Here is a 230686-nt window from a genome sequence, read left to right as displayed (position 1 = left end):
AACAGATATTGATTGATTAAATCCGTGTCTCCTGAGAGTAAAGACCTTAAGCATCTATATTTCCTCCAAATATTTTCTTAATCCGTGAAGCCCTTTGCCACGCTTCTTGGTTTTACGCTCAATCCAAGTGCCTGTAGTTCCCCAGTAGTCAATAATTCCTTTATTTGTCTCGATTGCAAATTGATGGTTGCTCTCATAATACGTGTATGAATAACCTAATTTCTCAATATTTCTATTTGCTGCAGTTCCCATTCTTTCAACATGTTTTTCTCTATGTTCTTTTAGTATCGGCTTTACATCACGCCAGTATTCGCCCATCATTCTTGTATAAGACACCTTCTAGGGCATCTGTCACCGCTTTAAAATAATTATCAATATCAGGTTTCTTATCCACGTACAACGTTTCATTTGCCAACTCCTGAGCCATTTTCTTTTTGGTTAACAAATACTTAGGCGGATAAACGTAAAACGTTATGGACACACCAATCGCTCCTGATTCGATTAATTTTGGCTTAGCGGCCATCACATGATACTTAACCGATCGCTTGTATGCCGTCATAGCACTATCTTCGTAGGCTCGTTTGCTAAAACTGTTAAACCTCGGCCTAGCCTGTGGCTTAGGTGCTACGGGTATTGTGATCATCATATTTTTACGCAAACCTTAATTTGATATACGCAATCAAAACTTTGTACTCTTTACCATATTGACTACCACCATGAGTTTGCTCTACAGCGTTCTCAAACTCTGATAGATCACCGCTAAAACAACCTCTAGTTAAAAACAGTCCGCCATCTTTGCTACGTGTTACCGTCAAAGTTCCGTTTTCCGATCCAATATTACTAATCCAAATAATCTCAGTGCGTTTAGCAACCCTTGCATCGCCGTAGACCCTTGCATCGCCGTAGACCCTTGCATCGCCGTAGACCCTTGCATTGCCGTAGACCCTTGCATCGCCGGAGACCCTTGCATCGCCGTAGACCCTTGCATCGCCGGAGACCCTTGCATCGCCGGAGACCCATGCATTGCCGGAGACCCTTGCATTGCCGTAGACCCTTGCATCGCCGGAGACCTTTGCATCGCCGTAGACCCATGCATCGCCGTCTTGATTTAGGTTTTCTTCTTTTTCTACAAATCCTCCTTTTTCGCCTTCAGCAACATCGCTAAAACTTACTAACGCCTTAATTCTGTATAACGTTCTTCCCAATCCAGTTATTGTTTCATCTGTCAATTCATATTTTTTAGTCATTTTAAATTCCTCCATTCATTTTTTACTCGCTTCCCACGCTGCAATTTGAGCGTCTAGTGCTGCTTGTTCCTCTGGTGATAACTTAGCTTCTGGCGTTGGATTGTCTACCCAATTTGGCATAGTCTCTTGTCTGACTGGTTGGCGTTGGTAAGTACCTTGCTGTCTCGGTTTGCTATTTAGTTGGTTAAGATAACTCTCAAACTTAGTGCCAAACAAAGTTTCGGGTCTAAGAAATTTCTGCATGTCTGCATCGTCGAGCCATTCTTGAGTCTTTTTATCCACTACGGTATAAAAGTCTTGCTCAGAGAACCCCTCCGCTAGGCGTGCTTTAATCTTTTGCTGTGTTGCTTTTGTTTGGTATCGATAGCTTGTTTTGGCTTTTAGGTTTAGGTAGTCAATAACTTTTTTATAAATTGATGGTTCATTCGGTACATCGTCGGAGCCATCCGACAATATATCTTTATTAACCTTACCTAACCTATCCTTACCTAACCTAACCTGTGTATCCATTTGGTATACCGCTTGGTTGTCATCTGGTATACCAAGCGGTTCAAGTGCTTCTATGCCTTCGTTTTTGAACGTATATGATTTGTTATCTTTGTCTGTTAACTCTGCTTTTTCATCCTGGTACAGAGTTGGCTTGTAACGATCGTTTCTGATATAGTTATGGATTTTCCAATGTTTAATCACTATGACTCCGCTGTCGAAAACTAAGATGAATCGTTTAGCCATTAATAGCTTTAAATCATCATCACCGCATCCGACCATTCGTTGTATTTTTTTAGGATTGTTTATAAATCCGTCATCATCTGCTCGCATAGATAGATGAAAATAAAGCGACTGTGAAGATAATGGCATATCTAAAAACGCATCACTATCTATAATAGTTTTGGCAAACATCCTTCTTTCTGCCACTTGTCACCCTCCTATCCTTAATTTCTTAATTGTTTCGTTATTTAATTTGATACCTTTAACATGATATTTAGCTTTAAACGCTGTTAACCCAATTGTGTGTTTCTCCATATGGTGACCATGACACAAACCAGCAAAAGTGTATTCAGTATGATCCACTTTTTTTCTGCTTCTACGCCCTAGCGCTTTGCCAAAGTGGTCAATCTCGGCTCCTGTTTTACCGCAGATACAGCACACTCTTTTTGTGATACATTTGTAAAAATAATACTCTTGGTTAGCTGGTAGAATCTCATAGCCTTTTTTAAACGGAATGTTATTTTCAAATATGAAATCTAGGATGATATCAGCTAGCAAATTAGCATCGTTTACTGTAGATTTCGAATCATCAGCAAGGCTTATATTCCGTCCGCTAATGCCTTCGAACAAAAAGTAGAAGTATTCCTTCAAGTCTTCTGTTGATTGCCCGTAGTAGAGAAAAATATCACCTATAAGCGCATAAATGAAATTACGCTGTTGAACTGTGAACCGCCGAGGGTCGATAAAACGAATTTCAACGATCCTGTCGCCTTCATAACCCTCGTACATGGTTCTTAGTCGATCGATGTTCACTACTTCGTTAATCTCTGCTTTTATCTGATTATCTTTGAAGAAATGTAGGACTGCGGAGTAGGTATCAAGAAAATGTCTTAACATTTAAATCACTTCTCTTTAGCTTTTTCTGTTTTATCAATCGGCGGCTTTTTGTCATCGAATAATTTCGTTTGCTCTTCATCCTCCTGGTCAGATAATGCTTCTACATTTTCGGGTTCATGAATAACAACAGATTCCAATACTTTTGCCATTCTCTCAAGAACATTTGCTTTAAATTTTTTAAGCGGTAAATTATTTAATTGAGCGTGAATCTCATTAAATTTCTTTTCATGCTCTTCTGACTTACCAGCAAGTTCTGTAACCTGTGTGATTAGTTCATCACGCTGCTTTTCTAAATCAATACCTTTATCCGACCAATCGAAAATCTTGTGACCAATTTCTTTATTGATTTTAAAAGGCTGACAGAACATATTCGAATTGTCTTTGGTCGCTTCTGCTGTGTGATCTTGGTCGATCCTCATAGATATAGCGAATTCATATTCTAAACTGTCTTTTTGATCGGGCTTAAGCCCCATTTTTACAATTTGATTTTTTCCAGCATCATTTTTTTCCATATCATAGGCTTGCTTACTTCTTGCTGTTCCTATTACATAAACAGAGTTACTTGTGACTAATTTTAGGAATTGTTTTTCTATCGGCTTAACCTTATTCCATGCCAACATTTGATTTTTTGAATTTCCTCGCTGTAAATTTTCTACTTGTTCTAGTATGCCGCCTTCACCACTCCAGGCATGCGTTAGCGAATCTACGATGACGACCTCTACACCAGAATCTTTCATCATGTTAAAAGCCTTAATGTAATTTTCTACTGTATAAGGTGGCTCAAAATCCAAATGAAGGAACTCTCCAATGTAAACGTCTGCGACAGTAGCCTCAGCATAAAGCAGTGACCGTTTATGCTCTGTATCAATAACTCCTATTTTTTCCCATTGTTCATCATCTGAAAGATCCGGAAACATTTTTTCGATAATTCCTTTTGCTATGAGTAATGCCGAAATTGTTTTGCCACTTCCGCTAGCCCCAGTTAGCATAATTGGAACTTTTAGTTTTTCACGCTTTGCTTTTTTTACTTCCATTATTTTCCACTCCCTAACTAATCAGTTCTTCTGATGACACAAACCCTGATAATTGTTTATGCCCACGACAATAATCACATTTACCGCACATTCGTGGTTTCTCTTCACCGTTTTTAACTGCAGAAACACGTTCTATGTTTTCTTTCACATTGTTTAAAGCTACTATTAGTAGTTCGGCTCTAATTTCAATAGCTTCTATATCACAAGGAGTTTGTTTACTAACTGCGATAATATATGGAGTAAATTCTTTATTATATTTCTGTTCTAATAAGTCTTTGTAAATCGCCATTTGCTCGTAATAACCGTAAGCTTCTACAAACGGAGTCCATACTCTACGAGATTCAGACCAGATTTTTTTGTGGATATCTGCTGTTGTTTTGATATCAACGAAATAGCCTTGCTCTATATTTAAACAATCGATTTTGCCTTTCCAATCTTCTCCGTGCAATGTTCCTGTTATTATGACTTCTTTTTCCCCTTGATAGAGTCCATCGAAAAAGACGTCTTTTCTTAATCTTTGGACCATTTCTTCTGCACCAATAAAAGCAGCTCTTAATTTACCTTGTTTAGTTAGCATTTCTTTCTCGTGATCTTTCTTAAATTTCTCGTGTGCCTCGTCACTCTCAAATGCAGAATGGACATAGTTACCAACTAAAAATGCTTCAGTATTCTCTTTAGGAATTTCTCCAGTTAGTTCAGCAAATGCTTTGGCTTCGCAAGAAATAAAACTTTTATACTGCGACGCTGATAGAAACTCCCATTGTTTATCGTAATAATTTTCTTCAGTCAATGTAGTCATCTGATTCCTCCTGATATTCTTCGCTATAAAATTCTTCGGGCGGAGTAGTCAACCAATAATCCAATGCTTCTTGTTGTTCTGGCGTCATTGTCAAAATCCACCTTTCCGTGGTATACTTTTGATAAGTTTAATTTCGTTAGTGACTGACAGGACTGCCATCCTATCGGTCTTTTTTTATTCTTCATCAAGTTTCATCTGCCTAATAATTGTTAGTGTTGCCGTTGATGGTTGCCAATTATTAATAAAATCAACTACTTTTTCAAAGTCCTTCTCTTTGATTCTGTTTCTCGCTACCGCTCCTGTTATCTTCTTTATGCTTCCGTTTAAATCCGTGAATAACTCTTTCTTGTGTTTATTGTTTAAGCGTTGTTCTTCGCTGATAACAGCGATTTTTCGTCGTACCATTTTTGAGATAGTTGAATAATCTGGCTCGTTTAAAAGTTGGTTCTCTTTGATGTCGTTCAAATCATTCTCAATCGCATCTACTCGCTCCGCTGTTTCCTCCTGAAAATCAAACATAAGCTTTAATTGCGCTCTTGGTGATTGTGGCAACTGCTCTTGTTGTTTGATGTGGTTTTCCATTGTTGTAAATACCTCGATATACCTAGCGGTAAACAGAACACCTTTTTCACCAGATAATTTGTTTGCGATCATATCACACCCTTTTTTTGACACTTGGAAACAACGTCTAAGTTGACTGTTATCGTCAAAATACTCTGACTGGATGAAATATTCGCCCACCTTATTTTTAAGGGCGGCATCTTTTCTTAAATATTTGATATAGCTATTAATTTTTTGAAGCAAATTATCATGTCTCATACCTACCATTTTTGCAACTTCACGACTGTCTAATGTTTGCTCTAAAACTTCCATACTTATTCCCCTTTCTTAAAAGTAAAAATTTGTTCAATCGGAACTCCGAAAACGTCAGCTATGTCGTGAGCAAGTAACAATGATGGATTGTATCTATTTCTTTCTAGCTGAATGATCGTTTGTCTAGATTTCCCCACCTTGTCAGCTAACTGCTGTTGCGTCATGCGATGAATTGCTCTGTAAACATGGACAGAACTCTCAAATCTTGATTCTTTCTTTGTTTCTTTGATTTCTTCTAGCATTTTAAATTCCTCCTAATTAATATTTTTACGCCGTCTCTTAGTTGCCCATGAGATGTGCTGCGGAAACTCAAAGACTTTATTGACCACATACACTACGATCACAAGCAGTCCTGCCCAAATGGATAACCATGAGACAAAAGCTAGTAAGATCGCAAACGGCGTGTCTAGTAGTGCGTTAATTAGTTTTGATTTCATTTCTCATCTTCCTTTCTCATTCTGACTAAAACACTCCCCACCCACATAACCACTAAAAATATACTGCCTTGCACCGTCTTGCCTGTGGCTAAACAGATGATTGATACTGTTAGTAATATTAGGTTTGCTGTTGGTATCAAAGCGTCACGCTCCTTCATCTTTCCCCGCTTTTTCAACGTCGTGTTGCTCCTCATCTTCAAACGTAAGAGTAAGTTCTACTCCGTGCCGTCTTCCGTATGCTTTAGCCAAAATGTTCCAAGCTTTCCTTTGAGCTTCCACGCTTGGCTCCCCTCTTATTTCGATTGTTGTTTTTGACATACCTTTTCCTCCTATTTTGATTCTGCATATTTCTATCTATTATTTATTTCTGTCTTTCTATATAATGAAATACAGAAGGAGATGAGTTAATGTATAAATTAGTAAAGTGGTCAATACCGTTTATTGAAAAATATTCATTTTGGTTATCGATCATTCTTTTCATCGTTTGGCTGTACAAAATGAATAGCCACAAGTATATTAAGCATTTAGAAGATAAGGCGAAAACAAAATATTATGAACATAAATCAATGATTTTTTATCATAATATATACAATCCAAATGACATGTTGAAAATAAGTAGTAGTTGGTTGGATTTATACAAGGTCTATATGAGTCGTAGAGCTAATACATTATTACTTTCTTTCATTTTCACTTACTTATCTTTCAATACTTCAGCTTATTACGAAAGTTCAAACGAAAATTTCTTCAAACTACTCACTATCTCAACAAGTCTGTTCCTAGCTGGAATAGCATACATCCGACAACTATACCGAGAATAAAAATCAATATAGTACCAATCCAATCTTTTTGCTCCTTGTCGTTAATAATGACCTGGAGCATTTTTTTTTGCTGATTTAGTTCTGCCAAAATCTCAATTAGTTTATCCTTTTTCATAACTACCTCCCTCCTATGCTGATTTTTTATGTTTCGCCTTCTCCTTTTCTGTAGCAACTTTCGCTGCTTGTTCAGCAACACCAATCATGTAACCTGTAATAAATGATTTTTTAGGATCATCTGAAATTACAAATTCTTTCATTACACGATCTCTAGTTTTATCTTTTGTTGCTTTAGTCATGCTTGTCACCCCCCTTCTTGTGTCTTACATACACATTATAAAGTCTTCAAGACTCTTTTGTCAACAAAAAGTTGCCTTAAGACATTTTTTACTTTATAATGTAGATATGAAAAGGAGGATTCCAATTTGAATAATAGGATAAAAGAGCTTAGAAAAGCATTGAAGTTAAGTCAAGAAGAATTCGGAAAGATTCTTGGGGTAGGTAAGTCTGCAGTTAGCAAGTGGGAACGCGGTGCAGTCATTTTGCCAGAGTACACTATAAAATTAATATGCAAGCAATTCAATGCAGATTACATATGGTTGACTACCGGTCAAGGGGAAATGTTTCACCAATCGGATGATGATGTAGAAGCAGCAATCGAAGATATTATGCAAGGGGAAAACGAATTTCATAAGAACCTTTTTAAAACTTTTGCCAAGTTAGGCGAAGAAGAACTGTTGGCTTTAGAAAAGATTATGGATACTTATGACGAAATCGTCAAAAGCGAAAAGAAAAAGAGCTGACAATTTAATTGCCGGCTCTTTTTATATTTCTATAGATATAATCGTATATCCTTTTTATCATTTTAATATTTTCGATACTATCAACAAGTTCTGTTATTGCTTTTTTATATGTCTCTACCTCAACATTACTCGATTTATTTTCCATGAAATACACCCTCTTCTATTTTTATGTAAAAAAGCCAGTACACTTAGTATGCACTGGCTCTTTATCTGCAACAACTGACAACACACGTACAACAAATAGGTTAAAAATCACCACTAATTGATAAAAAGGGTGATATTAAGATAATAGTTTGTTATACTATATATGTTGTAGCAATAGCTACAAGATGAGAGTGGCACACTAAAGCTATCACTTTAGTGTCTGATCCTAACAATTGACATGGGTTGGTAGCCCATGGATGTTAGGATCAGCTCTTTTTTTATGTTACGCACTTTTTATTTAATACTAAATTACGACTGATTTTTTATTTTTACGCTCCAGAAGTAATAACGTAAACATTTATTAATCCGCTTACTGCCGCTATCAAAGTAATCATTTTACACTCTCCTCCATCTTTTATTTAGAAACAAAAGTTTGCAAACAGGTTATCTCCATGGGTAAATAATAACAAACAATGACAGTTATATAAAGCACTATTTGATGAATTGTGAATTTGACATCGAAAACAACTTTTTTTTATTAATTTTGTCTTATTTTTCATTTTCCAACCTTTTCTCATGTTAAAATCACATTTAGAAAGGATGAAACATATGAATATAGGCGATACTTTACGTTTTTTTAGAACTAAACTTAAACTCTCTCAAAAACAAATGACCCCGGATTACATGGACTCTTCTGCTTATTCCCGCATAGAAAATAATAGTAGGAGTATTAAAATAGACGAACTTCAGAACGTTTTCTTGAAAATCGGAATTTCTTCCAGCGAGTTTTTTCATTTTTTTGATATGAATAATGAATTAACAAAGTTCAAGGAACTTTATTATTACTGCGGTTCTCACCTTAATAATAAAAGCAAAAAGGCTAAATTGGTTGATTATTATCAAAAACTTAAAAAAATAGAAAATAAGAACTCGATCCAGCTTTCGAATTATATAGCGATCAAAAATTTTTTTGGATCTCGCTGGGAAGAAATCGACGAAATCACTCAAAATGAAGCTGACGATATTTTTGAATATCTTTTCAAAAAAGATTTCTACTTACAACATGATTACATACTCATTTCAAATATAGTGCGACTTTTTTCTCCTAAACAAGTTGATTTAATCGTTCCAAGGATTATACCAATCCCATTCGAAAACAATCGTAATCCAGAAACAAAAAAATATGCCCACAATACCCTCATCAATATAATTTCTCTGAAATTGTATTTGGTGGACCACGAGGGTGCTGATAAATACATTAAACTTGCAAAAAAACAAAACAAACTTGAGACTGATTACAATTTCAAATTGAATTTGCAATATTTAAGCAATTTATTGCAGTATCTAGTTACTGGTGAAATGATTTATATTGAGAGGGTACATGATTTTATACATATATTAGAAGATATAGGAGAAGAACTACACGCTGAACAAGTTAAAAAAGAAGTAAAAATATTAACACTGGATAAAGATAGTGATAAAATGATGTCTAGCTATGATGTTGGATTGTTTAAAAAAGATTAGCAATTCCATTTATTCTTATATTTGTTATAGATAAGTTATAGATAAGTTATAGATAAATTACATATTAAGTGATACAATCGAAATAATCAAAAATAAAGGAGTTTTAAAATGAAAAAGTATGTAATTAGCTTGATTCTAGTTGGTTTATTTTTATTTGGTTGTGGTAAAGGGAACGCAACATTCGATGATTTAAAAAGCTTAGAAGTTGGAGTAAGCACTGATAAAGTAATTGAGTACATTGGAGAACCTAAGAGTAAAACAATAGATAAAGATGAAATATATAATTGGGCACCTGATTCGTTAATAAAACAAGATTCTTTCTCCGAACTAGAAATGTATGTTTATAAAATGGATGATGGGAAAGAAGCTCATCTGTTTTTTAGTAAAGGACAACTCATTTATAAAAAACCTCTAGGACTTAATAATCTTTCTTAATGATGAACAAAAAACGTACTCCCTCCGACCAAGAAGCAAGTACGTAAAAACAAACCGCAATAAGCTTATTTAATTATGTTTAGTATATCAAACTTTAAGGAGTGCCACAACATGAAACGGGCAGCATTATATATCAGGGTGTCAAGCGACCAACAAGCAAAATTTGGCGACAGCTTACGCGAACAACAAGATACATTGAATGAATACGTAAACAATCAAAAGGATATCATTGTACATTCAGTTTATGTTGATGATGGAATAAGCGGTCAGAAGTTAGATCGAGACGAATTTACGAGACTTTTAAATGATGTGAAGCACGATCAAATTGATTTGATCTTATTTACTAAGCTTGATAGATGGTTTAGATCACTTAAGCACTACCTAAATACACAAGACGTTCTGGAAAAATATCAGGTCAATTGGTTAGCTGTATCTCAGCCTTACTACGACACCACTACAGCATACGGTAAAACATTTATAAACCAAGTTATGTCTTTTGCCGAATTGGAAGCTCAAATGACTTCTGAGCGTATGATTTCAGTTTTTAATAATAAGGTGAAAATGGGCGAGGTTATTTCTGGTACTACGCCTTTCGGTTTTTCTATCGAGCATAAAAAACTAGTACCGAATGACCAGGCGCCAATTGCAAAAAAAGTATTTGAATTTTATGATGAACATGCGAACTTAAATAAAACATCAAGATTCTTACTTGAAGAATTTGGTATACAACGTAACACTCAGTCAATTCGCGAAATGCTAAAGAACAAAAAATATATCGGCATTTTCAGAGACAACGAAAATTATAACGAACCAATCGTAAGCAAGTCTCTTTTCGATTCCGTTAATAGACAATTGGGAATAAACAAAAAATCAAATACTAAACATGAATACATTTTTAGTGGACTATTAGTTTGCGAAGAATGTGGTAGAAAAATGAACTCAGGTAGGAAAGCCTATTATTCCGCCAAACGAAAAGATGGAAGTCGAACTCGATATCCTCATCAATCAATTTATAATTGCCGTTACGCTTACGAGGTCCCGAAATGTTCTAATGCAAAAGTTTTGAAAGAACATATTTTAGAGGCGCACTTGCTTAGTGAGATTCCTATCCTGCTCAAGCAGAAGGTTAATAATATAAATCAAAAGAAGAATAATGACAACGAAAAGCAGAAGAAACAACAAAACATAGAAAATAAAATAGAACGACTTAAAGCTGCTTATCTAAATGAAATTATCGGACTTGAAGAATACAAAGAGGATCGTGCTACTTTAGTATCACAACTTGAGAAAATTGAAAAAATCGAAATACCAACCATAGATACAAGCATCTATTCTAAGTTTGCTGATATCGATTTAAATGAACATTACGAAACATTATCTGCAGCAGAAAGAAAACAGTTTTGGCGATCACTTGTCAAAGAAATAACTTTCAACAAAGACCGCCAAATAAAAATTGATTTGATTTAAATAGTATGCGGACGACGGGATTTGAACCCGTACGAGCTAAAGCTCACAAGACCCTCAATCTTGCATGTCTGCCGTTCCATCACGTCCGCTTTCTGCTAGTCTACTAATTAACGGTTGCCTGTCTGCCATTCCGCCATGACCGCATTTTTACAGCAAAAAAAATGCTAGCTGAATTTATAATAAAATACGATAAAGTTTTTGTCAATCTTTCAATAAAGTCTCAGTATTTTAAATTTGATTACAAATTGGGGATTATCTTTTTTCACTATAGTCATATACTTGACATAGCTTCTCATAAGACTCGCTCACATGTGGCGGAATTTCAATCTCCCCAATATAATTCCTTCCTTTTGGCCCGTAACCATTCTCGTCATTTCTAAGTCGCGAAATTTCACCCAAAACTAAAGAAAAAAAATAGTCCTTGTTCCACAAACTATTCAGTCGCTCATCTTCAAAGGAAATTATTCCGTCAATAGCATTGATAGACGGAACGATAGGAACATAATTTGTAAAAATAGTGTCCATCTCTTGCCATTCTTTTTCAAATGTTGCCTTAATTCTTCTTTGTATAATAGGATCTTCTAATAGTAAGATTTTCTTTGGAATTATTCCTATTGTTTTTAGTTTATTTAGTGAATAACGTGCATTTTCACCAGAATTCGTTGACCTCGTTTCGGTTAGAAATAGTGTCTTGTCGATGGCGTATTTTTGTTTAAAATACTCTAAGTACATGTCCGTTTCACTAATATCACCGACCTTAATTCCTATGTCTCTTAAATTTTTTTGTAAAAATGGCGTAGCATGTCCAATTCCTCCAACCAGCATAAGATTTGATGCTATACCTTTTTTGTACAATTGAATCAGCTCATCAGCTAAATATGGCAAACTATTGCCTGCTAATATAGCAAGATCATATTCTCCATTGATTGGTTCTTTTTCAGCTAAATAGTCAATGACTGTGTTCCAATGCCGAATCATAGTTATCCTCTTTTCTTTTAATTGATTTTATTATAATACCGTCTTCTCTAATAAAAGAAAAGACGGTACAGTTTTGCTTCATCACTACAATTCTACTAGTTTGCCACGACATTTCCCACAAACAAAGCGGTGGGTATTGATTCTCCTTTTTCGTAAAATCAATGTTTGACATTTTTCACATTGGTATTGGTGATATGACTGCGGTGTTTGTTCTACTAAGGAACGAACATAGCGACTTCCACCTGTTTGTTTTAGTAGTAATTTAAATTCAGCATCTTTGTGTTGATATCCTTTCCCTTCTAAATGAAGATGATAATGACACAGTTCATGCTTGATCACTTTGATTAATTCTGATTCTCCGTAGCGTTCAACTACTTTCGGATTAAAATCAATATTGTGTGAATTTAAATGATATCGACCGCCAGTTGTTCTTAAACGACGATTGAAAAAAGCTTTATGCATAAACCTTTTTCCAAATGATAATCTAGAAATTTCTTCTACCATTACTTGCAATTGAGTATCTGTTAATACTTTGGTAATTGGTTTTCCTTCTTTAGAAAAACGATTCAAAGCTATTCTTTCCTTTCAGCTTGCGGCAACATCGTTAAGCTGATGCGACCTTTCTTCGTATCGATCTCTTCCACCCAAACTGTCACAACATCACCTACTGCAACAATATCGGTCGGGTGTTTAACGAATTTTGTGCTCAGTTTTGAAATATGCACTAAACCATCTTGTTTTACACCAATATCAACAAAAGCGCCAAAATCAATAACATTTCGAACCGTTCCTTGTAGCTCCATTCCTGATTTAAGATCTTCCATCGACAAAACATCTTTTCTTAAAAGTGGCGCAGGCATTTCATCACGCATGTCTCTTCCAGGTTGAACTAACGCTAAAATAATATCTTTTAAAGTCTCATTTCCAACTGCTAATTCTGTTTCTAATTGCGTTAAAGATATAGCTTTTATACGCTGGGCTGCATCGGATGTGCCCAAATCTGTTAATTTGACATTCGCTTTTTCTAGAATTGCTTTGGCAACATCATAACTTTCCGGATGAATTCCTGTATTGTCTAAAATATTTTTTCCATTTGGAATACGTAAAAAGCCGATTGCTTGCTCATACGCCTTTGGTCCTAAACGAGGAACTTTTTTTACTTGATTACGAGCGGTAAATGCGCCATGTTCATCTCGATAGTTCATCAAATTTTGAGCAGTTGTCTTATTTAAACCTGATATATGTTGTAATAACTGCGGACTGGCCGTATTTACATTTACACCGACCTGATTCACAGCTGTTTCTACTACAAAGTCTAATTGTTCAGCTAAACGTTTTTGAGAAACGTCATGTTGGTATTGACCCACACCAACTGCTTTAGGATCAATTTTTACCAATTCAGCTAGAGGATCTTGCAAGCGTCGAGCGATACTAACCGCACTTCTTTCTTCTACTTGTAAATCAGGAAATTCGGTTCTTGCCACGTCACTTGCTGAGTATACCGAAGCCCCTGCTTCATTGACGATTACATAAAAAACGTCTCGTTTGATTTGCTTTAACTGTTCAGCAACAAACAGCTCAGATTCACGACTAGCCGTTCCATTACCGATCGCCACCATCTCAACTTGATACGTTTCGATTAATTGATTAAATGCATGACCCGCAGCTGCTCGTTTTTCTCCTGAGGCCGGTTTATGCGGATAAATCACTTGAATCGCTAATACTTTCCCTGTTGCATCAACAATCGCCAGTTTACAACCTGTTCGATAAGCAGGATCAAATCCTAAAACAACTTTACCTTTCAAAGGTGGTTGCAGTAATAAATTACGTAAGTTCTCACCAAAAATATTGATCGCTTGTTCATCTGCTTTTTCTGTCAACTCATTGCGGATTTCCCGTTCGATTGCCGGACCAATAAATCGTTTGTAGCTATCCAAATAAGCAGTTTCAACATACACAGCAGTTGGGGATTGCTTATTATTGCCAATCAATTGACGGTCTAGATAAGAACTGATTTTTTCTTCCTCTACTAATAGAGCAACTTTCAAAATATCTTCTTTTTCGCCACGGTTTGTCGCTAATACTCTATGAGAAACCATTTTACTTACAGGTTCAGAAAAATCATAATACATTTCATAAACGGATTTCTCATCTTTTTCTTCATCTTTGACCGTGCTGACATATTGACCATGCTTAAAGGTAAAGTCACGAATCCAAGTACGAAATTTAGGTTCATCAGACACACGTTCAGCAATGATTTCATGCGCACCCTGTAACGCTGTTTCGGCTGAATCTACTTCTTTTTCTGCATCAACATATGTTTCAGCTTCTTTTGTTACATCTGCTTGCGCGGGAAAATTCAATAACCAGTCTGCCAAAGGTTCTAAGCCTTTTTCTTTAGCGATAGTTGCCTTGGTACGGCGTTTTTGTTTGTAAGGACGATATAAATCTTCTACTTGCTGCATTTTGATCGCTTTTTGGATAGACATAGCTAACTCATCCGTAAGCTTGCCTTGCTCTTCAATCAGACGTAAGACTTCTTCTTTACGTTTTTCTAAATTGCTTAAATAAGTATAACGTTCTTCGATTTCACGAATTTGAACTTCATCTAAACTTTCTGTCATTTCTTTACGATAACGAGCAATAAAAGGAACTGTATTGCCTTCGCTCAATAAAGTTAGTACAGTTGTTAATTGTTTTGGACGATATTCCGTTAATTCTTTTTGAAGTAAATTAACTACGTCTTGGTTATAAGTGTCTGCCATATTTATATACCTCTTTTCATTCAACATACTCTTTCATTTTAGCATATTTTCAGATTGAAATATAGGACGAGGAAAAAGCTTAAAAATCTGGCTGCCAAGGGTCGTTTAAATTTTGATATTCAATATCCTGTACAATCCCCTTTCTGTTAAAAATCACACCGTGAATGGAACCTCCAAAAACAGCACCACCATCAATCCCTATTTTATTGTCTGAATACCATAAATCAGTTGTTTCCATGTCTCCATGAAGCATCGGCGTAATCGTATGCCCAAAAACGATTGTTTTCCCAGTGTTATTCTTTCCCTGATGAAACGGTTCTCTAATCCAAATAAAATCATGGGAACTCGTTTCATGCCAATCTTTTTTATTCAAGTCTACACCAGCATGCACAAATAAATAGTTCTCCCATTCAAAATAGAGTGGGCGTTCAACCAAAAACTCAATCAATTCTTTATAACGGCTGCGAATCATCATACTAATTTCTGTAGGTGAATATTCTTCTATTGCTCCTTTATGAAGTAAACTTTCGATGGTTTCTTTGCCACCATTTCGAATATAACTAGTAAACCAATCTTCTGGATTTTTTAAAAACTGCAGAAAATATTCTTCATGATTTCCTCTAAGATAGATAGCACCGTGCTCTTCAACCAAAGTTTTTCCAAGTAAAAAACTTTCTTTTGTTTTAAAACCACGGTCATTTAGATCCCCTATCAACACCAACTGATGCATCGTTGGATCATAATATTGAATTAATTTTCTAAACAACTCATATTCTCCGTGAATATCACTGACTGCATAGACAAATTCCTTCATGGCTTCATCTCCTTTTCAATAATTTTCTTTTATTATAACGCAAGTACAGGATATGATTTCATTTTATTCGTCAAAAAAAGAGGAATTTCTGTTTAAGTAACAATATTTTTAAATTAGAAACGAATCTTAGACTTTTCGCACAAAAACTAGTAAGATTAAACGAATGACACTACGTCATAAAAATGAGTAGGAAAGAGCTGAAATTTATGAAAAAGAAAACTATTTTCGGTATTCTAGCAGTCTTAGTTATTGCGCTTATTATTTTCTTCATGGTTCAAGGTAACTCGGTAAAGTCCAACGCTGTTACTGTCCGAACTGGAGAAGTACAAAAGAAAACAATCATCGAAAAACTCTCCACAACAGGTACTTTAATACCAAACAAAGTACAAACACTTGTTGGTACTGGAAATGTCGCGGATGTGTTTGTGAAAACAGGCGACAAAGTAGAAAAAGACAAAGTCTTAGCAACCTATGATAACGGCTTACAATTGATTGCTGATTTCGATGGCACAATTACTCAAGTCAATATCAATCCTAAACAAGCTGACACAAATGCTCAACAAGGACAAGCGTCAATTCAATTAAATGATCTTTCTACGTTAAACGTTCAATTGGAGCTAACAAATTCAGAAGCTTCTGCTGTAGCTGTGGATCAAAAAGCTGAGATTACAAGTGATAATCAAACATTCCCAGGAAAGGTCACTGAAAAAGATCCCACTGCTCAAACTAATCAAACGGCAACAGGAACAAGTGCAAGTCTAGGTGCTAAGGTAGCATTTGATAAAACGCCAGAAAATCTTTTTGCTGGCTTTGATGTAGATGTCGATATCACAACAAAAACCGTTGAAAATGTCCTTGCCTTGCCGATCGAAGCTTTAACGTATAATGATAAAAATGAACCAATCACCTATGTTGTTAAAGATGGCGTTGCCAAAGAAACAAAAATTGAAATTGGGATTCAATCAGATAAATTGATTGAAGTAAAAAGCGGACTAAAAGAAGGAGAAACAGTCATTCTTTCTCCTAGTTCTGATATCAAAAACAATGCTGAAGTAACCAAAGAATAGAAGGTGAAATGATTGATCGATTTAAAAGATGTAGTAAAAATCTATCGTACCGGCGGAGAAGAATTAGAAGCTTTAAAACACGTTTCTCTACATATCGCAGAAGGAGAATTCACTTCTATTATGGGCCCTAGCGGTTCTGGTAAATCAACTATGATGAATATTCTTGGTTTATTGGATCGTTTTGACGAAGGAACCTATTACTTGAACGGACAAGATGTTACCAACTTGACTAGTAATGAAAGTGCCCATGTTAGAAATAAAGAAATTGGGTTTGTTTTTCAATCCTTTAATTTGATGCCTAGGATGTCACTCTTAGATAACGTTGCTCTACCTATGGTTTATTCTGGTATTTCAGCAAAAGAGCGCAAAGAACGCTCGTTAGAAGCTTTGAGAAAAGTTGGTTTAGCTGATCGTGTCGCACACAGACCAAATGCTATTTCCGGTGGACAAAAACAACGTGTGGCTATAGCTCGTGCTATCGTAAATGATCCAGCTGTTTTAATGGCTGATGAACCAACAGGAAATTTAGACTCAAAAACGACGCTGGAAATCATGAAAATTTTCCAAGATTTGAACGATGCTGGTACAACCGTGGTCATGGTCACACATGAACCTGATGTAGCACAATACACAAAGCGAATCGTATCATTTAGAGATGGCGAAATCATTGATGATCAATCAGTATTAGATCAAAAAACGCTATAGAAGGGGGTCGTTTTCATGGGAATTATTGAAAGTTTCAAAATGGCGATCGATAGTATTTTAGCGAATAAAATGCGTTCGTTTTTGACTATGCTTGGAATCATTATCGGAATTGCCGCTGTTATCGCGATATTAGCTGTGGGGAATGGCGCTACAAGTCAAATCACTGGCACATTCAGTGATTTAGGCGCTTCTACAATATCCGTATCCACGAGTCGAGATGCAACGGACAGTCAAAAAATCACTAGTAAAGATATTAAAGCTTTAAAAGATGGCATTCCTCAAATTGATCACGTCTCTCCTGTTGTTTCAATTCAAGCAGTGGGAGTCGCAAATGACAAATCAAAAGCAACATTGATTATGGCTGGAACGCCTGATTTGCAGTATACAAATCAAACGATGGATAAAGACATTGTCTATGGTCGGTATTTTAGTACAACTGAGTATTCAGAAGGAAGTAAAGTAGCTGTGATTAGTGCTGATACAGCTCGATATTTTTTCAGTGGACGTGAAAATGTTGTTGGTGAGAAAATCAACTTGCGAGGACAAAAAGGGCAAATCAGTGTGCGTATCATCGGCGTAACTAAAAGTACTGTAGAAAAAATCGTCGGTTCTTTTGATGAGCAAGAATTGATGGGCTATATATCGATTCCTCTAACAACAGCAAATACTCTAAACCCTGAAGCAACGAAAATTACTAGTTTAACTGTAATCGCAAAATCCAAAGATGATATTGATGCTGTTTCTAAGCAAATCGTAAATATCCTTTCTGTACGTCATAATACTGTAGGAGAAAAAGTTTACACCGCGACGAACTTCTTGCAAGCATTAGATCAAGTGAATAATGTATTAGGCTTATTTATCAACTTTATTGCAGCTGTTGCAGCTATTGCTTTGCTTGTCGGCGGTATCGGTGTGATGAATATCATGCTCGTTTCAGTAACCGAGCGAACTAGGGAAATCGGAACGAGAAAAGCGTTGGGAGCAACAGACAGTAATATCTTGTTCCAGTTTCTAACAGAATCAGTTATTCTGTGCTTGATTGGTGGATTGATTGGTTTAACCTTAGGCGCAATCTTAGCTGTTAGTGTTGCCAGTGCCTTAGATATCACTGCTCAGTTCACTTTAAGCTCAATTATAGCAGTACTCTTATTTTCAAGCGCTATTGGTATTTTCTTTGGAGTTTATCCAGCAAGAAAAGCAGCAAAACTTGATCCAATTGAAGCATTACGTTATGAATAAATAGTTATTATTGAAAAAAATCAGGATGAGAATAATTTCTCTGTCCTGATTTTTTAGTTATCCTTCTTTTTTCATTTTAGAGGCGATGAAGTGAAACAACTCATCAGGAATTTGAAAATGACCAAATCTCAAGCGTGATCGATACTCCTGCCACAATGGAAAATCTGCAACAGCTTGTAGTGGAACTGATTGAATATTTTTCAAAAAGGTAATATCTTTTCTATCTGGAATAAAGCCAGGCGTCATTTCAAATGGATATGCCTCTCCTTGTAAAATTTGTCCCAGCGCAATGAATTCCTGGCAAGGTTCTTTAGTATTTAAACTTTGCTTAGGTGCATAATAAATCAGCCAATCACCTGCCTTCATTCGATTCAGGGGAGCTGATTTTCCGTGACATAATTGACAAAAACCGCCTGCCACACCAAGCTCTACATGATCTTTAGATGCAACACCGATCCAATACTTCATAGTATTTCCTCCTTTTCATTCTTATAAATTAATCGTCTCACTGCTGTCCATCCCTAAAGTCACGATGGCTTGAGTGAACTGAATTTCGTATAATGTTAACATAGATCCAGCTTGTTCGATATTGTCTTCATAACTAGGAATCTTTCGACTCCATTGTTCTGCTACGTCATAAACAGTTAAATCACTTTTTTTCACTTGAGCGTAATGTACTCGAACATGATTGGTATTGGCAGTTGGAATCGTTGTAAACGCAACATCAGGATTTTTTTGAAACTCTATCATTTTTTCGTTTCCTTTGAATGTTGAGAAGAAAAGACATTTTTTCTCTTCATCGTAAAAAAAGCTGACGATTCTAACATTAGGTATTTCCACAACACTCGTTGCTAATGCGATCTCTGTTTGCTCACCCATTATTTTTTTAAACGCCTCTGCTATTTTCATAAATTGTTTACTCCCTTATTTTTCATTTGTCTGACTGACAAGTTCATTCTAACAAACAAACCCTGACAACTGATTGTCAGGGTTTGTTAAATCTTTTTTTAGACGCTTCTTTATTTTATAATTTATTCAAGGTCCAAGTAACCGTATCACCATCTTTTAGAAAATATTCAACAGCTCCTACATCAGGTTGTTTACCATTCACATCATACATCCAATATTTACTCTCTTTTGTATCTTGCAGATGACCATCAATACCACGAATAAAATCTTTCGCCATTTCTATTTTATAGTTTGTTTCCATGACCGTTTGCAATGATTCGTCTTTTTTGACTTTCACTTCCTTTTTGTCAAACTCTTTGTCGTCTTCCTTCAAGATGATCGTGACGTTTCGCTGGTTTTCGCTTGATTTGGTTGTGTCTTTTTTATCGGTTGTTTTATCACACGCACCTAATAAAAAGATCACCATAATGATCATCATTGTTTTTATCATTTTTTTCATTTTTAGTGCCTCCCTTAATTAAATTATTTTATATCATATTTGATTAAAATCCGTTGAAGTTTTGTTTGAATTGATCTAAATAGTAAACATGAGAAAAAAGCATTTGCAAAACAATAAGAAATTGTATAGGGGACAGCGGTCAACAATAATGCTAGATATCGCTGCCAAGAAAAATAGCGATCGATTGAAAAAACTGTCCATACATCCATAAAGAAAGAAAAGAAAAGACCAGCTAAGATGCCATAAAGTGCTAAAAAAAAATAACTTTTTCTAAGTACCCTCTGTATCAAGGGTAGGCCAGCAAGACAACCGATCAGCCCCCAAGACAACATTTGAAAAGGCGTCCACGGTCCTTGACCAAATAACATATTTGATGTGATTGCTGACAACGAACCCACTAAAAATCCTACCTCAGATCCTAAACAAATACCTGAAATAATGATGATTGCTGTCATCGGTGTAATTGCTGGAATCATATAAAATAAAAATCTGCCTAAAACGGCAATAGCTGTTAATATCGCAATTAACACTAATTCTTTACTATTGATCTGTTTTTTTTCATAGCGATAATAAATTGGAAAACAAGCACCAATCGCTAACAGCATAGAAATCACTTGGTATTGACTAGCTTGAAACAGAGACGCACCTATACCAAACAATAGTAGCACAAGCGATGATCTGAACAAAATCCGCTTCGTCTTATTTTTAATCATCTCCAACTCCTTTTACTACTTTGCAAGCCTCAATTACTTGCTGGGTTGTGACGAAAGAACGAAAGGTATCACGAGAAATTCGACTAGCTGCAGTAGTATAAAATGTATGATGACTGAAAAACTCGTTTGGCGAAGCTATTGTCAGTAAATTATTTTGAAAAAACAGTCCGCAGCGATCAGATAATTCTGCAGCAAAATCCAAATCATGGGTTACGACTAAAATTGTTTTTCCTTGTTTTGCTAGCTTTTTTAATAATGTGATCAGTTGTTTTTTCCCATAGTTATCAATTCCTTTTGTTGGTTCATCCAGCAATAAAATTTTTGAGTCGGTTAAAAGTAATTTTCCTAGCGCCGCTCGTTGACATTCTCCACCACTCAAATCTAAGGGATGCTTTATAAGGTGTTCGTTTAGTCCAAGTAAATCTGCAACGTTTTTTATCTGCTTTAATTGTTCTTGTTCATCCATTTTTTTGCTATCTAAATAATTCCTATAATCCTCCAACACAGAGTCTTTGATAAAGAGTGTTTGAGGCTCTTGTGGTAAATAACCTACAGTGTGCCGATTCTTTTTAATGGGCTGATTCAAAATTGAGATTGCCCCTCGATAACATTTATTGATTCCAGCAATAACTTTCAATAAGGTTGTTTTTCCAGTCCCATTTCCTCCGACTAAAGAAAAAATTTCTCCTTCACGAATCTCAAAATCCACCCCCGCTAAAATATCCCGACCATTTTTTTCATAGCGGAACCAACAATTTTTCAATTGAATACTTTTACTTGCTAGATTCTGAGAAACAGGGTCAGGTTTTTCTTCCTGCAACATAATAGTAGCTGAGAAATGCCGCGCTAAAAACCGCTTCCCTTCTAAAACCGTAACAGGACAATTATCCTGCAGACCACTCTCCAGATAAATTTGCGTAGCACTCGGTAAACTTACGATAAAACGGCTAAGATCGGTTCCACCTTTCTTAATTTCATTGGAAATATTTCTTGGCTCATCTGCAAAAATCATCTGACCTTCATGTAAAAGAACAACTTTATCAGCCTGAGCAAAGATTGATTCCAATCCATGCTCAGCTAATAAAATCGTTAAACCCAGTTCTCGATTTAACCTTACAAGTATATCAACAAATTTTTGTGAAGCAATCGGATCAAGTTGGGTTGTCGGTTCATCTAAAATCAAAATATCTGGTTTCATCACTAAAACAGAAGCTAGATTAATCAGTTGCTTTTGACCACCCGATAATTCGCTTGTTTTAGATTCAAGTAATTCATGAATGCCGAGAAAATTAGCCATTTCAGCAATTCGACTCTTCATTTCAGAAGCTAAAATACTCATATTTTCCAAGCCAAATGCCAGTTCATGCCAAACACTCTCTGTCACAATCTGATTTTCAGGATTCTGCATAACATAGCCAATTTTACTGGTTGTAAAAAGCGCTGGAAGATTCGTGATTTTTTCATTGTTCAGATAAATAGTCCCCGTCTGCTTTCCAGCAGGTGTTAGTTGAGGTTTTAACAGTTTTAGTAGCGTTGATTTTCCACTGCCGGAAGCTCCACAAATTAAAATGAAATCACCTTGATCAATAGATAATGTTAACTCATCTAAGACTATTTTATCGCTTCCAGCATATTGAAATGTTAGATTTTTGATTTCAAGATAGCCCAAATGATCACCTCCCCTACCCGATTAACAAACGGAAAAAATGCCAAAATGAAAAGAAATAAGTAATTTACCCAGTCTTGTTGTACTAGTAGATACGCATTTTGCTGATAAGGATAATAATTAAATTGATAACATCCATTTATCCTTCCTAAAATAAAAAAAGCAACCGATAGAATAACCAAGATCAAAAATAATGTATCCATTTTTTTCCAACGATAACTCAGTCGACTGCTTCTGGTCATAATGCCCAAACCTCGTGCCTTCATGGAATCTGCCGTTTCCATCGCATTTTCTAACGACCAAGAAAATAAATTCCCAAATAAATCTAAACTATAAGACGTGCGTTCTTTAAAGCTTCTTTTATGTGTTCGTTGAATTGTTTTTTGTACTCGATTTAGGTCTTGATAATAGTGCTGAAGTAACGGTATAAAACGAAAAACCAGCGTTAAAATCAATGTTGCTTTAGGGAAACGTTTTCCGAAAAGATAAAAAAATTGCTCTGAATCAATTGCCGCTTGAAGATTTCTAAACAAATAGATCACCGTCGCAATCATCATACCCATAAAAAAACCGTAGACAAACGCTTCTTTAGTAATTGGTTTATTCAATAAAAAAAATAATATGGTTGCTCCTCGATGGACAAATAAAGGATTCGTCACTGTTATAAGCCCTAGAAAAACCAACGGATAAATCACTATCTTTTTTGGTTTTCCTTTCAAATAAAGTAACTGAAAGAACAAGCTTCCAAAGAAAAAAAGGCTGATGATCACTGGATTTGTCGTACTCATTACGATCAATAGCACCACTATGTAATAGCTCGAAATGACTAGTGGATGTCGTTGTTCAAAAAGCGCTTTATTCATATCAGACTTCCTTTCTCTACTCAGTATTTTCTATTGGATAATAAAAAAACAGCCTACACTGTTCTTTTAGAAACATTCAATTCCTCATTACTTCATTAATATAATAGCGTTTGTAACCTAAAGCAACATTCATATTATATAAATCTAGATAGCGAAAGTCAATTTTTCTTGATCATCCACACCTGCACGAAAATTTTTCTCCTGTTATTCACCCAAACGAAGAATTCTTCGTTATAATAAGATGAACGATTCCTCCTAAATAAACAAAGGAAGTGCTCCTATGAAAACAGAACGTCTATTAGCAATCACTATGATCTTATTAGAAAAAAGACAGATTAGCGCTCCTCAGCTAGCTAAAATGTTGGAAGTTTCAGTCCGCACCATTTACAGAGATATTCAATCTCTTAGTGAATCTGGAATATCGGTAGCTACTTCCCCTGGCTTAAATGGTGGTATCCAAATTATGGATAATTACAAAATAGATAAAAATTTTTTTACCTCTTCTGATATCACTTCTATACTGATCGCACTAGAGAGCTTATCACAAAATATTTCTCCGATTCAAATAAATCAAACCTTTGAAAAAATAAAAACACTTGTTCCAGCGAATTTTTCAGAAGAAATTGAATTCAAAACCAACCAAATTGCAATCGATTTAACGCCTTGGACCAGGAACAATACGCTACAACCTTTTTTAGAAATCGTTAAATCCAGTATGGATCAACACCGATTACTTTGTTTTGACTATGAAGATAATCACGGGAGAAAAACCGAACGAACTGTTGAGCCTTATCGACTTGTTTTGAAGGAAATCAGTTGGTATTTACAAGCCTATTGCTTAGAAAGAAATGATTTTAGAACTTTCAAGCTTTCTAGAATGATTAATTTAAACTTGTCTTCTTCAACATTTATTCTACGAAACTTTAAAGCGGAACCATTAGGGAAGGAACCTTTCTACAGTAGAAATTTTACGATCACGACGCTCAAAGTGACGCATAAAATCAAAGAGCAGTTAGTTGATAAATTTGGACAATTACGGTTTTATCCTTCTAATGAATCTGAGAAATTGATTGTCGAATTTCCTTTTACGGAAGATGAATTTAGCTACAATTTACTTTTGGGGTTTGGCAGTCAATGCGAATGTCTAAAGCCGGCTCATGTTAGAACCGAATTGAAACGGCGTATCGAAAATTTGCTTACGCTTTATCAAAACCATAGATAAAAAAAAGCTTCTCAGCTTGTACTAAATTACGGTACACTCTGAAAAACTTATTCATTTTATTTCTTTTTCTTACCGCCAAAAGCATCTTTCATTTTATCAAAGAAACCTTCTTCTTGCTGTTCACTTACGGTTTGACCGCCAGCTTTAGCAAATGTGCGTAATGCTTCTTTTTGTTCGTCGTTTAAGTTTTTTGGCGTGATGATTTTAACTTTCACGTGCTGATCGCCATTAACACCGCCACGTAAGCGTGGCGCGCCTTTGCCACGTAAACGGAAATTTGTTTCTGTTTGAGTGCCTGCTGGGATTTTCAATTTTACATCGCCATGAACCGTCGGTACTTTGACTTCATCACCAAGCGCTGCTTGTACGAAGCTCAATGGTAAGTCATAGTAGATTTCTGAACCTTCACGGTCGAAAATATTACTGTCTTCTACGCTGAATACAACGTATAGATCACCATACGGTCCACCGTTCATTCCAGCTTCTCCTTGATTTGCCAGACGCATTTGTTGTCCGTCTTCTACTCCAGCTGGAACATTGACTTTCACTTTATGCGCTTTTTTGTCATGTCCAGTTCCGTGACATGTTGGACAAGGCTCTTTGATTTCTTTACCAGTACCACGACAAACATCACAAGTTTGACGGCTCATCACACGGCCAAGTGGCGTTTGACGTTCAACATTGATCGAACCAGAGCCATGACACTTATGACAAGTTTCAGGATGAGTACCAGGTTTAGCCCCATTCCCTCCACAGGTTTCGCAATTATCTTCGCGATTATACTTGATTTCTTTTTCCACACCAAAAATCGCTTCTTCAAACTTTAGATTGACTGTATATTGCAAATCAGATCCTTGTCTTGGCGCAGTCGGATCGACACTACGAGAGCCACCGCCAAAGAATGAATCGAAAATATCTTCAAATCCACCAAAGCCACTGCCTCCACTAAATCCACCACCGCCGAAGCCACCAAAACCACCAGCACCGCCGTAGTTTGGATCAGTCCCTGCATGACCATATTGATCGTAAGCTGCTTTCTTTTGAGGATCGCTCAATACTTCATATGCTTCAGATACTTCTTTGAATTTCTCTTCAGCATCTGCTTCTTTATTGATATCTGGGTGGTATTGCTTGGAAAGCTTACGGTAAGCTTTTTTTATTTCATCATCTGAAGCACCTTTCGCTAAACCCAAGACTTCATAATAATCTTTTTTCGTAGCCATTAGTTCCCCTCCAACTATTATTACATTTATTTTAAAAAGGATCGACGCCAACTTATTGGTATAAAAACATCGTTGTAATCATACCACAAATTAAGTAAAAGCAAAATAGCTTCCCTCAATTTGCTAATATTTATCTACAAATAAAGATAGGCAAAGACCAAAGCGATGACTTTGGTCTTTGCCAGCTTGTTAACGATTATTTATCGTCGCCTTCTACTTCTTCAAAGTCAGCATCTACAACATCATCAGCTCCACCTTGTGCAGCTTCAGGATTTTCTTGCGCTTGTTGTTGCGCTGCTTGTTCATAAAGTTTTACTGTTAAGTTTTGAACGATTTCGTTTAATGAATCACGTTTTTCTTTCATTTGTTCGATATCGTTCGCTTCGACAGCTGCTTTTAACTCATCACGAGCATCTTCCGCTTTTTTCACTTCATCAGCATCTACTTTGCCTTCTAATTCTTTCAATGTTTTATCAACAGTGAATAATAATGCGTCAACGTCGTTACGTAAGTCAACTTCTTCTTTACGTGCTTTATCTGCTTCGGCGTTAGATTCAGCATCTTTCACCATACGTTCGATTTCGTCATCTGATAAACCAGAAGAAGATTTAATTGTAATGGTTTGCTCTTTTTGCGTTCCTAAATCTTTCGCACGTACATTTACGATACCGTTTTTATCGATATCAAAACTTACTTCGATTTGAGGCACACCACGAGGAGCGGCAGGAATATCTGTTAATTGGAAACGACCTAGTGTTTTATTATCTGCTGACATTGGACGTTCACCTTGTAATACATGAATATCTACAGCTGGTTGGTTATCAGCAGCAGTTGAGAACACTTGAGATTTACTTGTTGGGATCGTTGTATTACGGTCGATCAATTTCGTAAATACGCCACCCATTGTTTCGATACCTAATGATAATGGTGTTACGTCTAATAATACAACGTCTTTCACATCACCTGTGATAACTCCGCCTTGAATTGCAGCTCCCATTGCTACTACTTCATCCGGGTTCACTGATTTATTTGGTTCTTTGTTTGTTTCTTTACGCACAGCTTCTACAACAGCTGGAATACGTGTAGATCCACCAACTAAAATAACTTCATCGATTTCAGACGGATTCAAACCAGCATCTTTCAACGCTTGGCGTACAGGAGTTTTCGTACGTTCTACTAAATCACTTGTTAATTCGTCAAATTTAGCACGAGTCAAGTTCATTTCTAAGTGCAATGGACCAGCATCTCCTGCTGTGATAAACGGTAAGCTGATTTGTGTTGAAGTAACGCCTGATAAATCTTTTTTCGCTTTTTCAGCAGCATCTTTCAAACGTTGAACAGCCATTTTATCTTTAGATAAATCAACACCGTTTTCTTTTTTAAATTCTGCTACCATGTAGTCGATGATTTTATTATCAAAGTCATCTCCACCTAATTCGTTATCACCAGCAGTTGATAATACGTCGAATACGCCATCGCCCAATTCAAGGATCGATACGTCAAATGTACCACCACCAAGGTCAAATACTAAAACTTTTTCGTCTTTATCGGTTTTATCTAAACCATAAGCTAATGCTGCCGCTGTTGGTTCGTTAACGATACGTTCTACTTCTAAACCAGCGATTTTACCAGCGTCTTTTGTTGCTTGACGTTGTGCATCGTTGAAGTATGCTGGAACAGTGATAACAGCTTTATCAACTTTCTCACCTAAATACTCTTCAGCAAAACCTTTTAAATATTGTAAAATCATTGCAGAAATTTCTTGTGGTGTATAAGATTTACCATCTGCTTCTACTTTATAACCAGCTTCACCCATGTGACGTTTGATTGAGGAAATTGTATGTGGATTCGTCACAGCTTGACGCTTTGCAACTTCACCAACTTGGATTTCGCCATTTTTGAATGAGACTACTGAAGGTGTTGTACGGTTTCCTTCTGGATTTGCAATAATTTTTGCTTCTCCGCCTTCTAAAACTGCAACTGCAGAGTTTGTTGTTCCTAAGTCAATACCAATAATTTTACTCATAATTAATAATCTCCAATCTATGTTTTTAGTTAATTTTTTATTTATATCAATGCAAACATTGTTTTCTGTTGCTACTGGGCAACGATAACCATGCTTGCTCGTAAAACGCGGTCATGTAATTTGTAGCCTTTTTGTAATACTTCGACGATTGTGTCTGCTGGTGTTTCATCGCTTGCAGGAATCGTTTGAACGGCTTGATGTAAATTAGGATCAAAAACTTCGCCCATTGTTGGGATTTCTTCGATACCTTCATCTTTCAATGCAGCTTGTAATCCTTCAAGAACCATCGCGACACCTTTTTTCAAACTTGCACTTTGTTCATCATCGACTTCTATTGCCATCGCGCGCTCTAAATTATCGATCGAAGGTAGTAATTTTTTACCTAAATCCTGTGAACGATAACGAACAAGCAATTCACGCTCATTTTTGAAACGATTGCTCATATTGGCAATTTCAGCGCGTGCTCTTAAAAACTTATCTTCCATTTCTGATAATTCAGCATTGACATTTTCTAATTCTGTCATCTCAGCTTCTGTTTCAGAAACACCTGAATCATCGATAGCTTCCAAATGTTCATCTTTTAATTCTTCATTTGTTTCTTTTTTATTACTCACTCTGGCAACTTCCCTTCTCGTTTCCGTAGAATTATTAGAATTCTATATTTTCAACTTTTTACTTATTCATCTAGAGAACGATAATAAGCACCAAGTTTTGAAGCTAGTTCATGGCGAAAAACATCCACCAAACCAAACATTTTTGAATAAGGCATACTTGTAGGACCTAACAAAGCAATCGTCCCTTTACCGTGGCCAGTCACTTCATAAGTTGCTGTAATCATGCTCATATGGTCAAGTAAATCGTTTCCTATTTCTGAGCCAATTCGAATCGCTATTTGCGTTTCTGTCTCTTCATCAGCTGTCAACAAATGTGTAATCTCATTCGTATTTTTCATAAAAGTATAAACAGATTTTAGTTGGTCAATGTCTTTCTCTACACCGAAGTCTAAAAGGTTCATACGTCCGCTGACAAAAACTTTTTCTTCAAAAGCGTGTCCAAGCATTGCATCAAATAGATTCATCATGCCTTCTGGGGTTTGAAAATGACGATGTAAAATCATGGGAATTTCTGTACGCAAACGATGATAAACCGTCAATAATGGTTGTCCCACTAATTTATCATTGATTATTTGAGTCATCTTTTCCAAATCTTGACTTGAAACGGATGATGGAATCGCAAATACTTGGCTTTCTACATTGCCTTTATCCGTTACGATAATCGCTATGATCTGACGTTCATTTAATGGAACAATTCGAAAACCAGTCAATCTTCGTTCCTTTACCTCAGGACCTAATGAAAAAGCCGTGTAACTAGTCAAATTAGAAAGTATTTCAGCTGATTGTTCAATGATATCGTTTATTTCATGAAATTCTTTCCCAAACGAATGGCGAATTGTTTCTAACTCATCATGTTCGACTTCAGTTGGCCTCAACAAATGATCCACATAGTAGCGATAACCATCCATCGAAGGAATTCTACCAGAAGACGAATGAGTTTTAAGCAATAAACCATAAGCTTCTAAAGCTTTCATATCATTACGAATGGTCGCAGAACTCGTCTTGATTCCTTCTTCCATTAATTTCTTTGAACCTACAGGATTACCTGTATTTGTGTACCCTTGGATGATAAGTCGCAAAATATTCTTTTGTCTTTCCGTTATCATAAGTTACCACCCTCCATTAGCACTCATACTGATCAAGTGCTAATACATTTATTAATATAGCAAGTTCTCAGATAAATGTCAAGAGAAAAACATGCGCAATTAGCACTCTTCAACACCGAGTGCTAACAGAGAAAAAAAGTGACTGGGACATAACTCTGTGAGTTATGTCTCAGTCACCTAGAATCCGAATAAACGGTGGGAACAGAAGCACCCCTTCGGAAATAAGCTCTTCTGTCCCAACCTCTAAAAAACTAGACTTTATTATTCTACATCTAAAAGAAATGCCTCAAATACATCATTCCCTACAAAAAGTCCTTTTTCAGTAAGTTGAATATGGCTCTCGTTTTCTATTAGCAATCCCTTTTGAACCAGCTCTGGAATTATCTCTTTATAAACTTGGTTTAAAGATAAACCAAATTTCTCTTTAAAACGAAATTTTGAAACACCACTCATTTTTCGTAAACCTAAGAAAAGTTCTTCTTCCATTTGATTGTTTAGTGTCAATATCTCTGTTTCAACTGTAGGCAGTTGATTTTTTCTTAATGGTTTTAAATAGTGTTGGATTGGACCATGATTACGGTAACGAGTGTGCCCTAAATAACCACTTGCTCCCGCCCCAAATCCATAATAGTGTTCATTATTCCAGTACAATAAATTATGTTGACTTTCTTGCCCTTTTAAAGAAAAGTTACTGACTTCATATTGATGACGTCCAGCTTTTTCCATTGCAATAATTGTTTCTTCAAACATCAGAGCTTCGACTTCTTGATCTGGCAAGTGCAAACGACCTTGACGAACCCAATTCATAAACATTGTTTTATTTTCTAAAATCAATGAATAGAGCGAATAATGAGGTAAATCAAGTTCAATCGCACGTTTCAACGTATCTCTAAAATCTTCTAAGGTTTGACCAGGTAAGGCGTAGATCAAATCGATACTCACATTTAAAAAATCTTCTTTCTCCAAAAATTTCATCGTATCGTAGACATCTTCTGCTGTATGTTTGCGTCCGATTTTCTTTAGCAACTGATTATCAAAGGTTTGTACGCCCATTGATAATCGATTCACGCCATATTCTTTCATCACTTGTAATTTTTCCCGAGTCAAATCTCCTGGATTTGCTTCAACAGTAAATTCATTTTTATCGTTAAACGGCAGTAATTCCCGCACGCCTTTCAGCAAAACAGCCAATTGTTCTGCTGAAAGTGAAGTTGGCGTCCCACCCCCAATGTATATTGTTTCAGTATCGAGGCTTGGATATTGTTCTTTCGTCAAGCGAATTTCTGTCAAAAGACCTTGAATATATTCATCTACAGGCTGCCCTTCTAAAAAAACTTTGTTGAAGTCACAGTAGTAACATATGTGTTCACAAAATGGGATATGTAAGTAGGCTCCGACCTTGTTATTACTATTTTTTTTATCATTTATCATCTATTTTTATTCCTTTCAAAATACAAAACCATACTACTTTTCAGATAGCTATATTCAATTCACGAATTTACAAATCAAGCATCTTTTAAGCTTTCATCCAATACTTTTTGTTTCGTTTTCCAGAAATAGGATCATGATCAGACTGATCTGTTCTTATATACCTTTCAGTATAATATCCTCTAAAATCATCAAATCTTACTTTCATAACTTTACTCACCCTTATACATTCAAACTACGTGAATTGAAGATAAATATAGTTTACGAAAAGTGAAACTAAAAACAGAAAAAACAGAATTAGTTCGTGCCAAACCAATCTTTTATTACTTTTTAGTTTAACATATTTTTTTGTCATTTTCTAACTCAGTAACCTCTCTCGTGTACCTTCCATTTCAAGAATTGCATTAATCCAAACTGACTTATGAGTAGGATTAATGACATACTCATGAAATTAATTGCTACTTCTTATCTTTATTAACCAGACATTTAATGTATTCTTGTTTAAACCTTCAAACCCTTGGATTAGTGCATCTTTAGTAGTCACATTCATTTTCTTCTTTCTTAATCTACTCATTATTTGAGACACCAAACCGTATTTGATTTTCACCTCTCCCAGTTTACGGAAAGCTTTACTGAAATATCATTATACACTTTACACATCTTGGAATGAACGTGTTTTATTCCTGCACTTATTGCCAAAAATGATGAGAATATAACAGACACAAAATTTCAAAAAATAGGAACTTCAAAGAAAATGCTTCCTTCAGAGTTCCCATCAAATACTACTTTTTAATATTTTCAATACACCGCTTCTCTAATTACTAAATCAACAAATGTCTCTTCAATACCAGTGATACCTTTTTAGTAAAAAAATGCGTAATAAAAATAGAAACACTTATTGTAACTATAGCCATAAATCTGTCCATAGTTTTAATAGATCGTCTTCGCATAAGTAAATCTTCATTGGCAATCGCCAACTCTTTTATTAGCTAAATCCCCTTCCTTTTCATCCTGTATTTTTTCGTTTAGGATACAAAAATAGACACATTATAAATAGAATATATCATCAAACCAATCATCATATTTTTTACTATGCGTAGTCAAAATTATGGTATGTCCTCTCTTTTTTAATTCTTTAAATTGCAGCATTATCATTTTTTCGTTTTCACTATCTAATGCAGCTGTAGGTTCATCGGCTATAATTAAATTGCCATTTTTTAAAATGCAACGAGCAAGTCCGATCCTTTGTTGTTCACCGCCGCTTAAAGAGCTAACTTTTACATTTAAATCTAAAGCTGACAAATTCACTTGTAGCAGAGTATCTGTCATTAAGTCAAGTTTCTTTTTCTTTCCTAACTTTTTCGATTTTAAAGCAATTTCTAGATTTTGTTTAATCGTAGAATCCTCCAATAATCCATAATTTTGAAATACAAACCCTAAATCTTTTTTCAAATATCGTCTTCTTTTTTTTATACCAATGTTTGTAACATTTTCTGAATCAAATAAAATATCTCCTGAACTTGCCTTATCTAATAAAGATATTATATTTAGCAACGTGGTCTTTCCAGCACCACTGTTTCCTTTAATCGCGACCAAAGAATTGTTTCTAATTTGCCAATTAATGTTTGAAAATATAGTTTTTCCATTGATTTCTTTAGAAATTTTTTCAATTGATATATCCATTTACTCACCTTCTACTCTAAATCAGTTATATTTATATATATCTTTTTAAAATTTACAAAAGAAAGAATAATGCTTCCTATTGAAATACAACATATTAAAAATAAGATTTCTTTTGTGTAGTTGAAGCATATAATAGACAGCCACGGTAGTATAGAAATAACTACATATGAAATCATAATTAGCTTCAATTTTAGACCGAATAGAATATATAACTTAAATTTTTTTGAATTCATCGAAATAAATACACCACTCAAAAAATAAGAAATTATATAATATAGTAATATTAGCGTACCTATTATCACAAAGAAAATCCCCATAATTTGTACATCTTCATTCATAGTACTCATTAGATATTTATACGCACTTATTTGAACTGGAAATTCAGAATACACATCATTTTTTTTGATAATCTCTTTTAAGTCGCCTTTATTTTTCACAAAAAAATAGTCAGTTTGTCCTAAAATAATATCTGCATACACCGAACTTTTTTTCTGAATGTTATTAGGTGTAAGCACTCTTAAAATAGGATTACTTAATTTAGTTCTAGTGGATCCAAAAAACATTAATGTAGGATTATTTTTAATGAAAATGAATTCTATGTCTTTTATTTCTTTTTTTATAACTTTTTTTGAAAATTCCTGTGCTACTTCAAAGTCATAAAAATTATGTGACTTCCTATAATAAGCCTTCACTTCGTCTATATTTTCTTTAAACTTTTCTGGAACTAGAATAATCAACTTTTTTTCATTATTATCAATGTTTATTTTTTTCCCTTTTAGATCTTTTACTTCAACAAAAGAATGCTCAAGATACGATGGGCTTACCCACATTTCGTTTGAATCATAATCCTCTTCATATTCATCTCCATTTAATCTAGCTCTAGTTGAGTCTTCTAATCTAAATAGCAACAATCCTTCTTTGTAAAATTCCTCTAATAACGCCGTATGATGTTGAAATGAAGGAATCAATCGTTCTTCATCCTCAGGAGATACTCCCGCAGATAATAATGGTAAATAAAAATAATCCTCTAACATTTTTTGATTTTTCTTTCTATTAACTGTTAAGTCTGCATTTTCTACAGCCAATGGTATAGCTTCGGATAGTCCAAAAGCAATTAACGGAACTATGCAATAGATAAAAAGCGCGCCTATTATTACTGACAGCTTTAGCGGTTTTTTTCCTTTAAAAGAAAGCCAATCTTTTTTTGAAATTTTAACAAAAAATGCAATAAGAAGGTAAGAAATGAAAATTAGTAAACTATTGCTTTTCCAAAATTTTAAAATTAACTTTAAAACAAGGAGGATACTAACCTCTTTAATTATTAAATAAATAGCAAATAAAAAACTAACACCTACTAGTAGAAACACAGCAGGGAGAATATTGTAATAAATGTCATTAACTAATTGTAAATCACTATAGCCAAAATAACTTTTAATTGTATTATTTTTATAATTTAGATAATAGAAAAACAATATGATAAGTGCTAAGGTGATCGTGATAATAATATTTATTATTTGAAATAAATTGTATGTAGAATAATTATTATTTTCTTCTTTTGACTCAATTTGGATATCTAATTTCATTTGCAAATCCTTACAAAAACGAGAAACAAGTTTTTTTTGTTGATACTGAATTATATATCTACCTGAAAGAATATCAGAATGAATCAGTTGATTAAAATCTCTAAATATATATTCATTACTTGAAGACAAAAAACCCGAATTTTTTAAAGTGAATTTTTCTTTATTTTGAGGTGGTATCATTTGTAAGTTTTGAAATATTTTTTTCGAATTAAAATTAATTTGTGAAAAAAAAACAGAAGAAGTTGTTTCATCATTTGTATCATTCTTATAAACGTTTACTTGATATTTTTCACTTAACTCTTTAATTGTTTTTACAATCTCTTTTTTCCTTTGATTATCCCCATCTATAATATTTTTTTCTGAGAAAACGACAACTTGCGAATTATTAACAATAGCTTGTCTAAACTGTTCTGTTTCTTCAGAGATTCCTTGAAAATAGGAAGAACTAAAAGAAAAAAGAGAAAGTAAGAAAAAAACAAGTACAAGCATTTTTTTCATATACTCTCTCCATTTTGTTTATTTTGTATCCCAGTATGAATTATTAGTAGAATAACTCCAGTATTTTGGAGTCTCAGCACTTGCAGTCTTTTTCTTTCCAACCCAACCTGACTTAGTATACTTGTTATTCATCATCGCAGTTGTCTTATGCGTTTTTGAGTTATGTGTATATTTACTATACTGAGAATATCTAGCTATTCCTTTCACTCCAAATTCATGAGTCCCACCGCCAACTTTAACAGATAATTTCAAAAGAGGGTTGTCTCTTACAACAAAAGATTCAGCTTGATTAGTGGTTGCGATATCTGAAGGATAACCTTGTCCTGAATCTGCCGAAACGGAAGTTGAAAAACCTAAAACTGAAACACTTGTGACAAATAAGCTAACTATTATTTTTTTCATTAAAATCCCACCTTTAATATTTTTTTGCTAAATTAGTTAAAACAACAGTATACAGGACAGTAACCTTATAAAAATTTAATTTATGGTAATGTCCCTACTACAGGAATCTACTTTTCCTTCCACCATAGTATGCTTATCCTATATCAACTTCTGAATTTCATCTAAAGCTGTTACAATACTCGAAGAAATGATCCTCTCTAAATTTAAAAGAATATTACTAATAGAATTTGTGCACTAAATCTATTAACATCATTTTAGCGTTTCTAGAAAAAGAATTCATGAGTAAAAGCGGAAAAACTATAGACAACTATTCTTTTTTAGTTGTAATATATATATGAGATATGGTTGTCCTAAAATAGTTTTGGAGCTTTATCTACGAACTATGTCTAATCCTTAGAAGCTATTGAAGTGTCTATCCACCTTTCTCCTTATTCTAAATTAATGATTTTATATAGAGGATGGAAATAGATGATTCAAAAAAATACTTAGAAATCTAAATGAGGTGAGTTTTTGAAAGACAAATTCTCAAAAACATTGATTATGATTGCTTGGGTTGTAATTATTATCTATTCATTTTCTACAGTTTCAATTAATGCGTGCATAATCTTCAATTTTTTTAATCTAATTATTGGTGTTTATTTACTTTTTCTAGGTACTTTAGTTTATTTTAAAGCTGGAAATTATCACTCATCAATTAGTTTTTTATTTCTTTCAATTTCAATGTGTTTTACTTTTGTCTTTATGTATTCTGACAATGTAATCCTAAACAAAGTGGGATTAGCATTTTTAGTACTATGTCCCGCTTTATTATACTTTTTTCTCTATTCTTTTATTCATGGAAAAAAAACTATTTTTTTTCAACTGAATCTATTATTACTCGTCATAATTTCTGCAATGAGCGAATTAGCATTCTTCACAAAAACCTTTGCACATCATAGTTTGATTATTTTATTGGTTTCAACAATCATCTCATGCTTTTTAGTTATTTTTAAAGAAAAAAAATTTTTCTTTCAGTCAAAAGATTATTATCTATTAAGTCTCTCCATTTTACTATCCTATGTTCCATTTACACTTTTTTATTTTCTATTTATCTTTTTCGAAAGTTTTCAACTTTCTATCCTAGCATACCTTTCAATATTAACATTAATCACACTTCCAACTACAATAGCCTATTTACTCATTAGAAGTAATGTGATAGTACTTAAACAAGATCACAATCTATTACTAAGCAGTATACTATGTATAGTTCTGTTCGCCATAAGTTTATTCTTTGTTGATTTGGATGGAAAAAACAGAATTTTAATTACGCTTCTATTTTCTATCGTAATGGCAATTAATCTTATCATCAACACAAAATTAAAAAATAAGAAATTGAAAAAGTTAAACGAACACACCAGAAATCTTTCAAATGAAAAAATTGAGTTACTAAATCAAATTACTTACTCACATCTTTCACATTCAATTTCTGAGCTCATATTGAGAAATTTAACACAATCAACCAATGTTGATAACATATTAGTCATTGCTCAATCAGAAAACAGTTGTGTTGTTATTTGTGAAAAAGGTACAAAGATTTCAAAATCAGTAAAAAAAAGGATTAAACGGATAGAAATAGAAATACAGCAGCTAGAAATTGAAAATCAAGCTTACCTTTGTATTCCAATCCGACAATCAACTGAAATAGTCTGGGTTTTCTTAAGTCAAAGAAAACATTACACGCGCTTGTCAAAGTATGATATTGAAATTGTGATTGAAACAATTGAACAATATAACGTGATTTTAACTATGATTAAATTAATCCACGAGTCTCAACAAAAATATATTACCTCATCTTTCGTTACAAATAATCTTATCCAAACAAAGTTATTCAACAATATAGAATCTGAAAAAATGAACTACGCTAATTATCTACACGATAATATACTCCAATCCGTTATTGGCTTAAGCACTCTCGTTAGTAATTTAACTGGTGATTCAGAAATTACAGATCTAATTGACATAGAGTTCAAAAAATTAATTCAGTCTATCAGGAACCAAATTTTTGATACGTTTCCTTCTACACTATACAATGTATCGTTTGAAGAAAATATCAAAATACTGATGGCGGATTTTAACAGAAAAAAAGCAGATACGATTGAACGTTTACTCTTAAACATTTCGGTTAAAAAAGAATTACCTAAACATATCATTGCTCCAGCGTATAGAATAATAAAAGAATTAAATGAAAACATTCTTAAACATTCACTAGCAACAGTAGCAACGACGACCATTTATACTCAGAATCAACGTTTACACATAATCGTTGAAGATAATGGCATCGGTATCAATGACTATAAAAAATTTGAAGAAAGTTCTTTGCATCCAAAACAACACATTGGCTTACTTTCAATCAAAAACGATCTAAATTGGTTAAACGGCTCTTTTGAACTTATTCAAAAAACTAACTCAGAAATTGGAACAAAGATCAGAATAAAAATCCCTTTAAAAGAGGAGGCGGCACATGAACATATTGTTAATTGACGATCATCTGTTAATAGGTAAAAGTCTTGAGCTAACACTTAAAAACAACCCTAATATTAATGAGTTTCATTATATTACAGATCCAAAATCAGCTGAATACTCAGTTAATCTGTATCAACCTTCTATTGTTTTAATGGATATTCATATGGGAGAATATAACGGTCTGGAGCTAGGGAAATATTTACTTAGTAAGTTCGATATAAAATTAGTTTTTCTATCGGGTTTTGATTTAATCGAATATCAAGAAAAAGCAAGTGAACTTGGCGCAAGTGCCTTCCTGAATAAACATATTTCAATTGATCTTTTAATTGATAACTTAAAAAAAATATATTATGAAAATGAAATCATATTCCCAACTAGCAATGATAGTATCTATCACTCATTAACTAGTCGCGAGAAAGAAATACTGCGGTGTCTTTCTTATGGTGATAAGCAATCAACGATTGCAACTACATTGAACATTTCTGATCGAACTATTCGAAACCATATAACATCTATCAATGAAAAAATGAATACAACTTCTGCCCTCGCATCTGTATTGAAAGCGATAGAGTTAGGTATTGTAAGTACTAAATTACAGTGATTTATATTTCATAATGAGTCATTGGTCGTTCTTATTTCTAATTGTTAAACATAATTGGCTGTGTTAACTACTTCATGTTTAATATCATTGGAAAAACAGTATACTTTTACTTACTTTTTTAACAAAAATAGAAAACGCCAGAAAAATTGTCAAATCAAAGTTTAATGTATAGAAACGATTAGAGAGGCTAATGCCAAACCAATAATAAACACAAGTACATCAATTTTTTACTTCGCAAGTTATTACACTTATTTATTATGTATCGAAATCAAATCATCTCTCTTTTTTTCATCAAGAATAGTACAGAATCTCCTTAAAATATTATTATATAAATAGTCACTTATGTACTTTTTTAAGACCTTACTTAACTTTTTAATAATTAAAACCATACCATTTTTCCATACCGCATTCATATAAACAATTATTTTGCAAAAATATGACACTAACATAGAGAACATATACGCTAAGAAAACAAAAAAGAATGTCCCTTAATTTAAAAAGATTCTTCTTTTATCTGTCAGCTTTTTATACGGAATTGCTCTTCAATTTTACTTTTGAAAGAACATAAAATCACAGTAGTAACATATGTGTTCACAAAATGGAATATGTATGTAAGCTGTAATACTATTTGTATCGTTTTTTAATTTTTTTATTCTTCCAATTTAGAAGTCTTCTACTATTTATACAATTATCTAGAAGACGCATCTTATCTTACCATCTTCACTCTTAAAATGTTCAAATTTGATTCAATAAATTCTACAATTTGACGCTTAAAAAATGGCACCTTGATTCTTCTATAGAATCCAAAGTGCCATAACTGGTTTAATTTAGAGTAACTCTTGATATTTTCTCATGTATATCTTTTTGATTACCGTTACTAAAAGTAAGTACGCAACGATTGTTGGAATCAAATAGAAGAAGTAATTTCCCGGCAACGGTGCAAAACCAATACTTGCGCCCAGATTGGTAAATGGCAAGGTGGTACCAACTAAAATTCCAATCGAAGTCACTAGCGTGAGTATTCCTGACGCCCTACTTTGAAGGAATGGAATTTTCGGTGTTCTCAAGACATGAAGCACTAACATTTGTGACCATAGTGATTCAATAAACCAACCTGCATGGAAAATTGCAATAAACACTAACTGTTTATCAGCTGTTAATGAGAAGAAACTTCCACCTAAGATAGTCGGACAGATAATAAAATACATAAATAGATAGGTCACGATATCAAAAATTGAACTTGTTGGTCCAAACCATTTCATAAATGAACCTATCGATTTTGCTTCCCATTTCTTAGGTTTCTCTAGATAGTCTGCATCAACATTGTCCCAAGGAACTGACATACACGATGTATCATAAATCAAGTTCAAGAAAAGTGACTGAATGGGTGCAACTGGCAAGAATGGTAAAAAGATACTTGCTGGAATAACAGAAAACACATTACCAAAATTAGAACTTGCCGTCATTTTGATATATTTCATTGTATTACTGAACACTCTGCGGCCAGATATGATTCCTTGTTCCAAAACCATTAAATCCTTCTGCAGTAAAATGACATCTGCTGATTCTTTGGCAATATCAACTGCTGTATCGACAGAAATGCCCACATCAGATACTTTCATCGCACCAGCATCATTGATTCCGTCTCCCATAAATCCAACTGTTTGCTCGTTTTTTTTCAACGCTTTAACGATTTTTGTTTTTTGATCAGGAGTTACTTTTGTGAAAATATTGTATTCATTGACCGTTCGTTCTAATTGAACATCGGATAATTTAGCAATCGCTGAACCATCAATCATTTTTTCCGTCCCTAGACCAACTTCTTTACAAACCGATTGCGTAACTAATTCGTTATCACCTGTTAAAATTTTTACCGAAACACCATTACTTTTTAACGCATTGATGGCAGCTGCTGCTGTTTCTTTAGGAGGATCTAAAAATGCTAGATAACCTTGTAACACCAGTTCTTTTTCATCATCTACAGAATAATCATCTAATTGATTGTTGACTTTTTTATCTGCAATTGCTAATACTCGTAAGCCATCTTGATTTAGTTCTTTCACTGTTTTTAAAACTTGTTTTTTTCTATCTAAAGTGAGTGCGATAATGTTTCCATGTTGATTGATATAAGAGCAAGCTTGTAACATTTCTTCAACTGCTCCTTTAGTAATCAAAGAACTTTGATTGGATCTTCTATTTTTGACTACTACACTCATTCTTCTACGATTAAAATCAAAAGGAATTTCGTCAATTTTAAAGTAATCTTCTTCATCGATGGATAATTCTTTTGATGTCGCTTCAATAATTGCTTTATCGATCAAATTACGTAAACCTGTTTGAAAATAGCTATTTAAAAAAGCCGACTGTAGCACTTCACGATCTTCTTGGCATGAAGTATTGTAATGATATTCTAAAATAACTTTGTCTTGTGTTAGCGTTCCAGTCTTATCCGTACATAAAATATCCATCGCCCCAAAGTTCTGAATGGCATTGACATTTTTCATGATTGTTCCTTCTTTTGCCATGTCTCTAGAACCTTTGACTAAATTGGTTGTAACGATCATCGGAAGCATTTCTGGTGTAAGTCCTACAGCTGTCGCAATCGCAAACATCAACGCTTCACTCCAGTTGCCTTTCGTAATTCCGTTGATCAGAAATACGGCTGGCGTAATGACCATCATAAAACGAATCAACAACCACGTGGTTTTATTCACGCCTAATTCAAAACTTGTTTTTTTCTCGTCATCTGCTACATCTTGGGCAATTTTTCCAAATAATGTATTATCACCAACACGAACAGCTACTCCAACCCCGCTACCACTGACTATGTTACTGCCTAAAAATAATAGATTTTCGAAATCCGTTTGGTTGTTATTTGCAGAAACAAAGTTCTTAACTTTCTTTTCAACTGGAAAACTTTCTCCAGTCAAAGCTGACTGTGAAACAAACAAGTCTTTAGCATGAATCAACCGCAAGTCTGCTGGAATCATATCGCCAGCTGAAAGCTTGACTAAATCGCCACAAACAACTTCATCCATCGGAATATCCATTTCTTTGTTTTCTCTTGTGACTGTTGCTGTGATTTGGATCATATTTTGTAGTTTGCTGACAGCATTGCTTGATTTCACGGATTGGACTAGTGTCATTGTACCGCTCAGTAAAACCATGACCAACATGATCAAAACCCCAGCAAGATCTTTTTCACTTGGATCAGCGTAAACATATTCAGTAAAAAATGAGATAGTTGCAAGAATCATCAATACAACAGTGAATGGTGTAACATAAGATTTTATCACGGTATAAATAAATGATTTCTTTTTATCATCTGTGATTTTATTGACACCAAATTGCTCCTTTGAGCGTTGAACTTCCCTGGCTTTTAATCCATCCCATGAGGAGGAAAAACTTTCTAATACTTTATCAATAGATAAATTAGCTAATTTTTGATAAGCTTTTTCATGGATCATGTTCTTCATTTCTTTTTGCATTTGGATTATCCTCTTTTCTTTTAGTTGATTCCTGTTCTATCGAACTATCTTCTGGCACTTTAACCACACCCTTTCCACACAAAAAGAGCGCACTGAAAACTCAGCCCGCTTTGCCGTGAGTCTTCGTAATCGTTGAGTTTTGGCACTATACAACGTAAAAAGCATCTGCTTTTAGCTACCTTAAGAAAAGCCTTCGTTCGACAATTCCTGTTCTACCCATTGGCGTCTCTCGACATTTTTGGGCAGTAGCCTGTGTTTGTATAGGAGCCTCACCTAACAAGAAGAATTACACTATCATTCTAATGAGTTATGTCATTATTTTATAGACATAAAAACTTATACCACTATAACTTTTTTTGAATATAGTTTAGTAAGTCTTCTTAGGATCAGAATATTTTTGATATTCTTCAACAAATTATTTGTAAAAAAAAATACATATATGACTAAAAAGAGAGGGTCTATTTAATCATTTTTATTTATGATCGTTGCATAGACGAATATCCCAACTTCGTTTATGTAACCATCCATATCCCTTTTTACAAAGTAAACGTCAGGTCAGAAGCATTTAACCCTGAAAAACACGAGGGGTTCCTTCTGATCCTGCCAGTTATTTGCCTCATCCTCTATAAACAATTTTTTTCTATCAACCTAAAAAGTAATAGCGTTAAAATTAAAATGAAATGGTTTAAATTCGTTATCAACAATATAATGGATAGAGCGTGGGACAAAACGAAAGATCAGTTTTGTTTCACGCTCTAAATCCGAATAAACGGCGAGAAAAAAGCAGCGACTACGCTTCGCTCCGATCACATTGTTGTAAATCACGAAGAACAAAGTGATTCGATGATGCACAATACAAGGTGTCTGAAAGACACGTTGCTTCCGTTACTCTCTAAGTGCTAAAGCATTTAGAAGTTGATGGCTTCGGAAATAAGCTGAAATTGCTGTGAAACACAGCGAGGTACGAGCTGATGTAGAATAGTACCTACTTGGTCACAAAAATTGGACAAGTAATTTTCGTGAATGCCCTCTTACTTCTCGGAGCTAAACGCTTTTGTCTCGGCCTCATGCAAAATCTAACATTCATCATTTCTTATTAGAAGACAATATACTAATAAAAGCCTTCTCAATTGATATGCTATCGTCAATTGAAGAGGCTCTTTTCTTATTTATTTTCAACAACTCTTTACCTTACTAGACAGATTGTATTCATTTTAAATTAACAATAAATATTATTAATTTTTTATATATTTTTTCAAAAAAATAACTATTTTATCGAAATTTATTTTATCTTGTATGTGATTAGTATTTTATCTTTACTTGAACGAAGGAGATGGGGAAATGAAATTGAAACACTTAGAATTTTTTTTAGCCTTATGTAAAAACAAAAGCTTTACAAAAACTTCAGAAGAATTAGGTATTTCTCAACCCTATCTAAGCACACATATTCGTGAGTTAGAACTGGAGCTAAATACTCAATTGATAACAAGAAATTATGGTAATAATAAACTGACATCAGAGGGGCTTGTTTTAAAAAAAAGAGGAGAAAAGATTTTTCAGGAATTTGACCTAGCGGTTAAAGAAATTAACTTATTGGTTCATACAGGAGAAACTGCAGCGATTAAAATCGGTACTAATTTGGCAGACACAGATTATTTGATTGCTAAATTAGTAATAGAATTTCACAAACACTATCCCTCTGTTTCACTTGATTATGGGTATTATGAAAACTTAGAAGAAGTGCTAGAAAGCAAAGAAATAGACATAGCTATCGGTATCTTGTCGGAAACAAATACTAAAATAACGAGTGATTTGATTTTCTCAGAATCCTATGTTGTTTTCACTAGCATTAAAAATCAGTTATCCTATTTAAAAGAATTATCAGTGGATCAGTTACTAAACATACCTTTAATAAACTATTCAACGCAAATTTACGAAAAGAAACTAATCAATTCTTGGATAGAGACAGAGCATCCTGAACTTAAAGATAATCGATGCTATGAACTGCCTTCCACAATTTCAATATTAAATTTAGTCGATCAAGACTTTGGGATAGCTTTTCTTCCATACTCATTGACAGATTCGCTTCCCCTTTACTTGAATGTTACCTCTGTTGAAATAATTGATGGTCCGTTTAGAAATATTTCCATTGGTTACTCTTCAAACGCTCCACTCTCAAAAACTCATGAATACCTAATTGAACAGCTTCAATATATTTTTTAATTTGTATTTTGAAAGGAGTAAATTATCATGGAACTAACGCATTTAAATTATTTTTTAGCACTATGCGAACAAAAACAATTTACTAGAGCTAGTAATAAACTTGAGATTTCACAAGCTGCGCTAAGTAAACAGATAAAAAACCTGGAAGATGAAATCGGAACAGCTTTATTTTTTAGAAGCGGTGGAGAATGTCAACTTACTCCTGCTGGAGAAATATTAGAAACTCATTGTTGGCGTATCAAACAAGAAATGTTTTATATCGGTGAAGAAATTAAGGACCTCTCAACCTCAAAAAAATCTGATTTAACAACAATCAATGTTTCTCTTTTTTTAAATGATCTAGAATTCAAATTAAATGATACCCTTTCCACTTTATTGAACGAATATCAATATTTAAGAATAAATACCATTGTTTCGGATAACATTTTCAAGTCACTTGAAACGTTGGAATCTGATATTGGGATTGGTCTCTCTATAAAAAATGTACCTTCTACAATAAACAAAATAGATATTTATTCAAATGAATATAAAATTATCATGCGAAAAGGACATCCAATTTTAGACAGTTCAGCAATTACTTTGGATTTATTTGATGACTATCCTTTTATTTTTTTCAAAAAAAACTTTCTTGAAACAAAAACAATTTATAATTGGATGGCTACTAATCTTCCCAAAAGAACGAAGGAATACGATATTCAAGTTGATACGACGGAATTAATCCTCTATATAGTAAGCAACACTGATACTTTTTCTATCGTCCCGGAGTTTTTAGAATGTCATTTTGATGATTTAAACATCACTTCAACCAACCATGAAAGTCTTCCTATTAGAGTGATGTCCATCTATTATCTTAAAAATAAGTATATAAGTTCTCAAATAAAGCAAGTATTGTCATCTTTTACGAATGCTTCATTTTATTGAATCCTATAAACTGATAGGATTCACAAAATGAGGTACCTTCCCAAAAATTGTATTTTTCACGTACAATTTTCGGGAATCGCCTCAAAATATTTTATTGTCTATATTAGAGATAACGCCAAGAAAAAAATTTCGGAATTATGAGTGAAATATTTTTATCTCGATCATCTGCTATAATTTGTCACTTTCTTTTTTCCAGTAGATTCCGAAGTTTTTTATCAGTCATAATCTGTGGTCAAATTATTTATTCCTAATGCTTCCATTTTCTTAAATTCGCTTTGAGGAACCCCCCACAAATTAACTGACAATCCTTTACTTTGAGCCATGGCAACCAAGTCCGCTCTATCAACCACACTTTCATACTTGATATCTAAACCTGCATTTCCACCTAAGCTACTTATTTGAGTAATCATTTGCTCATCTAAAGTTGTTGCTAAAAATTGGACTTGAGTATCGGGAAGTCGTTTCTTCATTTCCACTAAATTCAAATAATCAAATGAGATAATGACTGCCGTATTAGTCATATCGTAAACACGAATTAGATTCGCTAAACTATCATAATCATTAGGTTCAAGATTTTTGGCTTTAATTTCTATAAAGGGAATGCTTTTTTTATTATGCATGATCATCAGGAAATCCTCTAAAGTTGGAATAACTAACTGATCTTGAGAATAGCTTCCTTTGTTTGAGCCTTGATCGATACGTAATTCTCTTATTTGCGCTAATGTTAGGTCACTGATTTTTCCTTTCCCGTTAGTCATTCGGTCAACAGTTTTATCGTGCATGATTACCCATTGCTTATCTTTCGTCAGCCAGATATCCGTTTCAGTCCCCCAGCTATCGGACTGCTGAAAAGAAGGAATAGAGTTTTCAGGTGCAACTTTATGATTACCGCGATGCGCTACATAACGAATATCATCCATCATTTCACTGATTTCAATATTTTCTGCAGAAATATATCCTTCAGTCGTTCGATAGATTTTTTTATCCGAATTAAAGACAATTCCTTTTACATAAGCCATACTATTAGCAGATAATTGTCGGATTGATTGGGACATATCTCTTTTTTGGAATAGGGTTGTTTCTTGCATAATACGAATACGAACTGGACGCCTAAGAGAAATTTCAGCTGTACCAGTAGCCTCACTCTTAGCTCTTAAGCCATTCATTGTAGTAAATTCCGCTGCAGCAGAATACCTTCCATTAGTAAACTCAAAATCCTCATAATCAACGTGAATTTTATAAACATTATCTGCTTGTCGAATTGCCTCGTAGACTTTTTTATCACTTTGATCCACTTTTGTCCAAACTGGAACTTGTAATTTTTCAATATCAGCCATACTTTTCGTTCTGACATTCACATCAAACTGGCCTTTGCCGACTTGCGCGCCATCAATTTCAGCTTCTAGAGTGGGTTGTTCAACAACAAACTCCCCAAACTCAACTAGCTCAGTGTTTCCATTTTCTTTTGTAATCAATAGTTTAATTTGATAATGACCAGGTTCTTGATGTTTTTTTACGAAAATATCTGATTCCCACGTACTACTTTCAGGGTGATAAACACCTTGGTACATTTGCAGATCATTTGGACCATTTGATTCACCGAACGTTGGAAATTCAACTTTTTCTATATGTTTCACAGTAGATAAATCAGCACTCACTCGATAAACTGTCTGTTTATTATCCCTATTCAACAAACGAAAGACAGGACGCGTTCTAGGATATTTGACAGATATATTTTGCCTTCCGATATCGTTAAGCGGTTCTGAAAATTTAGAATTCACACGACTTCCTTCTAGTATGGTCTCATCATCTTTATAAAAATTTATAGTAGATATATTTAAATTTGACGGTGAAACTCGATAACCGTCATAGGAAAGATTCGTATTATCTTGGTAATCTAAGTTAATATAAAACCAAATGAAATAAGTGATTCCACCTAAAATAGCTACTATAAATAAAATCAGAAAAATAACCCGTTTATTTTTTCTTATGTCATTTCGTTTTTTCTTCATACTTTTCCCCTCGAATACATTGCTTTTTCCTTAAATGTCATACTTACAGTATAACAATTTCTTTCTATCTAGTGTAGAAAGATTTTTTCTTTTTTTGGGGAAAAACTTTATTCTCTGGTCGAAACAAATATCCTTAAGACTTCTCTATTGATTTTTTTTGCTAATCCGTTAATAAGAAAACTGTATCAATAGCCAATAAAAATCATGCTAGTTATCAGTTTATTAGATAGTTTTGAATATATTTCAAGATTAATTTTTCAAAAAATAATCGGCAGTATCTTGTTCATCTTGTTTTAACTGCACGATTAAATTTTCTGCTCCGTCAAACTTAACCTGATCTCGTAAATAATGATTCCAGCGTAAAGATACTTGTTCACCATAAATATCTTGATTAAAATCTAAAATATAGACTTCTACTGTCAATTCACGACCATCACCAAAGGTATCATTGTGTCCGATTGAGCCCATACCAATATGCCATTTGCTTCCAACTTGGATTTGTACAGCGTAAACACCAATCCTAGGTAAACGAACCGTACTTTTTACTTTGATATTGGCAGTAGGAAATCCTAACAAACGACCTCTAGCATCACCATGTACAACAGTTCCATCCGTTTCATAGACGTAGCCTAATAATTCAGTAACTTCTTCCATTCGGCCTTGTTCCATCATTTCACGAATCCTTGTTGAGCTAATTTTTGTTCCGTCTAACTGTTCCTTACTTACAGTTATAACCTCAAATCTATCTTTAGCATAGCCAGGTAAATGGGCTACATCCGCTATATCCTTAGGCCCATATGTATAGTCAAAACCAGAAACTGCTACTTTAGCATGCAGTCCAACGATATATTGATCCACGAACTCTTGTGGTGCTAGCTGAGCAAAGGCCGAAGTAAATTCAACCACATATAAAATATCTACACCAAGATTCTTCATCAATCGTTCTTTTTGTTCTAAGCTATTCAAATATTTCATATTCTCAGGCAGAACTTTTTGAAAAACAATGGAAGGATGCTGATTAAACGTCATTACTGCTAGTTTCAAGCCTTTTTTTTCCGAGATATTCTTACCCGTTTCAATTACTTTTTGATGTCCACGATGAACACCGTCAAAAAATCCTAAGACCATCACAACGTCATTAGCTGGGATTTGCTCTGGATTATAAGGATGTCTAATTGGAATAATTTTCATGTTAAAACTTCTTTCTATTAATTATTTCGTAGCACTTTACTAGGTTTCAATACATTTGCTTTAGTTGGATGGGGCATATATAAACTCACCACTTGATCTTGATAAAATAAGGCGACTAACTCTTGAGGCATCTTGTTCAAACCCAATTCAGCTGGTGTTAATCGAACACCATTTTTGACTTTTGAGTAAAGTTCATTTGATAAATTGATACGCTGAAATCGTTCAATAGCTGTTTCAATAGGTAATAGTGTCTCATTAATTTCATTTTGCGCCATTTTTTCTGCAACTTGCTCTAACGTCAAACTTTGCTTAGCCGTTAAACCACCACTTGCCGTACGCGTTAAATCAGACATATGGGCAGGTACACCTAAAGCACGGCCTGTGTCAACTGATAACGTCCTAACATATGTTCCTTTTCCGCAAACGACTCTAAAGCGCCAGCTTTGTGTTCCATTTACTTCATCAAATTCAGATTCACTTGTCCGTTCAAAAGAATAAATCATCGCTTTTCTCATTGGACGTTCAACTTCTTCACCATTTCTAGCATATTCATATAAGCGTTTACCGTTGACTTTGACTGCAGAAAACATCGGTGGGGTTTGTGTGATAACGCCTGTCATGGTCTGCATAGCAGCATCAATTTCTTCGTTTGAAAAAAGTTTAGGCAGCGTTACTTTCTCCACTATTTCTCCACTAACATCTTCTGTTGTCGTAGAAAAACCAAGTGTGATTTCTCCTTCGTATGTCTTACCAGAATCAACCATATATTCAATGACTTTCGTCCCTTTTCCGATACAAATAGGTAAAACCCCAGATACATCAGGATCTAAAGTACCGCCGTGACCAATTTTTTTCGTATGTAAAATTTTCCTTAGCTTGAAAACACAGTCATGACTTGTCATGCCCGCTTCTTTCCATAAAGGTAAAATACCGTCCATCTAATCGTTCCTCCAAAATTTAAATATCAACTGATTTATTATAGCATAGAAGATTATAGAAATTCATTTTTTAAAACAGGTTTCGATAATAGTAAGTTGAATATATAAAAATCAGCTACCGAGATAAATGATTTTGACTAAAGATAAAAAAGCGTAAAACAAAACACCTAAATAGGTTTTGATTCACGCTTCTATATTAATGCGAATTGAATTTCATTAAATATTGTTATTACGCAGAATGACCAACAATTACTCCACCAGCATACCCGAATCCAACACGTGTCATGCCAGGGTTTAGCTCCCAATCTCGGTGACCTGTTCCTGATGGTGATGACATATTCGTCTCATTATACCAAGCCATGATGACAGAGTTACCTGGTGCAAACATAAAGGCAATTACTTCATCTCCTCTATTCCAGTGATCTGATGGCACTTGGTAATCTTGCATAATTGAAGCACGACCGGAAGCTGCTGCTGCAAGTCCTGCATCCCAACTCACTGGACTCAATCCATGAGCAGCTCGTAAAGCGTTTAGCGCTTGAAACGTTGCATCACCAGAAGTAACTGGCGGCTCTGGAATATCAGGTCTGTCTGATGGTTTAGTGCTTTCTTGGTTGTTTCCGTTATTCCCTGTATTAGAGTTCCCTGTAGATTGATTTGCCTCATCAGTATTAGACGGTGTCGTAGTATTTTCCGTAGTACTATCACTTTGGGCAATTGCTTTTTCAGACGTATTTGAAGTATCAGGCTTTGTCGTATCCGTTTTAGCAGTATCAGTCTTTTTAGCTTCTTTCTTTTTTGCTTCATTTGCAAGCTGAGCCTTTAGTGCTTCTTGCTGTTCTTTTAATAGTTTATTTTTTGAACTTTCTGCACCAGATGTTTCAGAATCGACTTCTGCTTTTAGAACATTCAAATCTGCTTGTTTGGCAACAAGGTTTTCTTTTTCTTTTTCAAGCTGAATCTCTGCCTTTTCTACATTAGCCAAATTGGTTTGAATATCTGATTTTTTACGTTCAACAAGTGCTTTGTCTTCTTTTTGTTGTTTAACTAAATCATTATTTGCTGTCATAATGGAAGAAATTGCTTGTACTCGTCCGACGGCATCTGTAATTGATTCTGAATTTAAGACAATATCAAGAATTTGAGTTCCTTGTCCATTTACTTGAACATTTCTTCCTTGTTTTTGAATCGCTTCTGTTCTTTTATTGATTCGTACATCTAATGTAGCAATATCTTTTTTTAATTGTTCAGATTCTTTCGTTAATTCTGTTTTTTGTTTATTGAGCGAAACTCCTTCATCAAAAATCGAAGAAATTTCTTCTTCTAATACGTTAATTTGCGCTGATACACCTTTTTGTTTTTCTTTTAATGCTGAAATTTCTTTATCTTGTTGTTCTATTTTTTTATCAGTTGTCTCAGCTAACGAACGAATCGGTAGCATTATTCCTGCAACTGTAACCATACTAACTATTAATAATGACAAGTTCTTTTTCCTCACTATTAACCCTCCATTTTCTTCAACAGTAACTTTGATAAGACTGGTTTCATATATAATAGCATAAATTCTATTTATTTGATTGGTAAAATTATTACAGTTTCTTTCAATATAGTTACAAAAAATAAGTGTATTACAAAAAAATAAGTAAAAAGCCGAAAAGGAAGGATCCTCTTCAGCTTTTGGCTTTTTAGATAATTTATTTTTTCTATTCACCTTGATTCAATTTACGAATCAACTCATCAATATGATTACCATATTGAACAGATTCATCCTTTTCAAAAATCAGTTCCGGCGTTTTATATAAGGTCAAATGTTGGCCTAATTCTTTACGAATCAATCCTTTGGCTTTATCTAATCCTTGTTGCGCTTTTTGTTGATCAGAAGCTAGATCAGATAACAAACTGTAATAAATCGTCGCTTGTTGCAAATCGCCAGTTACTCGAACATCGGTAATTGTAATCTCTTGCACACGTGGGTCTCTTACACGTTTTCTCAATATATCATTGATTTCACGCATAATTTCTTGACCTACTCGGCGGTCACGATAATTTGCCATACTGTTTCTCCTTCTTTCTTACTCTATTTGGTATTATTGTTTGATTTCTTCCATAACAAAGCCTTCAATTACATCGTCAACTTTTAGATCATTGAAGTTTTCAACCATTGCACCACATTCAAAGCCGAGTTTGACTTCTTTAGCATCATCTTTGAACCGTTTCAAGCTAGATAGTTTGCCTTCAAAGATAACGATTCCGTCACGAATCACACGAACACCACTATCACGACGGATAGAGCCTTCTGTTACGTAACAACCAGCAATCGTTCCAACTTTTGATACTTTATACAGTTCACGAACCGTCATTTGACCGGTAATTTTTTCCTCAAATTCAGGGTCAAGCATCCCTTTCATTGCTGTTTCAATTTCTTCGATTGCTTTGTAGATGATACGGTGTAAACGAATATCAACTTCTTCTTGATCTGATTGTTGTTTCGCTTGTGGTGTAGGACGAACGTTAAATCCAATGATGATTGCATTACTTGCTGCGGCAAGTGTCACATCACTTTCATTGATTGCGCCAACAGCCGAGTGAACGATTTTCACACGAACGCCAGCAACTTCGATTTTTTGCAAGCTCGCTGCAAGAGCTTCAGCTGTCCCTTGTACATCCGCTTTGATAATCACATTAACATCTTTCAATTCGCCTTCTTTTAGGCTTTCGAATAAGTTATCTAAGGTTACACGATTATTAGATGAACGTTGTTCAAGCTGTGCACGTTTGCCACGTTCTTCACCCGCTTGACGAGCTGTTTTTTCATCTTCAAAGACTACAAAACGGTCACCTGCTTGCGGTACATCATTCAATCCAGTGATTTCAACTGGTGTCGCTGGACCTACGGCTTTATCACGACGGCCAATATCATTTGTCATAACACGGACACGTCCAAATGTATTTCCGACAACAATTGGATCTCCAACGCGTAGTGAACCTTGTTGAACAAGTAATGTCGCAACAGGTCCTTTTCCTTTATCTAAACGAGCTTCGATCACTGTACCGATCGCACGTTGTGTTGGATCTGCTTTTAAGTCTTCTACTTCGGCGATTAAAAGAATGTTTTCTAGTAATTCGTCAATGTTTTGGTTGAATTTCGCTGAAATGTTTACGAAGATTGTATCTCCGCCCCATTCTTCTGGAATCAAGCCATGTTCGCTTAATTCTTGTTTCACATGATCTGGATTGGCACCTGGTTTATCGACTTTATTGACAGCTACGATAATTGGAACTTCAGCGGCTTTTGCATGGTTAATTGCTTCAACAGTTTGTGGCATTACACCGTCATCTGCTGCAACAACTAGGATCGTAATATCTGTGATACCAGCTCCACGAGCACGCATACTTGTAAAGGCAGCATGTCCTGGTGTATCTAAGAACGTAATTGGTTTACCATCGATATCGATTTGATAGGCACCAATATGTTGCGTGATACCACCTGCTTCACCAGAAGTTACACGTGAATTACGTAATGTATCAAGCAATGTTGTTTTACCATGGTCAACGTGACCCATAATGGTTACAACTGGTGGACGTGTCACAAGATTTTCTTCAACTAATGCTTCTGATTCGAAGAATTTATCAATATCAGCTACATCGATTTGAATTTTTTCTTGTGGTTCCATACCATAATCTACTGCTAACAATTCAATGGTTTCTTTATCTAATGATTGGTTTTGATTAACCATAACACCCATCATAAATAGTTTTTTGATGATTTCAGCTGGCTCGCGGTGGATTTTTTTTGCGATATCGGCTACATTCATTCCTTCTGTATATTCTAATACATCTGGCAATTCACGGAATTTACGTGCTGGTACTGCTGGTTTTGTTGATTCTTGGTATTTACCTTTTTTGCCTTTTTTGTTGAATCTGTTGCGGTTTTGGTTATTATAGCCATTACGGTTGCGATTTTGACCGCCACCACCGCCACCGAAACTATTGTTGCGATTTCCAGTATTGGTATTGTTACGGTTTTGATTTCCTTGCGTGTTGTTGCTAGTTTGTCCTTGTTGCGGACGGTTTTGATTTCCTGCTTGTGTCGCTGGACGAGTTTGATTTGTGTTTTGAGTATTGTTACGGTTTTGATTATTTTGCTGTCCTGTTTGAGCTGGACGAGTTTGATTATTTTGCTGAGGACGATTTTGTTGTCCTTGATTTGAACTGTTTTGAGTCATATTTTGGCTGCTTCCTTGCATGTTACGATTTTGGTTGTTGCGGTTTTGGTTATTTTGTTGTCCTTGTTGCGCTGGACGGTTTTGATTTTGGTTATTTTGTTGCGGACGATTTTGTTGTCCGTTTTGTTGTTGCGGTCTTTGTTGATTTTGGTTTGGTCTATTTCCGTTTTGGTTAGCTGGTTTTGGATTTGCTGGTTTTGTTTGCCCTTGTCCACTTTGTTGTGGCTTGGCTGCTGGTTTTTGTTGTGCAGTTGCAGGTTTATTTCCTCCAAATGAGTTGCGAAGTTTTGATTCGTCCTCAGAAGAAATTGCGCCCATGTGATTTTTCACATCCATACCTAAAGCATGTGCTTTTTCGACAACATCTTTACTTGATTGATTGATCTCTTTTGCTAATTCATAAATTCTTTTTTTCCCCATGCAATCACCTTCCTAACCTTTGATTAGTTCCTTGAACTTCGTCGCAAAGCCCTGATCATTGATACCGATCACCATACGCGTTCTACCGATTGCGTGACTTAATTCTGAATGAAAAAACGACTCACAGCAAGGAACATTATAATAAGAACATTTGTCCTTGATTTTTTTTCTTGTATTATCGCTAGCATCAGCGGCAACAAAAACGAACTTTGCTTTATTGCTGCGGATATCACCGATGGTCAATTCTTCACCGGTCACTAGCTTTCCAGCTCTCATAGCCAAACCTAATAAATTCAATATTTTTTCTTTATCCATTGCCGAACAGCTCATTCCGTGCTTTTTGGTGTTCAACATAGTCTAATAATTCTTGATAAAAAGCATCTGTCAATGTCGTTTCCAGCACGCGGTCTAAAATATGTTTGTCCCAAGCTTCTTGGACTTCTTTAGGCTCAAGTGAAACATAAGCACCTCGTCCTGGCATTTTACCCGTTGGATCGATCGCAACTTCGCCTTCTTTTGAGCGTGTGATTCGGACTAATTCTTTTTTCGGTTTCATTTCACCTGAAACAACAGATTTACGCATCGGGATTTTTCTTTTTTTCATTTTATTCCCTCCAGATCGTTAGACTTGTTCTTCGTCTTCTGCAGTTTTTTCTTCAAACTCGACATTTTCATAATCATCAGCGGTCATATCAGATGCCACAATAGCCTCATCATGTTCTTCTTCAGTAGCTTCTTTATTTTCTGCATAATAAGCTTCCATTTCAGATTCAGGTTTGATATCGATTTTAAAGCCAGTCAATTTAGCTGCTAAACGAGCATTTTGACCTCTTTTACCGATTGCAAGCGATAATTGATAATCTGGAACAACTACTGTACAGGCTTTGTTATTGTTTGGATCGAAAATAACGTCGACTACTTGCGCTGGATTCAATGCATTACTGATGAAGACTGCAGGGTCTTCGCTCCATTCAACGATATCCATATTTTCGCCTTTAAGTTCATTCACGATTGCTTGCACACGTTGGCCTTTTGGTCCTACACATGTTCCGACAGGATCAATGTTTGGATCCGTTGAGCGAACTGAAACTTTCGAACGATCTCCTGCTTCACGAGCGATGCTGACAATCTCTACTATTCCATCATACACTTCTGGGATTTCTTGTTCAAATAATCGCTTCAATAAATCGGGATGGCTACGACTAACGAAAACTTGAGGTCCTTTTGAGGTATTTTCAACTTTTGAAACGTATACTTTGATCCGATCATGAGGTTGATAAAACTCGTTTGGCATTTGATCTTGCTTTGATAAGACAGCTTCGATCTTACCTAAGTTCACATAAATATAGCGACGGTCTTGTCTTTCAACAATCCCTTGCATAATATCATTTTCATAAGCGCTAAATTCGTTATAAATAATGTTTCTTTCTGCTTCACGAACACGTTGTAAAATAACTTGTTTTGCCGTTTGAGCGGCAATTCGACCAAAATCTTTTGGCGTTACTTCAAAACGAATTTTATCGCCCATTTCATAAGCTTTGTTAACTTCCATCGCTTCTTTCAATGATACTTCTAATTGAGAATCAAAGACTTCTTCTGTTACTTCTTTAACAGCATAAACATGGATATTGCCTTTTTTACCATCGAATTCTACTTCAACGTTTTGGGCTTGCCCATAATGTCTTTTATATGCGGAAACTAATGCTGCTTCAAGTGCATCAATCACAATCTCTTTAGAAATTCCTTTTTCAGCTTCTAATGCATCTAGTGCATTTAACATTTCTTTGCTCATTTTTTTATCATTTCCTCCTACTGTTTAAATGAAATGTGAACGGAGCTGATCGACTTTTTGCAGGTCGACTCTTGCATCTCGTGATAAGCTTTTGCTTAATCGTTTTACATATTTTAAAACTGAATTGCTAAACGAGCTTTTGCAATGTTTTTTCGTTCAAATATATAATCTTTGACTCTTGTTTTGACTTTGACTGTCAAGGTCAACTGATCTTTATCTACTGTTTTTAAGATACCTTCAAATTGTTTTTCACCTTCAATTGTTTGATAAAGTGAAATATGGACGTATTCTCCAACGGCTTTTTCATAGTCGCTTTCTTTCTTCAACGGACGTTCAGCTCCCGGAGAGGACACTTCCAGAAAGTACGCTTGCGGAATCGGATCGGGATCCATAGCTTCAAGCTTATCATCTAGCTGTTCACTGATAAGTGCACAGTCTAAGATATCAATACCGCCTTCTTTGTCAATAAAAACACGGAGAAACCAGTCTCTTCCTTCCTTGACAAACTCGACTTCTACAAGTTCAAAATTTTGTTTTTCTAAGATTGGTGTGACTAACTCGGTAACAGTTTCCACAACACTACTCAAAATTTTCGCCTCCTTCGAGATTTATGTAACGCACTAGTCTTATTAAAAAAACAGAGTGAACCGTTCAGCACTATCAAAATATAGGAATTATTATTTTAATAACTGTCTTTTTTCAGTCGCGTTGGTTCATACAGCTAGATCATAGAAGCAGATAAGACCAACATTTCATTCTATGTTACTCCATTAAAAAGAGTGAGCAGAAATCCGCTCACTCAAACTAGTATCATTACTTATAAAGTATTTTACCATAGATTTTATAAAAACTCAAATTTAGGCTAATAGTACCAGAATCTCGTGTCCTATTCATTATAATAATCTTATAAAGATACTTTTCCCATGAAGAATCGATCAATTTCTATCGCTAAATCAAACTATTCTGATAGACCGTTTTTTTAAACAAAGACCAATTATTAGAACAACAGAAATGAAAATTGAACAAATCGTCAAAATCTGATCTGCAGTTAATCCTAATAAATGCTGATTGTACGTTACTTTTAAAAGTCCATCATCCGTTTCAATCCCAAGCAACATAACAGTAATGTTAGTTGTCGCGTGAAATGCACTTACAAAAACTAAACTTTTCGTATGGTTAAAAAAAAGCATAAAAAGAATACCAGCAACAAATAAATCAACCATTCCAACTAAATCAAAATTATTCCATAATTCCATGTGCATAGCGACAAAAAGACCAGCAGGCACTATAAGTGCAACTCTATTTCCGAAAGCAGAAAATGCTTCTGGAAGTAACCCTCTAAAAATAGTTTCTTCGACTACAGCCATGCCAATGAAAGTTAAAACACCTGATAAAGTAGATAACCAATTAATATTCAACCCTTTGTAGTCTATATTAGCGCCCAATAAAAATAATATTAAAAACAATAATAATCTCATTGAAATCCCAAATAGAAAACCAAATCCTATTTTTCTTATGCTTCCTTTTTTAAAGAAGTCAACAGTTTCAATTGAGTTTGGATAATGTTTTTGATAGTAACGTAAGGTTAACAGTATCATCAGCGGCGTACCTATAATTCCTGTCAAGGCATTTGTTACTTCAACCACAGTTTCATTGATTCCGCTACGTCCAAAAACTATAACCGCTATCCCTAATGGAACACCTAATGAAATAACCGCAGATAGCAAAGCATACATCATCGTTAAAACAATTCTCCAAGCACTTTTTAATTCCCTTTTTTTCATTTTATCTCTCCTTTTAGCAATATATATAAGAATAACAACCAACAATTGTTCTTATACCATAAATTACCGACAACACTACACTCATATGTCAATTTTTCTTTTAGCAAAAATAGTAGTGAACCGACGAAAAACAACGAATATTCAATGTAAATTCGAGTATATCATCCTCAATAATCAATAGCCAGATTTTTTGAAGATCATATGTAATAAAATAGACTAATGAGAATCTATTACTGATCTTTCTCCTCTTTATATCAACGGTGTTTTCTGCATGTTATTTACACTATACCTTTCCTAATTTGCTCTTCTCAAATGAACCTCACTTCACTTTTCTTTTGTTTTGTTTTACTATAGATTAAGGAGAATTGAAAGGAGCCTCACTATGTCCCAAACTCAAGTAATCAAAGTCACCAAAGACACTATAAAAAAAATGCGTTTATACTATGAAAAAAAACGTTTAAATAAAAATATCCCTTATACTGAATTTGTAGCAAAGACGGACGATACAACCATTACAGCTTATACTTCTGGAAAAGTTGTATTTCAAGGTCCTGATGCTGAGAACATTGCATCTAAATGGGGAAATTCGCTACAAAATAAAGCTTCAAAAGGCTACTCTACACAAAAAAAGACTACATTACCTGAAAATTTTAATCAACTTTCCGTTTTAGGTAGTGATGAAGTCGGAAATGGTAGTTACTTTGGTCCTGTCACAGTATGTGCGGCATACGTTGACAAAGCAATGATCTCAAAATTGAAAGCTCTTGGTGTAAGAGATTCTAAGGAATTAACTGATCCACAAATTGTACAACTTTCGGCGATCATCAAAGAACTGATTCCTTATAAGTTGTTGATCGTTGAGCCGGAAAAATATAATCAAATTCAGCCAAAATATAATGCAGTTCATATGAAAGTTGCATTACATAATCAGGCTATTCATTTACTTTTAAATGAAATTGCACCAACTAAGCCTGAAGCAATTTTGATTGACCAATTTACTCCTGAGACAAATTATAAAAAATATGTACGAAGCGAACAAAATCAAGTCAATGAAAAATTGTACTTTATTACTAAAGGTGAACAATATCACGTAGCTGTTGCGGCGGCTTCGATCATTAGCCGAGCAACTTTTTTAGAAGAATTGGACAAAGAATCAAAAGAATTAGGGATGAAGGTACCATCTGGTGCGGGCGCCGTTTCTGATAAAGTTGCAGCCAAAGTTTTGGCTAAAGGTGGAATGGAATTACTAAGTAAATATGTAAAACTTCATTTTGCAAATACAGAAAAAGCGAAAAAAATTGCTTCAAAATAGGAAAATAGAGGCCGAGACAAAAGCGTTTAGCTCCGAGAAATAAGAGGGAATGCAAGAAAATTGCTTTTCAAATTTTTGTGACCAAGTAGGTAATTCTACATCAGCTCGTACCTCGCTGTGTTTCACAGCAATTTCAGCTTATTTCCGAAGCCTTCAAAACTTAGTGCTTTAGCACTTAGAATTTGATGTGATCGGAGCGAAGCGTAGTCGCTGCTTTTTTCTCGCCGTTTATTCGGATTTAGAGCGTGGGACAAAACTGATCTTTCGTTTTGTCCCACGCTCTTCTACTCTTAGTAAGTTTTGCTATTCTGCTTCTTGAATTTCTTTATCCAAATCCGCATAATCAATTGCTGTGTGGATAAACGTCTCATCATTTTTAGGAAAATGCTGTAATAAAGAATCCATCGGCTCAATCTCTATCGTTCCAGATTCCAATTTAAAATCCATTAAATGTCCGCCAAATAATTGATCGTCGTCAATAAAATGCAAATGAAAATCTGCTGCAGCAACTCCTTGAAATAACTCTGGGGTAAAGAAACCAAGTACAGTACCAGTAACGTTTCCTTTAATAAACTCTGGCTGTTCTTTAGACACTTCAACTAACCTTTTGTATGGTTTTTGTTGTTTCGGCATCACTCGAATATGGACTTCTTTGAATGCGCCATGAATTTTGATCGCATGAAAAAGATTTTCACTTTTTAAATGTTCGCGAATCAATCTAATTATTTTTAAGCTATCCGCAAATCCATCCACTGAAAAAGTAATTGTCGGCTTAAACGTCGTTACTGCTGCATAAGGAGTCTCTTGTTCCTCATTGACTGCAATCAAAGCGCCATCTTCTCTTCCTTGAAAAGCTTTTCCATCTAAAATAATTAATTCACCATCTAATTCAGATAAAGTACCTATCCCAAAATCACCTTTTTTTAAAATATTAGCAATCGTCTCAGTTCCATCCATCAATCCTGCCATTAAAGCGCCTAAAGTCCCATGCTGATACAAAACTGTTTCTTTTGTCATCTTTATCACCTTTCTAATAAAACTGATCTGGTAAAATTGTTTCGCCTAATTTTTCGTTGTCTTGATAATCGATCGGAATATCGATCACCACCGGTCCGTCTGTGTCAATCCCCCTCAAAATTGCCGCTCGTAATTCTTGAACATTTTTAGCTCGTAATCCTTTTGCTCCAAAGGCTTCAGCATACTTAACGAAATCTACTGGACCAAAATCAACTCCTGAAATCCGATGATATTTTAACTGCTCTTGAAATTCGACCATGTTATAGCGTCCATCATTCCAAATCAAATGAATAATTTTCAGTTTCTTGCGAACTGCTGTTTCAAGATCCTGGGCTGAAAACAAGAATCCACCATCACCTGAAACTGATATTATTTGTGTGTTAGGTCGAATTAATGCTGCAGAAATTGCCCAAGGAAGTGCTACGCCTAATGTTTGCATGCCATTACTAAAAAGCAAATGTCTTGGTTCATAACTTCTAAAATGACGAGCCATCCAAATATAGTGGCTACCAACGTCAACAGTTACCGTCATCTCATCTGTTACAATACTTTGCAAGGTATCGATGACTTCTAAAGGATGAATCAATCCATTTTCTGTTCGCTCTTTTACATCATCCCGTTTCACTAGGTTTTCATGCAATGTTTCCAAATATTTTGTGTTTTTTCTGGATAACATTTTCGCCTGAATACTTGGTAATAGAACAGTTAACGTTTCTGCAATATCACCGATCAATTCCCGTTCTGGTTGAAAATATTGATCGATTTCAGCAGGTGTGTCATCAATAACTATAATTTGTGCTTCCCCTTCAGCGTTCCAATTTCTAGCCTCATATTCAATTGGATCATAGCCTACTGCGATAACTAAGTCGCTACGTTTTAACAACATATCGCCCGGTTGATTGCGAAACAAACCAATTCGTCCAAAAAAATGGTCTTCCAATTTTTTAGAAATCACCCCAGCTGCTTGGAAAGTTTCAACAACTGGAATTTTCGTTTTAAGTACAATTTCTCGAATTGCTTTTGCTTCCTTTTCAGTCGAAGCTCTCATACCCACTAATAGAACGGGTAACTCTGCTGCTTGAATTAGTTCAGAAAGATATTGTATATCTTCTGACGAAGCAGAACCAATTTTCGGATCAATTAACGGTCTGATACTATCAGATTCAACGGAACCATCGACAACATCTTGAGGGATACTAATAAAACTAGCACCTTTTTTAGACGATTTCGCCAACCGAAAAGCATTTGCTAGGACTTCTGAAATGGTCTCAGGATCTTGAATTTCCGCACTGTACTTGGTAATCGGTTCAAATAACGCTGCATTGTTCATGCTTTGATGCGTTAATTTTAGTAAATCGCTTCGCTTCACTTGACCTCCGATCGCTAGTACAGGATCTCCTTCTGCTGTAGCTGTCACTAACCCTGTCGCCAGATTACTCGCTCCAGGTCCACTTGTCGCAACCACTACACCTGGATTTCCAGTCAAACGTCCAACTGCTGCTGCCATAAACGCTGCATTTTGTTCGTGACGAGTTACGATCAATTCTGGACCATCATCCACGAGTGCGTTGAACAAACTATCGATCTTTGCTCCTGGAATTCCAAAGACATAATTAACTTGGTGGTTTTTCAAGCTTTCTACAATCACTTCAGCGCCATTTTTGCTTTTATCCATCTTCTGTTACACTCCTTTTATAATCGTGTTCCTTTCCATTAAAGTACTTATTTAAAAAGAAATAGAACGAACAATCAGTAAAAAACGTCTTCTTTATAGTACAGTTAAATAACCTTTTTTTTATTATAGCATGCAAACTATTTTTTGTTTAATCATTTGTTTGACAAAAAATCAGCAGAATCTTTATTTCAAATCAGTATCAAATTTCAATTTTTTACTTATGTTTAAGAAAAAGTAAAGAAAATAATTTGATGTTTTTTTTGATACATCCAATTCCGCTGCACGAATCCCTTGAAGACAGAATTCTGCACTTAAAATAACAAAATATTTTTATTTTAAGTAAATATATTATAAAAAAATTAATATTTACTTTGTTGACTTCAACAAATATATTCATTATATTTAAGACGATCTAAATAACTTGTTAGGTGAGGCTCCTATGGAAACACAGGCTACTGCTCAAAAATGTCGAAAGACAGGAATGGGTAGGACAGGAATTGTCGAATTAAGGCTTTTCACAAAGTAGCTAAAAGCTCAGCTTTTTACGTTTCATAGTGCTAAAACTCAACGATGAGAATGATGAAAAGCTCTTTTTGTGCTAAAATCAATCCCCCTTCGCTGAGTTATTTTAAGCGAAGGTTTTTTTGATAAATAATGCTGTTGTACTTCTGATTTTTCTGGAGGTGGAAATAAATATAACTAAAGGCGTTCGGCGATACCAATGCTAACTTTCTTAGTCTATATGAAGTCAACACTCTCATTATTTTTAGCATAAAAAACTTTTAAAACGACATCTAAGTCAATTCCTAATGCAAACTTTATTTGATGATCGATTAAAATGATTAGCGAGGAATAAAAAATGAAAACAGTAAAAAAAGTCATTATTTCTATCATTCTTTGTACACTTCTTCTCCTTACAGCGCTCGGAAGTTATGCTGTAATCAACTTTCATAAAGGAAAAAAAAACGCTCAATCACAAATAAATTCATCTAAGAATAATAATTTTTCTGGTGATAAACAAACGAATACGAAAGAAATCACTATCATGTTGATTGGGGATGACGGTCGTGAAGATGACGAAGATGGCGGGCGAGCAGATACTCTTATGGTTGCTCATTATAATAGTGAAACAAAACAACCAAAACTTGTTTCAATCATGAGAGATTCCTATGTCGAAATCCCAGGGTACGGTTTAGAGAAAATTAACGCTGCTTACGCCTTTGGCGGAGCAGAATTGACTAAAAAAGTTCTTAATGATTCATTAGGATTACCAATCAATTATTATGTTTCAGCTGATTTCAATAATTTTATCCGATTGATTAATGACCTTTATCCAAAAGGAATTGAAATTGATGCTGAAAAAGACATTAATCTAGACAATGTAGATATCAAAAAAGGAAAACAAGTCATGGATGGCAATACGCTGTTGCAATATGCTCGATTTAGAATGGACGAAGAAGGCGACTTCGGTCGTGTTAGAAGACAGCAGCAGGTTATGGATGCCTTAGCTAAACAATCAAAAAATGCCATTCCAATTCTTCAACTACCAAAAATTGCTGGTGAAGCTGTTGGCTACTTAGATACAAATATACCTACAAATCTTCTTGTAGATTTAGCAAAAGACTTTCTTACGGGGAATGTAAAAAATATGGAAACATTATCTGTACCGGTTAAAGGAAGCTGGTCATTTAATGATCACACTGAAGCAGGCAGTGTTTTGGAATTCGACGAACAGCAAAATGAGCAAGCTATTCGCGATTTCTTGGATGATGGGGCAAAAAGATGAAAAAGTACAAGCGTTTATCTAAACTACATTATTTAGATTTTTATATTTTAATCCCTTATTTCATCTTATGTATCGTAGGTATCTTAATGGTTTATAGTTCTAGCTCTTATCAATTATTAGACAGTGAATTAGGAACAGCTAGTAAGGCCATCAAGCAAACAATCTCCTTCGTTATAAGCTTGATTTGTTTGAGTTTTGTTTACCGGATCAATTTGAATGTCTTACGTAAACCTAGAATGTTGCATTTTTTACTCATGTTAACGTTTCTTTCGCTAATCGCTTTACCAATTATTGGAACAAGTGTAGGCGGTGCAAAGCGTTGGATCAATTTAGGCTTTCTTTTGTTTCAACCATCTGAATTAGTTCCTTTGGTACTTATTCTTTACCTTTCTACTAATTTATCAAAAAATGACAGGTTAGTTCCATTTTCTTTTAAAAATCATAAGCAGTCACTTTTAGTTTCATTCTTTTTTATGATATTTGTTGCTCTTCAACCAAATATTGCTGGAGCGTCCATGATTTTTATCCTTGTATTAGTGTTATTTTTATCTAGTGGGCTTTCTCCTTTATTTATTTCGCTTGCTTTGATTGGATTTGTTGCATTGAAACGGCTGGGAACAGTTTTATTATTGTCGATTCCAATGAATTGGATGCCCACAAAATTCAGTTATTTGGTCACACGTTTTGAAGTGATGCAAAATCCTTTCATCGACCCTACTGGCAAAGGCTTCCAAACCTCAAATGCCTATTATGCGATGCACAATGGTGGATTTTGGGGTCTTGGTTTAGGTAATAGTATTCAGAAAAAAGGGTTTTTACCCGCTGCAGACACTGATTTCATTTTTGCTATTTGTATTGAGGAGTTAGGGTTGATTTTTTCTTTGGGTATTTTATTCTTAGTTTTCTTTATGGTAGGTCGTTTGTTTTTATTAGCAATAAAATCAAAAACACTTTATTACTCTTATCTTTATATCGGTTGTGGAATGTTACTTTTACTTCAAGTTGCTGTAAACGTTGGAAGTCTCTTAGGGTACATTCCAATGACAGGATTAACATTTCCATTTATTAGTTATGGTGGCTCTAGTTTACTGATATTAAGTGTTACACTAGGAATTGCTTTAAATGCTCGAGGTACAGAAATTCGCAAAACCTTTAATCGACAAGGAGGACAGCTATGAGAAAATCGTTTGTTTTAAAAAATGAACCCGTAAATTACGCTCTACTCTTGCCTGTTTTTCTTTTGATATTGGTTGGATTTATCGCTCAGTATGGAGCCTTCTCTGCCGATCCTTCTGTTAAGTCCGCTACACCTTTGCTAATGAAACAATTATCATGGACTGTTTTAGGGCTGGGTACGATGTTTATCACGATGTTCATTCCTATTAAATATTTATGGAAAGCTACACCTATACTTTATGGTTTGTCGTTGTTCTTGATGGGACTGCTTATAAAATTTCATGATCCCGTTATGGCAGCTGCTACAGGAACAAAACGTTGGATTCGATTAGGACCATTTTCATTTCAACCATCAGAGTTCATGAAACTTGGCTATATTTTGATGCTGGCCTATATTGTCACAAGAAGAAGACAAAAATCGAAAAGTCCGTCAACATTAAATGAAGATTTTCATTTGTTAGGTGAATTATCACTCGTCAGCTTGCCTGTCTTTGGATTAATGTTTTATCAAAAAGATTTTGGAACAAGTTTAGTTTTTATTTCAATTTTTCTTGGTGTCGTACTTGTATCTGGTTGTTCTTGGAAAATTCTGGCGGTCGGTTTTGGAATTTTAGGAACGCTTGGCATCAGCGGGATTTTATTAGTTTTAACAGAACGAGGGCAAAAAATACTTACCTACCTTCATTTTCAGCCTTATCAATTTAATCGGATCCATGCTTGGCTCAATCCTTTTGAATACGCTGATTCTATTTCATTTCAACAAGCAAGAGGGTTAACTGCAATCGGTTCTGGTGAACTATTAGGAAAAGGTCTATCGAATCTACAAGTTTATGTTCCTGTCAGAGAGTCTGATATGATTTTCACCGTAATTGGCGAAGCATATGGTTTTGTGGGAACTTGTGCATTGATTCTGCTATTCTTTTATCTAATTTATCAAATGCTGATTTGTACGCTAAATGCAAAACGTGAATTTTATGCTTATATTACGACGGGTGTGATTATGTATTTCTTATTCCATATTCTAGAAAATATCGGATCTAATATCGGTTTGCTACCATTGACGGGGATTCCTTTGCCTTTTATTAGTCAGGGAGGAACGGCATATTTGACTAATTTTATTGGGATCGGGTTGATTCTTTCGATGTATTATCAAAAGGAGAAAACTAGCTCCGTTACCTCAGAGAAATAATAGAGAATTGCTTTACAGCTAAACTTTTATCCTTGTTTAGGGTGTGTGACAAAATGTGTAAAAACATTTTGCTACACACCCTTCGTTGTATATTCTTTACAATCATATTACTTATAGGTAGCCGTTTTCTTACTTCAAGCCTCATTCAATATCTTCCAACTATCCTATGTGTCTTAGAAAATCGCAAGTGTTAAAATTAAAAGTTCGCACTTAACTATCCTTTTTATAAATTTGAATTTTCTTCTTACGAACTTCCTTAGCCAACTTCTCAATGATGAATATTGCGGGAATTTGGGTAGTGACGTCAGATTCATCTATTTTTTCAATAGAGATATAATAAGGGATATTTATATCAGCTAATCGAGCAATTGTAGATTTACTATTGTTTGTAACAGAAATTATTGAACTATCTGATAAGTTTAAATGATTTAAATAAGTAATGATTTCATTTGTTTCACCAGAGACAGATAAAGCAATAATACACATTTTTTTTGCAAGTGTACTACTCAAATAATTAATAGGATAATTGTTGGGATCCTCAATTCTAATAGCCATATTAAACAAAGAAGAAAAATATAACGCACCATACTCAGCTACTATATTAGAAGTACCAATACCAATAAAAATTACTAATTCTTTTTCCAGTAATAGTTCTACGGATTCGTCTATTTTATTTTTAAAAAAATTATCTTTAGATCTTGTGATAAACGTTATTAATTCTTCGTCTAGTTCTGAATTATTTGATCTTAGCGATCCTTCTTTTTGCGAATTAAAGTATGCTTGTAAACGTATTTTGAATTCTGAATAGCCAGAAGTTTCAAATTTTTTGCAGAATCTTAAAATACTGGCTGTACTTGTATGAGTACTATCTGCCAATTCCCGTATGGACATTTTATTCATATCACTAAGATGAGAAATTATATATTTGTAAATAACTATGTCTGTATCATTCAATGTAGGTGTTTCATCTAAAAATAACATAGGATCTCCTTTGAATTCACACAAAATTTTATCATGTATAAGCTTATATAAACACATGTCACATTTCGTGTCAAGTTTGTTACAAATAACAAATCCATGACAATGTAACCGTTCTCTTTTCTTTCGTTTATTTGTGTTCAAAAGATACTATAATAAATAAAAAATAAGAAAAGAGGCATTATCGTGAAAAATGGAATAAAAATAGTTACTATTGGCGGAGGATCAAGCTATACACCAGAATTAATTGAAGGATTTATTAAACGTTACCATGAATTACCTATTACGGAACTTTGGTTAGTTGATATTGAAGCTGGTCGAGAAAAGTTGGAGATCGTTGGAAATTTGGCAAAACGTATGATAAAAAAAGCTGGGCTACCCATCAAAATTGAATTGACTTTAAATCGAGAACGAGCATTAAAAAATGCTGATTTTGTAACAACACAATTTCGTGTCGGACTACTTGATGCTCGTGAGAATGATGAAAAGATTCCATTAAAATACGACGTTATCGGACAAGAAACAAATGGTCCCGGTGGGCTCTTTAAAGGGTTGCGTACAATCCCTGTAATTTTATCTATCGTAAAAGATATGGAAAAGCTTTGCCCAAAAGCATGGTTAATCAATTTTACGAATCCTGCTGGGATGGTTACCGAAGCTGTATTACGTCATAGTAATATGAGAAAAGTCGTTGGACTATGTAATGGCCCCATTGGAATTGAACGAGGAATTGCTGAAATATTAAACGTACCAAGTTCAGAAATTTTTGTAGAATTTACTGGATTGAATCATATGGTTTTCGCTAAACGTATTTTTCATAAGGGAGTTGACATAACTAAAACAATCATTCATCTTATGACTGAAAAAGAAGAAAATTCTGTTTCTTTAAAAAATATAGCTGATTTTAATTATGAACCTGAATTTTTCAAAAAACTTAATATGATTCCTATTGGTTATCTGCGTTATTACTACAAAACCTCACAAATGTTGGAGGATCAAAAACGAGCGTTCAAAGAAGAAGGAACTAGAGCTCAAGTAGTGAAGAAAGTTGAACATAAACTATTTGAATTATACAAAGATAATGATTTAGCTGTTAAACCACCTCAATTAGAGGAACGCGGTGGTGCATACTATAGTGAAGCAGCATGTAATCTAATCAATTCTATTTATAATGATAAACGAGATATTCAAACCGTAAATACACGAAATAATGGCGCAATTCTAGATATCGATCCTGATTCAGCGGTAGAAGTAAATTGTGTGATTACTAAACAAGGACCTATTCCCTTAACAACTGGTGAACTACCTGTAGCAATCAAAGGTTTAGTTCAGCAAATCAAATCATTTGAACGTGTGGCAGCTGAAGCCGCCGTAACAGGAGATTATGATACAGCTTTATTAGCAATGACAATCAATCCACTAGTATCAACAGATATCGATGCAAAAAGTATGTTAGATGAACTATTAGAAGCACATCAAGAATACTTACCAAATTTCTTTAAAGGAGATAGAAAATGAAACTAAACTATTATATGACAAATGATTACGATCAATTAAGTAAGAAGACTGCAGATATAATTATTGAACATATCAGAAAAAATCCCGAAGGTTTGTACTGCTTTGCAGGGGGCGACACTCCTGTTAAAACGTTACGATTGATTGCTGAGGAAGCGACACTAGGGAACTTGGATTTAAGTAGGGCTCATTTTATTGAACTAGATGAATGGGTTGGTCTTAATCCTTCCGATTCAGGTAGTTGCGCATCCTATCTCTCTAAAAATCTATTTATACCTGCAAACATAAAAAAAGAACAAATCCATACATTCGATCCTCTTGCAGAAAATATGGCATTAGAATGCGAAAAAGCAAATCAATATATTTCTAATTTTGGCGGTCTATCATTTGTTCTTTTAGGTGTAGGCGTCAACGGACATCTTGGCTTCAACGAACCAGGTGTTTCTTTTGATAAAACGGCACATATTATCGATTTAGATCAAACAACACAAGAGGTTGGGAAAAAATATTTTACTGATGCACAAACTATCGATCGTTCGAAAGGAATCACTTTAGGGATCAAACAGTTGCTTGATGCTGAATGTTTGATCGTTCAAGCAAGCGGTACGCGGAAAAAAAATGCAATAACTACACTTTTAGAAGGAAAAATTACGAACCAATGCCCTGTCACAGCGATATGGAATCATAAGAATCCGATTGTTATTATTGATAAAGATGTCCTAACTTAGAAAGGAGACTTTTCATGAATTTTATTGAAAACAAGCTACTTCCCGTTCTTTTAAAGGTTGGTAATAACAAGCATCTAATCGCCATTCGTAATGGAATTTCCATGACTATCCCCTTTACTATTATTGGTAGTTTCTTTCTAATTATAGGCAATTTTCCCCTTAAGGTCTGGACAGATCTAATTGAACCATGGAGTAATCTATTAAATGCTCCTGTAAATGTTACCTTTGGTGTATTAGGTCTTATTTCAGCAATAGGTATCGGCTATCATTTAGGAAGAGAATTAGGAACCGACCCTATTTCAAATTCATTATTAACAACAATAGGTTTTTTACTGGCAACGACGAATGATGACCTAAGCATTAATATTGAAGCTTTAGGAGCCTCAGGAATGTTTACCGCCATCATTATTGGAATTTTCGCTACTCATGCGTTCCGGTATTTTATGAAAAAAAATATTGTTATTAAAATGCCGGACGGAGTGCCACCAACGGTTGCTATGTCTTTTACAACATTGATTCCAGGAGCGTTTGTATTAATTGTTATTTGGATACTACGATGTTTGTTAGGAATTGATTTAAACGAATTAATTTCATATATCTTTCAGCCACTTGTTTCCGGGATGGGAACATTGCCAGGTATGATCACATATACAATTCTCGTCTGTTTGTTATGGGTATGCGGAATTCATGGAGACAATATTTTATCAGGTATTGCAACGCCTGTTTTCTTAGGATATTTGGCAGAAAATACCCATGCGTTTCAAACAGGTATCGAACCTCAAAATATAATTACTGAAGGTTATTGGATTGTTTTTATGTGTATAGGCGGAACAGGTGCAACATTAGGTCTAGTACTGAATATGATTCGCTCTAAAAGCAAAATGTATAAATCTATAGGTGAATTATCGTTACCTTCAGCAATTTTTTGCATTAACGAACCTGTGATTTTTGGATTACCAATCGTAATGAATCCTATAATGATTATCCCTTTTGTAGGAACGCCCGTTATTTTATGTATTGGAACGTATATTTTGATGAGTATGGGAATTATTGGAAAAATAGTAATTCAAGTTCCGTGGACTATACCACCCGTAATAGGAGCATATTTAGCGACTAATGGAAGTATAGGTGCTGCAGTTTGGTCAGCTGTCTCTATTGTTATTTCGTACTTCATTTATATGCCTTTTTTCAAAATTATGGAGACCCAACAAATCAAAAGTGAAAGAGAAATTGAACAACCTAATTAATCGTTACGGCTTTGAACGATATTACTTTTAGAAAGAAGCTCTATTGCAGTCTTTCAATCTTATTGTATTACTTCGTAAACTAATAAGAAGGTTATGAAAGAAAGTCGAAATAAAACTGACTTTTAGTTTTGTTTTGACCTTCTTTCACTTTTTCCAGTTCTCTAATAACGGATGGCATTCAGTTTGACGTTCAAATAAATAGGCGTTGCGATGATTGTTTTTACTATTCAATAAAATTCTCATTAGCGTGGGGAACTATAAATAAAGTACAGAAAAACCACCATTCCTCTATCTTTGGATCATTAAAAATTCACTTTTTTTAAGTAATGACTTTCGGCTTGGTACTCTATACGTGGTGGAATGCCGTAGACAACCTCGATTATATCATTTCTCGTTACATTACATAGTGCTCAACACTCCTAAAAATCCTGCACTTTCAGCATTCAACTAATCTACATAAGAGGAATTCTCTATTTTATATAACGGAATGAATATTGTCACTCGCTGAAACAATACTGGTATAATCTCTGTTGGCAGTTATTGAGCGGTTGTACAGCTGGGGCATTTCCTGAAACATTTGCGCTAGAAGCTGATACAGAGATACTTATACTATTTAATGCACTGGCAGACTAACTAATATTTTAGATAAGAATAAGTAATTGTATCTTCGAGATCTATCACTAAAAATAAAAAAGCTAAGCCCGACTATCCATGGCTTAGCTCATTTTTAAATGTTATTCTTCTTCTTCCGCCATGAATGTATTGAAAACTTCTTCAATCATATCCCATTCAGCGTCTGTTTCAATTTGTTGTAATTCGCCTTCTGTTCCTTCGTTGTTTTCGATATAAGCGTAAGCTTGCAATTCAACATCTTCTTCTTCAGGAACGCCCGCTGGGTAAAGTAGTACGTAATTTTTACCGAATTCTTCTTGTCCGTCAACCGTTAAAAGAATTTCGTATAATGTTTCGTTCCCTTGTTCATCAACTAATGTGATGTGCTCATGTCCTTCATGATCGTGATCATGGTTATGCTCTTCTGCCATTATTTTGCTCTCCTTTTATCTTGCACTTGTTTTTACAAGTCGATTAAATTTTATTGCTAGCGCCATCTAAATAATTTTGCAAAATCATGACGGCAGCTACTTTATCGATTACTTTTTTTCTTTTCGCTCTGGATGTGTTTGCTTGTTCGACTAGCATCCGTTCGGCTTGAACTGTGGTTAAACGTTCATCTTGATAGGTCACAGGAATTTGGAACAGCTCTTCGATTTTCTTACCATACGCCATTGACGCTTCAGCTCTAGGTCCAATCGAATTGTTCATATTTTTCGGTAAGCCCACAACAAATCTAGTTACTTCATATTCTTTCACTAATTCTGCTAAACGTTCAAACCCAAATTCTTCCTGCTCTTCATTGATCCGAATGATTTCAACACCTTGAGCGGTCCAGCCAAATGGATCACTGACAGCGATTCCTACTGTCTTGGAGCCAACATCAAGTCCCATTGTTCTCATCGAATAGTGATTCCATGATCAGATAAGTAATATTTAACCAGCTCTTCCATGATCTCATCCCGTTCATGACGACGAATCAAATTTCGAGCGTCTTGGTAACGAGGAATGTAGGCCGGGTCTCCAGAAAGCAAATAGCCCACAATCTGATTAATCGGATTATACCCTTTTTCCTCTAGTGCCTTGTATACAGTAGCCAGAGTCTCACTTACTTCCTTCTTACGACTGTCATCAAAATCAAAACGTACAGTTTCATCTGTAAAACCCATTTATCTACACCTCACTTATATTCTATTCATACAATTTCATTCTACTAAAAACAAGGCAAAACTACAAACAAAACTTAACAATTTCTGCTATATATTAAATTTTTTCTTTAAATTTAAGGAAATTGACTGATTATCGGATAAATAAAAGAGCTTTAGCATGAAATGTTCAATTTTTTTTCTGCTCGTTGTTTTTTTATTGTATACTATTTTAAAGAGTTAAACACAGAATAAAGGAGTTTTTTATGTTAATCGGGATTGGTATTATATTTGCTGTGTTATTGATCTATCTATTCCAAATTTTGCTAAAACAATCAAAAAAGCCTACTGGAATTATCGGTACGTGGATGATGCACCTTTGGAATAGCGTTTATCTACCTTTGGTCAAGTGGGCAATGAGCAATATCACGGTAACTGATGGCATCAGCATTTTAGATATTGGTGTGGGCAATGGTGCTTCAAGCTTTTATCTCTTGCAACAAGCAAATTCATCCTCTGTGACTGGTATCGATAGTTCTAATCATGCGATAGCGCAAGCTAAAAAGAAACATCCAAACCAACAGATTGATTTTGAACAAATGGATGTTTATGCTCTTACCTTTGATTTAGAAACTTTTGATCTCGTGACAGCTTTTCAAACACATTTTCATTGGGATGATCTAAGCCAAGCCTCATACGAAATCTATCGTGTTCTCAAACCAAATGGTGTCGTAGTTTTTGCTTGTGAGACAGCAAAAATCAATTATTTTTTACCTAAATTAAAAAAATCTGCTGATTTTCAAGTCTATATGGCTGAAATTGGTTTTACATTTGTCAATCAGCATCAAACGAATCAATGGACAATGTATACTTTTCAAAAAACAAAAATGACACAAAACGAAAAAATCGTTTAGTATCATTTCATTTTTTATAGGTTTGCCATAAGTTTAACCATCAACGCTTTTTGGGCATGGAGACGATTGGCTGCTTCTTGATATATAGCCGAGTGTGTTCCGTCAATAATATCAGCTGATACTTCTTCTCCTCTGTGCGCAGGTAAGCAATGCAAAAATAGATAATCTTTTTTCGCTTGAACAGCCAGTCGGTTATTGACTTGAAATGTCTTGAAGACAGCTTCCCGTTCTTTTTGTTCAGATTCATCCCCCATGCTTGCCCAGACATCTGTCACTAAAACATCAGCATTTTTCGCTGCTTGATCGGGATCATTTATACTCTTGATTTGACTACCACTTGTTTTTGCATTCTTTTTAGCAAGCTCAACAATCTCTGCCTTTGGTTCATAACCTTTAGGCGTTGCAATAGTAATATCCATTCCAACCAAACTTCCCCCAATCAAAAATGAATGTGCCATATTGTTCCCATCACCGATATACGTTAATTTGATTCCTTCCAGCTTCCCTTTCTGCTCATAAATCGTTTGAAAATCGGCTAGGATCTGACAGGGATGGTGATCATCTGTAAGTCCGTTGATAATAGGAATGGATGCTTCCGCTGCTAGTTCAGCAACCATTTGATCTGAATAGGTGCGAATCATGATAGCATCCACATAACTGGACATTACTTTAGCCGTATCTTTGACTGGTTCTCCCCGCCCCATTTGCGTACTTTTTGAGTCTAAAACAATCGCTTGACCGCCAAGTTGAATAATTCCTGCTTCAAATGAAACCCGCGTTCTCGTACTGTTTTTTTCAAAAATCATCGCTAGGATTTTTCCAGCTAATACGCCTCGATATGCTTGCGGATTTGCTTTTATTGCTACAGCAAGCTCAATAATTGATAAAAATTCTTCTTTTGTTATCTCAGTTAGATTTAAAATACTTTTGCCGTACATGGAATTCATTGTTTATCAATCTCCTTTTCTCCAAAATGCTTACTCTAGATTATTTAAGACTTTTTCAATGATTATTAGCCCTTGGTCAATTTCTTTTTCTGTAATTGTTAATGGGGGTAAAAGACGTACAACTGTTTGACCTGCTTTTAATGCAAGTAAGCCTTCTTCCTCTAATTGATCCAATACAACATTCAACATCTGTTGATCCGCTAACTCGATACCAACCATTAGTCCCTTTCCACGAACTATTTTGATCATCGGATTTTTTTCTGTTATTTGGTTTAAACCAGTCATTAGTTGTAAACTTTTTTGCTGAACATCTTGTAAAAATTTCGGTTGATTGATTCGTTGGACAACGTTATATGCAATACTCATCGCTAAGTTGTTTCCCCCAAATGTCGAACCATGACTGCCTGGCCCAAAAAAGTCTGCTAAAGCAACTTTACCAACCATTGCCCCAACGGGAATACCATTGCCTAACCCTTTTGCCAATGTGAAAATATCTGGTTCGATCTGATACTGTTCATAAGCATAAAAAGTGCCTGTTCGCCCGATTCCAGTTTGAATTTCATCGATAATCAGCAAAGCACCATACTCTTTACAAAGAGACTGTACAGCTTGAATCCACGATTCGTCAGCTGGTAATACACCGCCTTCTCCTTGAATCAACTCTAACATGACGGCTGCGGTTTCTTGATCGATTTCCGCTTTTAATGGTTCTACTTCATTAAAAGGTAGGTAAACAAAATCAGGAACCAATGGCGCAAAACCAGCATGAATACTCTCTTGACCTGTCGCACTCATTGCACCATATGTTCTACCATGAAAGGAGTTTGTAAAGGTAATGATTTTACTTTTACCAGTTGCTTTGTGTGCTAGTTTGATTGCTGCTTCATTTGCTTCGGCTCCACTATTACAAAAATAGCTAACGTACGTTTTACCATTTGCTAATTGCTCTGCCACTTGTTCTTGCAAATGATTTTCATACAAATTCGGTGTGTGCCATAAAAGATTAGATTGATCGTGTAATACTTGATTTAGTTTTGGATCATTATAGCCTAAATTCATTACGCCGATACCGCTAGTAAAATCAAGATAGCTTTTCCCAGTTTGATCGGTCAACGTATTTTCAGCTCCTTTGATCAACTCTAATTCTTTTCTCAGGTAGTTTGGAAATAAGTAGCTCATACAAAAACCTCCTTTGATTTGATAATCGTTCCAGTATGCTGGATTTGATTCGTGATGTGAACTTCTTTTACACCGCCTTTGATGGCTGTTACAGCACTTTCCACTTTTGGCAGCATTCCGCCTTTAATGATTTTGGCTGTTTTAAGCTTGGGAATTTCATTGATGGATAGTTCTTTTAGCCATTGATTTTCTTTTTTTACCCCTGGGACGTCTGTTAGCAAATACAATTTTTCAGCTCGCAATTCCTCTGCTACTTTACAGGCTACATGATCAGCATTAATGTTCAGCCATTCACCTTCTTTGGTTAAACCCAAAGGTGCAATGATTGGGATATGCTTGGTCTCAAGTAGATGTCCCAACAATTCCGTATCTACTTTTTTGACTTGTCCAACTGAGCCTAATCTATGTTTATCAAGAAACGTTCCCGTAATAATTTGACTACAAGAAGCATTTAAACCGACTACCGAAAAACCCTCTTGTTGGAAATGAGTTGTGATCATTGGTTGTACTTGACCAATCAATACCATTTGCGTGATTTTTAACGTCTCTTCTGTCGTTACCCGCAGTCCATCTTTGATCACTACAGGTACATTCAAGCGCTGCATCATTTCAGAAATATAATGCCCACCGCCATGAACAATCACAACTTTTTTCCCATCTTTTTGCCATTGATTAATCTGTTCAAAAAATGCTGTTGTTAGGTTATCGCTGGCTACACCGCCCATCTTTATAACAATAATTTTTTTCATAATTGATACTCCTTCTTAAGTTTTAAACCTTCATTAATCATTTTTAAGGATAAATTGGTAACTGATCTAGACCACACTGTTCATCAAATCCTGCAAAAATATTCAAGTTTTGAATCGCTTGTCCAGCTGCACCTTTGCCAAGATTATCGATGACAGTGACAATTGTGACCATGTTCATTTTTGGATTATAGGCAAGTCCGATATCGCAGTAATTCGACCCAATCACTTGTTTCAGTACAGGATATTGTCCTACCTCTTGAACTCGAATAAAAGGACTCTTTTCAAAATGTGTCTGATATAACTGAACTAATTTCTCGTCAGAAATCAGTTCAGTTAATTTCGCGTAAGCGGTTAAGAAAATCCCTCTAGTTACCGGAATCAACGAGGTTGAAAATTGAATGGCTGAAAGTTGCGGTTCCCATTTTTTTAATTGTTGGATGATTTCTGGAATATGTTGATGACTATTCATTTTGTAGAGTGTCATATTATCATGGGTTTCAGAAAAATGAGTCATTTTTGATAAGCTTTTTCCTGCACCTGAAATACCCGATTTAGCATCAATTACGATGGAATCCAAAATCAACTTACCACTATTCAATAATGGCGCTAAAGATAATTCAGCTGCCGTAGCATAACACCCAGGATTAGCAATCCATTTTGATTGAGGCTTTTCCCGATATTCGGCTAAACCATAATCAAATTTTTGAACCCTATAAATTGGCGCCCCACTTGATCCATACCACTTTTCATATTCTCCAGCTTCTTTTAAGCGAAAGTCTCCTGATAGATCGATAACAGGAAAATCTGCTTCAATAAAAGGCAGTGCCAACTCTTTTGAAATGCCAGAAGGCGTTGCTAAAAAGACTAGATCACTCTTTTTCATAATTTCATCTGGTTCGATTGTTTCTAAGGGCAAAGAAATGAGTTGCTTCAAATGTGGAGTAATATCCTTGACTGATTTTTTATTCATCGAACGACTATGGATCGAAACGACTTCGACAATTGGATGCTGCTTAAGATATCGCAAAAGTTCCATTCCACCATAACCTGTCACACCAACAATTGAGACCTTCATATGCTTCACTTCTTTTCTTTTTATTTTTTATCAAACGAATGTTGTTTTTCATATTATAAGTTCTATCGTTATACAAGTCAACGGTTTTTTATTAGCTAAAAACTTAAAAATTAAATAAATATACAAAAAACACTAATATTCATTATGATTTGAATAAAAAATAAGTCTGAAGAAAAACTTGATCAGTTTTTCTTCAGACTTCAGATATCTATTATACAGAAAGATAAATCACAATTGTTCCATCTGCTTTATAATGTTCTACATCTGTTAAATAGGTACGTCTTTTTTCCAACGCTTCGTCTTCCCAGATCTTCTGCCAAGCTTCCCCTACCCCTTTTGGACTCGCCTCTGCCACTGGAATCTCTACATACTCACCAGCAAAAATAACTGAACTTTCAGTAAAATCAGCATGTTCATTCCCTATCAACAAGTCATAATCTCCTTTAAAATTGCTTTCATAGCTTGAATAGACAGCGAAAAAATCCCCGTCTAGATTCATTGCCGGCACCTTGTTCCATAAAGCAATAATTTCATCCAAACGATGATTATTCGTACGAATCTTCTTGCCTTTGATTGTTTTTTCTGTTAATTGAATGGTCATTTCCTTCACTCCTTAAAATTTATAAGTTGAGCTTAACATAGAAATGATGACAACTGTCTCTCAGTATTTCATTCAAATGCCATTTTTTTGTTGATCACAGATAGAATTGTACCGTAACAATTCCAATCAAAATAAGAATTCCCGGCAAATAATTTGAGACTCTGATTTTAGTGATTCCCATAATGTTCAATCCAATTGCAAAAATCATCAACCCACCGATCGCACTGATTTCCTCCATCAATAAATCCAGTAGTTCTTTGGGAATATAACGCATCAAAACACTAGCAAAAACAGCGATTAATCCTTGATAAAGAAAAACAGGCACTGCAGAAAAAAGAACCCCTACACCTAATGTAGCTGTCAACATGATCGACATAAAACCGTCCATTACTGCTTTCGTAAACAACGTTTGATGATTATTCCCCACACCGCTTTCGATTGCACCAATTACTCCCATTGAGCCAATCAGAAAAATCAGTGATGCCGTCACAAAGCCATCCGCAAAATTGCTACCTGGTTTTGCATAACGTTTTTCTAGGTTCAAACCAAACTCATTCATCTTATCTTCAATCCCTATTGCTTCACCTAGCATTGCCCCTAAACATAAGCTGATTAGGATCACAATAAAAGAAGACGTTTTAAAAGCCATTTGAATCCCTAATACTATAACCCCTAGAGCAATCCCTTTCGTGACTGTATCTTTCATTTGTTCTGAAATATTTCGTAAAACAGCGCCAAGTAAACTGCCGAATATAATCGCTAGCCCATTGACCAGAGATCCTAATAAAATCATCTTTTTCATCCCAATCCTTCCGTATTTCAATACTTTTTGTTATTATACTACATCTACTATTATGATATAAGGTGAAATGAAAATGGAAAAAAATACTAACTCACCAGAAAACTACCATTGGTTCAAAATGTAAACAATGGATATGGAGATAATGACGGTGATGGTTCTGCTGTCCAGGAGGGGATTTATGACTTTAAAAAGTACACTAAAAGCAAGTAGCATTATTATTGTCATTTCGCTTTTCTCACTTATCTTTTACTTAGTTCCAAAATATGATGGGCACAAGTACTTACCTAATCAACAAAAAGAAACTAAAATAAAGATGGCAGACCATAACATAGAAGCACGAATTTATATTTATTTAGATGAGAAGCACAAAGAAGATTTTGAAATAACTTTATACGATAATCAACTCAAAAAGAACTTGACTCCATATATTGCAGGTAAAGATAAATTCACTCATAAAGGAAAACTTCATTATGTATATATTGTAGAAAAAGGTGAGACTTATACTGCTAAAATTAAAAATAAAACTGACTCAACAATAACCTCAAATATTATAGTTGGAGATAATGACTAAAAACAAATAGAGCTTGCAGTCATCGCTAGCTGTATTTGTTTTTGACCTTAAAATTTGTAAAAGCTCATCTTCCACTGAGTCTAAATTTTATTATTTAAAAGTTGTCTTATGGAGTTTGTCTATTATACGATAAGAAGTGTTAAAGGAACATTCTAATATCAAACTATTCTTGTCATGATGATAAAATTTCCCTATTTGTGCAGACTGCTTTATATAGAATGATCTTTTTATCGTTCTATGCTATTTTTTCTAACCATAATCAACTATACTAAACATAGATAAGATGATAGAACTTAAAAGTGAGGAAACTAAATGGCATCAATAGATATAGAAAAAGTCTTGGAAACTTGTTTACTAGCTGGGAAAATCATGCTGGAAAGTGATGCAGAAATGTATCGGGTAGAAGATACGATGAGTCGGATCGCTTTAGCATCTGGAGATTATCGCCTAGTCAGCTATGTCACGCAAACAGGGCTTTTCGTAGGGTTAGATGGCACATCAACCATTCGAATGGTTCAAATTTTAAACCGTTCGATTAATTTAGAAAAAGTGTCCAGAATCAACCAGCTTTCCAGAGAATATGTAACTGGAATTTATACATTAGATGAGCTTTTAGAACAGCTAAAAACCTTAGAGCAAGAACGAAAGTTTTTCCCTTTGTGGATGAGGTTTGTTAGTGCTGCGGTTGTCAGTGGAACGATCATGATTTTATTTGGTGGTGTTTGGACTGATTTGCTGTTGACTTGTTTGATTGGCGGTTTGGGTTATATTCTTTATTATGCTAGTTTGAAAGTGCTACGTATTAAGTTTCTTTCCGAATTTTTGGCTGCCTTCTTTATTGGCTGCGCCGCTCTTTTAAGCAGTAAAATCGGGGTAGGCGTTAATCAGGATATGATCATTATCGGCTGTGTGATGCCCCTTGTGCCAGGCGTTCAGATCACGAATGCCTTACGCGATTTATTGGCGGGACATTATCTTTCAGGTGTTTCTAGAGGGACAGAAGCAATGATGACAGCTTCCATGATTGGTTTTGCCATTGCCTTTGTTTTTCAATTATTTTACTAGGGAAAAATTTCGCAGATTTAAACAGTTCATTTATCAAAATTTGGAGGTTTTCGAATGATCAATTTGCTGGTTCAGTTTTCATTTAGTTTTTTAGCTTCAGCGGCCTATGCTGTTATTACAAATGTACCTAGACGTTCCCTAGTTGCTTGTGGTTTATCTGGTTCTTCTGGCTGGATGTTTTATTGGTTTTCAACTCAATTAGGTGCTAATGCTGCTTTAGGTTCTTTATTAGGTGCCCTAAGTGTTGCTTCCGTTAGTTTTATCTGTTCACGAAAACTAAAATTACCTGTGACCATTTTCAATATTCCAGGGATGGTTCCTTTAGTTCCCGGTGGACTTGCGTATCAAGCAGTACGAAATTTAGTGATAGGAAATTACGAAACAGCTGTCTATTCTAGCGTACAGGCAATCATGATCGCAGGTGCCATCGCTTTAGGGTTAGTTTTGTCTGAGGTGTTGAATCATAATATTCGAAACTTTAGAGAAAAACGAGAAATAGTCAACTTGATTAGAAAAAAAGAAGGCAATAAATACTAGTTTTAACACCCGTTGGGAGAAATACAAAAATGATCAAAAAAATCAATAGAGTAACACCTATCGAATTAGAAGAAATAATGAAGATCTGGCTAACAGCTAATTGTGAAGCGCATCCTTTTATTCCAGAATCGTACTGGCAAGAAAATTTCGCTTTTGTAAGAGAACAACTACCTCAAGCTGACCTTTATGTTTATAGGGAAAACAACGAAATCCTTGCGTTTCTAGGCATGAATGAGCAGTATATTGCTGGAATTTTCGTGAAAAATGACTACCGCGGTAAAGGAATCGGTCAAAAGCTGCTAAATGAGGCAAAACATACTCATGATTCATTAAGTCTTTCAGTCTATGCGAAAAATCATAATGCTGTGAAATTTTATAAAAAACAAGGGTTTAAACAAATAAATCAACAAGTAGACAATACTGGTGAGTTGGACTATCAGCTTTTCTGGGGAAAATAAACAAAAAAGTGGCTGGGACATAACTCTATGAGTTACAACCCAGTCACCTAAAATCCGAATAAACGGTGGGAACAGAAGCAACCCCTTCGGAAATAAGCTGAAATTCACAAAAATTTAAAAAGCAATTTTCGTAAATTCCCTCTTATTTCTCGAGGTTAAACTCTTCTGTCCCAGCCTCTTTTCTAGAATGAACGATAAACATACTGATTTTTCGGTTCTTCAACCTGTTTTACCTTCGTAACATCCACCATGGGAATCTCCCGCTTAAACGGTGCATAATAACCAGAATGAATCGTTCCTGTCACTTCTACCCAGTCATTATTTTTGAACGTTTGTCCCTCAGGCATATGTGTCAATAAGCCAAATACCCCGGAATCTGCCACACAATGAATGATTCCAAAACGAAAAACAAACATATTAGCTTCCTCACTTTGTGAAGAATTAAATGCAAACCCTTTATACGTAATTGTCTTTCCAATAAATTCACTAGGATAATTATAAATCAGTTCCATCACTTCTAAATAGTTTTCTTCTGTAACACTCACTTTATCATCTTTGATATAACGTGTTAGCGCTTGTTTCATCTGTTTGTCATAATCTGTTTTATCGAAATAAATACTAGTATCTGGTTTTAGATATTGCGTCTGTACTTCAGGGTCCCCGACAGATTCTTTACTCAATGGAAAATTGAACCCTTTTGCTTCAACAATCGACGTATCCAAACTAACCGTTGGAAACATAAAACCGACAACTAAAGGCAATGCCAATAAAACATAAGCAACTCCTCTTTGGTATCGCTTATTCAAACCATGATCATGCTCATCTTCATGATGGTGGTGATGTGTTAGTGTCTGTTTATCTTCTTTATTCCAAAGAATTAGCTGAACCATCGCCAAGACAAAAGAAAGTACCATCGATAAAATAGCTAAATAACGGTAATGAACATTTATATATTGGTTTAATCTACCCGATACTTGCAAAAACATCATCAACATTGTATAACCAATTAAAATCAAAAATCGAATCATCTTTTCTTCCCTCCTTAGATTGCTAATGCATAAAGACTAACAACAACTGTTACAATACCGACAAATTTTAACATAAAAGATGTTTTAAAATAACGTTTCATCATCAATAAATTTTTGATATCCACCATTGGTCCAAAAACGAGAAACCCTACGACAGGTCCACTACCGAATAAACCCAATAAAGACGAGCCGATAAAAGCATCTGCCTCAGAGCATAACGACAAAGTAGCAGCTAATACAAGCATTACTAAAATCGCTAAAAGCTTTGTATGCCCTAATTGTAACATCGCACCTGTTGGCAAATAAGTCTGCATAGCTGCCGCCAATAATGACCCGAAAATCAAATAGCGCCCTGTATCGAAGAACTCATCGATTCCATGTGTGAGAACAGTCCAGCATTTATGCCAAAACGATTCTTTTTCATGTTGATGCTCTTCTACTATCGCACAGCTACTATCAAAAGCAGACTCCTGTAATATAGGTTCTTTATTGAGGTACGCCAACCAGACACCTATAACTAGCGCAACCAACATACTGCCAAGCACACGCCAAATAACAAATTTCATAGAATTTCCAAACGCAATATAGGTCGAAAAAAGAACGATTGGATTAATGATCGGTGCCGTTATCATAAAGGCAAAAGCTGTATAAGTCGGCACATCCTTTTTGACAAATTGATGTACAATTGGGACTATTCCACATTCACAAGAAGGGAAAAAGAACCCTAAGAAACTTCCTACAAGGATTGATAAAAATTTATTTTTAGGGAGTAATCTCTTCACTCGTTCTGGTGTTAAAAAAACATGTAACGCACCTGATATTACACATCCAAGCATGACGAACGGCAACGCTTCGATTACGATTGATAAAAAAATAGTACCCATTTGCAAAACTGAATGAGGCAAAAACTGAAACATCTAATTCCTCCTACTGTTAAAAATAATGTAACCATTCTATTTTGTACATCTTTTTTAGATTCAAAAATATAGTTAACTATACTGCAGCTATCGCAAAAATTCAAGACAAGGTAGATTTAATTTAAACTTATATAATATATTCATTGCATAACAAAAAAAGGTAGGATCTTTGGACTCCCATAAATCACAACAATTCTCTTTTGTGATTTATAGGAACTCCTCGACCCTAACCGAGTTTTTCTTACACTTTATGTCTATCCATCAAATTGCAAATAACTCAGATGCAGATTCAGGATCTGTATCATAAATATTAAAATCAAAATTCACCCCTAGACCCTTTTCAGCTAAAATCGACTCCATCGCCATTCTAGCATGCTCTTTAGTATTATTCTCTTTACTCAAATGTCCTAAATAAATTCGTTTTGTGTGGTTCCCGATCACATCAGCCATCGTTAATGCGCCATCATCATTAGATAAGTGTCCTTTATCACCTAAAATTCGTTGTTTTAAGCTCCAAGGATATGGACCCATTCGTAAAATCTCTAATTCATGATTGCTTTCGATCAGATAAGCATCCGCATCTTTGATTGTTCCACGTATATGGTCGCTACAATAACCTGTATCTGTCAGCATCACAAATGATCGATTATCTTTAAAAAAACGGTAAAACTGGGGAGCAGCTGCATCATGAGAAACACCAAAACTCTCAATATCCATATCTCCAAAGGTCAAAACTTTCCCCATGTCAAAGATATGTTTTTGTTCCACGGCAACGTTTCCGATCAATGGATCCATGGCTGCCCATGTCTTTTCATTAGCATAAACATCTAATTTATATTTTCTAGCCAAAACACCGACACCGTGAATATGATCACGATGCTCGTGAGTTACTAAGATAGCATCCAAGTCTTCTGGTTTCCGATCAACTTCTGCTAACAGTGAAGTAATTTTTTTTCCACTTAGTCCTGCATCTATAAGCAGCTTTTTGCTCTCAGTTTCAATAAAAAGGGAATTACCTGTACTTCCACTCGCAAGAATGCTGATGTTAAAAGCTTTTTCTTGACTCATTTTTCTTTTCGCTTCCCTTCTTTGGTTTACAGCTACTTATTATACATCCATCACTACTGATTTTCCACCTTTGGTACAGTATTATTTGTAATAATCGTATTACTCATGGCATTCACCTGTTCAATCTGTATATTACTACCGTTAGATTTGATGCCGACAAACCATACAGGAACATATACATTTTTCTCACGAATTTTATAAATTCTCGTGTATGCTAGCTTCCTAAATGAAATTTTAGCATTACTTGGAATTTTATTATTAATATATAAGGTCTCAATTGCATCACGCTCAGAAGATAAATCCATCTTATCACGTAGTTCTTCGATCCCTTGAATATGCGTTTGCGTATACTTGTAGATTTTATGCAGCCCATCGGACTCATCAGATTTTTCTATTTTTAATGAGATTTGAGCCGTATCATCTTTAAAAGGAATACTCTTGTAATTTTGAGAAACGATAATTTCTGGAAATTCTCCATCCAAATTGGAAAAATCAGATAAGTAATGGTATTGACTACCAAACAAAACACTATCTCTATCATTTAAAAAAGATTCTAACGATTTTTCAATATTTTTTTCATCGATAAAGTAACTAGTTTGAGTATAATTCATTTGAGGATAAACGGTTAGTGAGTTATCGATTAATTCGATCCCATTTCTAAAAAAATTGCGGTCTCTAGTTTCCTGTTCCGTTTGAATTGCCTCATAAAAATTCGTCTGCTCACCACTTAAATAATATCCTTCATTTTTTTCACTTGAAAGAGTTCCCTTATACGAAATTCCGTCTTTACCTAATCGTTTTTCAATACTGTCTGTTTGATCAGAAAAAGAAACATTGCTTTCTTCTTTTAAACCTTCTTGATGAATACCAAAAAGAAACATATTCAAGCCCAAAAAAGCTAGGAAAAAAATCCACTCAATTCGTTTGAAGTCCATTATTCTACCTCCAAATTGGTCAATTTTTCTAGTAAATCGCGTTCTGGATACCATTTGTTATCATAGCGAATGTACCATTCTGGAGTGAGGTCGACAACTTGTGTGATTTCCTCGATTTTATGCCAAGTATAACCAATCATTACTGAATTGATTTTTTCTGAATCAGCACCATTAGCGATCAACTCATCAAATAAATTTCCAGTGCTTTTCAAGATAACTTCTTCCTCTGAAGGAATCGGTACTTGAATCGTATCTACACTAGTTTCGATTAAAACACTTGATTTCTCTGCCTTATCATTACCGATCGTAATTCGAACTTGTCCTTTATCATTCTCACTAAAAACTGGAAATCCTTCTACAAATGTACGATAATTAATCTCAGTATCCGTCCGATCAAAATAGCGAATATTCCCCATATTTGTTCCTAATTTTTTTATATAGTTAAAACTGTCCGAATAAATATTATCATCAGCTGTTCTCGACTCCAAATCACCGTTAAAGTGGATTGTTCCAAGCGTTTCATCAGCAGTTAATCGTTCACTCCCACTTGTATAAGATAAATCCTTGCTATCTTCATTCGTTTGAATATCTTCAGCGTTAGAGAAAAACGCATTGCGAAACTTCGTTACAGGCTGAGATGCTAAAATATAACTATATTTTTTCATTTTTTGATCCTCAGACAAATAATAATGTTTTCCCAAAACGGCTTGCTGTTCAGATATTTGGTTATATTGCACACCAACTTTATTCATTAAATTTAGCACTTTTTCATTGTCCATAGTCATCGATGCTTCATAAATATCTTTGCGATTAAAATCCAAGAAACGAATCTTATTTTGAGCCAAATCAACCTGAATACACGTAAATAAAATTTGATCTGCCTTGACATCAGTTAACTTAAGATCTAAATCGTAAACAGAAACATATTCACTTAATAAAAAAGGGCCTTCGTAAAGCAATTCAAACCCTTGACTCATTGTTAAGTACTTTTCAAATTGCTCTAAATCACTAACAACAGTTTGAGTCAATTTTCCAAATGTACTATGTTTGATTTCGTTTTGAATATTCGTAATCAGATTCTCGCTTGTATTCATTTCTGCTTTTCCATCTTGCATCCGAATCAAATGTAAGGGTAAAAAGACATCCGTATCTATTCTTTCATTCACAACAGTTGTTGCAAGTTGAGGATCATTTTTGATTGGTTGTTCTTTTTTTGAAGAACTAATCCAGATACTAAATGAAAAATACAAACTAAGTAATACTAAAAAAAACAACCCGATCCGCACGATTCTTTCAGTTGTTTTCATTCCCACCAATCCTCCTCATAAGGTTCATAAGGCAAGGATATATAAAAGGTAGAACCTTGACCTTCTTGACTCTCCACCCAAATTGCCCCATTATGGGCTTTCACTACTTCTCTTGAAATAGCTAGACCAAGACCTGTACCGCCTTGTTCTCTCGCACGTGCTTTATCTACCCGATAAAAACGTTCGAAAACCTTGTTAATATCTTTTTTAGGAATACCTAATCCTTGATCAGTTACACTAAAAACAACGTTATTGTGCGTTTCGAGTAAGCGACATGTGATTTCTCCGCCATTTGGAGAGTATTTGATTGCATTATTTAAAATATTATCTAAAACTTGAATCACTTTATCTGTATCCAATTCTACCCATAAATCACGTTTAGTGAATTCACGTTGAATCGTGTAATTTTTATCATTTGCTTCAACCATCATATCAAAGCGATCTAAAACAAAATTGATTAATTCATTGAAATTGACATACTCCATTTGTAATTCGCCATTGCCAGAATCCATTCTTGAAAGATTTAATAGATCATTGATCATGCGAATCATCCGATCGGTTTCTTCTAACGTAACTTTTAAGAAATTAGGAGCGATCTCAGGATTTTCCCAAGCCCCTTCACTCAACGCTTCAATATAACTCCGCATACTTGTTAAAGGTGTCCGCAACTCATGAGAAACATTAGAAACAAATTCTCGACGTTCACGCTCATTTTTCTCTTGTTCTGTTACATCATGGAGCACACAAACAAGACCTGTAATAAATCCAGATTCTCGACGAATCATTGCAAAATCAACGCGAATAATCATTTGATCTTCCTCCATTGAAGACAAGGAACGATCGATCAAAATTTCCTCCGGCTCTTCCAACAATTTTCGCAATGTGTAATCTGTTTCTATATCTAATAGCTCGAGCAAAGAAGAACCGATCACAGCTTCGTCTTTCACATTCAGTAAAGAGAGAGCCATCTCATTGATTGTGATGACTTTGCCTCGTCTATCCGTCGCAATAACACCATCTGTCATATGAGCTAAGACACTATCTAAGCGATTACGTTCAGCTTCCATGGTTTCTTGTGCTTCTTCGATTCGTTCAGAAAGTTGATTGAACGTCTCAGCCAACTGCCCTAATTCATCTTTCCCATAGACTTTGACTTTTCCAGTATAATCTCCTTTAGCAATTCGCAAGGCTTGTTCCCGCATTTCTCCGATCGGCTGAGTAATTGATCTTGCAATTAAAATAGTAACAATAATCGAAATCGCACCAGCTATAAGAGACGCTGTAAAGAAGATCCGAGCCGTATCAGTAATCTCTTGATACTTTCCTTCCGTATTACTTTTAACATAAAGAACCCCGATGACTGTGTCGCCAGTCGGGGATTGGATAGGCTGAACATTGATATATACACGTTTGTCATTATCCATCGCTGGATACTTTTTTGCACTAAAGTCATTCAGGTCACGATAATCATTTTTTTTACCGACGATTCCTTGTCGATTTAAATCACTTGTTGCTCTAACGATTCCTTTATCATCAACCACACGAGCTTCGATGGTTTCAGCACCAGAAAAATCACTCAATGTCTTTTTCAAATTGGCATCGATCTCAGTACGCTCACGATCTTTTTCACCTAATTTTTGACTTAGCGTGCTAGCTAATTGAGTTACTTGTCGATCAACATTTTGTTTATAATCATTGATTGTTGTCGATTCTAGTTCACGGATAAAATATCCGCCGATAATTTGAATCGCAATCAATAGTAACAAAATAAATGATAAAGCGATCTTAAAATTTACCGATTGAAAAAAGTGAACTTTTTTCTTCATAAATCACTACTCCTGTTCAGGATTTCGAAGGTAATAACCAACACCACGACGAGTGACTAGATATGTCGGGTGACTCGGACTGTCTTCGATCTTCTCTCTTAAGCGACGCACAGTCACATCAACTGTACGAACATCTCCAAAATAATCATATCCCCAAACCGTTTGCAATAAATGTTCACGAGTCATTACTTGGCCGATATGTTTTGCTAAATAATACAACAGCTCAAACTCACGATGAGTCAGTTCAATTTTGCCACCTCGTTTTGAAACCATATAAGCATCTGGGTGAATCGTTAAATCCCCAATAGTTAATTCTGACTGCGTAGTTGATTCTGCTTCTTTGGCATTTGTTGCACCACGACGCAAATTGGCTTTGACACGCGCTACAAGTTCTCGATTAGAGAATGGTTTTGTTACATAATCATCCGCACCTAATTCTAACCCTAAAACTTTATCGATTTCAGAATCCTTAGCTGTCACCATGATGATCGGCATGTCATACGTTTTACGTACTTCTCTGGCCACTTCCAATCCGTCCATTTTCGGTAACATCAGATCAAGGATAATTAAATCCGGTTCAACTTCTTTTACTTTTTCAACAGCTTCTTCACCATCATAAGCCGTAAAAACTTCATATCCTTCTTTGGTAAGATTATATTTCACAATTTCCGAAATCGGCTTTTCATCATCTACAACTAATATTTTCTTCATAATAAGAGGCACCTCTTTTTCTTTTGTATTTTCATACTTTAACCATATTCTCCCTTATTATACCTTATTTTGTCCACTGTTTCATCTTTGAAAAAAATCCTTACCCTTTCTTATCTATATCTTGCAAAAGCAAAGGCTTTCTGATTATAATTAGAGATAAGTCTTTTTAAAGGATGCGATAAAATGAAAGCACCACGATTAAAAACAGGTGATGAAATTCGAATCATTGCGCCATCTAGTAGCTTTTCGCGGTTGACAGAATTAGGTATTGAATCCGCTGAGAAAAGATTGACTAATTTAGGGTTCAACATCACGTTTGCTGAACATATAGATGAATGCGATGTTCTTGGTTCTTCTTCAATCTTGAGCCGGGTCAAAGATTTGCACGCTGCTTTTTCAGATGAGAATGTTAAAGGTATTTTAACAGCGATCGGCGGTTTCAATAGTAATGAGTTACTGCCTTATCTTGATTTCGAACTGATTAAACGTCATCCAAAAGTTTTGTGCGGCTATAGTGACATCACCGCTTTGAGTAATGCGATTACAGCTAAGACAAAGCTACTGACATATGTCGGCCCACATTTTTCTAGTTTTCAGATGGATGAACTGCAAGAGTATCAAACAGAAAACTTTTTACATGCAACAACTGATGAAAATGCTTTTGATGTGACTGCTTCTGAATCATGGAGCCAAGATGAATGGTATTTATCTGATCCAAAACGAACATTATTCGCCAATAATTGGAAAGTCTATAGCCACTCAAAACCTGTGACTGGAACTTGTTACGGCGGTAATTTAGGTACATTTCAATTGCTTTTTGGTACTCGTTTTTTGCCAGATCTTGAACAAGCTATCTTATTTGTCGAAAATGCTGAAGAAGATGACTACCATGATTTCGCTCGAGGATTAGCCGCCTTACTCCAAGTTGTGAAGCATCCTCAAGCCTTATTGATTGGACGGTTCCCTAAAGAATCGGAGATGACAGAGCAACGGCTTTTAACGATTCTTTCAAAGTATCCTTTATTACGAGAAATTCCTGTGATTTATGATATGAACTTTGGTCACACGCAACCAATATTTACAATCCCGATTGGAGACCAGGCGACGGTTGATACAACGCAAGTGAAAATCACTTTTTTCTAAATAACCCCCTCTACTGTTTGCTTTATTCAGGAATAAAGCAAACAGTAGAAGGGTCATTTTTTATATTCTTTTTCCATCTGTTCATATAATGTAATTTTATTATCCAATAAATCAAGATGGTTTTTGGCTCTTTCGTATTCAGTTAGGATTTTTATTCGATGACTTAATAATAAATTTTTGCGTTCAGTGATTGTTGAATCACCGATATTTCTTAGCTGCGTGTATTTTTTGATATCCTTTAGCGAAATGCCTGTGTTTTTTAGCTTAATCACAAAACTCGCCCACTCCACCTCATCTTCACCAAAAACACGATAATTGTGTTCATCTCTAGCAGGTTCAATCAGCCCTTCTTTCTCATAATAGCGCAACGTATATTCACTGATGCCAATTTTTTTTGCAAATTCACTAATTGTATACATTGTTTCTCCTTTTTTTATTTTCTTCTTGCTTTAGAGTTGTCTCTAACCCTTATACTTCGATTGTACCACTCAGTTTACATTTTAGCATTATCTATTTTTATGCCTAAATAAGCTTGTTGTACGTTATACTATCTTGCATTATGGGCTAGTCTTCCGAAAAAAGAAATAATCTATTTGTGATCAATAAAGCATAAATAGATTCTCCTATTTTCAGTTAGTACTAAACGAAGCTCATTTTGCTTTTAAATGATACGAGGAGGAAATACTATGAAGTACACGGTTATTACAGGTGCCAGTTCAGGAATTGGTTTAGAAACAGCGAAAGCATTTAGCAAAATGGAGAAAAATCTAATTTTAATCGCGCGAAGAAAGGAAAGACTCGATCAGCTAAAAAAGGAAATTTTAGCTGAACACCCTATGCTTAAGATTATTATCAAAATAACCGATTTATCTCAACATGATGATGTTTTAAATTTGTACAATGATTTAAAAATTTATGATATCGAAACATGGATCAACAATGCTGGTTTTGGATACTATCATTCAGTGGCTAATCAAGATTTAGAAAAAGTTAGTCAAATGTTACGTTTAAATATCGAAGCACTAACTTTACTATCCTCGCTTTATGTCACTGATTATGAAAACAAAGAGAATACACAGTTAATCAATGTTTCTTCTGCTGGTGGATACAAAAATGTTCCGAACGCAGCTACGTATTGTGCAACCAAATTTTATGTGAGTGCATTTACAGAAGCGATAGCTTTGGAACTACAAGCCAAAGGTGGTCTCCTTAAAGCAAAAGTGTTAGCCCCTGCTGCTACAGAAACAGAATTTGCTCAAGTTGCTAATGGCTCAAAATCTTACGATTATAGTAAAGGCTTTACAACGTTTCACACAGCAAAGAAAATGGCTCAATTTCTCATAGAACTTTATCAAAGTCAAGATGTCGTCGGTCTTGTTGATCGCAATACATTTAAGTTCAATCTGACTGGTCCAATTTTTGATCATTATCAAGCTGGCATTAAAAATATGTAATAGTCTTATAGAAAAAAAGGTGTTTGATAAAATAAATTTATCAAACACCTTGTCCATTTTAGTCTTCAGTATCAAGTAAGTATTTGCTAACTAAAGCCGCAAGTACACCACCGATAAGTGGCGCTACGATAAATACCCACGCTTGAGATAATGCTTCTCCTCCTGCAAAGATTGCTGGACCTAAGCTTCTAGCTGGATTGACAGATGTACCCGTTAGTGGAATTCCCACTAAATGAATCATTGTTAATGTCAAACCAATCACGATTCCTGCAAGTTTCGCATTGCCTTTTTTAGCACTTGTAACAGTCATGATAACCAAAACAAAAATAAATGTTAAAATAATTTCTACAGTTAAAGCTCCAAATGCATTGAAGTCACCAAAACCATTTTGACCTAAGTTTGTTGTTTCTCTTCCTGATGCATTTAAAATTGATAGCAAAGCTAAAGAAGCAATCAAACCACCAATAACTTGACCCACGATATAATAAATCAAATCCATTGTTGAAATTCGTTTATTGACCCACATTCCCAATGAAACAGCTGGATTTAAATGAGCGCCAGAGATCGTACCAATGCTATATGCTGCAGCAATAATCGTCAAACCAAAAGCCAAAGCGATACCAGTTGTCCCAATTCCTTCCATCCCGCCACCTAAAACAGCGGTCGCTGTACCAAAGAAAACTAAGATAAATGTTCCAAGACATTCTGCAATTGCTTTTTTCATAATTTCCCCTCCCTCCACTTCATTCTTAAAAGATTAACACAATCATGATTTCAGATAGTTTCAACTAAAATTGAGAGAAAAGTCAAAGAGTAATATCTCAATATGATTGATAAATATAATCATAAGAGGAAAATAAAAAAAATACCAACAAAAAGCACCTAATAAATGCTCCTTTATTGGTATTTCAAATTAATCTAAAAGTTGGATTCCAATCCCTAAAAGCCCTGGTCCTGTATGAACAACTAATGCTGGACTGATTGTCCCAAAATAAATTTTTTCTGCTTGAGGAAACTGCTCCTTCAGCTTTTCATAAAAACTTTCTGCTTCTTCTATCGCTTGTCCTTGTGCAACCGCTAAAACAAATTTCTTATGCTCACCGACAAACGCTTTTACCAATTCAAAGGTTTTATCTAAACTTTTCTTTCTACCACGAGCTTTTGCTACAGTGTGATAGACGCCTTGACTGTTACAAGAAATGATTGGATTAAGTTTTAAAGCATTTCCTAAAATTGAAGCAACCAAGCCAATCCGTCCACCCTTTTGTAAATATTCTAGCGTCGCAACGTTGAAAAAAACTTTGGCTTTTGCCACATTCTTAGTTAATGTTGTTTTGATTTCATCCCATGAAAGGTTTGCTTCAATCAATTTCGCTGCTTCAATCGCTTGAAGACCACTGCCGATTCCAATGTTTTTTGTGTCTAAAACATATGTTTCCAGCCCTTCAAACTCTTCTGCAATCAAACGAACGACATTAAACGTTCCACTCAATCCGCTGGAAATTGTAACAGCGAGTACTTTTTCAAAGCCATCCGTTTTAATTTTCTCAAAAATTTTTGTGATTGTTTCACCATCTGGCAGTGATGTACTTGGAATTTCTACAGTCAAACGCTCATAAACTTCTTCTGGCGTGATATCTACTTTATCAGTATAAATACGATCTTTATAAATAATTTGTAATGGAATCATATACATCCCATACTGTTCAACTAATTCCTGCGGCACATCTGTCCCTGAATCTACTAACAGAGCAATTTTTTCTTTATTCATTCGCTTGTTCTCCATCTTCTTCTAAGTTTTTTTGTGCTAACTCAATAACCTTTTCAGTAAATAATTTGGTTGCAAATGATAGTGTCGCACCTTTTACTATTAAAAATTCTACTGGTATGGGGTGATCAAAGGCAGCAATGGGTTCATTTCCTAATGCTTGAGCAACAACTACTGCTATAGCAACTTCTTGCTCGTCACAAAATAGATTATACGCCTCACGAATACCAACAGTCGCACCTTGATAAAGAATGCCTTGTTTGATCTCCGGTATAGTCAGGACTTGTTTTAACAGCGTAATTGCAATCAAAAAAGCCAAATGTTTTTGATTGTACCGTTTTTTATTAGGTGCTGGAATTAATCCTAATTTCACATAATTATTGACCATTGATGAAGTCAGTAGTGTGTGCTTTTCTTTTATAATAACAGGTGATAAGTATCGTTCAACAAGTGTAATTACTTGATCCATATATAACTCTAATTCAGGCAATTCATGCCATCGAGGCAAGTGGACATCTACTAGTTCTTTTCCCCAAACTTCTAAAGAGGATTTTATTTCATTCACAGAACCCCTCCTTCTATTTACTGTAATAGTTTAACATTATTTCCAAAAACATTCAATCTAGTTTTGGAAACTAGAAAAGAAAATAGAAACAATAATGAGAACGTGAGACTATTAAGTATCAACTCTGTCTTTCTCTCTATACTGAATTACATCAACGTATAAGGGTTGAATTTTTTGGGAAATAAATGATTATAGCATACAATGAATATAATAAACTGATATTACGCAATGTCTACCTACTGATTGGTACATGTCATTTCGTTTGATTCTCCAAGTGGGTTTATAGAAGAACTAAATAAGCGATCGACCTACAAGCCTCTTCTGTCATCTTTGCCGTGACAGAAAATCGCTTGTAGATCAACCACTTTTGCTTGATGGGAGCTATTGCTCTCAAATTATTTATGCCTTACCTTTTCAATCTTAATATATTTTTACTCCACTTCTAATTCAACTGAAATATTTCCTTTTGTTGCTTTTGAATATGGACACACTTCATGGGCAGCTTTAACCAGTTCTTCTGCTGTTTCACGATCAACATCATCGATTTTAACAGATAAAACAACCCCTACTTGGAAACCAGATTGTTCATCGCTAAATAATGATACCGTTGCTTTTACAGTGCTCTTTGATGTGATTTTTTGTTTCGCCATCACAAGTTCTAACGCACTGTTGAAGCAAGAGCTGTAAGCTGCCGCAAAGAGTTGCTCAGGATTGGTTTTATTTTCTTGATGAGGACCAGGAGAGGTAACTTGATAACTAAATGATTTATCTGGTGAAAAAACTTCTCCTTCTCTTCCACCTGTATTAATGATTGTTGTTGAATAGATTTTTTTCATGATTCATTCCTCCGCTTCTTCGTATTATAGCTATATCGTACAATTAAATTGTACACAACATTTATTCGGATGTACAATACTATGCTTCATAAATTTTATAAAAAAGAGACTTCAAAAATTGGCATTTTTTTCAAAGTCTAGTTGCTATATATTTAATTGGCGATTCTACTAATTTGTTTGCTTAAAGAATTGATTTGTTCCATCAATGAAACGTACTCTTGTTCATTAAACTCCAGTTGTGCCAAACAACCTTCTACTTGATCATAAATTTCAGTTTCCAGCTGAATTGCTTTTTCTGAAAGTGAAATAATCACGATTCGTTCATCTTCTGGTAATCTATTTCGATTAACATAGCCATTTTTTTCCATCCTCTTTAACATAGGTGTTAATGTTCCAGTATCCAGCGCAAGTTTTTCTCCAATGTCTGAGATCCGCTGATCTGAATACTCCCATAAAACAAGTAATACTAAATATTGAGAATAGGTTAAATGAAATGGTTTTAGTGCCTTCGCATACATTCTATTAAATTGCTTTGAAGCTGTTTGTAATGAAAAACACAATTGTTCTTCTAATCGTCTGTTTTTTTTATCCACTGGATCCCTCTTTTATATTGTTACTATAATAGTTAAATTCTACACAATATCATTTTTAAAATCAATTTTTTTTGCTTATAAAAGAGGCCGAGACAAAAGCGTTTAGCTCCGAGAAATAAGAGGGCATTCACGAAAATTGCTTTTCAAATTTTTGTGACCAAGTAGGTACTATTCTACATCAGCTCGTACCTCGCTGTGTTTCACAGCAATTTTAGCTTATTTCCGAAGCGTAGTCGCTGCTTTTTTCTCGCCGTTTATTCGGATTTAGAGCGTGGGACAAAACTAAAGATCAGTTTTGTCCCACGCTCATTTCTACGATTAGTCAAGTAGAAAGTAAAGAAAGAATGAAAGGTCTTTTAATCGTTTGTAAACAAAGAGAGTATTTTAGAATAAAGTCCACAATAAATACCCCTGATGATTATGTCTTTTTTTCAATCAGGGTGTTATAATCAACTCATAAGGCATTGCCTTATTGGCCCTTAGAGGCCGTGTACGCATAGTCGTACTTTGTCTCGTTCTCAACCATAGAATAGAGGCACTTTAGTAGTTTGTTCATACAAGCTACGGTCGCAACCTTATCCTTCTTGGGTAGAGGTTGCGTTTTTAATTTGTAATAGTAATCGACAATATGATTTGAAGCGGCAGCTTGTTGGCGAATCATATTTTTCACGGTGAAATAAAGGATTTTCCGAGCTTTGGGGTTTCCACGTTTATTGATATGGTCTTGGGCAAGGTATTTCCCTGATTGATACCTACGGGTATCAATTCCCACAAAAGCATTCACTTTCTTATGATTTTCAAATCGGCGAATATCTCCAATTTCACCAATGAGTAAAGCGGCAGACACTTCCCCAATGCCTGGAACACTTTGGTAAAGATCAAACTCCGATAATGGTTTGGTTTGTTCAATAAGCTGCTTAGACAAGGTTTCCTTTGTTTGAATAAGCTCTTTTAACTGGCGGGCATAATCCTGAACCTTCTGTACCTGAATGCTCGTTTTTGTGGTCGTTGGACAGGAATCAGAAGCCAATAAAAGGAGCTGTTGGGCTTTTTCTAACGCTTTTTTATCAGAGAGTCGTTTGTCTGCGCTTTTTTTTAAGATATTTATCATCTGTGTTTGACTCAATCCAGCTAAGCATTCTGGATGAGGAAACAGTTCAATAAGGTTTAGCGATAGTTTTGATAAGCGGCTCGAAAAAAGGCTTTCTAGTTCTGGAAAACTAAGCTGAAGAGCCGTGTGTAAGTACATTCTTAGTCGCTTGATTTCGGCTTCTACCTCTTGATAAAAACGAGCTAAATCATGGGCTTCTTCATAAATAACTGGTTGGTGTTGTTTGATCTTCCGTTCATATTGAACGTGAGTTTGTGCCAGACGATGAGCGTCTTGCTTATCTGTTTTAAGAACACGCAACCCACTATCAAGCTGTTTTTTTGCTTCTAAGGGATTCAATAGACAATAGGGTAAATGATTGTTTTGGCAAAAAGTTTCAATTACTCTTGAGTAAACGCCTGTGGATTCAAAGACGATACTGGGTGTTTCGGGTAACTGTTGGATTTCTTGAAGCAAGTAGTCAAAACCAGATCTGGTATGAGCAATCTCTCCCTCGTATAGGCAAAGCTCATCCTCATAGAGCACTTTATAACTTTTCCCCATAGAAACATCCAATGCAAGTACATAAGCCATATTTTCATCTTCTTTCTTTTTTTGAAAGGTTCTTCACTGTTTCATTTCGTTCCTAATTTCCTTTACACGAGCTCGAAGCCCCAACATACTTAAACCAGATTTTAAAATGACAGTGAAGGAGACCGTTTTTTTGTAGGGACTCGAAGTCCATGAGCGTGTGGTCGATCTTCCTTTCACCCCTTACTATAACCCTAAAAATAGGAAAATAGAGGGTAAACTTATCCGTCGATGAGCTTACTCTCTAATCTTAGTATGTTTTAAACTATTCTTCTATCGGCTCATTTTCAAAAACCAGCTGTTCATTTAATAAACTGATGGTTACTTTTGTTTTAGGCAATACGCGTCCTGAAACAATTTCTTTTGCTAATGGTGTTTCAACTTCTTTTGTAATAAATCGTTTCAATGGTCGTGCACCATAAGCAGGATCATAACCACTTTCTGCAATCCACGTTTTCGCTTCATCAGAAATCACCAATTCAATTGCTTGATGTTCTAAGCGTTTCGCTAATTGAGCTGTCATTTTTCCAATGATGCCTTTTACGTTATCCAAGCTTAGCGGAGTGAATAAAATCGTATCATCAATTCTATTTAAGAATTCTGGTTTGAAATTGCCTCGTAATATCGTCATCACTTGTTCTTCTACTGCTTCAGGAATCGTGCCTTCTGGCGTTACCCCTTCAAGCAATAGTTGAGAACCGATATTACTTGTCATGATCAACACAGTATTTTTGAAATCAACAACTCGTCCTTTAGAATCTGTTAAACGACCATCGTCTAATACTTGGAGCAAAATGTTGAATACGTCTGGATGTGCTTTTTCAATTTCATCTAATAAAACGATCGTATATGGATTACGGCGGACAGCTTCTGTTAATTGACCGCCTTCTTCATAACCAATATAGCCTGGAGGTGCTCCAACTAGACGAGATACACTATGTTTTTCCATATACTCACTCATATCGATCCGCACCATGTGATCTTCTGAATCAAATAGGTCTTCTGCTAATGCTTTAGCGAGTTCTGTCTTACCAACACCCGTTGGACCTAAGAATAAGAACGACCCTAATGGACGGTTTGGATCTTGCAAACCAGCACGTGAACGAATCACTGCATCACTTACAGCATCTACAGCTTCATCTTGACCAATCACACGTTTGTGAAGGGTTTCGTTTAATTTCATTAGTTTTTCTCGTTCGCCTTCAACTAATTTGGTTACTGGAATCCCTGTTAAGCGTCCGACAACTTGCGCAATTTCGTTTTCTGTTACAGCTTCTTGGACCATGCGTAGATTATCTTTAGCATTTTTAGCTTCAAGTTGTTTTAATTCTTCTTCTAATTGCGGAATCGTCCCATGGCGTAGAATGGCTGCTCTTTCTAAATCATAATTATTTTCAGCGTCTTCTAGTTCATGTTTCGCCTTATCGATTTCTCCACGTTTATTGCTGACCGCATTGACTTCTTCTTTTTCTGTTTCCCATTGCATCTTCATTGCATTGGCTTCTTCACGAAGATCTGCCAATTCTTCTTGTAATGAGTTTAAACGTTTTTTGCTGGCATCATCGGATTCTTTTTTTAATGCTGCTTCTTCGATCTCTAATTGCATCAAACGGCGTGTTACTTGATCAAGTTCTGTCGGCATTGAATTCATTTCAACACGAATCGTTGCGCTCGCTTCATCGACTAAATCGATGGCTTTATCTGGTAAGAAACGATCTGTGATGTATCGATCAGATAAAGTTGCTGCAGCGACTAATGCGTTATCATGGATATTAACACTATGATGAATTTCAAACCGTTCTTTTAATCCACGTAAAATACTAATCGTATCTTCTACAGTTGGTTCTTTCACTAAAACTTTTTGGAAACGACGTTCTAAAGCCTTGTCTTTTTCCATATATTGGCGGTATTCATCTAGTGTTGTTGCACCAATCAAGTGTAGTTCTCCACGCGCTAACATTGGTTTTAACAAGTTTCCAGCATCCATGCTGCCTTCTGTTTTGCCAGCCCCAACGATATTGTGAATTTCATCGATGAATAAAATGATACGGCCTTCGCTTTTCTTCACTTCTTTTAAAACAGCTTTTAGACGTTCTTCAAATTCACCACGGAATTTAGCTCCTGCAATCAATGCCCCCATATCTAATGAAAAGATTGTTTTATCTTTTAAGTTTTCAGGTACATCTTTACGAACGATTCGTTGGGCTAATCCCTCGACGATTGCTGTTTTACCGACACCTGGTTCACCAATCAAAACGGGATTATTTTTTGTTTTTCGAGAAAGAATCCGAATCACATCACGGATCTCTTCATCACGACCGATAATAGGATCTTGGTTGCCACTTTTCACTTGTTGTACTAAATCTACCCCATATTTTTCTAATGCTTTGTATTGTTCTTCTTGATTTTGAGAAGTCACACGATCTCCCCCTCTCATATCTTCGATATTTTTACGTAGTTCTTTTTCTGTGATTCCTTGACTTGTTAAGTATTTTGTTAAACGATAATTTTTTAATTTCATCAATGCTAAAATCACAATTTCAGTTGCTAGAAATTCATCTTGAAATGCTTCTCTAAGTTTGTCTGCTTCACCTAATAAGTTAAACAGATTTTGGCTCATACTTTGACCATATTGAATATTGCTACCTTGAATACTTGGATATTCGTCGATTGCTTTATCGATTTCTCGTTCAAAAGCTTCTATATCAACCCCAGCGTCTGTATAAAAATTACGCCCAAAATGATTCGGCTGCAAAAAAATCTTCCATAGGTGTGCAATATCAATTTCTTGATGATGACGAGTCACTGCTACCTGTTGCGCCTCTGCAATTGCCTCTTGTAATGTCGTTGTCATTTTTTCGATATTCATAGAATTACCTCCTAAATTTAAAAGCTGAGCTAACCCGCGTAGCTAGATAATGTTAAAGTGTAACGAGCCTGTTCGGCCTTGACAGAAAAATGGGGAAAATCGACTGTGACTTTTTTGATCACATTCCATTTTCATCTTTTTTCCATAATATAGCTCATAATCTCAACTATATAAATAGTATCGTTAATTTATCAAAAAGACATTAGGTCTTTTGTACTATTTTTTTAAAGGTCTAAGGTCTAATTATTCTTGAGCTTATAAAGTAATTATACTCAATTGGTCAGTAAAGGTCAAACGAAAACTATGATTATTTAACTATTTTTTTCACCTATTTTTATGATAAATCAATGGACAATTTCTATTCTACCTGTTTAGAATCTCTCGATGTTTTGGACACGTGCCTGTTTTTGTATAGGAGCCTTACCTAACAAATCTATTTAGTTATCTTACAGGTGAAACTATATTATCATCGTAAACCAGCTGTCAATCTATTTTATTCATTTTTTAATGAAAAATAGCATTTAATTTATAAAAATAAAATAACCAACGTTACAAAATTCGTGACTACTCACTTTGCGACATTGATTATTTTGTTATTTATTTATTTATTTTTTTCAACAATAACGACTGAATTCCCAGCGACTTGAGGTGGAATTGACATCGTCATTGCAGGTACCCCAGCTATCGTAAATTGAATATTATCGCCGGCTTTCAAATCACTTTCAGTGATTCCATCAGCTAATTGTTCCTTTGATACATTCAAAATAACACCATCATTTTTCATCATGTTAATTATTTTTTCTGGATCTTCAACTGCTTCGACATCTTTCAAAACTAATCGAATCGATTGATCCACCGTATCATTTTTCTCGGCATCTTCAACTAAAACTGCCGTAAATATCGATTGAGATTCTTCTTTATTTTTAGTATTCGTCGTTTCATCGGTAGTTTGATCCTTTTGGTTACTCACTGATGTTTCTTCACTTTTTTCTGACGAATTTTTTTTATTTTGCGAGCATGCTCCTAAAGAAACCAATGCGAACATTGTTAAGACTACTATTGTAATTTTTTTCACGATAAGACCTCCAATATTGATACCTCATTATAAGCTATAGAATCTATCGTCGTCCATTATCACCATTAAATATTAACAAAAATAAAGAAAATGAAAAAAACTAAAGATTCGTTTTATTTCAATTTCTAAATCTAAATAAACGGTAAAATCCTTTTGGATATAAACACTTTCTATTTCGGCTTCACTTGGAATTCAGAAAAATATAGCGTTAAAGTACGCCCTAACCATTTCTTCGATCATTACCTGACATTGTAATTTCTTGCGCTAAATAACGGATACGTTCCATAATTCGTCTGGCCTTCAAAGGTTCTTGTTCTCCACGTTGGGTCACAGATAAATGTTTCTCTAACTCTTTCAAATCAAGATTTGATGAAAAGAACGTTACTAATTGTTCTTGCATACGATATTGTAAAATAACGCTTAACACATCATCCCGAATCCAAGAAGTCATTGATTCTGCCCCAAGATCATCGATCATCAAAACGGGGGATTTCTTGACAGCATCAAGTTTTGGACCAACCATATCTTTACCGATTGCTTGTTTCATTTCGACGGTAAACGTTGGAAAATGGACAATTGTTGTAACAAAACCACGTTCAGCTAAACTATTGGCGATCGCACCTAATAGAAAAGATTTCCCCACACCAAATGTACCTTGAAGATAAAGTCCTTTATGAAATTCTTTTGGATTTGATGTGTACTCATTTAAAAACTTCATTGTTTCCGCCATCGCTTGAGCGCGACCTTGTGACGCTGTATCGAATCTACTTAAACTAGCTCCTCGCACATCTTTAGGCATATCCATTGCTCGAACCCTTTTACGAATTTCGTCTTCTTTTTGTTTAGCAATCAAGGCTTCCGTTGGTACATAAGTGACATCAATGTAATGGAAATTCAACGTTAATTGAGGCTCATATCCAGGAGCAATCATTGTGGGGTCATTCAATTGATATTTGCGTTTTTCTTGAACAAATTCATAAAGCTTCGAATAGCTTTTCCGAATATCATCATCTGTCAACCGTTCACGGTTTTCCTCGATGAACTGTTGTACATCTTGATCTTCCAAGACAACTTCAACCAACTCATTATAACGTTCACTCATGTCTCTACTTCGAATGATTTTGGACATTTCTTTTCCTACATCTTCCATTAATTTCCGCCTCCCTTACTCAAGAAATCTTGAATTTCTTTGTCTAATCGCGCTTGCTCTTCTTTAGATAATTTCTGTTCTTCCACTGGATTATCCACCCAATCTGGTAACGTCTCTTGACGAATCGGCCGACTATTTTGTCCATATCTCTGTCTTGTTTGTTTTTGTTCTTTGCCTTTTTTTGCTAATTCACGAACATGATCGATGGCTTTTTCTGGTGAAAAAATACCGTTTTGCGCCCATTCATTGGCGATCCGATTCACATAGTCAGCCTTTAATGTAGGTTGCTTTTGTATATTATAAACGTAATTAATCAAAATATTGATTACACTGTTTGGCAGACCAGATTTACTTACCAGATACTTGACCAAAGAACGCTCTTGCGGGGTTGTATACCCACCACGTTCATTTTTTAATGCTTCCAAGTAATTTAACGGGAAATTTTTTTCACTATCCATAATCATCTGAATATCTTGCGTTGAAAAACCGTTCATTTTCAATGAATTATATCGATACGTTTGCTGATCTTCAGCAGATAAATCCACTTTATCATTCTTTTGAAAATCACTTTGTTTTTGTCGTTTATCAGGATCATAAGTTCTATAAACAGCTCGTTCAAAATCCTTTACATCAATCTTGCTTGTATAATAATCAAATGATTTTGAACAAAAATCAATCATATCCAATTCAGTGATACCAAATAAATTATGGAAGATAAATACCTCTTCTTTAAATCCGTCACTATTATCTGGCAACTTGATTCCAAGCTTGTCTATCCCTTGAACAAAGTATGACCAATCAAAACTATCATTAATGGCACTTGGTTTGCGCGAAGGTCGGGGATCATTGAAAGATTGCTCCATTTGATGTAGCTGTTTGCTTTGAGAAATAATTTGTTCTTCTTTAAAAAGATACACATCTTTGAATCCGGCTGAAACCTCTTTAAAACCTGTCAAATTAACAAATTTTGGTTTAAATCGTTCAAATAATTTATCTAACTTTCTTTGCCCGACATTGTTCAACAAGGTTAGTGACAAGACTTCATCTTTAAAAAAACGTTTGGCTGTTTCGGGATGATTCAACCGATATAAGAATTGTATGCCCAGTTCAGAATCTTCTCTGATAAAGGTTCCTACTAAACCAATCCCTTCCAATTTCTTTCGAGCAACTTGGATTTGCTTAATGCTCATATCCATCATCGTAATCAAATCAGCATGAAAAAGCGATTCACTAATACCTGTCTCTTCAACTTCTGACAAAAGTGTCAAGTACAAGCTAAAAGCTTCAGCACCAATAATTGGCTGATATAAAAGCGTCAGTATTTCTTGTTCTTGATTGGATAATGGATAAGCTAGCGCAACTTGAAAAATACTTTTAGGGTGGATTTCTTTCCAATTGTCTTTCAAGGAAAGACCTCCTTATTCGTTTGTTGTATCTGAATTTGACGATTTTGCTTTATCTACGATTCCTTGTAGTTCTTTTAAGAACACACTCATATCTTTGAACTGGCGATAAACACTGGCAAATCGAATATAGGCGATTTCATCTAAATTGACTAAATCTTCCATTACATACTCTCCTACTAAAGTAGTCGAAATTTCATTTTCGCCTAGGCTACGTACACGGTTTTCGACATTATCAACGATCTGTTCCATTTGTTCCATAGCAACTGGGCGTTTTTCAGCTGAACGAATCAATCCGCGTAAAATTTTCTCTCTATTAAATTCTTCCCGATCACCATTTTTCTTAACGACTAATAGCGGTGCTGCTTCAATCCGTTCGAATGTTGTAAAACGATAACTACAATTTTCACATTCTCTACGACGACGAATCGCACGACCATCATCCGCTTGACGGCTATCAATGACACGGGAATTATTATGATGACATCTTGGACAACGCATAGTATTCACCTCAATTTATCTTATGTTATCTATTTTCAAATTTTCATTTTAGTTTGCTATCTATTATTATAACATGAAATGCTTGAGAAACCAGACATTAACGATTACTTCTTAAGATTTTTACTTATTGTAATTGTCTCATTTTATAATATTTTTCTATTTAATTTACATCCTTTTCCCGCATGATTTCTTTCTTTTTTATTCCACTTATCATTCTTTTGTTTATATTGTATTTATTCAAAAAAATAACAACATTCCGATGATTTTCTCCATAATTCCCAGTGTTATATTTAGTTCAAACAAATAGGTTGTGGAACAAAAGTAACATCCACTTCTGTTTCACAACCTAAATACCTATTTCCTTTAACCCAGATTATCATAAAAAACAAGCATAACGATTAAACTGTATTGTTAAACAATATTTTCCCATACCCATTTTTCTATTATTTTTTCTGTCTCATGAATACTTTTTTGATTATTGAATAAGATATCTGCTTTTTGTTTTTTCTTTTCAATTGACATTTGACTATTCACTCGTTTTTGCGCTTGACTTTCCGTTAAATTATCTCGTTTCATCAACCGTGTGAGTTGCAATGTTTCCGGAACATAGACAACCGCTACTTTGTCAACATATTTATCATAGCCTCCTTCATACAGTAAAGGGATATCGACAATGACTAATGGCGATTGTTTTTTTTTGTTTGCAATCTGAATTAAAATCGCTTCTTTTAGAAAAGGAGATAATAATTCATTTAAATTTTTTCTTTTTTCCTCATCCGAAAAAATAATTTCACCTAATTTTTTACGATTTAATGAGCCATTGGGATTTAGTATTTCTGATCCAAAATCAGCAACTATTTTTGCTAAGGCAGGCGTGCCTACTTCAACGATTTCACGAGCGATAACATCCGCATCAACTATAGGAAACCCCCTATTCTTAAATACAGATACAACAGTACTTTTTCCCGTTGCAATACCTCCTGTTAAGCCTAGTACCATACCCATCGATTAATTCCTCACTTTCAAGGTTTGACATTTCGGACAAAAGTGAGTGCCACGTTGAGCAACTTTTATTTTTTTGATTGGTGTGCTACATCTTGGACAAAGCGCACCTGTTTGACCATAAACATTTAGTGAAACTTGAAATGTTCCCGCTTCTCCTAAAGCATTTAGGTAACTTCGAATTGTCGTTCCCCCTGCTTCAACTGCACGACCAAGAACATCGATAATTGCATAATACAACCTCTCAACTTCCTTTGATTTTAATGTATCTGCGGGTTGTTCCGGATGGATTTTTGCTTCCCATAACGCTTCATCTACATAAATATTCCCTAATCCCGTTACTAAACGCTGATTCAACAATAACGGTTTAATTGCTTTGTGATGTTTTTTCAAGCCTGTACGAAATTCTGGCAACTTAAATTCAGAAGGAATCGGTTCAGGACCCAATGTTAAAATTCCTTTATAATTTTCTCCTTGGTTCTTAGGGACCAAAACCATACGCCCGAACTTTCGCACGTCAAGATAACGTAATTGCGTCCCGTCGGTGAAAGTGAAAATCACATGTGTATGCTTCGTTCGCTCATCCTCAGACTCGTTTGTTTCATACTTCCCTTCCATTCGTAAATGAGAGAGCATATCGTAATTGGTTAATTTGAAAATTAAGAACTTGCCTCGACGCTCCATTTTTTCAATCTTTTGACCAATCAACTGTTGAGAAAAGATATCAGATTCAGGTGCTTCGATGATTTTCGGCCACAAAATAATTACTTCTTGGATCGTCTTTCCAACAACTAATTTTTCTAATCCTTTCCTGACTGTTTCGACTTCTGGTAACTCAGGCAAAATTCATCTCTCCTTAGAAGAAAAAGACCGAAGCGAATACAGTGACTGGGACATAACTCTATGAGTTACAACCCGGTCACCTAAAATCCGAATAAACGGTAGAAGCAGAAGCAACCCCTTCGGAAAGAAGCTGAAATTCACAAAAATTTGAAGAGCAATTTTCGTGAATTCCCTCTTATTTCTCGGGGTTAAACTCTTCTGTCCCAACCTCCTCTAGTCAGTCTTTTTCGAATTATTTTAGTTTACTATTTTGCTTCGTACCATGTCTTACCCCAACTGCTGTCAGTCAACAATGGTACATGTAAAGAAACGGCATTTTCCATGACATCTTTCACTAAAGCATTTAGTTTTTCTAACTCAGATTCAGGTGCTTCAAAAACAAGTTCATCATGTACTTGTAAAAGCATCGTCGCCTGCATATTTTCTTCTTTTAAGCGTTCTTGCATGTTGATCATCGCAATTTTCAAAACATCCGCTGCACTTCCCTGTATCGGAGTATTGATTGCAGTCCGTTCAGCAAAAGAGCGCAAATTGAAATTACGCGAATTGATCTCTGGCAAATAACGTCTGCGGTTATATAGCGTCTCTACATAGCCCTTATCTTTAGCTTCACGAACGATGTCTTCCATATACTTTTTAACACCTGGATATTTTTCAAAATAGGTATCGATATATTCTTGCGCTTGTTTTCTCGTAATACCTAGATTTTGTGACAAACCATAATCACTAATTCCATAAACGATTCCAAAATTTACTGCTTTCGCTTGCCGGCGCATATTTGACGTTACATCTTCTGGTTTTTCAATGCCAAACACACGCATCGCAGTACTTGAATGAATATCTTGTCCTTCAATAAATGCTTCTTTTAAGTGTTGATCATCAGAAATATGCGCTAAAACACGTAATTCGATTTGAGAATAATCGGATGAAAAAATCAACCAATTTTTTTCTCGTGGCACAAAAGCCTCACGAATTTTCCGTCCTTCTTCTAAACGGATCGGAATATTCTGCAAGTTAGGATCAACTGAGCTTAAACGACCAGTTTGAGTCAAGGTTTGAACGTAGCGTGTGTGAATTTTATCATCCGGCTGAATCACTTTTAATAAGCCTTCGACATACGTTGATTGAATTTTGGCGATCTGACGGTATACTAAAATGTCTTCTACGATCGGTGCTTGTTCTTTCAATTGTTCTAATACATCCACTGCGGTTGAATAGCCCGTCTTCGTTTTTTTAATAACAGGCAAACCCATTTTTTCAAACAAAATTACGCCTAATTGTTTAGGCGAATTCAAATTGAACTCTTCGCCTGCTTCCGCATAGATTTTTTGTTCGATTTCACGCAAGCGATCTGAAAATTCAATACGCATTTCTTTCAATCGATTGGCATCTACTCGAATTCCTGCGATTTCCATATCTCCTAAAATTTTTGATAGCGGTAATTCCATTTTATAGAATAAATCTGCTTGATCTTTCTCAACTAACTCTGCATCTAATTTTTTAGAAAGAAAATGAATAGCATTAACTTTTCGCGCAAGATGACTAAAAAATGCTTCCTCATCTTCGGGCAAACCTTTTTTAGCACCTTTACCATAAACGGATTCATCTGAATGGATATCCGCATAACCATAATGCTGAGCTACGCCTTCAATATCAGCATTATTATCATTTGTATCTAATAAATACGCCGCTAGTAATACATCAAACGTAATGCCTTGTGGTTTGCCAACATAACGGTTAAGTGAAACATAGGTACGTTTTGCATCGTATACATTTTTTTTGTGTTTATCTGATAATATCCAATCAACAAATGGTTTACTTTCAAATAATTCTAAGCTGTTTGTTGTATAGACTTTATTATTATTCCCCCAAGCAACACCTACAATTGGTGAAGTATGATAATTGTCTTCCAACATTTCAACATACAATGCCATATCGTCAGTAAACATTTCTTTAGTAAACGTATCTACTACGTCAAAATGAACATCTTCTAATTCAACCACGTCTTCTTCAATATTTAATTTGCTTAGCATCTGTTTGAATTCCATTTCTTTATAAAAGGGAATCAATTTTTCTAAGTCTTTTCCTTCATATTTTAGTTCATCGATTTCGATCTCGACAGGAGAATCCACATTAATTGTAGCTAAACGCTTAGACATAAACGCTTGTTCTTTATCGTTGATTAGGTTTTCTTTCATTTTGCTTTGCTTTAAGCTATCAATGTTTTCGTAAACACCTTCGACTGAACCAAATTCTTTTAATAATTTAATAGCAGTCTTCTCACCAATTTTTGTAACACCTGGAATATTATCAGACGTGTCCCCAGCTAAACCTTTCATATCAATGATCTGATCTGGTGTTAAACCATCATATTTTTCAGCTACATACTCTGGTGTATAGGATTCTATATCACTGACACCTTTCACCGTAATATCGACTTTTACTGAGTCTGTCGCTAGTTGCGTTAAATCTCGGTCTCCAGATAATACAACTACATCGAATTCGTCTTTTGGTGCTCTCGTTGCAAGTGTTCCTATGATATCATCTGCTTCATAATTATCTAACTCATAATATTTCACACCTAAACCAGTCAACAATTCACGAATGTAAGGCATTTGTTCTTTAAATTCTCCAGGCGTCTTTGAACGACCTGCTTTGTATTCAGGATAAAATTCGGTTCTAAACGTTGTTTTTCCTGCATCAAATGCAACGAGAACATGAGTTGGCTGTTCTTTTGTCATGACGTTTTCAAACATATTATTAAACGCATAGACAGCATTTGTATGTAACCCATTTTTATTTTTAAAACGTTCTAAGGAATTATGCAAAGCAAAAAACGCTCGAAATGCTACACTATTTCCATCAACTAATAATAACTTATTTTTTGTCATCTTTTTTCTCCTCATCTTCCGCAAGCTGGTTTCCTTCTTATTCTAACAAAAATTTGTCAACTTTGCAGTAGGAAGGAACTAAAGTTCGTAAAGCTTCATTGAAAACAAAAGAAGACCCGCTCTGCACACTCAGAGCGGGTCAATTAGGAGTTCACACAAATGAAATTGATTACTTTCTTCTATATTCTTAACAATATAAGTTATTTGTGAATATTATATGAACGAATAATCCCTAAAATGTAATTTTTTTATAGAGAATCTTACTGTTCCATTCACTCTAAAAAAGTATTCCTTCTCTCTTTTTTCTGTCAAAACAATAAAAGCTGATTTTAGAGTGCAGTTATTTATTGGTTTTTCCAAATAATAGTGGACTGACCTCAAAAATTGTATTTTTCACACATAACTTTTGACAGTCATCGAAAACTTATATCAAATTTGAAAATTAAGGTAGTACATTCCCGGCTGCACGATAAATTTCATACCATTCTTCTCTACTTAATAAAATATCAGCAGCTTTAGCAATCTCTTTGATCCGATTTTTATTCATACTTCCTGCTATGACTTGCATTTTTGCAGGATGTCTTAAAATCCAAGCAGTAGCCAGACCAGTTGATGTGCAATTATGACGCTCAGCAATTTGATCCAAGGTTGCATTTAATTCAGAAAATTTTTCATTACCAATAAAAGCACCCTCAAAGAAACCATATTGATACGGTGACCATGACTGAATGGTCATCTGATTCAAACGAGAATAGTCTAAAATACTCCCATCTCTATCAATACTTGCCTCATCCGTCATATTTACATGAATACCTTGATCAATCATGCCAGTATGTTTAATCCCAAACTGTAATTGATTTGCTAAAAGAGGTTGTTTGACGGTTTGTTTCAATAGATCAATTTGCATTGGTTTTTGGTTACTAACACCAAAATATTTCACTTTTCCTTGCGATTCTAGTTGGTCAAAAGCCTCGGCTACTTCTTCTGGTTCAACAAGCGTGTCTGGTCTATGAAGCAATAAGGCATCCACATAATCCACACCCAAGCGTTTTAAGCTAGCTTCCACAGAAGACACAATATGTTCTTTTGAAAAGTCAAACATCCCTTTACGAATACCACATTTCGTCTGGATAATGATATCCTCTCTTTTAAAAGACGTCTCTTTTAGCGCTTTACCAAAAATTGTTTCACATTCGCCACCACCATAAATGTCCGCATGGTCAAAAAAATCAATTCCATACTCATAAGCTGTTTCAATAATTTCTACGGGATTTTCTGCCCCGTTCATTCTCATGCAACCAAGAATAACTGGTGCTACTTGTAAATCACTTGTTCCAAATTGAATCTTTTTCACAGAAAAACCTCCTATAATTGTATTATAAACATATTTTAACACACTTGAGTGGAAGGGCTTCATTTTCTAACTTGTCTTAATAATTTTTCAATCTTAAAAAATACTTCTTCTGGAAAATTTGGTTCAATAAGTAATACAAGCTGGGTATATTTTTGATTTAATGATTGGTATACAACGGTAGTCAAAATAATGTCAGCATAGGCAATAGAGTTTGAGGTTCTAGCGTAAATCACAACTAAATTAAACCTTTTACTGAAAAAACTTGTGATCCTTTGAGCTAATTCAGTTTCTTTTTCCAGCGATAAATCTGTTATCAAACAAATAAATATTCTTTTTTCATTATATACTGGAGAAATAAGTGAACTCAAAATCATAAAATAGCGATAATATAATGCATCTTTTGGTATGCGCTGATAAATTGAACTTTCTTTAGACAACTCATGTATACCTTCATTAATTTTCCTCATAAAATTCGGATAAAACTCTTGCAAAATTATTGCAGATTGATTTTTTTCAAATAGAAAACCTGAAATTAATTCATAATATAAATGGAAGCCTAAAAACGCCACAATACTTGCCTTTGAATGACTAAATTTTTTATCCCAAAATACTTGTCTAAATTTATTCGTTGCAACTAAGGTGTTGGAATAACAGGTAGTTTTCTTTAAATAATGCTCTTCGATAATATATGCCTGCATGCTTGATCCAAAATATGGTAAGTAGCGAGCCTGAATAACTAAATAAAGATAAGCTAACTCTTCAAAATCCCAATTTATAGTAGTGCCATCTATCTGCATAGATTCTATAAAGTCAGAAAAAATAGAACTATTCTCGATATATTGCTTCCACTCCTCTTTTATCCAGACTTTTTTCCCCTTTCGGTACCGCCATGCAGCAATTTGAACCATTCGAAAAAGTGTTTCCTTTTGCAGATCATTAATTTGCATTTGGAAAAATTGAACCAGTTGATTGGTTAATTGCTGACTCTTTTCTTTTTTCAACAGTAAAAACTTATTTTCTGTTGCTTGATAAACAAACCAATAAAAATGTAAAATCAATGCTCGTATTTGCTCCTCCTCTCCGATAAGTTCATATGTCCCACGTCTTAAATGGATATCAAACTTTTTTAGCCACTCGTTGATTTTTTTCACCCTTCTTCTCATGCTAGATTCACTGATCAACAGGTGTTCCGCTAACTGTTTTACTTGAATAGTTTTCTCTTCGATGATAGCTTTTAAAAAAATAACTTCGGGTAAATCACTCAAATACTGAACTAAAAAAAACTCCAAATAAATATCATTATCTCTTTCCAAATAGAAATAACTTTTTGATCGACTACAAATTTCCAAATGATCTTCCAATTGATAACGTTTAAATAATTTATTTAATTTTTTCATAGACCTTATGATCGTTTTGGCATTGATTCCTAATTCACTCGAAAGTTTATTTAAAGAATTATCTTCTTCTGTTGACTTCAATGAATTGAAAAGCCCAAGTAATTTGCTTGATTCATAATCAAGAATCTCTTTATAGTCCATCTCAAACCTCCACACCCAAAATTAGCATTGATTATATCAATCAAATTCCAAAAAAAGTAATAAATATACATAAAAAATATACGCAATATTTATCACTTTTCATTTTCTAAATTTGAATGTGTAAAATCATAGCATTTACTACCTCATTTACGGTGCTTTATGACGTTTATTTTGCTCCTACAAGTGAATTGTACTTGTTAATGATAAATGGAGAAAAAATTAACCTGGCTTTTCAGAATCGTTATTAACTGGTGCTTTCCAAGAAAACAGAAAGCTATATTTTCTATTTTATGAGTAAGTAGTATTATCTTTTTCTGTGTAAATCTTATTTACAAAATAATTTTATTTTTGAACAATTCTTTAGGATATATTGCTCAATATCTCTTTTAGTGAAAAATAAAGACTCTTCATTCGTAGAAACAAAATTTGTTTGCGTATCTTATCTATAAGACACCTATTTCAATGCCATGTATAACTCTTTAAAAGCCAAAGTACATATGCTCTTTTTTCTTTGATCCTATTACGCTTTCTATCGTATGAATCCTTGATATATCTATAAACACTTTTCTTTGACTCCTGCTTTATTTCAACATACATTTGTTTGATTGCATTTCGGTTCGCTTTGTATTTTTTACGATTTCCTCCGGTAAATCCATAAAATATATCAATACCTTTTGACTCTTTAGTCACTGGTGAATACAAGAATAATTCATTTTGAGCTTTCTTTAATTTTTTTAGCAATGCCTCTGTTATTTCTTTATCAAAATTTTGTTTTATGATCACTTTACATAATCGAGTATATTCAATCTTGGCAACATGATTATAAACATGGCTTGCGTAATCTAACCCTTTATATAATATATTTGCACTAAAAGACATGTTTACTAAAAGCTTATACTGATGCACACATTTTTCCTCCATTTTTTGTTTGTTATCTTGATATGGAATCTCTTTGTTCAGCTTTTCTAAAAATTGATATAACAGATGATTTTTTTGCTCTTCAATTTTAGCTATTTTTTTCATCCTCACTTATCCTCCTTTTGAAAATGAATATATTTCGGTATTTCTATTTTAATATAAGTTCAAAAAAACGAATTGTACTGAGTATATTTTTCAGTAAATTATGAGTACAAAAAATTTTTTAAACAATATTAAAACAACAAATTGAATACATTTCGGTATAAAAACTATATCATTTTATAAAAGACATTACAAGAGGAAAATGAAAAAAAAACGGTACACCTCTTCTTGAAATAATGATATAGTAAAAGAAAGAGTTTTTAACCTGATAAATGAGCTTTATTCAGTTTTCACACTAAGGAGGCATTATTTTGGACATCGATTTAAAAGAAGCTGGAAATAGAATCAAAGATATTAGAAATCAGCATAAATATTCCATGGCCCTTTTTTCAAATTTGGTTGGAAACTCCAGTGCTAGTACAGTAAATAATTGGGAAAAAGGGAATAATCTGCCTAAGCAAGATAGACTAGAAAAAATAGCTATACTTGGTAATACAACCGCTGATTGGATTCGTTATGGAGATTTTCCTGACTATGTAAAAAAATTATTAACTGGGACAAGTTTAAGAAAAGATCTTGATCAAGAGCAGTTTGAACATTTGATGCATAAATTGAAAAAACAAAAAATTTCTTATTCAGAAGATTTAAAGATTCTAACTACAGCAAATGAATTGTTTCCAGATTTATTTGACACGCACTATCAGTTAGAGCTTTCAGAACAACATACTCCCTTAATTGCTGAAGACGCTCCAACTTATAAGATTGAACAAAATGATCGTTATAGGACAGATTTTCTACCCATTATTGAGAAATTATTGCACGATTCTGGCCAAAAAGAACTCAACGCGTCTCTGTTATTTCTGATATTTGATCTATTAAATCGCGCTAACCTAGAGAAAAGTTTTTTATCACTTTCTCAAATTTTTACTATGTTATCAGATATTGTTACTAACGATATTGCTTACGGAAATAGTCGAACCTCAAAAATAGTTGACTATGCTAATCTCACTAAAGGATGGAATAAAGGAAAACCACTACCTGAGAAAACAGTAAAGAAAAAATACGAACAAACGAAAAAGGATTTAATTCATTTACTTGATGAATTTTATTCAGAGTACAATAAAAAATAGTGTCCGTTACTTTAAAAATACCTATTTGCTGATCCATTACAACTATTTTTCTATTAACAGTCAGTGTCATATATTACAAATAGATGATACCTTCATTGCTAGATTTTAAATTTCACTATTTTCCATCGATCTTGCTCTTTAGACGGGATTATTCTTCGTTGGTTATGGTATACTTTAATCCGTGATATTGGATAATAACGATGACTTTTTTTAGAAAATGCATACGTTTAAAATTAGGAATATAAAGCGAGGAACATCAATTGAAGAAAAAATTACTTGTTACACTTTCATTTATATTATTAGTAAACATAGTACCAATGAACGTATTAGCTGATGATATCGATCAAAAAATCGAAAATCAAACAAAAAAAATAGAAACTATCGCTGAGAATGAAAAAGATGCTAAAGATTACTTAGCGACTTTAGAAACCGAGATCACAAAGATCGAAACTGAATATAAAACAGTCCTTTCTGAGAAACAAAAACATGAAAAAGAAATGAACAAACTGAATACAGATATTGCTAATTTAGAAACAAAAATCAAAAAAAGAAATGAACAGTTACGAGCTCAAGCTAGAACGACTCAAACAAATCATGAGCAAGAATCCATGTTGACCGTATTACTAAGTGCTGAATCAATTTCTGATGCCATTTCAAAAGCATTAGCCGTTAATACATTAGTTACTGCAAATAATGATATTTTGACTGCGCAAAAAGATGATAAAAAAGAACTTGATACACTGAAAGCCTCATTAACTAAAACATTAAAAACACTTGAGAAAAAAACTGAAGAACTTGAAGAAAAAGAAACAGCCTTAGCAGAAGCAAAACTTGAACAGAATGTAAAAATCAATGAGATTGCTGCTAGCTTAGCGAGTGAAACAGCTGAAAAAGATAAATTTGTTAAACAAAAAGAAGAAGCTGTAAAAATAAAAGAAGCTCAGTTAAAAGCAATTGCTGAAGAAAAGAAAAAAGAAGCAGAAGCTAAAGCAATCGCCGAAAAACAAGCCAGAGAAAACGCTAAAGTAAAACAAGATGCTACTAAGCATACTCAATCTACTGAAAAGGAAGAACGCATTAGTGTCCCGGATACACCTATAGACTCTAACAATAATGATCTTGCTGACAATAATCAACAAGTGTCTACTCCACCAACCTCGTCTGGTGGTTGGTCTGCTCCAGTAGCAAATTTAACCATTACTAGTGGATTTGGTGGTCGTGAAGATCCAACGGGTATCTCTGGAAGCTTCCATGATGGAATTGATTTTGGCGGAGCAAGCGGTACTCCAATTATGGCTGCTCGATCTGGTGAAATCGTCAGTGCTAATTATAGTGGTATGGCTGGAAATCATGTTGTAATCAAGCATGATAACGGCTACTACTCTTACTATTTACACATGAATAGTTTAAATGTCACCGCTGGGCAAAGTGTTAGCGCTGGGCAAAACCTAGGTGGTATGGGAACTACTGGAAATTCTACCGGTGTCCATTTACATTTTAGTATTTCAACAGGACTGTGGAGTGGGTTTGTTGATCCAGCACCCTTTCTTGGCTTATAAGTAATCATTCGACGATAAGAAATCAAATCAGACTATTTTTGATTTGATTTCTTATCTTTTTTGGTCGCGCTCTTAATTATTGTTTTCTTTACTTCTCATCGATTCATTTAACCTCTGCTTATTAACGTGATATAATGAAAGCAGATAAAAGAAAGGTGCTGATTAAAATGATCAATAACTACTCAAATATCTTAGTTGCTGTTGATGGATCTAAAAATGCTGAGCTAGCTCTACAATATGGCGTTGCTATTGCAAAAGAAAAAGATGCTACCTTATACTTATTATCTGTTGTTGATGAAAATGCAATCAGCCATAGTTCTTATGCTTATTCAAAAGTGCTTGCTGAAGAAAAAGAAGCAATTGAAAAAGAACTATTGAAAAATATTTATTATGCTACCGAGCAAGGTCTAAATGATGTAATACCACTTGTTGAAATTGGTAATCCAAAAGAAATGATCTCTTCGGTTATTCCAACAAACCAAGCAATTGATTTAATTGTCATCGGTGCTACTGGTAAAGGTATGATTCAATCGAATCAGCTTGGCACTACAACAAGTTACGTTGTGCAATATGCGCCTTGCAATGTGCTTGTTGTAAAATAATTATGTTGTTTTAAAAACACGAGAAGCGTAAAATCAACTTTTGAATAGTTGACTTTACGCTTTTTAATTTAATCCATTAATTTTCCTATTAGAATAAATCGATGTTGTACGTTATGGATGAACTCTTTTTTGATTAGTTCTTTTTGAATCTCAAATAACTGATCAAAATGGGTTTCTACTGTAAATGCAGGATATTCCCATGGAATCCGTTTTACGTAATAGATCAGTCCTTCCATATCATAAAAGTGTTGGTAAGGAAAATATTCTTTAGCAAACAAACAATCGAAATTTTCGTTTAGTAATGCTTTTTGAGCTGTTTCTAATGACCAATTTTTTTTTGATCGAGGAGTCGTATACAATTTTTCTGAAAGAATACAACCATTTTTATCACCAACTTGTTGTGTGATAAACACCCCACCTGGTTTCAACACCCTACGTACTTCTTTGGGATCATATGATTCATGACTATTTAGCACAAGATCAAACGAGTTCTTTGGAAAATCTAAGCGATCCGTTTCATCAACAAAAGCTATAGTTACACCTTTAGATTGAAGTTTTTTTTGGAGCAACCGATAATTTGGCAACCAGCCTTCTGTTACAGAAGTTTTATGATAAGGATGATTAAATGTCAGTAATAATTCTCCCCCGCCAGTTCCCATATCTAATAAATCTGTCTCACTAGATAAATAATTATGAACAAGATAAGAATAACTCCAAGGTAACTTTTCTTGCTTCCATCGATTTTTCATATATGAAAAGTCCCAGCCTTTAAACTCAATTTGCTCAATCGTCTGCCAATATTTTTTTAATTCAATTTTATTCATAACTAATCCGTCCTTACACTTAATTTTTGTTTTATTGTAAGTTAGATACAGTTACGCTTTATTCTGATAGAAATAATTCTCCTCAATACAGCCTCTATCAGCGCTCTAACTGTATCAAGTAGTTACTTCGTAGCATCACTTTTCTTTTCATTTCAATCATCTCCTATACTTTTTGATAACTTTTGCTCCAATATAACTCCATAAATAACCCATGGTTACGCAAAATAGTAAAGAATAAAATAAAAATTTAGCACTACTATAAAATTCTGATGATACTATATGCTCAAATAAAGGAATCACAAAAACAAATAACAGGCTGGCAAATAAAACAGCAGTAACATAAAGAATCCCAGTTGAAAAATAATAACTAGACGCTCTTGATTCATCTCGATCGGCGGATTGCACCTTTCTACCTTGGTCATTAGAATAGCAAGTTTGAGTCGTATTCATTGCTTCAAATGTGCTACTATTAATGTTAGATCGTTCAGAAAATTTTTTTTTGCTGCTCTCGATCGTTCATCCTAATCACCTCATTCTCGGCTATAATGTTCTATTTATTATAACATGAAATAAAATAGGATGTTCAATTTCTTTCTTGATTATTTTGTTGCTTACAAAATTGTTATTCACTCATCAATTGATCGATTATATCTATCGCTTTTCGGCGACTTTCAAACAAAGAATCTGCATAGGTATCTAAAGTTAGCTTTGCTGATGTATGTCCTAGTAGTTTACTAAGGCTTGATATGTCTACTCTATTTTCTAAACATCTAGTTGCAAAAGTATGTCGCAAAGAATGGAAATGAATATTTCTTATCCCTGCCTCGTTTACAACTTTTTTAAAACGATATCGAATCACTCTGGGTTCGGTCATTTTATTTTTACATGAGACAACATGATTAGAATGTGAGTTCATTTTTTTAGTAAGTAAGTATCGTTTCAAATTTTCTGCTAAAGGAACAACTCTGTAGGATTGATCCGTTTTAGGATCGCCAATCAAAACTTCTGTTTTATTTCCTTCGTTCCTTTGACTATTTACTCTAAAAATTGTCCGCTTTACACAAATAGTTCCATTTTCAAAATCAATATCAGACCATTTTAATCCACTTATTTCTCCAATTCGAAGACCTGAGTACAAAGCTAAAATAATTGCAGAACAGCCTTTTTCCTTAAAAGCAACATGTTCTAATTTTTTTTGCTCACTCATCGTTAGTGCAGCTGGTTGTCTTTTCTTATATTTTTTTTTGGTTAGTTTAATAAAGCTACAAGGATTAGACGATATTATTCCCTGATTTTCAGCTTCTTCTAACATTTTTTTTAATAAAATAAAAATATTACTGGTTGTTCCTTGCGACAATTCAAGCTTTTCTAACGCTTCCGTATAAATTCTAATATCTTGATTTGTAAGTCCAGACAAATTTTTTTCTCCAATATAAGGAAGGATATACTTTTTTATTAACCATTCATAATTAAAAAAAGTAGATTGTTTTACTGAGTTTTTTTTGTAATGATAAAGCCAATAGACTGTCCAGGTTTCAAGATCGCCACAAAAAGTTTTAAGAAATTTTGATTCTACATGCTGTGCTTTTAAAACGATCAGTTTTGATTTTACATCTAAATAGCGTTTTCCATAAGTATAACCATAAACTATCCTACCTTGGCTATCTCTATTTTTGATATATCGACCTTCCCACCTTCCATCTTTTCTCTTATAAATATTTTCTCCTTTTCTCGTCATCCTATACTCCTCTTCCACCAACAAAAGTATTTAAAATAAATTAAAATAAAATTACATATACTCTACTAAATATACCTTAAATAGTTTCTTATGAGTACTATTTATTAATATTTTTCTTAGAATTTTTATCAATTACTCTCATCATTATATAGTCAAAAAAAATCAATTGCCGATTATACTCATTCTTTTTGGAAAATAAAAAATCAAGTGATTAGAGTCAAAAACTCTTTCACTTGATAGTATATATAATTATAGTTTTTAAAGAAGTCACTCATTTTGTTTAATTACTTTTTATCTTACTTTACAACCACAGAATCTATATACATGTAAATAATTTCCAGTTGCTACACCTTTAGAATCATATTCGGGCTTAGAAGAGATTAATTTCGAGCAACAATCATAATATTTTTTGCCGTTTTGTACCACATAAATTCTTGCATACTTTGTAGTATTTTCTTTGTTTGTTATAACTGTTACTTCACCTTTTAATACACTCTTCGTTTCTTTTTTTACTGAAGTTACACTTGTATCATTTTCAAAATACGTTGTTTTAGCTGTCGCCTCTGCACTTTGACCTCCAAACCCTAGTATAATGAATAAACCCATAGCTAATGAAAACATAACTAACATTTTTTTTCTCATTTATAACATCTCCTTATAATATATTATGAGTGACTAACTAAAAAAACAAAATTATCCAATTGTTTGAAAGAATTTCAGTTTTTCTTTTTTAAACGTACGAATTTCCATTCTTTCTTTATAAATATGCGGTTATTTTTACTGTAAAATAGTCCGACATATGTAACAAATGCTGATTTATTTTCTAACTCCTATGTCTTTTACAGAGTAAAAAAATCGGTTGTAGTAACTCAATTATCGATTTAATTTTTCCATCAAATGTACTGGTAAAATTCTCATTTCAGCAACCCCAATAATATTTTCTTTAGGTACAAAGCCATAGTAACGACTATCTGTCGAATAGGGTCTATTATCTCCGAGTACTAGATAAGAATTTTTTGGAATAATTTGCAGACCATTTTTTATATTTTCTATGCTAAAGTTTCCAGTGAAAAAAGCGTCCATTTGGTGTATTTTTTCTACTTCTTCACTTTCGATGAATGATTCCTCAACTTCTTCATTGTTTATATGCAACTTATCTGATTTATATTCTATCGATTCGCCTGGTAATCCAATTACTCGACGGATCGCTTTTTCTTGTTTATCAGGTGTTTCAAAGTAAACTAAACTAAAGCGCACAATTCTTGCTTGCTTGTTGATATATACAACATCATTTTCTGTCAGGGTTGGCAACATACCATATCCCTCTATTTTAGTGAATGCGAACAAAAATATGGAAAGAAACCAAATCAAAACACATGTAATTAGTAACGAACTGCCTATTTCTATGCAGAGTCTATTCAATTGTTTATTTTTTCTCTTTTTTGAGTAAACTTTTTTTCGGTTATTTTTTTTTCTATTTACTTTCTTTTCAATTATTGCCTTTTTACCTTTTTTTGTATTTTTTTTCATTGGAGTCTTATTATTGTTCTTTAAGCTTTTTTCGACATCTTTTTTATTTGAATATTTGTGTTTTCTTTTTTGATTATTTGAATGATGTGTTAGATTAGCCATAAACAAGTAACTCCGCTTTTTGTTGTCATTTTTTTTCTGCTAATGATTTTTCATTTATTTTGAACTGCTTGATAACAGCTTGTTCATTTTTCTTAACTCTTTCAATATCTATTCTGAAAGATTCTAATAAGGAAGGATCTTTATAAAAGCCTTTTGATTGTGATGACAAGTTAATACCTAGTTCCTTCATTGAAGAATAGTAACGGTTGATACGAATTTGACCCTCACCATTGATACGATAATCAGCACGATTTAAAGCAAACGCTGCTAATCGTAAAGACAAATTGTCCAAATTTTGTTGTGCCCGATCTCCTTCACCTGATTCAGCTAATTGCAATTGGTCTTCGACATCGCGAAGATTGTAGTAGCCAGAAACGATCACCTTTTTATCTTCTTGACTTAAATTTGTTGATTGATAGTATACTGCATACATTGAGGTTGCAACACCTAGAAGCGTTACAAGTAAACATAAGAAACTACCAGTGATCCTTTTATTTGTTTTCTTTTGCAATTGCTTCTTTTTCCTAGCAATTATTTTGCGCTTACGCTTATTTTTGGTTCGAAGCAAACGCAATTTGCTTTGTTCTTTTTTGGTCTTTACAATCCCTACTAGAAGAAAGATAATAAAAAGGAGAAAGATAATTGCTATCGCTAAACTTATGACTGCAATCCAATCTAATAATGTCATTTTATTCCTTCCAACTTCCCGTTCTATCTTTTTTTAGATGTGCGTCTTTTCTTTTTGCTTTCTTTATTTTTTATAAAACGAATAACTAAGAAAATAATCAAGAAAAAGCCTATAATTCCTCCGACAATCATACCAACTAATTTGAAATCGATTCCTCGTTCCTGATCAATGCCGATATCTTCTCGATTAAATTTATCCGCTTCTTCTTTTGTGATGGTAAACATCTCTGTCCATTCCCACTTTTTATCAGCGGAACTTGCTATGATATGTGCTCTATATTGACCTGGAACCATTGATTGTCCTTCCATGGTGACTGGATAATTTAAAACACTATTCGGTGCCATTCGCATCTTTGTTTTTTTAGATTCATAAAGAACTTCATCCTTTTTTTCAGGCATGATTTGAACTTCTACTGTAAGATCTTCTAATAAATCTGTAGCTTGATTCGATAAATCTACTGTAATCGTATTTCGCCCGTTAGGCTGTGTTCCATATGTTTTGAGATACCCCATTTTAGGTTCAACTTTTGTATCATTTTCTCTTAGTAACATTGCAATAGTATATGCATATTCGTTGATAATCGTCGTTCCAGTTTTTTCTTTCTTTTGCTCTTCATCAGATACTTTTTGTAGTTGGATTCCACCTAAAATAATGCCTTCATAACTAGTTTCAGGCATGTTAATTTCAAGTTCTAAGTCTTTATCCGATTCAGGTGGGATCGTAATTTTTTTTGGTCCCTTAACAATATCAATGAAATCAAACTTCATTGATGCATCTTTTTCTAATTCTGTTTTTCCATATTCTAAAACACCATTCGAATTCGTTCTAGCACCATTTAAACTCACCTCAACCGTCACTTCTTTTTTACCAAGATTGGTTAATGTGATCGACACTTTTTGTTTTTGACCAGGTGTCATTTTTAAATTAAAGTACCCAGATTCATCAATCTGATTTTCTGGATGATTGGTTTTGTATAAAAAACCAACGGCTCCTGATGGATCAGATGTGGCATCGTGCACTTGGGCATGACCATAGAAAATGCATATTAGTAAAAGAAACGTAATGAATGACTGTTGAAAAATTTTTTTCATAAATGTAAGACCAAATCCTCTCATTCAAAGACAAGCTCGCCAATCATTTAAAATTAGTGAGCTTGTCTTATGAAACATTCTCGTTTTATTTAATTATTGATTTTAAAGGACTTCTGCCAATTCCCATAAAACGATGGCAGTGTGCGCTTCTTTCGTTTTCACTGTTTTACCTGGAACAAATAATGAAACTGAACCATTTTCAATTTTGTTGGCATCTGACGCACTTGGTACACCTGTTGAATCTGCCGCTGTTCCTTTTCCAGTAGCAGTGTTATATGCTACTGTATTACCAAAGGCAACAGTGTACGTACCAAAACCATCTGCAGCGTTTTTCGTTTCAAGGACATCTACTACATTTTGCGTTTGATCTAATGTGAATGCTGAGCCTGTCGCAGCTAATGTTGCATGAGCACTCACAGTTGAATCCGTTGCTGTTTCAACAATTGGGTTTTTAAAGCTGATTGTAGCATTATCTAAGGTGTTTCCAGAAGTCGCTTTAAATTGTTGTGTCATTTTGGCTCTTAATGCCCATTTTGAACGTTTGTCGATACGTTTATCTGTTAATTGTAAATAAACACCTCTTTTTTCTTTAGATCCATCTGCTTGAGTGACTTGAACTTGTTCAGCAAAATAATTTTCATCAGTTAAGACTGCTTTTTGTTGTTTGAAGTTCATCGCAGAAACACCATCGATCTTCATTGGACCGTTATCTGGGTTTGGTACATAAGGCGGATCAACTGGTTTTTTTGGATCTTCTGGATCGACATCTGGATTTTTGCCAGAATCTTCTACGTAATCAATTGAACCTGATCCGTTTGCTTGTGTCGCTTTTCCATTATCTGCACTTGCTGCAGCTGGTAATAATACGTTTGCTCCTAATACTGTTAGTAATGCGATAGAACATAATGTTCTTTTTTTCATTTGTGTTTCCTCCTAGATATTCTTTTAATATTTATGGTAACTCAGATAAAATCCAAGTTAGCACCGTTTGGTATTTTCCAGGTTCTCTGTCAGATGATCCTGGAACAAAAAATGTAACTGCATTATTTTCATATGCCTGTTTATTTTCAAAGTTTGGATCAAGGACTGGTTGACCTGTGTCATCAACCAGCGGCGTTAGTGTAGAATCTAGATCATTCTCATTTTCATTAGAGGCACCAAATTCTACACTCCAAATTCCTTGTCCTTTGCCTTTATCTGCTCTTGCTAAATCATACGTTGTTTGGATTTTGTCAATTTTAATGACATCATTTACCAAAGTTGGCGCACACTTTTTATCCATTGAAGAATTTGTCCACGATTTGTCTAATGAAATATAGGAACCCTTTAATTGAGAACTTTCATTTTTGGGAATCATAAAATTCGTTTCTTGTCGTACTTGCAACGTCCAGCCTGCTCCATTAGAACGGCTATCTGTTACTTGAACGAAATTTCCTCTTGGACCAGTATCATCATGAAACAATTGCGCCCGCGCTTCGTATGTTTTATCATTCTTTGATAATCGATTTCGTCCAAAGTCTAGCCTAGGTACAAAATCAATTCTAAGAAAACCTTCTGTTGATGGACTTGGGCCTGGATCAACTGGCTTTACAGGTTTTTCTGGATCTACTATCTGTGGCGGGATAAGTGACGCATCGAAACCAATCGATCCTTCTTGGGAAAATGAATTTGCTATAACTTTTGTTGATGGTGTAATCAAAAGAAGCAAAGAGAAACAAAAGGTAACTATTAAGGTCTTTTTCACGGTTTGTCCTCTCCTTTACGTTCTTTTCTTTGTTTTTTCATGTAAACATATATTGCTGATACAGCAAGAATCACACCGCTGAGCGTCAATGATTTTTTTACGATTTCTCCTGTTTGTGGATAGCGTCCAACAGGTTTACTCTCTGATGCCTTTTTGCTCACCTTAGGTTCATCTATTGATTTCGAGGGGCTACTTGGCTTTTTCTCATCGGGATCATCACGATAAAACTCGATTAAAGCTTCATGTCCAACTTGACCGCCCTCCGTTGCAAAATACGTTGTTGGGGTAAATAAACTTGCAAAACCTAAGACAGAGATAGTCAGAATACAAATTAATGGTTTATTTTTTTTCATGTAGATCTCCTTCCTAAGGTCCTTCAAGTAATTCCCATTCAATAATGCCTATATAAGCGCCCGATTCTTTAACCGCACCAACTTCGGTTTTTAATTTGAAACCATCTCCTTTGGCTGACCAACTATCACTAATTTTGTTAGGAGAGCCATCTGGATTCTTTCCCGCAGCAACATCTTGCATCCCTGCGTTTAACCTAACTTCATGTCCACTATAAATGTAGCGGATTGCTCCAGTTACAACTTCACTATTACTATTCGTTAATTCTTGTTTCATGCGTGCTTTCAGTTTCCAAGGCTTTTTAGTTGCTCTACTATCTTGAATTTCCAAAGCCCCATCAATTGAAACGGGTTCTTCAATCACAGTCTCTTGCGCTTTAACAATTTGTGTGCCGAAATCGATATTTTTTGGTGCTGACAGTACAATTCGACCTTTAAATTTGTAGGTTACTGTGCGACCATTTTGAACAATTTCAATAGCATTTTCTGGTGTTGGTTTATCTGTGATTTCATATTTTTTACTAAGCTGCTCCTTTATAGCTTTGACAACAGCATCCTCTTTAGTCAAATCAACGAAGCTACCAACTTTTCCTGGTATAATAACATCTGGATGAATTGTATTATTCTCTTCATCGATAAATTTGACTGTCAAATCTGCATCAGCCGCTTTAATCGTTAGATTCAGGATTTTTTCTTCAGAAGTGTGTCCTTCGCTATCAACAGCGTATACTTTGATCACTCTTTTACCTATCGTTAAAACAGAACTAGGTAAAGTAAATTTCCAGTCAAATTTTTTGCCAGGATTAGCCATATCATTTGCGAGTTTTTCACCAAAATGAATAGGTGGTCCGTCATCTACTGCATAGTATAGATCTACAAAAGGACTTTCAGAATCTCTCCATTGTCCTGAGACTTCAAATGCATTTCCTTGAAGGATCTCTTGATCATTTTGATCAATGAAAACTTCTGGGGGATTCCCTTTAAGCCCAATCGTTACATCATAAGTCATTTTTGTTTCTTGATTAACCTCAAGAGACGTCGGCTGATTTTTCATGTAGATTGCTGTATCCATCTTTTTAATATCAGAAGTCACATATACTAATTGATCTGCAGGATAATTTTGAGCCTCATATCCTGCTGAATTTAAAGCTGAAAAACCTGAATCATTGTAATTAAAGAACTCTTTTATGAAATGATCTCTGGGAAATGTATTTGTTCCTTGAATCCAATGTTTACCAGTCCAGTTTTGGACATGCTCAGGACCTGTAAATAGATATTGAAGTTTATATTTATTTCCACTCTCTTTAGTATTTTCAATATACACACCTTTATTATCGCCAATAGCATAAATCGGTACTTGATCATCTTCATTTAATTCAGTATCGATCATCGAACCAATAACAAAATCTGTTTCTTTACTTGTTCCTGTATTAGTTACAGTATATTCAACATTTACAGTACCAGTTGTCTTTCCTGTCATCACAATCTCGACATGAAATTTTTTTGCATCAAATGCTGTATTATAGGTCAATTTGTACACAGTCATTCCGTTTGGCAATAGCCGCTTGTAATATTTATAGCCATCACTGGTAATATGACTTCCTGTATTGAACACAGTTGGATTTGTATTATTCCCATAAGCATAGATTAATCCATAACTTGTCCATAAAGATTGTCCCGCTTCAGCAGGCAAACTATGAATACTTTGCTTGTAATAAATATGTTGAACTCTTTTCCCTTCATCCAGAAAAGTCACATTGGGAATAGCAAATTGTTTTTGTCTATTTCCAGAAATTTTTGCTGTTCCTAATGCGTCTGTAGGACCAAAGCCATAACGTAATTCTTTTCCAGTACCAGCTGCTATTGACGCTTCTTCTGCTGTCGTTATTTCTGTCCAAACATCAGAATATGGTGTAGAACTATCGGTTCGTGCTTGTATTTTTTCTTCTGATTCTGACTGAATAGTTGGTATTTCAGTAGATGTAGAAACTTTCTTTTTAATCAACAACTTGTTTGAGCGATTCTGACCTGAAGATGCTAGAATTGAATCGTTTTCTTTAGCGTCCGTCGACCCTTTGAAAGAAAGTGTGGTCTCTTGCGCCTCTTTTGCAAGTGTTAGTCTCAATTGTGTTTTATCTTTATCAACTTGAATAAAGGACATTTTTTCTTTGTTCATCTCAAGTACTTTGTCTTCATCAAAAGAAATGCCCTCAGAATAATCTAATACAATTTGTTGATCTTTTTCAGCGCCTTTTACATTTAATGAAAAATAGAAATCTTTTTCTGAAGATGTTTGAATTTGATTTGTTGTTTGTTCTAATATCAGCGTATTAGCTTCAGTTTCAGAAGCTTTTATTGAAGAACTGCTCATATAAAAGAAGAAGCTTCCAAGTAATAACAATAGTCCTACTATTTTCAAAGTATAAGATTTTTTCCTGATTTTCATTATTTCAACTCCTTTCTAAATCTAATTTTCTTGCTCCCGGTCCTCAACGTGAGCAAGAAAATTAGATTTCTAGTACTTTACCAACAATTAACAGCTTAGACGGTAACCAATAGAACGGACTGTTTTTATGATTTTGTCATTGTACGAGCTAGCTTTTATTTTTTTTCTTATATGAAATATAATGTTTGCCACACGATATTGCTGATTTCCAATATCAGATTTCCAGACAAAATCATAGATTTCTTCATATGAAACAACACTATTTCTTTTTTTATAGAGGATTTCAAACGTTCGATACTCAAGACGTGTCAAATTCACTTCTTTTTTTCCATCAATAACAATGCTTAGACTACGCGGGTATAGTTCAACTTTATGAAAATCAGCTACTTTATCTCTCATTTCTATATAAGAATCTGACTTTTTTTGACTGTAAACCGTTCTATTTAAATCATTTTGCTGACGACATAAAGCATTTTTCATTACTAATGCAAATTCTTCTGGAAAATTTTTTATAGGTATGACACCATCCACACCTAGTTTTAAAAAGATTATATTTTTCACACTGTTCTCATCATATGTTAGAACCCAAACTAATTTATTTGTAATTGCTTTGATTTCCATAATCGCTTTTAGTGTAAGAGTCATTGTATTATCATCATTACTATTCTCTGGAATAATAATGCAATCGACTTCTTGAATTGTTAGCTGAATGTTTTCTTGATTGATTAGTTGTATTTGACCAATTTCATTAACTTTTTTCAAATACTCTTTGGAAAGTGTTCCTGAAAATGAAGCAACTCCTATGTTATACATTGACTGTCCTTCCTTTTTACATCTATTTTATTGTATAGATATTTAATTTTTTAACGATTATAATATTTTTTTAAATCTTTTTACTATGTTATACTCAGTGAAAAGATAGGAATCAGTAAGATGAAAAAGTTTCCTCATTGTTGTACAAAGAAGAAAAATTGCGAAGAAGATTGTTCTTATTAGTATCAAAAATAGTGGTTGACGGTTCAATGACGGCTTAAAATAGTTTTAAGGAAATTTTGTATACAAAAAAAAGAACTTGAGACAAGTACTCATGTGAGCTATTGCTCTTATAAGTGTTTGTCTTGAGTTCTCTAAAAAGTGAAGTATTAACGAATAAAAACCAGTTTTTTCTCGTTAATACTTCTTAATTAAAGTGATAATAGAATCCGCTTATTGGCGAATTTCATTATCATTGATCATTAGTTGATCCAATTTTTGAACAATATTTTTACGACTTTCTAGCATAGAATCCGTGTAAATATCTAGCGTCATTTTAACAGAAGTATGTCCTAGCAGCTTACTTAAACTAGTGATGTCTGTGCCCATTTCAATACATCTTGTTGCAAAAGTATGTCGAAGAATATGAAAATGCGTATCTGAAATTCCAGCTTTTTTAACTGAACTTTTAAACCGATAGCGAATAACTCTAGGTTCTGCTAAGTTATTTTTGCATGTGACAACATAGTCACTTTGGCTTTGTTTTTTTTTATCTAATAAGTAATATAATATATTTTTAGACAAAGGTACCACTCTATAAGACTGTTCTGTCTTTGGTGAACTTATAATTATATTTGTCTTGTTTTCTGTTTTAAATGATGTTTTTACTCGAGAAACGGTTCGTTGAATGTAAACAACTTCTTTTTTAAAATCAATATCTGACCATTTTAACCCACTGATTTCGCCAATTCGCAACCCTAAGTAAAGGGATAAAATGATTGGTGAGCACTCTTTTTCATTTAAAGCTACTGCCTCTAACTTTCGCTGATCCGCCCTAGATAACGCAGAGATTCTGTTCTTTTGTTTATGTGGTAATCGAATTTTTTTATATGGACTTCCAAGTAATAGTTGATTGTTTTTAGCCGCAATCAACATTTTTTTTAGTAGTGTAAAAATATTTCTTATAGTCCCGGAAGCCAACTCTTGTTTCTCTAATCTCATAATAAATGTTTGAATAGTATCACTTGTTAGATTATGTAGATAGCAATTTTTAAAAAAAGGAACTATGTAAGTACTGCATAACCAACGATATTGAGCGTAGGTAGAACATTTAACTACAGGTTTCACTTCATTTTCCAACCAAAAAATACACCATTCTTTTAGTAATTCTTCCTTAGCTTCTTTGTCTCCTTTTTCAATTAGTCCAGCTTTTACAACAATTAACTTCGTTTTCACGTCCTTATATTTTTTAGCATATACATAACCGTATTTTATTGCACCAGTTTTGCTTCTTCCTTTGATGTAACGTCCTTCCCATCTACCATCTTTTCTTTTATAAATGTTTTCACCTTTTTTTGCCATTGCAATTCATTCCTTTGTACGTTTTTATTTGACCATTTTATTGACGGCTAATAAAAGACCTCAGTAAAAATAGATTTCGATGTGAAAATAGAGGGTTTTAGATAAGAAATATTCATTTCTCAAATAAATTCTCATTTTTTTTGTTGTTTTTCAAAAAAAATGAGAGAATTTAAAATAAAATCCTATTGACTTCTTATATTTTTCCAATTAAACTAATACTTAGTTAAGCAAAAGTACTAATCTTCTTCTTTGTACAACAATGAGGAAAAAATTAGTTGATTTTCAAATTGAAATTAATACTAAAAGGGTGTGGGACAAAAGTAGAATCTACTTTTGTCCCACACCTTAAATGCAAATAAATACTTTTTTTAGCATCTTTTTACTTTTATATCAATACTTCATATTCAGCTATGTTACTCAAAAGAATACCAGAATGTCTGCTTTTAATATTTTTGTCCTCTTCTGAATTTAATTCTTTTCTTTGATGTATTTTTTTGAATTCTTGGCTTTTCGCCCAATTTTTTGGTGTTCTTTTGACATTCAACGACTTAAAACAACTAGTTCAGTAACTTCTGGATTATCTGGTAATCTGCGATGCATTAATTGGAAATCCAAGAACCTTTCCATAGCTTCCATACTTTCTTTGGTGTGAATTGCTGAATAATTTTTTGAGAGTAGGTAATTTCTGTTTGAATTGTATTCGTTACAATATACATCTTTTCCCTCCATTATTCTGTTATCTTCGGTTCAATAAAGTAATCTTCAATAATCGTTCCTTGATCGAAATGAAGTATGCGTTGACAAGTTCGACTGAGAAACTCTTTATCGTGCGTGATCACTAAAATTAAAATATTTTCTTGATGCAGCCAACGTATCGTGTTGCTGACTTCTTCCATATGCAACAAGTCCAATCCACTTGTTGGCTCGTCAAAAATGATAATTTTTTTCCCTGATAATAAAGCACTCGCAATTGCAACACGCTGTTTTTCGCCGCCGGATAATGTTTGCGGATGACGTAACAGTAACGGTTCTAAATTTAGCATAGCGACAATTTCAGTAAATTCATTGGTATTTTTAGCATGAGAGCTTATTTCTTTTTCGACTGTTTCGAAAAATAATTGTAAGTTAACATCTTGCATTACCAGAAAACTCTCTTGAATCAACTCTTTCGGACGCATGACTTTTTCATTTAGCTTGATAACTCCTTTTTTTGGTTTGATCAGCCCTGATAAAAGTTTTGAAAATGTCGATTTTCCTGCACCGTTATGCCCAACAATTCCAGTGATGTAAGAGCTAGTCAATATTAATGATGGAATTTTCAACGCAAGAGTTGTTTGGCGGTAATGAAAATCTAACCCAACACATGTTACGTTCAATTTTTCTGAGTTTTTAACAAGTTCAGTAGTCTTTTTAAATGAGGTCTGCTTAAGAGACCTCAACGCCATTGCCTGAATATCTGAAGAAGATTTTGCGCTCATTTCTTGACTTGTGTAACTTTCAGCGATCTTCCCTTTATCCATAACTAAATATCGATCAGCAAGTTCCGTCAAATAATATAAACGATGCTCAGATACAATGATCGTCATCCCTTGATTTTTTAATATCTGTAAATAGTCTTTTAATTGTTCTATCGTTGCTTCATCCAAATTGCTTGAAGGTTCATCTAATAAAAATAGTCGGTGTTTCAGCATACTAGCTGAAGCGAATGCAATCAATTGTTTTTGTCCACCAGATAAATGAAACATACTTCGTTCTAAAAATTCTTCCAAGGAGAACAAACTAGTTATTTCGTTGATTCGATCAATCATTTCGTCTCGGGGGACGCCATAGTTTTCCATTGCAAATGCCAACTCAGAATAAACATCACTGGTAAAAAATTGCGTCTTAGGGTTTTGAAAGACAACCCCAATATCACGCACATAGGCATTAAATTCTTTCGTTAACAACTCTTGGTCTAAAACAGAACCTGTTCCCGTTAGTTCTCCAGTGTATAATTCAGGGATTAAACCGTTTAAGATTCTTAGCAACGTAGATTTTCCACAGCCGCTTTTACCACACAAAACGATAAATTCACCTGATTTAACTTGTAAATCAACTTGTTGAATGATCCTTTCCTGATCTTCATAAGCAAACGCTACATCATTTAATTTAATCATTAAATCAACCTCCCAATGATGCCACTAAAAATCAAAATACCAATCAATAAATAGTCTTGTACCTTTAAACGGATCTCATAGATACTGGTATGCAAGTCGGGATTTCCCAAACCACGAACTAATGCCGATGAAGATAAATCTAACGACGTATTTTCTGCTGACATCAAAATCGGTACAATAATATACTCCATTGTTTGAAATGGATGACGGAACAAATCGATTGTAGAAATAGCAATTCCTCGATATTTCATTGCATTGCGGATGCTTCTAAAATCTTGAAAAAGTGTGGGGAAAAATCTAAATAACACGGTTAAGGGAATAATCAAGCCCAAAGGCACATAACACTTCTTTAGAGCTGCGATCCATTCACTAATTTTTGTCCGATTCATGGCAAAAGTCGCTGCCATAATCGTTGGCAACATCCGACGATTTCCTACAAATAGAAAATCGAAAAAAGCAACAAATCCATTATCAATATAAGGAAACAATAAATAATCTCCTACGACTAGAAACCAAAAAATACCATAAAAAATCGTACCTTTTTTCAAACTGCCATTTAAAATAAATAATCCATACAATAGCGTCACAAAAAAAAATTCTGCCCTAAACGGCAATGGAAACATCAACAAAAAACTAGCAAATAAAATCGTACAGAGTTTACTTCTGGGATCAAACGTTACGTATATTTTTTCCATATTTTTTTCCTTTAGTTTTATCAAAATGTTTCTCATAAATCTTTTGACCGATCACTATTCCTAATATACTGCAGATAATGACCGTTGCAACACAAGCATAAAAAGTGATTGTTGTGATTGGTGCGAATACTTTATCAATATAAACTTCGTCTTTGCCACGAGCAATCAATGAATCAACATAGGCATTCTTCATAAACCATAATGGTAATACTGGTCCCATCAATCCAAAGCTAAATACAGTATAACTAATCATTGTTCGTAGTTTTCCAGATAATTTTGTGTGATATTGAAGCCAATCTGCCGCTATCGCACAAAGAATGTTAGGTAAAAAAGATAACGGAAAATGACCCGAGATTAAAAAAAATAGTCCCATTACACTTCCCATAATTGTGATTGCACCAAAACGGGGAATGCGGTGAATCACTAATAAATAAACAATTCCTGCAAATAGAGATGTAGCACTGGGAATAAGAACTGAATTAAAGGCTGGAATCGTAAAACGTAAAATAACCATCGCAATTGTTACAACTAAAAAATAGATGGCTGTATAAATGCCGATTGAAATAAAATCTTGAATTTTTAACTTTTTCATTCTTGAAATTACCCTTCTTGTTTTATTATAAATAGAAATAATAGCTGACCATAGGTATCACTAGTAATTTTTAACTGATAACGCCCAAGCCACTGGGTATCAATAATTGATCCTCCAACAGTTCATATCACCTAGTGTGTACTCCGATTTCGATAGTTTCGGTGGGAAATTCATAGGTTGTTTTAAGTGTGTTTCAAACCGAACCTCTTCAAAACCATCGGCCAAGATCTCAATTGTTATTGGTTCATTCGCTTCCCATTGATCAAATTTTACATACCTTGGTTGTACAGTATTTGCTAAAAGCTCGAACTCCAAATGCTTTTCTGGCTTATGATACACGTAATCTGGCCATAGAAGTGGAATTGTTTGGCCGTTTTTAGTAATCGTAAAATTATAGATAAACTTTCCATCTGCTTCATGAAACTGATCATAGGTCGCAATGTCATATTTAGGTAAAAATCGAATCATCACTATGATGTGCTAAATAATACATCTCATTCACATATTCTAATTTTTCTTGAATGGCATGAACATTTTTTTCCTGACCGCTTTCTAATAATTCTCTGAAACCGTATGTACCATTTAAAAACAGACGTTTTCTTTAAACTTTAGATAATCCTCTGTCTTGTTCAGAACTGTAAGATAGTCTTTTGTAGTAATGTAAACAGGTACTTGTTTAATACTATAGCTGTCGCTTTCATTTAATGCAATTTTTTCTGATTACCGATAATCAGTTACTTGTAAATCTGGATTATCAGCATGGTAGAAATCAAAAACTGTCGTTGTTGTTTCCCCAGGTAGCTTCTTATCTTCGATATATAGTTGTTCTTCAAGCATTATAGGACACTGCTCCGTGTATATATTATCGTAGTTCATTGAAAAACCATTGATTTGTACTTTATTTATTGAGTCACTCCTTCCTTTATTTGATTAGTATATCACACTCATTTGATAACGAGAATCATTATCAATAAAATATGTTTTTCTATCTTTCACTCTATTTCACACAAAAAGACTTCGAATAGCACTTATAGAACACACTTTTTACTTAACGTAATCAAAAAGAATAGAGCACAAATTAGTTGTTGAAACAACGGTCTGTGCTCTATTTTTTCGGCTCTATACTTATAGGAGAGCTCACTTGTTTGATATAACTCTATCGCATTTAGCTTGAATTGAACAGAATATTTCTGATATTGTCGCTTTCTCAAAAGTCCATCTACCCCAAACTCTTTGTAGTTATTGATCCAAGAGGGTATCTGACTCTTTGACTTGATTCCATATTTATTGGAAAGATAATCCATCCCACCTTCTCCGTCAAGGTATTCTTGAACAATCTGTAATTTTAATTCAAAACTGTATTTTTCCATAAAAAAACCTCCAAAAGTTAGATTTTTAGGTCTAACTTTTTGGGGGCGGTACACTCATCGACGGATGAGTTTATCCTCTATTTTCTTATTTTTAAGTTTATAGTAAGGAGTGAAAGGAAGATCGACCACACGCTCATGGACTTCGAGTCCCTACAAAAAAACGGTCTCCTTCACTGTCATTTTAAAATCTGGTTTAAGTATGTTGGGGCTTCGAGCTCGTGTCTAGGAAATTAGAAACGAAATGAAACAGTGAAGAACCTTTCAACAAAAAGAAAGAAGATGAAAATATGGCTTATGTACTTGCGTTAGATGTTTCTATGGGGAAAAGTTATAAAGTGCTCTATGAGGATGAGCTTTGCCTATCCGAGGGAGAGATTGCTCATACCAGATCTGGTTTTGACTACTTGCTTCAAGAAATCCAACAGTTACCCGAAACACCCAGTATCGTCTTTGAATCCACAGGCGTTTACTCAAGAGTAATTGAAACTTTTTGCCAAAACAATCATTTACCCTATTGTCTATTGAATCCCTTAGAAGCAAAAAAACAGCTTGATAGTGGGTTGCGTGTTCTTAAAACAGATAAGCAAGACGCTCATCGTCTGGCACAAACTCACGTTCAATATGAACGGAAGATCAAACAACACCAACCAGTTATTTATGAAGAAGCCCATGATTTAGCTCGTTTTTATCAAGAGGTAGAAGCCGAAATCAAGCGACTAAGAATGTACTTACACACGGCTCTTCAGCTTAGTTTTCCAGAACTAGAAAGCCTTTTTTCGAGCCGCTTATCAAAACTATCGCTAAACCTTATTGAACTGTTTCCTCATCCAGAATGCTTAGCTGGATTGAGTCAAACACAGATGATAAATATCTTAAAAAAAAGCACAAACAAACGACTCTCTGATAAAAAAGCGTTAGAAAAGGCGCAACAGCTCCTTTTATTGGCTTCTGATTCCTGTCCAACGACCACAAAAACGAGCATTCAGGTACAGAAGGTTCAGGATTATGCCCGCCAGTTAAAAGAGCTTATTCAAACAAAGGAAACCTTGTCTAAGCAGCTTATTGAACAAACCAAACCATTATCGGAGTTTGATCTTTACCAAAGTGTTCCAGGCATTGGGGAAGTGTCTGCCACTTTAATGATTGGTGAAATTGGCGATATTCGCCGCTTCGAATCACATTGTCGATTACTATTACAAATTAAAAACGCAACCTCTACCCAAGAAGGATAAGGTTGCGACCGTAGCCTGTATGAACAAACTACTAAAGTGTCTCTATTCTATGGTTGAGAACGAGACAAAGTACGACTATGCGTACACGGCCTCTAAGGGCCAATAAGGCAATGCCTTATGAGTTGATTATAACACCCTGATTGAAAAAAAGACATAATCATCAGGGGTATTTATTGTGGACTTTATTCTAAAATACTCTCTTTGTTTACAAACGATTAAAAGACCTTTCATTCTTTCTTTATTTTCTACTTAACTAATCGTAGGAATGAGCGTGGGACAAAACGAAAGATCAGTTTTGTTTCGCGCTCTAAATCCGAATAAACGGCGAGAAAAAAGCAACTACTACGCTTCGCTCCGATCCCATCCAATTCTAAGTGCTAAAGCACTAAGTTTTGAAGGCTTCGGAAATAAGCTGAAATTGCTGTGAAACACAGCGAGGTACGAGCTGATGTAGAATAGTACCTACTTGGTCACAAAAATTTGACAAGCAATTTTCGTGAATGCCCTCTTATTTCTCGGAGCTAAACGCTTTTGTCTCGGCCTCGATTAATTTTAGTTGTTTTTAGTTAAAGTAATCATTTGAGTAGCAACTTTTCTCAAGAACGCTTCATCATGTTCTACAATCAGCATCGTTGGTTTTACCGATAAAATCAGCGTTTCTAATTGTTCTTGGTTAAAAACATCCAGATAATTTAAAGGCTCATCCCAAATATACAATTCTGCTGGCTGTGCTAATGATTTTGCCAGCTCAACCTTTTTGCGCTGCCCCATACTCATTTGTTCAATACGGTTTTGAAAAACTTCTCTCTCCATCCCTAATTTGTGCAGGTTATTGAGAAACACTTGATGATCCAGTCTTTGTTCTTCTGAAAACGCCTCTAACGTCCCTTGATTATCTTCATAATTTTGACGAACATAACTAATTTTTAATTTGTCTGGGCGAATGATTTCGCCTTTACTTTTACCGTCAAAATGACCAAGTAAAAAGCGGATGATCGATGATTTCCCAGAACCATTTTGCCCAGCCAAAGCTAGCCGTTGTCCTTGATTCAGCTCAAAAGATTGTGGGTTGAATAAGTCTTGCTCCTGATAGCTCAACACTAGATTTTCGACTGTTAGTAATCGTCTATGATGTTCCGGCTGATAATTCATGGTCAAAGGATCAATATACTCGATATTTTTTAAAAGACTTGCTTTTTCTGACAACTGTGCGTCCATTCGATGTTCAATCGTCTTTGCGCGTTTCATTGTACGGGCCGCTCTTGCACCAATAAAACCAGTATCATAAATTGCACCGCTCCCTTTTTCAGAAGCTTTACCATATTTATCTTGCTCCTTGGAACGGGACCATTCTGCTTTTTCTGCAGCTGTCCTTTTCAAACGACTGACTTCTTTTCTTAATTTTTCATTTTGAGCAAATTCAAACTCATCCCTGATTTTCTTTTGTTCTTCGTAAACAGAAAAATTTCCTTGATAAAGTTCTAACTGGCTTTTTTCAATAGATAATACATGATCGACCACTTCGTCCACAAACGAACGGCCATGACTAACCACAATAAATCCTTGACGTTTCTTCTTCAAATACTCCGCTACTTGCTTACGGCCCACAATATCCAAATGATTGGTTGGCTCATCGATCAATGGAAAATGATGCTCATCAATAAACAACAGCGCTAATAAAACTTTGGTCTGTTCACCACCTGAAAGTGTCTCAAAATCCCGCCATAGAATTTCTGGATCAACATTCAGAAGATTTAACTCTCGCTCAATTTCCCATTGTTCAAAATCACTGATTTCTTCTAACACGTAATAGGTCAGTTGCTGCTTATTTTTAATTGGTTGCGGGAAGTAGAGAAAGTCTAATTGATGAATGATTTGACCGCTATAAGCTAGCTGATTCTGTAAAATTTTAAGGAGTGTCGTCTTGCCACGACCATTTCTGCCGATAAGCCCTAATTTCCATTGAGTATCAAAATTTAGATTTGCCTGATCGAATAGTAAAGTTCCTTGGGTATCATACCCGAATGTTATATTTTTAATTTCAATTTTTGACATCGTCTCACCTCATTAAGAAAAGCGGAAGGAATCTGTTTCTTTCCTTCTGTTCTTTTCAGAACCGGCAACAGGTTTACGAATACATAAAAAGACCCGTACGCTGAAAAATCAATGCCAATCCTGAAAATCTGCACACTGCCCCCTTGATATTACTCAAGTTACAGTCTGAATGCAGCTTCAACAAATTGACTTAATTTTTCAACGCATGGATCCCTCACTTCGTTTTTTTATTGCGCTTAATATAGCATGCTCATTTTAGTTTTGTCAACCACTATTTCTCGCTATATTTAAGAAGACTAGAAAATTAGGCACAGTAAAAAAGCATTTTTGGAACGTTAATGGTTGTTGAACAAAACTTTTCAGATTTATACGTTGCTTATTGTTATTTTTGAAAAAAAACTTTCAATCTCTCTGATTCCCCATTTTCCAGCGTCCTTTTCATTTATACTATAGAGGATCAACTAATTAATTCTATTTAGTAAAGGAGATTATACAATGAATATTGAACATATTGGTTTATGGGTCAAAGATTTAGAAAATATGCGTAACTTTTATGAAACGTATTTCAATGCACAAGCTTCTGAGCTTTACCACAATACAAAAACCAGTTTCCACTCTTACTTTTTAACCTTTTCTGACGGTGCTAGACTTGAGATCATGCAGCGAAATGATATTATTAACCATAACTCTGGAAATGAAATGCTAGGGTTTGCTCATTTAGCGATCTCTTTGGGAAGTAGAGAAAATGTGGACAACCTCACGAATATCTTAGTTATGGAAGGTTATGAACTATTAAGCCCAACTCGTACAACAGGTGACGGCTATTATGAATCTGTGATTGCAGATCCAGAGGGAAATCGTTTAGAATTGACTATTTAAAGTTTTAGATCGATGGAGGAAAGAAAATGGACGTAAAAGCAATTGTTTTAGATATTGACGGAACACTTTTAAATGATGAAAAGAAACTGACTACTCAAACAAAAGAAGCGTTGATTGCGGCTCAAAAAGAAGGCATCAAAGTCATTTTAGCTTCTGGCAGACCTACTTCTGGGATGTTGAAATATGTTGAGGAACTTCAAATGGATCAGCACAATGGAATGATTGTTTCTTATAACGGCGCACACGTTCTTGATGTCCACACCCAAAAAGAACTATTCAGTCAACCACTTTCAATTGAGCAAAGCAAACCTATTTTAGAGCATCTGAAACAATTTGATGTAAAACCAATGATTGCAAAAGAGGATTACATGTACGTCAATAATGTGTTTGATGGTATGCTGGATCTGGAGTTTTCCGACGAACTATTCAATATTATCGAATACGAATCACGTGGTGGAAATTTCCAATTATGCGAAAAAGAAGATTTAGCTGCTTTCGTTGATTTTCCGCTCCATAAAATTCTTGTTGCAGCTCAACCTGAATATTTACAAGCGAACTGGCAAAAAATTTATGCTCCTTTTGAACAATCTGTTAGCGGTGTGTTCTCTGCACCGATGTATTTTGAATTTACAGATCAAGGAATCGATAAAGCCAATGCTTTGGAGCAAACGCTAAAACCTTTAGGTATAAATCAAGAACACATTATTTCATTTGGTGATGGTCACAATGATGTATCTTTGATCCGGTATGCTGGAATGGGCGTTGCAATGGGCAATGCTGTTGATGAGTTAAAAAATGCGGCAGATAAAATCACTTCGTCCAATAATGAAGATGGAATTGCCAAAGCGCTATCTGAGTTACTATAATAAAAATAGAGTGAGGAGGTAACAATCCTACTCTATTTTTTTATTCCTCACATATTACGTGATAATCAGTTATAATTCATTTATACGAAACTGACTGAAAGGTGTTTTTATGATGAATTTAATGATCAAATTAAAAAACTTAGATAAGCTTACAACAAGTGAAAAAGCACTCGTTACTTATATTCTTAATTTTCCAGAAAAAGTTATTCGTTTTTCACCAAAAGAACTTGCGGACCATTCTTATGTATCGATTTCAACGATTTATCGATTAATTAATAAATTAGATCTTGATGGTTTAAATGACCTTAAATTTGCTTTGGTCAATTATTTAAACGAGCACACAGTTGAACAAATTATCGACATCGATTACCCTATTTCAGCGGAGGATAGTCATTACGCCATGACTAAAAAGTTAAAAACGGTCTATGATCAAACCGTTCAATCAACCATCGATACAAATAATTTCGATACAATGGCTTTCAATGGTGAATTGCTTAAAAATGCTGAATCTATCGATGTTTACGCCACATCTGCCAATATTTATTTTGCTCAAAACTTTCAGTTTCAAATGCAGGAAATCGGTAAACAAGTCAATGTACCGATCGATGATTATATGCAAAATCTATCTGCTGCAAATAGTACGCCACAGCATTTAGCGATTGTGGTTTCTTATGGCGGCCGCAGTTCTAGTGTCAAAAAAATTCTAGAAGTTTTAAAGAAAAATAAGAGTAAAATCTTGTTGATTACGTCACAAAATAGTCCTTTGCGCAATGAAAAAGTTGATGGTGTTTTTCTTTTCTCTTCACTGGAAAATCATTATAACAAAATCTCATCCTTCTCAACACGGATGTCATTGATGTATATATTTGATAGTTTATATTTGAGCTTTTTCAATCAAGATTATGAGAGAAATTTGGCTTATAAATTGGCTAACTATCAAAAAATGAATCCAAAATTGATTTGACTCTTTCTATTTTAAAAAGACTGTTCAGCCTCGAATAACACTGAACAGTCTTTTTGTTGCCTTATCATTTTAATACTCCTAAATCATTTTAATACTCCTAAATCATTTTTCATTTTTAACACTCGATAAACAGATTGATTTAAGTCTGCTTCTGAATACGTTCCTTGCTCAATTCCTTGCAAAACATAAGGAATCTGATCTTGAAATGAGGAGGACAAAATCAAGTCATTCCCCGCTTGTAATGCTGCAAGGCCTGCCTCTTCTTGAGAGATAAAATCAGCTAAACCTGCCATATCCATATCATCCGTCATGATCACGCCTTGAAACCCTAACTCGTTTCGCAATATATCATGAACAGGTTGAGAAATAGAGGCTGGCATCGTCTCATCGATACTGGTCACAATAGTATGAGAAACCATGATACTATCTGCGCCAGCCGCAATTCCAGCTTTAAATGGTAAAAAATCATGGTTACGCAATGTCTCAAGACTTCTTGTATCATATACGATTTCTACATGTGAATCACGATTATCTCCATAACCTGGAAAATGTTTCAAAGTCGATGCAATCTTTTGTTTCTTTAATTCCTCTACGCTTACTTTGACATATTCACTGGTTTTTTCAGCGTCTACTCCTAATGTTCGATCATAGATAAACGCTTCTGGATCAGTCGCAACATCGGCATCTGGAAATAAGCCGCTCTGAATGCCGTATGAACGAAGCACTTCTGATTTTTTTTGAATATCAGAACGTATACCCGTCAATCCAGCTTCTTGGTAAATTTCCATTGGTGATTTAAACGGTTCTGATACGAAACCCTTTCCACCACTTAAACGTGAAACAGTTCCGCCTTCTTCATCAGATGCCATAAAAAGTGGGATCTTACTTACCTCTTGATAAGAGGCAATTTTTTCTTTTAACGAGTTTGGTGTCTCACTTTCAATATCACGTCCAAATAAAAGATATCCTCCTAAATGATACTCATGAATGCTTTCTTGTTGTGCTTCGATAGGTACTCTAGCTAAAAAGAGCTGCCCGACTTTTTCTTCTAAGCTCATTGAAGTCATCAAATCCTTGATTTTTTGTTCTTGCTCCTTTAATGAGGTTTCCTGACTGCTTTGTGAGGTCGAACTTTCCTTTACTGCTTCTGAACTTGATTGTTTTGTTTCTGCTGTTCGTTTTGTTTGTGCCGTATCATTATTTTTGTTTACAAGCCACATAATGCTAAAACTAATGCCAAAAATCAACAACAAAATAGCAACTGCACTCGTTATCATCGTCCTATTATTGATGGTACTTCCTCCTTCATCAGTTCGCTGATCGTTATCAGTGTGTTTATATTATAATTAGGTTCTATTGCAACAGTCAATTTTTTCACCTGATTGCGCCTTATATTTTTGACAAAAAAGAAAGCCCATGAGATGCTCTAAGCGTAATAAACAAAAAAAAGAGAGAAGGTTGGATTTTTATGGCAACAATGGTATTTGTAAATTTTCCAGTCACAGATGTGAAACGTTCTACAGCGTTTTATGAAGCGTTAGGCTTTAAGAAAAACGAAGATTTTTCTACTGAAGAAACAAGTTCAATGGTTTGGGATGATACTTTTTGGATTATGCTGTTAAATCATGATTTTTATAGTAAATTTATTAAAGATAAAAAAATTGCAGATGCAAAAACGACGAGCGGTGTTTTGGTTGCCTTTAGTATGGAAAGTGCTGATGCTGTGAAGAAATTTGGCGAAACAGCGAAAGCAAATGGCGGTGATTTTTATAAAGTGGATATGGGAATTCCTGAGGACATGATGTTTGGGCTTGAAGTGCAAGATCCAGATGGGAATACTTTGGAACCTAATTGGATGAAGATGTAGAGAATCAAGAAACTTGAGATTTAGTTGTTAGGATTGAGTAAAAATATCCACTTCTTTCTCTTTTACATTCTAGCTTCACAAAATGGTTTATAGTACTGCAAACACACATGATTTTTTGAGAATCATGTGTGTTTGCTTATTTTGTATAATAAAATCGGCAAGAGTCAACTTCAATGTATTTTTCTGTGTATCTATAAATCAATCTATGTTCATTATTTATACGTCTAGACCAGTAACCACTCCAGTGAAATTTTAATGGCTCAGGTTTTCCTAGACCTTTGTTGGGTGTCTCCATAATATTTTCTACTAATGCCTTTATTCTTTTAACTTTAGTTGCGTCATTTTTCTTCCAATAATTTAAATCCTCTATTGCTTTATCAGACCATCTTATTTCCATATTCAAATATCCTCTAAAGAAAGAGTTGTATAATGACCTTCATCAAGCTGTTTCATGGATTCATCAAGGTGTTGTCTGTTTGCTTCACTAGACATTAAGTACAGATTTTCCATAAGATTATCGTAATCTGACTTAGCCATAACGACCACATTTTTTTCGTCTTTTGAAGTAACGATTAAAGAATCAGAGTTATCATTGACTTGTTCCATGTAGTCTTTTAAGTGTTTTCTAAAGTTGCTATATGTAGTTGCTTCCATATTTATCATCCCCTTTCATCAATTGTACAACAATAAGTACAACATAACAAGAGACTTGATTCTTATTACTGATAGTTATACGAATTTTCGTTCGCTTTTTTCTTTGTTCGTATTGATTATTGATGTGAAGTTCTTCATACTTATTGGTATAGGATAGAAATAAAACAGCTTCATAAACTAGGAAAAGTTCACGAAGCTACATCACATATAAATAATAATTGGCACCTCAAGTAGATGGCGGGAACCAGATACTTGAAGCCTTGTAACGATAGCGATCACTGCCCAAACAAGCCGCCAATAGTCGCTAGCATTACTACTAGCTTCTTTCATTGTACAAAAAGATGGTGTGTATTACCAGTCTATTTTGTAACACTTTATTTGATGAGAAGTTCAATACTAAGGTTAGTTTATACTATTGATGAACAGGTATTGGGGATTTCCCCGATATCTTTTTTTGTTTCTATCCTGTTAAATTACTTCAGAAAACAAAAAGATTAAGGACGTGATAAAACTTACGACTAGCTTAGAGTAACAAAGTAAGGATAAAAAATAAAAAAGCTAAAACATTGTATGTTCTAGCTCAAATCACTCAACTATCTCTAGTTTAAATTCTATTACTTAACACTTTTATCCTATTGGCTCATTCGTGACAAAGTTGTAGGAAGAAACAAATTAGGATTAATTTTAAGTAGTAATAATAATACAATTGCCGTTACAATTGCTGTAGCTAAGCCACTTGCCCCATTCATCACAAATGAAAACAGCCACGGATTCATGCCCCAAAGCGCAAAGCTTCCCCAAAACACAACGCCCGCAACAAAATGCCAGAAATAACGCATAAGTGTGCCCAAAAACGAGGCATATACAATAATCCGACTACTCTTCATATAGTCTTTATTTCTAATAGCTTGTTGCAATTGACCACTATAAACACCAGCAAATCCAGCAAATCCAAAAGCTAAAATATACTCAATAATCACTTGTGCAGGCATTAAATAATAAACTTGAGCTAGTGGAAAATGCAGTAAGCCCCAGATAAATGCTGAAAAGAATCCTGCCTTCGTCCCTCTTCGAAGCGCATAAAGAGTGATTGGAATCATCCCCAGTGAGATAGAAAAACTACTCCCGATATTTGTTGGAATTAAGGATAAAACCATTGCAATGGCAGCGACAATCGTACCTTCGATCCAAATACGTAATTCTGATGTTCTTTGCATAAAAAATCCTCCCTTTAGAACGACCAATTCACAAAGGAGGAGTAAACGTATTTATTTACTCCATCACAATTCCTACGCTCGTACTAACGAACAGGTTCAAGGGTTTAGAGTTGTTACTCATTCTCAGCCATGGCTCCCCTTTGTGATGGGTTCTATTTAATTTTTAGTCGTTATCATCTATAGAGATAACAATAAAAGAGTAACATGTCAATTTTAAAAAGTAAAGCATCTTATAGATACACTTTCTAATTTCCCCACTTACTGATAGCCATTTTTTTATGAATAAAACATCAAAAAAAAGAGCCCTAATTACCATTTTTCTTAAATAAATGGTACATTAGTACTAACAAGTTTCTTACTACTAGACAGGTCAGGAGGATTACATTGTGGAAGATGATATTTTTAACTTATTAGAAGAACAAAATAAGGTGATGTTGAATTTATTGGAAATCATCTCTGAAAGCCATCGTTGGTATAGCGTGAGTGAATTGAGTTTACGTTTAAGTGTAGTAGAACGAACAATTCAAAGATATATTCACCAATTAGAAGATGCTGTTTCCAAATACAATGAAGTGAATAAGAGTTATATTCAACTAAATTATGAAAAATATAATGGGATCCAGCTTGAAACTGAATCTGGAAGCAATTATATGGAATTCAAGACATATATTTTAAGTAATGATGAAACAATGCAAGTTTTAAAAAAAATCATGTTTGAAGAGTTTTATTCTGTAAAAAAATATGCGATGACTTATTTTGTTAGTGAAAATGGTGTTCGAAAAAGTTTAAAGAAAATCAAACATTTTCTAAATTTATATGATTTATCCCTCTCTCGCAGTACTTTCAAATTAGAAGGTGACGAAAAGAAAATCCGAATTATTACTTATATTATTGGTTGGGTAACATATAAAGGCGTAAGCTGGCCATTTGATTCTATTGATCAACAAAAAGCTTATCAAACTGTGGATCGTTTTTCGGAAGTGTACAAGATAAATTTCTCTAATGTTCAAAGAAAACAAATGGCTTATATGCTTGCGGTAAATTTAATACGTTTTAGAAAAAACCACATGATTGAATTAGAACCAGAATGGAAAAATTACGTCAATCTTCAAGGGTTATTACAGTCACTACCTTTGCTAGCGGATGTAGCAGACGAGTATCATATTCATGTAGAATCTGAGATTTATTTTTACGTATTACTTTTACAAATGAAAATCAAAGTTTTTGAATCTGATGACTTAAAACAACGAATATTTGCTTATCATGAGAAATGTCACTCAGATATTTACCATGCTACAAAACTATTTGTCGAGCGATTTCACGAACGACTCCTACCAATTCCTGAAGAGTTAAAGGATCGTTTTTTCCTAACAAGTTTTTGCGCTCATCTTTTCTGTAAGGTCTTCCATCAACTCCATGTTGATATTGATGGACATCAAATTTCACAAGAAGCGGATTATGATTATCCTACTTTAAAAGAAAATTTAATTTACTTTATTCAACAGTTACATAAAGAAAGTGGGTATGATTTATTTTTACAGAAAGAATTTCTTGTACAAAAATATTTATTATTGTTCTCGTCTATTTCGCCACTTAATTATTATGAACCACCTATTAGAATTTTTTTAGATAGCGATTTGCCTTTTTTCGTGAAGCAAAATATTATGACAAAAATCAGCGACCGATTTAAATATGACTTCAATATTAAATTTTTAAAAGACCAAGTACTTCATCAATCAGATATTATCCTTACTAATATTCCTAACACAATTATGGAAGAACAACGTTTTACCTATAAAGTGCATCTTTTTGATTTTCCAATTAAATTAAGAGATTTTATCGAAATTGAACGTAAACTCAGATTAGTTGCACTATCAAAAAGTCAAGTTTCTTCTTAAATCACTACAACTAGAAACAAGTGGCTTCAATGCGATACTTGGAGTTATTTGTTTCTTCCTATTTTATTACCTAATTGACTTAGTTCGTTGTCTACTAATTTCTATCTTTATTTTCATTTAAATTTTCTTTTGATTTTTACAATAACTACGTTCAAAAATTTATTAAACACAACCTATTCCCTGCTCATAAAAAAAGAGTGCGTTAAAAACGATTCATTTTACTAAATGAATCTATGTTTTTAACTCACTCTTTTTAACTTTTATGGCTCGTTTAATGCTAGAATTTGTGCTAAGTATCCCTTTATGATTTGATTGGATTCTTCTTCATTATATTTTTCATAATAATCAATTTCGTTTGAAATTGGCTTTAATACTCTTTTCAAGAATATTTCTATTAATGAGTAAATCCATGAACATGCGCAGCTGGTTTTTCATGGCACAAAATACGGGCATTATTCAACTCTTCGATACATTGTTGGAAGTCTCTAATCAATGCTGTGGCCATGTTTTGACCTAAGTCTGCGCGACATACAAAGCGTTGGATCACTTGATTGTCTAGATCATCTGGTAATGGGTATGCCGGAACTTGCCATCCTCTCATAAGTAAGCGGTCAGCGAGATCGTAAAGCGTCCATTCCACATCTGCCTCTTCTTTTAATGCATAACAGACGATAGGTAGGTTCGCACCATCATTGTAAATATCAAACAGACCTGTTTCTTCTACTGCTTTAGCAATACACACCGCACCTGATTTTGTGCGTTCTTGAATTTCTTTGTATCCATTAAAACCATAACGGTAGAAGTTGTAATATTGACCGATGATTTGGCTTGCACTTCTAGAGAAGTTAATCGCCATTGTTGGCATGTGGCCTCCTAAGTAGCTTACATCAAAGACTAATTCTTCTGGTAAATAATCTTTATCTCTCCAGATAATCCAACCTACTCCTGGGTACACTAAGCCATATTTATGACCAGATGTATTGATGGATACGACGTTTTTCAAACGGAAGTCCCACGCCAACTCGGGATTGACAAATGGTACAAACATTGCGCCACTTGCGCCATCCACGTGAATCACTAATTCGTGTTCATGTGTTTGATTGTAGGTTTCTGCTAGTTCATCTAAGGCTTTGATATCATCAAATTTCCCTGTATAGGTAATTCCTAAAATTCCTACAATCCCGATTGTATACTCGTCCACATAATCCATTACTTTATCGATATTCATGCTTAACTTGCCATTATCCATTGGCACTTCACGCATTTCTATGTCCCAATACACACAGAATTTTTCCCAACATACTTGATAGCCTGAGGCAATGATTAGGTTTGGTTTTTGTGCGTTTAGGTCTAAGCCGCGTTTTACGGCGTTATTGCGCCATCTGAATTTCATCGCCATGCCGCCTAACATACACGCTTCACTAGAACCAACAGTCGATGTTCCCATGATTCGTTCGCTGTCTGGCGCATTCCATAAGTCAGCTAAAATGTTCACGCAGCCTGTTTCTAATTCGGCTGTTTGCGGGTATTCTGATTTATCAATGGCATTTTTTTCCATTGTTTCTGACATCAATTTTGTTACTTCTGGGTCCATGTACGTTTGACAGAAGGTCGCTAGGTTTTGACGCGCATTTCCTTCATCAATTAATTGATCTTTGATTAAACGGTAAGCTACTTCTGGCTCTACGGATTCTTTTCTTAGTTGTTTCATCACTACTTCTTCATTTGATGCTTCTGTTCCAAATATAGGGGTCGTAAATTCTGGTTGTTTCGTCATTTCTTGTTTCGTCATTTCTTGTTTCCTCCATTGTTCTCTTTTTTATGTTTTCTTCTACTTGTTCGATTAGTTTAATGCTTTGATGGTTTCTTTCTTATCTGCTAAAAAGGTCACGGGTTTATCTACTTGTAGTAAATCGTCTGTGATCGTTACTTTACTGACTTGACAGTTATCGTAACAGTTGAAATAGTATGAACGTGTTTCGTTACACATCGTACCAACATATTGGGAGTAATCTTCGGTACCTTCTGCGGTCACGACAATCCCTTTTGGAATTCGAACTGTGGCTAAGATGTGGTAAGCGTTAGTAACACCACTTGTTTCATCTTTTGCTTGTGCTATATGTTCTTTGAAAAAGGCTGCTCGAACAAATCGTTCTGGCGGTGTGTAGCCTCCTGGTAAGCCTAATGTTCCTGTTCCTTGGGAGAAAGGAAGGGCTGTATAGTCTCCAAAGGTGGCTGGCGCAAATTGTTTTGGCTGCACATGTAAATAGTTACGTAGGTTTTCAACATGCCACTCAAAACAAGGGGTATTCGTCATCACGCCAACTGGATTTTCTTTGATTGTTAGCTCTTCTTCGGTTGGTTCAATGATCACACAACGCCCTGTTTCGTCTGTAATAATCCAATGAAGAGGAGTAACAATATTTAACATTGGGGCTTTAAGTGCCACTAAATTTATTTCTTTTATTTGTTGTTCTACTTCTTTGATTGATGCACAATTTCCCAGCACCCATAAAATAAATTCATGTGGAGCTAAATTCTTTTTCTTTTCTTTTGCCTCTGTTGCGTAATGAACTTCTCCTGGTAGATACAATTCTGCGATGGATAAGCCTTTTTCATTGACTCCATCTGCGACGAAGTAAGCTTCTCCTAATAGACGTCCGGCTCCCACAAAGCCATAATCATTTCTATGGGTTACGTTTTCTGCCTCTGTTGTCCATGTATACTTTCTTGGCATATATAACGGGCTTGGGTCTAATGGAAAGGAGAAATCCATTGTTCTTGATAATAGATGTTGACCATCTTGTGTTTGTGTAAAAATGCTTGTGCACATAATGTCACGTCCTTTTCTTAGGGTTATTTTTTTTTTAATTGTTTTTCTTTACACTTCTTATTCTACTGCGTTTTTAGCTGTTTTCTTTTTTCATTCTGTCCGTTCTATCGACAAGATTGTTCATTTCTTTTTTGTCGATAGACGGCCAGTTTTGTCTTAATTATTGGTTTTCTACGGCTTGTAATTCTTGATTATTGTCTAATTGAGAGAGTCCTGCCAAGTGTTTCTTTTGTAGTTTGCTCATCGCGACTCCTAGTAATAAAACAAAGACGACGAAGAGGATACTTAAAATCAAAATGCTCTTATTAAACATTGGTGCGCCTATTCCGCCTGAAATGGCTTCACGGAATCCGTAAATTGAATATGACATTGGTAGATATGGATGGATCGCATTAAAGAATCCGTTGGTTAATGGCATTGGGAACGTTCCTCCTGCCCCACCTAGTTGTAGTACGAGTAAGACCATTGCGACAAATCGGCCTGGATTATCAAAGGCCATTGCGAAGAACATTACAAGGAACATGTAGGACCACGCACTGATAAAGGCTAAGAGATAGAATTGACCAATGTTATCTACGTGTAAGCCAATCGCTAACATTATTGTCGCTTCGATGAAGGCCATTCCAGAAGAGACAGTAAATCCAATCGCTACTTTACTTAACCACCAATCACGAGCCGATTGACCAGCCATAGATACTTTTCTAATTGGGAACACAAAATTAAAGACTAGGCAGCCGACAAATAATGCAAGGGACATAATATACGGTGTTAATGCTTCACCATAGTTTGAGACATGGCTGTATTCTTTTAATTTTAAATCGGTTGGCGCTGCGAACATTTCAATGTTCTTTTCACCTAATTTGGCTTTACTTGCCATCGCAGCGGCTTCTCCAAGAGCACTGGCTAATTGGTCTGATCCGTCTTCTAATTGATCTGCTCCACTTAGTAATTGAGGCGAATTGGCATCTAATTCCACTAATCCTGTGTTTAATTGAGAAGCACCACTATTTAATTGAGACACACCTGATGCCAGTGTTGGCATTTGACCGTACATTTGGTTTAAACCATCTGATAATTGATTGCTTCCTGTTGCTAATTGATTGACACCAGACAACGCGACTGGAAGATCTGCATTTAGCAACGTTAACTCGTAAGAGGCTTGATCTAAATCTCTTACTAAGGTAGAGGCATGTCCAGAAAGTGGCGGTAAATCAGCTAATCCTAGTAAGCCGTTTGTGCCGGATTCAATTTCATTTAAGCCTTGTTTCAGATTGTTCGTATTGGCTGAAATGCCTGCCGCTAGCTCGCTTAATGCTTTGGCTTGAACAGCTAAATTCTCGGCTGAGGCTGTGGCATGCGTAATGTTTTGGGACAGAGCTGCTGTTTCAGAGTGGATCTTCGCATTTTGTGCTGTTTCAAAGGCGGCGATTTGTCCACTAATATCGGCGATTAATTGAAGTTTTGCGGCTTCTTCAATCCCTTCTTGGCGACGGATATTTTCTGCAATTTGATTTTGCAGCTCTGCTGAATCGATTGTGATTTTGTTGTTTAATTCGTTTAATTGCGCCCCAATTTGTTGTAAATCGGCAGCGACTTGAGCGGATTCGACTGAGGTATTTGCCATTAATTGGGCATCTGATAACACTCTGTCTAAATCTGCTTTCGCTTGATTTAAGTTGTGTTGAATGGTTTCTTTAGCGGTTGGATCCAAACTGTTTTCAACACTTTGTAATGCTTGTTCTAATTCTCGGCTTCCTCTAGATAATTCAGTTAACCCCGTATTTAAAGCGGCGATTTTTCCAGCGAGCGGTTGAACTTTTCCATTAACCGTGCCGAGCGCTGAACTTAATTCTGATGCGCCTTCATCTAACTCTGAAACGCCTGAGGTTAGTGGCGCAATATTGCCCGCCAATTCATTCGTTCCATCTGCTAATTGAGTAGAGCCGTCTAATACTTGGGATACACCACCAGTATATTGTGTTAAGCCATCTTGTAGCTGCGTAGTCCCACCTGCTAATTGCTTGGCACCATCTGATGCTTGATCCATGCCTTTTGCGGCTTCTTTCCCTACCTCATTTAAGGCGGTCACGTAGGATTCTGTCACACTGTCTCTTACTTGAGACTCAAGGGTGGTCGCACCGATTTGGGAAATTTCTTCACCAATATAGTTAAGGGATCCATTAGTTGTATAGACCATTTCCATTTTCTTTGGATGCTTATCTAAAAGGGTTGTGGCATCTTTTGAAAAGTCTTTAGGAATGGTTACGATCATATAATAGTGTAAATCTTCCATGCCTTTTTTCGCTTCTTCCGCCGAAACAAACTCCCATTTTAAATCATGGTTGCCTTTTAGCTGGTCGACTACTTGCTCTCCGACGTTAACTTTTTGTCCCATCATTTCGACAGGTTTATCTTCATTGACAACCGCAACAGGTAAATCTTTTGCTCGCCCGTACGGATCCCATACCGATTTCGAGAAAAATCCGGCATAGAGAATGGGAATGAACGTAATAGCAATCACGGATATCAGTAACATTTTGTTTTTGAAAATATTAATGAACTCTTGTTTGATCATTTTCATAGTTTAGGTACTCCTTTTTTGATGTATGTTTTTCTTCTCTGTTTGACGACGACTATAAAAGTGATAGAACACAAATGGTATCGCCAATGTTACGATGTAGCTGATGCCTAGCGTGATCAAGTACGTATGGATTTCTGCTCCTTTTAATTCCCCTGGGGCAATCATCGATGAACCGATCGCAAGAAGTGATAACAGTAAGCCTGAACCACCGATCAACGCTTTGCCGATTTTACCGCCGGGTACTTGATACGTCCGTTCTAGTTCTTGGTTTGAGCGTTTGAAAATTAAGACAAAGTATGCCACAAAGAACAAGACATAGGCACTTAGGTAAATAATTACGGTGAGTGAAATGGCTGTTAGAAATGAAACATTACTTCCGCCACCACCTAGTGTAAGGACCGCTGCCCAAACCGTCACGATAATTCCTTGAAGGATCAATAATGGAACAGGTACTTTATTGTCGTTGACTTTTTTGAAGCGTGAAGGAATCAATCCTTTTTTCGCGACCATGCGTAAGCCTTCTGTGGGCCCTACGATCCATGAACATACTTGAGCTAATACCCCGAATGCGACTAAGACTGCGACTAATTTTACCACCCATGTTAATTGACCATTTTCAGCTAAAATGAGGGTTTGGAACGTTTGAACGACGCCTGAATTCAGCGATAATTTGTCTGCGGGGATAACCATAGACACCGCACTTCCACCGATGGTACTTAAAATGATTCCGACGATGACCAAGATAAACATCACAAGGGGATAGTTTTTCTTAGGATTTTCTAGTTCCGTGATATGAGGGGCAGAAGCTTCAACACCCATATAAGCCAACATAAAAGAGGCTAATGCGGCGAAATCTTTTCCTTTAGGGAAAAAGCCTTTATCTGTAAAGGAATGCGCCACTGGGTGACCGCCGATAAGGATATATTTGAAGGTTAAAATCAACATCAAGCCAACTGGGATGATAATCCCAAAGACAAATCCTGCTTTAGCAACTTTTGCCGTTGTCTCTGTTCCTCTAAATTGGAGAAGTGTCGCGATCCAAAAGATTAAAACAACACTGATAAACTTCAAGAGCGGATTCGTGTTTAAGGCAGGGATGCCTACCGCATAGGATAAGGAGCCAATGATAAAGTAAATCATCGTCACAAATCCAACGGTGATTTGGAACCACTGGAAGAAAATTGCAGCGAAACCGAATTTCTCACCGAGCGTTTTGCCTACCCAACCGAAAATCCCTCCTTCTTGGTAGCCTTTAATGGTAGCCATTTCAGCGGAGCATAATGCGACGGGTAAAAACCAGAACAAGCCACAGACAAGTAAGAAAAAGACTAAGGTCAACCCAGACATTGCGAATGTCGGGTATTCATAAACAGTGATAAATAATGAAGCGGTCATAGCGAAGAAGCTAAACCGTGATAATTTTTTTTTCGTTTCAGACATTTTTTTGTTCCTTTCTTTTTTTGATGTATAAGAAAAAAGATGATAACATTCACATAGTTTTATAAGTTCTTGTTTCAAAAACTATCATCTTTATGTCTTTTTTGTTGCAAGTTTCAAATTCATTATTCCTAGTAGCAAAAAGTGGAGACTAATGCAAAAGACAAGTGTCAACGCTGATATTGTGGGATGGAATAAAAAAAAGAAGCCGATGATTATTCCTAAACTATTTATAACTAATAAAAAGCTTCGATGAACAACATTTAATTCTTTAGCCACTAAAATTTTTAACCATCGGAAGCCAGCGTTAAAAACAAACCAAAGAGCAAAAATAAATGGTAATAAAATGATTCCCAGTGTCAAATGAAAGAAAAAGAAAACCCCGATCAACAGATCAATGATACCGATCCATACAATTAAATTAGAGTAATATCCTACCCATTCTTTCATGCTTTTGTTTGAATAAAGTTCAAACATTCCTTTTAGAATTATTACGATTGAAAAGAGTAAGACGAGTAAAGTTAAATCTATTATTGGGTTTTTAAAAGTGAATATAGCTAATCCAATAAATAGTATTCCCAGAATGAAATAACCAATCTTACAGTATTTGAGCCATGACATGACATGTCTATCCCTCCATTTTTTATAAGTTAATATATATATCAACTTTATATATGTAGTATAGAGGATTGAGAGCCCAATATTTTTCCACATCTTGTCGCATGATGCGAAATAAATAAAAAAATAAAGAAGAAGAGTAAGCCCAAAAATTATTAATTTCTGGTTCACTTTTCTTCTTTATCACAATGATAGTATGTAATTTTCGATTAAAACAATTTTATATAAATCAACTATTTTATAATTTAAACATTTACGATCTTAAATAAAAAATAAGCACTATCAGCATTAGCGTTTCAAAATTTATTATACTAGTGAAACAGCCTTTAAAAAATAGAAAATCCTGGATATTCTATCTAGTAGTACTCGCTCTTTTGTAGCCTTTTCCCCCTCATACACTTCCAACATTTAGCTAAACTAAGCAATTAACAGAGCACTAGAAGAATTGGAACTGATTAAAAAAAGAATGCTTCAAAAACAAACATTCTTTTTTACTCAATTCAGTTTTATAATAGTTCTTTTCTTAGTTCGTCGTCTGTCCGATTAGATAAATACTTAGGCGCAATATCCAAAACAGTATAAGCTCCAAATTGGTTTTCCTTCGCTAAGCGAACACATGCTCTAGCATAAGCTACTAAAACGCTTGCGGTAAATTCTGGATTGCTCTCAAGTTGTAAATTATATTCAATCACTTGTTTAGTATTTTCATTTGTGACTCCAGTATGCAAAACAGTTCCACCATGAGGCATAGCTTTGTGATCACTAGCCAGTTCCACGTTTGAAATAAAATGAACTTCTGTATCGTAATCAGAAAAATAATTTGGCATTGAAACAATTTCCTTGTATATTTCTTCTTCTATCGCACCTTCTTCAAGTACGACAAAACATTCTCTATAATGTTTATCTCGAGTAGTCAAATTCTGCTGTCCACCAGATTTTAATTTTTCGATAATCCCACTGTTTGGAATCGTGTACTGAACCGCATCAACCACACCTTCAATTCGTCTTAATGCATCAGAATGACCTTGACTAACCCCTTTCCCCCAAAAGGTATTTGTCTGTCCCACTGGTAAAATACTTTGGGCATATAAGCGATTTAAGCTAAACAAACCTGGATCCCAACCTACTGAAATGATTGATGTCGTTTGATTTTCTTTAGCCACTTGATCCACTTTCGCAAAATGTTCTGGTATCTTAGCGTGTGTATCAAAACTATCGATAGTATTAAATAAATGCGTCCATTCTGGCGTTTGCAACGGTAAGTCTGTTGCAGAGCCTCCACATAAGATGCAAACATCAATCTCATTTTTTTTGGCTTTAAGTTGATCCATTGTGAAAGCTTGCCCACCTTCTGTTTGAAGCGTCTTAGGTGCCCTCCTTGTAAAAATACCTACTAATTCCATATCTTGATTTTGTTTTATAGATCGCTCAACGCCACGCCCAAGGTTCCCGTATCCTATAATTGCTACTTTTATCATCCCTACATTCCTCCACTTCTATAAGTCGAATTATATCAAAAGTAAAAGTCATTTGACAAATTAAACTTAAAGAAAACTTTTCCTCCATCATGTTTTAATATAGTAGACATTTATTAAAAGTAGAAGGATTGATCCACACAAAAGAGCTACAAAGTTGTCATTTTCATTTGTACGTGGAAAACGTTGAGCAAAAGGATGCTTTTTCTGAATAGATACTGCTTTTTCTTCAGTCAGTTCTTCCAAAACAAGTTGATAATTATTTGAAAAAGACTGATTCTGTGTTTCATTCCCTATTTTATAGCCATTTAGATGGAACGTCGGTATTAGATTAATTGTCTCACCTTTTTCAATTTCTAGATGAATACCTTTTTTAATTTCTTCAAAAGAGTAAGTGAATTGCTCTTTTTTTTGACTCAACCTAACCAACCCTTTTACCTGTTCCTTCGAAAAAAAATTATCCTCTACTTTTATAAATAGATGAAATTTGTTTTTTGTCCCTTGATTACGAATAATCATACTTGTACCTTGCCATTTATAACCTGGATAAGCATTGGTAATCATTATTTTCTCATTTAATAGCGTTTTTTTTTGATTATTATAATAAATAATAATTTCTTTTTCGTCAGCTAAAGCGATTGTCCCTTGACTGCTACTAAAAAAAATTAGAATGATCATTAGTAGTAAGCGATTCTTTTTCATTTATTTAGCTCTTTGCAAAAGTTCTTGCAAACGGGATTGTAGCTTAGAATTATTTTTAGTCGCTGGTAAAGTTATTAGATCAGATGACTCAATACCAAACTCACTTACTATTGCCTCTTCTATGACTTGAGTTGCTTTAAGTTGGGCTTTGGCTTCTATTGATGCATCCATATATTTATTTGTTGCATTCTTTCCGTCAAAATTAACTTTGATACAAACATTGGCATTCGTACTTGGCTCCATTAAAAGGTATTTACTTCCATTTTCATGAGTAAACCACCAGACATCTTTATTTTCCAAATAATCTCCAGTTTCAGGTTCACAATCAATCGTTATAGCATTTGGATCGACTTCTTTAGCTTGCCGATCATTTAGCGCAATAGGCGTTAATTCATCATCTGCATAGGCAAAAGTAATTTTTGAACCATTATCAATCTTGATCAATGCTGGTATACTACCTGTATTTTTTATCAGTCCATTAATTTGTGCATAGGTTCCCGGCTCATAGTTGGTATGGGATTCTTGTTTGAAGTCTGCCTCTATGTTCAAGTTTCCCATTGTTATTTTTTGCTCAACCGTTTTAGATGCTGTCCACCACGCATACGTAGAACCTATCGTTACTAAAAGTAATGTTATCGTCAACAACAATAATTTAAATTTCTTACTATCCCTAATTTTATGATACTTTTTTCTCATCTTCTCATTCTTCTTCATAATTAACTTTCCCCCCACTTCTTCATACTTCTCTGCTTGTCATACGCTAGCTCGTTTATTACTCCAATGATTTCTATTGTCAAAAATAATTGGCTAATAGTTAATAGAAATGCAATTGTTCCTCTTGGCGTTTTTATTATTTGCCCTATTCCACCTAAAAATGGTACTGACCAAATAACTTTTCCTTTAATATTTTCAACTAAAACAGGAGAATAATCCTCTATTTTATTGTGATCACCTTTTGTCACAAAGCTTTTCTTATTTTCTATTTTAGTAATACGATGTGTTAATAGTTCTGTTCTTGATGAAAAAGTAATAATATCACCGATCAATAAATCTTTGGCTTCTACCTTTTTTACTATTACTAAACTCCCCGCCTTAATAGTAGGTGACATACTATTTGTCAGTACATTAACAAATGTTACTGGTAACTCTTTTTCAGATATTTTCCCCCACAGTAGTATGCAGATAATACCAACAAATAAAAAGATGCAGACATTCGAAAAAAACTCTTTAATTAGACGCATCGCAAACATCCATCTCTTTAATTGATGTCTGATCAGCAGTTACTATTACAAAGGAATCTGTTAGTAAATGTCCTTGGCTCTCATCCGATTCTATAGTAAATGTACCTAAATTAATAGAGAGAGAGGTCGTATAATATTTTGCTGCCTGCGCAAACTCTGGTATAAATGATAAAACGAATAGGCTAGTTATTATTAATCTTACTCTAATCAATTTGTTTTCCATCTCTCTCTCCTTTGTTCAATTAGTTAGTGACCCGTAAAACAAAACTAGCAGTCTTTCCATTACTTGTTTTAGCCGTTACTCTAGTTGTTCCTACTTCTTTAGCTAATAAATTCCCCTTAGCATCTATACCAGCTATCTCATCTTTTTCAATCATCCAGGTAATTGTCGTGACTGCTTCACTTGGGCTCAATGTTGGTTCAAGTTGCAACTCTTTTGTCTTTTTCAATGTTTTAATTCCACTTACATTTAATTGAATTGACTCTGGCTCAACCTCACTACTTGGTATTAAATTATTTTTTGCTTGCGTTACTTCTTCTATTATTTGATCAATCTCACTTTGTCCAGTTTCTTGATTCTCGATAAGTGACTGCGCAATAGTTACTTTCTCCATTAAATGGTTCCACGATTCTACGGTATAGTCAGTGCTTTTAAGCGCTGTTACTTCCGATAAAAGTGCCACTAATTTTGTTTTATCAGCTCCGCTTCTAAGGAACGCTAAACGGGCATGTCGATAATTAAATCCAGCATCTTTAAAGAAAATACGTAATATCTGTTTCCCGCTATCAAGTGTTACTTCTACTGTCTGGCTGTCGGCAAATTTCCCCCAATCTTTTGTATTTTCAACTTCAACACTGCCTAAATCGGTCACTTTTCCTTCTTTAATTGTTTGCAATACTGCTTTTCCGTTAGTCACATCTCCTCCAGCATTGACCATAAACTGATACGTTCCTGCTGTTGCAACATTCACTTGATAATCAACGTATGCTCCAGCTGTTGTGCTCCCAATATTTTTTAGGTTCTCTTTTTCTTCAATAATCCACATTTTATCCTTTGAGCCGTCGATAATTTGATTAGCGTCTAAAATGGTATTTTCATTAATCTCAATGGAGTCTTTTATTTTTTCTATGCTGATTTCTTGAATCTCATAGCCTTGTGCATTCATTTCAAATCTTAGTGTTTGATCTCCTGATTGAAGATGAAGCATATTTCGATATTCAAGTGTATTTCCCCACAAGTTGGGAAATGAAATGCTAGCTAAATTATCAGTTGCCAGTCCCATTCCTCCACTTAATTTTAATCCGTTCCCAATCGCTTGATTATTTTTTACCTGGTAACGAATAAGATAATCCCCTTCTTCTTCAACGCCTAAAAAATAATCTAGATAGTTCCCTTGCACTGCATTCTCTTTTAGACTTCCTTTATTTCTATATGCCAATGTTTCTAATAAAACAAGAGAATCATCCTTGAGAGAGATAGGTTCAGGTAATGCGTCAGTCCCTTTAAACGTAATTTCCCCGAATAGTGCTGCTGTGCCATCAGAATATCCTTTACTTGATACTTTTATAGTACCTATCATATCACCATACATCGTATTCCATTTTAGCGTTAGACTAATTTTTTTATTAGAAAGACGATCAATTGTTTCAATTTCCACATATTTTGCTAGATTGTCTGATAAACTAACATGCTCCGCGACATTTTTATTAAATGTGCCACCTTCAATCTCGATATCAACCTTTTTCTGCCCAAATGCTATCTCTTTTGGAACAAGTAACGATTCATCATCATCAATAGCTGTAATAACAATGGTTTCTTTCAATACAGTTCCAGCAATCCCATTTACTTGAGATGCGTCTATCAGTAATGATATCAGCAGATTTTGATCAAAATCGTTTTCAGCTTCCCCAGATAGAGTTACTTTTATTTGAGTATCATTCACACGTTCAAGATTAAAATCTAGACCTTCTGGTAAATCCAATGTCCATTTTGCTTTCTCCAACACCTCAAACTTTCCACTTAATAGATCTACTGTAAACGTTGTTTTATCAAGAGCTCCTTCTATCAACTCAGGTTGAGTCACCTTTATACCGTTACCTATAATAATTTGTCTTAATTTGGTCTGATCTGATTTAAACTTAATACGTAATGTCTGTTTTCCTTCGTTCAAATCGATTGAGAACGCTTGTCTATCATAGTTGTTTAAGCCATTCGTAAGTTTGAAATTAATATCAGCAATATTTTTCTGATTTTTGTCATTATCTATAGAATCAATCCAAACACCACTGGTATCATTGATCGTCGAGACGTCAAACAGTAAATCATATTTTGCTGTTTTTTGAACATCGATTTTGTAATCTACGTAATCGTCTCGCTCAATAAAGCCGAAATTGTTTTGCTCTCCTGATTCAAAAACCAGACCTTTTTGATCAAAATAATTCTCTGGTGTCAATGCTCCTGGAATTGTTTGATTCATCTCTGATTTGGTGAAATGAACATTCTTAAAATTCATCCCTCCTTCTGGAAAATCTATACTAAACGTTTGTAATCCTTCTTTTTCAAATCTTACATAGGTTTGAACTTTTGTGTAGTCTGTCCATGCGTTTTCTTCATTATCTAAATGATGACGCATGATATGTGCAGTACCTAAGACTTGACTATCTTGAGAAACTTGAATTGGGAAATTATTGGCTTGATCACCACCAGCAGCTGCTTCAAACTCCACTTTATAGGTCCCTGCTTTTTTTACATTGACATAATAATCTAACCTTGTTGTACGATCAATCTTTTCTAAGATTTTTCCGTCTATTATTTCACCCTTACCAGTAAGAGTCGCATCGTCTAGTGTTAATTCATCTGTCAATTCTTTTACGCCAGTTGTATCTACTGGATCCCATGTATACGTCGCTGTATTGCCAACTGGTAAAATAGCATTAAACTGTGTTTTACCTACAATAACTTTAAATGGCTGGTCTTCCTTACTACGATTCGTGACAATTAAAATGATTCTCCCTGTTTTGGGATCTTTAAAGGCTACATTTGTAACCGTTGATTGTCCACCATTATTACTGTTGATTCGAATAAATCCTGGACGGATGTACTTACTAAATTGCCCTACAATATACACTTCTGGTGTACTCCAATAATTTTCACGATTATTGGCATCCTGCACAAACATTGTAGGATCCGGTGTACCAACCCATTGATGAGGCGCAATGTTACTATCAAGCATTGTCACCCAGCCATTGTAACTCTGTGAACCATTACGGAACCAATCAATAATGTCGTTGGCGCCATTTGTTCCCCATACAGAACGTTCAGTTAAATGCATACTATATTCATCTTTGTATTGATTATATAAATTCCCCATAGTTGATGGAACCCCACCATATGGGTGAAATGCTATCCCATCAACATTTTCACGACCATCTTCAGTATCAAACAACTCTTTTACGAAACTATCTGCACCATCAAAATTATGGTCAAAGGCCCAGACTTTTACGTCTTTTTGCTGTGTAGTTAAATGAGCGCTTTTCCCTAACTCTTCTTTGATTGCTTTAGACATTTTTGCTTCCTGTGCTCCGGTGATATAGCAACTTGGATAATCAATTTCTAAAAGTGGTTCATTCTGTAAAGTCATGGCATAAATTGGAATACCTTCTTTGGCGTACTCTTCAACATACCGTACATAGTATTTTGCTAAATCCTGAATATGGTCATCATTTAAAGTACCGCCCTTTAATAACAATTCATTGTTGGAAAAAGAGTTGCTTGCATTTGTTGGTAACTTCATCCAACCAGGTGGCGTCCAGGATGAAGCAAAGAAGCGTAATTCATTTTCTACTCCAAGCTCTTTGGCAATTTCTTGTACCTCTTTTACAATCTGTATAATGCCAACATCCTTATCTTTTTGAATGCTGAATCCCTTTCCAGTATCATTGTTCCAGTCAGGTTTACCCGCTAACTCTTTACCTGTACCATCATAATACGTATAAAAATCCTGCCCAGTAAAATCAGAAGTACCGATTGTCAATCGGATTAATGTATTGCCCATCCCATCAATTGGATCAATTAACTGTTGAATAAATTTTTTTCGTTTATCGGGTGACATTTTGAGCATGTTACTAACCGTTGACTCTTCCAAAGAAATTCCTACCCCAAGAGCCTTTTGATATTCTTCCTTATCGTTAACAACAATGCTTGTAACGTCAGAATCATCTATGTTGCGAATAGTTAGATCTTCTTTCGCTGTATTCTTATTTTCTATTTCTTGAGGTGCTGTATACCATGACATATTTTGAGAATTCTCCGAAGATGACATATTTACTTTGACAGCACCTTCTTTAATAACTGCACCAGATCCATCACTTTCCGGTGGATTGTTTTCTTCAGTTGGTTCTTCAAACTGCTCGTCAAACTTTATAAATTTGAAATAATCAATATTATAGTTACGTGCACGTGATACAAATTTAAGTTCATGCTTCCCTTTTGGTAAACTAACTTTCTCAGTAAATTCTAGTTCTTTAAAATTCGACCAGCCTCCTGTATTAGAGAGCACTTGATTGGCTTGATAATATAATTTACCATCAACATAAATGTCAAAAGCTACTTTTGTGTCACTTTCTGCTGTTGCAGTATTAATTGAGAACGTATAACGAGCACTTTCAGGAATTGAGACATTATACGTTACGTACCGATCTTCCCAAAAATGACCAATAGACGTTTGATCGTTTTCCATAACAACTTCTTTGTGCTTGTCAACAAATTTTTCTGCTTGGATGACACCTGTTGACTCTTTTAAATCTATAATTGTTGGATCTTCTGGTACCTGTGTCTTAATGGCTGTTGTTTGATTTTTGGTTAATCCTCGTCCCGTTTCAAATAAAACTTTTGATTCATCCGTAAACTTTTTCTCAATATCTTGTGCATACCAAGGCCATCTCATTGTTAATTTACCCGTAAAATCTTTGTCTCCTAACAATATATCGGCTACCCCAGCACCTTCACTTCCTGGAAATCCGGCCATTACAATGGCGTCTAAGTCTTCAAGTTGATGAACTATTGTAATTGGACGTCCAGTCGTCAACACTGCTACAATTGGTAAATCTGGCTGACTTTGTTTTATTTTCTTAATAATGGCAGTATCCTTGTTGCTTAGTTTTAGCTCCGCTGGCACTACATCTCCAGCGTATTCCGCATATGGTTCTTCGCCCATAACAAGAATGGCTGCTTCATAATCATTTTTATTTAAAGTTCCATCTTTACTATAATCAATTGTCGTTCCTTCTTTAGCTACTTCTTTTAGTCCGTCAAGAATTGTTGTGCCCTTTGTGGTATTCCCAATCGAACCTTGCCATGAAATTGTCCATCCACCAGATTGCATCCCAATATCATTAGCTGAACTACCTGCAACGACAATATTGTTCATGTTTTTTAGATCGTTTATTAACGTACTATTGTCTGTTTTACTATTTTTTAGTAATGCTAGTGAAGATTGGACAGCTTCACGTGCAAGTTTACGATGTTCATTTCCACCTACTGTCGTTAATAACTCTCTATTGGCATACGCTGATTTCGCATTGTTATCCATTAATCCCATATCTTTTTTTACAGATAAAATCCGCTCAACGGCATCATCAATCCGTGCTTCTGAAATTTTATCTTCTTTCACTCCATCTAAAATAGCTTGGCGAACCAATTGCCATTTTGGTGTGGTTCCTTCGTAACCATCAACCATCATCATATCGATTCCCGCATTAACACCTTTAATCACTTTCTCTTTATAGGAAAGGTCTCCTTCTATTTGATCAACTCCATTATAATCAGAAAGAACAATTCCTTTAAAACCCAGCTCTTCTTTTAGCAGTTCTGTTAGCAACGTTTTGTTGCCATGACTTTTAACACCATTAATACTGTTATATGTGACCATTACTGATTTCACATCTGCTTCAATGGCTTCTTTATAAGGCACCAATAATTCTTCTTTTAATACTTTCTGAAATGCTTCACTTTCGTACTCTAAAGGGACATCTCCTTGGTTTATACCATCTTTAGTTATGCCTTCTCCAATAAAATGTTTTGCAGTAGCAATCGCATTTCTTTCATTTAATTCCCCTTGAGAACCTTGAATATAAGCTTTTCCAAGTTTAGCTGATAATTCAGCATCTTCGCCAAAACATTCGTATGTTCGTCCCCAACGTTCATTTTTTGGTAATCCCAAAGTAGGTGTGAATGTCCAATGAGCACCGGTTGCTCGCATCTCTTCAGCAGTAGCAAGTGCTATTTTTTTCATTAGTTCTTCATCATTTGCCTGCCCCAAGCCAATATTGTGAGGAAATATTGTCGCATCTTTCACATTATTATGACCATGAACCGCATCTACTCCATATAGTAAAGGAATTCCGAAACCTTCAACAGCAGCTTTTTGATACTTATCTAGGCGATCAGCCCAATCTTTAGCCGTATTTCCTTCTTCAGGTGATGCACCACCTCCACTTAAAATGGAACCGATGTAGTTATCTTTAATATCCTCGGGTTGAATACTTCGTGTATCCGGTTGCAACATTTGACCTACTTTTTGCTCTATAGTCATGCTTTCCATTTGGCTTTTCACTTGATTACCTAAATCTTTTGCCTCAACGCTCGAACTCCCTATGCCTAAAAATAGCGTGGTTGTAACAAGTGTACCTATCCCCATAATTAACGTCTTTTTCATCTAGATTCCCCCTAAATTGTAGTTTTGAACATTCTATTTGCTACATAAACAAACTAACATCATCAGCCCCTATCATAATCATGCAGTTATTTTATAATCATTCGAATGATTAGATTATAGCAATTCACCATAAATATGTAAAGGCTTTCAGTTGTTTTTGATAAATTTCATTCAAAAAAATCTGAAACATAACGTTAATCGTTACATCTCAGATCTTCAAAAATTGATGATTTAGTATATTTTTACTCATAATTCCTTAGCATTTGTTTGAATCAACTGTTTATACCAATCAAAGGACATTTTTTTCTTACGGTCTAGTGTACCTTTTCCATGGTTATCCCGATCCACATAAATCATTCCATAACGTTTTTCCATCTCGCCTGTTCCAAAACTAACTAAGTCAATGATTCCCCAGGGAGTATAACCTAGAACATTTACTCCATCTTCCACTATTGCCGTCTTCATTTCTTTGATATGTTTTGATAGGTACTCAATTCGATATGGATCTTTTATTTGTCCTTCTTCTGTCACTTTATCATATGCACCAAAACCATTTTCTACAATAAATAGCGGCAAACCATATCGTTCATAGACAGCATTGAGAGTATAGCGTAACCCCACTGGATCGATTTGCCAGCCCCAATCACTAGCTTCAACATATGGGTTATCAACTATTTTAGCCCCATCAACTCCAACAATAGGTTTTCCTTCTGGCTTTTCTAAGGTAGTAACAGCTTTTGACATGTAATAACTAAAACCAATATAATCAACCGTTCCAGATTTTAATATTTCTAAATCATCTGCCGTATACTTGATGTCGAATCCTCTTTTTTCCCAATGTTGTTTCACATAATTAGGAATCACTCCTCGAACATGAATATCGCTATAGAAAAAACGCTTATCCATTACTTTTAAAGCTGCCATCATATCATCCGGATGGCAAGAGTATGGGTAGATTGGAACATACGCCATCATACAGCCAATTTGAAATTCAGGATTAATTTTGCGTCCTAAACTAACTACTTTTGCACTAGCAATCAGCTCATACAAAGAAGCCTGATAAACGATTTCTTCTCGATTTTCACCTTCTTTAAATTTAATAGCAGAATTTGTCCATGTGTGAATATCATCTTGATCATCTGCTTGATTATTAATTTCATTAAAGGTCATCCAATATTTAACTTTGTCACGATAACGAGTCATAACAACTTCAGCATAATGAGCAAAAAAATCGATTAGTTTACGGTTACGAAATCCTCCATATACTTCATACAGATGATAAGGTATTTCAAAATGAGATAAGGTTACAACAGGTTCAATCCCATTTTCCAGTAACGTATCAAATAAGTCGTCGTAAAACTTCAAGCCTTTTTCATTCGGTTCTTGTTCGTCTCCATTAGGAAAAATACGCGTCCAATTGATGGATGTCCGAAAGGCTTTTAATCCTAACTCTTTAAATAATTGAATGTCCGCTTTATAGCGATGGTAAAAATCAATCGCTTCATGATTTGGGTAATAACTTCCAGCCTGAATTCCCTCCGTTATTTCACGAGCTACGCCATTGGCTCCAGCCGTCATAACATCCGCAATACTGACTCCTTTTCCATCTATATTCCAAGCACCTTCAATCTGATGAGCAGCGACTGCGCCTCCCCACAAAAAATCTGATGATAACTCTTGTTGTTTCATTGTCTCACTCCTAATTTAGTTAATGGTTCTTTCATTTAAAAACTACAAGGGCTAGAAAAGATTTCTAAACCACTTGTAGTTCATTTGTTTTCTAATTCATTAGAAAAATTAATTTTTAGGTCATTTTGGCTAACATAAAAAATTGAATGTCAGGATGATAAAATAATTTGGAAAAATTAAATACTTCCCCACTATTTAAGTATGCTTCATCCTTTAAAACCAAGACAGGTGAGCCTAATGACAAATTTAAGACATCTGCTTGTTTTTCATCACAGGCTTCACAATAAATAAATTTATCCGCAAAACCCAAATTTATATTCAATGCTTGTTTGATATAGTCATAAATAGAATTCTCAACAATTTCTTGATTAAGATAAGGAATGAATTTTTTTCGATAATAGGAATATTCCAATACAAAAGGCTCTTCGCCCAAATAACGTAATCGTTCTACGTAATAAAGTTCCTCGTCTTCAGAAATATCTGTCTCGTCTGGAATATAGAGCGCTTCACTTGCTTTAATTGTCATCAATTTGGCATAGACTGTTTTCAATTCCTTGCCTAGTCGTTTCGCTTCTTCAGTCAAACCAGCTGTTTGATCTAAGGTAATGGCATTCTTATGACTTCGTTTTCGTACAAAAGTGCCTTTTCCTTGAACTTGGTAAATAAATCCTTGATCCACTAGACTATTAAAGGCCGCTCTTAAAGCATAACGTGTTACTTGGTAATGCGCCATTAGTTCGGGTTCACTTGGTAGCCTACCTTCCGTATTTTGGATGATACCTTGCTCGATATCATGAAGTAGTTTACGTTTCAACTCTTTTGCATCCATTTCTTATCCACTCCTTTTATTCTATTTAAATATTATATCACTTCCTTATAAGTTTTTCTTTTGTTTATTGCTCAGTTGCAGCCTGTTCTTGAGCCAAGCTTACTTTATCTTGGCGCATTACAAACGGATAGTACATCACAACTGAAATAATGATGATTACAACTTGAACAACTGCTCCTTGCCACCCTCCGACTAAAATACCTGAGATAATTGGTGGGGTTGTCCAAGGAACTTGAACAGCGGAGAAGGGAGCTAAAAAACCACTAATAATAGAAACGTAGGTTACTATTAATGCAATAATTGGTGTCAAAATAAACGGAACTAGCATAATAGGATTATATACAATCGGTAACCCAAAAATCATTGGTTCATTAATATTAAAAATACCAGGAACTAAGGATAATTTTGACATTTCACGCATCTGTTTAGATCGTGCAGCCATTAAAGATGCAATAATTAGCCCAAGCGTCAAACCGGTTCCTCCAAATTTAATAAAGATATCAATGAATTGAGGGGTCATCACTTTTGCCCCATTATCGATAGTAAGTGCTTGACCTGCATCCATAATTGATTGATTGTCAAGGGAGTTAGCAGTTAATAATGGAGACATTACTCCCATGACAATATTTGGTCCGTGAAGTCCTGCCCAAAAAAGAATGCCCATTAATGCAACAATGATTAAACCTGCGCCAAATGAATCTGTCAAACCTTGAAGCGGTACTTGAATAACTGAAAAAATCACCTCAGTCAAAGATTTGTCTGCAAACACGATACAAATTTGGTACAAGATTGCCGAAGCAATAACAATAACAAAACCAGGAATTAAAGATGAAAAAGCATTTGATACACCATCAGGTACTCCAGCAGGCATTTTAATACGAATATCTCGTTTCATAAAGAATGTATAAACGTAGCCTGTGAATATTCCCATGATAATAGCTGTAATAATACCATTTCCTCCTGTCCAGCCACGTACAAGAACACCGCTTACAACTTCTCCAGATTCTGAAATAATAGCGGATGGCGAAACTACAAAGAAAGCAATTAAAGAAATTACTGCACAAGAAATTCCATTTTGCTTTTCATTAACAGCAAATGAATAAGCGATACCAATTGCAACAATAATAGCTAAAATATCCATAGTGTTTGAAGACACTTGGTTAATCCATACGTTCCAATTATCACCAAAGATTCCCGCCATAAATTCAGCATAACCTGGGATTGGAAAGTTCCCAATTAATAATACAATTGAACCAATCAATGTTGCAGGCATCGTCAGAACAAACCCATCTTTAAGTGCTCTCATGACTTTTGTATTAGCAAAACGTGCCAATCCATCTAAAGCCTTTTCAAAAAAATGACTCATTTTCTCTCCTACTTTCCTTCTAATTTTTAACATTCATTCGAATGATTATAATTCATTATAACATCTTCGATTAACTTTTGTAAACACTTACTTAATTATCAAACGAACAATTAAACTTTCGAGTCACGAAAAAAATATTTTGAAGGTAAACTTAGTTCATTACTTTCAGAAATGCCCAAATCGAGACAGTGTACAATTTCTAGTGACTGATATGAATGCGGCTTATTTTCAATTGATTCTACGTGTATTTCCTGAAGCGAAGCTTGTCAGTGACCGATTTCATGTTGTTCATCGGGCGTTTCATACCTTTCGCATCAAAGAGGTTGCCCGATTACGGCAGGAAAATGAGCACCATTTAGCGAATAAATTAAAAAGTAATTGGCGATTTTTATTGAAAGATCGAGCCAACATTAATCATTCGATCTACAAAACATGGCGTAGCTTTAGAGCACCTATGTTTCCTTATCTGACAGAAGCCATGATGATTGATCGACTTCTTGACTTTTCTTCTACGCTGCGTTTTACTTATCAAGTATTTCATGAATTAAATGACAGAACAAAGAAGTTGGTTATCGAAAGTTTTGCTCTTTCAATAACCAACCTCCTTATTTATACTATTCAGTCCGATTTGACAATGAGCCTATATATCAAGGGTTCTAGCTCATATAATAGGTTTACCCTACACTGCCTTCCATATTGGAATCGAGTTTTCAACCAGTGTCATTCATAGTCAAAACAAGTAATTTAGGTCACTCATAGTAGTTTAATTAATCAATAGATATCATTGATTGTCAAATTAAGATGGTCAAAATCTGGTCAATTTAAATATGTTATTGGGAGCAAAAAAAAGAACTAGATAATCTAGTTCTTTTTTAATTCTATGTTTGTTTCACAGGTAAATCAGTTAATTTTTTGGAAGTTAGAAATTTATTAATATCATCAGGAGTCAACTTATTATCAGATAATATCTTTTCCGTTTCAAGTCTCCAAAGTAAGTCTCCTTGATCAGTATATTTCCTAATAATTTCTGAAATGACAGGTAATTTTTTTTCTGCAAATCTCACTAAATCTTCTCTATTAACATAGTTAATATTGGTTATAATTTCTTTGACACCTATATTAATCTGACTAGCATTAGAAATTAAAATATTAATAATATCAGCATTTGAATCTAATAAAAGACTCTCTCTATTATTTTTTACCCAAGTTGGGTGTGTACTTGATTGCCTTGCATGCTCTACAGAAATCCCTTTGTTAGTATCTTCATAAATTTTACATTCTGTCACTATACAATATTTACTATTTAAAACCCACCAGGGGTCTGGGTTAGCATTGCCATTTGGATTATCAGCACTGTATCCTAATAACTTCCCAAGCTTTTCCACGCCTCTCTCAAACTTAACACCATCGTCATCCTGTAACAAATTAATCACATCAGTAGAGTCTTTTTGAAAATTACTGTTCCTTTTACCTTCAGAAACCGATGATATATTATTCTCCAATCTATCAATTATATCAGATATTGTAGATTCAAAAGCATTATCTTCTTCAACTGAATCATCAATTTTAAGATTCCTAAACCAAGTTATTGCATTTGAATGCTTTGAAGCTTTATCATAATACTCATTTGCTTTTATTTTATTTAACTCACCTTTTCCTTCTCTAAAAAGTTTATTATAAGCCGAAGCAACTTCATAATTCCAATATTGTTTATATCCACCAAGCTCTGGCGACCTCAATGTATCAATTATAGCTATAGCTTTTTCTATGGCTTCTTCATAATTTTGTTTCCATAAACAATATTGAAAATCAACCTCTAGCTTCGAAGATTTTATCAATTCCTCATTATATCTATACGTATCTTGGTTACTCTTGAATTTATTTCTTTGTTTAATGATTTGCGTATCTATGCTATTCCATTCACCATCTCTAGTAAATCCTAAAGTCGCCGTTTGAGACAAATCTTCCACAGATTCCACTTGTTTACTAACTGCATAACCTGTTTCCATCTCAGCTCTCAATTCTGGTGAGAATAGATTAGATTTTCCAGTAGGAGACATCAGAGTTTGCAATTCTCTTCCTATAATCATAACTACCGCATAATCATTTGTTGACCGAGTGCATCTTCCTACTGCTTGAGTTACTCGTGTTTTCATTCTCTCATTAAATAAAATAGCCGTTGATAGCTTACTTGTAAAAAATCTTTCTTGTAGTCCTGTCGTGCTAGGAAGCCCATATAAAATCAGAAAATGGCATAGTTCATCTTGCATATTCAATCCATCATATCTATTAGCAAGAACTGCTATCGCATTATCTTCAATATTAAAACTATCAAACGAACTTTTTAAATCCTCAATTTCATATATTTTAGCTCCTGATTCACTCTTTAATTTTTCAATTAATTTTTTAGAGTCTTTTTTGCTTTCAGTGAGTATTAGTGCTCTAGGAGTGTGTTCTTTTATTTTAGAGAAAATTTCAAAGTTATTTTCTATTTCAAATTTAACATTAGGAAAAATAAAAAATCGTCGACCTATACTTGGAATTCGATTTTCAGATAAAGATAATCGTTTAATTTTGCTTACTCCGATCGTTCTCTCCAACTCACCACTTATTCCCAAAGTAGCTGACATATATAACCTTTGTTTAGGATTAATAAAAGATTCTAATTCTTTAGTTGGTGGAATAAAGGGTCTAATTATTATAGTATTTTTACTCAAATATAGATTACATGCTTCTAAGTTATACTTTATATTTGCCCATGCATATTTCTTTAAACTATCATCTACCACTCTAGGACTGATTATTTCGAATAAATCATTAGAAATTTCATCAAGTTTGATTCTGGGAACCATATCACACCAGTTTTCTTCAGCACCTTCATTTTGGTCTTCAGTAAGCCTTAAGTAGGAATTATTTGCAATAACATCTTTGAGACGTTCAGAAATACTAATAAATAAGTCCGAATCATCTTTTCTATTGATTGTTAACGTCCAATTATTTGCTATATATCCTTCTGCACTATGCGCATCATCAAAAATGATTACATCGGCTTCACAAAAAAAACTATTTATATTAAAAATAGAACTATAATTTGTTACAGCTATCTTACTACAGTCAAAATATGAACTTATGATATCCTGAGAATAATTTGCTCTTTTCCCTGTAAATGCTACCGCAGGAATATCATAATCTTCATTTGCCTGCTTAACTACTTGATTTACCAATTGATTATTTGGACAGACATAAACTACTTTTTCTTTTAACTTTCGTCTCCTGTATTCAGCTATCAATAACCCTACTAATGTTTTCCCACTTCCTGTTGGTAACTCTAATGCCACATCAGGATAATTAAAAAATTCATCTTTTATGTATTCAGATAACATCTCTGCTTGATAATCTAATACTCCCTTAATTTTTTTCTTTTTATAATCTTCATACATTTCTTGAGGACTATTAAATGTCAAATCTTCACTTTCATCAAATACAAATCTAGCCATAGTATCCCTCCTTAACTTATTCCTATAACATCATTATATAGTAAGCGCTCTTAATTTCAATAATAAATAAAGAACACCTTTTAATTAGGTGTCCTTTTTAAGGATACAAGTTTAGAAGTGTTTTGTTGATACTGCATAAAAAATCCACTATCTAAACCTAGTAATTCCTCAATTTCTTGATAGGTAATAAATTTTCCAGATAAATCAGAATAGTCTTTAATAAAAGATTCTAAATTGTAAATTTCCTCTTCAAATAATAGATGTAATGCTTCTTCAAAAGCTTCAGGAGTTGCAATAGGTGTTATATCGTCCAGAGGCTCTAGTTTTCTCCATCCACGTTTACTCAAATTTTTATAGAGTCTCACAAATTCATCTTGAGATATAATTTCTAATTGTCTTGCCCTGTAGACCATAGAAGCAATAGATACTTTCCACTTCAATTTCAACTCTCTATAATAATCTAAATTAAGTGGTGATTTAGACACATCATCTCCGAATGATTTGCTTGGAAGAAGAAAATAACCAGCTAACGAATCAGAATCTTTTTCCATCTTTTTATAAGTATCATTGCTTTCATCTTCAATATTATCTATACTTTCATGTAAAATAAAATGAGCTAACTCATGTATTACATCAAACTGCCGTCTATAAAAAGATTTTTTATTACTGCCTAAGACTATAACATAGTAATTTTGTATATTGTTTTTAAAGTCAACTGTAACTCTTTGACTAAAAGCATCTATCTTCTCGTTTGAAAAAGAAAGATCAGACAATACAAATCCCTTACTTTCCAAAAGTTCCACCGCATTGTTAATAGGATCATCGCCTAGCCCCCAAGCTTTTCTTAATAAACTTGCTTTTTCTTCTAAACAATCAGTTTCATCTAAGTCTGGTAATGATAAAATTGGAAATTCAATACTTTCTTCTAAAAAGTTTCTTAGACTAACTATATTTTCAATTCTCGATAACTGATACAACTTATCTTTTTTAGGAGTACTTAAAAGTGAACGGAAATAAGAATTTCCGTAAGTATAGCTTTGGCTGTTCGATGAATAAAAATGTTCTTTGGGAAATCTTAAAGCTTGTATCAAAGAAAACAAAACCTCTGGTGTAGGTGCAGATAAGTTTTGTTCGTACTTTGAAATCATCTGCTTAGAAACTCCTATATGTTCACGTAATTCATCTAATGTCATACCTCTATATAATCTTGCTTCTTTTAACCTTTGTCCATTAAATTGATTTTGCATGAACACAATCACTACCTCTATTCAAGTTTTCTTTTTCGTTTCTTAAGTTTAGCATGTTTAGGTTTGCTCTTTTCAGGAAATTCTTTTGGTTTGCCCGGCATAGTTTCAGTATCTCTATTACTGGAAAAATTAACTGGGTTATATTTACTCCAATCCTCTTTATATAGTAATTCACATCCATCAGATAATTCATACATACTAATTCTAGGTGTATCTCCAGAGGAACTATCTCTCGTAATTATACGGACGCTTTTTATATAGTCACCATAGTCATCTAGAATTTTTTTTGATTTTTCAACAGCCTCATCATAAGTTTCAGTATCATATTTTTCTACCTCGTATATTGAAGCATCAAATAATTGTCCAAGTTTATCATGTTCTTCTTCAATTGATGTATTCCTTAATATAATGATAGCTGTTAAATAAGTTAACTCCTTTTCTTTCTGGAACTTCCTTATTAATTGTTTTTTATTATCTTCAGACATATATGCATTTAGAATTTTATCATGCTTATCAATAAAAAGAAATGAACGTTTATCTAAGTATATAAATCGTTCTGAGGATTGATTATCTATCCAAGCTTTTAAATTACTTTCCCTTTTTATTTTTGCCAAATTTAAATTTTTACTCTTATGAGTTATTCCATATTTATTGGAAACTTCCTTTACTTCTGATTCGTAACCTTGATATATTTGTTCAACAAACCCAATCTTTAAATGCTCTTCCAAACCTCAACACCCTTTCATAATTGACATAAATTAACATTAACACAAAAGTAGATTTTTTTCAAATAAGGTTTATTAACAGAGATATTCCGTTTTTTTGTCTACCGAAAGTACGTTCTTTTTTCAAATTACATATGAAATATTTGCAGGTCTGTTTCATATGCAATAACTTCCACAACTTTGTAGCACTTTTTAACGTTTTTTGAGTAAAAACTACATTTTATATCTCCATACCTGAAACGCATAAAAACACTGTTATATCAACATTTATCAAAGCTTGTTTCAGATCGTTTCATGTATCAAAATTTATTTTCCTTTTGCAAAAATCAAAAAAAGAGTACCCCATGTTAGCCTAGTAGCTCACATTTCAGGTACCCTTATTACGGTCATAAAACAACGGGGTGGGGTCATCTTACTTCTTAATATTTACCAAAACTAAATACTATAGACAACAGCCCCATTCTGAGTTGTTATAATGACTTCTCCATCTCCACCTTTACTCCAAATACTCACAGGCTTACCGCCAGTCTTTAAACTTATATCTTTAGCAGCATCTAGAAATTTATTATAATAATCAGTATTACCTTGTCCATATATATATAGTTGTATATTTTGAATAGTAGCAGACATTGCAGGAATTAAATTTATCGTTGTCCCATCATCCTCTATTGAACACCCCATCCATTGAGCTTTCCCTTGAATATAGTCATTTGTATTCAAGTCTTTATATGCAATCGTACCTAAATTAAATTCATTTTGATTATTTGCATCTGTTGTATGATTCTTATTACCCGAGACAATTTCTAAAAAGCCATCTTTAAGTTCTTTGTTCTCTGTTTCTTTAAAATATAAATAATTATTTTCATTTCCTTGGTTCTGTTTTGTCATTAATACTTTAGGTATACCTGACACAAAAGTAAAGAAATAAACGTGCTTTTCAAGGTAGGGTTGAGTATCTGCATCTGAATAAACAGCAACTAAGGAGTAACCAGTTGCTCCCTCTCCATTCTCAGACCATTGTATTTTAATCGGAACATCATCTACAACTGCTTGCCATCCATTCTTATTATCTAAAACTTTATCAGGTAGCATTAACCCATATAAATCCACGTTGTTATTGGGGCTATATTGTTTATAAGTTTGATTCATTGTTTTACCCCAGCTATCCATAAATGTATTAAGTTCTTGATCCTTTTCTTGGTTCCATGGAACATCCGACTTAATTTTTTGTTGTGAGTTTTCTGTTTTAGATTCGTTTGTTTCATTTACAACTTCCTCAACACTTGAAGCTTCCCCATGCCTGTTTGTTGAAGAGTCTATAATATGCCTCTCCTTTTCTTGATTACATCCTGTTAATAGAACACTAATCATTAATAGAAAGAGTAAAGTTATTTTTTTCATTATCTCATCCTCCATAAATCTTATTACCTCAATAGTATCATCTTAATCACTATTTCGTCTTCTTTTTCCTATAGAGGTATGCAAACAACCCAATCACTAATGTTAGAAGGAGCCATGAGCCAGATGATCCTTCAGCTTTACTCAATGGACTATCAATTTTTTCTATAGGATACAAATTGGCATCCGATAATCTGCCATTCATATTTGACAGCATATAGACATATGGATTTTCTTTATCATCATCATTCAAAAACAACATAACAGATGAGTTCATTGATGTATCCATTCCTTTAATGTGTTTAGATAATTCTTTATTTGTGATGACTAGAGTATTTCTAACACCTGTTCTTTCCTTTTTATATCTATATTTAATAGCTCCACTATCTTCAAGTATGATTACATGATCTTTAGTGATATGAATATCATATGTAACAAGATCACGATTATCTATTCCTGACCAGTAACCGTAGCTAGCTTTATATTTATTATTACAGCCAACCATCGCTATTACTATTATTAAAAGACAAGTTGCTAATGTAACTCTCTTTTTATTTTTCATAAATGTTCCTCTTTCTGATTAGATTTACATATTGGTACAGCTAGTAACCAACTGATGCAATTCCAAGAAGAAAGCCTAAGATTGCACCTGCTACACCTGCGATCATTATAATAGTGCCGTGTTTCTCCTCGTAACTACGATACAAATAGCCCATAATAACCGACACAGCTCCAAATAGAACAGGAATAAAAAGGAGCGATACAATTGTAGCTATCCATCCAATTATCATGTAAAGCTTTCCTGATTCCTGTCCACTTCTAATTCGTTTTTTAACTTCATTAATTATTTTATTAACACCTTCTGTCGTCTGAGATACTTTAAATGATTTTTCTTTACTTTGAGAAGCCCCGCAATCTGAACAGAAATTTACAGCTTCTTCTAACTTAGTTCCACATTTATTACAATACATTATTTTTCCCCTCCATACTTACGTTAAAAAAATCATAGAAAAGTTCATCCATTTCAACCTCTAATATCTCTGCTAATTGTTTCATTTGATAAGGTTTTGGGATAGTCCTACCTGTTTCCCAACTACTTATTGATTGTTGAGTTACTGACATCATGCTAGATATCTCAAGTTGAGAATAACCTTTCTTATCCCTATATTTGCTTAGTATTTTTTTCTGCTTCATCTTTTTCCTCCTTAACAACATTATATACATCATTTTGTTGTTATTCAACTATTTTAATGATGTTTAACCCGTTTTTGAATGTTTAAATACAACGTTTTGTTGTAACCTATTATTAAGCGGAGGGATAAAATGGAATCTGAAACAAAACAATACGCAAAAGCCATAAAAGAATACAGAAAGAAACTAGGTTGGACTCAAAAGCAACTAGCTAATAAAATTCATACCTCTCAACAAGCAATTGCTCGATGGGAAAAAGGAATAACAGAACCACGAACAGATAATCTACAACTACTCTCAAAAGCCCTAGGAGCTCCTCTGAGCCATTTTATAGATAAAGATACATCTTCATATGATAAGGAATACAACGCCTTATACGCTTCCTTAAGCATTGAAGATAAGAAAAAAACATTAGACTACATGAAATTACTAAAAAGACAAGAAGCTGAAAGAAAAAACTTTAAATAAAAAACACCTGTCTTAATTAGACGGGTGTTCTTTATTGTCAATTTTAAAAGTATATATAATTTTATCACTCTTATTTTCAAACTCTTTTAACTCTCTATCCGAGTATAATTTTTTTGTAACATCCTCTAGTTCAAGTTGATCAGATGAATCATAGGTTACCCAACTAGTTTCTTTTCTATCTGTTGAGTCAATCAACATTTTGTAAATATTTGGAGCGCATTTGCCATCAGGCGTAAATTTTTTAAAACGGATGATTTCTAAAAACCCCATTTTTTCTAGTTTTCTAATATTCTCCATGCTACGTCCAGCGTGAGAATCATTCCCCATTTCCGCCAATGTTTTATGAGTACAGTAAAAAATACCGTCTTCACGAGCATATTTTTTTGAGTGATGTAGCAAACTAAACATCAGACGTCTAAGATTCCTCTTTTTAATAGTAGAAATGATATCTATTTCCTCTTTATAAAAAGTTACTTCTTTAGCTTTAGAACTAATTGAATAATCATATTTATACGTATTTTCTACGATCCTTCTAGTCTCACTTTCTAAGCTCTGAATTGTCCAACTACTATCTAAATAATGACGTGTACTTGGTTTTTCGAGTGTATTATTAAGAACTTGGCTGATTAAACAAACCGTCTCATCTATACTATTGCCTTCACTCTTAAAAACCATAGATGCATAGTAAGTAAAGTCATTTCTAGTATGTGGAAATAGTAAATGTCCAACTTTCAAAATGTTTTTAACATTCTTACGAACTTCAATCCCATCAAGCTTACTTTCATAGCCACCACTTTTATCTTCCTTATTAAGTAATTCTATCTTTTTCTTTTTAGCTGGTTTCAAGCAATCAACTAGTACATTTTCTTTAAATTCATTTAATGATTGAGGTTCTATAGATAAAAAGTGCTTCATCGACAAAGGTTTCAATGTTTGATTATCTACATAGGGACAACGTTTACCTGTCACTTTATGAATGCCCAATGGTAATTTTACTCCCATCCCTGTAGTAGGTCTCCTCTCAATTCGTTTTGGCACCTCATCTAACTTACTAAGAACTTCTTCATAGAAGGGAACTAATTGACATTCCCAAATAGGCTCATCAAAGTACAAATCAACATGATATCCTTTTAATCCAGAATACCAAACATGAATATCTTCTATAGGAATCCCATAGTAGGTATTTAACTTATCGACGAGTGCCAGAGTCGTTCTTTTTCTATCATATTCATCCATAATATCGACATCAAAAGTTAAAAATTTTGTAAGTCCTCCCTCACCGAGTAATAGACCTATAGTTTGAACTCCCTTAATGTGATTTTCGACTTTAGAATCTGTTAATTTAGCAGTCTGAGTAGTTATGAAACGACTATTTCCTCCACTCCCTACTTGACATAAATACTTTCCCCTAAAAGTAATAAACAACTTATTTATTTGCTCTATTATCTCATTTACTTTTTCTTTCTTATTCATTTGTTATCCTCCTATAATATTAATTAACTTTTATTAACTCTCTTTACAAGTAAAGAAAATAGATACTTGTGTGACATAGTCAACACGTGTAATTAAGCATAAACTTATCTATTTCAGATTTAGCTATACGCTTAACACCGTCAATTTTTATTATAGGTAATCCATGATTATTGATAAAATTAGCTAAAGTATTTTTTGATACAGATGCATATTCACACGCTACTTTTAATTTCATGTACTCAGGATATTGCTTACCAGTATTCGTTGTCGTTAACATGGTAGCTTTCAGTTCTGTCATTTTTCCATCTATAATTGTACAAACAGCATCAGTCAAGATACTATCCAATGAATTAGATTGTTTAGTCATGGTATCCTACCTCCTTTCTATAATTTAATCATAGTTATCATCTCCCTTTTCATTTACTAGATATAGTATACCATGAAGTACATGTTTTGTCAACAAAAAAAACATCCCTTTTAGTCGCCTTTTTATAAACTTGACAAACATCCCTTTTCCGTATATAATATGCTTATAATCAATTTATAGAGATTGGAGGTACCTTATGGGCAATACACATCCCTTAACTTTAGAAAAGAGAAAACTTGCTGCAGGAGAACGAATTAAAAAGATTAGAACTGAGAATAGATATACTCAGCCTATGTTTGGGAAATTAGTTAGTCCAGATACACCAGCGGATAAAAGGGTTGTCTATAGCTGGGAACAAGGAAAATTTTTACCTTCTGAGGAAAGACTATCTAAAATTGCTGACCTTGCAAATATATCAATAGACGAAATAAAGTACGGTACTCTAGACGAATACATAGAAGGTATTTTTCTCTATGAAGATTCTTTATTATTTGATAATACTTATACTCCTTTACCTATTAAGACCTATTTATCAAATATTAATGAAGATATTACCCTTCAAGAATTTGTAAACATGGTACCCATTCCTGAAAATGCTAATCGCTTTTATAGCTCCTTCAAACGACTGGATGGAGATAGTCAACGTTCTTGTGTATCAAAAATAATAAAGATTTCTGTGGACAATAACATTTCTTATTTTGATATTGATAAAATTCTATTATATTTGCAAGAAAGTATATCTGATATGTTAGAAGGAAAAATTGAAGTATTGATTGATCCCATTTTAAATACAGTTGATACCATTGAAGAGTTCATAACTGACGAATTTCATGATAATCAAAGATTCCAAGAAAAAAGTTACTCGCTAGATGCTGTTACTGAATTACAAGTGGCTACAGAAGAATACAAACAAAAATTAATCATGATTAATCAAAACTATAATGGAGGTGTTTGAGATGGAGCGATATTAAGCGTAACATCTTAGATTAAGAATATTAACAATATTACTTCTAATATTGCTCCCGATAGACAATATCTATTGACCAATATTTAGGAGGAAGTAACAAATGCCAAAAATAACAAAATACAAAAAGAAAAATGGTCAAGTAGCTTGGATGTTTAAAGGACACATTGCAACTGATCCTAGAACTGGGAAAAAAGAAAGTACGACTCGCAGAGGATTTCGAACTAAGCAAGAGGCAAAAAAATCACTTGATGAACTAGCATACGAGATAAAATATGGAGTTAAAAAGAAAGCTTCTGATATGACTTTCGAGGACTTGTATGAAGAATGGATAACCCATCAACGATCAAGTGTTAAACCTTCGACAGTAGCAATATCTGTTAGGTTTGCTAAAAATCAAATACTACCTGAGTTTGGTAAGTTGAAGTTAACTGATATCTCTGTCCCATATTGCCAGAAAGTCTTAAGCAAATGGCACGCAAAGTATAAGATGTGGGACTCTATTCGAAAACAGACTGGACAGATTTTAGCCTATGGCGTTTCTATGGAATACATCGATAGCAACCCTATGAGAAAAACAATCCGTCCTAAACATAAAGAGTTGAGGAAAAACGAAAGTTCTATACTAAAGATGAACTGAATACCCTATTAGATGCATTCAAGAACTTTGGAAACACTAAGCAGTATGCTTTTTTCAGATTACTAGCATATACTGGGATGAGAAAAAGCGAAGTTCTTGCATTACAGTGGAAAGATATTGATATGTTTAATAAGGAACTACATGTTAACAAAACTGTAGCGATGGATGAACATAAGAATATCATAATCCAAACACCTAAGACTAAAGCTTCAAGAAGAACAATCTCTCTTGATACTGAGACTCTCGCAATCTTAAATGATTGGAAGATGCAACAGAGAACGGACTATCTTAAACTAGGCTATAATACAAGTTCAGAAGAGCAACATGTTTTTACAACTCTTAAGAACACTCTGTACATTCCAAATACTGTGAATGATTGGTTAAGGTATATTTTGAAAAAGTATACCTTAACTCGCATCACGCCTCATGGGTTCAGACATACACATGCTAGTTTGCTATTAGAAGCTGGAGAATCTGTCAAGGTGGTTCAACAACGATTAGGGCATGAAAATAGTAAAGTGACATTAGACATCTATGCACATATTACGAACAATGCACCTAAGAAAACTGGTCAAGAATTTGCTGATATGATGGATAATAAGTAAAAAAGCTGGTCAAAAGCTGGTCGTTTCTAATTTCAAGATAAAAGAAAAAAGCTAGAATCCTTATATATCAAGGGTTCTAGCTCCTATAACAGGTTTATCCTACACTGCCTTCCATCTCATAAGAAATCAGTCTATTAAGCTCCACCGCATACTCCATCGGCAATTCTTTCGTAAATGGCTCCACAAATCCCATAACGATCATCTCAGTCGCTTCAACCTCAGTCAACCCACGACTCATCAAGTAATAAAGCTGTTCTTCCGAAATTTTCGAAACCTTCGCTTCATGCTCCAATGCCACTTGACTGTTATGAATCTCATTAAACGGAATCGTATCCGATTTCGATTTATCATCCATAATAATCGTATCACACTCAATATGTGAAATCGAACCAGCACTATCTTTTCCAAACGTTACTTGACCACGGTAATTCACTTCACCGCCATCTTTGGCAATTGATTTAGAAACGATCGAACTTGATGTATTTGGCGCATTATGAATCATTTTCGCCCCTGTATCTTGAATTTGACCTTCCCCAGCAAATGCAATCGAAAGCATTGTACCGCGAGCACCTTTTCCATCTAGATAAACACTTGGGTATTTCATCGTTGTTTTGGCACCTAAGTTCCCATCGATCCACTCAACTGTGGCACCTTCATAAGCTTTGGCACGTTTTGTTACCAAGTTATAAACGTTATCAGACCAGTTTTGGATGGTTGTATAACGTGTATACGCGTCTTTATGAGTAAAGATCTCAACGATCGCAGCGTGTAAGCTATTGCTTGTATACGTAGGTGCTGTACAGCCTTCTACATAGTGAACACTTGCGCCTTCATCCACGATAATCAGTGTACGTTCAAATTGTCCTGTGTTTTCCGCATTGATTCGGAAGTATGTTTGTAACGGTACATCCACACGAACGCCTTTTGGTACATAGATAAACGTTCCACCAGACCACACCGCTGAGTTTAGTGCGGCTAATTTGTTATCAGTTGGCGGGACTAATTTTGCAAAGTATTTTTTGAATATATCTGGGTATTCTTTCAACGCTGAATCTGTATCAGTAAAGATGATTCCTAATTTTTGGAATTCTTCTTTCATATTGTGGTAAACCACTTCTGATTCATATTGCGCCGAAGCTCCAGCTAGATACGCACGTTCTGCTTCTGGAATTCCGATTCTTTCAAAAGTTTCTTTGATTTTATCTGGTACATCATCCCAGTCACGAGCGGGTTTATCGCTGGCTCTTTGGAAATATTTGATTTTTTCAAAATCAATATCAGATAAATCTGGTCCCCATTCTTGCATAGCCATTTTGTTGAATTGTTCCAATGATTTTAACCGGAACTCTAACATCCATTCTGGTTCTTCTTTTTTACGTGAAATTTCTCTAACAACTTCCTCTGTTAGTCCATTTCCCGTACTGAAAATTGGTTTCACATCATCATGAAAACCAAATTGATATTCTTCTAACTCAGGTACAGTACTCAAATTATCTCACGCTCACTTTCTTAGGTTGAGAATCAAACGATTAGTTTCGAGTTATTTGATTTCTCACTAATTTTCTATTCTTCACAATGTAATTGTCCTGCGGTTCCTTGTCCGTCATTTTCAACTGCTTGTTCTAACGCTTTCCAAGCCAATGTTGCACATTTGATCCGTGCGGGGAATTTAGCCACACCGCTAAGCATTGCTGCGTCACCTAGTTTTTCTTCTTCCGGTACATCATTTCCTTGTACCAATTGAGAAAAATCTTCAGCCAACTGTTCTGCTTCGGCTAAGGTTTTCCCAATCACCGCATCTGTCATCATACTAGCACTCGCCGTACTAATCGAACAGCCACTTCCACTAAAGGCAATATCTTTAATGACATTGTCTTGGATAGCTACTTGCAATTCGATCACATCGCCACAAGTTGGGTTATTCATTTCGATTTTCTTGCTTGATTCTGCCAATGTTCCATGATGATGAGGATGACTTGAATGATCCAAAATCACTTGACGGTATAAATTATCTAATCTAGATAGAGCCATGTTGGAAAAACTCCTTTGTCGCTAAAATTGCTTCGATCAATCGATCAGCATCTGCTTTGGTATTATAAAGATAGAAACTTGCACGAGCTGTCGTTGGAACGTCTAAATATTTCAGTAATGGCTGCGCACAATGATGTCCTGCACGAACCGCTACCCCTTCCATATCTAAGGCTGTCGCTGTGTCATGTGGGTGTAAGCCATCTAAATTAAACGCTAAAACGCCTGTATGATGAGCTGGATCTTGTGGTCCGTAAACCGTCAGACCTTCGATCGCTAATAGTTTTGGCAACACGTAAGCTACTAATTCTGCTTCATGTTGATGAATTTCTTCTAAACCAATCTCCGTTAGAAAATCGATTGCCGCACCTAGAGCGATTGCTCCAGCAATATTTGGGGTTCCTGCCTCAAATTTCCAAGGCAGTTCTTTCCACGTACTGTCATGCAAATTCACGAAATCGATCATTTCCCCACCAAATTCCACGGGTTCCATTTGATCTAGTAATTCACGTTTTCCATATAATACACCAATTCCAGTTGGACCACACATTTTATGCCCACTGAATGCGTAAAAATCAGCATCGATTGCTTGAACATCTACTGGCATATGAGGGACAGCTTGCGCACCGTCGACAACTAAGACAGCACCGTGACTATGAGCTAGCTTAGCCAACTCTGACACTGGATTGATCACGCCTAAAACATTCGATACATGCGCGATAGAAACAATCTTGGTTTTATCCGTGATTTGTTGTTTTGCACTTTCCATATCTAAAAAGCCATCTGCTGTGATCTCGATATATTTCAAGGTAGCGCCTTTACGTTCCGCTAGTTGTTGCCAAGGGATAATATTAGAGTGATGTTCCATGTAAGAAATCACGATTTCATCCCCTGCTTCAACCGCTAAATCACCATAACTTTTTGCGACCCAATTTAAACTCGTCGTTGTGCCTCGAGTAAAGAGCGTTTCTGCTGTTTCTTTCGCATTGATAAAGGCTCTAACTTTTTCACGAGCTTCTTCATACTCTTTCGTCGCACGTTCTGCCAAGGTATGCACACCACGGTGGACATTAGCATTATCATGTTCATAATAATAGGTCAGTTTATCTAAAACTGCTTTGGGCTTTTGAGTTGTTGCTGCATTATCCAGATAAACAAGCGGCTCGTCATTTACTTCTTGAAACAAGATGGGAAACTGCTGCCGAATCTTATCTGCGTTTATCATGCATTCAACTTCCCTTCAATTACGTCTACAAATTCTTTTTGCACATCTTTCACAGGAATCGCTGTGATCACTGAACCTAAGAAGCCACGGATAACCAAACGTTCTGCATCATCTTTACGTAACCCACGGCTCATTAAGTAGTACATTTCTTCTGGATCAACACGACCGACACTGGCTGCATGTCCTGCGGTTACTTCATTTTCATCGATCAATAAAATTGGGTTTGCATCGCCACGAGCTTTATCAGAAAGCATTAAGACACGACTTTCTTGTTGCGCATCTGCTCCTTTAGCGCCTTTTAAGATGTGTCCGATTCCGTTGAATGTTAGCGTACCACGTTCGCGGATAACCCCGTGTTGTAAAATATGTCCTACAGAGTAAGAGGCTTTATTGGTTACACGCGTATCGATTCCTTGTGTTTGTTTACCGGCACTGATTGCCACAACTTTGACTTCTGAATGAGAACCTTCACCCACTAAATCTGAATCAAAATCAGCAACCACATCACCGTCATTCATTACACCTAAGGCCCAATCAACTGATGCATCACGCATAATGTGTCCACGACGATTCATGTAAGTTGAAACATTTTCGCCTAATTGATCGACAGCTGAATATTTCACTTTTGCACCAGCTTTTGCAATCACTTCAACCACGATATTCGCTGACACTTTAACTTTTTGCTCGCCAATTGTTTGGAATCGTTCTAAATAGCTAAACTCACTATGTTCGTCCGCTACGATCAATACATGTTTGAAGAATGATTCTTCACTCGCTGAATCTTGGATAAAGATTGCTTCGATCGGTTCTTCAATAACAACATTTTTCGGTACGTATAAGAACACACCACTATTCATAAAGGCTGTATGGAATGCTGTTAATTTATCTTCATCCATTTCAACCGCTTTGTTCATATAATATTCTTTGACTAAATCGCCATGTTCTTGCAACGCTGTAAACATGTCAGTGAAAATCACCCCTTGTTCGGCTAATTTCGCTGAAAGTTGTTCAAAAGCTGTGATCGATCCTTGTTGCACAATTACAGGATTGTCTTTCATTGAGTCAAAGCTTGGGATGTTCATCGTTTCAGGTGCATACTCTTCAGTATTCACGTTAAACAAAGGCCAACGGTGAAATTTCACGCGTTCGATCTTTGGTAATTCTAAGTTTTCAGCTTTTTCTAAAGCCGCTACACGTAAGTCGGTCATCCAAGTAGGTTCTTCGTTACGGGCTGAAAAAGCGTTGATGTCGTCAAGATAATTCGCTGTTGTAATTTCCTTCATTTATCTTGTCCTCCTTATGCTTCTTCTTTGTATTCGATACCTAATTCTTGGCTGATTCCTGCATAGCCTTCTGCTTCCAAACGTTTCGCAAGTTCAGCACCGCCAGTTTTCACCACACGGCCTTCCATCATGATATGCACCACATCTGGCGTGATGTAGTTCAATAGACGTTGGTAGTGAGTAATGATCAATGCACCAAAGTTTTCACCGCGCATTTCGTTTACGCCTTTTGAGACAACTTTTAAGGCATCGATATCTAAACCAGAATCGATTTCATCTAAAATGGCAAATGTTGGTTCTAACATCAATAATTGTAGAATTTCATTACGCTTCTTTTCTCCACCAGAGAAGCCTTCATTTAAGTAACGTTCAGCCATTTCTTCTGGCATATTTAGTAGATCCATTTTTTTGTCTAATTTTTTGATGAATTCCATCACTGAAATTTTGTTATCTTCATCACGTTTGGCATTGATTGCCGCACGCATGAATTCAGCATTGGTGATTCCTGGAATTTCACTTGGGTATTGCATAGCAAGGAATAAACCTAAACGGGCACGTTCGTCCACTTCAAGGTCTAAGACATTTTCACCATCAAACAAGATTTCGCCTTCTGTGACTTCGTAATTAGGATTTCCCATGATGGCCGCAGATAAGGTTGATTTACCTGTTCCGTTTGGCCCCATGATTGCATGGATTTCACCTGTTTTCATCGTCAGGTTAACCCCTTTTAAAATCTTTTTATCTTCGATTGATACGTGTAAATTTTTAATTTCTAAAACGGACATGTACAATTCCCTCCAACTTAAAATAATTATTTTATCGTTCTCATTCATTTTATCCCAATTGAGAATGATAAGCAATCTCTTTACTAGAATAATTCTTATTTAATCTAGGTTATCTTTGTGAAAAAAAAGAATTAATTAGAATCTTTCTAAAATGGTTATTGTTCTTTTTTCTATTTTTTAAAACTTTTATTAGCTTCGTTTCTGATTGTTTAAAATAAAAAGAAGAATTTAGAGGGGAAATGATTCTCCAACTATGAACCCATTCTACGTTTAAATAATCTAAGCTACAAAAAACTGGAGCAAGCTTTTAAACGCTCACTCCAGTTCCAAACATTTACTTCTCTACCGGTTTAACTGATCCATCCCATTTTTCAAGAATCCAATCTTGGATTTCTTTACTGTGTAATGCATCAATCAATTTTTTAATTTTGTCACTATCTTTGTCTTCTGAACGAACAGCCACGATATTTACGTATGGTGAATTATCTTTCTCAAGTAAAATTGAATCTTTCAAAGGATTTAAACCTGCACTATATGCAAAGTTTGCATTGATTGCGACAAGATCTGCTTCGTCGTTATTATATGTGGTTGTTAGAATTTCGGGATTGATGTTATGGATAAACTTCAAGTTTTTAGGATTTTTATCGATATCTTCAAACGTTGCTGTTTCTAAATCAACCCCATCTTTAACGGTTACTAAATCAGCATCTTGTAAAATTGTAATAATGCGACCCCAGTCAGATTCTGAATTTGATGTAATAACTGTTGCACCATCTTTCAAGTCTTTGATATCTTTAATACGTTTTGAATATAAACCCATTGGCTCGATATGAATACCGCCAGCATTAGTAAAATCGTAGTTATTTTCTTTAACTTGCAAATTAAAGTAAGGAATATGTTGGAAGTAATTTGCATCAATATCGCCTTCAGCCAAATTTTTATTTGGTAAAATGTAATCATCAAATTGAATGATTTCCAAATCAATACCTTCTTTTTTAAGAACCGGCTTCACTTGTTCTAAGATTTCTGCATGAGGAGAAGCTGACGCACCAACCTTTAAAACAGAGGAATTTTTATCTAAACCGGCAGATTTGCTATCGGCAGTTTTATCTTTTGGTCCACCACAAGCGACTAAGCCAAACGCCACAACTGCTAATGTTGCTAAACCGAATAATTTCTTTTTCATATTTATTTCCTCCAATTGTTTTTCTATTTTGATTGTTTATCGTTTGTCTGAACGTTTCACTAATTGATCACCGACAAATTGAATAATAAACACAATTACCAAGATTAAAACTGTTGCAACCAGTGTAACGGTATTATTATTACGGCTAAACCCTTCTTGATAAGCTAGACCACCAAGACCGCCACCACCAATAATCCCAGCCATTGCAGTGAAACCGATCATCGTGATAGTTGTCAAAGTCACTCCAGATAGTAGCGCCGGGGTACTTTCAGGGATCAATACTTTAAAGATTTTTTGAATTTTAGAAGCACCCATTGCATCTGCCGCTTCTAAAACTCCACTATCTACTTCACGAAATGCAATTTCGACTAAGCGAGCATAAAATGGTGCCGCTGATACGATTAATGAAGGAATTGCTGCTTTTGCGCCGATTCCTGTCCCAACTAACTTTCTTGAAAAATCCATCAACAAAATAATCAAAACAATATACGGGATCGATCGAAAAATATTACTAACAACAGATAAAATGCTGTAACAAACCTTTGCATAAGGCGATTTGTTACGACTTAAGCTATAAAGTAACAGCCCTAATAAAAATCCAATAATAATAACAAAAACCATTGCAACAATCGTCATGAATAATGTATCTATTGCGGCCTGCTTCATTGATTCTGGATTCACCCGACTAAAATTTAAATACTTCTCTACAAATGTTTCATTCGCCATGGTGAATCACCTCCAAACCAACTTCTTTTTCTTTAAAGAACGCCAATGTTTTTTCTACTTCACTTGATGATCCAGTGATCATTACAGTAAGTGTGCCAAATGCGCCCTCTTTAGCTTGTTGAACTTGCCCTTGAACCACATTGATATCTACAGCAAACTTTCGGATTGCTTGTGAAATGACCGGCTCATTCGCATTATCACCGCTAAATTGAAGTGTAACAACGAGGCCAGCAGGGTTTTCTTTGATCAAGTCTTGTAATAATTCTTCTGTATCTTCTTTTGGTTCCAGTTCTTGTTGAACAAAACGTTTTGTCACAGCTTGTTTCGGATGTCTAAAGACTTCTAAAACATCTCCTTCTTCAACGATCTGTCCAAGCTCCATTACAGCAACTTTATTACATATTTTACGGATTACATGCATTTCGTGTGTAATCAATACAATCGTTAAGTTCAGTTTTTTATTGATTGCCAAAAGTAAGTCCAGTACTTCGTCAGTCGTTTGAGGATCTAGCGCACTTGTCGCTTCATCACACAGAAGAATCTCAGGATTATTAGCTAAAGCTCTAGCAATACCTACCCGCTGCTTTTGACCACCAGACAATTGACTTGGGTAAGCATCTCCTCGCCCTTCTAAACCAACTAAACTTAAAAGCTCCTGTGCCCGTTCTTTTCTCATATTCTTTGGAACATTGGCTAATTCTAAAGGGAGCATGATGTTTTCTAAAATCGTTCTTGACCATAATAAATTGAAATGTTGGAAGATCATTCCAATTTTTTTACGAAATTGACGTAGTTCTCGATTCGCCATTTGGGCAATATTTTGCCCTTGAATAATAACTTCTCCTTCTGTTGGTAGCTCTAAGCCATTTAATAAACGAACTAAAGTACTTTTACCAGCACCAGAATATCCGACAATCCCATAAATATCCCCTTGATTGATAGTTAGTGAAACATCGTTCACAGCTTTTACTTTTCCACTTTTTCCGGAAAATTGTTTTTGTACGTGTTGCAATTCGATTAGAGGCATTTTTTCCCCTCCGCTTTCTTTGGTTTTGCTTCTTTTTTATTATACTACATGCTTTGCGCTGTGTTGTGAAATAATCGGCAGGTTCATTCTTTTATTTTTATCATCAGGCCCGCTTATTTCTTGTCCTACTCTTTTGCTGACGTGGCAACTTGATAGTGACTCACTGGTAAGGAAACTTCTCTCACTTCGTTTGCTAATTATTGTTCATCCTCTACTCTGGCGAAGCTAGTCGTAGTGATTCACAGCAAAAAGCCTCCGCCCCAGTCATTCATCTGACATAAGGACGAAAGCTTATCTTTCGTGTTACCACCTTGATTTACCATTATTTCACAATAATAGTCTTATACAGTACTTGAACTCGCATACTGCCGTGCTGTAACGGGCACTCCCGTAATAAGTTCACATCCGCTCACTTATTCCGCTCAAAGACCATCTTCCATCTCAAACATGTTACCCATTTTCAGCAAACAGGGCTCTCTTCAAACACTCTTGACATGTACTCTTCTTTTCAAAGCTTTTACTTTTATTGATGAAATTATAGCAATATCCAAATGGCTTGTCAATTATTTTTATGCTTGATTCAATTCTGCTTCATCAATGTTTGCGAGAATAGCAATCCAAGCATTTTCTTGATCAGCATCATCTAACGCACTAGGATCTTGCTCAGCTGCTTCATTGATTACTGCAATTGTTCCACTGATTGGTGTACTAAATTCACTTACAGCTTTTTCAGCTTCCAATTCAATCAGCGAATCGCCTTTCTTCAACGTTTGACCAACCTTTGGCATTGTTGCAAATGTAATATTGCCTAAATCTTCTTGTACTTCATTTGTTAAACCAATTTTATACCCATCAGTCGTTTTTAAAATCCATAACCCATCAACTATTTTCAATTCTTCAGCCATTAGCTAATAGCTCCTTCATAATCAGACTCTTTAAATCCGTTTGCTAAAAATTGATCTCCTTTAACAAAAATTGGCCGTTTGATCAACATACCGTCAGTCGCTAGTAATTCACTTGCTTCCTTGATTGAAAAGTCATTAACTTTATCTTTCAAGCTTTGTTCTCTATAACGAATACCACTTGTATTAAAGAAACGTCGAACTGGCAAGCCACTTTGTTCCATCCAACTTGCTAATTGTTTAGCAGTTGGAGGATTTTCGATCATATCGATAGTTTCGTATTTCACCTGACGTTCATCTAACCAAGCTTTTGCTTTCTTACAAGTTGAGCATTTTGGATACCAGAAAAATGTGTACATTCTAACGCCTTCTTTCGTTTAATATTCTTCGATCGTTGCTTCTTTTTGATATTTCATGGACATGATTAATCCTACACCTAACATATTTCCCAAAATCGAGGATCCACCTTGACTAATAAATGGTAACGGAATTCCTGTTAAAGGTAAAAGTCCAATATTAGCACCGATATTTTCAAATACATGAAATAGAATCATCATAATGATCCCAGTTGCAATGTAAGCATAAAATTCATTATTTGTCTCAAAACAAACCCGAATCATTCGATAAATCAAGATAAAGTATAACAAAATAATAAAACAGCCACCAATAAAACCAAAGTTCTCACCGACAACAGTGAAAATCATATCTGACTCTCTTACTGGCACATAAACATCACTAACATCAAAACCTTTTCCAAGCAACCCTCCAGAACCGATGGCAGTTATAGCTAAGGCTGGTTGGAAAGAACGGTCAGGATCGTGATGGAAAGGATTCATCCATAAATCAATTCGATCAAACTGATACGGTTTAAAGCCAACTGAATAAAGGAATTCACGTCCATTGGTCGTTGTTACCAAGTAAATTGTTCCTGCCCCTAATGCAATAGCGGCCAAAAATGTTGGTAGAATAATTTTCCAAGAGATTCCTGACATCAGGTAAACTCCACCAAAAATTGCTAAAAAGACTAACATTGTTCCGAAATCATCTTGTAGTAGAATCAAGATAATAACAGGCATTGCGACTAACAGCATTTTTCCAATCAGCCAAAAATCAGATTTTATTGTTCGGTGAACATTCTTCACATTGTGCATCGTTACAACATAAGCGAGCATTAAGATAAAAGCGACCTTCATTAATTCTGAAGGCTGAAAAGTTGTCCCACCAATACTAATCCAGTTTTTAGATCCTGTTTGCGACTCCAGATATGGATCATAAAATTTTAAAAGTAAACCCATCATGATCAAGCCAATCACATAAAAAACAGGGGTCAGCCTCCAAAGAAGCTTAGAACTGAAATGCATGACGATCACAATACTGACACCGCCAACCAAATACCACAAACTTTGTTTCATCAGCATATTGCCAATTTCAGGTCGGTTTGGATCATTATTTAGAGCAACATAAAGTGAAAGTATCCCGATGATCGAAAGAAGGAACACAGGTAAAATCACACCATAATCAATTCTATTATCTAAATTGCGCATTAATTTATTTTTATTCATTCGTCATCCCTTTTCCTTAATTATACCTTTTTTATTATAACTTTCTACAGAGAGAAAAGAAAGTATAGTCTTAATGATTTTTGAAAAACTTTAGGGATTAGATTCTTGCTTCAACGAAATATAAACTAAAAAAAATGCAAACGGTTCTATTTTTGACTAGTTGCATTCTAATCATTCAAATCAATTTTCAATTCATTTATAACACAATGTTTGTTTAAGAATAACTTATAATATTTTTTCAAAAAGAACTATCTTGTATATGTAACTGTCGAACTCAAAATTTATTTTCACTATTTTTACTGTTCGTCTGCTAAATACTGCGCTTCCTTCTTTGCTTCATTGACTAATTTAGTGATTTGATCAACTATCTATGAAAGGATACATTTCTACAATCTCTTTTTTACAAATACATATAGATTATAGGTTTGAGTTCTTAAAGGATGTTAACTTGCGGCATACCTTTTTACAAATAGTTTGAGCTTCTATGTTGATAACGCTAAAGATGATTTTATAATTCACATCGAAAATTACACATCTTGGGAAGAATTAACTACTGCTAAAATGTTTTTAGTAGATAATGCTGTAGACCAACCTATAACAAGTGAAAACAGTTCTATCTTTTCTCTAATGTACGCATATCCAAGAATTGCCAGTGAATCAAGCAAATCACAAGATGAACAGGAATTCGACAAATACAAAGAAGTTTTTGAGAAGATAAAGTGATCAATTTAAGATGTGGTACTGGAGTAATAATGATGGCGACTTTATTGAGTAACTTCTTACCTTAGTTTGGACATTGAAGATATGATCGATGAATTATACGGAAAAATATATAAAAAAAAGCCTACCTCATTGTTGTGAGCCCCTAAAAGTTAGACTTTTTTAGGAGTGGAGAAATCCGCTCTTTTTTATTGTTCAATTTTTTTCTATTACCAACTCCGTTGTCAAACGTTGCCGTTGTTCTCATAAAATGAAAAAAAGGGTTAACTTACTGAGCACTTTGGAAACGATTGTTCTCTCTGTATTTAACTGGACTACATCTAAGTTTTGATTTAATTCTCCGGAAATTATAGTATTCTATATATTTTTCAATAGATTGTTTTAGAGAATCAAAACTAGAAAAAATCTCTCCATGACACATTTCTTGTTTTAAAATACTGAAGAAATTCTCCATAGGAGAATTATCCAAGCAGTTCCCCTTTCGAGACATGCTCTGAAAAATATGATGCTCTTTCAATAAAAGGATCTAAGTAAAGTTTTTTAATGGATAAGGTTCCATTGGTTTGCTGTTCATAATATTTAAACTCTGTGGTATCTGTTGTTAATTTTTGATGGGGAATAGATGTGTAAAAACGGCGATGAATCAAATTTTTAGAGACGGTTCCTACTTTGCCTTTGTATGAACTGTATTTTCTGGACTTTTTAGTATATTTGATACACTTTAATCCTATCTTTTTCATCAAACGTTTAATTTTTTTATGATTAACAATAATTCCTTCTTCTCTATGAATCATATCAATTCGACGGTAACCAATACGTTCCTCATTCGCTTTAAATATTTTCCTGATTTTATCGATCGAACCGTTTTTGCCAGTACATGTATGTTGCTTTAGGAAAGCCAGTAGCTTCCAAAAGAATCGTTAATCTAAATTCTTTTCGGAGGGCGTGGATGATTCTGGATTCTCGTTCTTGATTCGTTCCGGAATAGGCATCCCTAAAGCTCGGAGCTTTTTTATGAAGGCTAATTCTGCACGAAGAAGTTCATTTTCATGCTCCAATTCTTGTTTTCTAGTTTTTTGTTTCGGTACTTGTTTCTTTGGTGTAGGATTTTTAGACATTGATGGACGACCTCTCTCTTTAGGTTTCAGCCCATCAATTCCATGATTATTAAATTTAATTGCCACGTCAAGGGATGCCTAAACCACTCTGATAATAGTAGTTTAGTACATCTAACTTGAAATGTGTAGAGTATTCTTGTTTGTTTTTTCTTCTTTCTAATCCGTTATAACCAAACTCTTTATACTGTTTTACCCATTTTCTTATTTTTGTCTCAGATGTAACGCCAAATTTCTTGGCTAGAAAAGAAGTACCTCCTTCATTAGAAAGGTATGCTTGAACTACTTGGTATTTAAATCCAATATCATATTTTGCCATAGTAAAAACCCCTTAAGTTAGATTTTTGGTCTAACTTAAGGGGTTCACAACACATTTTATGTTTGAGGTAAGCTTTTTTTGAAATGCTTATTTTACTACTCCAGGCATTACCTCTACATCATCAACTAAACTTGCACCTGCAGGCAAAGAATTGATTAAATCATCGTATTCTTCTTGTGACAAAGGCTCGACTTTCTGAGCCACCCTAGCTCCAGATGTTTCTTTAACATTAGTTTCAAACGTAAAATCTTCAACAGCTCCTTGATTATTAACTTCAGCTTTTACATGTGATCTATTCAATTTTATTGTAGCTGCTCCTAAAATTACCAATAAGAAAACGGCAAGACCAATCAATTTTTTCATGACCATTCCTCCAGTTTATAATGTCTGTCTGTACAATTTAAATTCAAGAGCCTCTAATCGTTTTGCTAGACCAGTTGTTCCAGCATAATCACCAAACATACTTGCTTGACCTGAACTTGTCCAGCCTAGCCAACCGTAACTTTGTACATGGGCTCTATATGAGACCCCATAAAGACCTGATGTAGTGATTTGGATTGCTTCCGTTCTCAACCTCTTGCCCATCGTCCCCGCTACAGCTCCATTAGATTTCCAAGATTGCCACCCTTGATTTTGCACGTGCATCCGATAGGTAATGCTTGTATCCATATTTACAACATTCAGTTGAAGAGCTTCCAGTCTTTTGGACTTGCCATGGATACCTGCATAATGATTCGTTCCGTAAACAGGCATCCAACCATAATCTTGCACATGTGCTCTATGCCTAAGTCCTGATTCTGCTCTTTGATTATTCAATGCATCATACTCTTCATTCGAAACAAGTTCATGTCCTTCTGGAATACTTTCCAATAGATCCGCATATTCTTCATCTGACATTTCGGAACCTTGCACCAAAACACTTGCATTTGCGTTTATTCCAAATGTAAATAGCACTCCCATAAATACTAACGTAATACCATAAAACAACATTTTTTTAATCTTCATTACAATCTCCTTCCTTTTAGTAATCCAATTTTAGCACAAAATATGATTAAATTAAAAATTTGTAAAGCTGAGATAAGAATAACAAGCCTCGATTTTATTTTAAAGAGAGGCTTTTCGCTTTAATACTTCACTTCAATTTTCTTCTTGAATAAATTTCTGAGTGTTCTATTATCTTCGCTAAATTTAGTTAAAGTGCTATTAATCCCGTTAGCGTCTAACAGATACTGAACATCCTTGATATCTTGACCATCCGGTAACTAAGACCGACATTCTCCATCAATGAACCATACTTCGTTGTTTCCCTTTTTCTTTACAACTTCTAATAAATACATAATTAAGTTTATTCGCTGATTTATTTACAATTTTATCAATGTGTAACACCTCGCCTAAATTAATTACAAACTTTAAGTACACGTTATACAAATCTCTATAAGGATCTAGACTCATTTTATTCATTTAGCCACTCCTTTATGCAATATAAAAAGCCCCCGCATAAGACAGTGACTTCCTTTACTTCGTTCCTATACTGCGATACACTCATTAGATTCTTTGGTGTATGTATCAACGTAAATTTCAGACTTATCACCATTGTGCGTGATTTCGTAAAGTGGTGCGCCTGAAACAGAAGCACTAAGAATCGCTTTATTGTTCTGTAACATCTTGCATGACCAAACCACAAAAACTTCAAATTCTGGCACTGATCCATCATCGCCTGCGTTCTTGTCTTCAATTCTCTTACGAATAATTTCTTTACATTTTTCAATGAATTTTTGACCGTCCATATGCTCACCTCTATAATTATTTTTTATGTAACCCACTCACAGGCTGTAAACTAGGTATTTACCTATGAGTGACTGTTAAACCACCTACAACACGAATTAGCTTTTTGAATAAGTTGGTTTTAGTTGTGTAATTGTTTGCTGTAGGTGATTTATCTTTGTATTTCACACTATCAATATATCATTATTACAGGTATAAATATTCCGCATTTTTTCTGCTGAACTAATCCCACTAAAGTATATTGTGGATATTTTTTCATGTACAACTCTTCAATAATAATTTTTGTATCTTCGTCTGCTTCATCCAATGTTTGAGAAATCACACGCTTATTTCGCTCTAGGTTAGTCAATCTCTTATCCTGTTTGATCGTAATAATCAAGTTAACTTGATTATCATAACTCGCTTTAGTACCTTTAATATCTCCGTTTAGATCAGACTCACGGTTAGGATAACGTAACTCGTCCTCACGCTGTTTGATATATTCATCTGTTTTGTAATAATCCGCTAGGATATCTTTGATATAGTTAAATGTTGATGTTCTCAATCCGCTACCCTTCCTGTATGTTATAATTACTCCCTAAAGGAGTTGTTTTTGTGAAAAAATATTTTGATCCTAAAACAATAATCATCTTTTTACTTTTGATTAGTACGACTGTTTTGTTTGATATCCATTTGCATCGCATTGGTTATAAAGGTATTTTGTATTTTAAAGGAATTTCAGGAGATTTTGAGCAACCACATACTGGTGTTTTTACATTAATTGGCATTATTTTAGTTTATTTACCAAGTGTATTCATTATCACCGATGTTTGGCACACGAAATTCCAGAAAATGTTAAATACACTAATTCTAATTTTCGGAATAACTATTTGTATAATTGCTTTTTTGGATCTAATCCCAGCTTTGTCATATGTTCTAAGATTTTCTTGATTATTTAAACAGTTTCCCAAACGCCTGTTGCCTGCTCATGGTGCCGTTGGGTTTTGGTTTTGAGTCTATATCAGGCTGTTTTAACAGCTCTTGCCAAGCTGATAGGTCAACTGTTCCACTGCTTAACATACTGGTTACAATCGCAGCGCCGCATAAAAATAATATATTCATTACTTGATAAGCCCATTGTACACGTTTAGCATACGATGACTTGACTAAAAACTAAAGCTACTATAATTTAACTATGAAACTGGATAACCAATTCGACTTAGCCAAAGTTCTTAATATTTCAATAGATAATTTGTTCCCTGCGACAAACAATAAGAAAAAGAAAGAGTCAAAAATAGAATCCATATATGCTAAATTAAACCCTGAACTACAAAAACTTCTTTTAAAAGAAGCTGAATATCATTTACAGCAACAGCTGGAAAAACAACAATCTTCAAAAGTGATTCCCATAGAGAATAAACAGGAACAACTCGATCACATGACCTTGGCTACTCATGGTACTAACCCCAATAAAAAACTTACCGATAAGATGTTAATAATATCCATGAGTATTTAGATGAGTTAGATGCTGAATATGATAAAAAAAATAATATTGATTAATAGTAGTTGTTTTTGATGGATGATTATGAATTATTGTTAAATAAAGTTCAAAACGAATTACCTGTAATAGAGGAAAATCTTTTAGAAAAAACTGGTAGACATGGTTTATATAGAAGCGGCAGAATATATCTTGGAAAGACTCTTCCTACAACTAAGAAAAAGGAAGTATTAATGGAAGAATTTTTGAATTTCAAGATTTATCAGTAATGATTTTACACACCGGAATACTACAAACTTAAAAAGCGAGGACATTGTTATGAAGAAAGAAGAAATAACATTTTGGTATTATATTATAGGATGTATAACAAGTATAATTTTAATGATAGCTATTATAGATAATATTCAATTAAAAGTTTCTAGATCAACAACATCATTTATATTTTATTCTTTCACAGCATTAACGATTATTTTATTATTTTTAGCTCTTTTAACTTATTATAAAAATCCAGATATGTTTAAAGAGAGAAACAAAAATAAAGTAAATTTAGATACTCACGAAGAAAGGTTAGCAAAAATAAAGAGTTTTCAAGAGAATAATCTAGAAAAAACTCAAATCAAATGCCCATACTGTAAAAGTACAAATATTGAATTCTTGGGAAATAATAAAAAATCTTTTTCAGTTGGAAAGGCTGCGGCAGGAGCAGTACTTACTGGCGGAATTGGAACTTTAGCAGGTTTTGCTGGAAAAAAAGGTAATAACCAATGGTTCTGCAAAAAGTGCAATCAAATATTCGAAACCAAGAAATAGAGATTAGCCTTAGGACTTTTCTTTTTATAAAAATATAAGGGGCGACATGACATATCAAAAATGAAAGGCTCCGTTGAACAACTCCCCATTGGTAAATACCGCTTGCGTGTAACTGTTGGCAGAAATGAAAACGGCAACCCGAAACGGCTAAGTAAGACCGTAGAAGCCACAAACATAAGAAAAGCATATGTAGAGCTTGATAAATGGATAGACTACCTAGAAGAAAATGGCCACGAAGATTTGAGCAGTATCACGTTTAAAAATTTTTATGATAATATGTGGAAGAATCAAGCAAAACATAAGTTAGAGCTTAGAACTTACCATGAATACATATCAATCATCGATACCCGTTTTTTGAAAAAGTTAAGCGATAAGAAAATGATCGAAATAAAACCTTATCAAATCAAAGATATTGTGATAAACACAAAAAGACTTGATAGTAAAGATGGTGACTTGTACAAGAAAACCAAAAAAGGTTTTTAGCTGCTTTGAGCAATTTATTTACTGTCGCACAAAATGACTATAGATTAAATAGAGAGAAATCCTGTTAATAATGTTAAGTTACCCAAAGTTAAGAATGCAAAAAAGAACATCGAATATCCTTATTCTATCGCCGAAATTTCTCAGATGTTAAAAGCTTTAGATCATGAGACCATATCAGATAAAACCAAAGCTATCGTTTTGACCGCTTTTATAACCGGAGCAAGAGAAGGCGAAATCGCAGAATTAGAAGAAAAACACTTTGACTTTAAAAACAATAAAAAATGTTTTGAACAGCGAATTGTTTTGAATGATAAAAGTTATATGAGAGTCGACGTTTTAAAAGCTGGTGATCAACGAATTTTAGATGTTCCTAGCGATTATTTAAAGTTTATGTATGATTAATTCAAATTAACTTAAACGCTCGTAAACAGCTTAATATTGACCCAAAACATAAATATATTTTTGATTCGGTAGATGGAAATTTGGAAAGATCAACATCCCTCTACCGTAATTTCAGAAAATTTTCATAAAAGAATGAATTACGACTAATTAGGTTTCACGATTTAAGACATACGACCGCATACTTTCTTTTAAGCGATCCTAATATTACTATCAAAACTGTGCAAGAACATTTAGGACATCAAGACTACAAAACAACAGCAAACATTTACTCTCACGCTTTAGAAGAATCGAAAAAAGCAGCCAGTGATAAGTTGGGCTTCTTGCTCATCAAAATTGATTGAATGTTATTTTATATTTTTTTACGCATTTCGTGCCCATGGACGTGCCCACGATCAATTTAATCATAGTGATACAAAAATAAAAAGCCCTTATAAAATAAGGGTTATGGTTATGCCAGCTGTAGGAATCGAACCTACGACCTACGCGTTACGAGTGCGTTGCTCTACCAACTGAGCTAAGCTGGCAATACAACCAAAATTATAAACCTAAACCTATTTTTTGTATAGTCAAAACAAAGCTCTTTTTTATAAAAATTAGTTTTCTGAAATTTTTCTTAATTTATGGTATAATGGAACAAGTTAAGAAAGGAAGTTTTTTTGAATGTCTAATTTCGGTAACTTTAATCGCCCTGTTGAGCCTTCTGCGGAAGGGGATTTATTCACTGTTGATACTCAGGTCACTTTCTTGATGCATGGTCAGCCGCAAACTGGAATTATTACGAAACAATTAAATAATTCTGCTGTTGTGGAAATTGATGAAAATTCTGATAACACCGATTTGATGGTTAAAAGTAATGGTGTGATCGTCATCAATTACAAAAAACTAAAAAAAGTATAGATTTTTCCATCCATTATTATTGGATGGATTTTTATGTATAAAAATAGCTGAGTACGGGGACATACTGGTCTCTGCACTCAGCTATTTTTAATTTCACTTATTTAGTTCCAAATAAACGGTCACCAGCATCACCTAATCCTGGAACGATATAACCATCTTTATCCAAATATTCATCTAGTGCTGCAGTATAAATATCAATATCAGGATGTGCTTCTTGTAAAGCTTTCACACCTTCTGGAGCTGCAACTAAACATACAAATTTAATATTGCTACCGCCACGTGCTTTTAATGCGTCAATCGCCATAATTGCTGATCCACCCGTTGCTAGCATTGGATCAACGACGAATAATTGACGAGCATCAATATCTTCAGGCATTTTCACAAAATATTCCACAGGCTCTAACGTATCATGATCACGGTATAAGCCGATATGTCCAACTTTTGCTGCTGGAATCAATTCCAATATACCATCTACCATTCCAATACCTGCACGTAAAATCGGTACAATTGCTACCTTTTTACCAGATAATGTTTTTTGTGTTGTTTCACAGATCGGTGTCTCGATCACAACATCTTCTAAAGGCATGTCTCTTGAAACTTCATATGCCATAAGCATTGCAATCTCATTCACGACTTCACGAAAAACCTTTGTTCCACAATCCTTCTCTCTAATGATTGTTAATTTGTGTTGGATCAGTGGATGATCAATAACTTGGAATTTTCCCATGCTCATTCTCCTTCAATAATTTATTCCTTCCCATTGTAAAACAAAATCGAGCGATTGACTAGTCAATCACTCGAAACTTTTAGTTATAAAGTGGATATTTTTTTGTTAGCTCACTAACAGAAGTGCGAACCTCAGAAAGAGTCACTTCATTTTCATGATCATTTAAGACTTTTACAATTAGTTTTGCGACTTCTATACAATCATCTTCTTTAAAGCCTCGTGTTGTGATCGCAGGTGTTCCAATCCGAATACCACTCGTTTTAAACGGACTAAGTTGTTCAAATGGAATTGAATTTTTATTGGCAGTGATATTCACGCTGTCTAAAATTGCTTCTGCTTCTTTTCCATTCAAACCAAAACCACTTACATCGATCAATAACAAATGATTATCTGTTGAACCACTCACAAGACGAGCTTCAGGTGTTTGGTTGAATACCTTTGTCATTGCTTTAGCATTTTCAATCACTTGTTCGCTGTATTCTTTAAAGGTAATATCCAGCGCTTCCTTGAAAGCAACTGCTTTAGCAGCAATTACATGTTCTAAGGGCCCACCCTGAATACCAGGAAAAATATTACTATTCATTTTTTTAGCTAGTTCTTCATCGTTAGTCAAAATAAGTCCGCCACGTGGTCCACGTAATGTTTTATGTGTTGTAGATGTTGTGATATCTGCATAGGGCACGGGATTTGGATGTAATCCTGCCGCTACTAGACCTGCAATATGAGCCATATCTACCATTAACTTAGCACCAACTTCATCAGCGATTTCACGGAATTTTTCAAAATCGATTGTACGAGAATAGGCGCTAGCACCTGCTACAATCAATTTTGGCTGATGTTCACGCGCTAAAATACGTACAACATTATAATCGATCACCTCAGTTGTTGGATCTACGCCATAGCTAATAAAATTATATGTTTTACCACTAAAATTTACTGGTGAACCATGCGTTAAATGTCCTCCCGCAGACAAATCCATTCCTAAAACGGTGTCACCTGGTTCGATCAATGAAAGATAAGCTGCTGTATTCGCTTGAGAACCTGAATGGGGTTGGACATTAGCAAATTTAGCACCAAAAAGTTGTTTTGCTCGATCGATCGCCAAGTCCTCAACGATATCGATAAACTCACAACCGCCATAATAACGTTTGCCAGGATAACCTTCTGCATACTTATTTGTAAGAATACTTCCTTGAGCCGCCATAACACCCTTAGAAACAACGTTCTCCGATGCAATCAGCTCCAAGTTATTTTCTTGACGATCATTTTCTTTCGCAACAGCATTCCATAAATCAGGATCAAATGTTTTAAAATCCATTAAACAAGCCTCCATTTCATTTGTTTGTACCGATTGTATCATACTTAAAAGCTCTCTACTCAAAAATCGAATCAAATTTAAACTTTTTTTGATTTGCCGCTTTTTCCAACCTATTCATATAAGCGATCCCTAATCCAGATTTCGGAAAAGCCTGAGCAAAAATCACATCGATCTTTTGTTCATCTAAGCTTCTCATCCCCGCATATAGTAATTTTGTCCCTTGTTCTATTGAAGATTTACCAAAAGAAAAAACGGCTTCTACGCTAGTTGAACATGTTGCTATGATGTGATCATCTGCAAATAAACCAATCCGCTGATTTTTACTTTTAGCCTGTTCAATTGCCTTTTTAAATACTTTTTCATCGCCTTCAATGATCCATACAGGAACATCTGGTGAATAATGCTTATACTTCATTCCCGGTGCTTTAGGCGCTTCTTTTTCGCTGATTAAATGCTGATCGACGAACACCGAGCCTAAAATCTGTTCTAAACTTTCTTTTGTGATCGCTCCTGGTCTTAAGATTACTGGAACTCCATTTTTCGCAGTTAAATCTAAGACAGTTGACTCTACACCGATTTTAGTCGGTCCATCATCTAAAATGCCAGCAATTTTCCCATGAAGATCATGATAGACATGCTGAGCGGTTGTAGGACTTGGTTTGCCTGAGGTATTAGCGCTTGGTCCTACCAAGGGCACGTTAGCTGTTTCAATTAATGCTATGGTTTTCTCATTATTAGGCATCCGAAAAGCAACCGTATTTAATCCGCCAGTCACAGTAGTAGAAAAAGTATTTGGCTCCACATCAAAAATCAAAGTCAATGGTCCCGGCCAAAAAGCATCTACTAACGTCTGAGTATGTTTTGGAAAATCCTTCACGTATTGTTTGACCATCTCAAAGTTGCTTACATGAACAATCAATGGATTATCGCTAGGACGTCCTTTAACAGTATAAACTTGCGCCACAGCAAGCTCATCTAGAGCATTTGCGCCAAGTCCATAAACTGTTTCAGTTGGAAAAGCGATCAGTTCTCCCTTACGGATCAGATCTGCTGCTTGATCGATTTCATCTACCTCAAATCGTTTTGTTTCCAATTTTTACTCCTCCCTTTTTTTTGATGAAATAATCACCATTCGATCATTTCCTGCTAAGTCTTGAGCAACTTTTACTCGTTTTTGAGGAAAGGTTTGCTGAAAAAGTTTTTTGATAGCATCTCCTTGCTGAAATCCGATTTCCAAATAAATTTTACCATCGGGCTTCAGTAAATCTTTTACTTCTTCAGCCAATCGCTGATAAATAGCTAACCCGCCATTTTCAGCAAATAATGCGGTTTTTGGCTCAAATGTTCGCACACTTTCATCCATCAAGTCCCATTCAGAATTACTAATGTAAGGAGGGTTAGAAATCAAGATATCGATTTTTTTCTTTTCCATTGGTTTAAGAGCATCTCCTTGAATAAAATCAATATCCGTATTTAATTGTTCTGCATTTTTTTTGGCAACTTGTAATGCTTCTTCTGAAATATCGATCGCAATTACTTGCCAGTTTGGTCGGTCTAATTTTAGACTAATCGCAATTGCACCAGTTCCTGTTCCAACGTCAACAACAGTCAGTGGCTCATTAGGATTTTCTTTCAAGCAGCGATCAACTAATTCTTCTGTCTCAGGTCTGGGAATCAACGTGTGCTCATTAACTAGAAATCGATGGTCATAAAACTCACTGTAGCCTAATAAATACTGTGGCGGATAATTTTGAGCCAGTTGCTTTAGGTCCTCATTTATTTGCTGTTCGTCTTTAGGTGATATTTCTTCTTTCAGATGAAGTAGCCAATCGGTTTTGCTCCAACCTTTTCTTTCCAGGAAAACAAAAAAAATACTATAGCCTTCTTTGCCTTGTTTTTCTAAAAAAGAAGAAGCCCGTTCAAGGACTTCAAAATAACGGTTACCCATTTTGCATCTCTTCTAATTTCGATGTTTGATCGTATAGCACCAAAGCATCCACGATTTCATCTAATTTCCCAGCTAAAATTTGATCTAGTTTTTGAATTGTTAACCCAATACGATGATCCGTCACGCGGTTTTGCGGAAAGTTATATGTACGGATTCGTTCAGAACGGTCTCCTGTACCCACCGCGGATTTACGGTTTGCATCATATTCGCTTTGCGCTTCTTGCTGCATTTGGTCATAGACTCTTGCACGTAAAATTTTTATCGCTTTTTCGCGGTTTTTGATTTGAGAACGTTCATCTTGCATAGCGACTGCAATCCCAGTTGGAATATGCGTCAAACGAACAGCCGATGCCGTCTTATTGACGTGCTGACCACCAGCGCCACTAGCATGGTAAATATCTGTACGAATATCTTTGTCAGCAAGATCTAATTCTACTTCTTCCGCTTCCGGTAAAACGACAACAGTTGCAGTGGATGTATGAATTCGTCCTTGCGATTCAGTCGATGGTACACGCTGTACACGATGTGCGCCACTTTCATATTTTAGTTTTGAGAAGACATTGTCTCCTGAAATCATCATGATGACTTCTTTGTAGCCACCGATTCCAGTAATACTTGCTTCCATCACTTCTGTTTTCCACCCTTGAGATTCTGCATACTTTTGGTACATTCCAAATAGATCTCCAGCGAATAAAGCTGCCTCATCTCCACCTGCTGCACCGCGTATTTCCATGATAATATTTTTATCATCGTTTGGATCTGTAGGCAAAAGTAAAATTTTAATGCGTTCTTCCAGAGCTTCTTTTTCCTTTTTTAATTCTGACAATTCTTCTTTGGCCATTTCAGCCATTTCGGCATCTAATTTTTCGCCTAATAGTTCTTCAGTGTCACTGATCCCTTCGACTACTTGTCTATAGCGACGATAAACGTCCACTGTCTCGCGGGTATTTGCTTCTTCTTTAGATAGTTGCATAAAGCGTTTCGTATCACTGATGACTGCTGGATCACTTAATAGTTCACCCAACTCTTCATAGCGATCTTCAATTGATTGTAACTGATCGTACATAGTTAGTTGCTCCTCTTTTTATTAATAAGTATTGTTTATTTTCCACTTTTTATTGAGTTAATTATTTTTCACTTGCTCACCATCGATCGGTGGATGGAAATAGTGGTTACGGCAAACAGGATAATACGCTTCGTTACCACCAATTTGAACTTGGGTTCCTTCATAAACTGGCTGACCATCAATATAGTGTAAGTTCATCGTAGCTTTCTTATGGCAAAACCAGCAGATTGTTTTTAGTTCTTCTAATTTATCTGCGTATAGCATCAGGTATTTGGAGCCTTCAAATAGTTCATTACGAAAATCATTCTTCAAACCAAATGCCATGACAGGGATGGTCAACTCATCTACAACCCGAGCAAAATCAATTACGTGTTGTTTCCCTAGAAATTGTGATTCATCTACTAAAATACAGTAAGGCTTATAGTCTAATGTTTCAATTAATTCATAGACATTGGTTTCTTTAAAAATGGGGATAGCTTCTCTTCGAAGACCAATACGGCTTGAAACGACACCAACACCATCCCTAGTGTCGAGTCCACTTGTCATAATGACAACAGGTTTCTCTTGTTCTTCATAATTGTGCGCTACTTTTAATATTTCAATTGTTTTTCCACTGTTCATTGCGCCGTATTTAAAAAATAATTGTGCCATTACTCCGTCGTCACCTCTCGTTTCGTTCCTCTCGTATTTTACTATATTTTCTACAAAAAAGCAGTATTTTTGAAAAAATGGTTTCTTAGTTTTTGATGAAAGACTATTAAAAATAAAGAACCAATAGACGAATTCGAACGTTTCGTCTATTGATTCTTTTATAAACCTTTATTTTTGTGTTGCAGCAAACGCTGCTGCTTCAGTTCCAGCTTGGCGACCAAAGACAATGATATCTGCCACAGCATTCCCGCCGATACGGTTAGCGCCGTGTAATCCTCCAGTTACTTCCCCAGCAGCATACAATCCTTCAATCGGTGCTCCATCTTCTTTTAACACTTCTGTTTTCGTATTAATTTTCACTCCGCCCATTGTATGATGTATTCCCGGAGCGATTTTGATTGCATAATACGGAGCCGTTGCTAAATCGTGATCCATACCAGTAGTACGTCCGAATTGAGTATCGGATTTATCTTTAACATCTTGATTCCATTGGTCTAATGTTTCTTTCAGTTTTGCTTCTGGCATATCAATTTTTTTAGCAAGATCTTCAATTGTTTCTCCTTCGATAACAAAACCTTGTTCATCATAAAAGTCAATTGCTTTAGCACGATCACGAACCCCTTGATCAAAGACCAGGTAAGCCGATTTTTCTGGTAATGCTGTGATAGCATCAGAAACTTTGTCACGAGTATCCATTTCGTTAATGAAACGTGTTCCTTCTTGTGATACTAAAATTGCTCCTTCACCACGAACCACTTCACCAATCAAATATGATTTCTCTTGTTGAACAGTTGGATGAATTTGGATTTCTTTCATATCAACTGTAGCACCACCAAGTTTTTCAATCATCTTGATTCCATCACCTGTCGTACCTTCTTGGTTTGTAGTTACATAATCTTTTAATTTTGGATCGTATTTTTCTAGCATTTCTTCATTTGCACCGAAACCGCCTGTTGTAACGATTACTGCTTTTGATTTAATTTCTTTCGTCTCTTCGTCATCAAGTTTTACTTTGACACCATCTACTTGACCATCATTTTCAAGAATTTCAGTAACATCTGCATTCACAAAAAGTGGAATTTTTTCTTCTTTAACGTTGCGAACAAGCCCATCTACAAGATATCCTCCAATGGCAGAACCATCTGCTGGACGATGTGTCCGTTTTTCGCTCATTCCTCCAGTGATTGTTAAATTGCTAAGTTCAATGCCTTTCGTATCTAACCAATCGATTGCATCTGCTGAATGATCCACGAAAAAGCGTAATAATTCTTTATCGTTCGTACCTTTTCCACCTTTTAATGTTTCTTCATAGAACTTATCATTACTATCTGTGATTCCATCTTCTTTTTGATATTTTGTTTCAGATGCATTCATACCAGAAGAAGATTTGATAGTATTCCCACCAGCAACTGGCATTTTTTCTAAAATAACTGGATTCATGCCTGCATCTTTTGCTTGAAGAGCCGCTGTCATCCCAGCACCACCAGCTCCGACGATTATAATATCGTATTGATCTTTTAATTCACTCAAATCTGTATAGCCATTGGCTGAAGCACCAGAAGTAACCTCTGTACTTTCTTTAGATTCTTTACTGCTCTTCGCAGTTTTTTCTTGATCACTGGTACAGCCTACAGCGATTCCTGCAAATAGGCTCAATGATACTAAGCTCATAATGATTTTTTTCAATTTATCTTCACCTCTATAATTTTTAACCACACAACCTTTAATTATTCAGCGTAACTTTGAAAAGTTCCACTTCTAATGTGAATATAATCACATTAAACAAAACAATAATTCTCTTTTTAAATACACCTATTTGTCTATTTTTCAAAAAATCAAACAAAAGAATGTTGCTCCTCTCACAATAAAATAACATGTTCTGTCTGATTTGTACTATATTCTCAATTTTTTTAATCAATTTCTTATTTCTTCTAAGTACTTATTCTTTGTTTGCCCATCATTTATTTTCTGCTATACTTGATTTAATGATATTCAGGAGGTCCATTATGAATCGATTTCGGCTTTTATGGCTGGCTCAACGCAAAGGTAGCCGTTTTATTTCTAATAATTTTTCATCTATTCAAATCATTGTTTCTTATTATATCGTTATGACCGTTGTCTCTTACCTATTATTTTGTTTGCCTTTTTTTAGAGAACCTGACTCTCATGTTGGTTTCATTGATATGCTTTTTATGGCGATCAGTACGGTGAGCGTTACTGGTTTGTCTACGTTTGATATTAATTCTATCTTTAATGATCGCGGAATAATTTTGCTGGAAGTGCTTTTTCAAATTGGTGGTTTAGGAATTATGATGATTTCTACAGCTTTTATTATTCTCTCTAAACGTAGAATTTCTTTAAAGCAACGGCAATTGATCATGACGGATATGAATCAGCCAAAATTAAGTGGTATCGTCCGTTTGATTCGAATTACGTTTACGATCATTTTATGGTTTCAGGTGATTTTTGGTACGTTTTTCTCAATTTATTTTTATTTTTCTGGCTATTATAAAACATGGTCAAGAGCAATTTTTTTTGGTTTTTATCAATCAATTTCTGCCGTGACCAACTCTGGATTTGATGTGACGGGGGATTCAATTATTCCTTTTGCTAATGATTATATTTTTTTAATCGTAATTATGTTCTTAATTTTTGTCGGCGGAATTGGTTTTCCTGTATTAATGGAAGTTCGAGAATGGTTGTTTTTTAAAAAGAAAAAACGTGGCTTGCCTTTCCGATTTTCTTTGTTTAGTAAGATTGCAGTATTAGCATTTGTGATTTTGTTTGTTGGCGGTACAATTTTGATTTACTTATTGGAGAAAGATCATCTATTTGTTGAGATGGGTGAGCTTCAACGCTGGATCACATCTATGTTTTATTCTATGACAACTCGAAATGCTGGACTGCAAATTAATGACTTAGGTGACTTTCAGATCACTACATTAATTGTTTTTTCTTTATTGATGTTTATTGGATGTAGTCCCAGTTCTGTTGGTGGAGGTATTCGAACGACGACTGTTGCGATCATTGGTTTGTACTTGTATGCTTTTTTGAAGAGCGAGAACAAGATCAATGTTTTCGGACGTCGAATTGATGATGATGATGTAAAAAAATCGATTGTTGTCTTTATGCTTTCGTTAATTATGTGCTTCTTTTCAGTCTTATTTTTAACGGCCACAGAAGAGCATCCACTGATTGCTATTATTGTTGAAGTAGCTTCCGCTTTTGGTACAACTGGTTTATCTTTAGGGATTACATCTGATCTAACAACAGTTGGAAAGCTGATGATTGCGTTGTTGATGTTTATTGGACGTATTGGCATGCTATATACCTTAATGTTATTCGTGCCAAAAGAAACGCGGGATATTGGCTATGAATATCCTTCTGAAAAAATTATTATTGGTTAAAAAACCCTGCTCATCACAGCTGAAATTGTGATTGAGTAAGGTTTTTTTGTATTAAATCAGTACATTAATAATTAAATAAATCAAAAATAATCCTGAAATCAACCACATCGAGATTGGCAGTTCAGATTTTTTCCCAGCAACCCATTTTGTCAACGGATAAGCCACAAAACCAAATGCCATTCCATCAGAAATATTCATTGTAAAAGGTATCAAAACAATCATCAGCATTGCAGGAAAATACTCACTAAAATCGTCAAACTTCAAGTTTTTGATTTGTTGGATCATTAAAAATCCTGTTATGATGATTGCTGGTGCTAATGCTGAATCGGGAATATACGAAAGAAATGGCAAAGCTAATAATGCTAAAAAGAAGCAGATGCCACTCGTAATAGACGTTATCCCTGTTTTTCCCCCTTCTTCAATTCCTGTTGCACTTTCAGCAGCTGCTACAGTCGGGCTTGTTCCAAATATACTAGAGAATAATGTAATAAATCCTGTTACACGATATGCTCGCAAATATTTTTTTTCGTCTGCTTCTGGCATTAAGCCTTTAAGTAAGCCCATCGATTCGAAGATCAAAATCATTGATAAGGCAAAGACTCCGAGTAAAAAGCTTTTAGAAAAAAAAGTACTGAAATCTAGTTGCAAAAAAATTTGAGAATAATTGCCTAATCCACTCAAAGAAAAATGTTCTGTCGGTGCGACCATCCCGAGTATATTTGCGATAAAGGTTACCACAACAATTCCGATAAAAAAGCTACCTTGAATTCCTTTTATGAATAAAATAACTGTCAAAATTAATGAAAACAGAGTTAGCAAAGTTAAACTATCATCTAAAGGTGCCAATTGCAAAAAGGTATGTTCTCCACGTAAAATCAAATGCCCTTTTTCTAAACCAATTAACACTAGGAAAAAGCCAATACCTACAGTAATCCCAGTTTTTAACGTTTCCGGCACAACTTCGGCAAATAATTTACTTAATCTTGTAAAAGCAACCAGTAAATAAACAACTCCTGCACAAAAACTAACAGCTAAAGCTTGCTGCCAGGTTAATCCTAAGGAAAGTACTAAAGTATACGTGAAAAATGAATTTACACCCATTCCCGTAGTCAATACTATTGGGGCATCTGCAACTAGTCCGATCAGGATTGATCCGATAATTGAAATGAAGATTGTTCCGAAAATCGTTAATTCTTTTGGCATACCCGCCTCAGCTAAGATCACTGTATTCACCATAATAATATATGAGATGGCGAAAAACGAGGTTGTTCCCGCTAAAATTTCTCGTTTTATCTCTTCCTTTTTAAGTTTTTTCCAATGAAACATGAGAGTCCTCCTTGGCAAGAAAAATACGTCCGCTTTCCATCGGGCTTCTTCCGTACCTAATTATAGTTTATCTTCGTTCGAGCTAAAAAGCTATTAGTAACATGTTAATGTTATGTTATCAGAAAACGCTAACATTAACAACTTTCAAAAAAGCGCCCTGCATATTCTAAGCTAAAATGGACTTCGTAAAAAAAAACTTAAGCAACAATTACTGTTGAGCAATCGCTTTTTAAGTTTTTAATACTATTTTTTTAGAGAATATCTTTTCGATCGATTCTAAAAAAAGAAGAAGACAGAACAAAACTAAAACCTGTTTTGCATGTTTTCTTCTTTTAATCGCACACTTTATCATTCAATTACTTGTTGCTAGACTATTTTTCTATTTGACTAACTAGTTTCACATAATTCTCTGAACGATTTTCTGCATCATCTTTCGTTTTCGTTAAAAGATGTTCGACAACTTCGTGATTATCTTTGATTGTATGCAGTGCTGAGAAGCGCGTTTGTTTTTCAAGGAAATCACGCATCTTAGAGAAATCTGCTTTTTTGTAGTCGATCACCATTGGATCTTTGCCTTTTTCTATCAACTGTGGATTATAACGATACAACTGCCAATAACCTGATTCAACAGCTTCTTTCGCTAATGATAAGGTTTCGATCATACCGCCTTTGACACCGTGATTGATACACGGTGTATATCCAATAATTAATGACGGACCTGGATAACGCTCTGCTTCATCAATTGCTTTGATCGTTTGCATTGAATTAGCACCTAAAGCGATTTGAGCGACATAAACATTGCCATAAGTCATTGCCATCATGCCTAAATCTTTTTTAGATGTTTGTTTTCCGCCAGCAGAAAATTTTGCGATAGCTGCTGCTGGGGTCGCTTTCGATGTTTGCCCTCCAGTATTCGCATAGACCTCATTATCCATAACAAAAATGTTCACATCAGCGCCACTTGCCAATACATGATCGATTCCACTAAAACCAATATCGTATGCCCAGCCATCACCACCGACAATCCATTGGCTCGTTTTCACAAACAAATCATTTTGTTTGTATATTTGTTCTAAACGTGAATCCGTTTGATATTCTTCATTTAAAATAGCGGTAAGTTTGGTAGCTCGCTGTTGGGTGCCATCACCTTCTAAATAATGTGCTAACCAATCTTGTAACAATGCTTGAAGTTCTGCCGATCCTAAATCATTATCGATTGCTTCTTGTACCTGATCTGCTAAATATTGGCGTTTTGTTTTATTCGCTACATACATGCCATAACCATATTCAGCGTTGTCTTCAAACAATGAATTACTCCAAGCGGGACCTTGGCCGCATTCATTGGTTGTATAAGGGGTTACAGGAGACGAGCCACCCCAAATTGATGAGCAACCAGTCGCATTAGCCATCATCATTCGATCACCAAATAATTGTGTTAACAATTTGATATAAGGTGTTTCACCACATCCTTCACATGCACCTGAAAATTCCATTAAAGGTTGATTGAATTGAGAGCCTTTAACAGATAATTTTCTAACGGGATTTTCTTTTTGCTGTAACGTCATTGCAAAAGCCCAATTAATTGCTTGCTCTTTTTGCTCTTCATAAGGTTTCATTAAAATCGCTTTTTCTTTAACTGGACATGCTTGAACACAAAGTCCACAACCAGTACAATCTTCTAAAGATACTTGAATACGATACATTAAACCATCGGCACCACGCATTTCTCTAGCTACAAAGCCTGCTGGAGCTTCTTCTATTTCTTCTTGATCTGCTAAAAATGGTCGAATTGCCGCATGAGGACAGACAAAGGCACATTCATTACACATTGTACATTTATCCATTTGCCATTCTGGGACTTCTAGTGCGATTCCACGTTTTTCATAGGCTGAAGTGCCCACTGGGATTTCTCCAGTTTTCATGCCGTTGTCGATTAAATCGCCAACCGTCAGATCATTTCCTTCTTGTCGATTGATTGGTTGTAAAATATTCGTAATATATTTTGGTAGTGAATCATTTTTTTCAATTGGTTCAATAATGATTGTTGCCCATTCAGAAGGAACATCGATTTTTTGAAGAGAATCAAATGTTCTGTCAATTGCTTGGAAGTTTTTTTCCACGATTTCTACTGATTTTTTGCCATAAGTTTTTTGAACTTCCGCTTTCAGTAACGGCATGTACTCATCTCGTGTCATAATATCTGTTACTTCAAAGAATGCAGTAGACATTACTGTATTAATTCGGCGACCTAATCCGACTTCTCGAGCTAGCTCAACAGCATTAATAATATAAAATTGAATTTCATGATCAGCAATATATTTTTTCAACTTTGCTGGAAGTAAACGGTAAACTTTCTCTTTATCCCAAAACGTATTCAATAGGAAGGTTCCGCCATCTTTCAATCCTTTTAATAAATCATAATTATGAATGTAAGAAGCATTGTGACACGCAATAAAATCAGCTTGTTCGACTAAATACGTTGATCTGATTGGTTCTTCACCAAAACGTAAATGAGAAAGAGTCAAGCCCCCTGATTTTTTAGAATCATAACTAAAATATGCCTGCGCATATAAATCAGTATTGTCACCAATGATTTTAATTGCTTGTTTGTTTGCTCCAACTGTTCCATCCGAGCCAAATCCCCAAAATTTTGCTTGGAATGTTGAACTAGGTGTTAAATCTAACATTTCTTCTTGCGGTAATGAACGGTACGTTACATCATCCACAATACCAATTGTAAATCGTTGTTTTAATTCATCTAAAGGTAGTAATAGATGATCATAAACTGCTTTGATCTGACTAGGTGTTACATCTTTTGAGCCTAGTCCATAACGTCCTCCTATGATAATTGGACGATTGTGGTGTTGATACAATGCACTTTGAACATCTAAAAGTAAGGGTTCTCCTTCTGCTCCTGCTTCTTTGGTTCGATCTAAGACCGCTACTTTTTCTACTGTTTTTGGTAATTTTTCTAATAGATTTTCAGTTGGAAAAGGACGATACAAATGAATATTTATAAGACCTACTTTCCGCCCTTTTTCATTCAAATAATCCACTGTTTGTTGAATTACTGGTGAAGCGGATCCCATAGAAATAATCACTTCTTTTGCATCATCAACTCCGTAGTAATCCGTTAAATCATAATTGGTCCCACGTATTTCATTAATTTTTTCCATGTATTTTTGAACAATTCTAGGCATTGCTTCATAGTTTGCATTGACAGTTTCTCTTTGTTGAAAGTGAATATCTGGATTTTGAGCAGTTCCTGAGACGGTTGGATGATTGGGATTCATCCCTCTATTTCTAAATTGATCCACTGCTTCTTGATCCAACATTCCTTTTAAATCGGCATAATCAATCACTTCAATTTTTTGGAGTTCATGACTTGTTCTGAATCCATCAAAAAAATTGACGAACGGTAAGCTCCCTTCGATGCTAGCTAAATGTGCCACCGCTGAAAGATCCATTACTTCTTGAACACTGGATTCTGCTAACATACAAAAACCTGTTTGACGAGTCGCCATGACATCACCGTGATCTCCAAAAATACTTAATGCACTGGTTGTAATTGCTCTGGCTGCCACGTGAAAAACAGCTGGTAATAGTTCTCCTGCTATTTTATACATATTTGGGATCATCAACAACAGTCCTTGCGATGCTGTATAGGTAGTTGTTAATGCACCTGTTTTTAATGAACCATGAACAACTCCTGCGGCTCCAGCTTCTGACTGCATTTCAATAACTTGAACTTTTTGTCCATAGATATTTTTTAATCCTGTTTCCGCCCATTCATCAACTAACTCCGCCATTGTAGAGCTTGGCGTAATTGGATAGATCGCCGCTACTTCTGTAAACGCATAAGAAATATACGCTGCTGCAGTATTTCCATCCATTGTTTTTGTTGTTTTCATTTTCCTCACCTTTTATCTTTCCTCAGACTTTTGTTGTTACGGGTATTTTCTTTTTTTCACGTACATAATTATCGATTTCTACAGCAGCAACTTTTCCAGCACCCATAGCTAAAATTACTGTTGCTGCGCCTGTAACGATATCTCCACCAGCAAAAACGCCTGGAATCGATGTTTCTCCCGTTTTTGGATCCGCCTCAATGTACCCCCATTTTGTTAATTTAAGTTCTGGGAAAGTGGATAACAACACTTTATTGGACCCTTGACCGATTGCTTCGATCACTGTGTCAGCTTTGATAATAAATTCACTATTTTTGATTGGAACAGGGCGCCTACGTCCTGATTCATCTGGTTCACCAAGTGCCATTTTGGTGCATTTGACGCCACTTAAATCACCTGTTCCGTTATTCATATATTCAATTGGATTTGTCAGCCAATAATAATCGATATCTTCTTCAATAGAATGATGATACTCTTCGATTCTTGCTGGTAATTCCTCAAGTGATCTACGGTAAACAATACTTACATGCTCCGCACCTAAGCGTTTGGCTGAACGTGCTGCATCCATTGCAACATTGCCACCACCGATTACAACAACATTCTTTGATTGTTTGATTGGTGTGTCATATTTTGGAAACTCATAACTATGCATTAAATTAATCCGTGTTAAATATTCACTAGAAGAATATACACCATTTAGTGCGGTTCCAGAGATGCCCATAAAATTTGGCGCACCTGCTCCAACTGAAATGTAACAAGCATCAAAATCGGTCATGATCTCGTCCATTGTAATCGTCTTCCCTATTACAACATTAGTTTCGATCTTTACACCTAATGCCTCAATACTTTCGATTTCTTTTTTTACGATTCGCTTTGGCAGTCTAAATTCTGGAATACCATACGTTAACACACCGCCAGAATCATGCAACGCTTCGTACACAATGACGTCATAATTTAGCTTAGCTAAATCTCCAGCTACAGTTAAGCCAGATGGACCGGAACCAATAACGGCGATTCTACCTAGTTTTGGGTGGTCATTTTGAATAAGCTTAGTAAAGTCTTGGTTTTCTAAAGCCCAATCTGCTACTAAACGCTCTAGTTTTCCAATCGCTACTGCCTCAAAATTTTTAGCCATCCCGAGTTTGCAAACTTGCTCACATTGTTTTTCCTGTGGACACACTCTGCCGCAAATTGCTGGAAGATTAGTGTATTTTCCTAAAACATCGGCAGCTTTTTGCATATCTCCTTCTTTAATAGCAAGTATAAACCCAGGAATATCAATCATTACAGGACAGCTAGCAATACAAGGAGCATTTTTACATTGTAGACAGCGAAGCGCTTCTTCTTGACCTTCTTCTATCGTATAACCTAAACATACTTCATCAAAATTTGATTTTCGAACAGCTGGTTCTTGCTCTGCAATTGGTGTTTTGCTTCTGCTTTTTCTAGCCATGATTGGTCACCTGCGCTTTTTGATAATCCGCTAAACAAGTTTCTTCTTCTGTAGTGTATTGCTTCATTCGGCTAATAAACTCATCCCAATTGACCTCGGTTCCCTTAAATTCTGGACCATCCACACAGGCAAATTTAATACTACCGTCGATCGTTACTCGACAACCACCACACATACCTGTTCCATCAATCATAATCGGATTAAGCGATACGTATATTGGTAAATCATATCTTTTAGCCGTCATGGTACAAAATTTCATCATTAAACTCGGTCCAATCGCCCAACTGCAGTTGACCGTTTCTTTGGCAATCACTTGTTCCATCGCCTCAGTAACAAGACCTTTCATACCAAGAGTTCCATCATCTGTAGTGATTATTAATTCATCAGAATATTTACTACATTCATCTTTGAGAATCACTAATTCAGCTGTTTTGGCCCCAAGAATCGTAATCACTCGATTCCCCGCTATTTTCAATCCTCTAACGATTGGTAATATTGCCGCAATACCGACACCACCGCCGACAATCATCACAGTGCCATAATTTTTTATTTCTGTTGGCATTCCAAGTGGTCCTGTTAAGTCTAAAACTGAATCACCCGTACTAAGTTTACCAAGTTCCGCTGTTGTTTTACCGATGACTTGAAAAACTAATCGAATAGTTCCTTTTTCAGGATTAACTTCTGCAATCGTTAATGGAATTCGTTCGCCAATCTCACTGATGCGCAAAATAATAAATTGTCCTGGCTGAGCTTTATTTGCAATTAGAGGTGCATCAATCCAAAAATCATATTCATTTTTAGAAAGTTGTTCACTTTTTGTTATCTTATACATATGTGTTACCGCTAATGAATGACTTCATTCATTTTTCCTTCTTTCATATGATATCAGTATTTAATTACAATCCTACTGTCAGTTCTTGAACAAATTTTTTCAGAGATTCAACATCTTCATCTTCTGCATTGTTTTCAATTTCAACCGTTTTTGCAACTTTTTTTGCTCCAGCTTTTTCTAATGCCGCAACAAAATCATGGGCCGATTTACAAAATAGGTCACCGTATTCTCGATCACCAGAACCGACAACACCAAAAATTTTTCCAGCTAAATCTTTTTCCTCTAACTCATCGTAGAAATCTTCAAATTCAAATGGTAATTCACCATCTCCATATGTGTACGTAGCAATCACACACGCATCAGCATCATCAAAAAAGTCAACATCGACTTCTGAGCATTCTTCTCTTTCCACCTCAAAACCTGCTTCTTGAACAGTGCTTTCTAAAATTTCTGAAATCTCTTCTGTATTACCTGTCATACTTGCATAAACGATTTTTACTAATGCCATATTTACTCATCCTTTCATCTTTTTTTGCAAATTATTATAAAGTACAAAAAGCAACCTTGTAACCCTTCTCATTCTTCTCGTACTTAATATCTTTAAATCTATGTAGCTATAGAATCTGTTATAGATACTTTCATTAAGTTACTTTTTTCACATAGTTCAAAAAAAGAATTAAGCGCTTTCTATTTTTCGAAACTGAATCGTGTTAAAACTTCACTTATACTATACCACAAACTTATCAATCGCAACAATATTTTTTAGTCAAAAAAAATATTTTTAAGTCCAGGTGTTTCTACTTTTCTAAAATATATTTTTTTCACACCCCAACCAAAATACTGCCTCTAAAACAGCTCCTCCTATTGCTCGAGCTTTATCAGATATCGTGAAACAATCCACTTGTTCTGCTGGACGAGGATCGACATCGCAACATTTTAAACCTTTTTGACATTCTACTTTGTCTGAGATCAGCCCTCTTACCACACCGTCCAATGGAGAGCAGACAGCAACACTATCTATATAGAAAAGAATTTCTCCTTTTTCTACAGAATCTCCAATTTTTTTTACGTGCTTAACCTGTCCTGCTACTGGAGAGTGCACAACACGTTCAGCACTTTTCCCACCTATTTCTCCAGGTATTCCAGTATTAGGTATTGCTGTTCCTTTAAAATATATTCGCCCTAAATGATGACCTCTCATCGTTTCTATCACCACATCGACATCTTCAGCAGCAGAAAATCCTGGACCTAAAGCAATCGTAATTGGCGCCATTGTTTTCTTTGTGCCTAAATTCTTTTTAGCTAAAATGGCATCAACTAAAATGGTTGGTTTTAGTTTCACTAAGGAGCTTGCTTCAGCATCGATCAACAGGGGAATTTTATTTTTCCGCCAAAGTTTTTGACATTCCGATAGCGAAGAAACAAACACCGCTTCTACGTCTTCTACTTGTTGAGATCCTAGAAAAATAGCTGTACACAAAGACACTGTGCGACGAATGGCTAAAGGTTTAGCCGTTTCTAAAATAACTACTTTGAATCCTGCATGAACTAATTTTTGAATAACACCCGTAGCTAAATCACCGCCACCACGAACCACAACAACCGTTTCTTCAATTCGTTGCTTTACTTTTCCCATAGGATGACCCCTTTCTCTGTATGAATATTGCAGGCGATTACTTTACTTAATCGTTTCAACAACATATGAGGCAACAAGTACAACACTTTTTTTGCCTGAATCAATTGCTCAGGCGTTTCTACTTGATTAATACATAAAATTCGATTTCCTCGGCTTTTTGACCATAAGCCCGTGGGACAGGAAATGATTTCAGCTAATGTATTTTCTTTTATTGCTTCTCCTTCGACTGTACCCGTTGCACGCAAAAAAAGAGGTAAACGGTGAACAGTCATTTGATCGATAGTTTTTCCCAAAACAGAAATTGGGATGACGCCAACTGTTATTGTGGTTTCTGGTAATATAACGGGTTCGAATGTTTCCCAACCTTTCAAAGGGAGTTGTTTAGACCCGTCGGCTTCTATAAATGCTTTGTCAAAAAATGGAAGTATTCTTTCTAAAACTGTCTGAGGAAGTGAGCTTAACTTATAGCCATTAGCAGTAGGAGTTCCAGCTAGCGTGATTCCCAGCCCCTCTCTGTTCAAATTTGACAACCTTCCATCATAAAAATAGTCATACGGACGATTTAGAGGATACCCTATTTTGGTCGTTGTACTAACTAAAACATTTTGCTGACAATAATATTTAGCTAGATACCACATCAGACTTGTTTTTCCTCCACTGCCGATTAGTGAAACTACTTGCTTTCCTTGAAAAGCAAAGCAGTCGCTCAGAGAGTCCATGGTAGATACCTCTTTTCGCTGTTATTTTCTTCAAATATTTGAAAAATTTTCTCAATTACTACTTTTTCATCGTCTAAATATCTTTGTCCCTTAGCAACATTCTGTCCAGCAATTCTTAAACAAATACCGCAAAAGTCTCCTAAATTAGTTGGTAACGCCATTACTGATACAGGAATCTCATTCTTAATTAATATTTTTTCGCCATGAATGGCGTAATGGGTATTTTGAAACGTTAAAAGATAGTCCATTTTTCCCACCTCATCAAGTTAGAAGTTTATAACTTTTTTTGCTTGTGCCATTACTTCAGATATTCGATACATATTTGTTACTTCTCCGATTGCTAAGGTATCTTTGATCTGATAAAAATCTAAACATGCACCGCAAGTACTGATTTGTGTCCCTTTGTCTAGTAAAACAGATAAATCTTTTAAAGCATTGGAATCTTGAGTGGTTAGGTATGCGCCACTATTGAAAAATAAAAGATGTTCAGGTGGCACCTCTAATTCAGTTAGAGAATACATATAGCTTTTCAATAATATTTCGCCTAAATCAGGATCGCCGTCTCCCATCGTTTTTTTGCTAAAAGTAATGACTAATTCATGATCCGATCCCTCTATTTTCGTTTGTTCTTCGTTACTAGGTACAACAATTTCAACCGTAAAAATATCCTTTTCTGGATTACGACTGGTCATTTCTACTCCTAAACTAACAGCCATTTTTTTGATATTTTCCACAGCTATTTCATTGTCAACTGTAACTGTAACTATCCCTCCTTCTTTTTTTGTTTCTCGAATGGCTTTTTTTGTTTCAATTACTGGAATGGGACACGGTTTTCCTATAGCATTGACGTTTCTCATCGCTATTCCTTCTTTCTCATACAATAATGATTGACTGATCTAGCTCTTTTTCGTAAACTTCGCCAATAATTGCTGCAACTGGATCTCCTTTTTGGATTTCTTCAAGACATTCTTTGGCATTTTTTGACGCAACACTGATTAGTAAGCCGCCAGAAGTTTGAGGATCAAACAAAAGCTCCTGAAACGCTGATGAAACTGATGTTACATCAATTTTATTCGCTACAAATTGCCGATTTCTCTGACCTGCTGCTGTTGCTAAAAATTCTTCAGCATAGTCATATGCTTCTGGTAACAGTGGTAATTGTTCTGTGTCAATAACCATGGTGACTGTTTCTCCAGCCATTTCTAACGCATGAATCAATAACCCAAATCCTGTTACGTCCGTACACGCATGAACAGGAAAATCTTTCAACTTTTGAGCAGCATATTTATTTAATCGCTCCATCGAAGCAATTGCCGTTTTTTCTGCTATTGCAGAGGCTAAACCTCCTCTAGATGCCGATTGAATGAGTCCAACACCTAAAGCTTTAGTAAGAATTAAAACATCTCCTATTCTCGGTGTATTGTTGCGAATAATTCTACGCGGATCGATTTTCCCGGTCACCGCTAAACCATACTTAGGCTCATGATCATAGATCGAATGTCCCCCAGCCAATGAAGCTTGTGCTTCTTTAAGTTTTTCTGCACCACCGATGAGTATTTCTGAAAGCTTCTGTTTATCCATTTTTTCTGGAAAACAAACTAAATTTAAAGCAAAAAGTACCTCTCCTCCCATTGCATAAACGTCACTCATCGCATTAGCAGCAGCAATCCTCCCAAAAGTACGAGGATCTTCTACCATGGGCGAGAAAAAGTCAACAGTAGAAATCAATGCCAACTCTTCTGATACTTGGTAAACAGCAGCGTCATCTGATGTTTCAAATCCTACTAATAGATTTTCGTCAGAAAATTTAGGTAACGTATTCAAAAAAACAGGTAACTCTTTTGGGTCAATCTTAGCGCCACACCCTCCAGATGTACATTGTGATAAAAAATCCATTGACTTACTCCTTTACGTTTATTCCGATAAAAGTTCCTTTAATGCTTTCAATGTATAATCGATTTCATCGTTTGTTGTCGTCCAACCAAAACTAAAACGAACCGCTCCGCTTTTTAATGTTCCTGCAGTTTGATGCGCAAGAGGTGCACAATGTAATCCAGATCGGGTAATGATTTGATAACGATCAAATAATAGCTGGGAAAGTTCTCCTGCGTCAAACTTTGAAGATGTGATAGAGACGACAGGTACTATTTTTGTTGGGTCTTTGTTTCCTATAATCGCAACAGGTAATGCTCTTAAACCTAGTAGAAAACGTGTTGTCACAGCTCGTTCATGGCTTGCGATATTTTCTAAACCGAGCTTTTTGATCTGTTCAAGTGAGCTTTTAAGACTTAAAATCCCCATGATATTTAAAGTTCCCGCTTCAAATTTATCTGGCAAAAAATTTGGTTGTTCAAAATCAGCTGAAGCACTTCCAGTTCCTCCACTCAACCAAGGATCAAGCTTTTCAACCATATTTTGAGCTAAAACAAATCCTCCAATTCCAGAAAGTCCTAGCAAGCTTTTGTGTCCTGTAAATGCCAAAATATCGATCTGCATTTCTGTTATATTAATTGGCAAAAATCCAGCTGTTTGAGCACTATCTAAAACTGTGATAATTCCGTAAGCTTTTGCAATCTTAAAACAGTCTTTTACAGGTAAAATCGTTCCTAGAACATTTGAAGCATGTGTCATCACCATCACTTTTGTTTCAGGTCGAATAATTGATTCGATTTGACTTGGATCAAGCTGACCATCTGATGAGCAATGTAGATGCGTCACGGAAATATTCTGGTGTTTTTCCAGCAAATAAAGGGGTCTGGCGACAGCATTATGCTCTACCCCAGTTGTTATAACATGGTCACCTGATTTTAATAAACCATTTAGAATCATATTTAACGAAGTCGTTGCATTCGCTGTAAAAATGATATGCGCTGGATCGGGCGCGTGAAAAAACGCGGCTAAAGACTGGCGAGTATCAAAAATCAATTCAAGTTCCTCAATATTTTGAGAACTACGATTCGTATTTGAATTATTATTTGCTTCCAAAAATTGACACAATTCTTGAACAGTATCTTCAAATTTTCGGTTTGAAGTCGCTGCATGGTTCAAATAAACTGGCAAGTTCATTTTTACTTCCTTTCTCACTTTCTTTCATACTGTAATTGCTTAATCTTTCATAGTCTTCTGGTGTATCAATATCCATCAAACATTCTGGATCGTTGACATGGATTTTACGCCAAGCCTCTGGATGACTATTGCGAACTGCTCTCCCTCCATTCTTACCTGTAACTTTTAGCAATTCTGATCTAAATTTTTCACCAAAGAAAATGGGGCTACACGGTTCCCACTTTTGATCAATCGGAAAAACAATTGACTCTTTCGAATACGCAGAAAATAGCGATTCGAACAATTTTAGATTTAATAAAGGCTGATCAATTGGCAGGTAGAGATATCCTTCTCCTGAAGCAGCTTTTGTCCCCAAACGGACACTTGCACTTTGTCCTTTTTTGGCTTCTGTATTCTGAATAACTTTCAAATCTTTCGAAAGTGTTAATCCTTGCACATTTTCGGGGGAAATAACTACTATTCGTTCAAAAAAATCAACTTCATTTGAAAGCTTTAATATATGTTCTAAAAATGTTTCCCCTCGATAATTAAGAAAAAGTTTATTCGTTCCCATTCTTGTAGAAAATCCCGAAGCCATAATAATTGCGCTGATTTTAAGCATTAATGTTGCTCCTTTTTCCCTGTTCGACGAAAGGGATAAGAGTTTAACTCCTTCTTAAATAAGAAAGAGCTGCTTCTGCTCCCGACGTTTATTCGGATTCTAGATGATTGGGTTGTACTCCGTAGAGTAATGTCCCCATCACCTCTTCTGCACCTTTTACTAATCACTTTTTTAGCACATCACAGAATTATTTGATTATTTTTTCTTCTTTTGATAGAAAGTATCTTCCATCGGCAATGTCGGTCTTAATTTTCCGTCTAGCGCATAATAAGCGCCAGCTATTGCTGGTGCTGTAGGAATCGTTGCTAGTTCCCCTACCCCTTTAATGCCATAAGCTAGTCCGTCATGTATATTTTTTGCTTGAACCAAAATTGTTTCAATTGGAGGTACTTGAGCAGCATTTAATAAACCTAGCGTAGCGTATTTTGCTTTAACATATCCATCTTCTAGAATAAATTTTTCTGTCAGTGCATACCCCATCCCCATTACAATACCACCTTCAATTTGTCCTTCAGCGGCTTTCGGATTAACTACTTGTCCCATATCATAAGCTGCCACGAATTTTTCGACTTTTCCTTTGTCATCCAAAATTGCTACCTCGGATGCATAACCATATCCTGCATGACTTACAGGACTTTTTTTGTCATTGATCAACGGATCTGTTTTAGCTGAATATTCTCCGTAAAATTCTTGTCCTTCTAAATCTGATAACGTTCGTCCCATATCAAGCTCATAACGTAATTGCATGGCAGCTCTTCTCGTTGCTTCACCGGTAAATAAAGACTGTCTGGAAGCTGTTGTGGTACCGGAATCTGGTGTTCTTCGGGTATCAGGTGCTTCGGCGATAATCATTTCCGGAGGCAAATCTAACGTTTCACAAGCTACTTGGGTCGTCACTGTCGCCATTCCTTGACCAATACAAGCTGCACTAGTTCTTACATGAACTTTGCCACTTTCAACTGAAACAATACACCGACCAACATCAGATAAACCAACACCGATTCCACTATTTTTAAAGAAACAAGAAATCCCAGCAATTTCAGCATTCTCATAGGCTTCTTTAACAGCTAATAATGTTTCTTCTAAAGCAGCATTTTTTGAAACTAATTGTCCATTTGGTAATGAATCTCCCTGTCTAACAGCATTTTTATACCGAATATCCCATTGTGATATCCCGACTTTCTCCGCTAATAAGTTAAGGTTACTTTCAATAGCAAATGCTGTTTGGCACACACCAAAACCTCTAAAAGCACCAGCAGGAGGGTTGTTTGTATAAACGGCAAATCCTTCTACATCAATATGTTGATATTTATAAGGACCTGCCGCATGTGTACAAGCTCGTTGAAGAACAGGACCACCTAACGATGCATACGCACCAGTATCCGCGTAAATCACTGCTTTCATAGCAGTTAAGTTCCCTTCAGCATCACAGCCAGTAGTAAAATCCATTTCCATCCCGTGACGTTTTGGATGGATCATTAAGCTCTCTTGGCGACTAAGTAAAACTTTTACTGGTTTTTTTAAGCACCAAGCTGCAAGGGCAGCATGATGTTGCACACTCATATCTTCTTTTCCACCAAATCCTCCACCGACTAATTTAGCTTGGACGTGGATGTGTTCTTTTTCAACACCCAACATTCGAGCAACTTCACGCTGCTCATCATAAATACTTTGGCCAGCACTATAAAGTAAAATTCCCGAATCACCTTCTGGCATTGCAATCGCGCACTCTGGCTCCATAAAGGCATGTTCATTGATAGGAACTGAATAATGTTGAGTAACAACATGTTTTGATACAGCTAATTGTTCATCAGCATTTCCGCGAATAAGATGTTCATGAGATAAAATATTGCCTGCTTCGTGAATCCTTGGTGCGTCATTTTTTAAAGCTTCTTCACAAGAAGTCATAGGTGTAAGCTCTTCATAAGTCACTTCCACCAACGATTTGATTTCTTCCAACGCTTCTTTATCTTGCGATACAGCTAAAGCAATTGCATCGCCAACATAACGAGTAATTTCACCTTCTGGTATCATAACATCCCAATCTGAGATAAACTCTAAGTGACCGATTTTATTGTTTCCAGGAATATCTTTTGCTGTTAGCACAGTAACGCATTTAGGGTGATCAATCGCTTTAGTTATATCGATTTTCAGCACTTTTGCTCTTGGATATGCACTGCGAACAGCTGACGCATGAAACATCCCTTCAATAATGATATCGTCAACGTAAAGTCCTGTTCCCAATGTTTTCTCCACTGCATCCACGCGTTGGAACTCTTCTCCTAATTTTCCGTTTGAATGTTCTTTTGGAATGCTCAGATTTTCACGAAGCATCTTAGCTGCCAACTGAATAGCTTCAACAATTTTTACGTAACCGGTACAGCGACAAATATTTCCACGAATCGCTTTTCGTATTTCTTCATCACTGGGATCTTCTTTTTTATTCAGTAACCCATGAGCCGAAATAACAATCCCTGGTATACAATATCCACATTGAACAGCACCTGTTTTGGCAAATGCATAAGCATAAACATCTTTTTGACGCTGATTCAAACCTTCAATAGTGACAACTTCTTTTCCTTCTAGCTTCTCTAAACTAAATAAACAAGCTTTGGAAGCCCTTCCATTTATTAATACCGAACAAGCACCACAGGAACCCTGGTTACAGCCATCTTTCGTTCCAGTCAGTTTTACATCTTCCCGAAGAAAATCCATTAACTTCTTATTAGTGTCACAGGTCTCCGTCTTTCCATTTACTATTAATGAATACATTTTTTTTACACCTCAATTTCTGTTATAATTATAGCTTTTAATCACTATGATTATATCATAAATTTACGGTCTTAAAATTATTTTTTAGCAAAAAATATTTTTTTGTTTACAACCTCCACTTTTCAGCAATATGCCTCTATTACATAAACATATGTTTACTCAGCATTTTCAAGAATTATCTTCACTTGTTCTGGGGTTAACACCACATGATAAAACAAGTCGTAAAATTCTTTGACTGAGTCTTGAATATTTAGTTTGTAATGTTCTGGATAAACTAATTGCCCTAACCACTCTATTCCTAAAATCCGATTTACTGATGGAGGATCTCCCATAAAATTATATGGTACTGTCGGTACTTGATAGACTTTACCTTCTTTTACCGCAGTTAATTCCTGCCAAGATTCATCTGTTTTGATTAGGTCAAAAATATTTTTTGACTCAGCTAAAATGTACTCAGGCTGCCACTGGATAAGTTGCTCCATTGAAACAACTGAGCCTCCACCTTTTGAACCAACATCAATGCCTGTTGCGGCATTTTTGGCACCTATTTCATCAATTACTTGAGCATGAAATGATCCTTTTGCATTTGTATTTAATCCGGCATTTCCAGATGCGTAATAGATACTTTTTTGCTCAGATTCCTTTAGTACAGAGCGGACTCTACCTGCCTGTTTTAAACTATTTTGACAATATTCACTAAGTTTATCAGTCTCTTTTTCATTTCCAAGTAATTCTCCAAGTTTTTTATAAGTTTCGGGCATATTTCTTAAGTTTGCCTCGATGAAAACAGTGGGAATATTGATTTGGTCTTGCAATTTATTCATGTCTTCTTTTACTGTTTTTTTTGCTTCACCAATATCGATAATCACATCTGGTTCAGCCACGCTCAATGCCTCCATATTTAAGTTAGCATTTTTCCCATAGAATTGACCAAACATCGGTAACTTTTGATATTTTTTATCAATAAATTCTTTTGCTTCTGTTGAAAACGGGGTGGCTAGACCGATTAGTAAATCTGGTGAGCTAGTATACAGCACGATTTGGGCTAACGAACCTGAGGGCGCAATTTTCTTGATTTGAGTCGGTACGGTTACTTCTCGTCCTGCCGAATCCTTAAAGGTACGTGTTTCTGCTGCCTGTTTTTGTTCAGTTTCATTGACTTTTTTGTCGTTAGTTGAACAACCAATCGTCACCGCGATGGTCAACCCCAATACTAAACACAACCATGTCTTCTTTTTCATTACTATTCATCCTCTCTTTTCGCTACGCTTTTTCTCGTTGCCAAACAAAAGCTTTGTTCATATGACGCTAATTCATGAACAGTAATTGGTACGTGATACGTTGCTTCTAATTGTTGGCTTGTTAATATATCTTTTGGATTTCCTTGCAATAACTGACCTTCTTGTAAAACTAAAACATAATCTGCATATTGAAGGGCATGATTTGGATCATGAGAGGATTGAATAATCAAGTAACCTTGCGCCGTCAGTTTTTGAATCATTTCTAAGACTATGATTTGATTACCATAATCAAGATTAGCACACGGCTCATCCATAAGAATGATCCTACTTTGCTGAGCGACTGAACGGGCAATGATTGTCAGTTGTTGCTCTCCTCCGCTGATTTGTGAATAAATCTGATTTTTTAAATGTACAATATTTAGTGCCTCCAAAGCGGATTCAGCTAATTGCTTTTCAGCTAGTCCAGGCTGTTGATAGCTTTTTAATCTAGCAGTTGTTCCCATCAAAACCATTTCAAAGACGGTAAAATGAAAGACTCCTCGTTGTTTTTGAGGAATATAAGAAATAGATTTAGAAAGCTCACTTCTTGAATAGGTTTGAATTAAGTGATTCTTGATCGTGATACTTCCAGAACTAGGTTTCAATATTCTTAGCAAACACTTAAACAGTGTACTTTTCCCCACACCATTTTTTCCTAATAGGCAAACAGATTGCCCATAATCAAGCTTGAAAGAAATATTCTTCAATATTTTTTTTTGCCTATACGCAAATGCTAAATCGATTACTTCTAACATAAGAACTCCTCTAACTCATTCTTTAACAGAACGATTATTTTTAATAATTAATAGTAGGAAAATTGGTGCACCAATAAATGAAGTTAAAATCCCAATTGGTATCTCGCTTGTGGAAATTAATCGAGAAAAATCATCCACAAATAATAAAAAAGTACCACCTAAGATCGCTGTTAAAGGAATACTGTAGCGATAATCACTACCAACGAGCATCCTTGAAAAATGTGGTACAACCAATCCCACCCAGCCAATCATCCCACTGACAGATACCGCGCTTGCAGTAATTAAAGTTGCTGATAAAATCAAGATCACTCTTAAAATACCACTATTTACACCTAAACTTAATGCCTCTTCTTCTCCTAAAGAAATAACATTCAAACGCCATCGCAATAAAAAGATCGGAATCATCCCCACTAAAATTACCGGCGCCGCAAAAGTAATATTTTGCCTATTGATCGACGATAAACTGCCCATCAACCAATACGTAATCGCTGGTAATGTATTGGTCGGATCTCCCACTAGTTTTAAAAAAGAAACTGCTGAGGAAAACAAAGAACCAACCATCATTCCAATCAAAACCATAGTCAAAGCCGAATTCGTTCGTAAAAGTTTGGTTATTAAAAGAACAGCAAACACAGCCAATAATCCGGAAATAAAAGATAGCGAAATTATTTGTTCATAGGTTAATGAAAAAAACAAGCCAATAGCTGCTCCAAATGCAGCACCTTGTGAAGCCCCTAAAACATCTTGTGAGATCATTGGATTTTGAAATAATGCTTGATACGTTGCACCTGCCACAGAGATCCCGCTACCGATGACTACCGCCATAATGATCCTTGGAAAACGAATCTTAAATAAAATCGTTTCAACTTGATGACTCCACGTTTGTTCAGATGAGACTAATTTATTTAGAACTGCTCGAAAAAAATCTTCCATTTCAATCGGAAACTTACCTAAGAAAAAAGAAATTATAAACACAAGCAGAAAAAGGAAAAGCGATCCTAAAGTAATGATTTTTTTCTGTTTTATTGTCGACTGTTTGCCTGCCATTAAACTCACTCCTATTTACCCAAATTCTATCTCGTTACATCGAACCGCTTTTGTATTAATTCTCCTGCAACACTAATTGCAAGCTCAGCGGGTGTTTGAGCTTTTATTTTTAATCCGATGGGCATATTAATTCGTTCGATTTCTTCTAATGAACAGCCACTTTCTTTCAATTTGCTAATTTGTACAGCAATTTTTTGCTTACTGCCCATCACACCAATGTAATTTGCTGGCGTTTCCAATAATTGCTTCGTCAAAAGAAAATCAAATTGATGACCACGCGTCATGACAATAGCATAATCTGATTTGGTAATTTTGATTGAGTCTGTAATATTGTATAAATCGATGACTAGCCGCTGATCCGCATCAGGAAAAACCGCTTCTGTTAAAAAGTGTTCACGATCATCTAAAACAATACAATAAAAATCTAATGTTTTTAAAACTGGAACCAACGCTTGTGCCACATGACCACTACCAAATACAAAAACTTTTCCTACTTGAATCAATGACTCAATTGAATAACGTCTGCCATCGACCATAACTTGCAACATTCCAGATTCAAACGTTGCCTCTTCTAACTCAACTGGCAGCTCTCCAATTAGTCCCGTTTTTACACTATACAAACCAAAACCATTTGCTCCACTAGCATTTATTTCAGTAATCAACCAACATTGCTGATTGTTATCAAAATGCCTCATAATTTCTCTACAAACAGCATAAATTACAGGATTTTTCCAGGAAATATATTGAAAAAAGAGTTCAACGTTACCGCCGCAAATCATTCCTAAATCTGCAATGTCATTCGGTGCCAAAATAAATTTTTCGGCTTTAGATATTTGCGCGTCCAAAACTTCTTTCGCAATTTTTTCTGCACGAAATTCAACTGCACCACCGCCGATTGTTCCAACTATTCGTCCAGCTACTCCAACTAACATACGAGCACCAGCTCTTCTTGGAGTTGATCCCGAACTTGCTGTGATTGTAATTAAAACTGTGTCTTCTTTTTGTTTCATCGCTTCGCTTAATTGTAGAAAAAGTTCTCTCATTCTCTTTCCTCCAACTCTAGTACTTCTGAATGCGATTCATCACTAAAAATTTCTAAAAAATATTGATTCGTAATTTGATACGTCTTTTTTTGAAAAAGTAGAAACTTTTTTGTTAAACATTTTCCTTGATTTGTAACAGTCGAACCTCCACCGTTACTGCCGCCCACACTCTTATTGATTAGCGAGTAACCTAACTCTTGCTCGGCTTTTTTTATCATCCGCCATGCTTTGTTATAAGACATGCGCATTTGTTTGGCAGCTGTATTTAATGACCCTGTTTGAGAAATCCGTTGTAGTAATTCAACCACACCAGGACCAAAAAAAATTCGATTTGTTCGTAATTTCAAGTTCAGTGTATAATTAAATGCTTCTTCTTCCTTCATTTCAAGCCCTTCTTTCGTTGTACTTCAAATAGATAACGGCTGCTAAAAAGATTATTTTTCCAAAAATTCAAGTAGCAGTTTTTTGATTTTAGAATGATTATGTTCAGTTAATGTTAAAATTTGTCCGTCATTTTTGAGAATTTCTTGTTTTAGTAGTATTCTTTGTTTATCTATAGATAACTTTTCTGTCATCTGTTGCTTTTGTTGTTGATAATTTGCTTCTGATTTAAATACGCCAACGATTTTTCTTGGTTGTTGAATTAATGTTAAAAGCTCCGAAGTAAATGTCTTAGCTAAAAGCTCTATTCCACCTATTTCATCAAATAGAATGACATCCGTTGTGCGGATTTTAGCTTCTTCTAGTATACTTTTACCAAATAGTTCGAATACATTTAAATTTCTTATTCGTCGACCATTTTTATTTTCAATAAAACAATGGTCAGAAATTATTGCTTGCTCAGTATTTTTTTGAAACCATTCTCTTGCGGCTCTTAATTCAAAACCAACAATCTGACCTTCACTATTCATTCTACGTTTTACATAAAAACCACTGACTGATCTATTTGTCATACGTATGGTTTCTTGTAGTAAAGTAGATTTCCCAATAAATTTATCACCTTCTAGAAAAAAATTCTTCATTTTTTATTTTCCTTTACTAAGCTGATTTCTTTATAAAAATAATGCAAAAGACAAATCAGTTTATTCCTTTATCTTTTGCATCGTTTTTAAAGAAAAAATCTTGACTATTATTCGATCGCTACTTGTTTTCCTTCTTTTAGCAACATATTCAAAATAACTGCAACAATCGTTGTTAAAATCACTTCTGAGTTGCCAAATATCGTGGTTACCCAAGACGGAAAACCATTTAAACACCCAACAGACAATGTCACTCCAATTCCGAAAGCTAAGGAAAGTCCTACCACACCAGTATTTCTAGGGGTCAATTCCTGAGAAGAAATCATTCGAATCCCTGTCATTGAAATTGATGCAAAAACAGAAACCGTTGCCCCGCCAATTACCGCATAAGGAATGGTTGTCAAAATGGATGCAATTTTAGGGACAAATCCTGCAACCAATAAAACCAATGAAGCAAAAACCATGACATATTTATTGATTACCCTAGTTACCGTAACTAACCCGACATTTTGACCAAATGTCGCTACTGGTACGGAACCAAAAAAACTACCAAAAAAATTAGAGAAACCGCTTCCTATAATGCCGCCAGATAGTTCCTTATCTGTTGGTTCCCGATCCATCGCCCCAACCGTCGTTGCAGTAAACTGACCAATTGCTTGAACCGCATCGACAACAAACATAACAACTAAAGTCAAGATCGGGACAATTTGAAAATCCAAACCAAAGTAAAGTGGTGTGATCACTTGAAAGACTGAAGCTTCTTTAACTGGGGTAAAATTGACCATACCTAAAACTAATGAAACAATATAGCCAATAATCATCCCATTTAAAATAGATGATAATTTAAGAAAGCCTTTTGAAAAATAATTAAAATAAAAGACTACAGCAAAAGTCAGTAAAGCAACCAGCCAATTTTGCACAGATCCAAAATCTCGACTAGCAGCTCCGCCAGCCATATATTTGATTGCAACCGGAAAAAGAGATAAACCAATACTTAAAATAACTGTACCAGTTACGAGTGGCGGAAATAATATTCGAATTTTTTTTATAGATAAGCCAACTAAAATAACTAAAATACTACCGACTAACTGAGCACCAAAAATTGCTGCAATCCCGAAATCTCCTCCAATAGCTATTAAGATCGGCACATAAGCAAAACTAGCACCCATCATTACTGGCAACCTTGAACCAACTTTCCCAAAAATTGGAAAAAGCTGAATCAACGTTGCTACAGCAGAAAAGATCAAGGAGGTTTGAATCATAATTGTCGTGTCTCCTGAACTTAACTTGCAAATTTTTGCAATCATGATTCCGGGTGTGACGATTCCAACCACTGCTGCTACTACATGTTGTAATCCCATAGGAATAGCTTCTTTAATCGATAACCTCGCATCGTAATCAAACAATGCATTTTCTTCTTTTTCACTCATAGGCAAGTTTCCTTCTTCACTTATTATTTTAAAAAGGACTGCACTTATTCGAGTTTTTAAATCCGCAACCCTTTTTTAATCGGAAAGCTCTCAAAAATTTAACTTTTGACTGCGATTGCTTCTACTTCAAAAAGTCCGTTTTTTGGTAATTCAGCAACTTCCACACATGAGCGCGCGGGAAGTGTTTTAGAAAAGTATTTTCCATAAATATCGTTGATTTTAGCGAAATCTGACATATTTTTTAAGAATACTGTTGTTTTTACAACGTTATCATACGTCATATCTGTTTCTTTTAAAATTTCTCCTAAATTCATTAAAGCTTGCTCTGCTTGTTGTTCCACCGTTTCTTTCATTTCTCCACTTACAGGATCTAACCCTAATTGACCGGAAATGTATTGTGTTTGCCCAGCTAAAACTGAATGGGAATAAGGTCCTACAGCAGCTGGTGCTTTTGTTGCGTTAACCATTTTGTTTGTCATCGACTCACTCCTTCTCTTGATTCTTTTGGTTTATTGTTCAATAATCGTTCCTGTCTTCCCAAGGATTCCGTCTTTTGCTTTTTCTAATAAAGTAATCAATGTTTTACGTCCTGGCTTTGATTCTGCAAACTGAATCGCTGCTTCAACTTTTGGCAACATGGAGCCTGGCGCAAATTGTCCGTCCGCAGCATGCTTTTTCATTTCTTTTATTGAAACTTGACTTAATTCTTTTTGTGTTGGTTTGCCAAAATCCACACAAACTTTTTCCACTGCGGTCAAAATTATCAGTAAATCTGCATTCACTTGTTCAGCTAACAACTCGCTACAGAAATCTTTATCAATCACAGCTGCAATTCCACTTAAATGATTCTCTTTTTTCACAACTGGAATGCCACCACCGCCACAAGCTATCACTGTTTGTCCTGAATCAACAAGCAAATTGATTGTCTGAATTTCAACTATTTCTTTAGGTTTAGGTGAAGCTACGACTTGGCGATAACCACGACCAGAATCCTCAACAACTATTACTTGTTTTTCTTTCACAAGTTTATCTGCTTCGTTTTTAGACATAAACCGTCCAATTGGTTTGGCAGGATGGTCAAAGGCTGGATCTTTTGGATCAACGGCTACTTGTGTAATCACAGTGCCAACTGATTGTTCTATTTTACGACTTAACAGTTCTTCTCTTAATGCGTTTTGTAAGTCATAACCAATGTAACTTTGACTCATCGCTACACAAACAGACAAAGGAATTGTTGGATATTTCGTTGGATCACTTAATGAAAG

The 230686-nt window shown here is 35.0% G+C and carries 216 protein-coding genes, 2 tRNA genes, 7 pseudogenes, 3 riboswitches and 1 other annotated feature (2 of these 229 running past the window's edge); of the genes and pseudogenes, 48 read left to right on the top strand and 177 right to left on the bottom strand.

The genetic code is table 11. The features are described 5' to 3' along the window. The 13 genes from AC4BBR_RS06705 to AC4BBR_RS06645 all read right to left on the bottom strand — a co-directional run. Positions 1–54, bottom strand: the 5' end (the start) of a protein-coding gene (locus tag AC4BBR_RS06705; RefSeq protein WP_490461770.1) for a hypothetical protein. Its footprint begins 411 nt before the window's first position; 54 of the gene's 465 nt are visible here — the first part of the coding sequence; the start codon lies at positions 52–54; its stop codon lies off the left edge, out of view. Further along, complete coding sequence (locus AC4BBR_RS06700) at positions 55–336, bottom strand: hypothetical protein (RefSeq protein WP_490461769.1); 282 nt, start codon at positions 334–336, stop codon at positions 55–57. After that, positions 299–643, bottom strand: a complete 345-nt coding sequence (locus tag AC4BBR_RS06695; protein ID WP_490462079.1) for a RusA family crossover junction endodeoxyribonuclease — start codon at positions 641–643, stop codon at positions 299–301. The genes AC4BBR_RS06700 and AC4BBR_RS06695 overlap by 38 nt, the downstream gene beginning before the upstream one ends. A 7-nt stretch (positions 644–650) precedes the next feature. Beyond that, entirely contained in the window at positions 651–1247 is a 597-nt protein-coding gene (locus AC4BBR_RS06690) for a polymer-forming cytoskeletal protein (RefSeq protein ID WP_490461768.1), read from the bottom strand. 15 nt (positions 1248–1262) lie between these two features. Beyond that, a complete protein-coding gene (locus AC4BBR_RS06685) occupies positions 1263–2162 on the bottom strand; it encodes a conserved phage C-terminal domain-containing protein (RefSeq protein ID WP_490461767.1) in 900 nt (299 codons plus the stop codon). A 3-nt stretch (positions 2163–2165) separates the two neighbouring features. Continuing rightward, positions 2166–2852 (bottom strand): putative HNHc nuclease, encoded by a 687-nt coding sequence (locus AC4BBR_RS06680; RefSeq protein ID WP_490461766.1) that lies wholly within the window; start codon positions 2850–2852, stop codon positions 2166–2168. Between the two features lie 5 nt (positions 2853–2857). After that, positions 2858–3886: an AAA family ATPase gene (locus AC4BBR_RS06675; protein WP_490461765.1), complete on the bottom strand. Its 1029-nt coding sequence runs from the start codon at positions 3884–3886 to the stop codon at positions 2858–2860. Positions 3887–3899: 13 nt separating this feature from the next. After that, positions 3900–4685 (bottom strand): PD-(D/E)XK nuclease-like domain-containing protein, encoded by a 786-nt coding sequence (locus tag AC4BBR_RS06670; protein ID WP_490461764.1) that lies wholly within the window; start codon positions 4683–4685, stop codon positions 3900–3902. A 174-nt stretch (positions 4686–4859) separates the two neighbouring features. Continuing rightward, positions 4860–5558: a Rha family transcriptional regulator gene (locus AC4BBR_RS06665; protein ID WP_490461763.1), complete on the bottom strand. Its 699-nt coding sequence runs from the start codon at positions 5556–5558 to the stop codon at positions 4860–4862. Positions 5559–5560: 2 nt separating this feature from the next. Further along, the gene (locus tag AC4BBR_RS06660; protein ID WP_490461762.1) at positions 5561–5800 is read right to left on the bottom strand and encodes a helix-turn-helix transcriptional regulator; all 240 of its coding nucleotides are present in this window, start codon (positions 5798–5800) and stop codon (positions 5561–5563) included. 339 nt (positions 5801–6139) lie between these two features. Beyond that, positions 6140–6313 carry a hypothetical protein gene (locus tag AC4BBR_RS06655; RefSeq protein WP_490461761.1) on the bottom strand — a complete coding sequence of 58 codons (174 nt, stop codon included), beginning with the start codon at positions 6311–6313 and terminating at the stop codon, positions 6140–6142. 438 nt (positions 6314–6751) lie between these two features. Continuing rightward, positions 6752–6928: a hypothetical protein gene (locus AC4BBR_RS06650; RefSeq protein WP_490461760.1), complete on the bottom strand. Its 177-nt coding sequence runs from the start codon at positions 6926–6928 to the stop codon at positions 6752–6754. 13 nt (positions 6929–6941) lie between these two features. Further along, complete coding sequence (locus AC4BBR_RS06645) at positions 6942–7109, bottom strand: hypothetical protein (protein ID WP_490461759.1); 168 nt, start codon at positions 7107–7109, stop codon at positions 6942–6944. A gap of 126 nt (positions 7110–7235) precedes the next feature. On the opposite strand from AC4BBR_RS06645, the gene AC4BBR_RS06640 reads away from it, so the two are divergent. Further along, positions 7236–7613: a helix-turn-helix domain-containing protein gene (locus tag AC4BBR_RS06640; RefSeq protein ID WP_490461758.1), complete on the top strand. Its 378-nt coding sequence runs from the start codon at positions 7236–7238 to the stop codon at positions 7611–7613. A 4-nt stretch (positions 7614–7617) separates the two neighbouring features. Here AC4BBR_RS06640 and AC4BBR_RS06635 read toward each other — a convergent pair whose 3' ends face one another. Then, on the bottom strand, positions 7618–7758 hold the full coding sequence (locus AC4BBR_RS06635) for a hypothetical protein (RefSeq protein WP_490461757.1): 141 nt from the start codon (positions 7756–7758) through the stop codon (positions 7618–7620). 608 nt (positions 7759–8366) lie between these two features. Between AC4BBR_RS06635 and AC4BBR_RS06630 the strand changes: the two genes are divergently transcribed. The 3 genes from AC4BBR_RS06630 (at position 8367) to AC4BBR_RS06620 (ending at position 11183) form a co-directional block, all read left to right on the top strand. Then, positions 8367–9281, top strand: a complete 915-nt coding sequence (locus AC4BBR_RS06630) for a helix-turn-helix domain-containing protein (RefSeq protein ID WP_490461756.1) — start codon at positions 8367–8369, stop codon at positions 9279–9281. A gap of 108 nt (positions 9282–9389) precedes the next feature. Next, the gene (locus AC4BBR_RS06625; RefSeq protein ID WP_490461755.1) at positions 9390–9716 is read left to right on the top strand and encodes a hypothetical protein; all 327 of its coding nucleotides are present in this window, start codon (positions 9390–9392) and stop codon (positions 9714–9716) included. A 111-nt stretch (positions 9717–9827) separates the two neighbouring features. Then, the gene (locus AC4BBR_RS06620; RefSeq protein ID WP_490461754.1) at positions 9828–11183 is read left to right on the top strand and encodes a recombinase family protein; all 1356 of its coding nucleotides are present in this window, start codon (positions 9828–9830) and stop codon (positions 11181–11183) included. 6 nt (positions 11184–11189) lie between these two features. Here AC4BBR_RS06620 and AC4BBR_RS06615 read toward each other — a convergent pair. The 5 genes from AC4BBR_RS06615 to AC4BBR_RS06595 all read right to left on the bottom strand — a co-directional run bounded on the left by AC4BBR_RS06615 (position 11190) and on the right by AC4BBR_RS06595 (position 15740). Continuing rightward, positions 11190–11272, bottom strand: a tRNA-Leu gene (locus tag AC4BBR_RS06615). Between the two features lie 163 nt (positions 11273–11435). Next, complete coding sequence (locus AC4BBR_RS06610) at positions 11436–12161, bottom strand: ElyC/SanA/YdcF family protein (RefSeq protein ID WP_490461753.1); 726 nt, start codon at positions 12159–12161, stop codon at positions 11436–11438. A gap of 84 nt (positions 12162–12245) precedes the next feature. Then, complete coding sequence (locus AC4BBR_RS06605) at positions 12246–12731, bottom strand: SprT family protein (protein ID WP_490461752.1); 486 nt, start codon at positions 12729–12731, stop codon at positions 12246–12248. Between the two features lie 2 nt (positions 12732–12733). Continuing rightward, positions 12734–14926 (bottom strand): Tex family protein, encoded by a 2193-nt coding sequence (locus AC4BBR_RS06600; RefSeq protein WP_490461751.1) that lies wholly within the window; start codon positions 14924–14926, stop codon positions 12734–12736. 79 nt (positions 14927–15005) lie between these two features. Then, positions 15006–15740, bottom strand: coding sequence for a metallophosphoesterase (locus AC4BBR_RS06595; RefSeq protein ID WP_490461750.1), 735 nt, complete (start codon positions 15738–15740; stop codon positions 15006–15008). Positions 15741–15946: 206 nt separating this feature from the next. Here AC4BBR_RS06595 and AC4BBR_RS06590 point away from each other — a divergent pair, with 206 nt between their 5' ends. Genes AC4BBR_RS06590 through AC4BBR_RS06580 form a run of 3 tightly spaced genes read left to right on the top strand, consistent with a single transcriptional unit; the run spans position 15947 to position 18751 of the window. Beyond that, a complete protein-coding gene (locus tag AC4BBR_RS06590) occupies positions 15947–16807 on the top strand; it encodes an efflux RND transporter periplasmic adaptor subunit (RefSeq protein WP_490461749.1) in 861 nt (286 codons plus the stop codon). 12 nt (positions 16808–16819) lie between these two features. Next, positions 16820–17512, top strand: a complete 693-nt coding sequence (locus AC4BBR_RS06585) for an ABC transporter ATP-binding protein (protein WP_490461748.1) — start codon at positions 16820–16822, stop codon at positions 17510–17512. A 15-nt stretch (positions 17513–17527) separates the two neighbouring features. Beyond that, a complete protein-coding gene (locus AC4BBR_RS06580; protein ID WP_490461747.1) occupies positions 17528–18751 on the top strand; it encodes an ABC transporter permease in 1224 nt (407 codons plus the stop codon). A gap of 57 nt (positions 18752–18808) precedes the next feature. Here AC4BBR_RS06580 and AC4BBR_RS06575 read toward each other — a convergent pair whose 3' ends face one another. The 6 genes from AC4BBR_RS06575 to AC4BBR_RS06550 all read right to left on the bottom strand — a co-directional run bounded on the left by AC4BBR_RS06575 (position 18809) and on the right by AC4BBR_RS06550 (position 23401). Further along, positions 18809–19219: an EVE domain-containing protein gene (locus AC4BBR_RS06575; protein WP_490461746.1), complete on the bottom strand. Its 411-nt coding sequence runs from the start codon at positions 19217–19219 to the stop codon at positions 18809–18811. Positions 19220–19240: 21 nt separating this feature from the next. Next, on the bottom strand, positions 19241–19660 hold the full coding sequence (locus tag AC4BBR_RS06570; RefSeq protein WP_490461745.1) for a pyridoxamine 5'-phosphate oxidase family protein: 420 nt from the start codon (positions 19658–19660) through the stop codon (positions 19241–19243). Positions 19661–19775: 115 nt separating this feature from the next. Further along, on the bottom strand, positions 19776–20159 hold the full coding sequence (locus tag AC4BBR_RS06565) for a DUF4430 domain-containing protein (protein ID WP_490461744.1): 384 nt from the start codon (positions 20157–20159) through the stop codon (positions 19776–19778). Between the two features lie 23 nt (positions 20160–20182). After that, entirely contained in the window at positions 20183–20872 is a 690-nt protein-coding gene (locus AC4BBR_RS06560; RefSeq protein WP_490461743.1) for an ECF transporter S component, read from the bottom strand. After that, positions 20865–22541, bottom strand: a complete 1677-nt coding sequence (locus tag AC4BBR_RS06555; protein WP_490461742.1) for an ABC transporter ATP-binding protein — start codon at positions 22539–22541, stop codon at positions 20865–20867. Before AC4BBR_RS06555 ends, AC4BBR_RS06560 begins: the two co-directional genes overlap by 8 nt. Then, on the bottom strand, positions 22514–23401 hold the full coding sequence (locus AC4BBR_RS06550) for an energy-coupling factor transporter transmembrane component T (protein ID WP_490461741.1): 888 nt from the start codon (positions 23399–23401) through the stop codon (positions 22514–22516). Before AC4BBR_RS06550 ends, AC4BBR_RS06555 begins: the two co-directional genes overlap by 28 nt. Before the next feature lie 280 nt (positions 23402–23681). Between AC4BBR_RS06550 and AC4BBR_RS06545 the strand changes: the two genes are divergently transcribed. Continuing rightward, complete coding sequence (locus tag AC4BBR_RS06545; RefSeq protein ID WP_490461740.1) at positions 23682–24623, top strand: helix-turn-helix transcriptional regulator; 942 nt, start codon at positions 23682–23684, stop codon at positions 24621–24623. A gap of 56 nt (positions 24624–24679) precedes the next feature. Here AC4BBR_RS06545 and dnaJ read toward each other — a convergent pair whose 3' ends face one another. The 8 genes and pseudogenes from dnaJ to AC4BBR_RS06505 form a co-directional block, all read right to left on the bottom strand. Next, complete coding sequence (gene dnaJ, locus AC4BBR_RS06540; RefSeq protein WP_490461739.1) at positions 24680–25846, bottom strand: molecular chaperone DnaJ; 1167 nt, start codon at positions 25844–25846, stop codon at positions 24680–24682. A gap of 196 nt (positions 25847–26042) precedes the next feature. After that, positions 26043–27872 (bottom strand): molecular chaperone DnaK, encoded by a 1830-nt coding sequence (dnaK, locus tag AC4BBR_RS06535; protein WP_490461738.1) that lies wholly within the window; start codon positions 27870–27872, stop codon positions 26043–26045. 71 nt (positions 27873–27943) lie between these two features. Further along, positions 27944–28525 (bottom strand): annotated as a pseudogene (gene grpE / locus AC4BBR_RS06530) (nucleotide exchange factor GrpE); the annotation flags it as partial. Between the two features lie 23 nt (positions 28526–28548). Next, entirely contained in the window at positions 28549–29592 is a 1044-nt protein-coding gene (hrcA, locus tag AC4BBR_RS06525) for a heat-inducible transcriptional repressor HrcA (RefSeq protein WP_490461737.1), read from the bottom strand. A 261-nt stretch (positions 29593–29853) separates the two neighbouring features. Further along, positions 29854–31023, bottom strand: a complete 1170-nt coding sequence (gene hemW / locus AC4BBR_RS06520) for a radical SAM family heme chaperone HemW (protein WP_490461736.1) — start codon at positions 31021–31023, stop codon at positions 29854–29856. Positions 31024–32067: 1044 nt separating this feature from the next. Next, positions 32068–32703, bottom strand: coding sequence for an ATP-binding cassette domain-containing protein (locus tag AC4BBR_RS06515; protein ID WP_490461735.1), 636 nt, complete (start codon positions 32701–32703; stop codon positions 32068–32070). An 11-nt stretch (positions 32704–32714) separates the two neighbouring features. Then, on the bottom strand, positions 32715–34784 hold the full coding sequence (locus AC4BBR_RS06510; RefSeq protein ID WP_490461734.1) for a hypothetical protein: 2070 nt from the start codon (positions 34782–34784) through the stop codon (positions 32715–32717). Positions 34785–34802: 18 nt separating this feature from the next. Continuing rightward, complete coding sequence (locus AC4BBR_RS06505) at positions 34803–35186, bottom strand: lactococcin 972 family bacteriocin (RefSeq protein WP_490461733.1); 384 nt, start codon at positions 35184–35186, stop codon at positions 34803–34805. 1476 nt (positions 35187–36662) lie between these two features. Here AC4BBR_RS06505 and AC4BBR_RS06500 point away from each other — a divergent pair. Both AC4BBR_RS06500 and AC4BBR_RS06495 read left to right on the top strand, forming a co-directional pair. Then, the gene (locus AC4BBR_RS06500; protein ID WP_490461732.1) at positions 36663–37706 is read left to right on the top strand and encodes a sensor histidine kinase; all 1044 of its coding nucleotides are present in this window, start codon (positions 36663–36665) and stop codon (positions 37704–37706) included. Then, on the top strand, positions 37687–38289 hold the full coding sequence (locus tag AC4BBR_RS06495) for a response regulator transcription factor (RefSeq protein ID WP_490461731.1): 603 nt from the start codon (positions 37687–37689) through the stop codon (positions 38287–38289). The genes AC4BBR_RS06500 and AC4BBR_RS06495 overlap by 20 nt, the downstream gene beginning before the upstream one ends. 827 nt (positions 38290–39116) lie before the next feature. Here the strand turns inward: AC4BBR_RS06495 and mgtA are convergent. After that, positions 39117–41777 (bottom strand): magnesium-translocating P-type ATPase, encoded by a 2661-nt coding sequence (mgtA, locus tag AC4BBR_RS06490; protein ID WP_490461730.1) that lies wholly within the window; start codon positions 41775–41777, stop codon positions 39117–39119. Between the two features lie 117 nt (positions 41778–41894). Beyond that, a riboswitch (M-box (ykoK) riboswitch) is annotated at positions 41895–42065 on the bottom strand. 1053 nt (positions 42066–43118) lie between these two features. Between mgtA and AC4BBR_RS06485 the strand changes: the two genes are divergently transcribed. Both AC4BBR_RS06485 and AC4BBR_RS06480 read left to right on the top strand, forming a co-directional pair. Then, a complete protein-coding gene (locus AC4BBR_RS06485) occupies positions 43119–44000 on the top strand; it encodes a LysR family transcriptional regulator (RefSeq protein WP_490461729.1) in 882 nt (293 codons plus the stop codon). A 27-nt stretch (positions 44001–44027) separates the two neighbouring features. After that, positions 44028–44921 carry a LysR family transcriptional regulator gene (locus AC4BBR_RS06480; RefSeq protein ID WP_490461728.1) on the top strand — a complete coding sequence of 298 codons (894 nt, stop codon included), beginning with the start codon at positions 44028–44030 and terminating at the stop codon, positions 44919–44921. 215 nt (positions 44922–45136) lie between these two features. Here AC4BBR_RS06480 and AC4BBR_RS06475 read toward each other — a convergent pair whose 3' ends face one another. The 11 genes from AC4BBR_RS06475 to AC4BBR_RS06425 form a co-directional block, all read right to left on the bottom strand. Next, the gene (locus AC4BBR_RS06475) at positions 45137–46933 is read right to left on the bottom strand and encodes a glycerophosphodiester phosphodiesterase family protein (protein WP_490461727.1); all 1797 of its coding nucleotides are present in this window, start codon (positions 46931–46933) and stop codon (positions 45137–45139) included. 249 nt (positions 46934–47182) lie between these two features. Next, entirely contained in the window at positions 47183–48124 is a 942-nt protein-coding gene (gene ribF / locus AC4BBR_RS06470; RefSeq protein ID WP_490461726.1) for a riboflavin biosynthesis protein RibF, read from the bottom strand. A 17-nt stretch (positions 48125–48141) separates the two neighbouring features. Next, positions 48142–49062, bottom strand: coding sequence for a tRNA pseudouridine(55) synthase TruB (truB, locus tag AC4BBR_RS06465; RefSeq protein ID WP_490461725.1), 921 nt, complete (start codon positions 49060–49062; stop codon positions 48142–48144). A gap of 229 nt (positions 49063–49291) precedes the next feature. Then, positions 49292–50560 (bottom strand): coiled-coil domain-containing protein, encoded by a 1269-nt coding sequence (locus AC4BBR_RS06460; RefSeq protein WP_490461724.1) that lies wholly within the window; start codon positions 50558–50560, stop codon positions 49292–49294. Positions 50561–50765: 205 nt separating this feature from the next. Further along, a complete protein-coding gene (gene rbfA, locus AC4BBR_RS06455) occupies positions 50766–51116 on the bottom strand; it encodes a 30S ribosome-binding factor RbfA (protein ID WP_490461723.1) in 351 nt (116 codons plus the stop codon). 33 nt (positions 51117–51149) lie between these two features. Further along, a complete protein-coding gene (infB, locus tag AC4BBR_RS06450) occupies positions 51150–53708 on the bottom strand; it encodes a translation initiation factor IF-2 (RefSeq protein ID WP_490461722.1) in 2559 nt (852 codons plus the stop codon). Positions 53709–53720: 12 nt separating this feature from the next. Then, positions 53721–54023, bottom strand: coding sequence for a YlxQ-related RNA-binding protein (locus AC4BBR_RS06445; protein WP_490461721.1), 303 nt, complete (start codon positions 54021–54023; stop codon positions 53721–53723). Continuing rightward, a complete protein-coding gene (rnpM, locus tag AC4BBR_RS06440; RefSeq protein WP_490461720.1) occupies positions 54016–54312 on the bottom strand; it encodes an RNase P modulator RnpM in 297 nt (98 codons plus the stop codon). Before rnpM ends, AC4BBR_RS06445 begins: the two co-directional genes overlap by 8 nt. 18 nt (positions 54313–54330) lie before the next feature. Then, positions 54331–55500: a transcription termination factor NusA gene (gene nusA, locus AC4BBR_RS06435; protein WP_490461719.1), complete on the bottom strand. Its 1170-nt coding sequence runs from the start codon at positions 55498–55500 to the stop codon at positions 54331–54333. Positions 55501–55613: 113 nt separating this feature from the next. Further along, positions 55614–56087, bottom strand: coding sequence for a ribosome maturation factor RimP (gene rimP / locus AC4BBR_RS06430; RefSeq protein ID WP_490461718.1), 474 nt, complete (start codon positions 56085–56087; stop codon positions 55614–55616). Positions 56088–56453: 366 nt separating this feature from the next. Beyond that, on the bottom strand, positions 56454–57284 hold the full coding sequence (locus AC4BBR_RS06425; RefSeq protein WP_490461717.1) for a CPBP family intramembrane glutamic endopeptidase: 831 nt from the start codon (positions 57282–57284) through the stop codon (positions 56454–56456). Positions 57285–57666: 382 nt separating this feature from the next. Between AC4BBR_RS06425 and rnhC the strand changes: the two genes are divergently transcribed. Next, positions 57667–58596 (top strand): ribonuclease HIII, encoded by a 930-nt coding sequence (gene rnhC, locus AC4BBR_RS06420; RefSeq protein WP_490461716.1) that lies wholly within the window; start codon positions 57667–57669, stop codon positions 58594–58596. 303 nt (positions 58597–58899) lie between these two features. Here rnhC and budA read toward each other — a convergent pair whose 3' ends face one another. Continuing rightward, a complete protein-coding gene (budA, locus tag AC4BBR_RS06415) occupies positions 58900–59613 on the bottom strand; it encodes an acetolactate decarboxylase (protein ID WP_490461715.1) in 714 nt (237 codons plus the stop codon). A gap of 13 nt (positions 59614–59626) precedes the next feature. Next, positions 59627–61288, bottom strand: coding sequence for an acetolactate synthase AlsS (alsS, locus tag AC4BBR_RS06410; RefSeq protein WP_490461714.1), 1662 nt, complete (start codon positions 61286–61288; stop codon positions 59627–59629). A 413-nt stretch (positions 61289–61701) separates the two neighbouring features. After that, positions 61702–61871: riboswitch (M-box (ykoK) riboswitch) on the top strand. Between the two features lie 276 nt (positions 61872–62147). On the opposite strand from alsS, the gene AC4BBR_RS06405 reads away from it, so the two are divergent. Genes AC4BBR_RS06405 through AC4BBR_RS06395 form a run of 3 tightly spaced genes read left to right on the top strand, consistent with a single transcriptional unit; the run spans position 62148 to position 65439 of the window. Beyond that, positions 62148–63074, top strand: a complete 927-nt coding sequence (locus AC4BBR_RS06405) for an LCP family protein (RefSeq protein ID WP_490461713.1) — start codon at positions 62148–62150, stop codon at positions 63072–63074. Then, entirely contained in the window at positions 63071–64252 is a 1182-nt protein-coding gene (locus AC4BBR_RS06400; RefSeq protein WP_490461712.1) for an FtsW/RodA/SpoVE family cell cycle protein, read from the top strand. The genes AC4BBR_RS06405 and AC4BBR_RS06400 overlap by 4 nt, the downstream gene beginning before the upstream one ends. After that, entirely contained in the window at positions 64249–65439 is a 1191-nt protein-coding gene (locus AC4BBR_RS06395; protein ID WP_490461711.1) for an FtsW/RodA/SpoVE family cell cycle protein, read from the top strand. The genes AC4BBR_RS06400 and AC4BBR_RS06395 overlap by 4 nt, the downstream gene beginning before the upstream one ends. 210 nt (positions 65440–65649) lie before the next feature. On the opposite strand, the gene AC4BBR_RS06390 is transcribed toward AC4BBR_RS06395, so the two are convergent. Further along, the gene (locus tag AC4BBR_RS06390) at positions 65650–66420 is read right to left on the bottom strand and encodes a MurR/RpiR family transcriptional regulator (protein WP_490461710.1); all 771 of its coding nucleotides are present in this window, start codon (positions 66418–66420) and stop codon (positions 65650–65652) included. 183 nt (positions 66421–66603) lie between these two features. On the opposite strand from AC4BBR_RS06390, the gene AC4BBR_RS06385 reads away from it, so the two are divergent. Genes AC4BBR_RS06385 through AC4BBR_RS06375 form a run of 3 tightly spaced genes read left to right on the top strand, consistent with a single transcriptional unit; the run spans position 66604 to position 69907 of the window. Then, entirely contained in the window at positions 66604–67935 is a 1332-nt protein-coding gene (locus AC4BBR_RS06385; RefSeq protein ID WP_490461709.1) for a 6-phospho-beta-glucosidase, read from the top strand. Continuing rightward, positions 67932–68660: a 6-phosphogluconolactonase gene (locus AC4BBR_RS06380; RefSeq protein ID WP_490461708.1), complete on the top strand. Its 729-nt coding sequence runs from the start codon at positions 67932–67934 to the stop codon at positions 68658–68660. The genes AC4BBR_RS06385 and AC4BBR_RS06380 overlap by 4 nt, the downstream gene beginning before the upstream one ends. A gap of 14 nt (positions 68661–68674) precedes the next feature. Continuing rightward, positions 68675–69907, top strand: a complete 1233-nt coding sequence (locus AC4BBR_RS06375) for a PTS sugar transporter subunit IIC (RefSeq protein WP_490461707.1) — start codon at positions 68675–68677, stop codon at positions 69905–69907. A gap of 734 nt (positions 69908–70641) precedes the next feature. Here AC4BBR_RS06375 and AC4BBR_RS06370 read toward each other — a convergent pair. Genes AC4BBR_RS06370 through AC4BBR_RS06360 form a run of 3 tightly spaced genes read right to left on the bottom strand, consistent with a single transcriptional unit; the run spans position 70642 to position 71688 of the window. Then, the gene (locus tag AC4BBR_RS06370) at positions 70642–70950 is read right to left on the bottom strand and encodes a DUF1292 domain-containing protein (protein WP_010760984.1); all 309 of its coding nucleotides are present in this window, start codon (positions 70948–70950) and stop codon (positions 70642–70644) included. Between the two features lie 43 nt (positions 70951–70993). Next, positions 70994–71422 (bottom strand): Holliday junction resolvase RuvX, encoded by a 429-nt coding sequence (gene ruvX / locus AC4BBR_RS06365; protein ID WP_490461706.1) that lies wholly within the window; start codon positions 71420–71422, stop codon positions 70994–70996. After that, complete coding sequence (locus tag AC4BBR_RS06360; protein WP_010760982.1) at positions 71419–71688, bottom strand: IreB family regulatory phosphoprotein; 270 nt, start codon at positions 71686–71688, stop codon at positions 71419–71421. Before AC4BBR_RS06360 ends, ruvX begins: the two co-directional genes overlap by 4 nt. A gap of 242 nt (positions 71689–71930) precedes the next feature. Between AC4BBR_RS06360 and AC4BBR_RS06355 the strand changes: the two genes are divergently transcribed. Beyond that, positions 71931–72578 carry a class I SAM-dependent methyltransferase gene (locus AC4BBR_RS06355; RefSeq protein ID WP_490461705.1) on the top strand — a complete coding sequence of 216 codons (648 nt, stop codon included), beginning with the start codon at positions 71931–71933 and terminating at the stop codon, positions 72576–72578. 14 nt (positions 72579–72592) lie between these two features. Here AC4BBR_RS06355 and argF read toward each other — a convergent pair whose 3' ends face one another. The 6 genes from argF to AC4BBR_RS06325 all read right to left on the bottom strand — a co-directional run bounded on the left by argF (position 72593) and on the right by AC4BBR_RS06325 (position 77922). Beyond that, positions 72593–73525, bottom strand: a complete 933-nt coding sequence (gene argF, locus AC4BBR_RS06350) for an ornithine carbamoyltransferase (RefSeq protein ID WP_490461704.1) — start codon at positions 73523–73525, stop codon at positions 72593–72595. A gap of 30 nt (positions 73526–73555) precedes the next feature. Then, positions 73556–74704: an acetylornithine transaminase gene (gene argD, locus AC4BBR_RS06345; RefSeq protein ID WP_490461703.1), complete on the bottom strand. Its 1149-nt coding sequence runs from the start codon at positions 74702–74704 to the stop codon at positions 73556–73558. Continuing rightward, on the bottom strand, positions 74701–75453 hold the full coding sequence (gene argB / locus AC4BBR_RS06340) for an acetylglutamate kinase (protein WP_490461702.1): 753 nt from the start codon (positions 75451–75453) through the stop codon (positions 74701–74703). Before argB ends, argD begins: the two co-directional genes overlap by 4 nt. Positions 75454–75496: 43 nt before the next feature. Further along, positions 75497–76528 carry an N-acetyl-gamma-glutamyl-phosphate reductase gene (gene argC / locus AC4BBR_RS06335; RefSeq protein ID WP_490461701.1) on the bottom strand — a complete coding sequence of 344 codons (1032 nt, stop codon included), beginning with the start codon at positions 76526–76528 and terminating at the stop codon, positions 75497–75499. Between the two features lie 211 nt (positions 76529–76739). Further along, complete coding sequence (locus AC4BBR_RS06330) at positions 76740–77129, bottom strand: GyrI-like domain-containing protein (protein ID WP_490461700.1); 390 nt, start codon at positions 77127–77129, stop codon at positions 76740–76742. Between the two features lie 94 nt (positions 77130–77223). Next, positions 77224–77922, bottom strand: coding sequence for a DUF554 domain-containing protein (locus tag AC4BBR_RS06325; protein WP_490462078.1), 699 nt, complete (start codon positions 77920–77922; stop codon positions 77224–77226). Between the two features lie 187 nt (positions 77923–78109). On the opposite strand from AC4BBR_RS06325, the gene AC4BBR_RS06320 reads away from it, so the two are divergent. From AC4BBR_RS06320 to AC4BBR_RS06305, 4 genes are all read left to right on the top strand, one after another. Next, a complete protein-coding gene (locus AC4BBR_RS06320; protein ID WP_490461699.1) occupies positions 78110–78502 on the top strand; it encodes a hypothetical protein in 393 nt (130 codons plus the stop codon). A 312-nt stretch (positions 78503–78814) separates the two neighbouring features. After that, entirely contained in the window at positions 78815–79567 is a 753-nt protein-coding gene (locus tag AC4BBR_RS06315) for a threonine/serine exporter family protein (protein WP_490461698.1), read from the top strand. Positions 79568–79621: 54 nt separating this feature from the next. Continuing rightward, positions 79622–80104, top strand: a complete 483-nt coding sequence (locus AC4BBR_RS06310; RefSeq protein WP_490461697.1) for a threonine/serine exporter family protein — start codon at positions 79622–79624, stop codon at positions 80102–80104. A 29-nt stretch (positions 80105–80133) separates the two neighbouring features. Continuing rightward, the gene (locus AC4BBR_RS06305) at positions 80134–80562 is read left to right on the top strand and encodes a GNAT family N-acetyltransferase (protein ID WP_490461696.1); all 429 of its coding nucleotides are present in this window, start codon (positions 80134–80136) and stop codon (positions 80560–80562) included. 182 nt (positions 80563–80744) lie between these two features. On the opposite strand, the gene AC4BBR_RS06300 is transcribed toward AC4BBR_RS06305, so the two are convergent. The 7 genes from AC4BBR_RS06300 to yycF all read right to left on the bottom strand — a co-directional run bounded on the left by AC4BBR_RS06300 (position 80745) and on the right by yycF (position 88354). After that, positions 80745–81590 (bottom strand): TIGR03943 family putative permease subunit, encoded by an 846-nt coding sequence (locus tag AC4BBR_RS06300; protein WP_490461695.1) that lies wholly within the window; start codon positions 81588–81590, stop codon positions 80745–80747. Positions 81591–81604: 14 nt separating this feature from the next. Continuing rightward, positions 81605–82507, bottom strand: a complete 903-nt coding sequence (locus AC4BBR_RS06295) for a permease (protein ID WP_490461694.1) — start codon at positions 82505–82507, stop codon at positions 81605–81607. A gap of 261 nt (positions 82508–82768) precedes the next feature. Next, a complete protein-coding gene (locus tag AC4BBR_RS06290; protein ID WP_490461693.1) occupies positions 82769–83575 on the bottom strand; it encodes an MBL fold metallo-hydrolase in 807 nt (268 codons plus the stop codon). A gap of 53 nt (positions 83576–83628) precedes the next feature. Beyond that, complete coding sequence (locus tag AC4BBR_RS06285; RefSeq protein ID WP_490461692.1) at positions 83629–84510, bottom strand: two-component system regulatory protein YycI; 882 nt, start codon at positions 84508–84510, stop codon at positions 83629–83631. Beyond that, positions 84510–85817, bottom strand: a complete 1308-nt coding sequence (locus AC4BBR_RS06280; protein ID WP_490461691.1) for a YycH family regulatory protein — start codon at positions 85815–85817, stop codon at positions 84510–84512. The genes AC4BBR_RS06285 and AC4BBR_RS06280 overlap by 1 nt, the downstream gene beginning before the upstream one ends. Next, entirely contained in the window at positions 85814–87643 is a 1830-nt protein-coding gene (gene walK, locus AC4BBR_RS06275; protein WP_490461690.1) for a cell wall metabolism sensor histidine kinase WalK, read from the bottom strand. The genes AC4BBR_RS06280 and walK overlap by 4 nt, the downstream gene beginning before the upstream one ends. A gap of 6 nt (positions 87644–87649) precedes the next feature. After that, positions 87650–88354, bottom strand: coding sequence for a response regulator YycF (gene yycF, locus AC4BBR_RS06270; protein ID WP_490461689.1), 705 nt, complete (start codon positions 88352–88354; stop codon positions 87650–87652). A 183-nt stretch (positions 88355–88537) separates the two neighbouring features. Between yycF and AC4BBR_RS06265 the strand changes: the two genes are divergently transcribed. Then, positions 88538–89497, top strand: a complete 960-nt coding sequence (locus tag AC4BBR_RS06265; protein WP_490461688.1) for a S66 family peptidase — start codon at positions 88538–88540, stop codon at positions 89495–89497. Positions 89498–89550: 53 nt separating this feature from the next. Here the strand turns inward: AC4BBR_RS06265 and AC4BBR_RS06260 are convergent, their stop codons facing one another. Then, positions 89551–89916 carry a MerR family transcriptional regulator gene (locus AC4BBR_RS06260; RefSeq protein WP_490461687.1) on the bottom strand — a complete coding sequence of 122 codons (366 nt, stop codon included), beginning with the start codon at positions 89914–89916 and terminating at the stop codon, positions 89551–89553. A gap of 267 nt (positions 89917–90183) precedes the next feature. Between AC4BBR_RS06260 and AC4BBR_RS06255 the strand changes: the two genes are divergently transcribed. Further along, positions 90184–90951, top strand: a complete 768-nt coding sequence (locus tag AC4BBR_RS06255) for an SDR family NAD(P)-dependent oxidoreductase (protein ID WP_490461686.1) — start codon at positions 90184–90186, stop codon at positions 90949–90951. A gap of 58 nt (positions 90952–91009) precedes the next feature. Here AC4BBR_RS06255 and AC4BBR_RS06250 read toward each other — a convergent pair whose 3' ends face one another. The 17 genes from AC4BBR_RS06250 to AC4BBR_RS06170 all read right to left on the bottom strand — a co-directional run bounded on the left by AC4BBR_RS06250 (position 91010) and on the right by AC4BBR_RS06170 (position 112043). Further along, positions 91010–91675 (bottom strand): MIP/aquaporin family protein, encoded by a 666-nt coding sequence (locus AC4BBR_RS06250; RefSeq protein WP_490461685.1) that lies wholly within the window; start codon positions 91673–91675, stop codon positions 91010–91012. A 189-nt stretch (positions 91676–91864) separates the two neighbouring features. Further along, entirely contained in the window at positions 91865–92722 is an 858-nt protein-coding gene (locus AC4BBR_RS06245) for a DegV family protein (RefSeq protein WP_490461684.1), read from the bottom strand. Beyond that, a complete protein-coding gene (locus AC4BBR_RS06240) occupies positions 92715–93284 on the bottom strand; it encodes a DUF1836 domain-containing protein (RefSeq protein WP_490461683.1) in 570 nt (189 codons plus the stop codon). The genes AC4BBR_RS06245 and AC4BBR_RS06240 overlap by 8 nt, the downstream gene beginning before the upstream one ends. Before the next feature lie 431 nt (positions 93285–93715). Next, positions 93716–94120 (bottom strand): organic hydroperoxide resistance protein, encoded by a 405-nt coding sequence (locus AC4BBR_RS06235; RefSeq protein ID WP_490461682.1) that lies wholly within the window; start codon positions 94118–94120, stop codon positions 93716–93718. Positions 94121–94272: 152 nt separating this feature from the next. Next, entirely contained in the window at positions 94273–94713 is a 441-nt protein-coding gene (locus AC4BBR_RS06230) for a MarR family winged helix-turn-helix transcriptional regulator (protein WP_490461681.1), read from the bottom strand. Between the two features lie 469 nt (positions 94714–95182). Continuing rightward, a complete protein-coding gene (locus tag AC4BBR_RS06225) occupies positions 95183–96397 on the bottom strand; it encodes an IS110 family RNA-guided transposase (RefSeq protein ID WP_490461680.1) in 1215 nt (404 codons plus the stop codon). Between the two features lie 262 nt (positions 96398–96659). After that, the gene (gene clpB / locus AC4BBR_RS06220; RefSeq protein WP_490461679.1) at positions 96660–99263 is read right to left on the bottom strand and encodes an ATP-dependent chaperone ClpB; all 2604 of its coding nucleotides are present in this window, start codon (positions 99261–99263) and stop codon (positions 96660–96662) included. Between the two features lie 601 nt (positions 99264–99864). Continuing rightward, positions 99865–100338, bottom strand: a complete 474-nt coding sequence (locus AC4BBR_RS06215; RefSeq protein ID WP_490461678.1) for a hypothetical protein — start codon at positions 100336–100338, stop codon at positions 99865–99867. 220 nt (positions 100339–100558) lie between these two features. Continuing rightward, on the bottom strand, positions 100559–101488 hold the full coding sequence (gene dnaI, locus AC4BBR_RS06210) for a primosomal protein DnaI (RefSeq protein WP_490461677.1): 930 nt from the start codon (positions 101486–101488) through the stop codon (positions 100559–100561). Next, entirely contained in the window at positions 101488–102894 is a 1407-nt protein-coding gene (locus tag AC4BBR_RS06205; protein WP_490461676.1) for a replication initiation and membrane attachment family protein, read from the bottom strand. The genes dnaI and AC4BBR_RS06205 overlap by 1 nt, the downstream gene beginning before the upstream one ends. 12 nt (positions 102895–102906) lie before the next feature. Further along, positions 102907–103392 (bottom strand): transcriptional regulator NrdR, encoded by a 486-nt coding sequence (gene nrdR / locus AC4BBR_RS06200; protein WP_490461675.1) that lies wholly within the window; start codon positions 103390–103392, stop codon positions 102907–102909. A gap of 411 nt (positions 103393–103803) precedes the next feature. After that, the gene (coaE, locus tag AC4BBR_RS06195) at positions 103804–104397 is read right to left on the bottom strand and encodes a dephospho-CoA kinase (protein WP_490461674.1); all 594 of its coding nucleotides are present in this window, start codon (positions 104395–104397) and stop codon (positions 103804–103806) included. A 3-nt stretch (positions 104398–104400) separates the two neighbouring features. After that, positions 104401–105237, bottom strand: a complete 837-nt coding sequence (mutM, locus tag AC4BBR_RS06190) for a DNA-formamidopyrimidine glycosylase (protein WP_490461673.1) — start codon at positions 105235–105237, stop codon at positions 104401–104403. A 245-nt stretch (positions 105238–105482) separates the two neighbouring features. Beyond that, positions 105483–108128, bottom strand: coding sequence for a DNA polymerase I (gene polA / locus AC4BBR_RS06185; protein ID WP_490461672.1), 2646 nt, complete (start codon positions 108126–108128; stop codon positions 105483–105485). 442 nt (positions 108129–108570) lie between these two features. Then, on the bottom strand, positions 108571–109482 hold the full coding sequence (locus tag AC4BBR_RS06180) for an aldo/keto reductase (protein WP_490461671.1): 912 nt from the start codon (positions 109480–109482) through the stop codon (positions 108571–108573). Positions 109483–109541: 59 nt separating this feature from the next. Further along, entirely contained in the window at positions 109542–110879 is a 1338-nt protein-coding gene (locus AC4BBR_RS06175) for a helix-turn-helix domain-containing protein (RefSeq protein ID WP_490461670.1), read from the bottom strand. Positions 110880–111479: 600 nt separating this feature from the next. Further along, the gene (locus AC4BBR_RS06170; protein WP_490461669.1) at positions 111480–112043 is read right to left on the bottom strand and encodes a hypothetical protein; all 564 of its coding nucleotides are present in this window, start codon (positions 112041–112043) and stop codon (positions 111480–111482) included. Positions 112044–112351: 308 nt separating this feature from the next. Between AC4BBR_RS06170 and AC4BBR_RS06165 the strand changes: the two genes are divergently transcribed. The 3 genes from AC4BBR_RS06165 (at position 112352) to AC4BBR_RS06155 (ending at position 115331) form a co-directional block, all read left to right on the top strand. After that, positions 112352–113170, top strand: a complete 819-nt coding sequence (locus AC4BBR_RS06165; RefSeq protein ID WP_490461668.1) for a helix-turn-helix domain-containing protein — start codon at positions 112352–112354, stop codon at positions 113168–113170. A gap of 260 nt (positions 113171–113430) precedes the next feature. Beyond that, positions 113431–114729, top strand: a complete 1299-nt coding sequence (locus tag AC4BBR_RS06160) for a murein hydrolase activator EnvC family protein (RefSeq protein ID WP_490461667.1) — start codon at positions 113431–113433, stop codon at positions 114727–114729. Between the two features lie 167 nt (positions 114730–114896). Next, complete coding sequence (locus AC4BBR_RS06155; protein ID WP_490461666.1) at positions 114897–115331, top strand: universal stress protein; 435 nt, start codon at positions 114897–114899, stop codon at positions 115329–115331. A gap of 68 nt (positions 115332–115399) precedes the next feature. On the opposite strand, the gene AC4BBR_RS06150 is transcribed toward AC4BBR_RS06155, so the two are convergent. From AC4BBR_RS06150 to AC4BBR_RS06065, 18 genes and pseudogenes are all read right to left on the bottom strand, one after another. Then, a complete protein-coding gene (locus AC4BBR_RS06150; protein WP_490461665.1) occupies positions 115400–116155 on the bottom strand; it encodes a class I SAM-dependent methyltransferase in 756 nt (251 codons plus the stop codon). A 156-nt stretch (positions 116156–116311) separates the two neighbouring features. Continuing rightward, complete coding sequence (locus AC4BBR_RS06145) at positions 116312–116605, bottom strand: hypothetical protein (RefSeq protein ID WP_490461664.1); 294 nt, start codon at positions 116603–116605, stop codon at positions 116312–116314. A 172-nt stretch (positions 116606–116777) separates the two neighbouring features. Then, positions 116778–117893 carry a tyrosine-type recombinase/integrase gene (locus AC4BBR_RS06140; RefSeq protein ID WP_490461663.1) on the bottom strand — a complete coding sequence of 372 codons (1116 nt, stop codon included), beginning with the start codon at positions 117891–117893 and terminating at the stop codon, positions 116778–116780. Positions 117894–118184: 291 nt separating this feature from the next. Continuing rightward, positions 118185–118535, bottom strand: a complete 351-nt coding sequence (locus AC4BBR_RS06135) for a hypothetical protein (protein WP_490461662.1) — start codon at positions 118533–118535, stop codon at positions 118185–118187. Positions 118536–118766: 231 nt separating this feature from the next. Further along, positions 118767–119525, bottom strand: coding sequence for a signal peptidase I (lepB, locus tag AC4BBR_RS06130; protein WP_490462077.1), 759 nt, complete (start codon positions 119523–119525; stop codon positions 118767–118769). A 25-nt stretch (positions 119526–119550) separates the two neighbouring features. Continuing rightward, entirely contained in the window at positions 119551–120213 is a 663-nt protein-coding gene (locus AC4BBR_RS06125; protein WP_490461661.1) for a hypothetical protein, read from the bottom strand. A gap of 23 nt (positions 120214–120236) precedes the next feature. Next, positions 120237–121304 (bottom strand): WxLIP family cell surface protein, encoded by a 1068-nt coding sequence (locus tag AC4BBR_RS06120; RefSeq protein ID WP_490461660.1) that lies wholly within the window; start codon positions 121302–121304, stop codon positions 120237–120239. A 102-nt stretch (positions 121305–121406) separates the two neighbouring features. Next, on the bottom strand, positions 121407–122225 hold the full coding sequence (locus AC4BBR_RS06115) for a WxL domain-containing protein (protein ID WP_490461659.1): 819 nt from the start codon (positions 122223–122225) through the stop codon (positions 121407–121409). Between the two features lie 31 nt (positions 122226–122256). Further along, on the bottom strand, positions 122257–123048 hold the full coding sequence (locus AC4BBR_RS06110; RefSeq protein ID WP_490461658.1) for a WxL domain-containing protein: 792 nt from the start codon (positions 123046–123048) through the stop codon (positions 122257–122259). Then, positions 123045–123401: an LPXTG cell wall anchor domain-containing protein gene (locus AC4BBR_RS06105; RefSeq protein ID WP_490461657.1), complete on the bottom strand. Its 357-nt coding sequence runs from the start codon at positions 123399–123401 to the stop codon at positions 123045–123047. The genes AC4BBR_RS06110 and AC4BBR_RS06105 overlap by 4 nt, the downstream gene beginning before the upstream one ends. Positions 123402–123414: 13 nt before the next feature. Then, positions 123415–125844 (bottom strand): MucBP domain-containing protein, encoded by a 2430-nt coding sequence (locus AC4BBR_RS06100; RefSeq protein ID WP_490461656.1) that lies wholly within the window; start codon positions 125842–125844, stop codon positions 123415–123417. Between the two features lie 87 nt (positions 125845–125931). Continuing rightward, positions 125932–126657 (bottom strand): winged helix-turn-helix domain-containing protein, encoded by a 726-nt coding sequence (locus AC4BBR_RS06095; protein WP_490461655.1) that lies wholly within the window; start codon positions 126655–126657, stop codon positions 125932–125934. A 393-nt stretch (positions 126658–127050) separates the two neighbouring features. Then, positions 127051–128178 carry a tyrosine-type recombinase/integrase gene (locus AC4BBR_RS06090; protein ID WP_490461654.1) on the bottom strand — a complete coding sequence of 376 codons (1128 nt, stop codon included), beginning with the start codon at positions 128176–128178 and terminating at the stop codon, positions 127051–127053. A gap of 728 nt (positions 128179–128906) precedes the next feature. Continuing rightward, positions 128907–130334, bottom strand: coding sequence for an ABC transporter ATP-binding protein (locus AC4BBR_RS06085; protein WP_490461653.1), 1428 nt, complete (start codon positions 130332–130334; stop codon positions 128907–128909). After that, a complete protein-coding gene (locus AC4BBR_RS06080) occupies positions 130334–131029 on the bottom strand; it encodes an energy-coupling factor transporter transmembrane component T family protein (RefSeq protein ID WP_490461652.1) in 696 nt (231 codons plus the stop codon). Before AC4BBR_RS06080 ends, AC4BBR_RS06085 begins: the two co-directional genes overlap by 1 nt. Continuing rightward, the gene (locus tag AC4BBR_RS06075) at positions 131004–131621 is read right to left on the bottom strand and encodes an MptD family putative ECF transporter S component (protein WP_490461651.1); all 618 of its coding nucleotides are present in this window, start codon (positions 131619–131621) and stop codon (positions 131004–131006) included. The genes AC4BBR_RS06080 and AC4BBR_RS06075 overlap by 26 nt, the downstream gene beginning before the upstream one ends. Before the next feature lie 99 nt (positions 131622–131720). Then, the gene (locus AC4BBR_RS06070) at positions 131721–132089 is read right to left on the bottom strand and encodes a hypothetical protein (RefSeq protein WP_490461650.1); all 369 of its coding nucleotides are present in this window, start codon (positions 132087–132089) and stop codon (positions 131721–131723) included. A 656-nt stretch (positions 132090–132745) separates the two neighbouring features. Continuing rightward, positions 132746–132991, bottom strand: a pseudogene (locus AC4BBR_RS06065) (helix-turn-helix domain-containing protein); the annotation flags it as partial. A 287-nt stretch (positions 132992–133278) separates the two neighbouring features. Here AC4BBR_RS06065 and AC4BBR_RS06060 point away from each other — a divergent pair. Next, positions 133279–134329: pseudogene (locus tag AC4BBR_RS06060) on the top strand (IS110 family transposase). Between the two features lie 446 nt (positions 134330–134775). On the opposite strand, the gene AC4BBR_RS06055 reads toward AC4BBR_RS06060, so the two are convergent. Then, positions 134776–136278, bottom strand: a complete 1503-nt coding sequence (locus tag AC4BBR_RS06055; protein WP_490461649.1) for an Lsa family ABC-F type ribosomal protection protein — start codon at positions 136276–136278, stop codon at positions 134776–134778. Positions 136279–136773: 495 nt separating this feature from the next. Between AC4BBR_RS06055 and AC4BBR_RS06050 the strand changes: the two genes are divergently transcribed. The 3 genes from AC4BBR_RS06050 (at position 136774) to AC4BBR_RS06040 (ending at position 138987) form a co-directional block, all read left to right on the top strand. Beyond that, on the top strand, positions 136774–137157 hold the full coding sequence (locus tag AC4BBR_RS06050; RefSeq protein WP_490461648.1) for a VOC family protein: 384 nt from the start codon (positions 136774–136776) through the stop codon (positions 137155–137157). Positions 137158–137183: 26 nt separating this feature from the next. Then, complete coding sequence (locus AC4BBR_RS06045) at positions 137184–138023, top strand: Cof-type HAD-IIB family hydrolase (RefSeq protein WP_490461647.1); 840 nt, start codon at positions 137184–137186, stop codon at positions 138021–138023. Positions 138024–138135: 112 nt separating this feature from the next. Continuing rightward, on the top strand, positions 138136–138987 hold the full coding sequence (locus AC4BBR_RS06040) for a MurR/RpiR family transcriptional regulator (RefSeq protein ID WP_490461646.1): 852 nt from the start codon (positions 138136–138138) through the stop codon (positions 138985–138987). Positions 138988–139070: 83 nt separating this feature from the next. On the opposite strand, the gene AC4BBR_RS06035 is transcribed toward AC4BBR_RS06040, so the two are convergent. Beyond that, entirely contained in the window at positions 139071–140264 is a 1194-nt protein-coding gene (locus AC4BBR_RS06035; protein WP_490461645.1) for a glycoside hydrolase family 3 protein, read from the bottom strand. Between the two features lie 191 nt (positions 140265–140455). Between AC4BBR_RS06035 and AC4BBR_RS06030 the strand changes: the two genes are divergently transcribed. Then, positions 140456–140854, top strand: coding sequence for a VOC family protein (locus AC4BBR_RS06030; protein WP_490461644.1), 399 nt, complete (start codon positions 140456–140458; stop codon positions 140852–140854). A 136-nt stretch (positions 140855–140990) separates the two neighbouring features. On the opposite strand, the gene AC4BBR_RS06025 is transcribed toward AC4BBR_RS06030, so the two are convergent. From AC4BBR_RS06025 to thiT, 3 genes are all read right to left on the bottom strand, one after another. Further along, the gene (locus AC4BBR_RS06025; protein WP_490461643.1) at positions 140991–141251 is read right to left on the bottom strand and encodes a Txe/YoeB family addiction module toxin; all 261 of its coding nucleotides are present in this window, start codon (positions 141249–141251) and stop codon (positions 140991–140993) included. A 2-nt stretch (positions 141252–141253) separates the two neighbouring features. After that, complete coding sequence (locus AC4BBR_RS06020; protein ID WP_490461642.1) at positions 141254–141508, bottom strand: type II toxin-antitoxin system Phd/YefM family antitoxin; 255 nt, start codon at positions 141506–141508, stop codon at positions 141254–141256. A gap of 632 nt (positions 141509–142140) precedes the next feature. After that, complete coding sequence (thiT, locus tag AC4BBR_RS06015; RefSeq protein ID WP_490461641.1) at positions 142141–142725, bottom strand: energy-coupled thiamine transporter ThiT; 585 nt, start codon at positions 142723–142725, stop codon at positions 142141–142143. A gap of 52 nt (positions 142726–142777) precedes the next feature. After that, positions 142778–142875, bottom strand: a riboswitch (TPP riboswitch). A gap of 236 nt (positions 142876–143111) precedes the next feature. Between thiT and AC4BBR_RS06010 the strand changes: the two genes are divergently transcribed. Continuing rightward, positions 143112–144623: an AcpB/EbpR/MafR family transcriptional regulator gene (locus AC4BBR_RS06010; protein WP_490461640.1), complete on the top strand. Its 1512-nt coding sequence runs from the start codon at positions 143112–143114 to the stop codon at positions 144621–144623. Between the two features lie 394 nt (positions 144624–145017). Here AC4BBR_RS06010 and gad read toward each other — a convergent pair whose 3' ends face one another. The 14 genes from gad to AC4BBR_RS05940 form a co-directional block, all read right to left on the bottom strand. Next, entirely contained in the window at positions 145018–146415 is a 1398-nt protein-coding gene (gene gad, locus AC4BBR_RS06005; protein WP_490461639.1) for a glutamate decarboxylase, read from the bottom strand. Between the two features lie 51 nt (positions 146416–146466). Next, entirely contained in the window at positions 146467–147456 is a 990-nt protein-coding gene (locus AC4BBR_RS06000; RefSeq protein WP_490460258.1) for a choloylglycine hydrolase family protein, read from the bottom strand. A gap of 160 nt (positions 147457–147616) precedes the next feature. Then, complete coding sequence (locus AC4BBR_RS05995; protein ID WP_490460259.1) at positions 147617–150037, bottom strand: YhgE/Pip family protein; 2421 nt, start codon at positions 150035–150037, stop codon at positions 147617–147619. A 3-nt stretch (positions 150038–150040) separates the two neighbouring features. Continuing rightward, on the bottom strand, positions 150041–151477 hold the full coding sequence (locus AC4BBR_RS05990; RefSeq protein WP_490460260.1) for an amino acid permease: 1437 nt from the start codon (positions 151475–151477) through the stop codon (positions 150041–150043). A 90-nt stretch (positions 151478–151567) separates the two neighbouring features. Continuing rightward, positions 151568–152095, bottom strand: coding sequence for an HdeD family acid-resistance protein (locus tag AC4BBR_RS05985; RefSeq protein WP_490461638.1), 528 nt, complete (start codon positions 152093–152095; stop codon positions 151568–151570). Between the two features lie 503 nt (positions 152096–152598). Next, positions 152599–153570 (bottom strand): diaminopimelate dehydrogenase, encoded by a 972-nt coding sequence (locus AC4BBR_RS05980; RefSeq protein ID WP_490461637.1) that lies wholly within the window; start codon positions 153568–153570, stop codon positions 152599–152601. Between the two features lie 87 nt (positions 153571–153657). Beyond that, positions 153658–154269 (bottom strand): hypothetical protein, encoded by a 612-nt coding sequence (locus tag AC4BBR_RS05975; RefSeq protein WP_490461636.1) that lies wholly within the window; start codon positions 154267–154269, stop codon positions 153658–153660. Further along, positions 154270–154983 carry a SipW-dependent-type signal peptide-containing protein gene (locus tag AC4BBR_RS05970; protein WP_490461635.1) on the bottom strand — a complete coding sequence of 238 codons (714 nt, stop codon included), beginning with the start codon at positions 154981–154983 and terminating at the stop codon, positions 154270–154272. A gap of 2 nt (positions 154984–154985) precedes the next feature. Then, positions 154986–155510: a signal peptidase I gene (locus tag AC4BBR_RS05965; protein ID WP_490461634.1), complete on the bottom strand. Its 525-nt coding sequence runs from the start codon at positions 155508–155510 to the stop codon at positions 154986–154988. Beyond that, a complete protein-coding gene (locus tag AC4BBR_RS05960; RefSeq protein WP_490461633.1) occupies positions 155497–155733 on the bottom strand; it encodes a hypothetical protein in 237 nt (78 codons plus the stop codon). The genes AC4BBR_RS05965 and AC4BBR_RS05960 overlap by 14 nt, the downstream gene beginning before the upstream one ends. Positions 155734–155752: 19 nt before the next feature. Then, a complete protein-coding gene (locus AC4BBR_RS05955; RefSeq protein ID WP_490461632.1) occupies positions 155753–162226 on the bottom strand; it encodes a glycoside hydrolase family 3 N-terminal domain-containing protein in 6474 nt (2157 codons plus the stop codon). A gap of 246 nt (positions 162227–162472) precedes the next feature. Then, positions 162473–163915, bottom strand: coding sequence for a 6-phospho-beta-glucosidase (locus tag AC4BBR_RS05950; protein ID WP_490461631.1), 1443 nt, complete (start codon positions 163913–163915; stop codon positions 162473–162475). A 115-nt stretch (positions 163916–164030) separates the two neighbouring features. Continuing rightward, positions 164031–164744, bottom strand: a complete 714-nt coding sequence (locus AC4BBR_RS05945) for a GntR family transcriptional regulator (RefSeq protein ID WP_490461630.1) — start codon at positions 164742–164744, stop codon at positions 164031–164033. A 64-nt stretch (positions 164745–164808) separates the two neighbouring features. After that, positions 164809–166110, bottom strand: a complete 1302-nt coding sequence (locus tag AC4BBR_RS05940) for a PTS sugar transporter subunit IIC (RefSeq protein ID WP_490461629.1) — start codon at positions 166108–166110, stop codon at positions 164809–164811. Between the two features lie 151 nt (positions 166111–166261). Here AC4BBR_RS05940 and AC4BBR_RS05935 point away from each other — a divergent pair. Next, positions 166262–166840 (top strand): annotated as a pseudogene (locus AC4BBR_RS05935) (transposase); the annotation flags it as partial. A gap of 148 nt (positions 166841–166988) precedes the next feature. Here the strand turns inward: AC4BBR_RS05935 and AC4BBR_RS05930 are convergent. The 7 genes from AC4BBR_RS05930 to AC4BBR_RS05900 form a co-directional block, all read right to left on the bottom strand. Further along, complete coding sequence (locus AC4BBR_RS05930; protein WP_490461628.1) at positions 166989–169607, bottom strand: DEAD/DEAH box helicase family protein; 2619 nt, start codon at positions 169605–169607, stop codon at positions 166989–166991. A gap of 80 nt (positions 169608–169687) precedes the next feature. Beyond that, a complete protein-coding gene (locus tag AC4BBR_RS05925) occupies positions 169688–170854 on the bottom strand; it encodes a helix-turn-helix domain-containing protein (protein WP_490461627.1) in 1167 nt (388 codons plus the stop codon). 17 nt (positions 170855–170871) lie between these two features. Next, the gene (locus tag AC4BBR_RS05920; RefSeq protein ID WP_490461626.1) at positions 170872–171582 is read right to left on the bottom strand and encodes a DUF5986 family protein; all 711 of its coding nucleotides are present in this window, start codon (positions 171580–171582) and stop codon (positions 170872–170874) included. A 432-nt stretch (positions 171583–172014) separates the two neighbouring features. Further along, on the bottom strand, positions 172015–172980 hold the full coding sequence (locus AC4BBR_RS05915) for a DUF4767 domain-containing protein (RefSeq protein WP_490461625.1): 966 nt from the start codon (positions 172978–172980) through the stop codon (positions 172015–172017). A gap of 49 nt (positions 172981–173029) precedes the next feature. Then, a complete protein-coding gene (locus tag AC4BBR_RS05910) occupies positions 173030–173539 on the bottom strand; it encodes a hypothetical protein (RefSeq protein WP_490461624.1) in 510 nt (169 codons plus the stop codon). Between the two features lie 40 nt (positions 173540–173579). Continuing rightward, positions 173580–173948 carry a zinc-ribbon domain-containing protein gene (locus AC4BBR_RS05905; RefSeq protein ID WP_490461623.1) on the bottom strand — a complete coding sequence of 123 codons (369 nt, stop codon included), beginning with the start codon at positions 173946–173948 and terminating at the stop codon, positions 173580–173582. Next, entirely contained in the window at positions 173938–174171 is a 234-nt protein-coding gene (locus AC4BBR_RS05900) for a helix-turn-helix transcriptional regulator (protein WP_490461622.1), read from the bottom strand. Before AC4BBR_RS05900 ends, AC4BBR_RS05905 begins: the two co-directional genes overlap by 11 nt. 129 nt (positions 174172–174300) lie before the next feature. Between AC4BBR_RS05900 and AC4BBR_RS05895 the strand changes: the two genes are divergently transcribed. After that, positions 174301–174636 carry a helix-turn-helix domain-containing protein gene (locus tag AC4BBR_RS05895; RefSeq protein ID WP_490461621.1) on the top strand — a complete coding sequence of 112 codons (336 nt, stop codon included), beginning with the start codon at positions 174301–174303 and terminating at the stop codon, positions 174634–174636. A gap of 12 nt (positions 174637–174648) precedes the next feature. Here the strand turns inward: AC4BBR_RS05895 and AC4BBR_RS05890 are convergent, their stop codons facing one another. Both AC4BBR_RS05890 and AC4BBR_RS05885 read right to left on the bottom strand, forming a co-directional pair. After that, positions 174649–176109 carry a TOTE conflict system archaeo-eukaryotic primase domain-containing protein gene (locus AC4BBR_RS05890; RefSeq protein WP_490461620.1) on the bottom strand — a complete coding sequence of 487 codons (1461 nt, stop codon included), beginning with the start codon at positions 176107–176109 and terminating at the stop codon, positions 174649–174651. A gap of 79 nt (positions 176110–176188) precedes the next feature. Beyond that, the gene (locus tag AC4BBR_RS05885) at positions 176189–176476 is read right to left on the bottom strand and encodes a helix-turn-helix domain-containing protein (protein ID WP_206848672.1); all 288 of its coding nucleotides are present in this window, start codon (positions 176474–176476) and stop codon (positions 176189–176191) included. Between the two features lie 196 nt (positions 176477–176672). On the opposite strand from AC4BBR_RS05885, the gene AC4BBR_RS05880 reads away from it, so the two are divergent. Then, the gene (locus tag AC4BBR_RS05880) at positions 176673–177431 is read left to right on the top strand and encodes a helix-turn-helix transcriptional regulator (RefSeq protein ID WP_490461619.1); all 759 of its coding nucleotides are present in this window, start codon (positions 176673–176675) and stop codon (positions 177429–177431) included. Positions 177432–177543: 112 nt separating this feature from the next. Further along, positions 177544–178685 (top strand): annotated as a pseudogene (locus tag AC4BBR_RS05875) (tyrosine-type recombinase/integrase). Between the two features lie 94 nt (positions 178686–178779). Here AC4BBR_RS05875 and sufB read toward each other — a convergent pair. From sufB to AC4BBR_RS05780, 19 genes and pseudogenes are all read right to left on the bottom strand, one after another. Continuing rightward, positions 178780–180174, bottom strand: a complete 1395-nt coding sequence (gene sufB / locus AC4BBR_RS05870; protein WP_429949439.1) for a Fe-S cluster assembly protein SufB — start codon at positions 180172–180174, stop codon at positions 178780–178782. Between the two features lie 74 nt (positions 180175–180248). After that, positions 180249–180716 carry a Fe-S cluster assembly sulfur transfer protein SufU gene (gene sufU, locus AC4BBR_RS05865; protein ID WP_069634821.1) on the bottom strand — a complete coding sequence of 156 codons (468 nt, stop codon included), beginning with the start codon at positions 180714–180716 and terminating at the stop codon, positions 180249–180251. Further along, positions 180703–181938, bottom strand: coding sequence for a cysteine desulfurase (locus AC4BBR_RS05860; RefSeq protein ID WP_490461618.1), 1236 nt, complete (start codon positions 181936–181938; stop codon positions 180703–180705). Before AC4BBR_RS05860 ends, sufU begins: the two co-directional genes overlap by 14 nt. Next, complete coding sequence (sufD, locus tag AC4BBR_RS05855) at positions 181935–183221, bottom strand: Fe-S cluster assembly protein SufD (RefSeq protein WP_490461617.1); 1287 nt, start codon at positions 183219–183221, stop codon at positions 181935–181937. Before sufD ends, AC4BBR_RS05860 begins: the two co-directional genes overlap by 4 nt. Before the next feature lie 14 nt (positions 183222–183235). Continuing rightward, positions 183236–184006, bottom strand: coding sequence for a Fe-S cluster assembly ATPase SufC (gene sufC / locus AC4BBR_RS05850; RefSeq protein ID WP_490461616.1), 771 nt, complete (start codon positions 184004–184006; stop codon positions 183236–183238). Positions 184007–184340: 334 nt separating this feature from the next. Continuing rightward, entirely contained in the window at positions 184341–185192 is an 852-nt protein-coding gene (locus AC4BBR_RS05845; RefSeq protein ID WP_490461615.1) for a MetQ/NlpA family ABC transporter substrate-binding protein, read from the bottom strand. A gap of 36 nt (positions 185193–185228) precedes the next feature. Beyond that, positions 185229–185918 carry a methionine ABC transporter permease gene (locus AC4BBR_RS05840; RefSeq protein WP_490461614.1) on the bottom strand — a complete coding sequence of 230 codons (690 nt, stop codon included), beginning with the start codon at positions 185916–185918 and terminating at the stop codon, positions 185229–185231. Next, positions 185908–186945, bottom strand: a complete 1038-nt coding sequence (locus AC4BBR_RS05835) for a methionine ABC transporter ATP-binding protein (protein ID WP_490461613.1) — start codon at positions 186943–186945, stop codon at positions 185908–185910. Before AC4BBR_RS05835 ends, AC4BBR_RS05840 begins: the two co-directional genes overlap by 11 nt. Positions 186946–187221: 276 nt before the next feature. Next, positions 187222–187466 (bottom strand) — a binding site (T-box leader). 48 nt (positions 187467–187514) lie between these two features. Further along, positions 187515–187850, bottom strand: coding sequence for a glycine cleavage system H family protein (locus tag AC4BBR_RS05830; protein ID WP_490461612.1), 336 nt, complete (start codon positions 187848–187850; stop codon positions 187515–187517). Further along, a complete protein-coding gene (locus tag AC4BBR_RS05825; RefSeq protein ID WP_490461611.1) occupies positions 187850–188206 on the bottom strand; it encodes an arsenate reductase family protein in 357 nt (118 codons plus the stop codon). Before AC4BBR_RS05825 ends, AC4BBR_RS05830 begins: the two co-directional genes overlap by 1 nt. An 18-nt stretch (positions 188207–188224) precedes the next feature. Further along, positions 188225–189409, bottom strand: coding sequence for an FtsW/RodA/SpoVE family cell cycle protein (locus tag AC4BBR_RS05820; protein ID WP_490461610.1), 1185 nt, complete (start codon positions 189407–189409; stop codon positions 188225–188227). A gap of 988 nt (positions 189410–190397) precedes the next feature. Next, positions 190398–190646: pseudogene (locus AC4BBR_RS05815) on the bottom strand (IS3 family transposase); the annotation flags it as partial. A gap of 55 nt (positions 190647–190701) precedes the next feature. Next, positions 190702–190977, bottom strand: a pseudogene (locus AC4BBR_RS05810) (IS3 family transposase); the annotation flags it as partial. A 72-nt stretch (positions 190978–191049) separates the two neighbouring features. Continuing rightward, the gene (locus tag AC4BBR_RS05805) at positions 191050–191313 is read right to left on the bottom strand and encodes a hypothetical protein (protein WP_490461609.1); all 264 of its coding nucleotides are present in this window, start codon (positions 191311–191313) and stop codon (positions 191050–191052) included. Between the two features lies 1 nt (position 191314). Further along, on the bottom strand, positions 191315–191563 hold the full coding sequence (locus AC4BBR_RS05800) for a transposase (protein ID WP_490461608.1): 249 nt from the start codon (positions 191561–191563) through the stop codon (positions 191315–191317). An 87-nt stretch (positions 191564–191650) separates the two neighbouring features. Beyond that, positions 191651–191926, bottom strand: coding sequence for a hypothetical protein (locus AC4BBR_RS05795; RefSeq protein ID WP_490461607.1), 276 nt, complete (start codon positions 191924–191926; stop codon positions 191651–191653). Positions 191927–191941: 15 nt separating this feature from the next. Then, positions 191942–192568 (bottom strand): hypothetical protein, encoded by a 627-nt coding sequence (locus AC4BBR_RS05790; RefSeq protein ID WP_490461606.1) that lies wholly within the window; start codon positions 192566–192568, stop codon positions 191942–191944. 521 nt (positions 192569–193089) lie between these two features. Beyond that, positions 193090–193350 carry a DUF6275 family protein gene (locus AC4BBR_RS05785; RefSeq protein ID WP_490461605.1) on the bottom strand — a complete coding sequence of 87 codons (261 nt, stop codon included), beginning with the start codon at positions 193348–193350 and terminating at the stop codon, positions 193090–193092. A gap of 170 nt (positions 193351–193520) precedes the next feature. Continuing rightward, a complete protein-coding gene (locus tag AC4BBR_RS05780) occupies positions 193521–193892 on the bottom strand; it encodes a DUF722 domain-containing protein (protein ID WP_490461604.1) in 372 nt (123 codons plus the stop codon). Positions 193893–193942: 50 nt separating this feature from the next. On the opposite strand from AC4BBR_RS05780, the gene AC4BBR_RS05775 reads away from it, so the two are divergent. The 7 genes from AC4BBR_RS05775 (at position 193943) to AC4BBR_RS05745 (ending at position 196861) form a co-directional block, all read left to right on the top strand. Next, entirely contained in the window at positions 193943–194278 is a 336-nt protein-coding gene (locus AC4BBR_RS05775; RefSeq protein ID WP_490461603.1) for a hypothetical protein, read from the top strand. A gap of 244 nt (positions 194279–194522) precedes the next feature. After that, on the top strand, positions 194523–194843 hold the full coding sequence (locus AC4BBR_RS05770; RefSeq protein ID WP_490461602.1) for a hypothetical protein: 321 nt from the start codon (positions 194523–194525) through the stop codon (positions 194841–194843). Positions 194844–194902: 59 nt separating this feature from the next. Next, positions 194903–195094, top strand: coding sequence for a hypothetical protein (locus AC4BBR_RS05765; protein WP_490461601.1), 192 nt, complete (start codon positions 194903–194905; stop codon positions 195092–195094). Positions 195095–195143: 49 nt separating this feature from the next. Next, complete coding sequence (locus AC4BBR_RS05760) at positions 195144–195635, top strand: hypothetical protein (RefSeq protein ID WP_490461600.1); 492 nt, start codon at positions 195144–195146, stop codon at positions 195633–195635. Positions 195636–195695: 60 nt separating this feature from the next. Then, on the top strand, positions 195696–196118 hold the full coding sequence (locus tag AC4BBR_RS05755; protein ID WP_490461599.1) for a tyrosine-type recombinase/integrase: 423 nt from the start codon (positions 195696–195698) through the stop codon (positions 196116–196118). A 144-nt stretch (positions 196119–196262) separates the two neighbouring features. Next, a complete protein-coding gene (locus AC4BBR_RS05750; RefSeq protein ID WP_490461598.1) occupies positions 196263–196520 on the top strand; it encodes a hypothetical protein in 258 nt (85 codons plus the stop codon). A gap of 146 nt (positions 196521–196666) precedes the next feature. Then, positions 196667–196861 (top strand): tyrosine-type recombinase/integrase, encoded by a 195-nt coding sequence (locus AC4BBR_RS05745; RefSeq protein WP_490462076.1) that lies wholly within the window; start codon positions 196667–196669, stop codon positions 196859–196861. A 110-nt stretch (positions 196862–196971) separates the two neighbouring features. Here the strand turns inward: AC4BBR_RS05745 and AC4BBR_RS05740 are convergent. Then, positions 196972–197044 (bottom strand) — tRNA-Thr (locus tag AC4BBR_RS05740). Positions 197045–197180: 136 nt separating this feature from the next. Between AC4BBR_RS05740 and AC4BBR_RS05735 the strand changes: the two genes are divergently transcribed. Beyond that, positions 197181–197417 carry a hypothetical protein gene (locus AC4BBR_RS05735; protein ID WP_010763354.1) on the top strand — a complete coding sequence of 79 codons (237 nt, stop codon included), beginning with the start codon at positions 197181–197183 and terminating at the stop codon, positions 197415–197417. 97 nt (positions 197418–197514) lie between these two features. On the opposite strand, the gene upp is transcribed toward AC4BBR_RS05735, so the two are convergent. From upp to AC4BBR_RS05700, 7 genes are all read right to left on the bottom strand, one after another. Continuing rightward, positions 197515–198144: a uracil phosphoribosyltransferase gene (gene upp, locus AC4BBR_RS05730; RefSeq protein ID WP_490461597.1), complete on the bottom strand. Its 630-nt coding sequence runs from the start codon at positions 198142–198144 to the stop codon at positions 197515–197517. Positions 198145–198223: 79 nt separating this feature from the next. Beyond that, the gene (gene glyA / locus AC4BBR_RS05725) at positions 198224–199462 is read right to left on the bottom strand and encodes a serine hydroxymethyltransferase (protein WP_490461596.1); all 1239 of its coding nucleotides are present in this window, start codon (positions 199460–199462) and stop codon (positions 198224–198226) included. Positions 199463–199517: 55 nt separating this feature from the next. Then, positions 199518–200555: an L-threonylcarbamoyladenylate synthase gene (locus tag AC4BBR_RS05720; protein ID WP_490461595.1), complete on the bottom strand. Its 1038-nt coding sequence runs from the start codon at positions 200553–200555 to the stop codon at positions 199518–199520. Positions 200556–200558: 3 nt separating this feature from the next. Beyond that, positions 200559–201410 (bottom strand): peptide chain release factor N(5)-glutamine methyltransferase, encoded by an 852-nt coding sequence (prmC, locus tag AC4BBR_RS05715; RefSeq protein ID WP_490461594.1) that lies wholly within the window; start codon positions 201408–201410, stop codon positions 200559–200561. Beyond that, entirely contained in the window at positions 201403–202476 is a 1074-nt protein-coding gene (prfA, locus tag AC4BBR_RS05710; RefSeq protein WP_490461593.1) for a peptide chain release factor 1, read from the bottom strand. The genes prmC and prfA overlap by 8 nt, the downstream gene beginning before the upstream one ends. A gap of 57 nt (positions 202477–202533) precedes the next feature. Further along, on the bottom strand, positions 202534–203127 hold the full coding sequence (locus AC4BBR_RS05705; protein WP_490461592.1) for a thymidine kinase: 594 nt from the start codon (positions 203125–203127) through the stop codon (positions 202534–202536). A gap of 168 nt (positions 203128–203295) precedes the next feature. After that, a complete protein-coding gene (locus AC4BBR_RS05700; protein WP_490461591.1) occupies positions 203296–204813 on the bottom strand; it encodes a flavocytochrome c in 1518 nt (505 codons plus the stop codon). A 320-nt stretch (positions 204814–205133) separates the two neighbouring features. On the opposite strand from AC4BBR_RS05700, the gene AC4BBR_RS05695 reads away from it, so the two are divergent. Further along, the gene (locus tag AC4BBR_RS05695) at positions 205134–206534 is read left to right on the top strand and encodes a TrkH family potassium uptake protein (protein WP_490461590.1); all 1401 of its coding nucleotides are present in this window, start codon (positions 205134–205136) and stop codon (positions 206532–206534) included. A gap of 51 nt (positions 206535–206585) precedes the next feature. On the opposite strand, the gene AC4BBR_RS05690 is transcribed toward AC4BBR_RS05695, so the two are convergent. The 22 genes from AC4BBR_RS05690 to arcC all read right to left on the bottom strand — a co-directional run. Beyond that, positions 206586–207860 (bottom strand): NCS2 family permease, encoded by a 1275-nt coding sequence (locus AC4BBR_RS05690; protein WP_490461589.1) that lies wholly within the window; start codon positions 207858–207860, stop codon positions 206586–206588. Between the two features lie 371 nt (positions 207861–208231). Next, on the bottom strand, positions 208232–211771 hold the full coding sequence (gene nifJ / locus AC4BBR_RS05685) for a pyruvate:ferredoxin (flavodoxin) oxidoreductase (RefSeq protein WP_490461588.1): 3540 nt from the start codon (positions 211769–211771) through the stop codon (positions 208232–208234). Positions 211772–211793: 22 nt separating this feature from the next. Further along, entirely contained in the window at positions 211794–213221 is a 1428-nt protein-coding gene (gene gltA, locus AC4BBR_RS05680) for an NADPH-dependent glutamate synthase (protein ID WP_490461587.1), read from the bottom strand. Next, a complete protein-coding gene (locus AC4BBR_RS05675; protein ID WP_490461586.1) occupies positions 213214–214053 on the bottom strand; it encodes a sulfide/dihydroorotate dehydrogenase-like FAD/NAD-binding protein in 840 nt (279 codons plus the stop codon). The genes gltA and AC4BBR_RS05675 overlap by 8 nt, the downstream gene beginning before the upstream one ends. Before the next feature lie 64 nt (positions 214054–214117). Further along, positions 214118–214561 carry a flavodoxin gene (locus AC4BBR_RS05670; protein WP_490461585.1) on the bottom strand — a complete coding sequence of 148 codons (444 nt, stop codon included), beginning with the start codon at positions 214559–214561 and terminating at the stop codon, positions 214118–214120. Between the two features lie 297 nt (positions 214562–214858). Beyond that, positions 214859–215689 (bottom strand): selenium-dependent molybdenum cofactor biosynthesis protein YqeB, encoded by an 831-nt coding sequence (gene yqeB / locus AC4BBR_RS05665; protein ID WP_490461584.1) that lies wholly within the window; start codon positions 215687–215689, stop codon positions 214859–214861. Continuing rightward, complete coding sequence (gene yqeC / locus AC4BBR_RS05660) at positions 215677–216408, bottom strand: selenium cofactor biosynthesis protein YqeC (RefSeq protein ID WP_490461583.1); 732 nt, start codon at positions 216406–216408, stop codon at positions 215677–215679. The genes yqeB and yqeC overlap by 13 nt, the downstream gene beginning before the upstream one ends. Then, complete coding sequence (locus AC4BBR_RS05655) at positions 216396–216656, bottom strand: putative Se/S carrier protein (protein WP_490461582.1); 261 nt, start codon at positions 216654–216656, stop codon at positions 216396–216398. The genes yqeC and AC4BBR_RS05655 overlap by 13 nt, the downstream gene beginning before the upstream one ends. Before the next feature lie 18 nt (positions 216657–216674). Continuing rightward, entirely contained in the window at positions 216675–217265 is a 591-nt protein-coding gene (gene yedF / locus AC4BBR_RS05650; protein ID WP_490461581.1) for a sulfurtransferase-like selenium metabolism protein YedF, read from the bottom strand. A 16-nt stretch (positions 217266–217281) separates the two neighbouring features. Next, positions 217282–218304, bottom strand: a complete 1023-nt coding sequence (gene selD, locus AC4BBR_RS05645; protein ID WP_490461580.1) for a selenide, water dikinase SelD — start codon at positions 218302–218304, stop codon at positions 217282–217284. A gap of 18 nt (positions 218305–218322) precedes the next feature. Next, the gene (gene sclA / locus AC4BBR_RS05640) at positions 218323–219474 is read right to left on the bottom strand and encodes a selenocysteine lyase SclA (RefSeq protein WP_490461579.1); all 1152 of its coding nucleotides are present in this window, start codon (positions 219472–219474) and stop codon (positions 218323–218325) included. Continuing rightward, on the bottom strand, positions 219422–220075 hold the full coding sequence (locus AC4BBR_RS05635; RefSeq protein ID WP_490461578.1) for an NTP transferase domain-containing protein: 654 nt from the start codon (positions 220073–220075) through the stop codon (positions 219422–219424). The genes sclA and AC4BBR_RS05635 overlap by 53 nt, the downstream gene beginning before the upstream one ends. A gap of 195 nt (positions 220076–220270) precedes the next feature. Next, entirely contained in the window at positions 220271–222847 is a 2577-nt protein-coding gene (gene xdh / locus AC4BBR_RS05630) for a selenium-dependent xanthine dehydrogenase (RefSeq protein WP_490461577.1), read from the bottom strand. Positions 222848–223002: 155 nt separating this feature from the next. After that, entirely contained in the window at positions 223003–224088 is a 1086-nt protein-coding gene (locus tag AC4BBR_RS05625) for an ABC transporter substrate-binding protein (protein WP_490461576.1), read from the bottom strand. Positions 224089–224090: 2 nt separating this feature from the next. Then, positions 224091–224882: an ABC transporter ATP-binding protein gene (locus tag AC4BBR_RS05620; RefSeq protein WP_490461575.1), complete on the bottom strand. Its 792-nt coding sequence runs from the start codon at positions 224880–224882 to the stop codon at positions 224091–224093. Positions 224883–224897: 15 nt separating this feature from the next. Continuing rightward, complete coding sequence (locus AC4BBR_RS05615; RefSeq protein WP_490461574.1) at positions 224898–225929, bottom strand: FecCD family ABC transporter permease; 1032 nt, start codon at positions 225927–225929, stop codon at positions 224898–224900. 26 nt (positions 225930–225955) lie between these two features. Further along, complete coding sequence (locus tag AC4BBR_RS05610) at positions 225956–226972, bottom strand: XdhC family protein (protein ID WP_490461573.1); 1017 nt, start codon at positions 226970–226972, stop codon at positions 225956–225958. Next, a complete protein-coding gene (locus tag AC4BBR_RS05605) occupies positions 226969–227355 on the bottom strand; it encodes a winged helix-turn-helix domain-containing protein (RefSeq protein WP_490461572.1) in 387 nt (128 codons plus the stop codon). The genes AC4BBR_RS05610 and AC4BBR_RS05605 overlap by 4 nt, the downstream gene beginning before the upstream one ends. A gap of 51 nt (positions 227356–227406) precedes the next feature. Next, positions 227407–227994 (bottom strand): nucleoside-triphosphatase, encoded by a 588-nt coding sequence (locus tag AC4BBR_RS05600; RefSeq protein WP_490461571.1) that lies wholly within the window; start codon positions 227992–227994, stop codon positions 227407–227409. A gap of 107 nt (positions 227995–228101) precedes the next feature. Beyond that, positions 228102–229421, bottom strand: coding sequence for a nucleobase:cation symporter-2 family protein (locus AC4BBR_RS05595; RefSeq protein WP_490461570.1), 1320 nt, complete (start codon positions 229419–229421; stop codon positions 228102–228104). 98 nt (positions 229422–229519) lie between these two features. Beyond that, the gene (locus AC4BBR_RS05590; protein WP_490461569.1) at positions 229520–229900 is read right to left on the bottom strand and encodes a RidA family protein; all 381 of its coding nucleotides are present in this window, start codon (positions 229898–229900) and stop codon (positions 229520–229522) included. A gap of 30 nt (positions 229901–229930) precedes the next feature. Beyond that, positions 229931–230686: the 3' portion of a carbamate kinase gene (gene arcC / locus AC4BBR_RS05585; RefSeq protein ID WP_490461568.1), read on the bottom strand. 183 nt of this gene lie beyond the right edge of the window; the window shows 756 of its 939 coding nt (coding positions 184–939); its start codon lies off the right edge, out of view — the gene reads right to left on this strand; it ends in the stop codon at positions 229931–229933.

The organism is Enterococcus sp. AMC1251 (assembly GCF_058216535.1).
This window is presented reverse-complemented; position numbering and strand designations above follow the sequence as displayed.

Bases quoted from the DNA above. Each gene is read 5' to 3' on its own strand.
- nifJ (WP_490461588.1), bottom strand. From the start codon at position 211,771: ATGAAAACAACAAAAACAATGGATGGAAATACTGCAGCAGCGTATATT.
- selD (WP_490461580.1), bottom strand. From the start codon at position 218,304: ATGGATTTTTTATCACAATGTACATCTGGAGGGTGTGGCGCTAAGATT.
- AC4BBR_RS05905 (WP_490461623.1), bottom strand. From the start codon at position 173,948: ATGTATTGTAATAAATGTGGAACTAAGTTAGAAGAAGCTGTAAATTTC.
- AC4BBR_RS05760 (WP_490461600.1), top strand. From the start codon at position 195,144: ATGAAGAAAGAAGAAATAACATTTTGGTATTATATTATAGGATGTATA.
- sufC (WP_490461616.1), bottom strand. From the start codon at position 184,006: ATGTCCGTTTTAGAAATTAAAAATTTACACGTATCAATCGAAGATAAA.
- yedF (WP_490461581.1), bottom strand. From the start codon at position 217,265: ATGAGAAACGTCAATGCTATAGGAAAACCGTGTCCCATTCCAGTAATT.
- AC4BBR_RS05840 (WP_490461614.1), bottom strand. From the start codon at position 185,918: ATGGCGAATGAAACATTTGTAGAGAAGTATTTAAATTTTAGTCGGGTG.
- mgtA (WP_490461730.1), bottom strand. From the start codon at position 41,777: ATGCAAAAAGAAATGAAGAACATGATCCATGAAAAAGCTTATCAAAAA.
- polA (WP_490461672.1), bottom strand. From the start codon at position 108,128: ATGACAAAAAATAAGTTATTATTAGTTGATGGAAATAGTGTAGCATTT.
- AC4BBR_RS05820 (WP_490461610.1), bottom strand. From the start codon at position 189,409: ATGAATAAAAATAAATTAATGCGCAATTTAGATAATAGAATTGATTAT.
- AC4BBR_RS06285 (WP_490461692.1), bottom strand. From the start codon at position 84,510: ATGGACTTCAAACGAATTGAGTGGATTTTTTTCCTAGCTTTTTTGGGC.
- AC4BBR_RS06170 (WP_490461669.1), bottom strand. From the start codon at position 112,043: ATGAAAAAAATAGCTAAAATTGAAGAGCAAAAAAATCATCTGTTATAT.
- AC4BBR_RS05900 (WP_490461622.1), bottom strand. From the start codon at position 174,171: ATGAAGCAGAAAAAAATACTAAGCAAATATAGGGATAAGAAAGGTTAT.
- AC4BBR_RS05995 (WP_490460259.1), bottom strand. From the start codon at position 150,037: ATGAAAATGATCAAACAAGAGTTCATTAATATTTTCAAAAACAAAATG.
- AC4BBR_RS06080 (WP_490461652.1), bottom strand. From the start codon at position 131,029: ATGGAAAAAATATACGTAACGTTTGATCCCAGAAGTAAACTCTGTACG.
- yycF (WP_490461689.1), bottom strand. From the start codon at position 88,354: ATGAAGAAAATATTAGTTGTAGATGATGAAAAGCCGATTTCGGAAATT.
- AC4BBR_RS06050 (WP_490461648.1), top strand. From the start codon at position 136,774: ATGAATATTGAACATATTGGTTTATGGGTCAAAGATTTAGAAAATATG.
- AC4BBR_RS06280 (WP_490461691.1), bottom strand. From the start codon at position 85,817: ATGAAAACAACTGAAAGAATCGTGCGGATCGGGTTGTTTTTTTTAGTA.
- AC4BBR_RS06075 (WP_490461651.1), bottom strand. From the start codon at position 131,621: ATGAAAAAGTTAAAAATTCAAGATTTTATTTCAATCGGCATTTATACA.
- glyA (WP_490461596.1), bottom strand. From the start codon at position 199,462: ATGGATTTTAAAACATTTGATCCTGATTTATGGAATGCTGTTGCGAAA.
- coaE (WP_490461674.1), bottom strand. From the start codon at position 104,397: ATGGGTATGGTACTAGGCTTAACAGGAGGTATTGCAACGGGAAAAAGT.
- AC4BBR_RS05885 (WP_206848672.1), bottom strand. From the start codon at position 176,476: ATGACTAAACAATCTAATTCATTGGATAGTATCTTGACTGATGCTGTT.
- AC4BBR_RS06105 (WP_490461657.1), bottom strand. From the start codon at position 123,401: ATGAAAAAAAATAAACCATTAATTTGTATTCTGACTATCTCTGTCTTA.
- truB (WP_490461725.1), bottom strand. From the start codon at position 49,062: ATGGACGGTATTTTACCTTTATGGAAAGAAGCGGGCATGACAAGTCAT.
- AC4BBR_RS06480 (WP_490461728.1), top strand. From the start codon at position 44,028: ATGGAACTAACGCATTTAAATTATTTTTTAGCACTATGCGAACAAAAA.
- AC4BBR_RS05890 (WP_490461620.1), bottom strand. From the start codon at position 176,109: ATGAATAAGAAAGAAAAAGTAAATGAGATAATAGAGCAAATAAATAAG.
- AC4BBR_RS06135 (WP_490461662.1), bottom strand. From the start codon at position 118,535: ATGAGAAAAAAAATGTTAGTTATGTTTTCATTAGCTATGGGTTTATTC.
- hrcA (WP_490461737.1), bottom strand. From the start codon at position 29,592: ATGATAACGGAAAGACAAAAGAATATTTTGCGACTTATCATCCAAGGG.
- AC4BBR_RS06565 (WP_490461744.1), bottom strand. From the start codon at position 20,159: ATGAAAAAAATGATAAAAACAATGATGATCATTATGGTGATCTTTTTA.
- hemW (WP_490461736.1), bottom strand. From the start codon at position 31,023: ATGATAAATGATAAAAAAAATAGTAATAACAAGGTCGGAGCCTACTTA.
- AC4BBR_RS06035 (WP_490461645.1), bottom strand. From the start codon at position 140,264: ATGATAACGAGTGCAGTTGCTATTTTGTTGTTGATTTTTGGCATTAGT.
- AC4BBR_RS05970 (WP_490461635.1), bottom strand. From the start codon at position 154,983: ATGAAGAAGAATGAGAAGATGAGAAAAAAGTATCATAAAATTAGGGAT.
- AC4BBR_RS06595 (WP_490461750.1), bottom strand. From the start codon at position 15,740: ATGAAGGAATTTGTCTATGCAGTCAGTGATATTCACGGAGAATATGAG.
- AC4BBR_RS06145 (WP_490461664.1), bottom strand. From the start codon at position 116,605: ATGAATACGACTCAAACTTGCTATTCTAATGACCAAGGTAGAAAGGTG.
- dnaJ (WP_490461739.1), bottom strand. From the start codon at position 25,846: ATGGCTACGAAAAAAGATTATTATGAAGTCTTGGGTTTAGCGAAAGGT.
- AC4BBR_RS06115 (WP_490461659.1), bottom strand. From the start codon at position 122,225: ATGAAAAAAAGAACATTATGTTCTATCGCATTACTAACAGTATTAGGA.
- AC4BBR_RS05880 (WP_490461619.1), top strand. From the start codon at position 176,673: ATGGGCAATACACATCCCTTAACTTTAGAAAAGAGAAAACTTGCTGCA.
- AC4BBR_RS05670 (WP_490461585.1), bottom strand. From the start codon at position 214,561: ATGGCATTAGTAAAAATCGTTTATGCAAGTATGACAGGTAATACAGAA.
- AC4BBR_RS05590 (WP_490461569.1), bottom strand. From the start codon at position 229,900: ATGACAAACAAAATGGTTAACGCAACAAAAGCACCAGCTGCTGTAGGA.
- AC4BBR_RS06255 (WP_490461686.1), top strand. From the start codon at position 90,184: ATGAAGTACACGGTTATTACAGGTGCCAGTTCAGGAATTGGTTTAGAA.
- AC4BBR_RS06310 (WP_490461697.1), top strand. From the start codon at position 79,622: ATGATCAATTTGCTGGTTCAGTTTTCATTTAGTTTTTTAGCTTCAGCG.
- AC4BBR_RS06675 (WP_490461765.1), bottom strand. From the start codon at position 3,886: ATGGAAGTAAAAAAAGCAAAGCGTGAAAAACTAAAAGTTCCAATTATG.
- AC4BBR_RS05975 (WP_490461636.1), bottom strand. From the start codon at position 154,269: ATGAAAAAGAATCGCTTACTACTAATGATCATTCTAATTTTTTTTAGT.
- AC4BBR_RS06250 (WP_490461685.1), bottom strand. From the start codon at position 91,675: ATGAAAAAAGCAATTGCAGAATGTCTTGGAACATTTATCTTAGTTTTC.
- AC4BBR_RS05985 (WP_490461638.1), bottom strand. From the start codon at position 152,095: ATGTCATGGCTCAAATACTGTAAGATTGGTTATTTCATTCTGGGAATA.
- AC4BBR_RS06140 (WP_490461663.1), bottom strand. From the start codon at position 117,893: ATGACGAGAAAAGGAGAAAATATTTATAAGAGAAAAGATGGAAGGTGG.
- thiT (WP_490461641.1), bottom strand. From the start codon at position 142,725: ATGCAAAGAACATCAGAATTACGTATTTGGATCGAAGGTACGATTGTC.
- AC4BBR_RS06400 (WP_490461712.1), top strand. From the start codon at position 63,071: ATGAAAAAGTACAAGCGTTTATCTAAACTACATTATTTAGATTTTTAT.
- rbfA (WP_490461723.1), bottom strand. From the start codon at position 51,116: ATGGCAAATTATCGTGACCGCCGAGTAGGTCAAGAAATTATGCGTGAA.
- AC4BBR_RS05940 (WP_490461629.1), bottom strand. From the start codon at position 166,110: ATGAGTCATTTTTTTGAAAAGGCTTTAGATGGATTGGCACGTTTTGCT.
- AC4BBR_RS06505 (WP_490461733.1), bottom strand. From the start codon at position 35,186: ATGAAAAAAATAATAGTTAGCTTATTTGTCACAAGTGTTTCAGTTTTA.
- AC4BBR_RS05830 (WP_490461612.1), bottom strand. From the start codon at position 187,850: ATGGCTGAAGAATTGAAAATAGTTGATGGGTTATGGATTTTAAAAACG.
- AC4BBR_RS06125 (WP_490461661.1), bottom strand. From the start codon at position 120,213: ATGACATTATTAGATTGGATTGCAGTCATAAGTTTAGCGATAGCAATT.
- ruvX (WP_490461706.1), bottom strand. From the start codon at position 71,422: ATGAGAACAATGGGACTTGATGTTGGCTCCAAGACAGTAGGAATCGCT.
- AC4BBR_RS06070 (WP_490461650.1), bottom strand. From the start codon at position 132,089: ATGATTCGATTTTTACCTAAATATGACATTGCGACCTATGATCAGTTT.
- dnaK (WP_490461738.1), bottom strand. From the start codon at position 27,872: ATGAGTAAAATTATTGGTATTGACTTAGGAACAACAAACTCTGCAGTT.
- AC4BBR_RS06120 (WP_490461660.1), bottom strand. From the start codon at position 121,304: ATGAAAAAAATTTTTCAACAGTCATTCATTACGTTTCTTTTACTAATA.
- AC4BBR_RS05960 (WP_490461633.1), bottom strand. From the start codon at position 155,733: ATGGAAAACAAATTGATTAGAGTAAGATTAATAATAACTAGCCTATTC.
- AC4BBR_RS06030 (WP_490461644.1), top strand. From the start codon at position 140,456: ATGGCAACAATGGTATTTGTAAATTTTCCAGTCACAGATGTGAAACGT.
- AC4BBR_RS06150 (WP_490461665.1), bottom strand. From the start codon at position 116,155: ATGAATAAAATTGAATTAAAAAAATATTGGCAGACGATTGAGCAAATT.
- AC4BBR_RS06600 (WP_490461751.1), bottom strand. From the start codon at position 14,926: ATGGCAGACACTTATAACCAAGACGTAGTTAATTTACTTCAAAAAGAA.
- lepB (WP_490462077.1), bottom strand. From the start codon at position 119,525: ATGGCTAATCTAACACATCATTCAAATAATCAAAAAAGAAAACACAAA.
- AC4BBR_RS06495 (WP_490461731.1), top strand. From the start codon at position 37,687: ATGAACATATTGTTAATTGACGATCATCTGTTAATAGGTAAAAGTCTT.
- sclA (WP_490461579.1), bottom strand. From the start codon at position 219,474: ATGAACTTGCCAGTTTATTTGAACCATGCAGCGACTTCAAACCGAAAA.
- AC4BBR_RS06235 (WP_490461682.1), bottom strand. From the start codon at position 94,120: ATGAAAAAAATCTATTCAACAACAATCATTAATACAGGTGGAAGAGAA.
- AC4BBR_RS05755 (WP_490461599.1), top strand. From the start codon at position 195,696: ATGAAAGGCTCCGTTGAACAACTCCCCATTGGTAAATACCGCTTGCGT.
- AC4BBR_RS06355 (WP_490461705.1), top strand. From the start codon at position 71,931: ATGTTAATCGGGATTGGTATTATATTTGCTGTGTTATTGATCTATCTA.
- argF (WP_490461704.1), bottom strand. From the start codon at position 73,525: ATGAATTCCATGTACGGCAAAAGTATTTTAAATCTAACTGAGATAACA.
- nrdR (WP_490461675.1), bottom strand. From the start codon at position 103,392: ATGCGTTGTCCAAGATGTCATCATAATAATTCCCGTGTCATTGATAGC.
- AC4BBR_RS05635 (WP_490461578.1), bottom strand. From the start codon at position 220,075: ATGCTTAAAATCAGCGCAATTATTATGGCTTCGGGATTTTCTACAAGA.
- AC4BBR_RS06695 (WP_490462079.1), bottom strand. From the start codon at position 643: ATGATCACAATACCCGTAGCACCTAAGCCACAGGCTAGGCCGAGGTTT.
- AC4BBR_RS06510 (WP_490461734.1), bottom strand. From the start codon at position 34,784: ATGAAAAAAATGCTTGTACTTGTTTTTTTCTTACTTTCTCTTTTTTCT.
- AC4BBR_RS06380 (WP_490461708.1), top strand. From the start codon at position 67,932: ATGAAACTAAACTATTATATGACAAATGATTACGATCAATTAAGTAAG.
- AC4BBR_RS05600 (WP_490461571.1), bottom strand. From the start codon at position 227,994: ATGAAGAATTTTTTTCTAGAAGGTGATAAATTTATTGGGAAATCTACT.
- AC4BBR_RS05765 (WP_490461601.1), top strand. From the start codon at position 194,903: ATGGATGATTATGAATTATTGTTAAATAAAGTTCAAAACGAATTACCT.
- AC4BBR_RS06625 (WP_490461755.1), top strand. From the start codon at position 9,390: ATGAAAAAGTATGTAATTAGCTTGATTCTAGTTGGTTTATTTTTATTT.
- AC4BBR_RS05695 (WP_490461590.1), top strand. From the start codon at position 205,134: ATGAATCGATTTCGGCTTTTATGGCTGGCTCAACGCAAAGGTAGCCGT.
- upp (WP_490461597.1), bottom strand. From the start codon at position 198,144: ATGGGAAAATTCCAAGTTATTGATCATCCACTGATCCAACACAAATTA.
- dnaI (WP_490461677.1), bottom strand. From the start codon at position 101,488: ATGGAAGATGTAGGAAAAGAAATGTCCAAAATCATTCGAAGTAGAGAC.
- AC4BBR_RS05595 (WP_490461570.1), bottom strand. From the start codon at position 229,421: ATGAGTGAAAAAGAAGAAAATGCATTGTTTGATTACGATGCGAGGTTA.
- AC4BBR_RS05945 (WP_490461630.1), bottom strand. From the start codon at position 164,744: ATGGATGCAAAAGAGTTGAAACGTAAACTACTTCATGATATCGAGCAA.
- AC4BBR_RS05915 (WP_490461625.1), bottom strand. From the start codon at position 172,980: ATGAAAAAAATAACTTTACTCTTTCTATTAATGATTAGTGTTCTATTA.
- AC4BBR_RS05620 (WP_490461575.1), bottom strand. From the start codon at position 224,882: ATGTTAGAAGTAATCGATTTAGCATTTGCGTATAGGCAAAAAAAAATA.
- xdh (WP_490461577.1), bottom strand. From the start codon at position 222,847: ATGTATTCATTAATAGTAAATGGAAAGACGGAGACCTGTGACACTAAT.
- sufD (WP_490461617.1), bottom strand. From the start codon at position 183,221: ATGAAGGAAATTACAACAGCGAATTATCTTGACGACATCAACGCTTTT.
- AC4BBR_RS06650 (WP_490461760.1), bottom strand. From the start codon at position 6,928: ATGAAAAAGGATAAACTAATTGAGATTTTGGCAGAACTAAATCAGCAA.
- AC4BBR_RS06665 (WP_490461763.1), bottom strand. From the start codon at position 5,558: ATGGAAGTTTTAGAGCAAACATTAGACAGTCGTGAAGTTGCAAAAATG.
- AC4BBR_RS05930 (WP_490461628.1), bottom strand. From the start codon at position 169,607: ATGGCTAGATTTGTATTTGATGAAAGTGAAGATTTGACATTTAATAGT.
- AC4BBR_RS05990 (WP_490460260.1), bottom strand. From the start codon at position 151,477: ATGTCTGAAACGAAAAAAAAATTATCACGGTTTAGCTTCTTCGCTATG.
- AC4BBR_RS06360 (WP_010760982.1), bottom strand. From the start codon at position 71,688: ATGGGTTTTACAGATGAAACTGTACGTTTTGATTTTGATGACAGTCGT.
- AC4BBR_RS05980 (WP_490461637.1), bottom strand. From the start codon at position 153,570: ATGATAAAAGTAGCAATTATAGGATACGGGAACCTTGGGCGTGGCGTT.
- AC4BBR_RS06085 (WP_490461653.1), bottom strand. From the start codon at position 130,334: ATGATTAAATTAAATGATGTAGCGTTTGCTTATGAAGATCAGGAAAGG.
- AC4BBR_RS05925 (WP_490461627.1), bottom strand. From the start codon at position 170,854: ATGCAAAATCAATTTAATGGACAAAGGTTAAAAGAAGCAAGATTATAT.
- AC4BBR_RS06055 (WP_490461649.1), bottom strand. From the start codon at position 136,278: ATGTCAAAAATTGAAATTAAAAATATAACATTCGGGTATGATACCCAA.
- AC4BBR_RS06620 (WP_490461754.1), top strand. From the start codon at position 9,828: ATGAAACGGGCAGCATTATATATCAGGGTGTCAAGCGACCAACAAGCA.
- AC4BBR_RS05965 (WP_490461634.1), bottom strand. From the start codon at position 155,510: ATGCGTCTAATTAAAGAGTTTTTTTCGAATGTCTGCATCTTTTTATTT.
- AC4BBR_RS06100 (WP_490461656.1), bottom strand. From the start codon at position 125,844: ATGAAAATCAGGAAAAAATCTTATACTTTGAAAATAGTAGGACTATTG.
- AC4BBR_RS05895 (WP_490461621.1), top strand. From the start codon at position 174,301: ATGGAATCTGAAACAAAACAATACGCAAAAGCCATAAAAGAATACAGA.
- AC4BBR_RS06590 (WP_490461749.1), top strand. From the start codon at position 15,947: ATGAAAAAGAAAACTATTTTCGGTATTCTAGCAGTCTTAGTTATTGCG.
- AC4BBR_RS06390 (WP_490461710.1), bottom strand. From the start codon at position 66,420: ATGTTATTTTTAGATGAAACACCTACATTGAATGATACAGACATAGTT.
- nusA (WP_490461719.1), bottom strand. From the start codon at position 55,500: ATGAGCAAAGAAATGTTAAATGCACTAGATGCATTAGAAGCTGAAAAA.
- walK (WP_490461690.1), bottom strand. From the start codon at position 87,643: ATGAAGAAAAAAGTTCACTTTTTTCAATCGGTAAATTTTAAGATCGCT.
- AC4BBR_RS05655 (WP_490461582.1), bottom strand. From the start codon at position 216,656: ATGGACTATCTTTTAACGTTTCAAAATACCCATTACGCCATTCATGGC.
- AC4BBR_RS06000 (WP_490460258.1), bottom strand. From the start codon at position 147,456: ATGTGCACAAGCATTTTTACACAAACACAAGATGGTCAACATCTATTA.
- AC4BBR_RS05785 (WP_490461605.1), bottom strand. From the start codon at position 193,350: ATGGACGGTCAAAAATTCATTGAAAAATGTAAAGAAATTATTCGTAAG.
- AC4BBR_RS06290 (WP_490461693.1), bottom strand. From the start codon at position 83,575: ATGAGTCAAGAAAAAGCTTTTAACATCAGCATTCTTGCGAGTGGAAGT.
- argC (WP_490461701.1), bottom strand. From the start codon at position 76,528: ATGAAGGTCTCAATTGTTGGTGTGACAGGTTATGGTGGAATGGAACTT.
- AC4BBR_RS06295 (WP_490461694.1), bottom strand. From the start codon at position 82,507: ATGTTTCAGTTTTTGCCTCATTCAGTTTTGCAAATGGGTACTATTTTT.
- rnhC (WP_490461716.1), top strand. From the start codon at position 57,667: ATGTCCCAAACTCAAGTAATCAAAGTCACCAAAGACACTATAAAAAAA.
- AC4BBR_RS06580 (WP_490461747.1), top strand. From the start codon at position 17,528: ATGGGAATTATTGAAAGTTTCAAAATGGCGATCGATAGTATTTTAGCG.
- AC4BBR_RS06260 (WP_490461687.1), bottom strand. From the start codon at position 89,916: ATGTATACAATTAGTGAATTTGCAAAAAAAATTGGCATCAGTGAATAT.
- AC4BBR_RS06405 (WP_490461713.1), top strand. From the start codon at position 62,148: ATGAAAACAGTAAAAAAAGTCATTATTTCTATCATTCTTTGTACACTT.
- argB (WP_490461702.1), bottom strand. From the start codon at position 75,453: ATGAAAAAAATTATTGTTATAAAGATGGGCGGTGTAGCCAGCGATAAC.
- AC4BBR_RS06425 (WP_490461717.1), bottom strand. From the start codon at position 57,284: ATGAAAAAAAGGGAATTAAAAAGTGCTTGGAGAATTGTTTTAACGATG.
- alsS (WP_490461714.1), bottom strand. From the start codon at position 61,288: ATGGATAAAAGCAAAAATGGCGCTGAAGTGATTGTAGAAAGCTTGAAA.
- AC4BBR_RS06655 (WP_490461761.1), bottom strand. From the start codon at position 6,313: ATGTCAAAAACAACAATCGAAATAAGAGGGGAGCCAAGCGTGGAAGCT.
- prmC (WP_490461594.1), bottom strand. From the start codon at position 201,410: ATGGGTAACCGTTATTTTGAAGTCCTTGAACGGGCTTCTTCTTTTTTA.
- argD (WP_490461703.1), bottom strand. From the start codon at position 74,704: ATGAGCTACTTATTTCCAAACTACCTGAGAAAAGAATTAGAGTTGATC.
- AC4BBR_RS06020 (WP_490461642.1), bottom strand. From the start codon at position 141,508: ATGGAAGCAACTACATATAGCAACTTTAGAAAACACTTAAAAGACTAC.
- AC4BBR_RS06320 (WP_490461699.1), top strand. From the start codon at position 78,110: ATGACTTTAAAAAGTACACTAAAAGCAAGTAGCATTATTATTGTCATT.
- AC4BBR_RS05800 (WP_490461608.1), bottom strand. From the start codon at position 191,563: ATGGCAAAATATGATATTGGATTTAAATACCAAGTAGTTCAAGCATAC.
- AC4BBR_RS06630 (WP_490461756.1), top strand. From the start codon at position 8,367: ATGAATATAGGCGATACTTTACGTTTTTTTAGAACTAAACTTAAACTC.
- AC4BBR_RS06040 (WP_490461646.1), top strand. From the start codon at position 138,136: ATGAATTTAATGATCAAATTAAAAAACTTAGATAAGCTTACAACAAGT.
- AC4BBR_RS06660 (WP_490461762.1), bottom strand. From the start codon at position 5,800: ATGCTAGAAGAAATCAAAGAAACAAAGAAAGAATCAAGATTTGAGAGT.
- AC4BBR_RS05690 (WP_490461589.1), bottom strand. From the start codon at position 207,860: ATGTTTCATTGGAAAAAACTTAAAAAGGAAGAGATAAAACGAGAAATT.
- AC4BBR_RS05615 (WP_490461574.1), bottom strand. From the start codon at position 225,929: ATGGCAGGCAAACAGTCGACAATAAAACAGAAAAAAATCATTACTTTA.
- AC4BBR_RS06560 (WP_490461743.1), bottom strand. From the start codon at position 20,872: ATGATTAAAAATAAGACGAAGCGGATTTTGTTCAGATCATCGCTTGTG.
- AC4BBR_RS06375 (WP_490461707.1), top strand. From the start codon at position 68,675: ATGAATTTTATTGAAAACAAGCTACTTCCCGTTCTTTTAAAGGTTGGT.
- AC4BBR_RS06515 (WP_490461735.1), bottom strand. From the start codon at position 32,703: ATGGATATATCAATTGAAAAAATTTCTAAAGAAATCAATGGAAAAACT.
- AC4BBR_RS06175 (WP_490461670.1), bottom strand. From the start codon at position 110,879: ATGAAAAAATTAAATAAATTATTTAAACGTTATCAATTGGAAGATCAT.
- AC4BBR_RS06265 (WP_490461688.1), top strand. From the start codon at position 88,538: ATGAAAGCACCACGATTAAAAACAGGTGATGAAATTCGAATCATTGCG.
- AC4BBR_RS05860 (WP_490461618.1), bottom strand. From the start codon at position 181,938: ATGATAAACGCAGATAAGATTCGGCAGCAGTTTCCCATCTTGTTTCAA.
- AC4BBR_RS06045 (WP_490461647.1), top strand. From the start codon at position 137,184: ATGGACGTAAAAGCAATTGTTTTAGATATTGACGGAACACTTTTAAAT.
- AC4BBR_RS05825 (WP_490461611.1), bottom strand. From the start codon at position 188,206: ATGTACACATTTTTCTGGTATCCAAAATGCTCAACTTGTAAGAAAGCA.
- sufU (WP_069634821.1), bottom strand. From the start codon at position 180,716: ATGGCTCTATCTAGATTAGATAATTTATACCGTCAAGTGATTTTGGAT.
- AC4BBR_RS05910 (WP_490461624.1), bottom strand. From the start codon at position 173,539: ATGAAAAATAAAAAGAGAGTTACATTAGCAACTTGTCTTTTAATAATA.
- AC4BBR_RS05955 (WP_490461632.1), bottom strand. From the start codon at position 162,226: ATGAAAAAGACGTTAATTATGGGGATAGGTACACTTGTTACAACCACG.
- prfA (WP_490461593.1), bottom strand. From the start codon at position 202,476: ATGTACGATCAGTTACAATCAATTGAAGATCGCTATGAAGAGTTGGGT.
- AC4BBR_RS06305 (WP_490461696.1), top strand. From the start codon at position 80,134: ATGATCAAAAAAATCAATAGAGTAACACCTATCGAATTAGAAGAAATA.
- AC4BBR_RS05605 (WP_490461572.1), bottom strand. From the start codon at position 227,355: ATGAAGGAAGAAGAAGCATTTAATTATACACTGAACTTGAAATTACGA.
- yqeB (WP_490461584.1), bottom strand. From the start codon at position 215,689: ATGGGAAAAGTAAAGCAACGAATTGAAGAAACGGTTGTTGTGGTTCGT.
- AC4BBR_RS06445 (WP_490461721.1), bottom strand. From the start codon at position 54,023: ATGGATAAAGAAAAAATATTGAATTTATTAGGTTTGGCTATGAGAGCT.
- gad (WP_490461639.1), bottom strand. From the start codon at position 146,415: ATGACGAAACAAGAAATGACGAAACAACCAGAATTTACGACCCCTATA.
- AC4BBR_RS05735 (WP_010763354.1), top strand. From the start codon at position 197,181: ATGTCTAATTTCGGTAACTTTAATCGCCCTGTTGAGCCTTCTGCGGAA.
- AC4BBR_RS05770 (WP_490461602.1), top strand. From the start codon at position 194,523: ATGAAACTGGATAACCAATTCGACTTAGCCAAAGTTCTTAATATTTCA.
- AC4BBR_RS06095 (WP_490461655.1), bottom strand. From the start codon at position 126,657: ATGTATAACATAGGAGTTGCTTCATTTTCAGGAACACTTTCCAAAGAG.
- ribF (WP_490461726.1), bottom strand. From the start codon at position 48,124: ATGAAAATTATTCCAATTAGACATCCTTATAATCCAGAGCAAATCCCA.
- AC4BBR_RS06155 (WP_490461666.1), top strand. From the start codon at position 114,897: ATGATCAATAACTACTCAAATATCTTAGTTGCTGTTGATGGATCTAAA.
- AC4BBR_RS06325 (WP_490462078.1), bottom strand. From the start codon at position 77,922: ATGATTTTATTAGGATCTCTGGTCAATGGGCTAGCGATTATATTCGGC.
- AC4BBR_RS05845 (WP_490461615.1), bottom strand. From the start codon at position 185,192: ATGAAAAAGAAATTATTCGGTTTAGCAACATTAGCAGTTGTGGCGTTT.
- AC4BBR_RS06550 (WP_490461741.1), bottom strand. From the start codon at position 23,401: ATGAATAAAGCGCTTTTTGAACAACGACATCCACTAGTCATTTCGAGC.
- AC4BBR_RS06225 (WP_490461680.1), bottom strand. From the start codon at position 96,397: ATGGCTTATGTACTTGCATTGGATGTTTCTATGGGGAAAAGTTATAAA.
- yqeC (WP_490461583.1), bottom strand. From the start codon at position 216,408: ATGGACTCTCTGAGCGACTGCTTTGCTTTTCAAGGAAAGCAAGTAGTT.
- AC4BBR_RS06570 (WP_490461745.1), bottom strand. From the start codon at position 19,660: ATGAAAATAGCAGAGGCGTTTAAAAAAATAATGGGTGAGCAAACAGAG.
- budA (WP_490461715.1), bottom strand. From the start codon at position 59,613: ATGACAAAAGAAACAGTTTTGTATCAGCATGGGACTTTAGGCGCTTTA.
- AC4BBR_RS06025 (WP_490461643.1), bottom strand. From the start codon at position 141,251: ATGGAAATAAGATGGTCTGATAAAGCAATAGAGGATTTAAATTATTGG.
- AC4BBR_RS06545 (WP_490461740.1), top strand. From the start codon at position 23,682: ATGAAAACAGAACGTCTATTAGCAATCACTATGATCTTATTAGAAAAA.
- AC4BBR_RS06300 (WP_490461695.1), bottom strand. From the start codon at position 81,590: ATGATTCGATTTTTGATTTTAATTGGTTATACAATGTTGATGATGTTT.
- infB (WP_490461722.1), bottom strand. From the start codon at position 53,708: ATGGGGAAAAAAAGAATTTATGAATTAGCAAAAGAGATCAATCAATCA.
- AC4BBR_RS05795 (WP_490461607.1), bottom strand. From the start codon at position 191,926: ATGAAAAAATTGATTGGTCTTGCCGTTTTCTTATTGGTAATTTTAGGA.
- AC4BBR_RS05835 (WP_490461613.1), bottom strand. From the start codon at position 186,945: ATGCCTCTAATCGAATTGCAACACGTACAAAAACAATTTTCCGGAAAA.
- AC4BBR_RS05950 (WP_490461631.1), bottom strand. From the start codon at position 163,915: ATGAAACAACAAGAGTTATCATCAGATTTTTTGTGGGGAGGCGCAGTC.
- AC4BBR_RS06680 (WP_490461766.1), bottom strand. From the start codon at position 2,852: ATGTTAAGACATTTTCTTGATACCTACTCCGCAGTCCTACATTTCTTC.
- AC4BBR_RS06690 (WP_490461768.1), bottom strand. From the start codon at position 1,247: ATGACTAAAAAATATGAATTGACAGATGAAACAATAACTGGATTGGGA.
- AC4BBR_RS06245 (WP_490461684.1), bottom strand. From the start codon at position 92,722: ATGAATAAAGAAAAAATTGCTCTGTTAGTAGATTCAGGGACAGATGTG.
- AC4BBR_RS05610 (WP_490461573.1), bottom strand. From the start codon at position 226,972: ATGAGAGAACTTTTTCTACAATTAAGCGAAGCGATGAAACAAAAAGAA.
- AC4BBR_RS06370 (WP_010760984.1), bottom strand. From the start codon at position 70,950: ATGGCAGAAGAGCATAACCATGATCACGATCATGAAGGACATGAGCAC.
- AC4BBR_RS06575 (WP_490461746.1), bottom strand. From the start codon at position 19,219: ATGAAGTATTGGATCGGTGTTGCATCTAAAGATCATGTAGAGCTTGGT.
- AC4BBR_RS06395 (WP_490461711.1), top strand. From the start codon at position 64,249: ATGAGAAAATCGTTTGTTTTAAAAAATGAACCCGTAAATTACGCTCTA.
- AC4BBR_RS06485 (WP_490461729.1), top strand. From the start codon at position 43,119: ATGAAATTGAAACACTTAGAATTTTTTTTAGCCTTATGTAAAAACAAA.
- AC4BBR_RS06315 (WP_490461698.1), top strand. From the start codon at position 78,815: ATGGCATCAATAGATATAGAAAAAGTCTTGGAAACTTGTTTACTAGCT.
- AC4BBR_RS06475 (WP_490461727.1), bottom strand. From the start codon at position 46,933: ATGAAGAAAAAACGAAATGACATAAGAAAAAATAAACGGGTTATTTTT.
- AC4BBR_RS06610 (WP_490461753.1), bottom strand. From the start codon at position 12,161: ATGATTCGGCATTGGAACACAGTCATTGACTATTTAGCTGAAAAAGAA.
- rnpM (WP_490461720.1), bottom strand. From the start codon at position 54,312: ATGAAAAAAAGAAAAATCCCGATGCGTAAATCTGTTGTTTCAGGTGAA.
- clpB (WP_490461679.1), bottom strand. From the start codon at position 99,263: ATGAATATCGAAAAAATGACAACGACATTACAAGAGGCAATTGCAGAG.
- AC4BBR_RS06645 (WP_490461759.1), bottom strand. From the start codon at position 7,109: ATGACTAAAGCAACAAAAGATAAAACTAGAGATCGTGTAATGAAAGAA.
- AC4BBR_RS05625 (WP_490461576.1), bottom strand. From the start codon at position 224,088: ATGAAAAAGAAGACATGGTTGTGTTTAGTATTGGGGTTGACCATCGCG.
- AC4BBR_RS05675 (WP_490461586.1), bottom strand. From the start codon at position 214,053: ATGTATAAGATAACAAAAAGTGAACAACTTTCTAAAAATGAATATGAT.
- AC4BBR_RS05705 (WP_490461592.1), bottom strand. From the start codon at position 203,127: ATGGCACAATTATTTTTTAAATACGGCGCAATGAACAGTGGAAAAACA.
- AC4BBR_RS05790 (WP_490461606.1), bottom strand. From the start codon at position 192,568: ATGAAGATTAAAAAAATGTTGTTTTATGGTATTACGTTAGTATTTATG.
- AC4BBR_RS06090 (WP_490461654.1), bottom strand. From the start codon at position 128,178: ATGGCAAAAAAAGGTGAAAACATTTATAAAAGAAAAGATGGTAGATGG.
- AC4BBR_RS06330 (WP_490461700.1), bottom strand. From the start codon at position 77,129: ATGACCATTCAATTAACAGAAAAAACAATCAAAGGCAAGAAGATTCGT.
- AC4BBR_RS06635 (WP_490461757.1), bottom strand. From the start codon at position 7,758: ATGGAAAATAAATCGAGTAATGTTGAGGTAGAGACATATAAAAAAGCA.
- AC4BBR_RS05750 (WP_490461598.1), top strand. From the start codon at position 196,263: ATGTTAAAAGCTTTAGATCATGAGACCATATCAGATAAAACCAAAGCT.
- AC4BBR_RS06670 (WP_490461764.1), bottom strand. From the start codon at position 4,685: ATGACTACATTGACTGAAGAAAATTATTACGATAAACAATGGGAGTTT.
- gltA (WP_490461587.1), bottom strand. From the start codon at position 213,221: ATGGCTAGAAAAAGCAGAAGCAAAACACCAATTGCAGAGCAAGAACCA.